Annotated in this window: 197 protein-coding genes, 1 tRNA gene, 1 pseudogene and 5 riboswitches (2 of these 204 running past the window's edge); of the genes and pseudogenes, 122 read left to right on the top strand and 77 right to left on the bottom strand. The window is 60.7% G+C overall.

Going from position 1 to position 230,686, the window contains the following annotated elements; translation table 11 throughout:
* The 9 genes from FDG13_RS12145 to FDG13_RS12105 all read left to right on the top strand — a co-directional run.
* Positions 1 to 459, top strand: the 3' portion of a protein-coding gene (locus tag FDG13_RS12145; protein WP_255435218.1) for a MotA/TolQ/ExbB proton channel family protein. 18 nt of this gene lie to the left of the window's left edge; only the last 459 of its 477 coding nucleotides appear in the window; its start codon lies off the left edge, out of view; it ends in the stop codon at positions 457 to 459.
* A 2-nt stretch (positions 460 to 461) separates the two neighbouring features.
* The gene (locus tag FDG13_RS12140) at positions 462 to 770 is read left to right on the top strand and encodes a DUF2149 domain-containing protein (RefSeq protein ID WP_218942716.1); all 309 of its coding nucleotides are present in this window, start codon (positions 462 to 464) and stop codon (positions 768 to 770) included.
* 316 nt (positions 771 to 1,086) lie between these two features.
* Positions 1,087 to 2,559 carry a di-heme oxidoredictase family protein gene (locus FDG13_RS12135; RefSeq protein ID WP_180127985.1) on the top strand — a complete coding sequence of 491 codons (1,473 nt, stop codon included), beginning with the start codon at positions 1,087 to 1,089 and terminating at the stop codon, positions 2,557 to 2,559.
* Between the two features lie 90 nt (positions 2,560 to 2,649).
* Positions 2,650 to 3,822, top strand: coding sequence for an imelysin family protein (locus FDG13_RS12130; RefSeq protein WP_180127983.1), 1,173 nt, complete (start codon positions 2,650 to 2,652; stop codon positions 3,820 to 3,822).
* 7 nt (positions 3,823 to 3,829) lie between these two features.
* Complete coding sequence (locus FDG13_RS12125) at positions 3,830 to 5,038, top strand: DUF1513 domain-containing protein (RefSeq protein ID WP_180127981.1); 1,209 nt, start codon at positions 3,830 to 3,832, stop codon at positions 5,036 to 5,038.
* Between the two features lie 153 nt (positions 5,039 to 5,191).
* Positions 5,192 to 5,530 carry a FeoA family protein gene (locus FDG13_RS12120; RefSeq protein WP_180127979.1) on the top strand — a complete coding sequence of 113 codons (339 nt, stop codon included), beginning with the start codon at positions 5,192 to 5,194 and terminating at the stop codon, positions 5,528 to 5,530.
* A 36-nt stretch (positions 5,531 to 5,566) separates the two neighbouring features.
* Positions 5,567 to 5,800: a FeoA family protein gene (locus tag FDG13_RS12115; RefSeq protein WP_078366134.1), complete on the top strand. Its 234-nt coding sequence runs from the start codon at positions 5,567 to 5,569 to the stop codon at positions 5,798 to 5,800.
* Entirely contained in the window at positions 5,797 to 8,136 is a 2,340-nt protein-coding gene (gene feoB, locus FDG13_RS12110; RefSeq protein WP_180127977.1) for a Fe(2+) transporter permease subunit FeoB, read from the top strand. The genes FDG13_RS12115 and feoB overlap by 4 nt, the downstream gene beginning before the upstream one ends.
* Positions 8,137 to 8,155: 19 nt before the next feature.
* Positions 8,156 to 8,455: a FeoC-like transcriptional regulator gene (locus FDG13_RS12105; protein ID WP_180127975.1), complete on the top strand. Its 300-nt coding sequence runs from the start codon at positions 8,156 to 8,158 to the stop codon at positions 8,453 to 8,455.
* A 50-nt stretch (positions 8,456 to 8,505) separates the two neighbouring features.
* Here the strand turns inward: FDG13_RS12105 and FDG13_RS12100 are convergent, their stop codons facing one another.
* The 4 genes from FDG13_RS12100 to FDG13_RS12085 form a co-directional block, all read right to left on the bottom strand.
* Complete coding sequence (locus FDG13_RS12100; RefSeq protein ID WP_180127973.1) at positions 8,506 to 9,000, bottom strand: Dps family protein; 495 nt, start codon at positions 8,998 to 9,000, stop codon at positions 8,506 to 8,508.
* Positions 9,001 to 9,019: 19 nt separating this feature from the next.
* The gene (locus FDG13_RS12095; RefSeq protein WP_180127971.1) at positions 9,020 to 9,970 is read right to left on the bottom strand and encodes a ZIP family metal transporter; all 951 of its coding nucleotides are present in this window, start codon (positions 9,968 to 9,970) and stop codon (positions 9,020 to 9,022) included.
* A gap of 295 nt (positions 9,971 to 10,265) precedes the next feature.
* Positions 10,266 to 11,660, bottom strand: coding sequence for a DUF3422 family protein (locus tag FDG13_RS12090; RefSeq protein WP_180127969.1), 1,395 nt, complete (start codon positions 11,658 to 11,660; stop codon positions 10,266 to 10,268).
* A gap of 94 nt (positions 11,661 to 11,754) precedes the next feature.
* Positions 11,755 to 12,654, bottom strand: a complete 900-nt coding sequence (locus FDG13_RS12085) for a LysR family transcriptional regulator (protein WP_180127967.1) — start codon at positions 12,652 to 12,654, stop codon at positions 11,755 to 11,757.
* Positions 12,655 to 12,770: 116 nt separating this feature from the next.
* Here FDG13_RS12085 and FDG13_RS12080 point away from each other — a divergent pair, with 116 nt between their 5' ends.
* The 3 genes from FDG13_RS12080 to FDG13_RS12070 are packed head-to-tail and all read left to right on the top strand — an operon-like array spanning position 12,771 to position 14,815.
* Positions 12,771 to 13,553: a class III extradiol ring-cleavage dioxygenase gene (locus FDG13_RS12080; RefSeq protein WP_180127965.1), complete on the top strand. Its 783-nt coding sequence runs from the start codon at positions 12,771 to 12,773 to the stop codon at positions 13,551 to 13,553.
* Complete coding sequence (locus FDG13_RS12075) at positions 13,550 to 14,236, top strand: alpha/beta hydrolase (RefSeq protein WP_255435217.1); 687 nt, start codon at positions 13,550 to 13,552, stop codon at positions 14,234 to 14,236. Before FDG13_RS12080 ends, FDG13_RS12075 begins: the two co-directional genes overlap by 4 nt.
* A gap of 21 nt (positions 14,237 to 14,257) precedes the next feature.
* A complete protein-coding gene (locus tag FDG13_RS12070; protein WP_180127963.1) occupies positions 14,258 to 14,815 on the top strand; it encodes a hypothetical protein in 558 nt (185 codons plus the stop codon).
* A gap of 97 nt (positions 14,816 to 14,912) precedes the next feature.
* Here the strand turns inward: FDG13_RS12070 and FDG13_RS12065 are convergent, their stop codons facing one another.
* The gene (locus FDG13_RS12065; RefSeq protein WP_180127962.1) at positions 14,913 to 15,386 is read right to left on the bottom strand and encodes a low molecular weight protein-tyrosine-phosphatase; all 474 of its coding nucleotides are present in this window, start codon (positions 15,384 to 15,386) and stop codon (positions 14,913 to 14,915) included.
* Between the two features lie 300 nt (positions 15,387 to 15,686).
* Here FDG13_RS12065 and FDG13_RS12060 point away from each other — a divergent pair, with 300 nt between their 5' ends.
* From FDG13_RS12060 to FDG13_RS12050, 3 genes are all read left to right on the top strand, one after another.
* Entirely contained in the window at positions 15,687 to 16,997 is a 1,311-nt protein-coding gene (locus tag FDG13_RS12060; protein ID WP_180127960.1) for a hypothetical protein, read from the top strand.
* Positions 16,997 to 18,790: an N-acetylglutaminylglutamine amidotransferase gene (locus FDG13_RS12055; RefSeq protein WP_180127958.1), complete on the top strand. Its 1,794-nt coding sequence runs from the start codon at positions 16,997 to 16,999 to the stop codon at positions 18,788 to 18,790. The genes FDG13_RS12060 and FDG13_RS12055 overlap by 1 nt, the downstream gene beginning before the upstream one ends.
* A 148-nt stretch (positions 18,791 to 18,938) precedes the next feature.
* Positions 18,939 to 20,576 (top strand): sensor domain-containing diguanylate cyclase, encoded by a 1,638-nt coding sequence (locus tag FDG13_RS12050; protein ID WP_180127956.1) that lies wholly within the window; start codon positions 18,939 to 18,941, stop codon positions 20,574 to 20,576.
* A gap of 48 nt (positions 20,577 to 20,624) precedes the next feature.
* Here the strand turns inward: FDG13_RS12050 and FDG13_RS12045 are convergent, their stop codons facing one another.
* The 10 genes from FDG13_RS12045 to FDG13_RS12000 form a co-directional block, all read right to left on the bottom strand.
* Positions 20,625 to 21,080 (bottom strand): MarR family winged helix-turn-helix transcriptional regulator, encoded by a 456-nt coding sequence (locus tag FDG13_RS12045; protein WP_180127954.1) that lies wholly within the window; start codon positions 21,078 to 21,080, stop codon positions 20,625 to 20,627.
* A gap of 37 nt (positions 21,081 to 21,117) precedes the next feature.
* Positions 21,118 to 22,827, bottom strand: coding sequence for an acyl-CoA dehydrogenase (locus FDG13_RS12040; RefSeq protein ID WP_180127951.1), 1,710 nt, complete (start codon positions 22,825 to 22,827; stop codon positions 21,118 to 21,120).
* A gap of 16 nt (positions 22,828 to 22,843) precedes the next feature.
* The gene (locus tag FDG13_RS12035) at positions 22,844 to 23,944 is read right to left on the bottom strand and encodes a porin (protein ID WP_180127949.1); all 1,101 of its coding nucleotides are present in this window, start codon (positions 23,942 to 23,944) and stop codon (positions 22,844 to 22,846) included.
* A gap of 138 nt (positions 23,945 to 24,082) precedes the next feature.
* Positions 24,083 to 24,829 (bottom strand): ABC transporter ATP-binding protein, encoded by a 747-nt coding sequence (locus FDG13_RS12030; protein WP_180127947.1) that lies wholly within the window; start codon positions 24,827 to 24,829, stop codon positions 24,083 to 24,085.
* Positions 24,830 to 24,850: 21 nt separating this feature from the next.
* Positions 24,851 to 26,647, bottom strand: a complete 1,797-nt coding sequence (locus FDG13_RS12025; protein WP_180127945.1) for an ATP-binding cassette domain-containing protein — start codon at positions 26,645 to 26,647, stop codon at positions 24,851 to 24,853.
* Position 26,648: 1 nt separating this feature from the next.
* On the bottom strand, positions 26,649 to 27,686 hold the full coding sequence (locus tag FDG13_RS12020; RefSeq protein WP_180127943.1) for a branched-chain amino acid ABC transporter permease: 1,038 nt from the start codon (positions 27,684 to 27,686) through the stop codon (positions 26,649 to 26,651).
* Between the two features lie 82 nt (positions 27,687 to 27,768).
* On the bottom strand, positions 27,769 to 28,902 hold the full coding sequence (locus FDG13_RS12015) for an ABC transporter substrate-binding protein (protein WP_180127941.1): 1,134 nt from the start codon (positions 28,900 to 28,902) through the stop codon (positions 27,769 to 27,771).
* A gap of 70 nt (positions 28,903 to 28,972) precedes the next feature.
* Entirely contained in the window at positions 28,973 to 29,758 is a 786-nt protein-coding gene (locus FDG13_RS12010) for an SDR family NAD(P)-dependent oxidoreductase (protein ID WP_180127939.1), read from the bottom strand.
* Between the two features lie 80 nt (positions 29,759 to 29,838).
* Positions 29,839 to 31,740: a feruloyl-CoA synthase gene (locus FDG13_RS12005; RefSeq protein ID WP_180127937.1), complete on the bottom strand. Its 1,902-nt coding sequence runs from the start codon at positions 31,738 to 31,740 to the stop codon at positions 29,839 to 29,841.
* Between the two features lie 56 nt (positions 31,741 to 31,796).
* The gene (locus FDG13_RS12000) at positions 31,797 to 32,579 is read right to left on the bottom strand and encodes a crotonase/enoyl-CoA hydratase family protein (RefSeq protein ID WP_180127935.1); all 783 of its coding nucleotides are present in this window, start codon (positions 32,577 to 32,579) and stop codon (positions 31,797 to 31,799) included.
* A gap of 114 nt (positions 32,580 to 32,693) precedes the next feature.
* Between FDG13_RS12000 and FDG13_RS11995 the strand changes: the two genes are divergently transcribed.
* Positions 32,694 to 33,557 carry an amidohydrolase family protein gene (locus FDG13_RS11995; protein WP_180127933.1) on the top strand — a complete coding sequence of 288 codons (864 nt, stop codon included), beginning with the start codon at positions 32,694 to 32,696 and terminating at the stop codon, positions 33,555 to 33,557.
* A 38-nt stretch (positions 33,558 to 33,595) separates the two neighbouring features.
* Here the strand turns inward: FDG13_RS11995 and FDG13_RS11990 are convergent, their stop codons facing one another.
* The gene (locus FDG13_RS11990; RefSeq protein WP_180127931.1) at positions 33,596 to 34,789 is read right to left on the bottom strand and encodes a PLP-dependent aminotransferase family protein; all 1,194 of its coding nucleotides are present in this window, start codon (positions 34,787 to 34,789) and stop codon (positions 33,596 to 33,598) included.
* A 133-nt stretch (positions 34,790 to 34,922) separates the two neighbouring features.
* On the opposite strand from FDG13_RS11990, the gene FDG13_RS11985 reads away from it, so the two are divergent.
* From FDG13_RS11985 to FDG13_RS11975, 3 genes are read left to right on the top strand one after another with little or no spacing between them, the layout of a single operon-like run.
* Positions 34,923 to 35,723 (top strand): HDOD domain-containing protein, encoded by an 801-nt coding sequence (locus FDG13_RS11985; protein WP_180127929.1) that lies wholly within the window; start codon positions 34,923 to 34,925, stop codon positions 35,721 to 35,723.
* A gap of 4 nt (positions 35,724 to 35,727) precedes the next feature.
* The gene (gene nth / locus FDG13_RS11980) at positions 35,728 to 36,366 is read left to right on the top strand and encodes an endonuclease III (protein ID WP_180127927.1); all 639 of its coding nucleotides are present in this window, start codon (positions 35,728 to 35,730) and stop codon (positions 36,364 to 36,366) included.
* A 5-nt stretch (positions 36,367 to 36,371) separates the two neighbouring features.
* A complete protein-coding gene (locus FDG13_RS11975; protein ID WP_180127925.1) occupies positions 36,372 to 37,205 on the top strand; it encodes an HDOD domain-containing protein in 834 nt (277 codons plus the stop codon).
* Between the two features lie 15 nt (positions 37,206 to 37,220).
* On the opposite strand, the gene FDG13_RS11970 is transcribed toward FDG13_RS11975, so the two are convergent.
* From FDG13_RS11970 to FDG13_RS11895, 16 genes are all read right to left on the bottom strand, one after another.
* Positions 37,221 to 37,790, bottom strand: coding sequence for a histidine phosphatase family protein (locus FDG13_RS11970; protein ID WP_180128131.1), 570 nt, complete (start codon positions 37,788 to 37,790; stop codon positions 37,221 to 37,223).
* Between the two features lie 5 nt (positions 37,791 to 37,795).
* The gene (locus FDG13_RS11965) at positions 37,796 to 38,638 is read right to left on the bottom strand and encodes an adenosylcobinamide-GDP ribazoletransferase (protein ID WP_180127923.1); all 843 of its coding nucleotides are present in this window, start codon (positions 38,636 to 38,638) and stop codon (positions 37,796 to 37,798) included.
* Between the two features lie 437 nt (positions 38,639 to 39,075).
* On the bottom strand, positions 39,076 to 40,164 hold the full coding sequence (gene cobT, locus FDG13_RS11960; protein WP_255435216.1) for a nicotinate-nucleotide--dimethylbenzimidazole phosphoribosyltransferase: 1,089 nt from the start codon (positions 40,162 to 40,164) through the stop codon (positions 39,076 to 39,078).
* 46 nt (positions 40,165 to 40,210) lie between these two features.
* A riboswitch (cobalamin riboswitch) is annotated at positions 40,211 to 40,402 on the bottom strand.
* Positions 40,403 to 40,422: 20 nt separating this feature from the next.
* Entirely contained in the window at positions 40,423 to 41,931 is a 1,509-nt protein-coding gene (locus tag FDG13_RS11955; RefSeq protein ID WP_180127919.1) for a cobyric acid synthase, read from the bottom strand.
* Positions 41,928 to 42,950, bottom strand: a complete 1,023-nt coding sequence (locus FDG13_RS11950) for an aminotransferase class I/II-fold pyridoxal phosphate-dependent enzyme (protein WP_180127917.1) — start codon at positions 42,948 to 42,950, stop codon at positions 41,928 to 41,930. The genes FDG13_RS11955 and FDG13_RS11950 overlap by 4 nt, the downstream gene beginning before the upstream one ends.
* A complete protein-coding gene (gene cbiB / locus FDG13_RS11945) occupies positions 42,947 to 43,990 on the bottom strand; it encodes an adenosylcobinamide-phosphate synthase CbiB (protein WP_180127915.1) in 1,044 nt (347 codons plus the stop codon). Before cbiB ends, FDG13_RS11950 begins: the two co-directional genes overlap by 4 nt.
* A 5-nt stretch (positions 43,991 to 43,995) precedes the next feature.
* A complete protein-coding gene (gene bioB / locus FDG13_RS11940) occupies positions 43,996 to 45,033 on the bottom strand; it encodes a biotin synthase BioB (protein WP_180127913.1) in 1,038 nt (345 codons plus the stop codon).
* Between the two features lie 49 nt (positions 45,034 to 45,082).
* Positions 45,083 to 45,553, bottom strand: coding sequence for a hypothetical protein (locus FDG13_RS11935; protein ID WP_180127910.1), 471 nt, complete (start codon positions 45,551 to 45,553; stop codon positions 45,083 to 45,085).
* 50 nt (positions 45,554 to 45,603) lie between these two features.
* Positions 45,604 to 46,173, bottom strand: coding sequence for a cob(I)yrinic acid a,c-diamide adenosyltransferase (gene cobO / locus FDG13_RS11930; protein ID WP_180127908.1), 570 nt, complete (start codon positions 46,171 to 46,173; stop codon positions 45,604 to 45,606).
* A 4-nt stretch (positions 46,174 to 46,177) separates the two neighbouring features.
* The gene (locus FDG13_RS11925; protein WP_370528218.1) at positions 46,178 to 46,954 is read right to left on the bottom strand and encodes an ABC transporter ATP-binding protein; all 777 of its coding nucleotides are present in this window, start codon (positions 46,952 to 46,954) and stop codon (positions 46,178 to 46,180) included.
* Positions 46,951 to 48,015 (bottom strand): iron ABC transporter permease, encoded by a 1,065-nt coding sequence (locus FDG13_RS11920; protein WP_180127906.1) that lies wholly within the window; start codon positions 48,013 to 48,015, stop codon positions 46,951 to 46,953. The genes FDG13_RS11925 and FDG13_RS11920 overlap by 4 nt, the downstream gene beginning before the upstream one ends.
* Before the next feature lie 11 nt (positions 48,016 to 48,026).
* Positions 48,027 to 48,932 carry an ABC transporter substrate-binding protein gene (locus FDG13_RS11915; protein ID WP_370528222.1) on the bottom strand — a complete coding sequence of 302 codons (906 nt, stop codon included), beginning with the start codon at positions 48,930 to 48,932 and terminating at the stop codon, positions 48,027 to 48,029.
* The gene (locus FDG13_RS11910) at positions 48,932 to 49,576 is read right to left on the bottom strand and encodes a bifunctional adenosylcobinamide kinase/adenosylcobinamide-phosphate guanylyltransferase (protein WP_180127904.1); all 645 of its coding nucleotides are present in this window, start codon (positions 49,574 to 49,576) and stop codon (positions 48,932 to 48,934) included. Before FDG13_RS11910 ends, FDG13_RS11915 begins: the two co-directional genes overlap by 1 nt.
* Positions 49,569 to 50,417: an ABC transporter substrate-binding protein gene (locus FDG13_RS11905; protein ID WP_370528217.1), complete on the bottom strand. Its 849-nt coding sequence runs from the start codon at positions 50,415 to 50,417 to the stop codon at positions 49,569 to 49,571. Before FDG13_RS11905 ends, FDG13_RS11910 begins: the two co-directional genes overlap by 8 nt.
* Positions 50,414 to 51,838 carry a cobyrinate a,c-diamide synthase gene (locus FDG13_RS11900; RefSeq protein ID WP_180127902.1) on the bottom strand — a complete coding sequence of 475 codons (1,425 nt, stop codon included), beginning with the start codon at positions 51,836 to 51,838 and terminating at the stop codon, positions 50,414 to 50,416. Before FDG13_RS11900 ends, FDG13_RS11905 begins: the two co-directional genes overlap by 4 nt.
* Before the next feature lie 25 nt (positions 51,839 to 51,863).
* Positions 51,864 to 53,738 (bottom strand): TonB-dependent receptor domain-containing protein, encoded by a 1,875-nt coding sequence (locus FDG13_RS11895; RefSeq protein ID WP_180127900.1) that lies wholly within the window; start codon positions 53,736 to 53,738, stop codon positions 51,864 to 51,866.
* 81 nt (positions 53,739 to 53,819) lie between these two features.
* Positions 53,820 to 54,057: riboswitch (cobalamin riboswitch) on the bottom strand.
* 10 nt (positions 54,058 to 54,067) lie between these two features.
* A riboswitch (cobalamin riboswitch) is annotated at positions 54,068 to 54,255 on the top strand.
* Between the two features lie 44 nt (positions 54,256 to 54,299).
* On the opposite strand from FDG13_RS11895, the gene bluB reads away from it, so the two are divergent.
* Genes bluB through FDG13_RS11880 form a run of 3 tightly spaced genes read left to right on the top strand, consistent with a single transcriptional unit; the run spans position 54,300 to position 55,713 of the window.
* Positions 54,300 to 55,082, top strand: a complete 783-nt coding sequence (bluB, locus tag FDG13_RS11890; RefSeq protein WP_180127898.1) for a 5,6-dimethylbenzimidazole synthase — start codon at positions 54,300 to 54,302, stop codon at positions 55,080 to 55,082.
* A gap of 50 nt (positions 55,083 to 55,132) precedes the next feature.
* The gene (locus FDG13_RS11885; protein ID WP_078366174.1) at positions 55,133 to 55,390 is read left to right on the top strand and encodes a DUF904 domain-containing protein; all 258 of its coding nucleotides are present in this window, start codon (positions 55,133 to 55,135) and stop codon (positions 55,388 to 55,390) included.
* Positions 55,387 to 55,713 carry a cell division protein ZapA gene (locus tag FDG13_RS11880; protein WP_180127896.1) on the top strand — a complete coding sequence of 109 codons (327 nt, stop codon included), beginning with the start codon at positions 55,387 to 55,389 and terminating at the stop codon, positions 55,711 to 55,713. Before FDG13_RS11885 ends, FDG13_RS11880 begins: the two co-directional genes overlap by 4 nt.
* Before the next feature lie 8 nt (positions 55,714 to 55,721).
* Here the strand turns inward: FDG13_RS11880 and FDG13_RS11875 are convergent, their stop codons facing one another.
* Both FDG13_RS11875 and FDG13_RS11870 read right to left on the bottom strand, forming a co-directional pair.
* On the bottom strand, positions 55,722 to 56,708 hold the full coding sequence (locus FDG13_RS11875) for an Hsp33 family molecular chaperone HslO (protein ID WP_180127894.1): 987 nt from the start codon (positions 56,706 to 56,708) through the stop codon (positions 55,722 to 55,724).
* 18 nt (positions 56,709 to 56,726) lie between these two features.
* Complete coding sequence (locus FDG13_RS11870) at positions 56,727 to 57,251, bottom strand: gamma carbonic anhydrase family protein (RefSeq protein WP_180127892.1); 525 nt, start codon at positions 57,249 to 57,251, stop codon at positions 56,727 to 56,729.
* Positions 57,252 to 57,303: 52 nt separating this feature from the next.
* Between FDG13_RS11870 and FDG13_RS11865 the strand changes: the two genes are divergently transcribed.
* Together FDG13_RS11865 and FDG13_RS11860 are read left to right on the top strand one after the other, a co-directional pair.
* Positions 57,304 to 58,173, top strand: coding sequence for a ferritin-like domain-containing protein (locus tag FDG13_RS11865; RefSeq protein WP_180127890.1), 870 nt, complete (start codon positions 57,304 to 57,306; stop codon positions 58,171 to 58,173).
* Positions 58,174 to 58,249: 76 nt separating this feature from the next.
* Positions 58,250 to 59,458 carry an EAL and HDOD domain-containing protein gene (locus FDG13_RS11860; RefSeq protein WP_370528216.1) on the top strand — a complete coding sequence of 403 codons (1,209 nt, stop codon included), beginning with the start codon at positions 58,250 to 58,252 and terminating at the stop codon, positions 59,456 to 59,458.
* Positions 59,459 to 59,469: 11 nt separating this feature from the next.
* On the opposite strand, the gene xerD is transcribed toward FDG13_RS11860, so the two are convergent.
* From xerD to cysS, 7 genes are all read right to left on the bottom strand, one after another.
* The gene (xerD, locus tag FDG13_RS11855; protein WP_180127886.1) at positions 59,470 to 60,396 is read right to left on the bottom strand and encodes a site-specific tyrosine recombinase XerD; all 927 of its coding nucleotides are present in this window, start codon (positions 60,394 to 60,396) and stop codon (positions 59,470 to 59,472) included.
* A gap of 65 nt (positions 60,397 to 60,461) precedes the next feature.
* Positions 60,462 to 60,554 (bottom strand) — tRNA-Ser (locus FDG13_RS11850).
* A gap of 42 nt (positions 60,555 to 60,596) precedes the next feature.
* Complete coding sequence (locus FDG13_RS11845) at positions 60,597 to 61,868, bottom strand: aspartate kinase (protein ID WP_180127884.1); 1,272 nt, start codon at positions 61,866 to 61,868, stop codon at positions 60,597 to 60,599.
* A gap of 26 nt (positions 61,869 to 61,894) precedes the next feature.
* Positions 61,895 to 62,845 (bottom strand): tRNA lysidine(34) synthetase TilS, encoded by a 951-nt coding sequence (tilS, locus tag FDG13_RS11840; RefSeq protein ID WP_180127882.1) that lies wholly within the window; start codon positions 62,843 to 62,845, stop codon positions 61,895 to 61,897.
* 96 nt (positions 62,846 to 62,941) lie between these two features.
* Positions 62,942 to 63,916 carry an acetyl-CoA carboxylase carboxyltransferase subunit alpha gene (locus FDG13_RS11835; RefSeq protein WP_180127880.1) on the bottom strand — a complete coding sequence of 325 codons (975 nt, stop codon included), beginning with the start codon at positions 63,914 to 63,916 and terminating at the stop codon, positions 62,942 to 62,944.
* A gap of 89 nt (positions 63,917 to 64,005) precedes the next feature.
* On the bottom strand, positions 64,006 to 64,656 hold the full coding sequence (locus FDG13_RS11830) for a DNA-3-methyladenine glycosylase (protein ID WP_180127878.1): 651 nt from the start codon (positions 64,654 to 64,656) through the stop codon (positions 64,006 to 64,008).
* 44 nt (positions 64,657 to 64,700) lie between these two features.
* On the bottom strand, positions 64,701 to 66,092 hold the full coding sequence (cysS, locus tag FDG13_RS11825; RefSeq protein ID WP_180127877.1) for a cysteine--tRNA ligase: 1,392 nt from the start codon (positions 66,090 to 66,092) through the stop codon (positions 64,701 to 64,703).
* A 207-nt stretch (positions 66,093 to 66,299) separates the two neighbouring features.
* On the opposite strand from cysS, the gene FDG13_RS11820 reads away from it, so the two are divergent.
* The 5 genes from FDG13_RS11820 to FDG13_RS11800 all read left to right on the top strand — a co-directional run bounded on the left by FDG13_RS11820 (position 66,300) and on the right by FDG13_RS11800 (position 70,750).
* Positions 66,300 to 67,394 (top strand): tetratricopeptide repeat protein, encoded by a 1,095-nt coding sequence (locus tag FDG13_RS11820; RefSeq protein ID WP_370528215.1) that lies wholly within the window; start codon positions 66,300 to 66,302, stop codon positions 67,392 to 67,394.
* A 64-nt stretch (positions 67,395 to 67,458) separates the two neighbouring features.
* Positions 67,459 to 68,697, top strand: a complete 1,239-nt coding sequence (locus tag FDG13_RS11815) for a murein L,D-transpeptidase family protein (RefSeq protein ID WP_180127875.1) — start codon at positions 67,459 to 67,461, stop codon at positions 68,695 to 68,697.
* Positions 68,694 to 69,380: a peptidylprolyl isomerase gene (locus FDG13_RS11810; protein ID WP_180127873.1), complete on the top strand. Its 687-nt coding sequence runs from the start codon at positions 68,694 to 68,696 to the stop codon at positions 69,378 to 69,380. Before FDG13_RS11815 ends, FDG13_RS11810 begins: the two co-directional genes overlap by 4 nt.
* A 3-nt stretch (positions 69,381 to 69,383) precedes the next feature.
* The gene (locus tag FDG13_RS11805) at positions 69,384 to 69,890 is read left to right on the top strand and encodes a peptidylprolyl isomerase (RefSeq protein ID WP_180127871.1); all 507 of its coding nucleotides are present in this window, start codon (positions 69,384 to 69,386) and stop codon (positions 69,888 to 69,890) included.
* 44 nt (positions 69,891 to 69,934) lie between these two features.
* Entirely contained in the window at positions 69,935 to 70,750 is an 816-nt protein-coding gene (locus FDG13_RS11800) for a UDP-2,3-diacylglucosamine diphosphatase (RefSeq protein ID WP_180127869.1), read from the top strand.
* Between the two features lie 107 nt (positions 70,751 to 70,857).
* Here the strand turns inward: FDG13_RS11800 and FDG13_RS11795 are convergent, their stop codons facing one another.
* The 3 genes from FDG13_RS11795 to FDG13_RS11785 all read right to left on the bottom strand — a co-directional run bounded on the left by FDG13_RS11795 (position 70,858) and on the right by FDG13_RS11785 (position 79,991).
* Positions 70,858 to 72,972 carry a methyl-accepting chemotaxis protein gene (locus FDG13_RS11795; RefSeq protein ID WP_180127867.1) on the bottom strand — a complete coding sequence of 705 codons (2,115 nt, stop codon included), beginning with the start codon at positions 72,970 to 72,972 and terminating at the stop codon, positions 70,858 to 70,860.
* A 379-nt stretch (positions 72,973 to 73,351) separates the two neighbouring features.
* The gene (locus tag FDG13_RS11790; protein ID WP_370528221.1) at positions 73,352 to 76,102 is read right to left on the bottom strand and encodes a DUF349 domain-containing protein; all 2,751 of its coding nucleotides are present in this window, start codon (positions 76,100 to 76,102) and stop codon (positions 73,352 to 73,354) included.
* Between the two features lie 115 nt (positions 76,103 to 76,217).
* Positions 76,218 to 79,991 (bottom strand): DUF748 domain-containing protein, encoded by a 3,774-nt coding sequence (locus tag FDG13_RS11785; protein ID WP_180127864.1) that lies wholly within the window; start codon positions 79,989 to 79,991, stop codon positions 76,218 to 76,220.
* Between the two features lie 300 nt (positions 79,992 to 80,291).
* Between FDG13_RS11785 and FDG13_RS11780 the strand changes: the two genes are divergently transcribed.
* From FDG13_RS11780 to tolA, 20 genes are all read left to right on the top strand, one after another.
* Complete coding sequence (locus FDG13_RS11780; RefSeq protein ID WP_180127862.1) at positions 80,292 to 81,134, top strand: lytic transglycosylase domain-containing protein; 843 nt, start codon at positions 80,292 to 80,294, stop codon at positions 81,132 to 81,134.
* 19 nt (positions 81,135 to 81,153) lie between these two features.
* Positions 81,154 to 81,285: riboswitch (ZMP/ZTP riboswitch) on the top strand.
* A 47-nt stretch (positions 81,286 to 81,332) separates the two neighbouring features.
* A complete protein-coding gene (gene glyA / locus FDG13_RS11775) occupies positions 81,333 to 82,577 on the top strand; it encodes a serine hydroxymethyltransferase (RefSeq protein ID WP_180127860.1) in 1,245 nt (414 codons plus the stop codon).
* An 8-nt stretch (positions 82,578 to 82,585) separates the two neighbouring features.
* A complete protein-coding gene (gene nrdR, locus FDG13_RS11770; protein ID WP_180127859.1) occupies positions 82,586 to 83,035 on the top strand; it encodes a transcriptional regulator NrdR in 450 nt (149 codons plus the stop codon).
* 50 nt (positions 83,036 to 83,085) lie between these two features.
* Positions 83,086 to 83,952 (top strand): glycosyltransferase family 2 protein, encoded by an 867-nt coding sequence (locus FDG13_RS11765; protein ID WP_180127856.1) that lies wholly within the window; start codon positions 83,086 to 83,088, stop codon positions 83,950 to 83,952.
* A gap of 83 nt (positions 83,953 to 84,035) precedes the next feature.
* A complete protein-coding gene (locus FDG13_RS21150) occupies positions 84,036 to 84,605 on the top strand; it encodes a GspH/FimT family pseudopilin (protein WP_304621514.1) in 570 nt (189 codons plus the stop codon).
* Positions 84,606 to 84,633: 28 nt separating this feature from the next.
* Positions 84,634 to 85,116 carry a type IV pilus modification protein PilV gene (pilV, locus tag FDG13_RS11755; RefSeq protein ID WP_180127854.1) on the top strand — a complete coding sequence of 161 codons (483 nt, stop codon included), beginning with the start codon at positions 84,634 to 84,636 and terminating at the stop codon, positions 85,114 to 85,116.
* Between the two features lie 10 nt (positions 85,117 to 85,126).
* Positions 85,127 to 86,257 carry a PilW family protein gene (locus tag FDG13_RS11750; protein ID WP_180127852.1) on the top strand — a complete coding sequence of 377 codons (1,131 nt, stop codon included), beginning with the start codon at positions 85,127 to 85,129 and terminating at the stop codon, positions 86,255 to 86,257.
* Positions 86,254 to 86,799: a PilX N-terminal domain-containing pilus assembly protein gene (locus FDG13_RS11745; RefSeq protein WP_180127850.1), complete on the top strand. Its 546-nt coding sequence runs from the start codon at positions 86,254 to 86,256 to the stop codon at positions 86,797 to 86,799. The genes FDG13_RS11750 and FDG13_RS11745 overlap by 4 nt, the downstream gene beginning before the upstream one ends.
* 30 nt (positions 86,800 to 86,829) lie before the next feature.
* On the top strand, positions 86,830 to 91,197 hold the full coding sequence (locus FDG13_RS11740) for a pilus assembly protein (protein WP_180127848.1): 4,368 nt from the start codon (positions 86,830 to 86,832) through the stop codon (positions 91,195 to 91,197).
* Between the two features lie 5 nt (positions 91,198 to 91,202).
* Positions 91,203 to 91,640, top strand: a complete 438-nt coding sequence (locus tag FDG13_RS11735) for a type IV pilin protein (protein ID WP_180127846.1) — start codon at positions 91,203 to 91,205, stop codon at positions 91,638 to 91,640.
* A 6-nt stretch (positions 91,641 to 91,646) separates the two neighbouring features.
* Positions 91,647 to 92,756: a bifunctional diaminohydroxyphosphoribosylaminopyrimidine deaminase/5-amino-6-(5-phosphoribosylamino)uracil reductase RibD gene (gene ribD, locus FDG13_RS11730; RefSeq protein WP_370528214.1), complete on the top strand. Its 1,110-nt coding sequence runs from the start codon at positions 91,647 to 91,649 to the stop codon at positions 92,754 to 92,756.
* A gap of 58 nt (positions 92,757 to 92,814) precedes the next feature.
* Positions 92,815 to 93,447 (top strand): riboflavin synthase, encoded by a 633-nt coding sequence (locus FDG13_RS11725; RefSeq protein ID WP_180127843.1) that lies wholly within the window; start codon positions 92,815 to 92,817, stop codon positions 93,445 to 93,447.
* Positions 93,448 to 93,495: 48 nt separating this feature from the next.
* Complete coding sequence (gene ribBA / locus FDG13_RS11720; RefSeq protein WP_180127841.1) at positions 93,496 to 94,611, top strand: bifunctional 3,4-dihydroxy-2-butanone-4-phosphate synthase/GTP cyclohydrolase II; 1,116 nt, start codon at positions 93,496 to 93,498, stop codon at positions 94,609 to 94,611.
* A gap of 23 nt (positions 94,612 to 94,634) precedes the next feature.
* Complete coding sequence (ribH, locus tag FDG13_RS11715) at positions 94,635 to 95,108, top strand: 6,7-dimethyl-8-ribityllumazine synthase (protein WP_180127839.1); 474 nt, start codon at positions 94,635 to 94,637, stop codon at positions 95,106 to 95,108.
* Positions 95,108 to 95,647 (top strand): transcription antitermination factor NusB, encoded by a 540-nt coding sequence (gene nusB / locus FDG13_RS11710; RefSeq protein WP_078366205.1) that lies wholly within the window; start codon positions 95,108 to 95,110, stop codon positions 95,645 to 95,647. The genes ribH and nusB overlap by 1 nt, the downstream gene beginning before the upstream one ends.
* Positions 95,648 to 95,666: 19 nt before the next feature.
* Positions 95,667 to 96,851: a pyridoxal phosphate-dependent aminotransferase gene (locus FDG13_RS11705; RefSeq protein WP_180127837.1), complete on the top strand. Its 1,185-nt coding sequence runs from the start codon at positions 95,667 to 95,669 to the stop codon at positions 96,849 to 96,851.
* Positions 96,848 to 97,285, top strand: coding sequence for a tol-pal system-associated acyl-CoA thioesterase (gene ybgC / locus FDG13_RS11700; RefSeq protein ID WP_180127835.1), 438 nt, complete (start codon positions 96,848 to 96,850; stop codon positions 97,283 to 97,285). The genes FDG13_RS11705 and ybgC overlap by 4 nt, the downstream gene beginning before the upstream one ends.
* Entirely contained in the window at positions 97,282 to 97,974 is a 693-nt protein-coding gene (tolQ, locus tag FDG13_RS11695; protein ID WP_180127833.1) for a protein TolQ, read from the top strand. Before ybgC ends, tolQ begins: the two co-directional genes overlap by 4 nt.
* A gap of 14 nt (positions 97,975 to 97,988) precedes the next feature.
* Positions 97,989 to 98,408, top strand: a complete 420-nt coding sequence (locus FDG13_RS11690; protein ID WP_078366209.1) for a biopolymer transporter ExbD — start codon at positions 97,989 to 97,991, stop codon at positions 98,406 to 98,408.
* A gap of 10 nt (positions 98,409 to 98,418) precedes the next feature.
* The gene (tolA, locus tag FDG13_RS11685; protein WP_180127831.1) at positions 98,419 to 99,384 is read left to right on the top strand and encodes a cell envelope integrity protein TolA; all 966 of its coding nucleotides are present in this window, start codon (positions 98,419 to 98,421) and stop codon (positions 99,382 to 99,384) included.
* A gap of 53 nt (positions 99,385 to 99,437) precedes the next feature.
* On the opposite strand, the gene thiC is transcribed toward tolA, so the two are convergent.
* Positions 99,438 to 101,351 carry a phosphomethylpyrimidine synthase ThiC gene (thiC, locus tag FDG13_RS11680; RefSeq protein ID WP_180127829.1) on the bottom strand — a complete coding sequence of 638 codons (1,914 nt, stop codon included), beginning with the start codon at positions 101,349 to 101,351 and terminating at the stop codon, positions 99,438 to 99,440.
* Positions 101,352 to 101,436: 85 nt separating this feature from the next.
* Positions 101,437 to 101,546: riboswitch (TPP riboswitch) on the bottom strand.
* A gap of 133 nt (positions 101,547 to 101,679) precedes the next feature.
* On the bottom strand, positions 101,680 to 105,243 hold the full coding sequence (dnaE, locus tag FDG13_RS11675) for a DNA polymerase III subunit alpha (protein ID WP_180127827.1): 3,564 nt from the start codon (positions 105,241 to 105,243) through the stop codon (positions 101,680 to 101,682).
* A gap of 35 nt (positions 105,244 to 105,278) precedes the next feature.
* On the opposite strand from dnaE, the gene FDG13_RS11670 reads away from it, so the two are divergent.
* Positions 105,279 to 105,932 carry a response regulator gene (locus FDG13_RS11670; RefSeq protein ID WP_370528213.1) on the top strand — a complete coding sequence of 218 codons (654 nt, stop codon included), beginning with the start codon at positions 105,279 to 105,281 and terminating at the stop codon, positions 105,930 to 105,932.
* Here FDG13_RS11670 and FDG13_RS11665 read toward each other — a convergent pair.
* The 5 genes from FDG13_RS11665 to FDG13_RS11645 all read right to left on the bottom strand — a co-directional run bounded on the left by FDG13_RS11665 (position 105,899) and on the right by FDG13_RS11645 (position 112,408).
* On the bottom strand, positions 105,899 to 107,866 hold the full coding sequence (locus FDG13_RS11665; protein ID WP_180127825.1) for a hybrid sensor histidine kinase/response regulator: 1,968 nt from the start codon (positions 107,864 to 107,866) through the stop codon (positions 105,899 to 105,901). The genes FDG13_RS11670 and FDG13_RS11665 overlap by 34 nt on opposite strands.
* Positions 107,863 to 108,816, bottom strand: a complete 954-nt coding sequence (locus FDG13_RS11660; RefSeq protein WP_180127823.1) for an ABC transporter substrate-binding protein — start codon at positions 108,814 to 108,816, stop codon at positions 107,863 to 107,865. The genes FDG13_RS11665 and FDG13_RS11660 overlap by 4 nt, the downstream gene beginning before the upstream one ends.
* A gap of 8 nt (positions 108,817 to 108,824) precedes the next feature.
* Complete coding sequence (locus tag FDG13_RS11655) at positions 108,825 to 110,840, bottom strand: TonB-dependent siderophore receptor (RefSeq protein WP_180127821.1); 2,016 nt, start codon at positions 110,838 to 110,840, stop codon at positions 108,825 to 108,827.
* A 242-nt stretch (positions 110,841 to 111,082) separates the two neighbouring features.
* Positions 111,083 to 111,637 carry a flavodoxin family protein gene (locus tag FDG13_RS11650; RefSeq protein WP_180127819.1) on the bottom strand — a complete coding sequence of 185 codons (555 nt, stop codon included), beginning with the start codon at positions 111,635 to 111,637 and terminating at the stop codon, positions 111,083 to 111,085.
* Between the two features lie 69 nt (positions 111,638 to 111,706).
* On the bottom strand, positions 111,707 to 112,408 hold the full coding sequence (locus FDG13_RS11645) for a pirin family protein (RefSeq protein ID WP_180127817.1): 702 nt from the start codon (positions 112,406 to 112,408) through the stop codon (positions 111,707 to 111,709).
* 112 nt (positions 112,409 to 112,520) lie between these two features.
* Here FDG13_RS11645 and FDG13_RS11640 point away from each other — a divergent pair, with 112 nt between their 5' ends.
* The 4 genes from FDG13_RS11640 to FDG13_RS20875 all read left to right on the top strand — a co-directional run bounded on the left by FDG13_RS11640 (position 112,521) and on the right by FDG13_RS20875 (position 118,950).
* Positions 112,521 to 113,456 (top strand): LysR family transcriptional regulator, encoded by a 936-nt coding sequence (locus tag FDG13_RS11640; RefSeq protein WP_180127815.1) that lies wholly within the window; start codon positions 112,521 to 112,523, stop codon positions 113,454 to 113,456.
* Positions 113,457 to 113,531: 75 nt separating this feature from the next.
* On the top strand, positions 113,532 to 114,587 hold the full coding sequence (locus FDG13_RS11635) for an NAD(P)/FAD-dependent oxidoreductase (RefSeq protein ID WP_180127813.1): 1,056 nt from the start codon (positions 113,532 to 113,534) through the stop codon (positions 114,585 to 114,587).
* A gap of 132 nt (positions 114,588 to 114,719) precedes the next feature.
* Positions 114,720 to 115,694, top strand: coding sequence for a tRNA glutamyl-Q(34) synthetase GluQRS (gluQRS, locus tag FDG13_RS11630; RefSeq protein WP_180127811.1), 975 nt, complete (start codon positions 114,720 to 114,722; stop codon positions 115,692 to 115,694).
* Between the two features lie 55 nt (positions 115,695 to 115,749).
* Positions 115,750 to 118,950 (top strand): EAL domain-containing protein, encoded by a 3,201-nt coding sequence (locus FDG13_RS20875; protein WP_218942702.1) that lies wholly within the window; start codon positions 115,750 to 115,752, stop codon positions 118,948 to 118,950.
* Positions 118,951 to 118,955: 5 nt separating this feature from the next.
* On the opposite strand, the gene FDG13_RS11605 is transcribed toward FDG13_RS20875, so the two are convergent.
* Positions 118,956 to 121,592: an EAL domain-containing protein gene (locus FDG13_RS11605; RefSeq protein ID WP_255435214.1), complete on the bottom strand. Its 2,637-nt coding sequence runs from the start codon at positions 121,590 to 121,592 to the stop codon at positions 118,956 to 118,958.
* Between the two features lie 98 nt (positions 121,593 to 121,690).
* Here FDG13_RS11605 and trmB point away from each other — a divergent pair, with 98 nt between their 5' ends.
* The 4 genes from trmB to FDG13_RS11585 all read left to right on the top strand — a co-directional run bounded on the left by trmB (position 121,691) and on the right by FDG13_RS11585 (position 124,544).
* Positions 121,691 to 122,446, top strand: a complete 756-nt coding sequence (gene trmB / locus FDG13_RS11600) for a tRNA (guanosine(46)-N7)-methyltransferase TrmB (RefSeq protein WP_180127807.1) — start codon at positions 121,691 to 121,693, stop codon at positions 122,444 to 122,446.
* On the top strand, positions 122,433 to 123,338 hold the full coding sequence (locus FDG13_RS11595; protein ID WP_180127805.1) for a pseudouridine synthase: 906 nt from the start codon (positions 122,433 to 122,435) through the stop codon (positions 123,336 to 123,338). Before trmB ends, FDG13_RS11595 begins: the two co-directional genes overlap by 14 nt.
* A gap of 135 nt (positions 123,339 to 123,473) precedes the next feature.
* Complete coding sequence (locus tag FDG13_RS11590; RefSeq protein WP_180127803.1) at positions 123,474 to 123,926, top strand: FecR domain-containing protein; 453 nt, start codon at positions 123,474 to 123,476, stop codon at positions 123,924 to 123,926.
* Between the two features lie 3 nt (positions 123,927 to 123,929).
* Complete coding sequence (locus FDG13_RS11585) at positions 123,930 to 124,544, top strand: OmpA family protein (RefSeq protein ID WP_180127801.1); 615 nt, start codon at positions 123,930 to 123,932, stop codon at positions 124,542 to 124,544.
* Positions 124,545 to 124,546: 2 nt separating this feature from the next.
* Here FDG13_RS11585 and FDG13_RS11580 read toward each other — a convergent pair whose 3' ends face one another.
* Positions 124,547 to 126,646, bottom strand: coding sequence for a CHASE2 domain-containing protein (locus tag FDG13_RS11580; RefSeq protein ID WP_180127799.1), 2,100 nt, complete (start codon positions 126,644 to 126,646; stop codon positions 124,547 to 124,549).
* A gap of 53 nt (positions 126,647 to 126,699) precedes the next feature.
* Positions 126,700 to 128,865 carry an HD domain-containing phosphohydrolase gene (locus tag FDG13_RS11575; protein ID WP_180127797.1) on the bottom strand — a complete coding sequence of 722 codons (2,166 nt, stop codon included), beginning with the start codon at positions 128,863 to 128,865 and terminating at the stop codon, positions 126,700 to 126,702.
* A 242-nt stretch (positions 128,866 to 129,107) separates the two neighbouring features.
* Between FDG13_RS11575 and FDG13_RS11570 the strand changes: the two are divergent.
* The 4 genes and pseudogenes from FDG13_RS11570 to FDG13_RS11560 form a co-directional block, all read left to right on the top strand.
* Positions 129,108 to 131,126: pseudogene (locus tag FDG13_RS11570) on the top strand (FAD-dependent oxidoreductase); the annotation flags it as partial.
* Positions 131,127 to 131,213: 87 nt separating this feature from the next.
* Entirely contained in the window at positions 131,214 to 132,026 is an 813-nt protein-coding gene (locus FDG13_RS21140) for a crotonase/enoyl-CoA hydratase family protein (RefSeq protein ID WP_255435228.1), read from the top strand.
* Between the two features lie 226 nt (positions 132,027 to 132,252).
* Complete coding sequence (ppdK, locus tag FDG13_RS11565; RefSeq protein ID WP_180127793.1) at positions 132,253 to 134,976, top strand: pyruvate, phosphate dikinase; 2,724 nt, start codon at positions 132,253 to 132,255, stop codon at positions 134,974 to 134,976.
* Between the two features lie 134 nt (positions 134,977 to 135,110).
* Entirely contained in the window at positions 135,111 to 135,722 is a 612-nt protein-coding gene (locus FDG13_RS11560) for a DsbC family protein (protein WP_180127791.1), read from the top strand.
* Positions 135,723 to 135,776: 54 nt separating this feature from the next.
* Here the strand turns inward: FDG13_RS11560 and FDG13_RS11555 are convergent, their stop codons facing one another.
* A complete protein-coding gene (locus tag FDG13_RS11555; RefSeq protein ID WP_180127789.1) occupies positions 135,777 to 136,679 on the bottom strand; it encodes a DHH family phosphoesterase in 903 nt (300 codons plus the stop codon).
* Positions 136,680 to 136,792: 113 nt separating this feature from the next.
* Between FDG13_RS11555 and FDG13_RS11550 the strand changes: the two genes are divergently transcribed.
* Positions 136,793 to 137,086: a 2Fe-2S iron-sulfur cluster-binding protein gene (locus FDG13_RS11550; RefSeq protein ID WP_180127787.1), complete on the top strand. Its 294-nt coding sequence runs from the start codon at positions 136,793 to 136,795 to the stop codon at positions 137,084 to 137,086.
* A gap of 5 nt (positions 137,087 to 137,091) precedes the next feature.
* On the opposite strand, the gene ylqF is transcribed toward FDG13_RS11550, so the two are convergent.
* The 10 genes from ylqF to FDG13_RS11500 form a co-directional block, all read right to left on the bottom strand.
* Complete coding sequence (gene ylqF / locus FDG13_RS11545; protein WP_255435213.1) at positions 137,092 to 138,045, bottom strand: ribosome biogenesis GTPase YlqF; 954 nt, start codon at positions 138,043 to 138,045, stop codon at positions 137,092 to 137,094.
* Complete coding sequence (locus FDG13_RS11540) at positions 138,036 to 139,493, bottom strand: diguanylate cyclase (RefSeq protein ID WP_180127785.1); 1,458 nt, start codon at positions 139,491 to 139,493, stop codon at positions 138,036 to 138,038. Before FDG13_RS11540 ends, ylqF begins: the two co-directional genes overlap by 10 nt.
* A 3-nt stretch (positions 139,494 to 139,496) precedes the next feature.
* On the bottom strand, positions 139,497 to 141,440 hold the full coding sequence (locus tag FDG13_RS11535; protein WP_180127783.1) for a YhgE/Pip domain-containing protein: 1,944 nt from the start codon (positions 141,438 to 141,440) through the stop codon (positions 139,497 to 139,499).
* Positions 141,430 to 141,843, bottom strand: coding sequence for an alternative ribosome rescue aminoacyl-tRNA hydrolase ArfB (gene arfB, locus FDG13_RS11530; protein WP_370528212.1), 414 nt, complete (start codon positions 141,841 to 141,843; stop codon positions 141,430 to 141,432). Before arfB ends, FDG13_RS11535 begins: the two co-directional genes overlap by 11 nt.
* A gap of 26 nt (positions 141,844 to 141,869) precedes the next feature.
* Positions 141,870 to 143,240, bottom strand: a complete 1,371-nt coding sequence (gene yegQ / locus FDG13_RS11525; RefSeq protein ID WP_180127782.1) for a tRNA 5-hydroxyuridine modification protein YegQ — start codon at positions 143,238 to 143,240, stop codon at positions 141,870 to 141,872.
* A 151-nt stretch (positions 143,241 to 143,391) separates the two neighbouring features.
* Positions 143,392 to 144,486: a chorismate synthase gene (gene aroC, locus FDG13_RS11520; RefSeq protein ID WP_180127781.1), complete on the bottom strand. Its 1,095-nt coding sequence runs from the start codon at positions 144,484 to 144,486 to the stop codon at positions 143,392 to 143,394.
* A gap of 52 nt (positions 144,487 to 144,538) precedes the next feature.
* Positions 144,539 to 145,003 (bottom strand): CBS domain-containing protein, encoded by a 465-nt coding sequence (locus FDG13_RS11515; protein ID WP_180127780.1) that lies wholly within the window; start codon positions 145,001 to 145,003, stop codon positions 144,539 to 144,541.
* Between the two features lie 266 nt (positions 145,004 to 145,269).
* The gene (locus FDG13_RS11510; RefSeq protein ID WP_180127779.1) at positions 145,270 to 145,878 is read right to left on the bottom strand and encodes a porin family protein; all 609 of its coding nucleotides are present in this window, start codon (positions 145,876 to 145,878) and stop codon (positions 145,270 to 145,272) included.
* A 323-nt stretch (positions 145,879 to 146,201) separates the two neighbouring features.
* On the bottom strand, positions 146,202 to 149,666 hold the full coding sequence (locus FDG13_RS11505; protein ID WP_180127777.1) for a hypothetical protein: 3,465 nt from the start codon (positions 149,664 to 149,666) through the stop codon (positions 146,202 to 146,204).
* 271 nt (positions 149,667 to 149,937) lie between these two features.
* Complete coding sequence (locus FDG13_RS11500; RefSeq protein WP_180127775.1) at positions 149,938 to 151,176, bottom strand: YihY family inner membrane protein; 1,239 nt, start codon at positions 151,174 to 151,176, stop codon at positions 149,938 to 149,940.
* A gap of 21 nt (positions 151,177 to 151,197) precedes the next feature.
* Between FDG13_RS11500 and FDG13_RS11495 the strand changes: the two genes are divergently transcribed.
* The 14 genes from FDG13_RS11495 (at position 151,198) to FDG13_RS11430 (ending at position 164,770) form a co-directional block, all read left to right on the top strand.
* Positions 151,198 to 151,629 (top strand): DUF2069 domain-containing protein, encoded by a 432-nt coding sequence (locus FDG13_RS11495; RefSeq protein ID WP_180128111.1) that lies wholly within the window; start codon positions 151,198 to 151,200, stop codon positions 151,627 to 151,629.
* A complete protein-coding gene (locus FDG13_RS11490; RefSeq protein ID WP_180127773.1) occupies positions 151,610 to 153,043 on the top strand; it encodes an FAD-binding oxidoreductase in 1,434 nt (477 codons plus the stop codon). The genes FDG13_RS11495 and FDG13_RS11490 overlap by 20 nt, the downstream gene beginning before the upstream one ends.
* Positions 153,044 to 153,142: 99 nt before the next feature.
* A complete protein-coding gene (locus FDG13_RS11485) occupies positions 153,143 to 153,415 on the top strand; it encodes a type II toxin-antitoxin system CcdA family antitoxin (protein ID WP_180127771.1) in 273 nt (90 codons plus the stop codon).
* Positions 153,415 to 153,729, top strand: coding sequence for a CcdB family protein (locus FDG13_RS11480; RefSeq protein ID WP_180127769.1), 315 nt, complete (start codon positions 153,415 to 153,417; stop codon positions 153,727 to 153,729). Before FDG13_RS11485 ends, FDG13_RS11480 begins: the two co-directional genes overlap by 1 nt.
* Positions 153,730 to 153,744: 15 nt before the next feature.
* Positions 153,745 to 154,575, top strand: a complete 831-nt coding sequence (locus FDG13_RS11475) for a thymidylate synthase (RefSeq protein ID WP_180127767.1) — start codon at positions 153,745 to 153,747, stop codon at positions 154,573 to 154,575.
* A gap of 11 nt (positions 154,576 to 154,586) precedes the next feature.
* Entirely contained in the window at positions 154,587 to 155,768 is a 1,182-nt protein-coding gene (locus tag FDG13_RS11470; RefSeq protein WP_180127765.1) for an MFS transporter, read from the top strand.
* 62 nt (positions 155,769 to 155,830) lie between these two features.
* Positions 155,831 to 156,325: a dihydrofolate reductase gene (locus tag FDG13_RS11465; RefSeq protein ID WP_180127763.1), complete on the top strand. Its 495-nt coding sequence runs from the start codon at positions 155,831 to 155,833 to the stop codon at positions 156,323 to 156,325.
* Positions 156,326 to 156,402: 77 nt separating this feature from the next.
* On the top strand, positions 156,403 to 157,233 hold the full coding sequence (gene xth / locus FDG13_RS11460) for an exodeoxyribonuclease III (RefSeq protein ID WP_180127761.1): 831 nt from the start codon (positions 156,403 to 156,405) through the stop codon (positions 157,231 to 157,233).
* A 68-nt stretch (positions 157,234 to 157,301) separates the two neighbouring features.
* Positions 157,302 to 157,991 (top strand): TetR/AcrR family transcriptional regulator, encoded by a 690-nt coding sequence (locus tag FDG13_RS11455; protein ID WP_370528220.1) that lies wholly within the window; start codon positions 157,302 to 157,304, stop codon positions 157,989 to 157,991.
* 20 nt (positions 157,992 to 158,011) lie between these two features.
* Positions 158,012 to 159,154 (top strand): efflux RND transporter periplasmic adaptor subunit, encoded by a 1,143-nt coding sequence (locus FDG13_RS11450; RefSeq protein WP_180127757.1) that lies wholly within the window; start codon positions 158,012 to 158,014, stop codon positions 159,152 to 159,154.
* Complete coding sequence (locus FDG13_RS11445; protein WP_180127756.1) at positions 159,155 to 162,340, top strand: efflux RND transporter permease subunit; 3,186 nt, start codon at positions 159,155 to 159,157, stop codon at positions 162,338 to 162,340.
* Between the two features lie 82 nt (positions 162,341 to 162,422).
* Entirely contained in the window at positions 162,423 to 163,085 is a 663-nt protein-coding gene (locus FDG13_RS11440) for a protein-L-isoaspartate O-methyltransferase (RefSeq protein WP_180127754.1), read from the top strand.
* Between the two features lie 2 nt (positions 163,086 to 163,087).
* Complete coding sequence (locus FDG13_RS11435) at positions 163,088 to 163,429, top strand: rhodanese-like domain-containing protein (protein WP_180127752.1); 342 nt, start codon at positions 163,088 to 163,090, stop codon at positions 163,427 to 163,429.
* A gap of 24 nt (positions 163,430 to 163,453) precedes the next feature.
* Positions 163,454 to 164,770, top strand: a complete 1,317-nt coding sequence (locus tag FDG13_RS11430) for a TolC family outer membrane protein (protein WP_180127750.1) — start codon at positions 163,454 to 163,456, stop codon at positions 164,768 to 164,770.
* Between the two features lie 63 nt (positions 164,771 to 164,833).
* Here FDG13_RS11430 and FDG13_RS11425 read toward each other — a convergent pair whose 3' ends face one another.
* Genes FDG13_RS11425 through FDG13_RS11415 form a run of 3 tightly spaced genes read right to left on the bottom strand, consistent with a single transcriptional unit; the run spans position 164,834 to position 168,678 of the window.
* A complete protein-coding gene (locus FDG13_RS11425) occupies positions 164,834 to 166,180 on the bottom strand; it encodes a 3-deoxy-D-manno-octulosonic acid transferase (protein ID WP_180127748.1) in 1,347 nt (448 codons plus the stop codon).
* On the bottom strand, positions 166,177 to 167,259 hold the full coding sequence (gene waaC / locus FDG13_RS11420; protein ID WP_180127746.1) for a lipopolysaccharide heptosyltransferase I: 1,083 nt from the start codon (positions 167,257 to 167,259) through the stop codon (positions 166,177 to 166,179). Before waaC ends, FDG13_RS11425 begins: the two co-directional genes overlap by 4 nt.
* Before the next feature lie 36 nt (positions 167,260 to 167,295).
* A complete protein-coding gene (locus FDG13_RS11415; RefSeq protein WP_180127744.1) occupies positions 167,296 to 168,678 on the bottom strand; it encodes a phosphomannomutase/phosphoglucomutase in 1,383 nt (460 codons plus the stop codon).
* A 133-nt stretch (positions 168,679 to 168,811) separates the two neighbouring features.
* On the opposite strand from FDG13_RS11415, the gene FDG13_RS11410 reads away from it, so the two are divergent.
* The 12 genes from FDG13_RS11410 to FDG13_RS11355 all read left to right on the top strand — a co-directional run bounded on the left by FDG13_RS11410 (position 168,812) and on the right by FDG13_RS11355 (position 179,274).
* On the top strand, positions 168,812 to 170,362 hold the full coding sequence (locus FDG13_RS11410; protein ID WP_180127742.1) for a DNA-3-methyladenine glycosylase 2 family protein: 1,551 nt from the start codon (positions 168,812 to 168,814) through the stop codon (positions 170,360 to 170,362).
* A 45-nt stretch (positions 170,363 to 170,407) separates the two neighbouring features.
* Positions 170,408 to 170,902, top strand: coding sequence for a methylated-DNA--[protein]-cysteine S-methyltransferase (locus FDG13_RS11405; protein WP_255435212.1), 495 nt, complete (start codon positions 170,408 to 170,410; stop codon positions 170,900 to 170,902).
* Positions 170,899 to 171,798, top strand: a complete 900-nt coding sequence (locus tag FDG13_RS11400) for a DMT family transporter (RefSeq protein WP_370528211.1) — start codon at positions 170,899 to 170,901, stop codon at positions 171,796 to 171,798. Before FDG13_RS11405 ends, FDG13_RS11400 begins: the two co-directional genes overlap by 4 nt.
* 279 nt (positions 171,799 to 172,077) lie before the next feature.
* Entirely contained in the window at positions 172,078 to 172,698 is a 621-nt protein-coding gene (locus FDG13_RS11395) for a hypothetical protein (protein ID WP_180127740.1), read from the top strand.
* A gap of 60 nt (positions 172,699 to 172,758) precedes the next feature.
* Entirely contained in the window at positions 172,759 to 172,923 is a 165-nt protein-coding gene (locus FDG13_RS11390; RefSeq protein WP_078366251.1) for a DUF1328 domain-containing protein, read from the top strand.
* A gap of 36 nt (positions 172,924 to 172,959) precedes the next feature.
* Positions 172,960 to 173,340, top strand: coding sequence for a hypothetical protein (locus FDG13_RS11385; protein ID WP_180127738.1), 381 nt, complete (start codon positions 172,960 to 172,962; stop codon positions 173,338 to 173,340).
* A gap of 23 nt (positions 173,341 to 173,363) precedes the next feature.
* On the top strand, positions 173,364 to 173,741 hold the full coding sequence (locus tag FDG13_RS11380; protein WP_180127736.1) for a hypothetical protein: 378 nt from the start codon (positions 173,364 to 173,366) through the stop codon (positions 173,739 to 173,741).
* Positions 173,738 to 174,184, top strand: a complete 447-nt coding sequence (locus FDG13_RS11375; RefSeq protein ID WP_180127734.1) for a hypothetical protein — start codon at positions 173,738 to 173,740, stop codon at positions 174,182 to 174,184. Before FDG13_RS11380 ends, FDG13_RS11375 begins: the two co-directional genes overlap by 4 nt.
* Before the next feature lie 7 nt (positions 174,185 to 174,191).
* Positions 174,192 to 175,274 (top strand): AI-2E family transporter, encoded by a 1,083-nt coding sequence (locus tag FDG13_RS11370; protein WP_180127732.1) that lies wholly within the window; start codon positions 174,192 to 174,194, stop codon positions 175,272 to 175,274.
* A 97-nt stretch (positions 175,275 to 175,371) separates the two neighbouring features.
* On the top strand, positions 175,372 to 176,271 hold the full coding sequence (locus FDG13_RS11365; RefSeq protein ID WP_180127730.1) for a DnaJ C-terminal domain-containing protein: 900 nt from the start codon (positions 175,372 to 175,374) through the stop codon (positions 176,269 to 176,271).
* Positions 176,268 to 176,612 carry a chaperone modulator CbpM gene (locus tag FDG13_RS11360; protein WP_180127728.1) on the top strand — a complete coding sequence of 115 codons (345 nt, stop codon included), beginning with the start codon at positions 176,268 to 176,270 and terminating at the stop codon, positions 176,610 to 176,612. The genes FDG13_RS11365 and FDG13_RS11360 overlap by 4 nt, the downstream gene beginning before the upstream one ends.
* Positions 176,613 to 176,622: 10 nt before the next feature.
* Positions 176,623 to 179,274 carry a cation-translocating P-type ATPase gene (locus tag FDG13_RS11355; RefSeq protein WP_180127726.1) on the top strand — a complete coding sequence of 884 codons (2,652 nt, stop codon included), beginning with the start codon at positions 176,623 to 176,625 and terminating at the stop codon, positions 179,272 to 179,274.
* 9 nt (positions 179,275 to 179,283) lie between these two features.
* Here FDG13_RS11355 and FDG13_RS11350 read toward each other — a convergent pair whose 3' ends face one another.
* Positions 179,284 to 179,835 (bottom strand): GNAT family N-acetyltransferase, encoded by a 552-nt coding sequence (locus FDG13_RS11350; RefSeq protein WP_180127724.1) that lies wholly within the window; start codon positions 179,833 to 179,835, stop codon positions 179,284 to 179,286.
* A gap of 387 nt (positions 179,836 to 180,222) precedes the next feature.
* Between FDG13_RS11350 and FDG13_RS11345 the strand changes: the two genes are divergently transcribed.
* The 12 genes from FDG13_RS11345 (at position 180,223) to FDG13_RS11290 (ending at position 191,147) form a co-directional block, all read left to right on the top strand.
* Positions 180,223 to 181,542, top strand: coding sequence for a sensor histidine kinase (locus tag FDG13_RS11345; RefSeq protein ID WP_180127722.1), 1,320 nt, complete (start codon positions 180,223 to 180,225; stop codon positions 181,540 to 181,542).
* A gap of 197 nt (positions 181,543 to 181,739) precedes the next feature.
* A complete protein-coding gene (gene nhaD, locus FDG13_RS11340; protein ID WP_218942701.1) occupies positions 181,740 to 183,053 on the top strand; it encodes a sodium:proton antiporter NhaD in 1,314 nt (437 codons plus the stop codon).
* Between the two features lie 163 nt (positions 183,054 to 183,216).
* Entirely contained in the window at positions 183,217 to 184,254 is a 1,038-nt protein-coding gene (locus FDG13_RS11335) for a sodium:calcium antiporter (protein ID WP_180127720.1), read from the top strand.
* A 413-nt stretch (positions 184,255 to 184,667) separates the two neighbouring features.
* Positions 184,668 to 185,117 carry a hypothetical protein gene (locus tag FDG13_RS11330; RefSeq protein WP_180127718.1) on the top strand — a complete coding sequence of 150 codons (450 nt, stop codon included), beginning with the start codon at positions 184,668 to 184,670 and terminating at the stop codon, positions 185,115 to 185,117.
* A gap of 122 nt (positions 185,118 to 185,239) precedes the next feature.
* Positions 185,240 to 185,674, top strand: a complete 435-nt coding sequence (locus FDG13_RS11325; RefSeq protein ID WP_180127716.1) for a DUF2846 domain-containing protein — start codon at positions 185,240 to 185,242, stop codon at positions 185,672 to 185,674.
* Between the two features lie 117 nt (positions 185,675 to 185,791).
* A complete protein-coding gene (locus FDG13_RS11320; RefSeq protein ID WP_180127714.1) occupies positions 185,792 to 186,697 on the top strand; it encodes a DMT family transporter in 906 nt (301 codons plus the stop codon).
* A gap of 161 nt (positions 186,698 to 186,858) precedes the next feature.
* The gene (locus FDG13_RS11315; RefSeq protein WP_180127712.1) at positions 186,859 to 188,424 is read left to right on the top strand and encodes a methyl-accepting chemotaxis protein; all 1,566 of its coding nucleotides are present in this window, start codon (positions 186,859 to 186,861) and stop codon (positions 188,422 to 188,424) included.
* Between the two features lie 114 nt (positions 188,425 to 188,538).
* Positions 188,539 to 188,901: a GNAT family N-acetyltransferase gene (locus FDG13_RS11310; protein WP_255435211.1), complete on the top strand. Its 363-nt coding sequence runs from the start codon at positions 188,539 to 188,541 to the stop codon at positions 188,899 to 188,901.
* A gap of 97 nt (positions 188,902 to 188,998) precedes the next feature.
* Complete coding sequence (locus tag FDG13_RS11305) at positions 188,999 to 189,649, top strand: GNAT family N-acetyltransferase (protein ID WP_255435210.1); 651 nt, start codon at positions 188,999 to 189,001, stop codon at positions 189,647 to 189,649.
* A gap of 162 nt (positions 189,650 to 189,811) precedes the next feature.
* On the top strand, positions 189,812 to 190,204 hold the full coding sequence (locus FDG13_RS11300; RefSeq protein ID WP_255435209.1) for a VOC family protein: 393 nt from the start codon (positions 189,812 to 189,814) through the stop codon (positions 190,202 to 190,204).
* A gap of 97 nt (positions 190,205 to 190,301) precedes the next feature.
* A complete protein-coding gene (locus tag FDG13_RS11295; protein WP_180127710.1) occupies positions 190,302 to 190,661 on the top strand; it encodes a nuclear transport factor 2 family protein in 360 nt (119 codons plus the stop codon).
* A gap of 51 nt (positions 190,662 to 190,712) precedes the next feature.
* Positions 190,713 to 191,147: an N-acetyltransferase gene (locus FDG13_RS11290; RefSeq protein ID WP_180127708.1), complete on the top strand. Its 435-nt coding sequence runs from the start codon at positions 190,713 to 190,715 to the stop codon at positions 191,145 to 191,147.
* A 170-nt stretch (positions 191,148 to 191,317) separates the two neighbouring features.
* Here FDG13_RS11290 and FDG13_RS11285 read toward each other — a convergent pair whose 3' ends face one another.
* A complete protein-coding gene (locus FDG13_RS11285) occupies positions 191,318 to 191,746 on the bottom strand; it encodes a DUF2383 domain-containing protein (protein WP_180127706.1) in 429 nt (142 codons plus the stop codon).
* A gap of 227 nt (positions 191,747 to 191,973) precedes the next feature.
* Here FDG13_RS11285 and FDG13_RS11280 point away from each other — a divergent pair, with 227 nt between their 5' ends.
* The 13 genes from FDG13_RS11280 (at position 191,974) to FDG13_RS11220 (ending at position 205,819) form a co-directional block, all read left to right on the top strand.
* Positions 191,974 to 192,969 (top strand): diacylglycerol kinase family protein, encoded by a 996-nt coding sequence (locus FDG13_RS11280; protein WP_180127704.1) that lies wholly within the window; start codon positions 191,974 to 191,976, stop codon positions 192,967 to 192,969.
* Complete coding sequence (locus FDG13_RS11275) at positions 192,966 to 193,784, top strand: metallophosphoesterase (RefSeq protein ID WP_180127702.1); 819 nt, start codon at positions 192,966 to 192,968, stop codon at positions 193,782 to 193,784. The genes FDG13_RS11280 and FDG13_RS11275 overlap by 4 nt, the downstream gene beginning before the upstream one ends.
* Positions 193,774 to 194,568, top strand: coding sequence for a phosphatase PAP2 family protein (locus FDG13_RS11270; RefSeq protein WP_180127700.1), 795 nt, complete (start codon positions 193,774 to 193,776; stop codon positions 194,566 to 194,568). The genes FDG13_RS11275 and FDG13_RS11270 overlap by 11 nt, the downstream gene beginning before the upstream one ends.
* Positions 194,569 to 195,114: 546 nt before the next feature.
* Positions 195,115 to 195,483 carry a hypothetical protein gene (locus tag FDG13_RS11265; RefSeq protein WP_180127698.1) on the top strand — a complete coding sequence of 123 codons (369 nt, stop codon included), beginning with the start codon at positions 195,115 to 195,117 and terminating at the stop codon, positions 195,481 to 195,483.
* Positions 195,484 to 195,499: 16 nt separating this feature from the next.
* Positions 195,500 to 197,422, top strand: coding sequence for a TAT-dependent nitrous-oxide reductase (nosZ, locus tag FDG13_RS11260; protein ID WP_180127696.1), 1,923 nt, complete (start codon positions 195,500 to 195,502; stop codon positions 197,420 to 197,422).
* Positions 197,423 to 197,482: 60 nt separating this feature from the next.
* Positions 197,483 to 200,101, top strand: coding sequence for a NosR/NirI family protein (locus FDG13_RS11255; protein WP_180127694.1), 2,619 nt, complete (start codon positions 197,483 to 197,485; stop codon positions 200,099 to 200,101).
* 62 nt (positions 200,102 to 200,163) lie between these two features.
* Complete coding sequence (locus tag FDG13_RS11250) at positions 200,164 to 201,381, top strand: nitrous oxide reductase family maturation protein NosD (RefSeq protein ID WP_180127692.1); 1,218 nt, start codon at positions 200,164 to 200,166, stop codon at positions 201,379 to 201,381.
* Positions 201,382 to 201,436: 55 nt separating this feature from the next.
* Complete coding sequence (locus FDG13_RS11245) at positions 201,437 to 202,306, top strand: ABC transporter ATP-binding protein (protein WP_180128098.1); 870 nt, start codon at positions 201,437 to 201,439, stop codon at positions 202,304 to 202,306.
* Positions 202,303 to 203,130, top strand: coding sequence for an ABC transporter permease (locus FDG13_RS11240; protein WP_218942700.1), 828 nt, complete (start codon positions 202,303 to 202,305; stop codon positions 203,128 to 203,130). Before FDG13_RS11245 ends, FDG13_RS11240 begins: the two co-directional genes overlap by 4 nt.
* Positions 203,127 to 203,678, top strand: a complete 552-nt coding sequence (locus FDG13_RS11235; protein ID WP_180127690.1) for a nitrous oxide reductase accessory protein NosL — start codon at positions 203,127 to 203,129, stop codon at positions 203,676 to 203,678. The genes FDG13_RS11240 and FDG13_RS11235 overlap by 4 nt, the downstream gene beginning before the upstream one ends.
* Positions 203,679 to 203,680: 2 nt before the next feature.
* Positions 203,681 to 204,289, top strand: a complete 609-nt coding sequence (locus tag FDG13_RS11230; RefSeq protein ID WP_180127688.1) for a nitrous oxide reductase accessory protein NosL — start codon at positions 203,681 to 203,683, stop codon at positions 204,287 to 204,289.
* A gap of 117 nt (positions 204,290 to 204,406) precedes the next feature.
* Positions 204,407 to 204,790 (top strand): cytochrome c5 family protein, encoded by a 384-nt coding sequence (locus FDG13_RS11225; RefSeq protein WP_180127686.1) that lies wholly within the window; start codon positions 204,407 to 204,409, stop codon positions 204,788 to 204,790.
* 24 nt (positions 204,791 to 204,814) lie between these two features.
* On the top strand, positions 204,815 to 205,819 hold the full coding sequence (locus tag FDG13_RS11220; RefSeq protein ID WP_255435208.1) for an FAD:protein FMN transferase: 1,005 nt from the start codon (positions 204,815 to 204,817) through the stop codon (positions 205,817 to 205,819).
* Between the two features lie 19 nt (positions 205,820 to 205,838).
* Here FDG13_RS11220 and FDG13_RS11215 read toward each other — a convergent pair whose 3' ends face one another.
* Together FDG13_RS11215 and FDG13_RS11210 are read right to left on the bottom strand one after the other, a co-directional pair.
* Complete coding sequence (locus FDG13_RS11215; RefSeq protein WP_180127682.1) at positions 205,839 to 206,330, bottom strand: Rrf2 family transcriptional regulator; 492 nt, start codon at positions 206,328 to 206,330, stop codon at positions 205,839 to 205,841.
* A 221-nt stretch (positions 206,331 to 206,551) separates the two neighbouring features.
* Positions 206,552 to 208,003, bottom strand: a complete 1,452-nt coding sequence (locus tag FDG13_RS11210) for an aldehyde dehydrogenase (protein WP_180127680.1) — start codon at positions 208,001 to 208,003, stop codon at positions 206,552 to 206,554.
* Between the two features lie 759 nt (positions 208,004 to 208,762).
* On the opposite strand from FDG13_RS11210, the gene FDG13_RS11205 reads away from it, so the two are divergent.
* The 4 genes from FDG13_RS11205 to FDG13_RS11190 all read left to right on the top strand — a co-directional run bounded on the left by FDG13_RS11205 (position 208,763) and on the right by FDG13_RS11190 (position 214,406).
* Positions 208,763 to 211,516, top strand: coding sequence for a DEAD/DEAH box helicase (locus tag FDG13_RS11205; RefSeq protein WP_180127678.1), 2,754 nt, complete (start codon positions 208,763 to 208,765; stop codon positions 211,514 to 211,516).
* 49 nt (positions 211,517 to 211,565) lie between these two features.
* Positions 211,566 to 212,354 (top strand): 5'-3' exonuclease H3TH domain-containing protein, encoded by a 789-nt coding sequence (locus tag FDG13_RS11200; RefSeq protein ID WP_180127676.1) that lies wholly within the window; start codon positions 211,566 to 211,568, stop codon positions 212,352 to 212,354.
* Between the two features lie 361 nt (positions 212,355 to 212,715).
* Positions 212,716 to 213,720, top strand: a complete 1,005-nt coding sequence (locus tag FDG13_RS11195) for a rhodanese-related sulfurtransferase (RefSeq protein ID WP_180127674.1) — start codon at positions 212,716 to 212,718, stop codon at positions 213,718 to 213,720.
* A 35-nt stretch (positions 213,721 to 213,755) separates the two neighbouring features.
* Entirely contained in the window at positions 213,756 to 214,406 is a 651-nt protein-coding gene (locus FDG13_RS11190; protein WP_370528210.1) for a glutathione S-transferase, read from the top strand.
* Between the two features lie 287 nt (positions 214,407 to 214,693).
* Here FDG13_RS11190 and FDG13_RS11185 read toward each other — a convergent pair whose 3' ends face one another.
* From FDG13_RS11185 to FDG13_RS11165, 5 genes are all read right to left on the bottom strand, one after another.
* Positions 214,694 to 215,929, bottom strand: coding sequence for an OFA family MFS transporter (locus tag FDG13_RS11185; protein WP_180127670.1), 1,236 nt, complete (start codon positions 215,927 to 215,929; stop codon positions 214,694 to 214,696).
* Complete coding sequence (locus FDG13_RS11180; RefSeq protein WP_180127668.1) at positions 215,926 to 216,393, bottom strand: cyclic nucleotide-binding/CBS domain-containing protein; 468 nt, start codon at positions 216,391 to 216,393, stop codon at positions 215,926 to 215,928. The genes FDG13_RS11185 and FDG13_RS11180 overlap by 4 nt, the downstream gene beginning before the upstream one ends.
* Positions 216,394 to 216,403: 10 nt before the next feature.
* Positions 216,404 to 217,207, bottom strand: a complete 804-nt coding sequence (gene pflA, locus FDG13_RS11175) for a pyruvate formate-lyase-activating protein (RefSeq protein ID WP_218942699.1) — start codon at positions 217,205 to 217,207, stop codon at positions 216,404 to 216,406.
* A 12-nt stretch (positions 217,208 to 217,219) separates the two neighbouring features.
* Entirely contained in the window at positions 217,220 to 219,463 is a 2,244-nt protein-coding gene (gene pflB / locus FDG13_RS11170; RefSeq protein WP_180127666.1) for a formate C-acetyltransferase, read from the bottom strand.
* A 414-nt stretch (positions 219,464 to 219,877) separates the two neighbouring features.
* A complete protein-coding gene (locus FDG13_RS11165; RefSeq protein WP_180127664.1) occupies positions 219,878 to 220,402 on the bottom strand; it encodes a hypothetical protein in 525 nt (174 codons plus the stop codon).
* A gap of 323 nt (positions 220,403 to 220,725) precedes the next feature.
* On the opposite strand from FDG13_RS11165, the gene FDG13_RS11160 reads away from it, so the two are divergent.
* The 4 genes from FDG13_RS11160 to cls all read left to right on the top strand — a co-directional run.
* Positions 220,726 to 220,968, top strand: coding sequence for a hypothetical protein (locus FDG13_RS11160; protein ID WP_180127662.1), 243 nt, complete (start codon positions 220,726 to 220,728; stop codon positions 220,966 to 220,968).
* Positions 220,969 to 220,977: 9 nt separating this feature from the next.
* Complete coding sequence (locus FDG13_RS11155; RefSeq protein ID WP_180127659.1) at positions 220,978 to 229,344, top strand: GH36-type glycosyl hydrolase domain-containing protein; 8,367 nt, start codon at positions 220,978 to 220,980, stop codon at positions 229,342 to 229,344.
* 135 nt (positions 229,345 to 229,479) lie between these two features.
* Positions 229,480 to 229,788, top strand: a complete 309-nt coding sequence (locus FDG13_RS11150) for a BON domain-containing protein (RefSeq protein WP_180128092.1) — start codon at positions 229,480 to 229,482, stop codon at positions 229,786 to 229,788.
* 206 nt (positions 229,789 to 229,994) lie between these two features.
* Positions 229,995 to 230,686: the 5' end (the start) of a cardiolipin synthase gene (gene cls, locus FDG13_RS11145; protein ID WP_180127657.1), read on the top strand. It continues 709 nt past the right edge of the window; 692 of the gene's 1,401 nt are visible here — the first part of the coding sequence; the start codon lies at positions 229,995 to 229,997; its stop codon lies off the right edge, out of view.

The raw sequence follows: 230,686 nt of genomic DNA, 5'->3' as shown, positions 1-230,686 counted from the left end.
TACCAGGTGGGCCAGCTGTTTTTGCTGCCGGTGTTGGGGCTGGTCGCCCTGCTGTTTGTCTACGCGCTCTACGCGCTGGGTGCCTTTGTGGTGCAGGCTTTGCAGCGGCGCCAGCCCCAGCAGGGCCGGGGGTTCCCGCTGCTGCGCCACGCCGAGAAGTTCCCGCAGGCCAGTGAAGATGAGCTGGACTTGTTTGCCCACAAGCTGCTGGAGCCCGAATGCCTGGCCAGCCGGATTGCCCCCATGCTGGGCCTGGTCGGCACCATGATCCCGATGGGGCCAGCCCTCAAATCCTTGTCCGATGGCAACCTGGCGCAGGTGTCGGGCAGCCTCACGGTGGCGTTTTCGGCGGTGATTCTGGCGCTGATTGCGGCCAGCATCACCTACTGGGTGGCCAATGTGCGCCGCCGCTGGCTGGCCGAAGAAATGGTGATCCTGCAGCAAAGGGCCAAAGCATGAGCCTGAAATTGCTCCACGAACCCGAGAACGACGACCCGATCCTGTCGGTGGTCAACATCATCGACATCTTTCTGGTGATCATCGCCGCCTTGTTGATCACCGTGGCGCAAAACCCGATGCTCAACAGCTTCAGCCAGCGTGACGTGACCGTGATCACCGATGCAGGCAAACCGACCATGGAAATGATGGTGAAAAAGGGCGAAAAAATCGAGCGCTACAAAGCCAGCGGCCAGATCGGTCAGGGTGAAGGCGCCAAGGCTGGCACCGCCTACCGGATGAAGGACGGCGGCATCGTCTACGTGCCGGAGTAAGCCTCGGGTTGACAAGCGCCCGAATGGTGGTGCCAGGGTTTGCCGACCACCTTGATGCCACTTCAATGAGAACGGTTCTTGTTTGTATACTGTGGCCAAGCCGCTTCTTGCCAGTTGTGGCCTGCAGACAGCTTTGTCACCCTCATCACACCCACCCGCATGAAATCTCACAACCTGCGTTGCTGCCCCACCGTCACACCAGACACGTGGTCGGGCGCCGTGCAGGTCTGCCAGAGTTACAAGCCAAAAGTGCCTCTAGCCCTTATTTAAAAAGGGCTAGCAGCTATTTATTTTGAAGAACATCAAGCCAGTCCCCATGCAGCTTTCTCTGACCTCCTCCGCTCCAGCCACGCGCTGGCCGTTCACCACCGGGGCCCAGCCTCTGCTACTCACGGCGACGCTTGGGCTGCTGCTGGCCACACCCCTGCACGCGGCCGAGACGAGCCCGCCCCCCGGAGAACTCACGGGTGGCGCCACCACCGTGTGGGTGGATGGCAAAAACGCGTTCTCTTTGCCCGCCGCCAACCTGAGCGACGAGGAACGCACCCGGTTTGCGATTGGCAACTCGTTTTTCAAACGCAACTGGGTCGAGGCACCCGCCTCCACCAAGGTGCGCGACGGTCTGGGCCCGCATTTCATCGCGCGCTCCTGCGGCGGCTGCCACGCGCTCGATGGCCGGGGCCGCCCGCCCGAGGTCAAAGCTGGCCGCCATGAGCAGCCGGTGGGCTTGCTGATGCGCCTGTCGGTACCCGGTGTGGCCGACCCGCACGAAGGTGTATTGCCCGAGCCGACCTATGGCGGCCAGTTCAACAATGCCGCCGTGCAAGGCGTGCGCCCCGAGGGTGAGGTCACGTTGCGCACCACACCCGTGCGTGGCCGTTTTACCGACGGCAGCCGCTACACCCTGCAGCAGCCGGTGTATGGCTTCAGGCAACTGGCCTATGGCCCGATGTCACCCAAGGTGTTGGTCAGCCCGCGTGTGGCGCCGCAGCTGATGGGCATTGGCCTGCTGGAGGCGATTGCCGAGGCCGACATCCTGCAAAACGCCGCCGACCAGGCGGCCAGCCCCGGCCCCATCAAAGGCCAAGTCAACCGAGTGTGGGACGCGGTGGCGCAAAAAGAAATGGTAGGACGCTTCGGCTGGAAGGCCAATGTGGCCAGCATCGCCCACCAGACGGCGGGCGCCTTCCGCGGTGACATCGGCATCACCTCGGTCTGGGCACCCGGTGAGGGCTGTACCCCGGTGCAGAAAGATTGCCTGCAAGCGGCCAGTGGCGGCCACGGCGGCGCTTTTGAGATCGACCAGTCCACGCTGGAAGACGTGGTGTTTTACCAGGCGGTGCTGGCCCCGGTGGCACGGCGCCAGATCAACAACCCGCAGGTGCGCCAGGGCCAGGCGCTGTTTGAGCAGGCCGGTTGCGCCAGCTGCCACCGCCCGAGTTACACCACCCACCAGGGGCCCAACCCCAGCATGAGCAGCCCGACCCTCAACGGCCAGACCATCTGGCCCTATACCGACTTGCTGCTGCATGACATGGGCCCGGGCCTGGCCGACGGACGGCCCGACTTTGCCGCCAGTGGCAGCCAGTGGAAAACCCCGGCGCTGTGGGGCATCGGCCTGATCCAGGCGGTCAACGGACACACCCGGCTGTTGCACGATGGCCGCGCCAATGGGGTGCTCGAAGCGGTGTTGTGGCATGGCGGCGAGGCGCAGGCGGCGCAACAGCAGGTCCTGCAGATGAGCCGCACCCAACGTGCGGCGCTGGTGAAGTTTGTGGAATCGCTTTAAATGCTCTTTATTTCAGAGCTATATCCCCTTATTAAAAAAGGGCTGGAGGCCAATTTGACGCATCAAACCACACCCCATCAAGGTCTGCCCTTGACACCAGGCAGCGGGCCTGCGCGCAGACTGGCGCTGGCACTCGGCAGCGCCCTGCTGACGGTGGCCAGCCACGCAGCCACACCATCAGCCACCCAGGTACTGATGCCCATGTATTCCCCCGCCGAGGTGATGCAAGGCCTGTACAGCCAACATTTACCACCGCTGTCACAGCGCTTTGCCGCCGAGGCAGACGCCCTGGTGACTGCCACCCAGCAGTATTGCCAGAGCTTGCCCACACCTGGGACTCCGTTGCCTGCCCGGCAAGCCGCCTGGACCCGCTTGCACACCCAATGGCAACACACCATGCTGGCCTGGGAAAGCCTGTCCACCCCGGCGGTCGGGCCGATGTTGACCCGCCGCTCACAACGCCAGATCGACTTCTGGCCAACCCGCCCAGAGCTGCTTACCAAAGCGCTCGCCAAAGCGCCGCAGACCCTGGCCGACATGGAAACCGTGGGCACCCTCGCCAAAGGTTTGCCCGCCATGGAGCTGCTGATGACACAGTGGCGGCCAGTGGCAGCAGGCCAACGCAGCGGGTCGATCACCCCTTCTGAGGCCAGCTGCCGCTACCTGGGCCTGCTGGCGCAGGGCGTGCAGGTCGAGGCCACGGAGCTGGGTACGGAACTGACCACCTGGGCAGCCAAAGACTGGGAGCAGACCCCGGACGACACTGCCATCGCGATGGCCGAGTGGGTCAACCAGTGGCTGGGCGGGCTGGAGCGCCTGCGCTGGGCCCATCTGGATAAACCCCTCAAAACCGCACAAACCCTGGGTGAGACACGCAAAAACAGCCTCCCTCAATTCGCCCGCATGGGGCGCGAGACCAATCTGGCAGGCTGGCGCGCCCAATGGCACAGCCTGCTGGCCCAAGGACGGCTGAGCGAGGCGCAACGGAGCCAGCCACCCACACCAGGCCAGGCACTGGTGCCGATTGAGGCGCTGTTGCTGGGCCAGGGCCAGATCGCGCTGGCCCAACGCTGGGCCCAGGCGCTGGATGCGGTCAACACCCGCATCAACCAGTTGCCCGCCCAGACCAGCTCGCGTGCAGCCGAACAGCGTGAGCTGCTGGCGCTGACCGCCGCACTCAAAGCGGTGACGGTGTTGTTCCAGAGCGAGGTGGCCAGTGCCCTCGACATTGCGCTGGGCTTTTCCGATGCCGATGGGGATTAGACCGCTCATGCAGACGCTGACACGCCGCGCCGCCTTACAAAGCCTGGGCCTGAGCGCCCTGACACTGCTGCCGCTGGGGTCAGCACTTGGCGCCACGGTCAGCCACACAACACGCAAGCGCCCCAGCGGGCAGCGTTTTGCCGCCTGCTGGGACAACTCACAGAGCCAGCATTTCGCCGGTTGGCTGCAGCTCGATGCCAGCGGCCAACTGACAACGCTGCACCAGCTGGAACTGCCCACACGGGGCCACGGCCTGGCCCTGCTGCCCGACGGCAGCCTGCTGGTGGCCGCACGCCGCCCGGGCGATTGGCTGATCCGACTGACGCCCGGCCAACCCGCCCAGTGGTTGTGGCAAGCCAGTGACCGGGTGTTCAGCGGCCATGTGTTGGTGAGTGCGGACGGCTTGCGCATCTACACCACCGAAATCGACACCAACAACGGCCAGGGCCTGCTGGGGGTGCGTGACGCCCGCACCCTGCAGCTGCAGACAGAATACAAGACTTTTGGGCTGGATCCCCATGCTCTACTTGGGCTACCAGCTACCCATTCAATAGCAAAGACACATCCTCTGGCTGGCATGTTGTTTGTCGCCAATGGTGGCATCGACACCAGCATCGAAACCGGGCGTGTCAAACGCCAACTGCAGCAGATGGACCCCAGCATCTGCTGCCTGCACCCCGATACCGGTGAGTGGCTGGGCCAGTGGCGTTTGCCAGACCCGCGCCTGAGCCTGCGCCACCTGGCTTGGGCGCAGCCCGACCCCAGCCAGGCCAGCAACACACCCACCCTGGGCATTGCCTTGCAGGCCGAACATGACGACCCAGCCCTCAAAGCCGCCGCACCGCTGCTGGCCCGGCTGAGCTGGGCCGATCAAGCCGAAGGCGCCTTGTCTCTGGCCACTGGCCAACCAGCACTCGCGGGTTACGGCGGGGACGTCACCGTGGCCGGGCGGGGTCAACACGCGCAGTTTCTGGTCAGCGCCACCCGGGGCCAGGTGGTGGCTCGGTATGCATTGGATGGTCAGTATCTGGGCAGCACCCCCCTGGCCGAGGCCGGTGCCCTGGCGGTAGACGCCAGTTCGGTCTGGGTCGGTGGGCGTGCGGGTGTGATGCAGGTGGCCACCGGGGCAGAGGTCAATCAGGCCAACACCACCCTGCCCGGCCAGTTGCACGCCTGGGCCAGCGGCCGGGTCGACAACCACTGGCTCCACGCCTGAGCGCTCAAACAGCAGCTTTGAGCAGGGGGCCCGGCACGGGCCCCAAACCACCTTGAGCCGGGTCAATAGTTGTGGCTTGTTTGATCTTTGTCACAAACAATGCGAATCATTCCTATTAATATGCCAGTCATTCCACCAGCCCGTGAAAGCACCATGTTCACTTCCAGCGCCCTGTCAGGCAACGATGCCGCCCTGTTCCAGCCCGCGTCCAACGGGACAACGTCGGCAGATGCGGGCCAGGCAACGCACGCCAGCAGCAACCGCACCCAAGCCACCTTCCCGTTGAGCATGGCCACACCGGGCCAGTTGCTGCGGGTGGCGGCCTTGCGTGGCAGCGGCATGGACCGGCGCATGACCGAGATCGGACTCAACGTGGGTGCAGAAATCCGCGTGGTGCAGCAACAAGGTGGCGGTTTGGTGGTGCAGCGTGGTGAGAGCCGGTATGCCCTGGGTGCGGGATTGGCGCACCGGGTGCTGGTGGCTGCCGTCTGAACCCGTGGCGATTTTTCATTTTTAGGAGCAGAAACAATGACAAGCTTGAGCGACCTGCAGGTCGGTGATACCGCCCGGATATTGGGTTATGGCGAGGGCGGCGCCAGCTACCGCCGCAAACTGCTGTCGATGGGCATCACCCCCGGTGTGTCGATCAGCCTGACTCGGCTGGCCCCCTTGGGTGACCCGGTGGAAATCCGGCTGCGCGGCTTTGCCCTGTCATTGCGCAAGGACGAGGCCAAGGCCTTGCTGGTGGAGAAACTGGCATGACGCAATTTACTTTGGCCCTGGTGGGCAACCCCAATTGCGGCAAAACCACCCTGTTCAACGCCTTGACCGGCTCACGCCAACATGTGGGCAACTGGCCCGGTGTCACCGTCGAGAAAAAAAGTGGCAACTACAAACTTGGCAGTACAGACATAGAGGTGATTGACCTGCCCGGCACCTATTCACTCGATGTGGTGGACGGCGAGGTGTCACTTGATGAGCGGGTCGCCCGCGACTACGTGCACAGCGGCGAGGCCAACCTGGTGGTCAACATCGTTGATGCGGCCAACCTGGAGCGCAACCTCTACCTCACCACCCAGTTGATCGAGATGGGCGTGCCTCTGCTGCTGGTGCTCAACATGACCGACATGGCCGCCGCCAAAGGCATGCAGGTCAACGCGGCCAAACTGGCCGAACAGCTCGGCTGCCCGGTGCTGCCGGTGGTGGCCAGCAAAGGCAGCGGCATCGCCGAGCTCAAGACGGCCATCAGCCAGGCGGCACAACAACAGCCACGCGCAAGCGCCCAGGTGGTGTATTCAGACGCCCTGCAAACGGCAGTGACGACCCTGGCGCGCCAGATCAGTGCCCTGCCTGGCAAATTACCTGCCCGCGCTGAATGGTTGGCGGTGCAACTGCTCAGTGGCGACGATCTGGCGCAAAAAACTGCTGGACCGGAGATCACGGCGCAGGCCCGCGAGTTTGCGGCGGCGCTCGGTGACGACCTGGACATCCTGGTGGCCGACGCACGTTATGGCCTGGCCAACCGGGTCGCGCAAACAGCGGTCAAAACCACCAGTAAACTCACGCGTGATGCCTCCGAACGGATTGACCGCGTGGTCTTGCACCGGGCACTGGGCATCCCGATTTTCCTGGTACTGATGTACCTGATGTTTTTGTTCACCATCAACATCGGCGGCGCTTTCATCGACTTCTTTGACGAAGCCGCCAAGGTGGTGCTGGTGGATGGCACCACCGAGTTGATGACCCACCTGGGTTCACCAGAATGGCTGATCGTGCTGATCGCCAACGGCATCGGTGGGGGTATCCAGACGGTGGCCACCTTCATCCCGGTGATCGGCTTTTTGTACCTGTTCCTGTCGGTCTTGGAAGACTCGGGCTACATGGCACGCGCCGCTTTTGTGATGGACCGCTTCATGCGCTGGGTCGGCCTGCCGGGCAAGTCCTTTGTGCCACTGATTGTGGGTTTTGGCTGCAATGTGCCAGCCGTCATGGCCACCCGTACGCTGGAGAACCGGCGTGACCGCTTGCTGACCATTGCCATGGCACCGTTCATGTCCTGCGGCGCACGTTTGCCTGTCTACGTGTTGTTTGCGGCTGCGTTTTTCCCGAGCAACGCGCAAAACGTGGTGTTTGGTCTGTACCTGATTGGTATTGCGGTGGCCGTGTTGACCGGCTTGATCCTGAAAAACTCGCTGCTGCAGGGTGATGTGGCACCGTTCATCATGGAATTGCCACCCTACCACTTGCCCACACTCAAAGGCATCCTGCACCACACCTGGGACCGGCTCAAGGCCTTCATCGTCAAGGCCGGGCGCATTGTGGTGCCGATGGTGCTGGTGCTCAACTTCCTCAACGCGGTGGGCACCGATGGCAGCTTTGGCAACGAAGACAGCGACAAATCGGCCCTGGCCGAAGTCGGCCGCACCATTGCCCCGGCCTTTGCACCGCTGGGTCTGAACGCCGACAACTGGCCCGCTGCGGTGGGTATCTTCACCGGGGTGTTGGCCAAGGAAGCGGTGGTGGGTACGCTCAACGCTGCCTACAGCGCCTTGGCGGAGAGTGACGCCAAAGCGGCGGGTGATGAGCCTGAAGAGGCTGAACCTTATGACATGCTGGGTGGTCTGGCCGCCGCCTGGGACACCGTGCCCACCAATCTGAGTGAGGCGCTGGGCAAATGGGCTGACCCGCTGGGCTTGGACATTGGTGATGTCAGCGATCAGGCCGCTGTAGCCGAGGAGCAAGAGGTCTCTGTGGCCACCTTTGGCGCCATGGCTGCGCGTTTTGATGGTGCTGCCGGTGCGTTTGCTTACCTGTTGTTCATTTTGCTGTATTTCCCCTGCACCGCAGCCATTGCGGTGGTGTACCAGGAAAGTGGCACCCGCTGGACCCTGTTTGTGGCCGCCTGGACCACCGGTATGGCCTACGGCCTGTCCACCATCGCCTACCAGACTGCCATCTACGAGCGCCACCCGGGTGTTTCGCTGGCCTGGATTAGCGGTGTATTGGTGGTGTTTGCGGTGGTGTTGGCGGTGATGCGTTACCTGGGGCGCACGCCCGGCAAGTCTGGCCCCACGCTGACCAGCCCACGCACGGCCTGAACCAACGGAGACTCACACCATGATCATTTCACGCCTGAGTGCTTATTTGCAGCAACACCGGCGCGCCAGTCTGCACGACATGGCGCTCGGGCTGGACACCGATGCCGAGGCCTTGCGCGCCATGCTGGCCGTGCTCGAACGCAAGGGCCGGGTCAGCCGTCTGCCCAGTGGCACCCCCTGCAGCGGTGGCTGCGGCAAATGCCAGCCAAACACGGTGGAAATTTTTGAGTGGACGGGCGCGGCCCCAGCCGATCCGTCCGCGCCAAATGGTCGGGCGACCCCGAGCATCCCGATCCGGGCCTGCGCCAGCCACGGCTGATCAAGAACACAAGGCGCGTTTGCGGTAGCAGCGCATTCGCGCTGCGACGCTTACTCTTCCAGCAGACTGCGCAACATCCAGGCAGTTTTTTCGTGGATGTCGATGCGTTGCGTCAGCACATCGGCCGTGGGCTGGTCGTTGGCAGCATCCACCACCGGGAACAGCTTGCGGGCGGTGCGTGCTGTGGCCTCCTGCGCAGCCACCAGATGGCGGATCATGTCGGTGGCCTTGGGCACACCGTCCACCTCCTTGATTGACGCCAGCTTGACGTATTCCTTGTAAGTGCCCGGTGCCGGGAAACCCAGGGCGCGGATGCGCTCGGCAATGATGTCCAGCGCGTTCCACTGCTCGGTGTACTGGCCCATGAACATCATGTGCAGGCTGTTGAACTGTGGCCCGGTCACGTTCCAGTGAAAGTTGTGGGTCATCAGGTACAAGGTGTAACTGTCGGCCAGCAGGGCTGACAAACCTTTGGCGATGGCCTCACGCTGTTTGGCATCGATCCCGATGTCCATGTTGGGCAAACCCAGTTTTTTCTTGCTCATCATCTTTCTCCTATAAAAATCAACCCAGCGCTGTATCCAGCACCATCATCAGGGCAAAACCGATCATCAAACCGATGGTAGCCGGGGTCTGGTGGCCATTGCGATGGGTTTGCGGGATCACTTCGTGGGACACCACAAACAACATCGCACCCGCGGCCAGACCCAGTCCAATCGGGTAGGCCAGCGCAAATCCGCTTGACAGCCCCACCCCCAGCAATGCACCCAGCGGCTCCAGCAATCCACTGGCTGCCGCCACCAACACCGCCAACCGCGGTGTCAAGCCCGCACTGCGCAAAGCCAAGGCCACCGCCAGCCCTTCCGGGATGTCCTGCAAAGCAATTGCGGTGGTCAAAGGCAAACCCACACTCATATTGCCTTGTGAAAAACTCACACCAATGGCCATGCCTTCGGGCAAGTTGTGCAAGGCAATCGCAAACACAAACAGCCAAACCCGGTCATAACGCTCAGGAACCGGGCCGCTGCGCCCGGTTTGTTCATGTTCATGGGGCGTGAACTCGTCGAGCCCCAGCATCAGCAACACCCCCAGCGCCATACCCAACACCACCACCGCAGCACCCAGCGGTTTGTTACCCAGGATGTCCGCACCCGCTTCCAGGCCGGGCAACAACAGCGAAAAAGCACTGGCCGCCAGCATCATGCCTGCGGCAAAACCCAGCAGGCTGTCTTCGAGTTTTTGCGGCACACTGCGCAAACCCAAGGCGGGCAAGGCGCCCAGTGCCGTGGCAGCCAAGCCAGCCGCACCGCCCAGCATGGCGTAGCGCAGGCCCGGCCCAAGCTCAACGGTCGCGAGTTGCAACAGGCTTTGTACCAGCAACACCAGCACACCAAACAACGCCAAACCCAGGCCCAAAGCCGCCACACGGTGGGCACGGACATGGGCCCACAAACTCAGTCGCCAATCGGAAGAAGTCGGGACAGATGGTGTCAAAACGGCAGTTTGTTCAGGCATAAGAAGTTCCGGTGCCCACAGGCACGGGCTGAGGTGTTGGGGTCAAGTTGCATTTCCTGAGAACAGGCCAAAAGCAGCATAGACCTACTTTACGACGGCAGGTCAAAACACACCAATGGATTGTCTGGATACCAGACATAGCCAATACCAATGACCGCCATTTTTGGCGTAATCCATGATACCCAGCACTCACACAACCACGTGGTAAGCAGGCTTGTTCATGAGGCTATGTCTCGCATCAGGGCAGCCACCACCGTGTCCTGCACTGAGCTGAGCCAACAAGAACCGACGCAGGTTACGGCTTGGCCACCAACTTGGCGTGGATTTTCTGGGTGGTGCGCCACACCACCCACAACACCACCGGCACCAGCGCACCAGCGGCCATTTCGGGGTTGATCGGCAGCCCGGCGGCCTTGAGCGCTTTGCCACCGTACAGCAGCAGGCTGATCACGTAATAGGAAATCGCTGCAATCGACAGGCCTTCCACCGTGCTTTGCAAATGCAGCTGCATTTCCTGGCCACGGTTGAGCTTGGCCAGCAACTCGTGGTTCTGTGCCTCGGTGGCAATGTCCACCCGGGTGCGTAACAAATCGCTGGCGCGTGCCACCCGCCCGGACAGTGAAGACAGGCGTCGCGCGGTGGCCGCCACCGTGGCCATCGCGGGCGACAAGCGGTGCTGCAGGTACTCCCCAATCATCTGGGTACCCGGTATGGCTTTTTCACGCAGTTCGGTCAAGCGTTGCCCCACCAGCGTGTAGTAGGCCTGGCTGGCCGAGAACCGGTAGATGTGCTCCGCCGTGGCCCGCTCCACACGGGCCGCCAGCGACACCAGGGTGTCGAGCAACTCCTGGTCGGACGCGGTCTTGTTCTCCAGCCGGGCGGTGATCAAGGCCAGCTCGTTCTCGGCCTGGGTCAACATCGGCCCCAGCGCCTTGGCCACCGGCAGGCCACGCAAGGCCATCAATCGGTAAATCTCCAGCTCCAGCAAACGCCCGGCAATGCGCCCGGCGCGGGTCTGGCTGGTGCCCTCGGGGGCAATCACCAGCATGCGCTCGAACCCGTCTTCCTGCAATTTGAACTGGGTCAAGGCCCAGGAGTGCCCAGCCGGATGTTGGTAACCCCGTGCCTGCGCCGTGGGCCCCGGCGCCGCCGTTGCGTTCAAGGCGTTGCTGCCCATGAGTGATGCCACCACCGTGCGGGCACCCAGCCAGCGCATGGCCTGTGCCATCAGCGCCTGGGCATCGTCCAGCGGCGCATTGAGCATCACCAGCTGGATCGCCGACACGGTCTGCCCAGGGATCTGCCGCAACCACGGTGCAGGCACGGCCAGATGCGACATCAGGTCTGGCTCCACCGCATCCAGCAAAGCGTGCTGCGGCAAGGCTTGGACGATGGTGTAACGCGAGAACTCGTTGTGGCGCTCCCATTTCACGGTGCAGCCATCCAGGCGCAGGCGCAAGAAGTTGTCTTGTAAACACGCCGCTGCCAAACCAGACTGACCCGGCAGCTGGCGCAGATGCTCCCAGGCCATGTCGCGCGTCACACCCTCGTGCAACACCGCCACATCCACCACCAGCGCAGGCAGGCGGATACGGGCCGATGGCCGGGCATGCACCTCGTTGTGCAAAGCCGCGCGCTGACTGGCGTCAGGCGGCAGGAATCCGGTGGAGGGGGTGGCGAGATAGTGCATATGGTCGATTTTGCAAGGCTTTTAGCGGTTTGCAGATGACAGATCGGGGCTAAACACCGCAAATCCCTAGGAATGGTGTTGCCAGCGCCACACCTCACCAGGTCGGCCCACGTCCGGCCAACTGCACCACCAGAAAATCAATCAGGCGCCGAACCTTGGCCGACAGATGCTGGCGGGTTGGATACACCGCGTAAATGCCCAACTCCCCGGCACGGTACTGCGGCATCAGTTCCACCAGCGTGCCTGCCGCCAGATCGGGCCCCACCAGAAAGGCCGGTTGCAGGATCACCCCCTGGTGGGCCAGCGCGGCAGCACGGCAGGTGTCACCACTGTTGGTGCGAATACAGGGCTGAGTGCTGACACGCAGCTCTCCCTGAGGCCCATCAAAAGACCATTCGTCCCGACCCGACCAGTAGCTGTAGGCAATCACCGCATGCCCGGCCAGCTCAGCCGGATGTGTGGGTGTGCCATGGGCCGCCAGGTAGGCCGGTGAAGCACATAACACCAGCCGGGTGCTGCTGAGCTGGCGGCTGACCAGGGTCGAACTCTCCAGCCGACCAATGCGCACCGCCAGGTCATAACCATCCTCCACCAAGTCCACCACCCGGTCGGACAAGGTGATGTCCAGCCTGAGCTTGGGGTGCTGCGCCTTGAACAGGCCCCACAGCGGCGCCAGATGCAGGACACCAAAGGTCACCGGCACACTCAGACGCAGCAGGCCGCTGACCAGGTCACTGCGCGAGGTGATTTCAGCCTCGGCTTCCTCCAGCCCGGTCAGCAAAGCCTTGCTGCGGGCGTGAAACACCTGCCCCTCCTCGGTAAGCGACAGGCGCCGCGTGGTGCGGTGCAACAGGCGCACACCCAAGCGGGTTTCCAGATCGACCACATAACGCGACACAGCGGCCTTGGACAGGTTCAGCGTGTCTGCCGCTTTGACAAAACTGCCCGCATCCACCACTCCAACAAAGGTCTGCATTTCCAGGAAACGGTCCACTATCCCTCCAAGTGAAACAATCTATCTAAATTATCGCTATTTATCTTCTGGTTCAAACTCAATAAAGTTCCCCCATGACTGACGCGAGGTCGCGCCAGAACCTTCAGGAAGACACCATGACCCAAGCCCCTGTTTTCTTCATTTCACATGGCGCGCCCACCTTTGCCATCGAACCCGGCACGCTGGGCCCGCGGTTGCAGGCGTTTGGCCAGCAGCTCACCGGTGTCAAGGCCGTGCTGGTGGTGTCCCCCCACTGGCAGACACGCGATGTGCAGGTCATGACCACAGCTCAGCCGAGCACGGTGCATGACTTTGGTGGTTTTCCGGCCGCGCTCTACAAACTGCAGTACCCCGCCAGTGGCCAACCCGACATCGCCCTGGAGGCGGCCCGTCTGCTGAAGGAAGCCGGTTTTGCCACCAGCACCGACAACCAGCGCGGGCTGGACCATGGCGCCTGGGTGCCCTTGATGCATTTGCTGCCGACTGCCAATGTGCCGGTGTTTCAGGTCTCGATGCCCCGCAGCTTGACTGCCGCGCAAGCGCTGCAGTTCGGCCAGGCACTGGCACCGTTGCGTGACCAAGGTGTCGTCATCCTGGCCTCAGGCAGCATGACCCACAACCTCTACGAGTTCAGCCCCTATGCCACGCAGCCCGAGCCTTATGTGCAGGTTTTTGCCAGCTGGGTGCACGCAGCCGTGCTGGCCCAGGACACCAAGGCCCTGCACCACTACCGTGACCTGGCCCCCCACGCCCAGCGCGCCCACCCGACCGAGGAGCACTTCCTGCCCCTGCTGGTGGCGCACGCCGCCCGTGACAACGATCCGGCGCAGCTGATCGACGACAGCATCCAACACGGCGTGTTGTCGATGGCGTCTTATGCTTGGGGAGCACAGGCATGAACACCACCCCCTCCCACATGAGTGACCTACACACCGACGCCCCATCGGGCCTATCGTTGCGGCTGGTGCAGCCAGTACCCTCGCAGCCCCAACGCCTGGTGATCCTGCTACATGGCCTGGGCACCCGCGAAACCGATCTGGCCGACCTGGCACAAGGCATGACACCGGACACCCTGGTGGCCTTGGTGCGCGGCCCGATCACGCTGGGCCCGGGCCAGTTTGCCTGGTTCCGCCTGAGCTTCACCGGCAACGGCCCCGTGATCGACGCCGAAGCGGCCGAACGCAGCCGCCTGGCGCTGATCGAACTGTTGCAGCAGCTGCAGCGCCAATACGGCATCACAGCGGCCCACACAGTGATCGCCGGCTTCAGCCAGGGCGGCATCCTAAGCGCCAGTGTGGCCCTGAGCCAACCCGCCCTGGTGGCCGGGTTTGGCCTGCTGTCCGGGCGCATCCTGCCCGAGCTGGCGCCGCACCTAGCCAGCCCCGAGCAACTCACACAGCTCCGCGCGTTTGTCAGCCATGGCGAGTTGGACAACACGTTGCCAGTGGCCTGGGCGCAGCGTTCCACCGAGCTGCTGACCACACTGGGTGTACAACACGAACTGCGGCTCTACCCCATCGGCCACGGCATCAGCCCAGCGGTGCATGCCGACTTTCTGGCCTGGCTGGCCAGCATCATGTGAGCTCTGAACGGAAAGCTAACCATGTCTCACCCTGACTTTGACACCCACCTGAGCCGCCTGTTTGCCGCGGCACGCGCCCAGACACACGCTACGGAAACCCTGGTGCTGCTGCACATTGGCGACGAACAGACCGGCGTCGCCGTCGGCCAGGGCGCGGAACCAGCAGCCCGGCTGACGCTGGCCATCGGCGCGGAGTCCACCGCCCGTGAACATTTCCGGCACAGCCCACTCAGCCCGCTGGAACTGGAAAACGCCATCATGACCGTCGAAGACGAGGTCACCCGCGCCCTGCCACTGATGACAACCGGGGCCGAGCTAGTCACCAGTGATGCGGCTATCCGAGAGATCGCCCTGCTATCTGGTGTGACAGCAGGGCAGCGTATGGAGCTGTCACTGGAGGCGATGGAGCGGTGTTTTGATCGGCTGGCGCAGCGCTCACTCGGACGGCCAATATCGTCAGACAACTTGCCCACCAGCACCTCCTTTGCCGCAAGCTTGCTGATCCTGCGCGAGTTCATGCACCACCTGCGGTTTGAGGCCATCACCGTGCTGCAGACCGACACGCAGGAAACTCAGTAAACATAGCACTCATCCCTTGTTTCATAAGGGACAAAGCGCTATTTGACTTGCCTTTTTGCTGAATCTGGCGATGCCCCAGACTGCCGGGATCAGCCTGTCACAGCTGACGCCGCACATGCACCAGCAGCCCCTCACACGCGTCCTCCACCAGATCCAGCACCAGCTCAAAACCGTCCGCGCCACCGTAATACGGGTCGGGCACCACGGATGCCTTGTGGGCTTGGCAAAACTCGGTCAGCAGGCGCAGCTTGTGCACATGCTCGGGCGGGCAGTCGTCTTGCAGCACGGCCAGGTTGTCCTGGTCCATCACCAAAATCAGGTCAAAGCTCGTGTAGTCGGCAGCGTTGATTTGGCGGGCACGCAGGCTGGACAGGTCATAACCGCGCTTGGCTGCTGCCGCCTGGGCGCGGCTATCGGGCGGGCTGCCGGGGTGGTAGTTGTGGGTGCCGGCGGAGTCCACCCGCACCTGCTGGCCCAGGCCCTGCTCAGCCACTGTTTGGCGAAACACACCGTCGGCGGTGGGGCTGCGGCAGATGTTGCCCATACACACAAACAAAATTCCGTAAGGCATGCTGGTCTCTCATGATGTCAATCGCGACATTGTGCCGCATTTCACAAGCCTTTTAGGTCTCTAGCCCTTTTACAAAAAGGGTCGACCACTATGATTGGTATAGCGAGCCGACGCTTTGGCAGCCCTTGAGGCGACCAGCAGCAAAAACCGCCCGGCGCGACGGTCATCAAGGCGCAGCCGGGTCATCGGGTATCGGGACTCAGGCAAAATCGACCCATGATCACTTCTGAAGCCCGGGCTCGCCAGCGGCGCGACCTGCCACCAAGCTTCAGGCCGTGACACCCCGCAGTTTGCGTTGACATGACCACCACCCTCCCCCCTGATCCCACCCTGAGCCCAAGCAGCGCCGAAGCGCTGAACCGCGACTGTTTCTGCCGCACGCTCAACACCCAGCGCCTGCGGGTTCAGCTGGAAGCCGACCCCAGCCTGCACGGCCTGAGTGCGCAGATCCAGCAGACGCGGCCACATCTGTTTTCCAGCAGCGTGGTCTTTGTGTCAGAACAGGTGCAAGCCCAGATATCTTCTGTGGTTGCCGCTATTGAACGTGTAGCCAAGCTGCCAGGTTACCAGGCCCAGGCTTTGAGTCGCGCCAACCCGATTGCGCAGCACCACTGGGGCCCGCAGAGTGTGTGTATGGGCTACGACTTTCACCTGAGCCAACGCGGGCCGCAACTCATCGAGATCAACACCAACGCCGGTGGCCTGCTGCTCAGTGCCGCGCTGGCGCGCGCGCAAGAGGCCTGCTGCGCCGAGCTGGACCCAGCCTTTGTCACTTGCGCCGGGGATGCCAACCTGACAGGCGAGCTGTTCGAGATGTTTGCCACCGAATGGCGGTTACAACGCGGCGCGTTGCCCTGGCACACCGTGCTGATTGTCGACAGCGCACCGCAGGCGCAGTACCTCGCGCCCGAGTTCGAGTTATTTCGCCAGTTGTTTGCCCAGCAGGGCTTGCAGGCCATGGTGGCCGACCCGAGTGAACTGCTGTGGCAAGGTGGCCAACTGCTCTACCAGGGCACAGTCGTCGACCTGGTCTACAACCGCCTGACCGACTTCTACCTCGAAGACCCGGCCCACCAGGCGCTGCGCCAGGCCTATGAAGCCGGTGCGGTGGTGCTCACCCCCCACCCCAACACCCATGCCCTGCTGGCCGACAAACGCAACCTGATTGCGCTCAGCCAAGACAGCCTGCTGGCCGCCTGGGGCGTCAACGCGGCTGACCGCAAGCTGCTGGCCACCAGCGTGCCCAGTACCCGGCTGGTGACGCCCGAGCGTGCCGACGAACTCTGGGCGCAGCGGCGCCAACTGTTTTTTAAACCCGTGGCGGGTTACGGCGCCAAAGCCGCTTACCGGGGTGACAAACTCACCCGCCGCGTCTGGGCCGAGATTCTGGCGGGCGACTTTGTGGCGCAGGCGCTGGTGCCACCGTCCGCACGCCAGATCGAGGTTGACGGTGTGCCCACCGATTTGAAATTTGACATTCGCGCCTATGCCTATGCGGGCCAGGTGCAGCTGCTGGCCGCACGTATGTACAGCGGCCAAACCACCAACTTTCGCACCCCCGGCGGCGGCTTCGCCCCGGTCATTGTGGTGCCCGATTCGGAGAGCGATTGATGTGCGGGATCTGTGGAGAATTGCGTTTTGACGGCCTAAAACCCGACATGGCCGCCATAAGCCGCATGTCGGACCAGCTGGCGCGCCGTGGCCCGGACAACGCTGGCAGTTACTGCCATGGCCCGCTGGCTTTTGGCCACCGGCGCCTGTCGATCATCGACCTGTCCAGCCACGCCAACCAGCCGATGGTGGACAGCGCACTGGAGCTGGCGCTGGTGTTCAACGGCACCATCTACAACTACCGCGAGTTGCGCACCGAGCTGCAGGGCATGGGTTACCAGTTCTTCAGCGAAGGTGACAGCGAGGTCATCTTGAAGAGTTACCACGCCTGGGGTGACCAGTGCGTGACACGGTTCAAAGGCATGTTTGCCTTCTGCCTGTGGGACCAGCGCAGCGGCCAGCTGTTTCTGGCACGCGACCGGTTTGGCATCAAGCCGCTGTACCTGACCCAGGACAAGCAGCGCCTGCGTTTTGCCTCTAGCCTGCCCGCGCTGCTGGCCGGTGGCGGGGTTGACACCAGACTGGATGCGGTGGCGCTGCACCACCACTTCACGCTGCACACCGTGGTGCCCGCGCCGCGCACCGTGCTCAAGGGGGTGCGCAAGCTGCCACCCGCCACCACGATGTTGATCGACCCGGACGGCAGCCAGAGCCAGCAGGTCTACTGGACGCTGGACGCCACCCGCCCCGCGCAGGAGGTGTCCGAGGCCCAATGGCTGGCCGCCACCCGCGATGCGTTGGCCAAGAGTGTGGATCGGCGCCTGCTGGCCGCTGACGTGCCAGTGGGTGTGTTGCTCTCGGGCGGGCTCGATTCCAGCCTGCTGGTGGGCCTGCTGGCCGACCATGTCGAGGACCTGCGCACCTTCTCGATTGGTTTTGAGGACATGGGCAACGGGACTGAGAAGGCTGACGAGTTTGAGTTTTCAGACCAGGTGGCCGCACACTTCAAGACCCGGCACAAGCAGTACAGCATTCCCAACAGCGAGGTGCTCACCCGCCTGCCCGAGGCGGTAGAACAGATGACCGAACCAATGGCCAGCTACGACGTGATCGCGTTTTACCTGCTGAGTGAAAAGGTCTCGCAAGACGTCAAGGTGGTGATGTCGGGCCAGGGCGCCGACGAGGTGTTTGGCGGCTACTTCTGGTACCCCGAGATGGACGCGGCGCAAGGCACGCCGCTGGAGCGCTTCAGCCAGCACTACTTTGACCGCGACCATGCGGAATACTTGCAAATGATCACCCCGGCGTTCCAGGTGGGTGATGTGACATCCGAGCTGGTGGCAGCTGAGCTGGCCAAACCCGACGCCGATGAGTTTCTGGACGAGGTCTGGCGCTTTGACGCCACTACTCTGCTGGTAGACGACCCGGTCAAACGCGTGGACAACATGCCCATGGCCTGGGGCCTGGAGGTGCGCACGCCGTTTCTGGACCACGAACTGGTCGAGCTGGCCGCCAAAATGCCGCCCGCACTCAAACTGAAAGAAGGCGGCAAATACCCGCTCAAGGCCATGGCGCGCGGGCTGATCCCGGATTCGGTGATCGACCGACCCAAGGGTTACTTTCCGGTGCCGGCGCTGCGGTATGTGCGTGGTGCGTTTCTGGACAAGATGCGCGAGATTTTGCTATCTGACGCCTGCCTCAAACGCGGCCTGTACCAGCGCGACTATGTGGAAAAACTGTTGGCCGAGCCCGAAGGCCCCAATGCATTCACCCGCATCAACGGCAGCAAACTGTGGCATCTGGCGCTGCTGGAATGGTGGCTGCAGGTGCATGTGGACCCGCTGGTCGGTTGACGCAAAAACCGACACGACAGCGGGTGTTGCCACTTAGAATCAAAAAAAGGGTAGCTTTTAGTACAAAAAGTCAGTTGGCTTCGTTCAGGAGTTTCAAGAAATTGGGTGAGTACGTGACATATTCCCGCATCCTGACGATTTTTGCAGTATGAGCCTCCAGGCTAGCGAACCCCTTGGGCGCGAATCGACCTGGGCCTTGTTGGCCTATGGCTTGGCCGCGCTGGTGGCGCTGTCGGGCCTGGTTTTGCTGTTGCTGCAAGTGCAAAGCACCAGCCCCAGGCTGGACTTTCTGGGGCCGCTGTCGATGCTGCTGCTGGGGCTGGCAGGGCTGCTGACCACTGTCCTCACCCGCGCCAACCGGCGCCAGATCAGCCAATTAAATGCTTTGGGCGAGGAACTTGCCGACTACGCCGCCTTGCTGGAGCAAAACACCGATCTGCTGGAACGCGCCCAAAATGTCGCCAACATGGGCAGCTGGGTCAGCGACATTCCTGCAGACGACATCACGCCCTCACCCCAGGGTTGCAAGATTCTGGGCCTGCCAGCGGGGGCACACATCCGTTTTGAGGATTACCTCGGCCTGGTGCACGAGGAAGACCGCGCCAGCGTCAAAGACGCCTGGAAAGACGCGCTCAAACAAGGCGCGTTTGATGGGGAACACCGCATCCTGGTCAATGGCCGCCAACACTGGGTGCGGCACAAAGGTGAACTGGAGTACGAGCCAGGCGGCCAGGCGGTCAGTGCGCTGGGCATTGTGCAAGACATCACCGAGCAAAAATGCATGCGCATTGCGTTGAAAAACAGCGAGGCACGTTACCGCACCCTGATCGAATGGACGCCCGATGCGGTTCTGGTGCACCGGCATACCCAGATCATGTATGCCAACCCGGCGGCATTAAAACTGTTTGGCGCGCCCGACCTGCACAGCCTGCTGTCCAAACACACCACCGACCTGGTCCACCCGGTTGACCTGGACAGCCAGCGCACACGCATGTTGCGTATGGGCACCGATGAACCACCCTCCACCCCGGCCGAGGCACGTTGTATCAAACTGGATGGCTCACCGATTGATGTGGAGGTGCAGGGCACCGCCATCGAGTTTGATGGTGAACCGGCGGTGCATGTCTCGATCCGCGACATCACCCAGCGCAAATTCCTGGAGCACGAAATCCGGCTGCTGGCCTTTTACGACACCCTCACGCAGTTGCCCAACCGGCGCCTGCTCGACGACCGCCTGAGCCAGGCGATCAACGCCAACCGGCGCAGCGGTGGTTTTGGCGCGCTGATGTTTCTGGACCTGGACAACTTCAAACCCCTCAACGACACCTATGGCCACGGCGTGGGTGACCTGCTGCTCAAGGAAGCGGCCCAGCGCCTCAAAGCTTGTGTGCGCGAGATGGACACGGTGGCCCGTTTTGGCGGTGACGAGTTTGTGGTGCTGCTGACCGAGCTCGACACCGACTGGCAGAAATCACGCCAGTTCGCCGAGAACGTGGCGCTCAAAATCAAGACCGCCATGGCCAAGCCCTACTCACTCCCATTGCAGGACCCCAGCAACCCGGCGCTGCGGGTGGAGCACCGCTGCACCGCCAGCATCGGTGTGGTGGTGTTCGCCAGCGCCAGCAACCGCGCCAGCGCCCAGGACCTCACCAAATGGGCCGACGCTGCCATGTACCAGGCCAAAAACGAAGGCCGCAACCGCATTTGCTTCTCAGAACACTCCGCCGCCGAGGCCGTTGATCACTATTTTTTCAATAGCTACAAGTCCAGTACAGAAAAGGGCTAGAGGCCTATTTTTCTTAAAACTCAGTGAACTGAGCCAGCCGCACCTGGTCTATTTGTAGATTTTTTTGAGCAGCGCCATCAAGGTTTTGCGTTCTTGTGGGCTGAGTTTGGCGGTGACGTCGCGCTCCAGTTCAGCCGCTGTTTTTTCGGCGCGACGCACGGTTTGTTCACCCAGCTCGGTCAGATGCAGCCCCATGGCGCGGCCATCGTTGGGGTGTGGCAGGCGTTTGATCAGTTCGCGTTGCTCCAAGGCATTGACCATGCTGACCAGATTCGGGGCCTGAATGCCCAGGGTGTTGCACAACTGTTTGGAGGTGATGCCGGGGTTGTGGGTGATCAGCGATAACACCGAGAAATCCACCGTGCGCAACTCATACACGGCCATGCGTTTCATGAATTCTTCGATGATGACCAGTGCGGCCCGGCGCGCGTTGTAGCCCACCAGGGTTTCCAGGTAACGGGTGTTGACCTTGTCAACAAAAGGAATCGGGTCTTCGTCGTCCATCAGACTGCAGCAGATCAAAACTCTTGAGCATAACCAACTAGCCCAGCCGGGCCTGGATGATGCTCAGTCTCATGGCAAATTCGGGCAGGATCCAGTGCTGCAGCGCCGCTGCGGGGTTTAACCAGCGCGCGGCATCGGCCGTGCCAGCCTCGTCTGGCCGTGCCTGCTGGATGCGCAGCCAAGCCCACTGCAGCAGTGTCAAAGCCACCGCACGCAAGTAGTCGTCGGCAACCCAATACGCCAAGGTTGGGTCTGCCGCACTGGTTGCCACCAGTTGCTGCGTCAACTCTGTCAGTGTTTTCACCTTCGAGCCCAATGAATCTGAGGGCTGATTGCTATTTTTTTCAGAAGAAAGCAGCGATGCCAGCAAGCTCGTTATGCCGGCCCCGCCGTCCGCCAACACCTTGCGCACCAACAGATCAATCGCCTGGATTTCATTGGTGCCTTCGTAAATCATGCTGACACGCGAATCACGCACGATTTGCTCGATGCCCCATTCACGCACATACCCATGGCCGCCAAACACTTGCAGGCATTCGCTGCTGCCCTTGAAGGCCTGTTCGGTCCAGGCCGCCTTGAGCACCGGGGTCACCAGGCTGCACCAGCGCTCGGCTGTGGCGCGGCGTTGTGCATCGGGGTGGTGTTTGACCATGTCCAGCTCCAGCGCGGTGGTGTAGGCCAGTACACGTCCGCCATCAATCCAGGCGCGCTGGGTGTCCAGAATGCGCCGCATGGCCGGGTGTTCGATGATCAGATCCGCTTGTGCTGCGGATGTGCGACGACCGGGCGCCCGCATTTGGCGGCGCTCCTGGGCATAAGCCTGCGCTTTTTGCCAGGCAGCTTCGAGCAGCCCCATGCCTTGCAGCGCCACGTGCAGCCGGGCCGCGTTCATCATGACAAACATCGCGTTCAGGCCCCGGCCAGGCACCCCGACGATCCAGCCGGTGGCCGCATCGAAGCGCAAAACACAGGTGGCGCTGCCGTGTAAGCCCATTTTTTCTTCGATACGCTCGCAATGGACGGCGCTGCGCGTGCCATCCGGCAAAAATTTCGGCACCAAAAACAGCGACAGGCCTTTCGGCCCAGGCGACGCGTCTGGCAGACGCGCCAGCACCAAATGCACGATGTTCTCGCTCAGATCGTGTTCACCCCCTGAGATAAAAATCTTGGTGCCGCTCAACTGGTAGCTGCCATCAGGCTGGGGCACAGCACGGGTGCTCACCAGCCCCAAGTCACTGCCCGCGTGAGGTTCGGTCAAGCACATGGTGGCCAGCCACTCGCCGCTGGCGATCTTCTCCAGATAACGCGCCTTGAGTTCATCACTGGCGTGGTGTTTGATGCACTCGTAGGCCCCGTGTAACAGGCCGGGCGCCATGGTCCAGCCGTGGTTGGCGGCGCTCAGCATCTCGTACAACACGGCTTCCAGCACGGTGGGCAGACCCTGGCCACCGTCCTCTGGCGCACAGGCCAAGGCGGGCCAACCCGCCTGCCAGAAGGCTTGGTAGGCCTCTTTGAAACCTGGCGGAGTGGTGACCTGACCTTGGGAGAACTGGCAGCCTACCTCATCACCGCTGCGGTTGAGTGGTGCGACGACTTCGCCAACAAATTTGCCCGCTTCATCAAGCACCTGGCGCATCAGGTCGGCGTCCACCTCGGCGAAGTTGGGCAAGGACTGCAGGGACGCAGGCGCCCTGAGCACCTCGTGCAAAATGAAATGGATGTCGGACAAGGTGGGCTGATGGTTCATAACAAACGTCGTGCCCTCAGAACCTGTGGTTCACGCCAAACATCACACCCGTCTGGCTGCCACCAGCCGCCGGGTTGCTACCCGCTGCCCCCCCACTGACAGACACAGCAGACAGACTGTCATTCTGGATGGAACCCACCTGAGCATACAAGGTGGTTTGCTTGGACATCGCATACAGCGCCCGCACAGCCAGCAGATCGGCATCGTAGTTGCTGACATCCTTGTATTTCAGCATGGCATAGGTGCCGTCGATGGTCCAAGCCGGCGTGAGTGGGTAGGACGCACCCACATACCAAAGATTGCTTTTGGGTCTGATCGTGCTGCCGTCGTTGTCGCGGCGAATCAGGCCCACAGCCACTTTCGCGTTGGACAACTTCATGTAGCCATTCACCATCAAACGGCTGTCGGTTTTGTCGCTGGAGGTCAGGTTGGCCGCAGCCCAAGAACCCGCACCACCTTTCATGGTGTCATAACCCAAAGCGGCTCCCCAGCTTGGGGTGTCGTACTTCAGCATGGCGGACCACTCACGGCAAGCTGACGTGTCGGTACCACTTTCACCAGCACAACCGGTTGCAGCGGGGCTATTGCCATTGACAGTATCGCGGCCCAGGCTGTAGGTACCGCCGACGGTGACATTGCCAAACTTACCCTTGTAGGCGATGGAGTTGTCGATGCGGGAGTTGGGGATGTAGTTGTCCAGCGAACCAATGCCGTAGACCGACGGACCAACGATATCCGAGTCCAGGATGGACCAGAACAACATCGTCCATTGGCGGCCCAAGGTCACCGCACCCCAATCGCCGCTAAAGCCGACCGTGGACTGGCGTCCGAACAGGCGGCCACCCTGCCCTGAAGCGCCGGTATCCACACCAAACCCCATTTCCAAGGTGTAGATGGCGCTCAGGCCACCGCCCAGGTCCTCTTTGCCACGAAAGCCAAGGCGCGATGGAATGATGCCGGTGTTCGACGGCATGCGCGTGATGCTGCCACCGGCAGAGGCGACGTTACTCACGGACTCGATGCCAGCATCAAGCATGCCGTAGATGGTGACGCTCTGCGCATAAACGCCACTGGTCAAAACCAATCCACTCAAGGCGGCCCATTTAGAAATTGTCATGTTGTCTCCAAGGTAAAAAGAGTAGTTTTTGACCAAACAATTCCCTGAATGCTTGTTGTATTGGACAACTGAGTCTTTCAGCAAACTCGTCTCATTCGGTGAACGTGTTGGTCTCGCCTCTGCTGAAATCGGTGGGGGCTATACAGCCGCTGTGTCTTTTTTGCGCGCCGCACCCAGGTAGGTGTCAATCACGCGTGAATCGGTGGCCAGGTCTTTCGCCGGACCGCTCAGGGCAATCTCGCCCATCTCGAGCACATAGGCAAAGTCCGCCGTCTCCAGGGCGGCACGGGCGTTTTGCTCTACCAGCAGCGTGGTGACCCCAGTCTGGCGCAAGGTATTGATGGTGCGAAAAATCTCTTTGACCACCAGCGGGGCCAAGCCCAGGCTGGGCTCATCGAGCATCAACAGGCTGGGGAGCGACATCAAGGCCCGGCCCACCGCCAACATCTGGCGTTCACCCCCTGACAAGGTGCCAGCGGCCTGTTGGCTGCGCTCTTTCAGGCGTGGAAACAGCTGGTACACCACATCCATCTGATCGCGCCATTTGGGGTTGTTCAGGCGCACCTGGCGAAACGCACCGAGCACCAGGTTGTCCTCGACCGACATGCTGCCAAACAACTCACGTTTTTCCGGCACCAGGGCGATGCCAAGCATCACACGCTCTTCCAGTGACAAGCCATGGATCGGCTGGCCGTTGAAGACCAGCGCACCTTGTGCGGGCAAGACGCCCATCAAGGCATTCAAGAAAGTGGACTTGCCCGCCCCATTGGGGCCAATCACGGTGATCACACTGCCCTGGGGCGCTTGCAAGTCAATGCCGTGCAGCACCTCGGCACGGCCATAACCGGCGCGCAGGCCTGTGACAGTTAAAACAGGTGGGTTCATGGTGTGGCTTTCAAGCTGGGTTCAATGTTCCATGCCGAGGTAGGCGGCGCGCACCTTGGGGCTTTGTTGCACTTCTTCGGGGCTGCCCTCCATCAGCTTGGTGCCAAACTCCATCACCACGATGTGGTCGGTCACGTCCATCACCAGGTCCATGTCGTGCTCCACCAGCAAAATGCTCATGCCCTCGCTGCGCAATTGCCGCAGCACATCGACCAGCGCCTGTTTTTCCTTGTGGCGCAAACCTGCGGCGGGCTCGTCAAGCAGCAACAAGGCCGGGTCACTGCACAGGGCGCGGGCAATTTCCAGAAGCCGCTGCGGCCCCATGGCCAGGTTGCCGGCCAGTTCATGCATAGCGTGGCCCATGCCAATACGCTCGAGTTGGCGTGCCGCTTCGCGCAGCAGACTTTGCTCCTCGGCCCGGTCCAGGCGCAGCATCGACGACAAGGCATTTTTGTGGCCGCGCAGCTGGGCACCCAGGGCCACGTTCTCCAGCACCGTCATCTCGGGAATCATCTTGACGTGTTGAAAAGTACGACTCATGCCGCGCGCAGCGATCTCGCGCGAGGACAGGCCACTGATGGTCTGCCCGCGAAAATTGACCTCACCCGCGCTAAGGCCCAGCACACCGGTGATCAGGTTGAAGGTGGTGGACTTGCCCGCACCATTGGGGCCAATCAGCCCAACGATCTGACCCGCCTGGATGGAAAAACCAATGTCTTTCACCGCCACCAGGCCACCAAACTGTTTGCGGATATCTTTGACTTCAAGCACCAGATCACCTGGGGCGGGTTTGCTGCGCTCAGGCAGCGGGGCTGCGTTGTGCCAATCTTGCACCCGGGCCGGTTTGGGCAAAAAGCGACCGACCAGCGACCAGACCCCATCGGGCAGGTACTTCAACACCAGCACCAACACAATGCCAAACACAATCACCTCGTAACTGCCGCTGGTGCCCAGCAGTTTGGGCAGCAACACCTGCAACTCGTCTTCCAGCAGCTTGGTCATCACCGCACCACTGATGGCACCCCAGACATAACCGGCGCCACCGAGCACCGTCATGAACAGGTACTCAATGCCCATCTTCAGGCCAAAGGGCGACGGGTTAACCGAACGCTGAAAGTGGGCAAACAACCAGCCGGACAGGCTGGCAAACAGCGCCGCTATCAAAAAGATACCTACCTTGTGGCGTAAAGTATGGACCCCCATCGCCTCGGCCATCAAAGCACTGGCGCGCATCGCCTTGATGGCGCGGCCGGTGCGAGAGTCCATCAGGTTCAGCAGTGCAAAGGCCCCAAACAGCACCAAACCCCAGGCCAGCACAAAAAAGCTGCGCCCCTGGCTGACGTCCCAGCCCCACAAGGTGATCGCGGGCAGGCCCAAAATGCCGTCGTACTTACCCAAAGCGTCCAGATTGCCCATCAGGTAATACAGCGACAAACCCCAGGCGATGGTTGCCAACGGCAGGTAGTGGCCCGACATACGCAGCGTGACCCAGCCCACCAGCAAGGCGCTGATGCCAGTGATGAGTAAACCGGCCCATAGCGTGAGCCAGGGCGACCACCCCATATTGACGGTCAGATAGGCACTGGTGTAGGCGCCGATACCCACAAAAGCGGCCTGGCCAAACGAGGTCAGCCCACCAATGCCGGTGAGCAACACCAGGCCCAGAACCACTAGGCTGTAGAGCGCGATGTAGTTGAGCTGGGTGATCCAGAACTCGGGCACCGGGGACACCGCATACAGCAGCATGCCAACCACGACCAGCACACGCTGGATGTTGGCGTTGTGCGCCAAGTGTTGAAGTTGTGTGGTGAGCTGCATCTCAATGTTCCTCTGAGTGGCCGTCAGCGACCGAGCGCCAGAGCAGAATGGGCAGCACCAGGGTGAACACAATCACCTCCTTGAAGGCGCTGGCCCAGAACGAGCCAAAGGACTCGGCCAAGCCCACAAACAGCGCACCCAGCGCCGCCAGCGGGTAGCTGTGCAGGCCACCCATCACCGCCGCCACAAAACCTTTGAGGCCGATCAGAAAGCCGGAGTCGTAAAACACCGTGGTGGTCGGGCCAATCAACAGGCCTGACAACGCACCAATCAGCGCAGCCATGGCCAAGCTGGCCTGACCCGCACCATGGGTGGAGATGCCCATCAGCCGGGCGCCCAGGCGGTTCACCGCCGTCGCCTGCAAGGCCTTGCCGTACAACGTGCGGCTGAAGAACTGGTACAACAACACGATCAGGGCCAGCGAGGTCAACATGATGATGATCGCCTGCCCACTGATGACCAGCGGCCCGAGGTTCAGACGGGTGTCCCAGAACGAGGGGTTGCGAAAACCTTCGGCGCCAAAAAACAGCAAGCCCAGGCCCGTCAAGGCAAAGTGCACACCCACCGACACAATCAGCAACACCAGCGCGCTGGCATCGGCCAGCGACTGGTAGGCCAGCCGATAGACCAGCGGGCCAAAGGCGGTGACGATCGCCACCGTCAGCAAGGCCTGCACCAGCAAGGGCAACTGCTGGGGCGCCGCCCAGATCGCCAGACCAGACACCACAACCGGCGCGGCCAGCGTGACCAGCGCCGCTTTGGTGGCACGTTTGACATCGCCGCTGTGCTGCCAGCTCAGGCGGGCATCGAGCAGCGCAGCCAACCCCGCCATGATCAGCAGCAGCCAGACCGTGCCCGGCACCTTGCCCGTTTGGAAGATCGCCAGGGTGAGTGCGCCATAGGCGACAAACTCACCCTGGGGAATAAAAATGACACGGGTCACCGAAAACACAAGCACTGTGGCCAAACCCAGCAAGGCATACACCGCACCGTTGGTGAAACCATCAAGCATCAGAATGCTGGCAATTGAAAAGTCCATGACGACCTAGAAAAAATGAAAAGACAGCCCGGCACCACCCGGCTGGGAAAGCCTCCAGCCCTGCGAGCTGGAGGGCAACGACCTACTCAACCTTCCAGTCACCGTTGACCACCTTGAGCATCCCACCGGTTTCGTTGGTGTAACCCCAGTGGTCGTCCTTGGTCCAATTCAGCACCCCTTGGGAGATCACCGTGCGGCCCATGGTCTCCAGTGCGTCGCGCAAGGCGGTACGAAACTCCTTGGTGCCGGGTTTGGCTTTTTTGAGGGCGACCGGAATGGCTTTTTCCAGCACCATCTGTGCATCAAAACCATGGGCCGCAAACTGGTTGCGCGAGCCCGGGCCATAGGCTTTTTCATACTGCTGGACAAAGTCGACGGCCGGTTTTTTGGAGGGGTGGCTGTCGGGAAGCTGTTCGGCAATCACCGCCGGGCCAGACACCACATAGGCGCCTTCCACCGCTTTGCCACCCACACGCATCAGGTCGCGTGAAGCAGCCGCATGGGTCTGGTAAATCTTGCCCTTGTAGCCCCGGTCCACCACCGCCATCTGGGGCATGGCCGCGCCGCTGCCAGAGGCCACGATCAACATCGCATCCGGGTTGGCGGCGGTCAGTTTCAAGGCCTGCGCCATCACACTGGCATCGGATCGGGCAAAACGCTCGGTGGCCACCACCTTGATGCCGTTTTTGTCAGCCTCGGCCGTGAAGTCCTTGAGCCAGCTCTCACCATAGGCATCGGTGTAGCCCAGAAAGCCCACGGTTTTGACCCCTTGTTTTTTCATCAGGCTGACCATGGCGTGGGCCATGACGCTGTTGGACTGCGGCAGCCGAAAGGTCCAGCCGTCTTTGCCAGGCGGCAACACAGCGGGTGAAAACGCCAGCTGCACGGTGTCGGCCTCAGCCGCCACGGCCGCCATCGGAATCGCCACCGGAGTGGCGGCAGAGCCCATGATGAGGTCGGCTTTTTCTTCGGTGACAAAACGTTTGGCGTTCTTGACACCGTTGGTGGGGTCGGAGGCATCGTCCAGCACAATGAGTTTGACTTTTTCTCCCGCGATGCTGCTGGGCCAGAGCTTGAGTTGGTTGCCCAACGGGATGCCCAGGCCCGAGGCCGGGCCGGTCAAAGGCAGGCTCACACCAATGGTGATGTCGGCCAGGGCGGCACTGCTGAGCAGGGTGGCGGTCGCGGTAGTGATGAGGGTTTTGATCAATTTCATGGGTTTGTCTCCAAAGGGTCTGTTGTCAAGCTGAGGAAGAAAAGGCTGTTTTTGTTGTGCTGACGGGGGGTTAACGCGGTGCCAGGCGCAGTGCGCCGTCCAGACGAATCACTTCGCCATTGAGATGGCCGTTGGTCACGATGTGGGTCGCCAGCTGGGCAAATTCCAACGGTTTGCCCAAACGGGCCGGAAAAGGAATGCTGGCGGCCAGCGACTGCTGCACCGCTACGGGCAGTGTGGCCATTAAAGGCGTGGCAAACAGGCCCGGGGCGATGGTGCAGACCCGGATACCGTGCTGCGCCAGATCACGCGCCAGCGGCAGCGTCATGCCGACCACACCACTCTTGGACGCGCTGTAGGCTTCCTGACCCACCTGGCCGTCAAAAGCGGCTACCGAGGCGGTCAGCACCATGACACCGCGCTCACCGTCTTCTTGCGGCGCCAGCTTGGCACAGGCAGCGGCAAACAGGCGCGCCACGTTGTAGCTGCCCACCAGGTTGACGTTAACCACCCGCACAAAGTCTTCCAGTGGCGCGGCTGTGCCGTCTTTGGCAATGATGCGTTTGGCGGTGCCGATGCCGGCAATGCTCATCAGAATCCGGGCCGGACCATGGGCCGCTGTGGCCTGGTCCAGCGCCGCTTGCAGACTCTCGGTGTGGGTGATGTCGCACGGGCAGGCGATGGCGCGGCCGTCGCCATACGCTGCATTGATCGCGTCTGCAACTTGTTGGGCATGGGTTTGATTCACGTCGAGTACGGCCACGCGGGCACCCAAGCGAGCCAGCTCGAATGCAGTAGCTTCTCCCAGACCGGAGCCGCCGCCCGTGACGAGTGCAGCCTGTCCTTCCATCTTCATGCGGGTTTCCTTGGTTGAATTGCTTTATTTTTCATAGCTATAAGCGCTTGATTCATAAGGTTTAGAGGCACTTTTTATTGCTAATGGCTGGTCAATACTTGTTGCTGGTTCCTGTGCTTGCTTTGGACTGGCTGAGGTTTCAGGATGGTGGGCAGGCTGTCGTCATGCAACTGCGCCACAGTCTGGGCGCGGTGGGTCAAGACTGCCCGCTGGTTGATCGAGCCTTTGTCGGTGACCTCGCTGCTTTCAATGGTGGGAGGCTCGGCCAGCAGGCACAAACGGGCGATGTGGCTGGAACTGCCGGTAGCGCTTTTGGCCAGGTCATCCACCACCCGCTGAAAATGCGCCAGCACCGGCGCACTGGCCAACACCTCGGCCATGGATGCGTTGTTTGCCAGGCCACTGAGTTCCCGCACTTTCTGGGTCGGAAACACCATGGCGCCGACTTCCTTGAGGTTGATGCCGGTGAGCACCACGTCCTGGATGTAGGGGGCGCCAGCCGCGATGATCCTGGCTCGCAGCGGCCCGACACTGACAAAGGTACCGGTGGCGAGCTTGAAGTCTTCGGCAATACGGCCATCAAACTTCAGCCCCTGGTGCACATCGGTCTCGTCAATCCATTTGACCGCATCGCCCGAGCAAAAGTAGCCCTCTTCGTCAAAGTGCTCGGCGGTCTCGAACGGTGCACGCCAGTAGCCCGGCGAGATATTCGGCCCGCGGTAACGCACCTCGGTCTTGTCACCCACATCCACCAGCTTGAGCTCCACCCCGGGGGCTGGCACCCCGAGGTCCCCCGCCTTGATGTGGGGGTTGGTGACAATAATCGCAAACGGGCCGGACTCGGTCATGCCCAGCCCGGTGGTCATCACAATGCGCTCACCAATTTCCCGCTCTTGCGCCTCAAACAAGGCATCCCAGATTGGTTGTGCCAGAGAAGCTCCGGCGTAGAAAAACATCTGAACCCTCGACAGCAGGGTTTTGCGCAACTGGGCATCGGTCTTCATGGCGTTGGCGATCGCATCAAAACCGGTGGGCACGTTGAAGTACACCGTGGGCGAGATCTCACGCAGGTTGCGCAGGGTTTCCGCCATCAAGGCGGGCGTGGGTTTGCCGTCATCGATGTAGAGCGTGCCACCGTGGTAGAGCACCATACCGAAATTGTGGTTGCCACCAAAGGTGTGGTTCCAGGGCAACCAGTCCACCAGCACCAGCGGGGCCTGGGCTAACACCGGCATGGATTGCGCCATTTGCTGCTGGTTGGCGCACCACATGCGGTGGGTGTTGATCACCGCCTTGGGCAACTTGGTGGAGCCGCTGGTAAACAAGAACTTGGCGATGGTGTCAGGCCCGGTGGCTGACATGGCAGCATCCACCTGGTCGGTGACCGGTGTGGCCAGCAACTCGGCAAAGGTGGTGCTGCTGCGCCCTTCGATCTGGCCACGGGTCAAGACCACCTCCCGGTTGAGATCCACTTCGGCCAAAATCGCTTTGCCAAACTGCGTGGCATCGGCGGCAAACACCAAGCCCGGGGTCACCGTGCGCAGCACGTGGTGCAGCTTGCCAAAGTCCGAGCCGATGAGTGAATAAGCCGGCGAGGTAGGCACAAAAGGCACACCCGCCACCAGACAACCCAGCGACAACAAGGCATGTTCCAGGTCGTTGCCCGACAGGATCAGCACCGGGTGTTTGTCACTCAGATGGCGGTTGATCAGCGCCTGGGCAATGCTGCGTGCCGCCGCCCAGGCCTGTGCATACGTCACATGTTGCCAATCACCGGTTTGACCATCCGCCAGCCTGGTACGGCGCGCCAGAAACGTGCGGTCTGGTGCCACCTGCGCCCAATGTTTGAGGCGGTCCGTCATGCGTGCCGGGTAGTCTTGCAGCGGCTGTTCGGCACGCAGATAACGCACACCCGGCGCGCCGTCACGCAAGACAACACGGGTCACGCCAAACGTCAGAGGACGGTATTTTGCTGGGGTCATGTGGGGTCTCGCTCGGGTCTCGTTTTTTAGTTTTTTTGAGGTCAGCGGATGTGGACTCAGGCCTTCTGCACCTTGGCGGCCCGCCCTTCCAGAAAGGCCCGCACCCGGTCTTTGGCTTCAGGGGCACTCTGGGCAATGGCGGCCATCATGGCTTCGGTCATGAAGCCCTGGTCGGCGGGCTGGTCAGCAATCCGCGGCAACACATGGGTCAGCGCGAAATTGGTCATGGTGGCGTTGCTGGCAATACGCACCGCCAGCTCCAGCGCCTTGTCAAAGGCGGTGCCGTTGGGCACCAGGTACTGTGCCAGGCCAATACGCTCGCCGTCCTGCGCGTTGTAAACACGCCCGGTCAGCATCATGTCGGTCATGCGTGCGGTGCCAATCAGGCGCGGGATACGCACCGCACCACCACCCCCGACAAAAATGCCGCGTGAACCTTCGGGCAGCGCATAAAACGTGGTCTCGTCGGCCACACGGATATGGCAGGCACTGGCCAGCTCCAGGCCGCCGCCCACCACCGCACCGTGCAAAGCGGCCACCACTGGCACTGGGCCATACTGCACATGCTCCAGCGCGGCATGCCACATGCGGGAATGGAACACACCCTGGGCCGCATCGCGTTCTTGCAATTCGCTCAAATCCAGGCCGGCGCAGAAGTGTTCCCCTTCGCCGTCAATCACGGCAGCGCGCACACTCTTGGGCAGTTTTTCAAACAGATCACGAATCGCCAGGATCAGGCCGTCGTTGATCGCGTTGCGTTTTTTGGGCCGAGTCAGGCGGATCACGGCAACCTCGGAGGTGTCGCCGTAGAGTTCAAGTTGGATGTCTTTTTTGGTCATGGTCAGGGCTTTCGATGGCTGGATTATGGTTATTAAATATAATTACAATCAAGTGCTTTGACGGCCATTTTTCTAAGTGTTTCCCCTAGTTAGACAACATTTCAGGAGACTTTCATGGACTACAAAAACCTGGTTGCCATCGACATCCACACCCATGCCGAGGTGAGCTGCTGGAACCCGTTCGACAACTATGGTGAGGAATACGACCGCGCCGCTGACAAGTACTTTCGCAACAGCCGCAGGCCCACCATTGCGGAGACCATTGCCTATTACCGGGAACGAAAAATTGGCCTGGTGATGTTCACCGTGGACGCCGAGTCACAGATGGGCCGCAGGCGGGTGCCCAACGAAGAAGTGGCCGAGGCGGCCAAAGCCAACTCGGACATGATGATGGCCTTTGCCAGCATCGACCCGCACAAGGGCAAGATGGGCGCACGCGAAGCGCGCAAGCTGATTGAGGAGTACGGCATCAAGGGCTTCAAGTTCCACCCGACGGTGCAGGGTTACCACCCCTACGACAAGATGGCCTGGCCGATCTACGAGGTGATTGCCGAACACAAAATGCCCGCCATCTTTCACACCGGCCACAGCGGCATTGGCAGCGGCATGCGCTGCGGCGGTGGTTTGCGCCTGGCCTACAGCAACCCGATGCATCTGGACGATGTGGCGGTGGATTTCCCCGACATGCAGATCGTCATGGCGCACCCGAGTTTTCCGTGGCAAGACGAGGCCCTGAGTGTGGCCACGCACAAGCCCAATGTCTGGATTGACCTCTCTGGCTGGAGCCCCAAATATTTTCCGAAGCAGCTGGTGCAATACGCCAACACCCTGCTCAAAGACCGTATCCTGTTTGGTAGCGACTACCCGCTGATCACCCCTGAGCGCTGGATGAAAGACTTTGAGGATGCAGGTTTCAAACCAGAGGTGATGCCCGGGATTTTGAAAGACAACGCGGTGCGTCTGCTGGGCCTGGCCTGAGCGTCCACCAGGCCCCTGGGCGCCTCAAGCGCCTTGGCTTATTGACCCAACGCCAGCTTCAGACGACCAATACCTTCCTCGATTTTGGCCACATCGGCGGTGGCAAACGAGAGGCGCAGCGTGGCCAGATCCGGGTCATGTGCGTAAAACGGCGCGCCGGGCACAAAGGCCACCAGCTGCTCGATGGCGCGTTTGGCAAAGTCGCCAGCGTTGGCTGTTTTGCCCTTGGCACCGGTCAAACGGGCCCAGAAAAACATGCCACCTTGGGGTGCATTGAAGTCAATCGCATCACCCAGGTCACGCTTCAAACACTGCGCCATGACACGGGCACGCTCGGCGTAAGTCTTGCGCACCACCGCCAGCGTGCTGCCCAGCCGGTCCATCGTCAGGTACTGGGCGCAGATGGCCTGGGTCAGGTTGCTGGTGTGGGCGTCGCTGAACTGTTTACACATCACCGCCTTGGCCAGCAGCTCGGGCGGCGCAATCAGCCAACCCACGCGCAGGCCCGGGCTCAAAATCTTGCTGAATGAACCACAATGCGCCAGCCAGTCCCGGCTGCCGGGCACCTGGCTACTCAGCGCCAGCAGGCTCGGTGGTGGTGCGGCATCAAAGTACAACTCGCCATAGGGATCGTCCTCCACCACCAGCGTCTGGGTGCGCACGGCAATCTCCAGAATGCGTTTGCGCCGTTCCAAGCTCAAGGTGGCGCCGCTCGGGTTGCCAAAGGTCGGGATCAGGTAGACCAGTTTGGGCTGGTGTTCTTCAATCAGGGCTTCGAGTTTGTCCACATCAACGCCGTTGGCATCAATCGGTGCACCAATCACCTGGGCGCCATAGAGACGGAAACACTGAATGGTGGCCAAAAAGGTAGGCGCCTCCACAATCACCTTGTCGCCGGGCGAGATCATGCATTTGCCAATCAGGTCGAGCGCCTGCTGGCTGCCGGTGGTGACAACCAGCCCCTCGGGCGCCACCGTGGCGCCCTTGCCCGCCATGAAACCAGCAATGCCTTCACGCAGTGGGCCATAGCCTTCGGTCGCGCCATATTGCAGCACCGGGCCTGGGTTGTTGGCTAACACACTGGCACTGGCCTGGGCAATGCCTTCGGCATCAAACAGCGCCGGGTCGGGAAAACCACCGGCAAAACTGATGATGCCGGGTTTGCCCAACAGCTTGAAGAGTTCACGGATGGCAGAGGTTTCAACGTTCTGGAGGCGGTCGGCAAATTGCATGGCGCAAAACTTTCAGGAAATAGATGTCAAAAAATGATTCTGTGGCCGTGGCCGCCGCAGCTTGCGCCACTTGGCAACCCGTAATTGGGGTAAATTGTGACCGATATGCAAGCCACCGCTCACAGGAACACCGATGCACAGTCTTGATGCTTTTTTTGCCACGGTCAGGCTGCCCTCGATGCCCGAGGTGGCACATGGGCTGATTCAGACGCTCAATGACGACAACGCCAGTCTGCACGAAGTTCGTGACCTCATCAGCCGCGACCCGGCCTTGAGTGCGCGCCTGCTGCGTCTGGCCAACAGCGCCCAGTTTGGTTTGCAGCGTGGTGTGTATTCCATCGACGAGGCGATCCAGATGGTGGGGCTGGCGCAGGTGCGCGCGCTGGCCCTGAGCGCCTGCCTGAGTGATGCTTTCGAGCCGCTGCCGGGGCTGGATTTGCCAACCTTCTGGCGCCACAGTATGGCCTGTGCTACCTACGCGCAATGGCTGACGGCCCCATTGGAAATGGACAGCCAGCAGGCTTGGTTGACCGGCATGATGCTGCGCCTGGGCGAGTTGCTGATTGGCCAGGCCAACCCACAGGCGCTGGCCGAGATCGAACGCCTGCCCCATCCGCCCGGCGCCCGCTGGGAACGCGAAAAGCGCTTGATTGGTTTCTCGGAAGGACAGATCACCGCCGAGCTGGCGCGCCGCTGGAACTTTCCGATGCAGATCGTCCAAGCCTTGGAGCGTGCCTACGACCCGCTGGTAGAACAAGCTTTTTCGCGCTTGGGCGCGGTGGTGAACCTGGCCGGGCTGCTGGCCGACACGCCGGATGCAGACGCGCTGGCGGTAGATACCCTGCCCAACGACGTTGTCAACACCTTGGGGCTGGAGGTGCGCTGGATGAAAGCCACCTTCCCAGCGCCCGATACCTTTGTGCAGTTGCATTAAGCCCATGAAGCCCGCTCAAATTCAGACCTTTTTTGCCACCCTGGCCGCCGCCAACCCGCAGCCCCAGACCGAGCTGGAATTTGCCAGCGTGTTTGAGCTGCTGGCGGCGGTGTTGCTGTCGGCCCAGGCCACCGATGTCAGTGTCAACAAAGCCACGCGTAGCCTGTTTTTGGTGGCCAACACACCGCAGAAGATGCTTGACCTGGGCCTGGAAGGGCTGGAGGCTTACATCAAGACCATCGGCCTGTACCACAGCAAGGCCAAACACCTGCTGCAGACCTGCCAGATCCTGATTGACCAGCATGGCGGCCAGGTACCACGCACGCGTGAGGCGCTCGAAGCCCTGCCCGGCGTGGGCCGCAAAACCGCCAATGTGGTGCTCAACGTGGCCTTTGGTGAACCCACCATGGCCGTGGACACCCATATCTTTCGCGTCAGCAACCGCACCGGTCTGGCACCCGGCAAAACCCCGCTGGCGGTGGAACAAGCGTTGCTCAAACGCATTCCCCAGGCCTTCCTGGTCGATGCCCACCACTGGCTGATCCTGCACGGACGTTATGTGTGCCAGGCGCGCACACCGCGCTGCTGGCAGTGTGCGGTGGCACCCTGCTGCGACTTCTCTCCCAAAACCCAAAGCGGATAAACACCATGTCTCTGTCGGACCGTGCCCCGTTTGCCGACCTGACCAGCCTGACCCAATCGGTGGTGTGGCCGGTGATGCCTGAGGTCGGCCAAGCGCTGATCCAGACCCTGAACAACGACCAGGCCGACACCTTTGTGATCTGCCGCATCATCAAAAAAGACCCCACCCTGACCGCCAACCTGCTGCGTATGGCCAACAGCGCACTGTTTGGCCTGTCGGGCCAGGTCGACACCCTGGAGCGTGCCGTCAAGGTGGTGGGTTTGGCCAAGGTGCGGGCCCGCGCGCTGTCACTCTGTATGGCGCAAACCAGTCCGTTTCCGATTGGTATGGACCGCATGGCCTTCTGGCGTTACAGCCTGCGCTGTGCTGGTTACGCGCAGTGGCTGGCCGAGCTGTGTGAGGTGGACGACCAGGAGGCCTGGCTGTGCGGCATGCTGCTGCGCCTGGGAGACCTGAGTGTGGTGCAGGCCCGCCCGGATCTGCTGCAGGGGCTGGACACCCCTGGCATGACCAGCGCCGAACGCTGGCAGCTCCAGCGTCGTCTGGTCGGTTTTGACGAAGGTGAAGTGACCGCCGAACTGGCACAACACTGGGATCTGCCGCAGGCCCTGGTGCGCGGCCTGCGCCACTGTGCGCAGCCGCTGGCAGCGCCTGAGTTGTCACGGTTGGCCGCCGTGCTGCATCTGGCGGCGCGGCTGGCCGACAACAACGCGGTGACTTGCCAGAGTGCGGCAGAACTGCCCAACCTGCTGCTGCAGACCCTGGCACTGGACAGCATCACTCTGTTGGCCACCCAGCCCGATGCCAGCGCGGTGGCCGACGTGTCGATGTTTTTGTAGTTGAGGTGATCGACTTCAGGGTGCACCAGGCGCAAGACGGCCCGACGGCGGCAGTGACAACACCACACTCTGGCCAAAACCCGGCGCGGCCTGCGGCCAGTCTTGTGCCCGGTCTATACGCTGCACTCCTTGCGCCAGCAGGCTGGCCACCCGGATCACGCCCGCATGGGTGACCCAGACTGGCGCCGGATCTGCGACCAAAGCTTCTTGCCAAGCGCTGCTCACCCGCGCCATGACATCGGCCAGACTCTCAGCCCCGCCAAAACGGTGTTGCCAGAAGTCAGCTGTCCAGGTCTCATAGGCTGCCACCGGAATATCGGCCCAGGGCTGGCCTTCATAACAGCCAAAGTTGATCTCCGCCAGCCGGGCATCCGTGATACATGTCAGATCCGGCCTGAGCCCCTTGATCGTCTGGGCCAGTAGCTCGCATCTTTGTAGCGGCGACACCCACAACTGCCCACCGGGCGGCAAACCCGGCGCCAGGGTCTGCGCCGCCTGCTGGGTGGCGGCCATATCCGCTGGCACATCCAGCGCGCCGTAACACACTCCGGGCGCCACCAGCGGCTGGGCGTGGCGCAGCAGCATCAGGTTCACAAACTCACCGCCAGCCCGAGGTAAAACGCCAGTTCACACACCTGCTGGATGGCACCCAGGCAGTCGCCGGTGAAACCTTGCAGGCGACGCCAGAACCAGCGTGTCATCAGCCCCCAAGCCACCAGGGAAGCCAACAGCCCGTTGGCAAAAGCCAGCAGCAGGCTGTCTGTCTCCAGGTCAATCGCTATGAAGTCGGTAGCTATCTGACCATACATAGTAAGGGCTAGAGCCACAAAACACCATAAAAACCCGATCACCAGCGCACCCAGGCTGATCTGGTCTGCCAGCGGCTTGGACTTGGAGGTGGCGGTGTTACCCACGTGTGAGAGCAGCCGGATGGTCAGCAGCGGCCAGGTGCGCGACACCACATGCGCGACAAACAGCGCCACCACCATCAGCGGGCCACTGACGTCGCCCAGCAGGCCCAGCAGCGTCACCTTGGAGAGCAACGCCAGCACCACGGTGATGGCACCAAAAGCGCCCACGCGAGAGTCCTTCATGATGTCCAGCGCGCGTTGCCGGTCCGCACTGCCACCCAGGCCATCGGCCACATCGGCCAGGCCGTCCTCATGGAAGGCGCCGGTGATGAACACCGAGAGCACCGTGCCCAGCGCCGCCGCCACCAGCGGTGCCGAGCCGGTGGCAGGCAAGGCCATCAGCAAACCGGCGGTCGCTGCGGCCACCAGCCCGCCCACCAGCACCCCGACACCAGGAAAATGCCCGGCACTGGCACGCAGCATGGCAGGGCTGTAACCCACCCAGTCGGACAAACGCCCGGTGATTGGTATGCGGGTAAAGAACTGCAGGCTCAGCAGGTAGTGGCGAATGAATTGGGTCATGGCAAAGTCCAAGGTGACCTGAAGTGAAGAATTGTGCGGCAGTGGCAGATGCGCAAGCTGTGACACTGACCGTGGTTTAGGTTTGGGCTTCGATGAGCATCATGTCCACCCATGCCAAGGGTCGTGGGTAGGGCGGATGTCGAGGCCGATTTTAAAAAGCGAAGCGTCATGAGGCCTCGGCGTCCGCCCTGCCCGCGGCCCGGTTTATGCCTCGGACTGGTTGTTGGTATTCCTGCTTCCAAAAAGACAAACACCCTCAGCACGCGCAGGCGGGGACGGGCTCAAGGCCCGGGCCTCATGACGCTTCGCTTTTTAAAATCGGCCCAAACCTTGAGCCCATCCCCGCCTGGTTTTGTGGTGAGTGTTGCGCTGCCAATGGCCAGTGACCAAAGAAACAGCCCATGGTTCATGGTCAGCTTGCAGCGCAACACGCGTGATCACACGTTGGCGGTGGGTTTGTTCTCCTGCTCGGCCACACCAGCCGACGCAAAACTCGCCATCTCGCGCAACATGGTGCAGGCCGACTGCAGCAGCGGCCAGGCCAGCGCACCGCCCGAGCCTTCACCCAGACGCAAACCCAGGTTCAGCAAGGCTTGCACACCCAGATGCTGCAGCATGAACTCATGGCCGCGCTCACCGGAGCGGTGGGCAAACACACAACGCTGCAACACCAACGGCTGCAAGGCATGGGCCACCAGAATCGAACTGGTGGCAATAAAGCCGTCCACCACCACCACCCGGCGCTCGTGCGCGGCCTGCATCACCGCACCCACCATCGTGGCAATCTCCAGCCCGCCGATGGCGGCCAGCACTTCCAGCGGTTCGGTCACACCCGCATGGCGTGTCAACACCTCACGCAGCACCGCTGCCTTGCGTTGCACCGCCGGAGCGTCCAGGCCCGTGCCAGCGCCGGTGCAGACATCAATGTCCAGCCCGGTCAAGCGGGCCAGCAACAGCGACGCGGCCGAGGTGTTGCCAATGCCCATTTCACCGAGCAACACCGCGTTGCCGGGCAGGCTTTTGACGATGTCCATGCCGTTTTGCAGGGCCTGTTTGCACTGGGCGATGGTCATGGCGGGTTGCACCGATGCATCAGCGGTGCCACCTTCGGCACCCGCCACCTTGCGCACCATCAAACCCGGGCGTTGTGCCCCTGATGGCAAACCGGCCAGAAAGTCGTGGTCCACACCGCAGTCCACCACATTGAGCGCGATGCCGTTCTGTTTGGAAAACACGCTCACCGCAGCGCCACCGGCCAGGAAGTTCTCGACCATCTGCCAGCTCACCTCTTTGGGGAAGGCAGACACACCACGTGCCACCAGACCGTGGTCGGCGGCAAACACCACCATCTGTGGCTCGGTCAGCACCGGGTCGGTCGTGTCCAGGATCTGGCCGATCTTGAGCGCCAGATCTTCGATCCGGCCCAAGGAGCCCAGTGGCTTGGTTTTGTTGTTGATTTTGGCCTGCAGTGTGGTGGTCAGAGCAGGCGAAGAGATGTCCGTCAGGACGGGAAGAGTGGTATTCAAAGCAGTCCCCTGTGCGTGAATGGTGGAGGCGCTGCCCGGCCTTGCAGCACCCATAACAACATCAGGCCGGTCTTCTGGCTTGGCGTCATCTGCCCCGTCACACCTTCCCGGCTTGGCAGCCAGTGGTTATTTGTGAAGGGCATCAGCCTTACAGCGTTGGGCACGCGACGGATTCACACCGTCTTCCCGATTCTCCCGAGACCATAAGCCTGCGGGCACCTGAAGCGCAGAATCATAGCAGCCCGTGCAGGCCTGTTTTCAGCGCACCAGGCTGTCGAGCGCACCCGGCTCAAAATGGGTTTCAACAAAGTCGGCCATGCGCTCAAACACGGTTTCCAGCGTCGGCACCGGGCCACTCAGGCGCGCGCCAAACAGGGCTTGCAGCGCTGCCGGGTGTTCCATCAAGCCGTGCAGGTAAATGCCCAGAACATTGCCCGCCGCGTTTTGCCAGCCCAGGCCATCGGGCAGCACCGCATGCGCCACGTCACCGGCCTGCGCCATCGCCGGGTGTTGGCTGGTCTGGCCATGGTGGATTTCGTAGCCGGACACCGACACACCCGCCAGCGCAGCCCAGGGATTGGCCGCAGCGCCCGTTGGCTGGCCCACCATATCAGTAGCAAAGCGGGTGTGGGTGTGCTGCACCGTCTTGGCCATGTCGAACTGCGTCACCAGCGGCAACAGGCCCAGACCGGGCGCGTTGCCGTCGATGCCATGGGTGTCAATCAACGCCTCACCGAGCATCTGCAAACCACCACACACGCCCAGCACCGCCCCACCCCGCGCGGCATGCTGGGCCACGGCAGCGTCCAGCCCTTGAGAGCGTAACCAGGCCAAATCAGCGCTGGTGCTCTTGGACCCTGGCAGCACAATCCAGTCCTGCACACCCAGGCCCGCCAGTTCGGTCGGTGAACGCACCCACTTCAGACGTAAACCTCGGATGTTCTTGAGCGGCTGAAACTCGTCCAGATTGCTGATGCGCGGGTAAGCCACCACAGCCACCGTGAGGTTCACCGAACCTTTGGCGACCGAACGATCATCAAACACACCGTCTTCCTCGGGCAGGCCGTGTTGCCACCACATCGGCAGCGTGGCCACGGTCGGGATGCCGGTCAGGTCTTGCAGCATCTGCGGCGCTGGCGCCAGCAGGCTGGCGTCGCCACGGAACTTGTTGAGCACAAACCCCCGGAACAGACCACGCTGTTCGGGCGGCAGCAGCGCCCAGGTGCCATACAGATGGGCAAACGCGCCACCGCGGTCGATGTCGGTGACCAGCAGGCAGGCCGCGTTGCAGTGCTGCGCCACCCGCATGTTGACGATGTCGCTGCCCGAGAGGTTGATCTCGGCGGGCGAGCCAGCGCCCTCGATCACCACCACATCGTTCTCGGCGCGCAGGGCGTCCAGCGCGGCGGCAATCTGCGGCCAGACCTTGAGGCTGCGCCCGCGCCAGGGCAAGGCGGTCAACTCGGCGCTGACCTCGCCCATCAGCACCACCTGGCTGTGGGTGTCGGCCTCGGGCTTGAGCAGCAGCGGGTTCATCCGCACATCAGGCACCGCCTTGGCGGCAAGTGACTGGAAATACTGGGCAGAGCCGATCTCGCCCTGGCCGTTGTCAGAGGCAACCACCCGAGCGTTGTTGCTCATGTTCTGCGCCTTGAACGGGGCGACTTTGAGGCCTAAACGTGCATAGTGGCGACACAGTGCGGTGGCCAGCCAGCTTTTGCCGGCACCGCTGGTGGTGCCCAGGACCATGATGCATTTGGCGGTCATGTGGAGGTTTCCAAAATCGTTGTTGTTGTGTTGGTCTGCGCGCCCGCCAGCGCGTCCTGCGCCTGCGGCGCCAGCACGCCCAGCCGATACCAGCCGGGCAGGCCAAAGGAGGTGGCATCGCGCAACTTGATGCCGTGCTGGCGCAGAGTCGCCAGATCCATCGGCACAGGTGGCCGGGCGCAGAAGTAGTTGGCTTCGCTGGGCGCCACTTGCCAGCCCAGCTGTTGCAACAGGTCGATCTGCCGGGCTTTCCAGTCGCGCAAACGTGTGAGGCTGTCGGCCAACCAGGCCTGCACCTCAGGCATCACCCAGGCTTGCAACAAAGCCACGCCGTGGGCACCAAGCACCCAGGATGGCGCCATCAGCTTGAGTCGCTCAATATCCAGGGATTTTGGGCCTCCAGCCCTTTTTAATAAAGGGCTAGGCGCTATCAAATACGCTGCACGTACACCGGTCAGGCCGAGTGCTTTGTTGGGGGTGAACAGCTGCCAGACCTGGTCCAGCTGAGCTGCGCTCAAAGACGCCTCGCCGCTGAGCCGCAGTGGGGCATAGGCACGGTCTAGCACGGTGAGCCGTGCGCGGTCCAGAAACCAGTGGGCGTGGGGCTGCCCCAGGGGGCTCGACGGCTCGCAGGCCCAGCACAAGGCATCCGTCGGGTCGTCGCCACGCAACAACCCCCAGGCCTGAGCGGCGCGGGCGTAGTCACCGTAGTGGTGGTCGGGCAGATGCACGCTGCTCACACCCTGTTGCTGCGCCCAGGCCGTGAGCCGAAAGATGGCTTCGCTGGCGCTGCCCGCCAGCAGCACCCGCTCGGGCACCACCCTATGAAAAACCGCCAGGTTCTGGCGCAGTGTCGTGTAGGCCGGGTCGGGGTAACGGCTGGAGTCTGCCGCCTGCACCGCTGCCAGCGCTTGCGGACACGGGCCACAGGCGTTGCTATTGGTCGAAAAATCAAAACGCGCCGCACCCAGGGCGTCGACGCCGCCGTGGGTCCAGGGGGTGTCTGGTGTGCGTGTCATGAAAGAATGTTCGCTCTTAAATAAAGAGCCAGCAGTGCAACAGGTATCAGGGCTAGCAGCACTTTTGATGCATAAACGATGGCTTGGCCGGTGTGCCCGGCCAGCGCATCCTCGCCCCCGGGGTTGAGCACATACACACCCGGTTTGGCCAGATGGATGTTCAAAGCCAGCGCCATTGCAGCCATCGGCCAGCCGCTGTTGGGAGATGGGGTTTTGATGGCCTCACGGCGCAGCTCACGCCAGCCCACACCACAGGTCAGGGCCAGCAGTAGCCCGGTCAAACGCGCAGGCAACCAGTTCAGCACATCATCCACCCGTGCCGCCCATTTGCCGGCCCACTCCCAATTCTGGCCTTTGTAAACCCCTTTGTAGCCCCACATCGCATCCGCCGTGTTGGCAAAACGGTAGGCCACCGCGCCGGGCAGGCCCAGCAGCACAAACCAGAAGATCGGCGCCACCACCGAGTCGTTCAGGTTTTCGGCCAGCGACTCGATGGCGCTTTCGCGTACTTGGGCGTCGCTCAAGGTGCTCGTGTCGCGGCTGACCAGCCAGCTCAGACGTTCACGCCCGGCAGCCAGCGACTGCGACAAGGCGCCCTCCACCGCCAACACCTCACTCTGGAGCATGGCCCAGGCCAGCATCGGTTTGAGCAACACGGCCAGCAGAACCGCCGCCACAGTCGCTGCCAGCCAGTCGGCCATGGCTTCCCCCGCGACTGCCACTGCCACCCAGCGCCCGACCGCCCAGACAGACTGCTCCAGCCACACGGCCGCTACGCTAAACAGAGCTACACCCCCAATCCAATAAAGGGCTCCGAGCCAAAAAGCCTTGTAATCTGCAGCCTCTTCACGCGCTGCCAGCGACGTGTTGCCCACCACCACCGGCACGGCCGAGCGCAAACCCCGTTGCAAGCGTGCCCCAGCCCAGCCTAGGTAATTGCCCATCCACACCACCGGGTGCAAGCGTACAGGTGGCTCGCCGAACCAGCGGTCAACCAGCAAAGCCAGCAGCAGGGCCAAGGCGGGAACGAGCAAACTCATGCTTATCAAGCTCTGGGCAGTGGTTTGCCGGTTTGCAGCCCCAAACGCGCCAGCAGGGCCTGGTCTTCACTGCCCAGCGGGTTGTCGGTGGTCAGCAGCTTGTCGCCGTAAAAAATCGAATTGGCACCGGCCACAAAACACAGGGCCTGCACCGCGTCGCCCATGCTCTGGCGCCCGGCCGACAGGCGCACCCGCGCCATCGGCATGGTGATACGCGCCACCGCGATGGTGCGCACAAACTCCAGCGGGTCCAGGTCAGGCTGGTCGGCCAGCGGGGTACCTGCCACCTTGACCAGGTGGTTGATCGGCACTGACTCTGGGTACGGCGACAAATTGGCCAACTCGGCCACCAAGCCAGCGCGCTGCAAGCGCGATTCGCCCAGACCGACGATGCCGCCGCAACAGACGCTGATGCCCGCCTCACGCACCCGCGCCAGGGTGTCCAGCCGGTCCTGGTAGTCGCGGGTGGAGATGATGTCGCCGTAAAAATCGGGCGCGCTGTCCAGGTTGTGGTTGTAGTAGTCCAGCCCGGCGTCGCGCAGGGTCTGGGCCTGGCCGTTCGACAACATGCCCAGGGTGGCGCAGGCTTCCAGCCCGGTGGCTTTGACGGTGCGCACCAGTTCGGCCACCGCCTCGATGTCGCGGTCTTTGGGGGCACGCCAGGCGGCGCCCATGCAGAAACGGCTGGCACCGGCTTCTTTGGCGGCCAAGGCGGCGCTGCGCACGGTCTCCACCCCCATCAGTTTGCTGGCCTGCACACCGGTGTCAAAGTGCACCGACTGCGGGCAGTAGCTGCAGTCTTCCGGGCAGCCGCCGGTTTTGACCGACACCAGGGTCGCCAGTTCGATCAGGTTCGGGTCAAAGTGGGCGCGGTGCACCGTCTGGGCCTGGAAGATCAGGTCGGAGAACGGCAGCTCAAACAACGCAGCCACCTGCTCCACCGTCCAGACCGGTTGGCCAGAGGCGGGGCGCTCAGGGTGTTGGTCCAGGCAGGCGTGAAAGTGCAACGGGCTGGTGGTGAAGTCAGTGGTGGTTTGGGTCATGGGATTTGCAAAAAAGTTGTTCAAAGAAAGCCGTCACGGGGCAAAGCCACTACCGCGCCGCCGAAACCACGTCATGCGCGTGGGCGTCTGGCTCGGGTGGGGCACAATTTTTCATCATCTCGTGCCAGGCCTCGTTGAAGTTGTTCTTGATGAAGGTCCGGGTGTGGGGCACGGTGCAGCGTGAGCAGTCCAGATGCGCCACACCCTGGTAGACAAAACGGTCGGACTTGGTGGAGTGGATGGCGCACTGGCTTTTGACCAGGATGTCCTCTGCATCGCGCACCCCTTCATCGTTGAAGCGAAAAAACGGACAGGCGCACATGTAACAGTTGAGGTAGGCGATGCTGTGGCACTTTTTGCCCTCGGCATACAGCAGGCAAAAATCCGGCTCCTTGGCCAGCATGTTGCTGAACTCGAAGTAATCCATGATCTGCTCAGAGGACAAGCCGTCCTGCTTGAGCCTGTCCACAATGCTGCGGTGCTTTTGGTCGTGGTCCAGGAACCAGGTGATGTAGTTCATGAGCTTGTGTCCTGCTGAAAAAGCAGCGCCTATTGTGTTTCAGTCGTCGCTCAGTCTTCAATCCCACGCTGCGCCGGCACACCGGCCTGAAACGCGTGTTTGACCAGGGTCATCTCGGTCACAGTGTCGGCCAGCGCAATGATCTCAGGCGGGCAGCGCCGCCCGGTCAGCACCACCGTCACATCCTTGGGGCGATGGCGCAGCGTCTGCAACACATCGTCCAAAGGCAGCCAGCCGTAGATCAGCGGGTAGGTGATCTCGTCGAGCGTGACCATGAAGTAGTCACCGCTTTGGATGGCGGCTTTGGCTTTGACCCAGCCGTCACGCGCCAGCTGGGCCGAGTGTTCCAGGTCCTGGCTTTTCCAGCTGAAACCGTCGCCCAGGCCTTCGATCGGAATACCTAGTTGCTCAAACATCCGGTGTTCACCAAAACGCGCCGTGGGCACTTTCATGAACTGGAAAATTTTCACGGCTTTGCCGCGGCCATGCGCGCGGAGCGCCAAGCCAAAGGCGGCGGTACTTTTGCCTTTTCCGTCGCCGGTATTGACGATGATCAGACCACGGCGTTCGCCCTCGGGTTTTTCGTAGCGCTTGTCGGTGGGGGGTGTTTCGGTTTGCATGGTGTTAATTCGGTAAAGCCACCCACTGATTGGCCAGCGGGTGAATGGTGAGGCGGTGGTCAAACACGGCTTCCAGCGCACGGTGCGTCTCTGGGTTGGCACAGGCGCCTTGGTGGGTGATACGCCCACTGGCCATGATGACCATCTCGTCGGCGTGTAAAGCCATGGAAATTTCGTGCAAGACACTGACCACGGTGACACCGGTCTCCAGCAGGCAGCGCACCACACCGAGCCAGTCGGCCTGGTGCGGCGGGTCCAGATTGGCCAGGGGTTCGTCCATCAGCAGCACCTGCGCCTGCACCGCCAGCGCGCGCGCCAGCAGCACCCGCTGGCGTTCACCGCCGGAGAGTTGCCCCAGGCTGCGATGGCGCCAGTCCCAGGCCTGGGTCGATTTCAGGGCGATTTCTGCGGCCGCCAGATCCTGCGGGCTGGGTCCGGTCAGCCAGGCCTGGTGTGGCAGGCGGCCCAGCAGGGCCACGTCCCACACCGTCAAATCGTCGCCCGATGATTCGTTTTGCCCGAGCCAGGCCAGCTGCCGAGCGCGGGTGCGGTGAGCCAAACTGTGGAGATCGTGACCCAGCAACTGCACCGTGCCGCTGTGGGGTATCAACCCGGCCAGCACCTTGAGCAGGGTCGATTTGCCCGCGCCGTTGGGGCCCACAATGCTGGTCCAGCGGCCTTGTGGCAAAGCCAGCGTGATGTTGTGCAGTATCTCGGTATTTCCGATGTTTGCCCTGATGCTGCTTGCCTGAATAGCTATGGAAGATGCAGCGCTTGTCACTGGGCACCTCCCGCAAAACCAGCGCTGTTGCGGCGCATCAGCCACAACAAATAGCCGCCACCCAGCACCGCCGTCAAGACCCCGACCGGCAGCTCCTGCGGCGCAATCAGCCAACGCGCCAAGGTGTCTGCGGCCATCAACAAGGCGCCCCCCATCAGGCTGGCCAGCAGCATCAGGCGGCCATGGGTGGTTTTGATGACCGAGCGCACCAGATGGGGCGCAGCCAGGCCAACAAAAGCGATCAGCCCGGTTTGCGCCACGGCGGTGCCGGTGGCCAGCGCCAACACCGCCACCAGCGCGATGCGCAGGCTGCCCAGCGGCAAACCCAGGCTGTGCGCGGTGGCTTCACCCAGGCTCAGGCCATCGAGCACACGGCCCAACAAACCACCCGCTAACACGCACAGCAGCCACACCCCGGCCATCAGGGCGCAGGCGGCCCAGCCTATGAACGCGGTCGAGCCCAGCATAAAAGCCTGCATGGCCTGCAACGAGTCGGGCGACAGCAGCAGCAGCATCTGTGTGGCCGCACCCAGCACCACCCCCACCACCACACCGGCCAGCAGCAGGCGCAGCGTGTGCTGGACGCCGCGCGACAAGGCCAGTGTCAGCAGCACCGCCAGCACCGCACCACAGAAGGCTGCACCGGTGAGACCCAGGCGCACCAGCAGGCTGCCGGAAAACGCGCTGACCTCGCCACCATTCATCATGTTGGCGCCCGCCAACATGCCGCCACTGCCACCCAGCACCGCCAAGGTCAGCGCCACACCCAGCGAGGCGCCGGAAGCGCTGCCCAGCAGGTACGGGTCGGCCAAGGGGTTGCGAAACAAGCCCTGCGCCACCGCCCCGGCCAGCCCCAGCAGGGCCCCGGCCGCCCAGGCACCCAGGGTGCGCGGCAGGCGGATGTCGACCACAATCTGTTGCGCCATGGCGGTGGCCGTCGGGTCGATGTCCGGGTGCAGCAGCGGGCCGATCAGGTTCTCAAAACCGGTGCTGCCCACAGACACACCCAGCACACAAAGCGCCAAACTCAGCAGCAGCAACAACGCCACCAGAAACGACATGCGGCTCTGCCTCACGACTTGGCCCCCGCCGCCAACTTGGGCGCCTTGTCACTCAGACACTGCGCCATCAGCCGCGCGCCCTCCCCCATGCGGGGGCCCGGGCGCACCAGGGTGTTGGCCTGTTCGGCGTCAAAAATACACACCCGGTTGTCGCGCACCGCACGGATGCCTTGCCAGCCCGGGCGCTGCGTCAGCCCAGCGGCGTTGCGCACCCCCACCATGATCAGGTCCGGGTTGGCACGCACAATGAACTCGGGGTTGAGCTTGGGGAACGGGCCGAGCTTGGTCGGCACAATGTTTTTCGCCCCCAGGCGGGTCAGGGTTTCACCAATGAACGAAGACTCACCGGCCGCAAACGGCCCCTGGTTAACCTCAAAATACACCCGCGTGCCTTTGGCCGAGGCCGGCACCGACTGGGCCGCCGCCGATACCCCGGCATCGATGGCGCGCCAGACTTTGGCAGCATCGGGCACCGCCAGAACCTCGCCCAGCTTCAACACCACACGCTGCACATCGGCATGGGTTTTGGGCTCCAGGGCCAGCACCTTGAGGCCCAGCGCACGCAGGCGTTCACTGGCGCGCGAGGACACCGCCATCAACACCACATCCGGGCGCAGGGCGACGATGGCCTCGATGTTCGGGTCGAGCCCACCACCGACTTGCGGCAGGCTTTGCAGGCTGACCGGGTAATTGGAGTAGCGGTCCACGCCCACCAGACGGGCGCACTGGCCCAGCTCACACACGGTCTCAGCCAGCGAGGGCAGCAGGCTGACCACACGTTGTGGCGGCTGGGCAAAACGCACCGTCACACCCCGGTCGTCGGTGACCTCATACGCGTGGGCCATACCCAAGCCGCAGCAGGCCAGCAGCACTAGGCCCATCAGCCCGCGTGGGAAACGGCGCCAAAAATTCAACATCATGCAGCGTCCTTCAACGTCAGGGGCAGCCCGGCCGCCATCAGGGTGACACGCTGGCAAACTCCAGCCACCGCCTGATTGAGCATGCCCAGCGCGTCCACAAACGCCCGCACCTCGCGGCCCATCGGGATCACCCCAAAACCAATCTCGTTGCCCACCAGCACCAGCGGACCCGGCGCCTGCCGGACCGATTCCAAAAGCAGAGCTACCTGCCCTTGATGCATAAGGGCTTGAGGGCTATTTTTCATCAAACCTTGGGCAGATGCCGGGCTGGCCTCGGCCACGGCGGTGTCGGTGGCCAGAGGGGCATCAGCGGGCATCATGGTATTGGTGAGCCACAAGGTCAGGCAGTCGACCACGATCAGGGTGTCAGCGCGGCTGTGGGTCGCCATCGCTTCGGCCAGTTTCAGGGGTTCTTCCACCGTGGACATGCCGGGCACACGCTCGGCACGGTCAGCCTGGTGGCGCAGGATGCGTTGGCGCATCTCCTCGTCCCAGGGCTGGGCGGTGGCCAGCATCACGGCACGGTGCTCACCGCTCTGCGCCAGCCAGTCGCGCGCGAGCAACTCGGCGCGGCGGCTTTTGCCACTTTTCTGACCGCCCAGGATCAGCTCGCTGCGAGCGATGGTGAGGGCCTTATCCATACACACGATTCCAATCCATGAAAATGCGATGCAACTGCGCCACACCATCGGTCAGTGCGGCCGGGCCGGGTTGCAAGATGTCGCACGACTTGACCTCGAAAAGCTGCCCGGTCTTGACCGCCGCTACCTCAGCCCAGCCGACACGCGCCGCCACGTTTTCGGGGCGGAACTTCTTGCCACACCAGGAGCCAATGATGATGTCGGGGTTGCGCGACACGATCTCGTCCCCGTCGGCAATGATGCGGTGTTTGCCCAGCGACTGGGTGGCCAGCTCCGGGAAGATGTCGTCACCGCCAGCGATGCCGATCAACTCGGACACCCACTGGATGGCGCTGATGTGCGGTTCGTCCCACTCTTCAAAAAACACCCGGGGCCTGCGAGGCAAATTGGCCGCTAGCCCTTGTATGTCCAGCAGATCCTGCTGCATTTTTTGTATCAAACCACGGCCCGTGTCAGCCTGGCCCACCATCGCCGCCAGCTGGAACAACATGTCGACAATGCCCGCCACACTGCGTTGGTTGAAGATGGTGACCTGCACCCCGGCGCGCACCAGGCTGCTGGCAATGTCGGCCTGCATGTCGGAAAACCCGAGCACACAGTCAGGTTCTAAGGCCAGGATCTTGTCGAGTTTGGCGCTGGTGAAAGCGCTCACGCGGGGTTTCTCCTGGCGCGCCCGCGCTGGCCGCACGGTGTAACCCGAGATGCCCACAATGCGGTGTTCCTGCCCCAGCAGGTAAAGCCACTCGGTGGTTTCTTCGGTGAGGCAGACGATGCGCTGCGGACCCGCTGGCGCTTGTGCCCAGGCGGGCGCCAGTGGAGCCAACGTGGCTTGACCTGTCACAAAACTGCTCCTTCGGGCGGCGAAAACAGTTCCACCGTCGCTTCCGGGCAAGACGCAAACCAGGCGTGGAAATAACTCGCGCGCACACTGCCCAGCTGCCACAGCGCCTCACCCGCGTCAGACAGCGGGTCGGTATCGGGCCGGGCGGTGCGGGCCAGTGGCTGCAGCGAGGTCTCGGTGGTGGAGTAGTGAAAAGTGTGGCCACGCAGCGTGCCGCTCGGCAACTTGAGCTGCTGCGGCCCAAGCGCCGCCAAACGTTTGTGCATGGTCACGGTGCCCGGCAGCAAGCCCCACTGTGCATACTGCTGGCCGTCCGAGGTGATCAAGGTGTCAAACAGCGCCATCATGCCGCCACATTCGGCCCAGACCGGTTTGCCCGCCGCGATGTGGGCCGCCAGACTGTCACGCAGAGCGGTGTTGGCCGCAATCGTCTGCGCATGCAACTCGGGGTAACCACCGGGAATCCACAACGCGTCACAGTCGGGCAGCGCAGCATCTGCCAGCGGTGAAAAAAACACCAGCTCGGCCCCCAGATCAGACAGGCAATCCAGGTTGGCGGCGTAGATAAAACAAAACGCGGCGTCGCGCGCCACCGCGATGGTTTGGCCCAACAAAGTAGGACGGCCGGGTGGCCGAGTCTTCTGCTGCGTGTCCCCCGCCCGCTTTGCGGGCTCCTCCTTTACCTGCGCAGAACACTCGGCCACCCAACCGTCCGCGACCATCGAAGGTGCCGCAAATTCAACCGCCCACTGCTTCAGATCCAATAGCGTCATACAGCCCAACGGCGTGGCCTCCAACGCATCTGCAGCCGCATCAAGCCGTTGCAACGCGTCACCCACCTCGCTGGCCACGGTCAGGCCCAGATGCCGCTCGGGCAGTTGCAAGGCGGCATTGCGCATGAGCGCGCCCAGCCATTGTTCAGGATCACGTACGCTGCTTTTGAGCATCAGCGCATGGCGCTCACTGGCCACGCGGTTGGCCAGCACACCGGCCCAGGGCAAATGGGGGCGGTAGTTTTGCAAGCCAAAAGCCAGCGCACCAAAGGTGCCCGCCATCGAACCCGCGTCAATCACGGCCAGCACCGGCAGGCCAAACCGCTGGGCCAGATCGGCCGCGCTGGGGTCACCGTCAAACAGGCCCATCACGCCTTCGACAATGATCAGGTCGGCGTCCGCTGCCGCAGCGGCCAGCCGGGCGCGGCAATCGGCCTCGCCGTTGATCCACAAGTCGAGCTGATACACCGGCGCGCCACTGGCCAGCGCGTGCCAATAGGGGTCCAGAAAATCCGGCCCACACTTGAACACCCGCACCCGCCGCCCTTGGCGCGCATGCAAGCGCGCCAAAGCCGACACCACCGTGGTTTTGCCCTGGCCGGAGGCGGGTGCGGCGACGAGGATGGCGGGACAGGATGAACTGGACATAACAAGCGCTTTCAAGACCAACAAACTACATTGGGGCCCATTTCAGCCCAACATACAGGGTGCGCCCGTCCGTGGCGTAGTTGCGGGCGGTCTGATAGTCCTTGTCCGCCAGATTGTCAAGGCGGGCCAGCAAGGTCAGGTCGCGCCCCACCGGTGTGCTGGCAGACAGATTGATCACGGTATAACCACCCAACACTGCGGTGTTAGCGGTATCGTCAAAGCGTTTGCCAGAAGCTTGCAGCTCTGCCCCCAGCCGCCAACCAGTCCATTGGGTGTCAGCACCCAAGCTCAGGTGATGCCGAGCCCGGCGCGCCAGATCTTTGCCCGTGTCCAGGTCTCTGGGATCCTGAAAATCCACCGAGGCGCGCAGATTCACTCCTTTTAATGCATAGGTTCCAGACAATGTGACGCCCTCGTATTTGGCACGGGCAACACTGGCATAACAACCGTAAGGCGACACACACGCCCCCGCACCGTTGACGTAGTTGATCAGGTTGCTGACCTCGTTTTGGTAGACCACCATACTCAGGCGGCTTGCGCCATCTACATAGTGCAGACCTGCCTCGACATTGCGGCTGGTTTCTGGCTGCAAACCGCTGACACCGGAGTCACTGAAACGTTGGTACAAGGTCGGCGCTCGAAAGGCTGTTCCTGCGGAAGCGGTTGCCCGAAGTTTGGGTGTGAGCGCATAACCATAGGCCGCGCTGCCCGTGCTTTTGCCACCAAAACCACTGTCGTCATCATGTCTGAGGTTCAGCTGAAGGCTGTGACCGGCCTGGGAAAATCCATAACCCAGCGCCACACCATCCTGGCTTCGGTTGCGGGTATTGCCGACGGAGCTGTTCTCCAGTTGATCTTCCCGACGCTCCAACACGGCGGTCATCAGATGAGGGCCGACACGCCATTCGTTCTGCAACAGGTAACCTCGCAACTTGGTGTTGGTCAGGTAGGCGGCGGGCGTGGTTTCGTAGCGTTCTTGGCTCTCGGTCAGGCTCAGCGTGGTGCTGAAGACCTCCGTCCAACTGGCTTTCCAGTTCAGGCCCATCGTGCGCAAATGGTGCAGGCTCAGATCATTCCTGGGCGTCCGGGGATTTGCGTCATACTGGGAATCCAGATCACTGGCAAGAAAAGTCGCTTCCAGGCGCTGCGAGCGACTCAATTGAAAACCCAGCTTGGCGTTGGCTGCGATGCTGTCATAGCCGTCTTGGTCCGGGTTGCGCAAGCCATCGGCAGGTTTGCGCAAACGCGACGGTTGAACATTGAAGCCATCACTGGTTTCATGCGCCATGCCCACGGAATAGTCAATATCTCCAGTGGCACCACTCACTCCCGCCTCTAGCTTGCGCAAACCATGACTGCCGACGCCCATGCCGACGTAAGGCGTAGCCGGGCCTTCCCCCTTGCGGGTGAAAAGTTGAATCACACCGTTGATCGCGTCCGAGCCGTAAACCGCACCGGCTGGACCACGCAAGACTTCAATCCGGTCAATTTGGGCCAAAGGAATGCTCTCCCAGGCCACACCCCCACTGCCCGACTGTGCATCCAGGCGCACCCCATCGAGGTAAACCGCTGTGTGCTGGGTGTTGCCTCCGCGCAGAAAGACACTGGTCGTCCCGCCGATACCACCACTGCGGCCCATTTCCAGACCAGGCAGACGGGCCAACAGATCGGCCACACCAGTGGCACCACTACGCTCAATCTGGTCACGGTCAACAACGGTGACATCGGCCACCAGATCACTCAGGGGTTGCGCCACCCGTGTCGCCGTCACCACCACCTCATCCAAGGTCCCTTGCGCCTGGCTTTGCGCCAGCACAGGAAAAGCCGCCAAAACGGCCAAAGCAGACGAACACAGGCGCACGGGTGCGCCACGGCGCACACAAGAAGCAATCAATTTCATAGTGTTAAAAGAACCATCAAAGTGCCCTCACCGTCGTCCCCGACAGTGCATGGGCGTCACGGTTGCACACCTTTTTTAAGAGTCTGCAGCCACCGTGTTGGCCGGTATCCGGGCTGGTGGAGTCAACCGCCATCACCTTCCCAAATGTCTGTCACGACATCCAGTGGCCTTGATGGCAGCAGAACCGAAAAGGTTCGTCCACTTACCGTTGCGGGGGCAGCGCAGGTTAGGTTGAGCTCGTTCAAGCGGCCCCCTCCTGCTTCCCGTTGAACCGCTCTGTGTGAACCACAGCGCGAGCACCAACGGGGCAATTCTAACTGGGCGCTCGGCTATGATCGCCGCCTTCAGGTGCCCGCAACCGCCAGGTTTCGGGAGAATCGGGAAGGCGGTGCAAGTCCGCCACGTGCCCAACGCTGTAAGGATGATGAACCACGTTTATGCCACTGGCGCGAGCCGGGAAGGTGCGTGGTTCAGATGATTCCAAGTCAGAAGACCGGCCTGAAAAACATCACACGCTGCACGGCCAGGCAGCGCTTTTGTTTGACCAGACAGGGGAATGTCATGACATCTATTTCGGCACCAGCCACTCCAGACCAGCACGCCTTCAGCCATGAGGCCCGCGAGGCGGTTTACCAAGCCATCTACAAACGCCGCGATGTGCGCGGCCAGTTTTTACCCAAACCGGTGCCCGACGAGGTGCTGAGCCGTGTGCTGACCGCCGCGCACCACGCGCCATCAGTGGGCTTCATGCAGCCATGGAATTTTCTGGTGGTGAAATCCGACGTGGTCAAACGCCGGGTGCACGATGTTTTTGAGGTGGCCCACCATCAGGCCGCCCAAATGTTTGAGGGTAACAAACGCGCCACCTACCAGACGCTCAAACTCGAAGGCATTGTGGAGTCACCCGTGGGCATCTGCATCACCTGTGACCGCACCCGCACCGGGCCGGTGGTGATCGGGCGCACCCACATCCCCACGATGGACCTCTACAGCAGCGTGTGTGCGGTGCAAAACCTGTGGCTGGCGGCACGTGCCGAAGGCCTGGGGGTGGGCTGGGTCAGCATCTTCAACGAAACCGCCTTGCAAGACGCGCTGGCCATTCCCCGGCACATCACACCGATTGCCTACCTGTGTGTCGGTTATGTCAGCCACTTTAAAGACAAGCCGGAGCTGGAAACCGCCGGCTGGTTGCCACGTCTGCCGATCCAGGACGTGCTTTACTTTGACAGCTGGGGCCAACGCGACGACCAGCAGACGCTGGTGGCACACTTGCAGCGGGAGGAAGCGTTGGCCGTGGCTTGCGGAGCCAACACCCCCCTGGCCAGCGCTGACAGTCTCTGTTGAAGGCACAGCGGGGTCCCGGCCAGGCTCGGCAAACCCTACAATGCGCGTCTATGTCGGACCTGACCCAAATCGACCAAATCACCGAACGTGTGGAACGCCTGCTGGTGCGTTATGAAGAACTCATGCGCACCAATGCCCTGCTCAACCAGCAGGTTGACACACTCACCCAGGAGCGGGATTCGCTCAAATCACGCCTGGGCGCGGCGCGTGCCCGTGTGGACGCACTGCTGGAGCGCCTGCCGCAAGAGGCTGGCAGCAGCACGGTCAAACCGGCCTTCAAGACAGCCGCATCGCGGGGTGAAGCATGAAGCAGCTGGAAGTGCAGATCATGGGCCAGAGTTACCTGCTGGGCTGCCCCGACGGCGGTGATGCACGCCTGCTGGATGCGGTGGAGCGGGTCGATACCGCCATGTGCAAGATCCGAGATGGTGGCAAAGTGCGTGCCCGTGACCGTATTGCGGTGCTGGCAGCGTTGAACCTGGCATTTGACTTGACCGACCAGAGCGCACGTCAGGCGCTGGCGGGCGCTGAGAGCACACCTGCCCACCCAGCCAGCCAGCCCTCAGAGAAGCTGGGGGCCTTGCTGGCCCGGCTGGATGAGGCCCTGAACCGGGACAACCGCCTGATCTAAGGCAGCGCTTACTGCACCTCGGGGCTGCTGGGCGGCAACTGCTCCGGCTGGCGAAAAATCAGCGCGGCATCCACCGCATCAAAGCGGTATTGCTGGCCGCAATAATCACAACCCACCTCCACATCCGGTCGTTCCTGCAGGATGCTGTCGACCTCTGGCGCCCCCAGGCTCAACAACATACGACTGACCCGTTCACGGCTGCAGGTGCATGAAAAACGCGGCCCCTTGTCACCGGCCAAAGGCTCGAACCGCAGCACACTCTCGTCCCAGAACAGGCGGTGCAGGATGCTGTCTGCGTCCAGCGTCAGCAGTTCTTCGCGTTTGAGGCTGGACGCCAGAATCGCGATACGCTGGTAGTCCTCGTTGAGGCCGATGTCGTCCTCGGGCGCCCGTGCTGCCGTGCCCGCCAGGTTACCCACACCCTGCATCGGCAGGCGCTGGATCAGCAGGCCGGCGGCCACCTGGTCGTCAGCGGCCAGCACCAGGGTGGTGTCCAGCTGCTCGCTTTGCAGCATGTAGTGCTGCAACACATCACTGAGCTTGTCCAGCTTTTCATGCTGGTCACCAAACAAGGGCACGACCCCTTGGTAGGGCTGCTGGCCGGGTTGGCGGTTTTGCGGGTCCAGCGTGATGGCACACCGGCCCTGGTTGTCCACATTCACCATCTGGCTGAGGCTAGCCTCGGCATCCAAGGTGCCATTGAGTGTGGCTGTTGCGCGTAAACCCAGGTCGGGCTGCACCTCCACCACCGCCAGTTTGACCGGGCCATCACCAAAAATCTGGAGTACCAAAGCCCCATCAAACTTGATGTTGGACTGCATCAACACCGCAGCGGCCGTCATTTCACCCAGCAGGTTTTGCAAGGGCTGCGGGTAGGCCCCGTGGGTGGTGTTGGCGGCACGGCGGCTCAGAATCTCGCGCCAGGCATCGGTCAGGCGCACCAGAACACCGCGCACGGGCAGGCCATCGAACAGGAATTTATGAATTTCAGACAAGTTGGGTTCCTAGAAAAATCAGGCGATTTTGTGCAAGCTGGCTTGAAAGCGCCGGGCATTGGCCACATAGTGGTCCGCACTTTGGCGCAAGCCCTGCAACTGCTCGGGGGAGAGGTTACGCACCACTCTGGCCGGGCTGCCCAGGATCATAGAGCCATCTGGAAATACCTTGCCTTCGGTCACAAGCGCACCGGCACCGACCAGGCAACCCTGGCCAATTTTGGCACCGTTGAGCACCACCGCACCGATGCCGATCAGGCTGTTGTCTCCCACGGTGCAGCCGTGCAACACCGCCTTGTGCCCCACCGTCACACCTGCACCAATGGTCAGGGGCTGGCCCACATCGGCGTGCAACACACTCAAGTCCTGGATGTTGCTGCGCTCACCAATGCGGATGGGTGCGGTGTCGCCGCGCGCCACCACACCAAACCAGATACTCACATCGCCGGCCAGCACCACATCACCCATGACCTGGGCGCTGTCGGCCACCCAGGCAGACTTGGCCACCGTGGGGCAGATGCCATCAACTTCATACATTGCCATAGGTTTCTTTCACGTTTTTGTTACCTAGAATTGTAGGATTGAGAAACCCACCATGACTTTGCCCCGCACGGACCCATGCCAAGGCAGCTCGCCCAAACAGCCTCTGGCTGACGGGCAGGCATCGAGAGCGTGTTTGCGCGCCCAAGCCCTGCGGCTGTTGTTGCTGCCTGATACACAGGACAAAGCCCAGGCAGTGAGAGCCCTCAAGGTACAGGATTGGCCGGTGGATACCTGGGCTCACCTGCCAGAACCTGACGGTGTGCCAGGACGCCCGCCACGCCCGCAGTTGGTTCAACCCAACGCCCTGACTAAACGTGCGGTGGGTTCAGCCGAGGGCCGTGCCAGCCTGATCCACGCGCTGACACACATTGAAGCCAACGCGATCAACCTGGCGCTCGACATCGTCTGGCGCTTTCCCGACATGCCTGAGGTCTTTTACCGCGACTGGTGGCAGGTGGCGGTGGAAGAAGCGCTGCACTTTCAATTGCTGGAAGCCCACCTCCAGTCTCTGGGCCACGCCTACGGCGATTTCCCTGCCCACGATGGCCTATGGGACATGGCAGCCAAAACGCGGGACGATCTGCTGGCCCGCCTGGCACTGGTGCCGCGCACCTTGGAGGCACGGGGGCTGGATGTCACACCCGCCATTCGCAACAAACTGGTATCGGTGGGTGACCAAGCGGCTGCGGCCATCCTCGATGTGATCCTGCGCGACGAAATTGGTCATGTGGCCACGGGCAACCGCTGGTACGCTGCCCTGTGTGCCCAACGTGGCCTGGACCCTGTACTGACCTACACCCAGTTGGCACAGCGGTATACCGCACCGGTGCTCAAGGGCCCCTTCAATCTCTCTGCCCGGCGTGCTGCCGGTTTTACTGAGGCCGAGCTGACTGCGTTGTGTGGTACACCGCAGGCTGCCTGACCCCCGAATTTTTTAAGGCTTTTCCATGTCCGACTCCCCCCAGCGACCTGATACCAACCCAAACACCAGTTCATCCATGGCGATTGCTCGACAACCCATTTTGGATGCCAAACGCACAGTGTTTGGTTATGAGCTGTTTGACCGTTCCCTGACCAACAACACCTATTCAGCCGCCAGTGATGCCGCGCTGTTGTTCAACCTGCTGTCCAACGCCGACAGCGAAATGCGCAACACCAGCAAGACCATTTTTATCAATTGCACCCACCGCACCCTGGCGGGCGGCCACCTCGAGCTGATCGAGCCGGACCGCGTTGTACTGGAAGTGCCGCCCATGCCCGAAGACCAGTCGGAACCAGAAGACATTGAAACCTTCCTGCAAACCATGATCGACGTGCATCGGCGAGGCTTCCGGCTCGCTTTTGACCAGACCGTGATGTCACCCGCTTATGCCAACTGGTTGCCGCTGGCATCGTTTGTCAAGGTCGAAAACAACCGGGTCTCCACCGATCAACTCAGAACCATCGTCCGAGGACTGGCTGAACATCCCGGCATCCAGTTGGTGGTGGAAAAAATTGAAACCCAGGAGGACTATGAAGCGGCGCTGTCGGCCGGCGCCAAGTTGTTTCAAGGCTACTGGTTTTCGCGCCCGATTCTGGTCAAAGGCCAGACCATCCGCCCGGCCCAGGCGGCGATCATTCACTTGATCAACCTGGTGCGCAACCAGGCCAGCACGGCCGAGATCGAAGAGGTGTTCAAACACGACCCGACCCTGTCTTTTAACCTGCTGCGTTTCATCAATTCGGCCGGGTTTGGTCTGAGTTGTGAGATCACCTCGTTCCGCCATGCGGTGATGTTGCTGGGCCTCAAAAAACTGTTCCGCTGGGCGGCCCTGTTGATGACCACCTCGGGTGCAGCTGGTGCCACACCCGCAGTGGGTTACGCCGCTGTGGTGCGCGGCCGCCTGATGGAACTGCTGGCGGCAGAGCTGTTGCCGCCTGAGGAATGTGACAACGCCTTTGTGGTGGGCATTTTCTCGCTGCTTGACACCATGCTGGGCATGCCAATGCGAGAGGCGCTCGAATCGATTTCGCTGCCACAGTCGGTGACCGACGCCCTGCTGCACAACAAGGGGGTACTCGCACCGTTTTTACAACTCACCCTGGCCTGTGAAAACGCAGACGACACCCTGTTTGCAGAAACCGCCATCTCCCTGCATTTGACCGGAGACCAGGTGAACTGGGCGCACCTGCAGGCCCTGGCTTGGTCCGACAACCTCACCGCCTGATCCACCCGGCCTTAGCCGCGTGGATGGTGTTGCGCATGCAACACTTTCAGCCGCTCACGCGCCACATGGGTGTAGATGGTGGTGGTGGAAATATCCGCATGCCCCAGCAGCATCTGCACAGCGCGCAAATCCGCACCGTGGTTGAGCAGATGGGTGGCAAATGCGTGGCGCAGGGTGTGTGGCGACATCGGTGAGCTGATACCCGCCGCCAACGCATATTTTTTGACCATCATCCAGAACATCACCCGGCTCATGGCGGTGCCGGGTGTGGGCCCCTTGTGGGTCACAAACAGATCGTCGGTGCTGTTCCCCGCCAGCAGCTCGCCACGCGCTTGAGCCAAGTAACGCTGGAGCCACAAGCTGGCCACCTCACCAAAAGGCACCAGACGCTCCTTGTTGCCCTTGCCAAACACCCGCAGCACGTTGTCACTCAGGCTGATGTTGAAGACCCGCAGCGAGACCAATTCACTCACCCGCAAGCCACTGGCGTACATCAGCTCCAGCATGCTGCGGTCACGCACGCCCTGGGCGGTGGCCACGTCGGGCGCCGCCAGCAAAGCCTCCACCTGAAACTCGGTCAGGGTTTTGGGCAGGCGCAGGTGCTGTTTGGCCGACAGCATTTTTATGGTCGGGTCAGCGCTGACCAGATGTTCGCGCAAGGCCCAATGGAAAAACCGCTTCAACACCGTCAGGCGCCGGTTGGCCGTGGTGGCCTTGGTGTGGGCATGCCGGGCCGCAAAATAGGCGTTGATGTCATCCTGCGTCACCTGTACCAGTTGGCGGCCAAGCGCAGCGAGCCAGCTTGAAAACAGCGTGAGGTCTCGCCGGTACGCCATCAAGGTGTTTTTCGACAAGCCATCTTCGAGCCACAAGGCATCCACAAAGCTGTCAATCACCGGGTCCGGTGGCAAGCTTGAGGGCACTGGGCGGGTTGGCATGGGGCACGCTCCTTGGCGGGACAACAAAAAAGCCACCCATCTTTCGAAGGGTGGCTTTTAGGATTTGGCGGAAACGGAGGGATTCGAACCCTCGATGAGGCTCTACACCCCATACTCCCTTAGCAGGGGAGCACCTTCGGCCACTCGGTCACGTTTCCTGAAATTCAGAGCCGCGATTATGTCACGACTTGGGGGTGTTTTTAACGAACAGGCGCCTGATCCAGACCAAAAGCTTTGTGCAAAGCTTTCACGGCCAGTTCCATGTACTTTTCGTCGATCACCACCGAGGTCTTGATCTCGCTGGTGGAGATCATCTGGATGTTGATGCCTTCTTCGCTCAGCACGCGGAACATGGTGCTGGCCACACCCACGTGGCTGCGCATGCCGATGCCCACAATCGACACCTTGCAGATCTTGGTGTCACCCACCACCTCTTGCGCGCCGAGTTTGGGCACCACGGTGTTTTTGAGCAGATCCATGGTCTTGACGTAGTCGCCATGGTTCACGGTGAAGCTGAAATCGGTTTTGCCGTCCTTGCTGATGTTCTGGATGATCATGTCGACTTCGACATTGGCGTCAGCCACGGCGCCCAGGATCTGGTAAGCCACACCGGGCTTGTCGGGCACACCGAGCACGGAAATTTTGGTCTCATCACGGGTGAACGCAATGCCGGAAACAATGGCTTGTTCCATGTTTTCATCTTCCTCAAAAGTAATCAGCGTGCCAGACTTGGCTTCTTCAACAATATCGATATCCCAGGGTGTGAAACTGCTCAGCACCCGCAGCTTGACCTTGTACTTGCCAGCGAACTCGACCGAACGGATCTGCAGCACCTTGGAGCCCATCGAGGCCATCTCCAGCATTTCTTCAAAGCTGACGGTCTGCAGGCGGCGGGCTTCGGGCACCACACGCGGGTCGGTGGTGTAGACACCATCCACATCGGTGTAGATCAGGCATTCGTCGGCCTTCATCGCCGCGGCCACAGCCACCGCCGAGGTGTCCGAACCACCACGACCCAAGGTGGTGATGTTGCCCAAGTCGTCCAGACCTTGGAAGCCGGTGACGATCACCACCTTGCCTTCGGCCAGATCAGCGCGCACACGCTGGTCGTCAATCGACTCAATCCGCGCCTTGGTGTAGGCGCTGTTGGTACGGATCGGCACCTGCCAACCCGCGTAGCTGACCGATTCGAGCCCCTGCGCCTGCAGCGCAATCGCCAGCAAAGCGCTGGAGGCCTGCTCACCGGTGGCGGCCAGCATGTCAAGCTCGCGGTAGTAGGCATCACTCAGGCTGGACGGGGCCAGCTCTTTGGCCAGACCCAGCAGACGGTTGGTTTCGCCACTCATGGCGCTGGGCACGACCACCATCTGGTGACCGGCGCGTGCCCATTTGGCAACGCGTTTGGCGACATTGCTGATGCGCTCGGTCGAGCCCATCGACGTGCCGCCGTATTTATGAACAATCAAGGACATGTTGGGGTGTGAGAGGCGTTAAAAACTCAGGGATTGTACCAATGCAGCTTTGGGCCACGCCGCTCACACAAGCCCGTGCCAACCTTCAGACGCAGCGCATGACCACGGGTCTGGCACGCGCCAATCTGATGCATCAGTTCGTCGAGCTGGGCGGCGCTGGCCGTGGTCTGGTGGCAACTCAACAGCCAGTGCCGCAGCACATTGGCCAGCCGGGGCCGACTCATAAGCTGCAAAGCCTTGATGCGCGGTGGCACACCCATCTGGGCCAAATCTTGTGCCGCCACCTCCAGCAGCAAAGCCTGGGCTTGGGCGGCATGCGCGGCGCTGCGCGCAAAGGTGTCACGAAACTGGGGGAAACAGGCCTCCAAGGCTGGCAACACACGCGCCCGGATGCGGTTGCGGGTATAGCGCTCGTCGACATTGCTGGGGTCGGTCACAAAAGCCGCCCCCTGCCCGGCCACCCAGCGCCGCACCTCGGCGCCACTCACCCGTAACAAGGGGCGGTGGTAGGAGATGCCTGCACGTGTCCAGGTGGTCGGCATGGCACTCAAACCCGGTAGCCCGGCGCCCCGGCTAAGGGCCAGCAGCAAGGTCTCGATCTGGTCGTCCGCGTGGTGTGCGATCGCTATGGATGGCATAGCTACCTGCCCTTGATTCATAAGGGCCAGAGCCTCAAAAGCCTTGTAACGGTGGCGGCGGGCGGCGTCCTCAGGGCTTTGCCCGGGCAGCGGCTGGGCCTGCACTTTTTGCACCGTCAGCGGCACATTGAGTGCGGCACACACCTGTCGGCAATGGGCTTCGAAATCGTCCGCAGCCGCCTGCAGGCCGTGGTGGACATGCACTGCGCTGACCTGCCCCGGCCATTTCTGGGCGCAGGCCAGCAACAAGGCTGTGGAATCCGCACCACCGCTGTAGCCCACCACCAGCGGCAAGGTCGGCTCAAAAGCCGCCATCGCTTGCTCAAAAGAGCAGGTCATGGGTTGGGCAACAAATGGAAGACGTCAGGCTTGGTGACCACCGTGGGTGCCAGCCGTGGGCCCCGGTGCTGGTCCGGGGCGATACCCAGCACCGGCTTATTTGCCGGGCTTGATGTCGGTAAACCGGCCATAACTCTGCAGCCGGTCAAAACGGCGCTGCAGCAGCTCGGGTGTCTTGAGGTCGCTGAGCTGGCGATACGCGTCGGTCAGGGCACGCTTGAGGAAAGTCGCCATCTGTTTGGTGTCTCGGTGCGCGCCACCGACCGGCTCGTTGACAATTTTGTCGATCACACCCAGGGCTTTGAGGCGGTGTGCGGTGATGCCCAGCGCGTCGGCCGCGTCCTGCGCCTTCTCGGAGGTTTTCCAGAGGATGGAGGCGCAACCTTCGGGGCTGATCACCGAATAAATCGAGTACTGCAGCATCAGCACCTGGTCACCCACCGAGATCGCCAGCGCACCACCCGAGCCACCTTCTCCGATGATGGTGACGATGATCGGCACCTCCAGCTGCGCCATTTCGAAGATGTTGCGGCCAATGGCCTCGGACTGACCACGCTCTTCAGCATCAATGCCGGGGTAGGCGCCGGGGGTGTCGACAAAGGTGAACACCGGCAGCTTGAACTTTTCTGCGGTTTTCATCAGCCGCAAGGCCTTGCGGTAACCCTCGGGTTTGCTCATGCCGAAGTTGCGCAGGCCACGCTCCTTGGTGTCGCGGCCTTTTTGCTGGCCAATCACCATACAGGGTGTGCCATTAAAACGCGCCAGCCCGCCGATGATGCTGAGGTCATCGGCAAAGTGCCGGTCACCATGCAGTTCAACAAAATGGGTGAATATCTCGTTGATGTAATCCTGCGCGTACGGGCGCTCGGCGTGGCGGGCGATCTTGGTGATCTGCCAGGGCGTCAGGTCGCTGTAGATGTCTTTGGTGAGTTGTTGACTCTTCTTGGCCAGCTGGGTGATTTCGGCCGAAATGTCCACCGCTGACTCGGTCTGCACATAACGCAGCTCTTCGATCTTGTTTTCCAGCTCGGCAATCGGGGTCTCAAAATCCAGGAATGTTTTTTTAGCCACAAAAGCTCCATGTCATCTGTTGGGATGGCTGCCATCCGGCGCACCGGCTTGGGCTCATCAGGAAAAACAACGGCCTATTTTAAGGCCGCTCAGTAAGTGACCGGCAGGGGGTCCAACGAGCGCCAAATATACCAAGTGGCCACGGTGCGGTATGGCGCCCAGGCCAGCGCCACCTCGCGTGCGTCGCTGCGGCTGACCACATCACCCGAAAAATAACACTTGCTGATGCCATTGATCAGGCCCACATCGTCCAGCGGCAACACGTTGGGACGCATCAGGTGAAAGATCAAAAACATCTCGGCAGTCCAGCGGCCAATACCACGGATGGCGACCAGCTCAGCAATGATGGCCTCGTCGTCCATGCCGGTCCAGGCGTCCACATGCACCGCACCATTGTCAAAGTGCAAGGCCAGGTCGACGATGTACTCCACCTTGCGCGCACTCAGGCCGGCGGCACGCATGTCGTCGATCTTGAGTTTGAGCACCTGCGCCGGTGTGATGTGCTCGGACAACGCGGCAAAACGGTCCCACACGGTCTGCGCTGCCTTGACCGAAATCTGCTGCCCGACCACACTGCGCGCCAGCGTGACAAAAGCATCTCCCCGACTTTGCAGACAGTGCTGTCCAAACTGAGGAATCAACCGCTTCATGACGCGGTCCTTTTTCATCAGGTGTTTGCAGGCGTCAGCCCAATAGGTCGGCGCGAGCGTTTCGCTCACCAATAATTCTGTAGCAGCCATCGCTTATTCAACAAGGGCCAGAGGCATAAAACACATACAAACCATCACTTGGCCACTTCCCAGGTCGTCCCGGCTGCCGAGTCTTTGAGCACAATGCCTTGGGCCAGCAGTTGTTGGCGGATCTGGTCAGCCTCGGCGAAATTCTTGGCCGCTTTTGCGGCGGCGCGCTGGCTGATCAGCGCAGCGATCGCGGTCTCATCAAGGCCGGCTCCGGCCTGCAAAAAGGCTTTGGGGTCGCCTTGCAACAAGCCCAGGCACGCGCCCAGGGCCTTGAGTAAACCCGCCAAAACGGGCGAACGGCTGCGGTTGACCTCGGTGGCCAGCTCGAACAACACCGCCACCGCCTCGGGTGTGCCAAAGTCGTCGTCCATGGCTGCCTTGAAACGCGCGGCAAAAGGCTCGGCCCAGTCGATGTTGACCACGTCAGGCGTGGCCAGGTCGAGTGCGGTGTACAGGCGCTTCAAGCCACTGCGGGCGTCGTCCAGGTGCACATCGCTGTAATTGAGCGCGGTGCGGTAATGCGTGCGCAACAGGAAAAAGCGCACGGTTTCGGGGTCAAACTTGGCCAAGACATCGCGAATGGTGAAGAAGTTGCCCAGGCTTTTGGACATCTTCTCGTTGTCGACCCGGACAAACCCGTTGTGCACCCAGAACTTGGCCAACGGCTGGCCACTGGCGCCTTCACTCTGGGCAATTTCGTTCTCGTGGTGTGGAAACTGCAGGTCCGCACCGCCGCCGTGGATGTCAAAGGTTTCACCCAGCGCCTGGCAACTCATGGCCGAGCATTCAATATGCCAGCCGGGACGACCCGTGCCATAGGCGTAGCCCAGAGCGGCGGCATCCCATTTGGCGTCCTCGGGCTCGGAGGCCTTGGCGGCTTTCCACAGCACAAAGTCCAACGGGTCTTCCTTGCCGTCCTGCACCGCCACACGTTCACCCGCTCGCAATTCGTCGAGCGATTTGCCCGACAGCTTGCCGTAACCGGGGAACTTGCGCACCGCAAAGTTCACATCACCGCTGCTGGCCTGGTAGGCCAAGCCCTTGGCCTCCAGCCGCTGGATCAGACTCAGCATCTGCGGCACATGTTCAGTGGCGCGTGGCTCCAGCGTGGGGGGCTCAATGCCCAGCAGCGCGATGTCGTGGTGCATGGCGGCCACCATCTCGTCGGTCAGCGCGCGGATCGGGATACCACGCTCAAGCGCACGTTTGATGATCTTGTCGTCGATGTCGGTGATGTTGCGCACATAGGTCACGCGGTAACCGCTGGCCTTGAGCCAGCGCTGCACCACATCAAAAGCCATCATCATGCGCGCGTGCCCAATGTGGCACAGGTCATAAATCGTCATGCCGCACACATACATGCGCACATGACCGGGCTCAATCGGGGAAAAGGGTTCCAGCTCTCGCGAGAGCGTGTTGAAAATGCGCAAACTCATGGATGTCAAAGATTCAGGTCAGGTGGCTGCGGTCAAAGCCGATGTTGTTGGGGCGGTGGCTTGCGCCAGAGGTAGCTCGTCCAGATCAGGCTGATCCGTCAAACGCTTTAAAAGCAGACCCTCCGCTACAATGGAAAGCAGTATAAAGCCCTGTCAGCTCCCGCCGGTTTCGCGGCCTCCATCTCACTTCTTCAAACCACAGTGTCCATGAAACAGGCTCCCAACGCCCTTTACAAATCGCTTCGTTTGCTGGTTCTGGCTGGCGCCTGTGTGGCTGCCAACGCCTATGCGGACGACTACGCCGATGTCAGCCAGCTGGTGCGCACCAACAAGTTCAACGAGGCCCTGACCCGGGTCGACAACTACCTGGCCAGCAAACCGGGCGACCCGCAAATGCGCTTTTTCAAAGGTGTGATCCAGCGCAACCTGGGTAAAACAGCGGAGGCGGTCACCACCTTCACCCAGTTGACGCAGGACTACCCGGAGCTGCCCGAACCCTACAACAACCTGGCCGTGTTGTACGCCGGGCAAGGCCAGTACGACAAGGCGCGCCAGGCACTCGAGATGGCGATTCGCACTAACCCGAGTTACGCCACCGCCCATGAAAACCTCGGTGATGTGTACGCCCGCCTGGCCAGCCAGGCCTACAACAAGGCCTTGCAACTCGACGGCAACGCCGCCGCTGTACCGCCCAAGCTGGCCTTGATTGGCGATGTTTTTAAACCCAACCTGAACAACAGCCGCAACCCGGTGGTGGTGGCCGCTGCTGCGTCAACAGCAGCCAAACCCGCACCGGAACCCGTCGCTGCACCGGTGGCCAACAAGCCTGTGGCCCCGGCTACACCCGCTGTAACACCTGCTGCACCAGCGGTGGCAACACCTGCCAGCCCGGCCACGACAGCTGCGGCCAGTGCTCCTGCCACCAACAACGCAGCCACAACAACGGTGGCTGTCAACGCCGATTCCCACAAAGCGGTCGAGGCAGCTGTGCTGGCCTGGGCCAAAGCCTGGTCCAACAAAAACATGGATGGCTACCTCAAGGCCTACAGCCCGGACTTTGCCCCGCCGGGCCAACAATCACGTGCCAGCTGGCAAAAAGAACGCCGTGACCGCATCGTCGGGAAAAAAAGCATCAGCGTCACACTCAGCGACCTGAACATCCGGGTCAATGGTGAGCAGGCCGTGGCCAATTTCCGTCAAGCCTACAAGGCTGACAGTCTCTCCATCGCGAGCCAGAAGGCCCTGAACCTCAAAAAGGTGGGCTCTGCTTGGCTGATCACACGGGAATCAACGGGCCGTTGAAACCATCTGCAACCCTGCCTGCGGGCATTTCCGTCACGGGGCACCTGCTGCGCCTGTCCATCGCATGTCCTTGAAAGTTATCCATGCCATTTGCTGTGTTTGCTTAGCGGGTTGGGGCCTGCCCTCCAGCCACGCCAGCACACCAGCCAAAGCCAAGCCCACGGTGGTCCGCGCAGCCCTCCCCGCTGACAAGGAAGGCCTGGCCGAGGCGCGGCTGATCCAGATTTACCGCTTGATCGGCCGCTCTGACACCCGCAGCGCCCTCGACGAGGCGCAGCGGCTGGTCAAGGACTATCCCAACTTCGCGCTGGCCCAGCTGGTGTATGGCGACTTGTTGTCCTCGCGCACCCGACCTGTCACCAGCTTTGGTGACGTGCCAGCCAACCAGCTCAAAGCCCATGCGGCGGCGCTGGCCTCCTTGCGTGCCGAGTCGGCAGCCCGCCTCAAGGCCTTGAAAGAGCGCCCACCCGAAGGACATATTCCGGCTGAATTTGTGCGACTGTCGCGCGCCGTCAAACACGCCATTGCGGTGGATGCGGCGCGCTCGCGCCTGTACCTGTTCGAGAACCGGGCCAGCGGCCTGACCCTGATCGCTGACTACTACATCTCGGTGGGCAAGCTGGGCGTTGAAAAAAACAGCGAAGGTGACCAACGCACCCCTTTGGGGGTGTACTTCATCACCAGCCAGCTCGATCCCAAAACACTCACGGATTTTTACGGCATCGGCGCCCTGCCCATCAACTACCCCAACGTGCTCGATGTCCGACGTGGCAAAACCGGGGGCGGCATCTGGTTACACGGCACACCACCCGACCAGTTTTCGCGGCCGCCACTGGCCAGTGATGGCTGTGTGGTGCTGGCCAACCCCGACCTGCAATACATCATCCAGACGGTGGCCATCCGCAGCACCCCGGTGGTGATTGCCAACCAGCTCAGCTGGGTGTCGCAAGACCACGCCAGTACCCAATCGGGTCCTTTTGAGGCGCGCCTGAACGCCTGGCGCAAGGCCAAATCCAGCGGCAATCTGGCAGAACTCACCAGCTTTTACGCCAATGACTTCAGCAACGGCAGCAAAACCCGTGGTGACTGGCAGGCGGTGCTGGCACGTGAGGTGGCACAAACACGGGGCCGCGAGCTGCAGCTCAAGGACTTGTCGATGTTGCGCTGGCAAGACAAGGAAGACACCATGGTGGTGACCTTTGGTGAAGTGGCCGCTGGCCAGCGCACCGGCACCAGCAAACGCCAATACTGGTCGCGCCGTGCCGGTCAGTGGACCATCATTTACGAAGGGACCCGGTTATGAACTTCAAGAGAAAAAGCGCCCTAGCCCTTGTATATATTGCCTATACAGCTCTATTTTTTGTAGCATGCCAGGCGACAGCACAGACGCTGCCCCAGGTCAAATTCGCCACTTCGGCGGGGGATTTTGTGGTCGAACTCTACCCCGACAAGGCCCCCAAGACGGTTGACAACTTTCTGCAGTACGTGCGTGACAAACACTACGACGGCACCATTTTTCACCGCGTCATCCCCAGCTTCATGGTGCAAGGTGGTGGTTATGACGCCAAGTACGCTGAAAAACCCACCCGAGCACCCGTGGTGCACGAAGGGCGCCAGGCGCTTGAAAAAGGTGGCCCTCGCAATGTGACCGGCACACTGGCCATGGCCCGCACCAATGACCCGCAGTCGGCCACCGCGCAGTTTTTCATCAACGTCAAAGACAACGCTTTTCTGGACCCGGTGTTGATTCCGCCGGGTGATCCGGTGCCCAAGTTTGAGTACCAGGGCCGTGTCTATGAAAATACACCCCGGGCCAGCTTGCTGGGGGCCAGCCAGCTGTATGGCTACACGGTGTTTGGCCGGGTGATCTCGGGCATGGCGGTGGTTGAGAAAATCAAGTCAACACCGACCGGCTCGGGTGGTCCTTTCCCCACGGACGTTCCCAAAACGCCCATTCTTATCAACTCTGCAACCCTGGTGAAATAAATCATGAGCAACCCCCAAGTCGAACTCCACATTGCCAAACACGGCGTCATCACCCTTGAACTCGACCAGGACAATGCGCCAAAAACGGTGGCCAACTTTTTGAGCTACGTGGCCAAAGGCCACTACAACAACACCATTTTTCACCGCATCATCCCCGGCTTCATGGTCCAGGGCGGTGGCATGGAACCCGGCATGGCGCAAAAAGACTGCGACGCACCAATCACCAACGAAGCCAACAACGGCCTGAAAAACGTCAACTACAGCGTGGCCATGGCCCGCACCGGGGACCCGCACTCGGCCACCGCCCAGTTTTTCATCAACGTGGCTGACAACGGCTTTTTGAACCACACGGCACCCAGCCAACAAGGTTGGGGCTACGCGGTGTTTGGCAAAGTGGTGGCGGGCAAAGAAGTGGTTGACGCCATCAAGGCCGTCAAGACCGCCCGCCGCGGTTACCACGACGACGTGCCAGTGGAAGACGTGGTGATCGAAAAGGCTGTCGCGCTGTAAACCCACGCTGCGATAATCGGCTCGCTGTGTCGCCCAAGGCCAACATGCCGAGCCCCATCTCGGCCAGCTTAAGCAGTGCAAGCTGGCCGGAACTCATCGCCCCAGCCCACTGGCGCTGTATCGACCTCATCTCTGACCTGCATTTACAAGCCAGTGAAGCGGCCACCTTCGAAGTCTGGCAGCAGTACCTGCGCAGCAGCAGCGCCGATGCGCTCTTGATTCTGGGCGATTTGTTTGAGGTCTGGGTGGGTGACGATGTGGCCAAGCCGCCACCCGGTCAGCCACCAGGCTTCGAGGCCGAATGCCAACAGCGGCTGGCAGAGGCGTCCCAGCACATGGCCCTGTTTTTCATGCACGGCAACCGGGATTTCTTGCTGGGTGAAAGTTTTGCGGCGGCCTGCGGCATGGCCTTGCTGTCAGACCCGACCGTGTTGGTGTTTGACGAGCAACGCTGGCTGTTGTCCCACGGCGACGCCCTGTGTCTGGACGACACCGACTACCAGCAATTTCGGAGCAGCGTGCGCACAGCGGCCTGGCGGACCCATTTTCTGGCCAAACCGTTGGCCGAGCGTCTGGCGATTGCACGCAGCCTGCGCGAGCAAAGTGAAGCCCGCAAATACAGCGGCGCGAGTTATGCCGATGTGGATACAGCAGCTGCCTTGCAATGGTTACAGACCGCGCAAGCCAGCACCCTCATCCACGGCCACACCCACAAACCAGCCCATCATCGCCTGAACCCGGCGACAGAACCACCGAAACAACGCTTGGTGTTAAGCGACTGGGATGCCAACGCGAGCCCCCCCAGACTGGAGGTTCTGCGGCTGAGCCGTGGCGCGGCGCCGATACGCGTGGCGCCCTGACAAGCACATCGCAGGTGCTCAAGCGCCAGGTGCTGTCAGAGCCCTGACCCAGCACAGATCATCGCCCGCCTGCGGTACTTGCAGCGGCAGGTTGAGCTGCAGAGCGGTCAAAACGTTTCCCACTCACCCTCTTCGCTGGCTGTTGCCTTGGCGACGGGTCTGGGTGCGACCAGCTTGGGCGCGGCTTTGGCGGGGGTTTTGAGCTCACTTTTGAGCTGCACAATCAAACGGCTCACCTCATTGGTGGCCTGTGAGAACGCACTGCCACTGTCCATCATTTTTTCCACCTGAGTGGTGTCGCCACTGTTGGTCACTTTGGCCACTTTGGCGGCCTCTTGGTGGAATACCTTGTGCTCGGCAATCAGTTTGACAAAACTCGGACGGCTGCCAAATTGGGCACCTCCCGGGCCGTGCAACCATTTTCCAAGTTCACAACAGTCGTCGCGGCCGATGGTGCCCACCTCCAGTTGCTCGCGTTTGTTGGCCGCTGTGCGCAGTTTGCTGCGCCAGTCGGTATGGGCTGCAATGGCGTTGTCCAGATCAATGCCGGTCGCACCCTCCCGGGCGGGTGGCGCGACCACCTGGCTGCTGACAAATTTGCGCGCGCTGGCCGAGCTTGCGGCCTGGCCAAGTGGCGCCCGAACCGGTGCCGCCATCTGAACGCCACCCATGCTGCCGCCATCCCCCGCCCCCAGTTTGAACACCGCCACCGTCTGCACCAGGTCCTGGGCTTGTGACTTGAGGCTACTGGCAGCTGCCGCCATTTCTTCCACCAGGGCCGCGTTTTGCTGGGTGGCGTGGTCCATTTGTGTGACGGCCTCACCCACCTGGCTCACCCCCTGGCTTTGTTCGGTGCTGGCGGCGCTGATCTCGCCCATGATGTCAGTCACGCGTTTGATCGAGTTGACCACCTCGGTCATGGTGGAACCGGCTTGATCCACCAGGGCTGTACCTTGTTCGACCCGTTCCACACTGTTGTTGATCAAGGTCTTAATTTCTTTGGCGGCTTCGGCACTGCGACCGGCCAACGAGCGAACTTCACTGGCGACGACGGCAAAACCCCGGCCTTGTTCACCAGCGCGGGCAGCTTCCACCGCCGCATTCAGGGCCAGGATGTTGGTCTGGAAGGCAATACCGTCAATCACCGAGATGATGTCGCTGATCTTTCTTGAGGCTTCGTTGATGCCTTTCATGGTGTCGACCACCTGGGCGACCACCTCACCGCCTTGCACCGCCACGCTGCTGGCACTCATGGCCAGTTGGTTCGCCTGGCGCGCGTTGTCTGCGTTTTGTTTGACGGTGGAGGACAGTTCTTCCATGGAAGCGGCGGTTTCCTCCAAAGCACTGGCTTGGGACTCGGTTCGGCTGGAGAGGTCGTGGTTGCCCTGGGCGATCTCAGAGCTGGCGGTGGCCACCGACTCGGAGCCTTGGCGCACGCGCTGGACCACTCCAATCAGGCTGGTCTGCATTTTGGAGAGGGCTTGCAACAGCAGGGCGATTTCGTCTTTGCCGCCTTGCGGCAAGGTCTGGCTCAAATCTCCTTCACCAAAACGCTCAGCAGCGCTGCTGGCGAGAGCAATACCTTGGGCAATACCGCGCGAAATGCTCCAGCTGGCAAAGACCGCGATGCCGATACACAGGGCCAGCAGCGCACCACCCACCAGATAGAGTTGGCTGAAGATGGCTTCGATGTCTTGGTTGATCTCTCGGACGTGGGTAATCTGCCCATCTACCAAAGCTTGGGTCACGCGGATGTAGTCTGCCGTGGCGGGCACCAGCTTGTCGTGCACCAGCGCCTGGGCACCTGCATCATCACCCCCGATTTTCAGCGCATTGACCTGTTCACGCACCGCCAGCCAGGCCTTGCGTACCTCACCGACGGCGTCGGCACGCTTGAGGGATGCGTCATTCTTGGACAGTTCCAGGAATTTTTTTTGCGTCGCTGTGGTCTCGGCGCTGGTGGCGGTCATGTCATTCTTGAAAAAATCAAACATCGCTGTGCCGGGGGAATAGGCCGCAGCCAAGGAGCGTGCCGAGTTCTGGCGAACATCACCTTGCCACTTCTCAGCCAAGTCCAGCAGCTCGGTTTCGGTTTCCATCAAATCAGTGGCCTGCAACACCTGCTGCATGCGCCACGCGGCAAAGCCCGACAGCACCAAAAAAGCGATGGTGATGGCCGCAAAACCAAGGGTGAGTCGGGTGGAGATTTTTAAGTGCTTCATTTTTTGACCTGGTTGCCTCTTATCGAGAAACTAAAACCCTGTTGTTAGTGGGATTTTTACAGGGTTTGCGCCATTGTCAAAGCAAGAGCGCAGGCCAGTTTCAGACGCGAACGGCCAGCTGCCAAAAACTACCGCTATTGGTCGACATTTGGCAGCCAGGACAGATGACCGCAGGCCGATGACGGGCAAAGCCAAGTCAGAAAAACACACAGGTGTTTGCCGCAACGTTCAGCAGTGCAAGCGCCCCACCCCGCTTCATCAAGCAAGGTGGGGGACGGCGGGCGAGTCATTATCAACAAGCGTTGCAAGACAAGGCCTTGGGCCTCACCTCAAACCTGTGCCGCGCCCTGCTGTCACGCGGCACGGCACCGCCTTGGACTCAAGGCTTCAACAACACCTTCAGCACATTTTGCAGGCGTCGTGCGGCGGCGGCATCAAACGCCCCACCCAGCACCACGGCGGCGTCTTGGCCCCAGGTCTGCACCGGTGCCGGGTCGTTGCGTTTTGTGAGCAATTGCAGCTGCAACAAACGCCGGTCACTGATGTGTTCGGCCGGTGTTGGCACCTCAGCGGCCATCTCCAGGCGCAGCAGTGCGGTGCTGGCATCACCTGCTGGCGCTTGGGTCACGGCTTTGGACCAAGCGGCCCGCACTGCCGGGGCCACGCGGCTGCCCAACTCTTGTACACCGGGCACCAACTCGGCGTCACGTTTTTCCCAGGCGGTCAACAAATTGGTCAACGCCTCGCCATGGGCTTGGGCAGCCAGCTTGCGCAGTGCCAACTGAGCCTGTTCAAACGCGTCACGCTGGGCGCGGAAGGCCGCGTCACCCAGGCGGGGTGCGTCAAAACGGTCCCCTGCCGGGGCGCGGTCGGAACGCGCATCACGGAAACCACCCCGGTCGTCAGAACGCGCGCCAGGGCGGGCATCACGCCCACCGTCACGGCCACCTGGGCGGCCGCTGTCCTTGCGATCACCAAACTTGCCGCCGCGTGTCGGCAGCGCGGGTGCGTCTTTTTTCATGCCGGGGCGGTCATCACCCCGCATGGCCACCACCGGTTTACGGGCCACCGGTTTGGCCACCTCGGGTGCAGTCTCGGCAGTGGGCTCAGCCGGGGTGTCGTCGCTCGTAGCAGCGCTGTCTGCTTCAGTTTCAGGAGCTACCTGCCCTTGTTCTACGTGGGCTTGAGTCGCTTTTTCTTCAGATGTTTCAGCAGCAGCGGCCACCGCAGCCTGAGCTTGGGCCTGACCACGCAAGGCAGCGTCCAGCGCGGCCATGGCGGTTTTGATTGCTTGTGCATCACCTGATGCATTGGCAGCTTGGAGCGCCTTGGAGGCGTCCAAGACAATGCGATCGCGTTCACTCAGGGCGCTTTGCGCCTTTTCGCGCTCAACGGTTTTGCGATTGAAGGCCTCGTCAATGGGTTTGCGGAAGGCATCCCACAGTTTTTGCTCGTGGCGGCGGTCCATCGGCACGCGGTGTGCCTCGGCCTGCCAGCGCTGTTGTAGCGCCTTGACGGCGTCGATGCGCAGCATGTCCTGGGCACCCAACAACTTGGCCTCGTCGATCATCGCGTGGCGCGCTGCCAGGCTGACTTTTTGCAAGGCTTCCAGCGGGGCCGCGGCCTCGTCGATGGCGGCTTTCCAGAGCGTATTCAACTCGGCATACATCTTCTCGCCGACGTGGCCGGACTCGCGCCAGCGGTCGCCAAACTGGTGCAACACCCGGTTGAAACCCTTCCAGTCGTCGTCCAGCGCGGTGCGGTTGGCCTCGGCCCAGGCTTTGACCTCGGCAATCAAGGCCAGGCGCTGGGCGCGGTGTTCGGCAGTTTCTGACTTGAGTTTTTCGAGCCAGACTTCGACCACCTTGTGGGCTTCGTTGCAGGCGTCATCAAAACGCTTCCACAGGCCGTGGTTGGGCACACCACCCTGGTCGGTCAGTTTCCATTGCTCACGCAGGGCACGCAGGGTTTCCTGCATCTTTCGCCCACCAATGGCCTGGCCTTCGGGGCGTTTGAGCAGGCCCTCGGCCTTGCTCACCAACTCTTCGCGCAACTGGTCGGCGCGCCAGCGTTGCCAGCCTTCCAACTCACCGGCGGCCGCCAGCGCACTGCGGGCCTGGTTTTCGAGCTTGTCGTCGATCAGGCGGCCAAATTCTTTGAGTGCGTTGCGCAGTGCGTTGGCGGCACCGGCGCTGGCTTTGCCATGGCCTTCGGCCACTTCTTGCTCTAATTTAGAGAGCGCATCCGCCACGGCAGACGTGGCCTTGGCCTTGATTTCAGGGTCAACCTGGGCTTTCGGTGCCTTGACCACAGGTTCCAGCGGAATACCACGCAAAACACGCAATTCGTCTGCCCAGACCGGCACATTGGGCAGCGGCGCGCTGGCATCTTCGGCGGCCAGCACGGTGGAGGTCAATGCTGCCTGGAACGCTTCCCAGACCAGGCCCAACTGGGCCTGTGAGGCCTGCAGCTGCGGCACAAATTTGGCATCCACACTGGGCCAATTGGCATCGTTGGCCAGGGCGGTGGCCTCGGCCTGCCAGTTGCTCACGTCGGCACTGAGCCCAACCTGCGCGGCCTGAGCATCTAACCAAGGTTTGGTCGACAACACCTCGATGCGCTGGGCCACCAGTACCGCAGCCTCACGCTGCACCTGCACCCGGTGCTGCAGGTCTTCGATGGCACGTACCCGCTCCACCAGTTGTGCCTTTAGACCAGCCAGCGGCTCCTTGCTCAGCGGCGCACCGGCTTTGGCGGCGTCGCGCTGCCAGGCCAGGGCATCGGCCAGGTTCAGTTTGGGAGCGGCCAGCAGCGCCTGAGCCTTGTCGGCCCATTCGAGCGCAATAGTGGCTTGGGTTTTGCTGCGTTTGATCTCATCGAGTTTTTCACGGAGCAATTTGGCGGCACCCTTGTCCTTGCCGCTGAGTTCCTTGAACACCTGCTGCAGCTGCTCAGGCGCGGGGCCACTGGCCAACCAGTCGCGGATGCAGGCCATGCGTTCACCCGAGGTCTGGGCAGAAAACGCACCGTGCGTCAACTTGTCCAGTGGGTGGGCCTCATGGGTTTTGGCTGGCGCGGCAGCAGCGTCAGCGGTGGGTTCTGCAGGGTTGTTTTTGGAGAAGGGAAACATCGACATCGCACGCACAAAAATGGAAAGTGCCTGCAGCTGAGCGGCAGGAGCAAACCCTTATTTTCGCCGCGTTTTGGTGCAGCTTCGAAAACATTTGTTCAGATCACCTACAGCGCTAGTCGGCGGCCAGGTTCAGCTCAGCACTCGGCTGCCATTTGGCATCGGGTAGCACCGCCTTGGCGGCCCCCAGAAACAGCCGTTCCGGCGGCAGTTTCTGGCTTGCCAGGTAGTCGCGCACCACCACGCCACGTTTGAGCGCCAGCGCCTGCATGGCCGACTCGGAGGCGTCCAGATGGGTCAGCAACAAGGCCTCCATCTCGGCCACCGGCAGATCCTTGGTCAAGCCAACGAGGTTGCGCGGTTTGGGAAAGTCACCGCGCCGGTAGACCCGCTTGAGCAGTTGCGGGTATTCCTCGGCCGCGACGGTGATCGGCGCCTGACTCTCGGCGGCAGGCAAGGCGCGGCGTTTTTCACCGAGCACCAGGGCCTGCAGCTGCTGGCGTTTGTAGGCCTCACGCTCGGCCTCCAGGCTGGCGGTGCCGACCACGGTCATCTTCAGCGCTGGTCGCTCCTGCAAGACCTTGGCCACCTTGTCCAGGCTGGCCTTGGCAGCGTCATTGAGCAGCGCCGAACCGGGCTCGAAACTGACGGTGCTGAGCTCTTCACCACCGCTGCCACCAAACAGGTTGGCGATCAGGCTGAATGGTGCGGTAACGGCCCGCAGAATCAGGTTGCCAATGACCTTGAACACAATCGGCATCAGGCGAAACTGCGGGTCGTTGAGTGAGCCACTGATCGGCACATTGAGGTCAATCACCCCGTTGCGGTCGGCCAGCAGGGCCACCGCCAGCTTGACCGGCAAGCTATTGGCGGCGCCAGGCACCGCGTCGCCAAAACGTAGCTGATTGAGCACCAGCTTGTTGCTGGCGGTGAGCTGGCCGTCGGGTTGCACCTTGTAGGCCACATCGACACTGAGCTTGCCGCGCTCGATGCCATAACCCGCGTACCGCGCCGAGTAGGTGGACAGTGGCGCCAGCTCCAGGTCGCGCACCTTGCCCTGGATGTCCAGCACCATCGGCTGCACCAGCGGGTTGATCTTGCCCAGCACCTCGAGCGTGGCACTGCCCTCGGCACGGCCGCGCAGCTCCAGATCGGCCAGTTGCAGTTCGCCCGCTGCCGTCTGCGAGGAAAACGCACTGAGTTTGCCCACCAGTTCACTCAGGTCGGCGGTGTAATTGGGCTGGATGAAATGGTCGGTGAAGTTGATGCGCCCACCCAGCAGGCTGATCGGGCCAAAACGGATGACCGGTGCCAAAGCCGTGCTAACCTGTGCCGGCGTCGACGCGGCGACAGACGGTGCCGAGGCCACGGGTGTAACGCTGGTCGCTACTATCTTTGAAGCATTCTGCCCAGTTTCTACATGGGCTACCGCCGGTTTTTTTGCCAAATCTTGCAGATTCAGACGGCCGGCCTGGTCAAGGATCAGCCGGGCATAAAAATCGCTGAGCACCGTGCCAGCCACACTGACCCGGGTGGCGGTACCGGGCGCCAGCGCCACATCCACACCGCTGAGGCTCAGGCTTTTCCAGCGCAACAGTTCTTCAGCAGCAACAAACGGCTCGGTTTGCGCCAGGCTGCGCGCCTGCAGGTCTTCCAGGCGGGCGTCACCGGTCACACGCAAGTTCAGGCCGCTGGCTTGCTGGGCCAGGTTAAGACGACCTTTGAAGCTGGTGTCGGCGCGTAACAGGGCCACATTCAGACTGTCCAGAAAATAAGGCGCCACCGCGTGCAAGGGCAAACGCTCAGCCACCAGTTCGCCCTTGAGCGCCAGCGGACTCACCACACCACTGCCACGCCAAGTCAGTTTGCCGGGCTCGGTGTTGCCCTGGCGCAATCGGGCTGACAGGCTGATGTCAAACGGTGCACGGGCCGCCGTAGACAACTTCTTCAGCTGCAAACTCAGGGCACTCACCTCCAGCCGCACCGGTTTGTCCGGCGCCCGGTCGAGCAAGGTCACTTTGCCCTCACCCAGTTGGAGGTTGTCCACAACCACCAGCCAGGGTTTGTCTGCGCTGGGGGTCTTGCTGGTTTTGGTGGACTTGGCACTTGCGGCGGCAGCGACAGACTGGGGGGCTGGGGACTGCACTTTGAACCAGTCTTCATACATCCAGCGCCCGGCTGCGTCACGCGTCAAGCGCGCGCTAGGCTGGCTGATCTTGACATGGCCAAAGTTGACCGAGCGGGTCTTGGTATCCACCAGCACGTCGCCCAGTTGCAACTGTTGGATGCTGGCCAAGGCGGCTTTTTTGTCACCCGTCAGCGCCAGTTTGTCCAGGCTCAGCTTGGCCAGTTGCACGCGGGTCGATGTCGCCTGGGTGGCGCTGGCAGCGCGCCAGTTCAGCGTCAGCTGGGTGTTCAGCAGTCCACTGAGCTTCGGATTCAGAAACGCGCTGGCATAGGGGGCAGCCAGGTCCAGCGGCAGATCACTGAGCTGCAAAGCCACATCGGCTGCTTGGTCAGTGGCACTGCCTTTGAACTGCAGACTGGCACTGGCGAGCTTGGCGCTGCCCTCAAACGGCAGCGGCTGGGTAAACGGCCAGGCCAGGGCACGTGCCTGCAGGTTCAACGAGGTCAGGCTAAGTTGGATGGGCTTGGGCAATGCGGCGTCCAGCCAGGTGAGTTTGCCGCCTTGCAACACAAGCTCATCCATCGTGAGCCGCCAGGGGGTTACCGGCGTTGCTGCCGCAGCTTTGGTATATTTTTGGGCTGTAGCCCTTTGATTACCTGGGCTGATTGCTCCGTTTTTTGATACCTTCTTGACGGACTGGGGGGGTGCCAACGCCAGCAACTCCAGGACGCCTGCACGGTTGCGACGCAGCGTCAAATGCGGCTGCGTCCATTCGATGCGGCCCAGTTGAACTTGGCGCGCCAAGGGTTGCACATCTTTGAGTTGAATGCTCAGACGCTCAGAGGCCAGCAGCTCTTGACCCGTTTGGGCCGAGGTCAATTGCAGCTGGCGGGCTGACAGCTGACCGCTGAGCTTGACGGCGGTCTGATCGGTTTGTTCAAAGGCAAGCTGAAGGTCGGCGTCGAGCACGGCCGAGCGCAGACGCACCGGCAGGCTGGCGGGCCAATACACCAGGTAAGGGGCCAGGTCCAGGTCTTTGACCACCAGATGGGCATCGGTCTTGCGCGTCTGGGCAAAAGGCGTGGCACTGGCTGATGAGTCGAACTGGCTGCCGTTGAGTTCAAACGCCAGCTTGGGACTGACCAGCACCTCGCGTTTGGAATCCAGGTTGCTCAGGAACGGCACGCTGAGCTGCAACCGGCTCAGTTGGTGGACCTGGTTCCTGGGTGCATCGGTGAAGCTCACCGCACCGTCGGACAACACCAGGTTGTAGAGTGCAAAACGCAGCGGCTCAGCAGGTGTCGGGGCTGGCGCGTCGTCCGGGCCGGCCAGTCTGGCCAACACATCGTCCACATCGTAGTGGCCGTCTCCGGTGTGGGTCAGGTTCAAACGCGGCGCCTCCACCACCAACGCATCTACTACCGGGGCCAGCCGCAGCAACGACTGCAGCTCCATATCTATAGAGAGCCGTGCCACGGTCAACTGCGGCCCGGCTGCAGCGTCCACACCAGCCACCACCAGGTCAGACACGCTGAGTTCCAGCGACCAGGGGCGGAAATCCACCTGCCCCACCGTCACCTGGCGCCCGAGCAAATCACTCAGCCGGGTTTGTGCCTGGGACTTGAGCAAGGGCGGCAGTGCCAGCCAGCTCAGCAACCACAACAACAGCAAACCCACCAGCGCCCAGGCGCCACGGCGCAGCCAGATCAGGGTCAGAGGATGTTTGCGAGTTGGGGTGGGGTTGGCTTGATCGGTCGACATACCCGGATTTTGAGCGCATCAAGCCACAGATCGCGGAGAAAAAGGCAGCGAAATTCCGTATTTTTTGGCATAACGAATGAATTCCTTATGGTTGACCTGGCATATCAAACCCACCTAGAATCCGCCCAACTCGGTCTTTCCGGGATATCAACAGGCTGCCGACCCCGGCAACATCAAATCTCTGCATCCACAAGAAGGACGTCAAACGCAGGATATTGATAGCGTAACAACCCAGGCGAGTGTTCAGTTCTGCAGCATCCTTTGCCGCAAGTGGAACCCTCCGCGCAAGAAGGAGAAGCTATGTCAGCATCTACATCATCTTTGTCTCAAAGCCTGCGACGCGCCACCGCGACGGTCGCCAAAGGTTTTTTCGACATCACCCACAACAGCATCGCCCTGATTGGCGTGGCTGTCATTTTTATCACCATTGCCTTGTTTGCCCGCCCCGAGTTGCGTGAACTGGGTGAAGTCAAGCTGTTTGGCTGGCTGCAGGAACGTCAGGCCGAAATCTCCGGCCTGGTCAAAGACCCGGCCGCCATCGAACGCGCCACCGCAACCAACCCCAAGGATTTGCCCAAGCAGCAAGCCAGTGTGGCCCTGTGGCTGAGCAAAAAATACCACGTGGCGCCGGAACCCATCAGCGCCATCGTGTCCGAGGCGTTTGAGGTGGGCAGCCGGGTGCGCCTGGACCCGGCGCTGATTCTGGCGGTGATGGCCGTTGAATCTGGCTTCAACCCGTTTGCCCAGAGCCATGTTGGCGCCCAGGGTTTGATGCAGGTGATGACCCGGGTGCACAAGGACAAGTACCAGAATTTTGGGGGTGAATTTGCCGCCTTTGACCCCTTGGCCAACCTGCAGGTGGGTGTCAAAGTGCTGCTGGATTGCATCCGCGCGGCAGGCTCGATTGAAGGTGGCCTCAAATATTATGTGGGTGCCGCCAATGTGGAAGATGACAATGGCTACACCGCCAAGGTGATGGCCGAGTACACCCGCCTGCAGCAAGTGGCCTTGGGGCGCGCGGTACCGGCTTTTCTACCGGTGGTGATCGCGCCCAAGGAAGAGAGTTTGGCAACACCCGAATCCAACCAGCCCAGCACCTCGGTAAAAACCGGTGACAAATCAGCCACCGTGGCGTTGAACTGAGCCCGCTCAGTTTAAAATCTCTCAGGTACGCAACTGGCGATAGGCACCCCACCCAGACGGGTCTGGCGGTGCCGATGTGGGAACACCACGGGGGAGCGTGCCGCAACATCCATTGGGATTTTGCGTTCAGCCGTTCGCCTGGGCAGCCCTGGTGTCATCACGTGGATGATGCTCAGGCCATAGTCTTTTAGGACTGCCATGTTCAACCGCAATATTCTTATCGAGCAAACCGACCCCGAGTTGTTTGCAGCCATCCAATCCGAAAACCAACGCCAGCAAGACCACATTGAGCTGATCGCCAGTGAAAACTACGCCTCACCCGCCGTCATGGCGGCGCAAGGCACCCAACTGACCAACAAGTACGCTGAAGGCTACCCCGGCAAACGCTACTACGGCGGCTGCGAGTTTGTCGACATCGCAGAGCAACTGGCAATTGACCGTGTCAAACAGATTTTTGGTGCTGAAGCGGCCAACGTGCAGCCGCATTGCGGCGCTTCGGCCAACGAAGCCGTCTTCCTGGCCTTTTTGAAACCCGGCGACACCATCATGGGCATGAGCCTGGCCGAAGGCGGCCATCTGACCCACGGCATGGCGCTGAACATGAGCGGCAAATGGTTCAACGTGGTGAGTTATGGCCTGGACGCCAACGAAGCGATTGATTACGACGCGATGGAGCGCAAGGCCCATGAAACCAAGCCAAAACTGATCATTGCCGGCGCCAGCGCTTACTCTCTTGCTATTGATTTTGAGCGATTCGCCAAAGTCGCCAAGGACGTCGGTGCGATCTTCATGGTCGACATGGCGCACTATGCGGGCTTGATTGCCGCCGGTGTCTACCCCAACCCGGTGCCCCATGCCGACATCGTGACCAGCACCACCCACAAGAGCCTGCGCGGTCCGCGCGGCGGCATCATCCTGATGAAAGCGCAGCACGAAAAAGCCATCAACAGCGCGATCTTCCCCGGCCTGCAAGGTGGCCCGCTGATGCATGTGATTGCCGCCAAGGCGGTGGCATTCAAAGAAGCGTTACAACCCGAGTTCAAGGTCTACCAGCAACAGGTGCTGATCAACGCACGCATCGTGGCCGAAACCCTCACCGCGCGTGGCCTGCGCATTGTGAGTGGCCGCACCGAAAGCCACGTCATGCTGGTGGATCTGCGTGCCAAGGGCATCACCGGCAAGGAAGCCGAGGCCGTGCTGGGCGCCGCCCATATGACCATCAACAAAAATGCCATCCCCAACGACCCGGAAAAACCCATGGTCACCAGCGGTGTGCGCATCGGCACCCCAGCCATGACGACCCGTGGCTTCAAGGACGAAGAAGCCCGCATGACTGCCAACTTGATAGCAGATGTGCTAGAGAATCCAAGGGACAGCGCGCATATTGATGCGGTACGCGCGAAGGTCCATGCGCTGACCGCCCGCTTCCCGGTCTACGGCTGAGCAGCGGCATGAAATGCCCCTTCTGCAGCCACCAGGACACCCAAGTGGTGGAAACGCGGGTGTCTGAAGACGGGGGCTTCATCCGGCGCAGGCGCCGCTGTCCGTCCTGCGACAAACGCTTTACCACCTACGAACGCCCGGAAGTCAGCTTTCCGGCGGTGGTTAAAAAAGACGGCAGGCGCATCGAGTACGAGCGCGCCAAACTTTTGGGCTCCATGAAACTCGCCTTGCGCAAGCGCCCGGTGAGCACCGAACAGGTGGATGGCGCTGTGGAACGCATCGAAGAAAAACTGCTGAACCTGGGCTTGCGCGAGGTCTTGTCCACCCGCATTGGTGAACTGGTAATGTTCGAGTTAAAAAAACTCGACAAAGTGGCCTACGTGCGCTTTGCCAGCGTGTACCGCAGTTTTGAAGACATCGACGATTTCAAGACGTTGGTGGATGAGGTGGGGCGGTAGTTGTGACAAGTAGTTCGCGTACAGATTGGCGCCCAAATGTCTCTCCCCCTGTGAAAATTTCTTTGGTTGTCTGTACAAAGAACCGCGCCGCCCAACTCAGTAGAACGCTGGAAAAGCTGTCTGAGTTGCAGACAACAGATCCGTGGGAAATCATCTTGGTGAACAACGGATCTACTGACAATAGTCAGAAGCTGTTGGAGGATTTTTGCGCACTTGATTCAGAACATCGCAAGGTTTTTCTCGAACCCAAACCTGGTGTTTCACATGCACAAAACACAGGGCTCAAGGCCGCCACGGGCGCAATCATCGCTTTCAGTGATGATGACTGTTACCCGAAGCCTGACTATCTGGACACAATCAGAGCGTGTTTTATTGAGAGTCCTATTGACTTCCTGGGTGGGCGGGTTCTGCTGTTTGACGCCCAAAATGCCGCTATCACGATCCAAACCTGCCCAGACCGGATAGATGTCCCAGCACATAGTTACATCAGATCTGGGATGATCCATGGTTGTTCAATCGCTTTCACACGTGAGGCCATTGAAAAAATAGGGGGGTTCGATACTGAGGTCGGCCCCGGAAGTCCGTTGAACAGTGGCAATGACATCATTGCACTGATTCTCTGCTCGGCCCATGGATTTCGAGGGGCATATGACCCGCGACCTGTGGTGTTCCACCACCATGGTCGCAGTTGGGGCCATGACACTGACAGAATTCTGAGTCGATACGATGTATCTCGTGGTGCGGCCTACTACCTGGGCCTGTATTGCAAGACCACACGCAGGGCCTACTTGTGGCCAACGGTCAAGCATTTTTTCGCCCAAATCCTGAAAGGTCGGTGGCGCAGTCTGAAAAATGAACTGCTCGGCGCGTATCTGTATGCTGGAATACTGAGGAAGAGGCAACGCCTGACTCAGTGACCCCAACCGCTGATCACCTCAAATTCACCATTCATCAGGTTGGCAATCAACCCAAGCCATCTATAACGGCACACTCCAATGTTATGAACAGATCGGCTGGCTTCTCTTTGATTGAACTGATGGTGGTGATCGCCATTGTGGCGATTCTTGCAACCTTGGCGGTCCCCAGTTTTCAGGGAATGATCGCCTCCTCCAACCTGACATCTACCACCAACGACCTGGTGGCCACCTTTGCCCGTGCCAGATCAGACGCGGTTCGCCGCGGCAAGCGGGTAACGGTGTGTATGAGCGCCGATGGCGCCCAATGCACCACCTCGGGTGCCTGGTCACAGGGATGGATCATGTACAACGATGACAAACACAGTGCGTCCGATGATGCAAAGGTTGAAACTGGCGAAACCATCACCGCCATTGCATCCACCCTGACCAACAACTTGGTCATCACAAGCAACTTACCTTATGTGTCGTACAGCGCCGACGGCCAATCCAAACTGATGAAGGGCGGCGCCGGTGCCGGCACCCTTCGTGTCTGCAGCACCTCATCGGCCTTGACCAACGACACCCGTGCCCGCGACTTGGTGATCAACTTTGCCGGACGCGTCAACATTGTTAAACCGACAGGGGTGGCTGCCAACTGTCCTGCGCCAACCTGAGCCAGTAAGCCTTATTTTGCAAACGCTTATGAAACACTCTCATTTGCCAACCCAACGTGGTTCGAGTTTGATCGAAGTCCTGGTAGCCCTGCTGGTCATGAGTTTTGGTCTGTTAGGCATGGCGGCCCTGCAAGCGCGTGCCATTAAGGGTAATCAGAGCAGCATGCAAAAGACCCAGGCAGTGGTCATGAGTTATTACATTCTGGATGCCATGCGTGTTGATCAGGCCCAAGCCAAAGCTCTGGCCTACAACACCGGCGAGTTGGACGATGATGACGTGATCGGCCCCATTTGCAATGCTGGCGCCGTTGCCGGTACAAGCTTGGCTGCCAACAACCTCAAGGCTTGGATCACTGCTGTCAAAGCCGAGATCGGCAACCCAGACGACACCACAACCTGTGGCGCTGTTCTGTGTGATGCAGAGGGTGATTGCCGCATCCAGGTGCGCTGGGACGATAGTCGTGCAGGCGGCTTAGGGGTTCAAATGGTTGACACCAACACCAGACTCTAGGACTGATCTGATGACCCACGCCAAATCCAAAACAAACCTGTCGTTTGTACGTCACGGTGGCAACTGGCCCCGAATTCGTCAACAGGGGTTGACTCTGATCGAATTGATGGTGTCGCTGGTGCTGGGACTGATCTTGGTTGGGGGAGTGCTCAGCATCTTTGTCTCCACCAACCAGACCGCCAAAGTCAATGACAACCTGATGCGCATTCAGGAAAATGCCCGCATGGCTTTTGACCTGATGGCCAGAGATCTTCGCGAGGCGGGACAGAACCCATGTGGTGCAAAGTTGGTAGCCAACGTGTTGCGCTCCGCTGGGTCTATCCCGGTGTGGGCCAACTGGAACGCTGGCACGCTGCGTGGTTATGACAACACCCAGGATGAAACAGCCATCAAAGCATTTGGCACCACAACAAACGCCCGCGTTCAGGGCACCGATGCGGTTCTGATGATCAAGGCAGACAGTGGTGACATCGCTGTTGAGTCGCATGACACTGCTGACTTTCAATTTACCCTGGCAACAGAGTCAAACTTTCAGGCAAAAGATATTGCCTTGGTCTGTGATGGCAAGAGCGCAGCCATTTTTCAAATTGATACTGTTTCATCGCCAGGAGGTGTAGCCAATAAAGTAATTGGTCACGAAGCTGACGTGACCAATATCAACTGCAGCAACTTTTTAGCCTACACAGCCCCAGCATCCAATTGCCCAGCAAACACCAAGAAGTTTGAAATCGGCAGCGAAACGCCAGAAATCAAAATGGCACCTCTGGGTTCTTATTTTTGGTATGTTGGCAACGCTGAGAGTGGCGGGCGCTCTTTGTACAGAAGCAAGATCAGCCACTTAAAAAACAACAAAATCATCATCATGTCCCCGGATGAAATGATCCCCAATGTGCAAGACCTGCAGATCACCTACCTGACCCGAAACGGAACCACCGGGGCGCTTGCCGATGACTGGGTTGCCGCCAGCTCCATCGCTGACTGGGCGGATGGCAGCCTGACGACCCAGGTGGTTGCGGTGCGTCTCGATTTAACTCTGCAAAGCACCGACAACGTCAGCACCACCCAGACCCCGATTCAGCGGCATCTGATACACGTTGTGGGTCTACGCAATCGTGACACTTTTATTGAGCCAGCGTCATGAACCCTCTCCAACACCATCGGTCTTGTGGACAACAAGACCACCAACAAGGTGCCGCATTGGTTGTGAGCCTTGTTTTGCTGGTCATCGTGACGCTGCTGGGACTGGCAGCCATTCGTGGCATCACGCAAGAAGAAAGAATGGCTAACCACAGCCTGGACAGAAGTCTGGCTTTCCAAGCCTCAGAAGCTGCCTTGCGCGAGATAGAGCAACTCGTCGAGGCAAATAAGCCAACCCCTGCGGCGGGCTGCAGCAAAGTGGCCAATTTGATGAGTTGTGCACCACCTGCCGCAGGCGACACACCACGCTGGCTTGACAGCACGTTTGCCTCTTGGACAGCTTTGGCCCTGCCCGTTGGCTCTGGGAATCTGGCCGTCACACCTCAGTACTTCGTGGAATATCTGGGGGGAAACTTCGAGTGTCTGCCGGGTGAAGGAACGTCGTCGGGCATTACCTGCAAACGCTACCGCATCACCGCCCGCAGCCATGACGGCACCAGTAGCAGATCATCTGTGATGCTGCAATCCATCTATGCCACTGATTAGACAAACAGACCTCTTTCTGAAGGAGTCGCCATGAAATACAGCAACTACATCGCCTTGAGCATCAAGTCTGTCGCGCTCACCATGGCAACTCTGGCAGCCTTGGCATCCAGCGCAGTCACTATTCCGACTGATCCGTTGATTACCCAGATCAAAACACCGCCGATGGTGATGCTGATTGCCAGCAAGGACCACAAGTTGTTTGTGGAAGCCTACAACGACGCCAGTGACCTAGATGGTGATGGCAAACTGGACCTTCGGTTCAAGCCCAGCATCACCTACTACGGTCTGTTTGACTCCAAGGTCTGCTACACCCACAACGGCGTTGACAAAGGCAACGACGGTGTATTTACCCCTTCTACGGCGGCAGGCACCAACAACACATGCACCAGCAGTTGGTCTGGCAACTGGCTCAATTACGTGACCACCAGTCGCATTGATTCACTTCGGAAAGTACTTTATGGCGGCTACCGTTGGGTTGACAACAACACTGACACAGTATTGCGTCGCGCCTATATTCCACAAGATGCTCACTCCTGGGCCAAGGAATACACCAGTGAAACCGTGGATGGTTACAAAATCAGTGACTACACACCACTGAGCCAGCCTAGCAGTGGAAAGAGACATTTTTTTGGGAATCTGACACCCAACGCAACCACCAACTGCCAGACCCCAAATACCTGCAGCGATTTGGCTCCTTTGCTGTCAGTGGTGAAAAACTCCAACCTGCGCGTTTGGGACTGGGCATCCAAAGCCGCACCAGTGCTTGACAGCAACCATGGGGGCACCCGCGAGAACTACACAGTACAAGTCAAGGTTTGCACTGCCAGTTTTCACGAAAACTGCAAACAATACGGCAGCATATATAAACCCATTGGATTACTACATGATTATGGGGAAAACGATTCCATGTTATTTGGTTTGCTGACAGGCAGCTATAACAAGAATATGTCGGGGGGCGTCCTCAGAAAAAAAGTTTCTTCTTTCAAAGATGAAGTCGACGCCAGTACCGGGATATTCAAATCTGATGCAACCATCGTGAATACTTTCAATCGGATTCGTATACGAGATTTCAATAACAACAGAACAGACTACGCTTATCGAAATAGCAGTTTGCGTACACGCCTAATGAGCGAAGGAGAGTATGTTGATTGGGGTAACCCAGTTGCAGAAATGATGTACGAGGGACTCCGCTATTTTGGGGGTAGGTCCAGTCCAACAGCAGAATTTGACACATCAGGCAGTCATGACAAGGCACTGGGTTTGCCCAGGGTAGCAACATGGAATAACCCATTCATTGGTGCCGACGACAGCGTCACCAGAAATCTGAGATGCTCGCGCCCCAATATGTTGGTCATGAGTGATGTCTACCCATCCTACGACGGTGATCAAATCCCCGGCTCACCTTATAGTTCACTGACAACTGACATCAGTGGATTCGACGCCAGCACCTTGCTGACCAAGATCAGCGACACCGAGACCGATGTGAAGGGCTTGCGATTTGTCGGTCAGTCGACCTCCACCAACCTGGACTATGCACCCTCGCCCAAGATCGTGACCTCACTTGCCAGTGTGCGGGGCTTGGCTCCTGAAGAACCCACCAAACAAGGCAGCTACAACGCGGCGGCCGTTGCCTACTTTGGCAAGGTCAACGATGTATCCAAGGCAGCTGACACACAAAACCTGAATAGCTTCATACTGGCTTTGTCTTCCACTTTGCCAAAATTTGAAGTTTCCGCAAATGGCAAAAAAATCCAGATTGTGCCGTTTGCAAAAACCATCAATGGCTTGAGTGCCGACAGGACAAAAGGGGCTTATCAGCCAACAGATCAGATTGTTGACCTTTACGTCACCAAAGACGACTTGAGCGGCGATAGCAAAGAGATGATCTTCAAGATCAACTATGAAGCTGATGAACAAGGCAATGACTATGACATGGACATCATTGCCGAATACACCATCAAGGCCAATACAGATGGCACCGTCACGGTCCAAGTTGAAGTAACCCGGAGAACCACAGGCAGTAACCAGAATGTGGGTTATGTTATTTCAGGAACCAATCGAGATGGTATTTATTTGGTTGCACAAGACGCACCAGAGTTCCTTGATTACTTTTTGAACGTCCCTCCTGGCAAAAATGCCAATTATTGCAATTCAATAGACACAATAGGATCAACAGAATGCGCTAGGCTGCCCTACTTACCAGATCCGACCAAAAATAAAATCCCACAAGATCCCAATGATCCACATAAAAGTACACAAACTTTTAGCTCGGGCACTGGTGATTCTGGACAGTTTTTACAAAACCCATTGTGGTACGCCGCCAAATGGGGCGGGTTTAATGACATCAACAACAACAAACAACCTGATCTGGCTAGCGAATGGGACGTCAACGGTGACAAAGTACCTGACAACTATTTCTTGGTACAAAACCCGATCTATTTGCGCGAAGCACTCAAAAGCGCTTTTGACAACATCTTTAATGCCAGTTCCAGTGCAAGCAACGTGTTGGCCAACAGCACCAGTATTTCCGACAGTACGCGTGTTTTCCAGGCCCGGTTTGACGCCAACAAATGGTCTGGAGACTTGGTAGCCTACCCGATCACCACGGCGGGTGTAGGTATTACACCCGTATGGCAAGCGCAGCAAAGGATGCCTGCTCCAGCTGACCGCAAACTGTTTGTGCGTACACCGAGTGGCGTCACCAAACCTTTTGTTTGGAGTGAACTGCCATTTGTAGATAAAAGACTGTTAGATGCTGACACCAGCTCTGTCGACAACAGCGAAGATGTGATCGCCTATCTGCGAGGCTCGAGGGACAAGGAAATCAAAGGCAGTACCGGCATCTTCCGCGAACGCATCAGCCTTGAGGACAACGTTGCTCCTCTCGGTGACATCGTGAACTCCTCTCCGTTTTTTGATCAAGAAAATGAAGTGCTGTATGTCAACGCCAACGACGGCATGTTGCACGCCTTCAGGGCCAGCGATGTCAAAGACAGCTCAGGCAATGTGCTGCACAAAGCTGGCAGTGAGGTTTTTGGTTTCATACCGTCTGCCGTGGTATCACGGCTTAAAAACTTGAGCAACCCTGGCTACACCCATGAGTTTTTGGTGGACGGCGACGTGGTGGTCTCACCCAAGACGGCAGAGACTGGTGATAAGCGCCTGTTGTTTGGCACACTGGGCCGCGGTGGCAAAGGTTTGTTTGGGCTCAATGTCACCACACCGACCAGTTTTGGCACTTCCGACTTTTTGTGGGAATACACACCCACTGGTGACAGCATCGCCATCAGTGATGGTGTCGAAGACACGGCCATCAATGCCAACACAGATCAAGATTTGGGCTTGATGCTGGGCCGCCCCGTGTATGCCAAGATGAATCTTGGCGACAATGGCACAGGGGCTGTGATTGTTGGCAATGGCTACAACAGCAACAGTGGCAAAGCGGTTTTGTACATCTTCCTGCTGGATACCGATGGCAAAGTCGCCACTGTCAAAAAGCTGGACACGCTGGTCGCGGGTGACAATGGGCTGGCATCACCGAGTGTTGTGTTAAGCGCTAATGGGACGGTTGATTACATTTACGCAGGTGATCTGAAAGGCAATGTCTGGAAGTTTGATGTTCGAGGCACAACGACAGCGTCTTGGTCTGTGAGTTTGGGCGGCAAACCATTGTTTGTGGCCACAGACGCTTCCAACAAGCTTCAGCCAATCACCGGGCCTATTTCTATTTACACCGACACCGTTGCAGATGACCCCCATGTAGGTAAGCGGTTTGTGTTTGTTGGAACAGGCTCCTATTTCCGATCCACAGACCCTGCTGACGCCTCTGTCCAAAGCTGGTATGGGGTGATTGATGAAAACGAGGTCATCACAGATCGGACAGATTTGAAACAAAGGAGCGTTGCAGTCACCGGGACCTTTGATAACAAGCCAGTCCGTGCTTTCTCTGAGGCCAAGCCCAACGATATGGTGGGAAAAAAAGGCTGGTATATCGACTTTGAAAACCCTGCGGGTGAACGCATGGTCACAGAACCATTGCTTTACAAGTTGGCCCTGCCTGCGTTGGTGGGGAGTTCGATCATCCCAGCCGCTGGCGACCCCTGCATCCCAGGTGGCTCGGGCTACCTGAATGTCATCAGCCCTTTTAATGGGGCGGCAATGTCACTTGGTATTTTGGATGTTAACGGTGACAACAACTTTAAGAACGACCTTGTCTCCGGGGCGTTGATCGGCTCAGTGGATCTTGGCGTTGGTCTGGTAAGCCGGGCAACGCTGGTGGGCTCCCAACTGGTGGTGGGTGGCACCAACCCAGTCAAGCCCATCGCAAGCGTACGAACAAATCTGGGCCTCACCCCTCTTAAAGGCCGTATTTCATGGCGAGAAATCATCACAGACTGACCAACATGTACAAACGTTTCCACACAGGTTTTACCTTGATTGAACTCATGATCACCGTGGCCGTCATAGGTATCCTGGCAGCCATTGCATTGCCGAGTTACCAGCAACATGTGTTGCGCACACGCCGCGTCACTGCTGGCGCCTGCTTGATGGAAATGGCCCAGTTCATGGAGCGGCAATATGCCACAGCGATGTCTTACAACGTGGCGTTGCCATCGCCAAACTGCCGCGCAGATCTAACAGGATCGTACACATTTGCCTTTGCAACAGGCGAACCCACAACCTCAACCTACAAGATCGAGGCAACCCCCGCTGGAGCGCAAAACAGCGATACAAAATGCCAGAAGCTTGGGATCAACGGGAAAGGTGAAAAATTTGCAAAGAGCATCACCGATCTGACTGACTCAGCAAACAAAGCACTTATCAGTGATTGCTGGCGCTAAGTTGTGGTGAGCCCCTTCCTGTCGGTGGCGTGTGATCTCGCCAACAAATCACTGCTCCTCACCTCCCCCAACCCCCGCGTCGGCTGCGTCATCACCAGCCCGGACGGCCAGATTTTGGGCCAGGGCCACACCCAAAAGGCGGGGGGTCCCCACGCTGAGATCATGGCGCTGCGGGATGCCGCCGCGCAGGGGCACTCGGTCCAGGGTGCTACCGCCTATGTCACGCTGGAACCCTGCGCGCACCAGGGCCGCACCGGCCCGTGTTGTGATGCGCTGATTGCCGCGGGCATTACCAAGCTGGTGGCCACCAACACCGATCCCAACCCGCTGGTGGCAGGCCAGGGTTTTGCGCGTATGCGGGCCGCAGGCATCGACGTCGTGGTGTTGCCACCCGATGATCCGTTGGCGATCCAGTCGCGTGAACTCAACATCGGCTTTTTCAGCCGTATGGTGCGCAAAACCCCGTGGGTACGGGTCAAGATCGCAGCCTCGCTGGACGGCAAAACCGCGCTTAATAATGGCGCCAGCCAGTGGATCACCTCGCCCGAGGCCCGCGCCGATGGCCACGCCTGGCGTGCTCGCGCCTGTGCGGTACTCACCGGCATGGGCACCGTGCGCGCCGACAACCCCAGATTGAACGTGCGGCTGGTAGACACCCCCCGGCAGCCCGCTGTGGCCTTGGTCGACAGCCGTTTGGAGTTGCCGCAGGACGCTCATCTCTTTGTAGCTGGTCGCCCTTTATACATCTGGGCTACAGGCCAAAATGATCACAAAGCTCAGACACTGGAGGCGCGTGGTGCCCGGGTGTTCCAGCAGCCAGGCGGCAACAGCCAGGTCGATCTGGCAGCCATGCTGCAGGACATGGGCCGCCTGGAGATCAATGAATTGCATGTGGAAGCGGGTCACCGGCTCAATGGCGCCTTGATTGAAGCTGGGCTGGTGGACGAGTCTCTGATTTACCTGGCGCCCAAGCTGCTGGGCCAAGGCCGCGATATGGCCAGTTTTGGCCCCTTGACCGAGCTCTCGCAAGCGCTGCCGCTAGTGTTTCAGAGCACCCAGATGGTCGGTCCGGACCTGCGTGTGCTGGCCAGGGTTCAGGGGCGCGACCAGTTTTAGTCAAGGTTTGACAACGCTGTTTCTGGGCATTGGCTCGTTTCCCTGCGAAAATACGCCGATGTTTACTGGAATCATCACCGGCCTTGGCCGCATCTCTGCCGTTTTGCCTTTGGGCGACTCCGCCAGCCACGGCAAACGCCTGACCCTGGACTGCCCTGCCCATTACCTCGACGATGTGGCGCTAGGCGACAGCATTGCGCTCAATGGCGCCTGCATGACGGTCACCTCGCTCAATACCGCAGCGCAGCGGTTCACCGTCGACATCTCCTCGGAGTCGCTCAGCAAGACGGCTGGCCTGGATACCATCGGTGGTGTCAATCTGGAAAAAGCCTTGCGTGCCAACGACCGCCTGGGTGGGCACATGGTGTCTGGCCACGTGGACGGCATCGGCTTGGTCACCCGCTTCGAGCAGGTGGGTGAGAGCTGGATTCTGCAGATCAGCGCACCCAGTGCACTGGGCAAGTACCTGGCCTACAAAGGCTCGATCACCGTCAACGGCGTCAGCCTGACGGTCAACCAGGTGCAGGATCTGGCTGAAGGCTGCTTGGTCAGCATCAACCTGATCCCCCACACCTTGCAAAACACCACACTGGGCAGCTTGCACAGCGGCGCCCACGTCAATCTGGAAATTGACCTGATCGCGCGTTATGTCGAGCGCATGCTCAGCCCGGGCGCGGCGCAGGCTGCCTAGTCTTTTTGGTCGCACAGACCCTTTCTGTGCATTCAAACCTATTTTTTTATGACTACTCCTCAACCCGTCGCCATTTCCCCCGTTGAAGACATCGTGGCCGACATCAAGGCTGGCCGCATGGTGATCTTGGTCGATGAAGAAGACCGCGAAAACGAAGGTGACCTGATCATGGCGGCCGACTTTGTCACCGCCGAGTCGATCAACTTCATGGCCCGCTACGGCCGCGGCCTGATCTGCTTGCCCATGACGCGTGAGCGTTGTGAACTGCTGCAATTGCCCCCGATGGCGGTGCGCAACGGCACCAAGATGGGCACCGCGTTCACCGTCTCGATCGAAGCCACCGAAGGTGTCACCACCGGCATCTCGGCCGCCGACCGCGCCCGCACGGTGCAGGCAGCGGTGGCCAAAAACGCGGTGGCGGCTGACCTGGTGCAGCCCGGCCACATCTTTCCGCTGCAGGCCGTTGATGGCGGTGTGTTGATCCGCGCCGGCCATACCGAAGCCAGCTGTGACCTCGCAGCCATGGCGGGTTGCACCCCGGCAGCGGTGATCTGCGAGATCATGAAAGACGATGGCACCATGGCGCGGCTGCCCGACCTGAAACTGTTTGCCTTTGAGCACGGCCTCAAAATCGGCACCATTGCCGACCTGATCCACCACCGCAGCCGTATGGAGTCGCTGGTGGAGCATGTAGGCCAGCGCCCGCTCAACACCGCGTTTGGCCAGTTCACCGCCCATGCTTTCAAGGACACCACTGCCCACGGTGTGCACCTGGCGCTGGTCATGGGGGAATGGTCAGCTGACGAGGCGGTGCTGGCCCGTGTGCACGAACCGCTGTCGGTGCTGGACGCGCTTGAAAAAGACCGCACCATGCACTCCTGGAGCCTGGAAGCCGCCCTGACACGGGTGGCTGCCGAGGGCAAAGGCGTGGTGGTGTTCCTGAACTGTGGCGAAAGTGGCGCGCAGCTGCTGGCCCAGTTTGACGGCACCGCACGCGCCAGCCATGGCCCCGAACGTGGCCACCTGGACCTGCGCACTTACGGCGTGGGCGCCCAAATCCTGCGTGAATGTGGTGTGCGTTCCATGAAATTGATGGGCACCCCCCGGCGCATGCCCAGCATGACCGGCTACGGCCTCGAAATCGTCGGCTACGTCAAGCCCTAACCCTTACTTTTGATCCGAACACCATGCAGCTTGCAGACCAAGGCGCACTCGACGCCACCGACCCCCGCCTCAACGGCAAAAACCTCAGCATCGGCATCGTGCAGGCGCGCTTCAACGCCGACATCACCAACGCCCTGGCGCAAGCCTGCCGCAGCGAACTGCTGGCCCTGGGCGTGGCCGAGAAAAACATCACCCTGGTGCAGGTGCCCGGTGCGCTGGAAGTGCCGTTGGCCCTGCAGGGCCTGGCGGAAAACCTGAAATATGACGCCCTCATCGCGCTGGGCTGCATCATCCGTGGTGAAACCTACCACTTTGAACTGGTGGCCAACGAGTCGGGCGCAGGCGTGAGCCGCGTGGCGCTCGATTACAAAGTGCCCATTGCCAACGCCATCCTGACCACCGAAAACCTCGAACAAGCCGTGGCCCGCCAGACCGACAAGGGCCACGACGCAGCCCGTGTTGCGGTGGAAATGGCCAACCTGCTGGAAAGTCTGTAATGAGTGAATCAAGCCACCCTGGCCCCTCCAAACGCCCACCCCGCCAACCCCGCAAGGGCCTGACCAGCACCGGCGCCCGCAAGGCCGCCAGCAAGTCTGATCGCTCACGTTCACGTGAATTTGCGCTGCAGGGGCTGTACCAGGTACTGGTCGGCAAAAACAGCCTGGAAGACGTGGACCTCTTCACGCGCGACTTGGCCGGTTTCTCCAAAGCCGACGCGCTGCACTTTGACGCGCTGTTACACGGCTGCGCCGAACATGCGGAAGAACTCGACGCCCAGATCCAGCCGGTGCTGGACCGCCCCCTGGCCGAGATCTCGCCGATCGAACACGCCTGCATGTGGATTGGTGTCTACGAATTTGCCCACTGCCCCGACGTGCCCTGGCGCGTGGTGCTCAACGAATGCATCGAGCTGGCCAAAGAATTTGGCGGCACCGACGGCCACAAGTATGTGAATGCGGTGCTCAACAGCCTGGCGCGTAGCCTGCGTGCGCCCGAGGTGGCGGCCGACCGTCCGTCTGGGCGTGCCTCAGCCTAAAGGTTTGTTCACACACAAGATGCAAGTCTCCGGGCGCGCCCAGCGCATTGAGCCGTTTTATGTGATGGAGGTGGCCAAGGCCGCGCAGGCACTCGCTGCCAGCGCAGCTACGTCTGACCCCGCCATGATCTACCTGAACATCGGCGAGCCCGATTTCACCGCACCACCGCTGGTACAGCAGGCTGCGGCCCGTGCCATTCAGAGCGGTTTGTCGCAATACACCCCAGCCACGGGCCTGCCCGAGTTGCGTGAACGCATCAGCCACTGGTACCAACAACGTTTTGCGGTGGATGTACCGGCCAGCCGGATTGTGGTCACCGCCGGGGCCTCGGCTGCGCTGCAGCTGGCCTGCCTGGCGCTGATCAACCCGGGTGACGAGCTGTTGATGCCCGACCCGAGTTACCCGTGCAACCGGCACTTTGTGTCGGCTGCCGACGGCACCGCGGTGTTGATCCCGACCACGGCGGCCGAGCGCTTCCAGCTCAGCGCCGACAAAGTCGCTGCGGCCTGGAACAAGCAGACACGCGGTGTCTTGCTGGCTTCGCCGTCCAACCCCACCGGCACCTCCATATCGCTATCAGAAATGAAGCGTATTCATGAGGTTGTACAAGGGTTTGGCGGCATTTCCATCATTGACGAGATTTACCTGGGCCTGAGTTTTGAGGCCGAGTTTGGCCAGACCGCACTGGCGCTGGACGACCAGATCATCAGCATCAACAGCTTCTCCAAATACTTCAACATGACCGGCTGGCGCCTGGGCTGGCTGGTGGTGCCCGAGGATGTGGTGCCGGTGGTCGAGCGGCTCGCGCAAAACCTGTTCATCTGCCCCAGCACCATCGCGCAACACGCCGCGCTGGCCTGTTTTGAGGACGACAGTCTGCGTGAATACGAACGCCGCCGCGCCGAATTCAAGGCCCGGCGCGACTACTTCCTGCCCGAACTCAATGCCCTGGGCCTGACGGTGCCGGTGCCCCCGGACGGCGCGTTTTACGCCTGGGCCGACTGCACAGCGGCCTGCGCCAAACTGGGTGTCAAAGACAGTTGGGACCTGGCGTTTGAGCTGATGAACCGTGCCCGCGTGGCGGTGACGCCGGGGCGTGACTTTGGTCTTGCCAACACCGGGCAGTTCATCCGTTTCTCCACCGCCAACGCGCTGCCGCAACTGCAGGAGGCGATTGGCCGACTGCGCGCCCTACTGGCATGACAGCGCCGCAACAGCCCTCTGCGACGGCGCCGTCGCCCTTTACCTGGCCCGTGCGGGTGTACTGGGAAGACACCGACGCTGGTGGCATCGTCTACTACGCTAACTACCTCAAGTTTTTTGAACGGGGCCACACCGAGTGGTTACGTGCCATAGGCATCCACCAGCAAGCCTTGCGCGAAGAAACCGGCGGCATGTTTGTGGTCAGTGATGCCCAGGTGCGTTATCTCAAGAGCGCCCGGCTCGACGATGAACTTTTGCTTACAACATCACTCACAGAAGCCGGTCGGGCGTCACTGACAATCCACCAACAGGCCTGGCGGCAGCAGCCAGACAAACCCGCGCTGCTGTGTGAAGCCACCATACGGGCCAGCTGGGTCAGTGTGGTGGGCAAACCAAGCCGAATTCCCCAAGTTATCCTGGACAAGTTGTTATGAACCAAGACCTCTCGATCATCTCCATGGTGCTCAACGCCAGCCTGGTGGTGCAACTGGTGATGCTGCTGCTGATGGGCATCTCGATTGCCAGCTGGGCCGCCATCTTTCGCAAGCTGTTTTCGCTGGGCAAGGTCAAAGCCCTCAACGACACGTTCGAGCGCGAATTCTGGTCGGGCAGCAGCCTCAACGACCTGTTTGCCGCCGCCACCCAGAACGCCCGCACCGCCGGCCCGATGGAGCGCATTTTTGCCAGCGGCATGCGTGAATACCAGAAGCTGCGGGAACGCCGCATCACCGACCCCGGCACCCTGATGGACGGCGCACGCCGGGCCATGCGCGCCAGCCTGCAGCGCGAGATGGACGTGGTGGAAACCCATTTGTCGTTCCTGGCCTCGGTCGGCTCGGTGTCACCCTATGTAGGGCTGTTTGGCACGGTCTGGGGCATCATGCACGCCTTTACCGGCCTGGCGGCGCTGACCCAGGTGACACTGGCCACGGTGGCCCCCGGCATTGCCGAGGCTTTGGTGGCCACCGCCATCGGCCTGTTTGCCGCGATTCCCGCAGTGGTGGCCTACAACCGTTTTGCGCGCGACATCGACCGCATTGCGATCCGGCTGGAAACCTTCATCGAAGAGTTTTCCAACATCTTGCAGCGCAATGTCGGCGCGCAGTCCTCTGTCAGCCACTGAACCGGGAGCGTGTCATGCCAGCTGTTGTGAGCCGGGGACGGGGTCGCCGCACCATCAACGAGATCAACATGGTGCCCTTCATCGACGTGATGCTGGTGCTGCTGATCATTTTCATGGTGACCGCACCGCTGATTTCGCCCAGCATGATTGACCTGCCCAGTGTCGGCAAAGCCGCCAAACAACCGGACCAGGTGGTGCAGATTGTGATTGGCAAAAACGAGTCGCTGGAACTCAAGGTGAAAGACAAAACCAGCTCGGTCAGTCTCAAAGAAGTGGCCAATGTGGTCAAAGAGGCGCAAGCCGGTGCCCAGAACCCGGCGGTGGTGATCAGCGCCGACAAAAACGTCAAGTACGAAACCGTGGTCAAGGTCATGGACAGCCTGCAGCGCGCGGGTGTGGCACGGGTGGGCCTGTCGGTGCAACTGGCCAACTGAGTGAGTCAGCATGCACGTTGGGACTGATCGCCTGGAGTTTGCACCGCCCTCACCACCCGGCATGCTGCGGGCCTTCGTGTTGGCGCTGCTGGTACACGGCTTGTTGTTACTGGGGCTGACTTGGAGTGTGCGCTGGAAACACGACACCCCGGTGCTCAGCGCCGAGGCGGAACTCTGGTCCAGCGTGCCCGTGGAGGCCGCGCCCCAGGCAGTTGAGCCCGAACCTGAACCCACACCCGAGCCAGAACCGCCACCTGCGCCGCCGCCCAAACCAGCCCCGGTGGTCGAACCCCCTGCCCCACCACCGCCCAAAGTGGACATAACACTGGAGCAGGAAAAACAGCGGCTGAAGAAAGAACAAGCCCGCCTCGAAGAACTCAAGCAGGAGAAACTGCGCGAGAAAGAGCGCCTGGACAAACTGGAAAAAGCTCGGCTTGAGAAGTTGAAACAGGACAAACTCAAGCAAGAGCAACTCAAACAGGAACAGCTTAAACAAGACAAGCTCAAACAGGACAAGCTCAAACAAGAGAAGCTCAAGGCCGAACAAGCGGCCAAGGCGCAGCAAACTGCTGCGGAGAAGAAACAGGCGGCTTTGGACGCGAAACAGCTCGAAGCCCAACGCAATAAGCAATTGCAACGCGTACTTGGCATGGCCGGTGCCAGCGGCGGTGCCAACGCCACTGGCAGCGCGCTGAAGTCGTCCGGACCGTCGGCCAGTTATGGTGGGCGCATCCGTGCCAAGATCAAGCCCAACATTGTGTTCACCGAAGACATCCAGGGCAACCCCACCACCGAGATCGAGGTGCGTGCTGCACCCGACGGCACCATTGTTGGTCGAAAAATCACCAAGAGCAGTGGCGTCAAGGAATGGGACGAAGCGGTCATCCGCGCCATTGACAAGACCGAAGTGTTGCCACGCGACATCGACGGCAGCATGCCGTCGAGCCTGTTGCTGGTGTTCCGGCCCAAGGATTAGGCTTCTTTTTAAATAGCTACCAGCCCTTTATTTATAAGGGCTAGAGGCCAATTTCACCCATAAATCTCCTGGCCACCCAGGCGAAACTCGGTCGCCTTGTCTGCCAGGGCCGAGCCCAGCTGTTCGGCGCTGGGTGCGGGGGCGCGAGCCTGGGGCGCAGACGGCACCGAGATACGCGCAAACTCCCGCACCTCCTGCGAGATCTTCATCGAGCAGAACTTGGGCCCGCACATCGAGCAGAAATGGGCCACTTTGGCATGCTCCTTGGGCAAGGTTTCGTCGTGGAAGGCCATCGCGGTATCCGGATCAATCGCCAGACGGAACTGGTCTTCCCAGCGGAACTCAAAACGCGCCTTCGAGATGGCGTTGTCCCACATCTGCGCGCCGGGGTAACCCTTGGCCAGGTCGGCCGCATGGGCGGCGATCTTGTAAGCGATCAGGCCCTGTTTGACATCGTCGCGGTTGGGCAGGCCCAGATGCTCCTTCGGCGTCACGTAACACAGCATCGCGGTGCCGTACCAGCCGATGTTGGCCGCGCCCATGGCCGACGAGATGTGGTCGTAGCCGGGTGACACATCGGTGATCAGCGGCCCCAGGGTATAGAACGGAGCCTCAAAACAAGCGCTGAGTTGTTTGTCGACGTTCTCCTTGACCATCTGCAGCGGCACATGGCCGGGGCCTTCGATCATCACTTGCACGTCATGCCGCCAGGCAATCTGGGTCAGCTCACCGAGCGTGTGCAACTCGGCAAACTGGGCCTCGTCGTTGGCATCGGCAATCGAACCGGGGCGCAGGCCATCACCGAGCGAGAAACTCACATCGTAGGCTTTCATGATCTCGCAGATGTCCTCGAAGTGCTCATAAAGGAAACTCTCGCGGTGGTGCGCCAGGCACCACTTGGCCATGATGGCGCCGCCGCGCGAGACGATGCCGGTCAAGCGGTTGGCGGTGAGCGGCACATAGGCCAGCCGCACGCCGGCGTGGATGGTGAAGTAGTCCACGCCCTGCTCGGCCTGTTCGATCAAGGTGTCGCGAAAAATCTCCCAGTTCAGTTCTTCGGCCCGGCCGTTGACTTTTTCGAGGGCCTGGTAAATCGGCACGGTGCCAATCGGCACCGGTGCGTTGCGCAGAATCCACTCGCGGGTTTCGTGGATGTTGTCGCCGGTGGACAGGTCCATCACGGTGTCGGCGCCCCAGCGGATGGCCCAGACCAGCTTGTCCACCTCTTCCTCGACACTGGAGGTGGTGGCCGAGTTGCCGATGTTGGCGTTGACCTTGACCAGAAAGTTGCGGCCAATCACCATCGGCTCGCTCTCGGGGTGGTTGATGTTGCACGGGATCACGGCGCGCCCGCGTGCCAGCTCGTCGCGTACAAATGCCGGGGTCACCAGCTGTGTCATCAAGGCCCCCAAAGCCTGACCAGGCCGGGGCAGGCGCTCGGTGGCCAAGCGCTCGGCCAGTTGCGCACGAACCAGGTTCTCGCGGATGGCGACAAATTCCATCTCGGGCGTGATCAGACCACGGCGGGCGTAGTGCATCTGGGTGACATTGGCGCCCGCCTTGGCGCGTCGGGGGCTGAGCTGGTGGGCCAAGCGCAAGGCACCCAACGTCGGCTCGGACAGACGCTGCTGGCCGTAACGGCTGCTCAGGCCGGGCAAGGCCTCGGTGTCCTGGCGCTCGGCGATCCAGCCGCTGCGCAGCGACGGCAGACCACGGCTGATGTCAATGGCCACCGCCGGGTCGGTATAGGGGCCAGAGGCATCGGGCAGGCGCAAGGGCGGGTTGGGCACACGGCGGGATTCACCCTGTGCGGGGTCGCTCTTGACCAGAGTGTCGCTGAGCGCCACCTCGCGAAACGGCACCCGGATGTCGGGGCGCGAACCGCTGAGGTAAATTTTGGACGAGCCCGGAAACGGGGTGCGGGTGATGCCGCGGGTGATTTGTGAGGTGTCGACGGTGGGTGTCATGGCGGTCTCCGGTAGGTCAAGAAAAGCCTGCCTGGAGTGCCGGGGTCAACCTGGGAAGATCTTGTGAGCCGCCCTCAGGTGCACCGATGCCAATTGCGTTGTTCCCTACGCGGGCATGACCCCGATCAGGTTCAGCGGGTTCCACAGAAGTGGTCTCAGCCTCGACTTTCGTCTCTGGCGCCCCGACAAGCCTGCGCAGTGTAAACGCAGCCGAGCCAGGTGGGTAACACTGCTGGGCGCTTCAAACCGATGTGGCCATGTGCCAAAAACCCACATCCCCTTATTTGATAGCTGCTCGCCTTTGACACATAAGGGCTAGAGACCCATTTCAGTCATAAACAATGGCAGCGGTGCCAGGCGCCACCTGCGCCCACCAGCTGGCCAGGGCCGCGTTGCTGGGGTAGAAACGGGCGCGTTCACCGAACTGTAATTCCACCGCCGCAGCGCCCTCATCACCCTGGCAGGTCAAAGCCATTCGCACCTGCAGACCACGCATCAAAACACCTTGTTCGGTTTCTTCACGCTGCGCCGGGTAGTCCTTGATCAGCCGCGCTACATCGGGCGCCCTGCCCTGCGCCTGCTTGGGCATCGTCACCCGCAGGAACTTGCCAAAACGGCAGCGCGCCTGCTCCAGGTCCCAGATTTGGGTCACGGTGAGCTGCATGCCACCCGAGAAGCGGTCGGGTTGCTGCTTGCCCATGACAATGATGAGTTCGTCGTCTTTGAGCAGGTTTTTGTGGGCGTTGATCAGCGCCTCGTCGGCACGCGCCTCGATCACACCCGACTTGTCGTCGAGCTTGAACAGCGCCAGCTTGCCGCGCTGGCCGTTGATGACGCGGAAATCGGTGACGATGCCTGCGAGCAGCTGCGGCTCACGGGTGTCGATCAGGTCGTCAATGGCGCGCCGCGCAAAACGGCGCACCTCATCGGCCACCTCGTCAAACAGATGGCCTGACAGATAAAAGCCGACCGCGGTTTTCTCAAAGGTGAGACGCTCTTTGATCCCCCAGGGCGTGGCCTGAACCAGCTCCGGCTCCTGGGTGCTGGAGCCCAGCTCATCGGGACCTCCCATGTCAAACAAGCTGCACTGGTTGGCGTTGGCCAAGGTGGCGGCGCCAAACTCGAAGGCCAGGTCGACACTGGCCAGCAGGCTGGCGCGGTTGAGGTGGATCGCATCAAAGGCCCCGGCCTTGATCAGCGCCTCGACCGTGCGTTTGTTGATGCGGCTGCGGTCGACCCGGGCGCAGAAGTCAAACAGGCTCTTGAACGGGCCGCGTGTGTCACCCAGCGGGCCCACACCCCGGCCCTCACGCGCCGCCACAATGGCTTCAATCGCCTGTTGGCCACTGCCCTTGACGGCGCTCAGGCCATAACGGATGACTTTGTCAGAGACTGGCTCAAACCGGCTGACACCCCGGTTCACATCCGGTGGTTCAAAACTCAGACCCATCTTGATGGCGTCTTCCAACAAGACCTTGAGCTTGTCGGTGTCGTCCATTTCCACCGTCATGTTGGCGCAAAAGAACTCGGCGGTGTAATGCACCTTGAGCCAGGCCGTGTGGTAGGCCAACAGCGAGTAAGCAGCAGCGTGCGACTTGTTGAAGCCGTAACCGGCAAACTTTTCCATCAAGTCAAACACTTCGTCAGCCTTGTCTTGGCTGATGTCGTTTTTGGCAGCACCATCGCGGAAGATCTGGCGGTGTTTGGCCATCTCTGCCGCGTCTTTTTTACCCATGGCGCGGCGCAACATGTCGGCGCCACCGAGTGAATAACCGCCCAGAATCTGCGCGGTCTGCATCACCTGCTCCTGGTAGACCATGATGCCGTAGGTCTCAGACAGCATGTTGGCCACCAGCGGGTGCGGGTACTCCACCACCTCGCGCCCATGTTTACGCGCCACAAAGCTCGGGATCAGGTCCATCGGGCCTGGGCGGTACAACGCATTGAGCGCAATCAGGTCTTCCAGACGCGTGGGTTTGGCGTCACGCAACATGCCTTGCATGCCACGGCTTTCAAACTGGAACACCGCTTCGGTTTTGCCGTCCTGAAACAGTCGGTAGGTGGGTTTGTCGTCGAGCGGCAGGTTCTCGAAGGCAAAGTTTTCCTGACCCTTGTGGCGTTTGACGATGAACTCGCGCGCAATCTCCAGAATGGTCAGGGTGGCCAGACCCAAAAAGTCGAACTTGACCAGGCCCACAGCCTCCACGTCGTTCTTGTCGTACTGGCTCACCGCCGATTCGCTGCCAGGCTGCTGGTAGAGCGGGCAGAAGTCGGTGAGTTTGCCCGGTGCGATCAGCACGCCCCCGGCGTGCATGCCGATGTTGCGGGTCATGCCTTCCAATTTGCGCGCCAGCTCCAGCAAGGTGCGCACGTCTTCTTCTTTGGCTTCGCGCTCGGCCAGGATGGGTTCTGCCTCGGTGGCGTAGACCATCTTGTCGTCTTTTGACTTATCGGGTGGCGGCAGTTGCAGGGTGACGGCTACACCCGGCTTGTTCGGGATCAGTTTACTAATGCCGTCACAAAAGGTGTAGCTCATGTCCAGCACCCGACCCACGTCGCGGATCGCCGCACGTGCGGCCATGGTGCCAAAGGTGGCAATCTGGCTCACCGCGTCCTTGCCGTATTTGTCCTTGACGTAGTCAATCACGCGGTCACGGTTGCCCTGGCAGAAGTCGATGTCGAAGTCGGGCATCGACACCCGCTCGGGGTTCAGGAAACGTTCAAACAGCAGGTTGTATTGCAACGGGTCCAGGTCGGTGATCTTGAGCGCGTAGGCCACCAGAGAACCGGCGCCAGAACCCCGCCCGGGCCCCACGGGGCAACCGTTGTTCTTGGCCCAGTTGATGAAGTCGCCCACAATCAGGAAGTAGCCTGGGAAACCCATTTTCAGGATGGTGACCAGCTCGAATTCGAGGCGTTCGACATAACGCGGCATCTCGGCCTCACGCTTGGCGGGGTCCGGGTACAGGTGCGCCATCCGCTCTTTCAAGCCCTCATGTGAAGCGTAGCGAAAATACTCATCAGCCCCCATGACTACACCGTTGACCGGTGGAATCGGAAAGTCCGGCAACTGCGGCTTGCCCAACACCAGGCTCAGGTTGCAGCGCCTGGCGATCTCGACACTGTTGGCCAGGGCGCTGGGCACATCGGCAAACAGCTCGGCCATCTGCGCGGCGGTTTTGAAGTGTTGCTCACGGGTGAAACGGCGCACCCGGCGCGGGTTGGCCAGAATTTCGCCCTCGGCAATACAAACCCGGGCTTCATGGGCCTCAAAGTCTTCAGGTGCTGCAAACTGGATCGGGTGAGTCGCCACCACCGGCAACTGCATGCGTTGCGCCAGCTGCACCGCAGCGGCCACCTGTGGCTCGTCTTCCGCTCGCCCGGCGCGTTGCAACTCCAGGTAAAAACGGTGCGGGAACACGTTGGCCAGTTGCATGGCCGCATCAAACGCCCGTGCTTCGTCGCCTTGCAACAGTGCCTGCCCTACCGGCCCGGCCTGCGCACCTGAGAGGCAAATCAATCCGCCATTGAGCTCATTGAGCCAAGCCAGGCTGATGCTGGCCTGGGTTTTTGTGCCGTTTTGGGTCCAGGCGCGTGCCAACAACTCGGACAAGTTCAGGTAACCGGCATGGTTTTGCACCAAAAGCAACACCCGGGACAGCTGGGTGGCCTCTTTGCCCAGGCCTTCGAGCCATATTTCAGCGCCGATGATCGGTTTGACGCCGCGCTTGCGCCCTTCTTTGTAAAATTTGACCGCACCAAACAGGTTGCTGAGGTCGGTGATGGCCAAGGCCGGTTGTTGGTCCGAAGCGGCAGATTTGACAATCTCGTCGATCCGGTTGGTGCCGTCAATGACGGAAAATTCGGTGTGTAGGCGCAAGTGAACAAACATAACCTGCATTGTAGGAAAGCAGCAAGGCGGTCAAGGTGAAGATTCTGGTGGTGGATGATCATGCGCTGGTGCGTGCGGGCCTTTGCCAGGTGCTGCAGGGTTTGTCACCCCAAGAGACCACCGAGGTGTTTGAAGCCGCCGACTGCACTCGTGCTTTTGTGCTGGCTGCAGCCCACCCCGACCTGGACCTGGTGCTGCTGGACTACCACCTGCCCGATATGAACGGCTTGGCCGCCCTGGCCATTTTTGGTGAGCGCCACCCGGAGCTACCGGTGGTGATTCTGTCGGGCTCGGCCAACCCCAGCATTGCACAACGGGTCTTGGCGCAAGGTGCGGCCGGGTTTGTCACCAAGTCTGGCTTGAGTGACGAGTTGTTGCATGCATTGCGTCAGGTGCTGCGTGGCGAGGTCTATTCACCGCTGGAATTCAGGTCGGCTCACCAGGAAACCCCAGCCTGTTCCGAGATCAGGGCGCCGGTCTTCACACCGCGCCAGCAGGAGGTGCTGCAATTGTTGCTGGGTGGCTGCAGCAACCGCGACATCAGCGAGCAGCTGTCTCTGTCGGACGAAACCGTCAAAAACCATGTCAGCAGCATCTTGCGGGGTTTTGGTGTCAAGACCCGCACCCAGGCCGCCCTGGAAGCGGGCCGCTGGGGCTACGACAAGTCGGCGCCTGTCACCTCCCGCTGATCCGCTTGCTCCATCAACAGGTGGCGCAGCAGGCTGCGTAACTTAGCCGGGCGCACAGGTTTGTGCAGCAGCGTCAAACCGGCCGCCTGCGCCGCCTGGATCAGCCCGGGATCGGTATCCCCACTCATCAAGCAAGCCGGTGTGGCGGTGCCAAGGCGCTGGCGCAAGCCTTGCACCAGCTGCATACCGTTGTGTCCCTCTTGCAAGCGGTAGTCACTCACAATCACATCAGGCACCAGGCCCTGGGCCAGACACTCTATTGCGTCCGACGCACCACGTGCCTGCGCCACCCGCATGCCCCAACTAACCAGCAAACCCACCAGGGCGCTGCGGGCCAGTGCATCGTCCTCCACCACCAGCGCACAACGGTCACGCACATCATCAGGCACAACTTTGTCTTTGCTGACCTCTTCCTCCAGGGTACGGGGGCCCGCGACAGACGGCAAACTCAAGGTAAAACGTGTGCCCTTGCCAGGCAGCGACAACATCTTCAACGGATGCCCCAGCAAATTCGCCGTGCGCTGAACAATGTTGAGCCCCAGACCCAAGCCCTTGGTGCGGTCCCGCGCCGCATTGCCCACCTGGTAAAACTCGGCAAACACCGCCTGCTGGTGTTCCGGCGCAATGCCAATGCCGCTGTCCCACACCTGCAGTTCAACCCGCCCCGACGCCCTCTGGCGCGCCGCCACCAGCACACCACCACGTTCGGTATAACGCAAGGCATTGCCCACCAGATTGAGCAACACGCGGTAGATCAGGGTGGCATCACTCTTCACCCACAAGGGGGTGGGTCGCACACGCAAACGCAAGCCTTTGTCAGCGGCCTCGGCGCTCAGCGCCTGCTGCAACTGGTCAAACAAGCCAGACAGGGCAAAGGGCCGCTTGTCGACCTGCACCGCACCAGCCTCCAGGCGCGAAATGTCCAGCAAACCGTCCAGCAGGTTTTGCATGGCGCGCACCGAAGCGTCCAGGTTGCCAATCAGCTCGCCAGTCTGGCGGTCATGTGGCAGCTGCGCCAGGCGTGACACAAACAGACCCAGCGCATGGGTGGGTTGGCGCAAGTCATGGCTGGCCGCAGCCAAAAACCGCGATTTGGCCACGTTCGCCTGTTCTGCCTCGTCCTTTTTTTCGCGCAGGGCTTGGGTGGCCAGTTCGATTTGCTGCTCCAATTCAACCCGAGCCTCTGACAGGCGCTTGGCCATCAGGTGGATATGGCGCTGTAAATCCTGCAGCGGGTCGTGCGCAAAAGCCGGGTCACAGAGCTTGTCCACCGCCGCAAAATCGCCTTGGCCAATACGCTCGACCAAGTGTGTGATGCGGGTGATCGGGCGGATCACGCCCCGGCTCAAAACCACCGCCAAAGCCATGCCAAAGAGCAGACTCAAGGCACCAATCACCCCGCCCGAGAGCAACAAATCGTGTTTGCGGGTGTCCACACTCTGGCGCGAAAACACCATCACCACCTGGCCCAGTTGCACCGGAGAGGGGGACTTTTGCACGCCACTGTTTTCGAACAGATCGTCGATCGCGACGGTGCTTGGAAACACCGGCTGTGCCAGCCAGTCCAGCCGCCGGTCTGGCGCAAAACCCTGCATTTCCAGACCACTCATGGGTAAGGAAAACGCCTGGTCGGCCTGACCCGCGCTGGCCAAGAGCTGGCCCTTGACGTTCAAAATGCCCACCCAGCGCACATCGGTTTCTTGCAAAGCGCCCACGGCCAGCGCCTGCAACTGCGGCACATTGCCCGAGAACAGACCATATTCACTGGCCACCGAGGCCTGTCGCACCACCGCACGGTTGCGCTGGTCGTAGGCCGCTTGCATGTCGCCAAAACGGGCCAACAGGAACACGGTGGCCAACAAGGTGCTGATCAGGGCCAGCGGTAACAGGGCCGCCAACAGCATGCGACTGCGGATGTCAAGTGTCTTCTTCATGGGAGTCGCTCCAGACGTCGCAAGGCCAAACGCAGTGCCTGTGCATCAAGCGTCAAGTCCAACACACGTGCCACATGAGCATTCACACCCACCTCAAAATCATTGGGCTCCAGCACATGGTCTGGCAGGGACTTGCCACGCAACACCCCCAGCACCAGCTCGGCCGCCTGCTGGCCCGCCTGCAAGGGTGTGGTGTAGAGCGCCAATACCGCGCCTGCACGCACATAGGCTGGAGAAAAAGCGACAAGGGGAACACGTGCACGAAAACTCGACATCAGAATGTTTTGAAGGGTGTTGCTGTTGTAAATCGCCGGGTCTGCCAAAGCCAGCAGCACATCGCTGCCGCCCAACACCTGCGCCAGGGCCAAGGGCAAATCGTCGGCCTGGGTGACTCTTGTCTCCTGCAATTCCAAGCCGTTAGCTGTCACCAGCGGTCTCAACCCTGTCGCCCGGTCAGCGGACTCGGCACCCCACAGCACACCCAGTCGCTTGGCCTGCGGCAAGGCCAACCGAACCAAAGCCAACTGACGTGCCAGAGGCTGGTCTAGGTAAATCGCACTCAAGCGGGCAGAGACCGTTTTGCCCTGGCTGCGCACAATGCGCTCAAAACTGCGGCGCGGGATCAGGGCGCTCAAAACCGGCGCCTGGGTGCCAGAAGCCGCCAGCAGTTGTGTGGCCTCGCTGCCCAGTGCCACATAAACGTTGGGGCGTGGTGGCTGGCCCGATTTGAATCGTGCCGCCAGCTCAGTTGCCAAAGACTGCACGATATCGACCCGAGCAATGCCTTGGCGCACCAGATGGTCGGTCAGCGCCTCGGCGGTTTGGGTGTACGCGGCGGCCGTATCGCTGCTGACGATGAGCACCCGGGCCGTCACATCCGGCACCTGTGCCCAGGCACCCCAAACGCCGAGCGTCAAGACCAGGAGCACAGAGCGCAAGACCACGGCCATGAGCGGGTTCAGTCTTCCAGACGCAGGGTGATGTACGCCTGCTTGTCGAACACGAACTCCTTTTTGAAGTCGCGGTAGGCCGACCCCATGTTCTGCACCACCAGCGCGATCTCACCACGCCGTGAACCCCAACGCAGGGCTTTGGCCAGACGCAGATCGGTGCGCCGTGAGGCTTGTGCATCCAGCTCACTACCACCAAACATGGACCACCCGCGGCTGTCAACATGCGTCAACATCACTTGCATCTGCCCTGGCAATTTTTGTGCATAACTCAGGGTGCTGGCCAGCTGCGGCGCAGCCAGGGCGTCGCCACGATTGACCGTGGTGATATCGGTGTAGGTCTGATTCAGCACAAACTGCGCGCCACCCCAGGGCTGCCATTTGAGTTGGTATTCGGCACCCCGAATTGCAAAACTCTCGTCATTGAGGTAGGACTTGATTCGTCCATCCGTGATCCGGACAAAGTGTTTGAGCTGCTCATCAAACACCCGAACGTCCAGCGCCATGCGCCACTGCGGAAATTCGCCCAGATAACCTACCTCCTTGCTCATCAGCTCTTCGGGCTGCAGCTGGCTGTTGCCACGTCCGGTCTGCATCAGCTGATGACCGTTCCAGTAATACCGGACATCCGCAAAACGCTCCAGGTTGCTGGGCGGGCGGTAGGCTTTGGAGAGGCCAGCGCGCAAGGTGTGTCCCGGCGACACATGCCAGTTGAGCATCAGGCGCGGCGCCAGCGAGTCACCGTTGTCGCTGCTGTGCTCGGCCAATGCCCCCAGGTTCAGCAACCAATTGTTGGCGACACGCCACTCCAGATTGCCAAACAAGCGGGTGAAGTCGTTCACAAACGTGCTTTGTGTGTTGTACAGCGCCAGCGACTGAACCCGCTCGCTGCGAAACTCCCCGCCCCACACCAGCCTGAGGGCATCACCGTGGCGCAAGCTGTGCTGCAGGGTCAGCACATCACTGCTGGCTGTGCCGTCGGCACTGACGGTGTAAATGTCACTGGCGGTAAAAGGGCGACTGATGAAGTAGGACGCGTCATCCAACAAGGGGCGAACCCGGTTGAGTTGTCGCAGGTCATAGGGGAATCCATCGGCATAACGCTCCTGCGTGTGTGACAGCTTAAGCGACACATCTTCGTCCACACTCAGACTGTGTTTGTAATCGAGCTGGGCGTAGGCTGAGCCAAAGTCAAAATGTCGCTGGGCGTTGCCGGTTTCACCCGCCCTGCCCCGACCCGAATCGATGCTCAACGCGCCCAGGCGCACCTGCACCTCATCCACACCATTGGGGCGAAGGTCTGAACGGAAGTTGATGCGCGAGACCCGGTTCTGGCCGTAGGCGCCGGTCAGACCGTCGTCCTCACGGGTGTCCGCTGTCAGGCGAAAGCTGCCGCGCCAGTCACCCCAGCCAAGGCGCGCCTGGGTGTCGCGGATACCGTTTTCACCCACGGTGACCGCGCCTTGTGCACCCAGCGTGTCGGCGGTATGGCGGGTCACGATGTTGATCACCCCCAGCATCGCCCGGGCACCATAAGCGGCCGAGTTGGAGCCACGCAGCACCTCAATGCGCTCAATGTCCTCGATCGCCACCGTCTGCAGACCCGGGCCAACGCTGCCAATGAAATACGGCGAATACACCGAACGCCCGTCAATCTGCACTTCCAGCCGGTTCGAGTAGGCGTCAAACGCACCGTGGTAACTGACCAGCGGCGCCACACTCTCAAACGCGTTGCTGACCTGAAAACCCGGCACCAGGCGCAGCAGATCGGCCACATCGCGCGCGCCAGAGTTGCGGATGGTGTCGCGATCCAGAATGCTCACCGCACCGGGTGTCTCGTCCAAGCGCTGCGGCAAGCGCGACACACTCAGCACAATCGGCATGTCCGACAAAAAGTCTTTCTCAGACACCGAAGCGACGACCTGGGCCAGTGCCTGGCCGCCAACGAGCAAGCCTCCGGTCAACAGCGCGGCCGGCAACAGGTGAATATCAAGGGATGGGAAAGGAGGTAAAGCAGCTTGCATCAGGGCTCAGATCTTCTGTTTGTTTTGCACAGATTTTGCCCTGCCCCGCTCACCCACCGCTGACACCTGTCCGCACCAGCCTCAGGACCGTGTCAGAGCAGCAAAAATGCTACTCAGTCTATAGCTATCAGCCCTTTATCCATAAGGGCTAACGGCAAAAAAAAGCATACAAACTTCAAAAACCTGGCGCCCACACCTGACAAAAACCCGGCCACGCTGGGCCGGGTCAGCGTCAGCTTTGATCAGGCGCTGAACTTGGCAGCAACAGCCGCCACACGCTGGCCAAACAGCCGAGCGGTTTCCAGATCACCAGGCAGCATCTCGGCGGGTGATGCGTCCGACGGTGACTGCGCCATGGCACCGCAAAACGAGCCAACATAGTTGAGGTCGTTGCGCTGCGCCGCCTTGCTGTTGCTGGGCATCATGCCGGTGCCGACCCAGATGCCGCTGTGCTGCATGGCCAGGGTGAACAGATAGTGCAAAGTGGACAACTTGTCACCATTCATGGTGGCACTGTTGGTGAAACCGGCAAACACCTTGTCTTTCCAGGCTTGGCCAAACCAGGGTTTGCTGGTGGCATCAGCAAACTTCTTGAACTGCCAGCTCACCGAGCCCATGTAAGTGGGGCTGCCAAAAATGATGGCGTCAGCGGCATTCAAGGTGGCCCAGCCAGCCTCGGACACGTTGCCGTCAGCATCAATCGCCACCAGCTCGGCAGCGGCGCCGTCGGCCACAGATTGCGCCATGCGCAGGGTGTGGCCGTAGCCGGAATGGAAAACAACTGCAACTTTGGCCATGAAACAACTCCTAAAGGTTAAATAAAAACAACTGACACGATCATTCAAACACCCCGGCCCGCAGGCCCATCAGGCGGACAAATCAAACACCAGCACCTCGGCATCCACACCGTCGGACAGCGTGAGCAGCGGCTCATCGTCCAGCAGCGCGGCGTCGCCCGCATGCAGCTTGAGGCCGTTGACCACCAGTTCACCGCGCACCAGAAACACATACCCCTTGCGTTGCGCCGCCAAAGCCAAATCGGCAGTTTGCCCGGTCTCGAACAAACCTGCATACAGGCGTGCGTCAGCATGCAAGCTGACCGAACCCTGGGCACCGTCCGGCGAGGCAACCAGGCACAGGCGGCCCTGCTTGCGCTCAGTCTCGAACGTCTTTTGCTCGTAGCCCGGCTCGATGCCTTGCACATTGGGCAAGATCCAGATCTGCAGAAAATGGGTGGTCTCATCCGCTGCGTGGTTGTATTCGCTGTGCTGCACCCCCCTGCCCGCACTCATACGCTGCACCTCGCCGGGCCGGATGGTCTGCACATTGCCCATGCTGTCCTTGTGCGCCAAAGCCCCCGACATCACATAGGACACGATCTCCATGTCGCGGTGGCCATGGGTGCCAAAACCCTTGTCGGGCGCAATACGGTCTTCGTTGATCACCCGCAAATTGCCCCAACCCATGTGCGCCGGATCGAAATAACCCGCAAACGAAAAACTGTGGAACGATTTGAGCCAGCCGTGGTCGGCAAAACCGCGTTCTTGCGAAGGTCTGAGTTGGATCAAGGTGACTCCTTGTGTGAATAAGACAATGGCCACTTTAGCCGGGCACGCCTCTGTGATCTCCCTGAGGTTTTGATGGCATCATTCAAATGTTTCGAATAAAAGAATGTCGACCATGCAAACCGCACGCAAGGTATTGACCCCTGAAGCGCTCGCCATGCTGCAAACCATTGCCGATACCGGCAGTTTTGCCGCTGCCGCGCGGGCCTTGGGCATGGTACCCAGTGCCTTGACTTACCGGGTCCGCCAGATGGAAGACGCGCTCGATGTGTTGCTGTTTGACCGCAGCTCACGCCAGGCGGTGGCCACCCAGGCCGGGCTGGAGCTGTTGCGCGAAGGTGAACGCCTGCTGCAAGAGATTGACGCAGTGGCCAACCGTGTCAAACGCGTGGCCACCGGCTGGGAGCCGCAGTTCACCATTGCGGTGGACGCCATCATCGCCAAGGCCACGGTGATGGAGCTCTGTGAGCGTTTTCTGGAAGGCGCGCCACCCACCCGCATCCGGCTGCGCGACGAAACCCTCTCAGGCACGCTGGAGGCGCTGACCAGCGGCCAGGCCGACCTGGCTCTGGGCGTGGCCGACATGACACAAAACATCGGCCTGCACGGCCAGTTGCTGGGGGAGGTGCGTTTTGTGTTTGCAGTGGCACCGCACCACCCGCTGGCCGCGTCAAACGAACCGCTGTGTGATGAGGAGTTGCGCCAGCATCGCGCCGTGGCGGTGGCCGACACCATCAGCCGCGGGCGCGGCATGAGCATCGGGTTGCTGGGTGGTCAGGACGTGCTGACCGTGGCCACCATGCAGGACAAACTCGACGCCCACATCCGCGGCCTGGGCTGCGGTTTTTTGCCCGAATCGATGGTGATGGACCACCTCGCCACCGGGCGGCTGGTGGCGCGCAACACGGTGCGCGCACCGCGCGTCGTCAGCCTCAACTACGCCTGGCGCGCCAGCAGTGCCACGCCCGGGCGGGCCATGCAATGGTGGCTGGACGTGCTGGGCAGCGCCACCACCCGCGCGGCTTTGCTGCAGCGTCACCGAGGCGTGTAAAGTCGGTCACAGCGGCGGGAGACACCTTGCCCCTCACAACAACACAAACACACCTTTACCTCTGGAGCCAACACTATGAACAAATCCCCTCGCATGCGCCAACACATTGCCGTCATTGGTGCGGGCATGGCAGGTGTCACCTGCGCACGCACCCTGGTGCAGGCGGGCCACACCGTCACCCTGTTTGAAAAAAGTGGCGGCCTGGGTGGGCGCATGGCCACCCGCGACAGCGCCTTTGGCTCGTTTGACCACGGCGCCCAGTACTTCACCGCACGCGACCCACGTTTTGTCATGGCGCTGGAAACCTCGCCCGCGTTGGTCAAACGCTGGAGCGCCAACACCGTGCAGGTGATTGACGAGACAGGCCAGGTTGGCACCTCCGCTGCACTGGTGAACGAGGCGCACTGGGTCAGTGTGCCGGGCATGAACGCGCTGGTGGCGGGCTGGGCACGCGACATCCAGGCACCAAGCCAGATCGAGTTACACACCCGCGTGACCCAGATCGAGGCTGATGCCCTCAAACCCGGTCTCTGGCAGCTGCGCACCGAAGGCCCCGATGACGCGCGCCACGTGTATTCTGGCTTCAACGCTGTTTTGCTCGCTATCCCCAGCCCCCAAGCGCAGAGTTTGCTACAAACTTCGAAGCTTGCCGAGACCTGGGTACCCATGCTCGAAGGGGTTGACATGGCACCCTGCTGGACGCTGATGCTGGCCTTCCCCCAGGCCATGCAGCCCGATCTGTCGACACTGGGCCCGCAGTGGAGCGCGGCGCGCAGCAAACACCACCGCATTGCCTGGCTGGCCCGTGAGTCGAGCAAACCCGGACGCAGCCCGATTGAACGCTGGACGGTACAAGCCAGCGCCGAGTGGTCACAAGAACACCTGCAAGACGACCCGGCACGGGTGCAGGCCAAGCTGCTCAAGGCCTTTGCTGAGGTCACCGGCATCCACGCCGAACCCGCGTTTGTCGACAGCCAGCGCTGGCTGTACGCCAAAACCCGCCAGACCCTGGGCCAAAGCCATTTGTTCAATGCAGAACAGGGCCTGGGCCTGTGCGGCGACTGGTGCCAGGGTTACCGGGTGGAAAACGCCTTTGTCTCCGGGCTGGAGCTGGCACTCGCGGTGGTGTAGGCCGCCAACAGAGCACACGGGCCTGGCCTCAGACAGGCTGGCCGTCGCTGCTCTTGTGGCCTATAGCACCCGTTTGAGGGCTGCGCTCGCACTGCGGGTGTCACCCCAAAGCCACTGTTCACCGTGCCCACCATGAGCCATTACGTCGGCCGTTTTGCCCCCTCGCCCACCGGGCCGTTACACGCAGGCTCCCTGGTGGCGGCGCTGGCCAGCTGGCTCGACGCGCGCGCCCACGGCGGGCGCTGGCTGGTGCGTATCGAGGACGTGGACAGCAGCCGTTGCCTGCCCGGTCTGGGCGAATTCATCTTGCAGCAGCTCGGCCAGTGCGGCCTGATGCCGGACCAGCCGCCCGTCTACCAGTCACAGCGCAGCGGGCTCTACCAACAGGCGTTGCAGGCCCTGGTGCAACGTGGTCTGGCCTACCGGTGCAGTTGCACCCGCAAACAGATTGAGGCGGTGCTGGCCCAACACGGCACAGGCAAAGCACGCCATGGTGAACTGGTCTACCCCGGCACCTGCCGCTCTGCGCCACACAGCGCCACCATCGGGGCGTGGCGCCTGCGCACCGACATTTGCATAACAAATAGGCCTCTAGCCCTTATTCAAAAAGGGGGGATAGCTACTGATTCAATAGTATTCCCACGCCACGCCGACCTCTGTACCCAAGCCCTGCTTGGGCCCACCGAGTGGCTGGATCGCCGCCTGGGCCCGCAGCAGCAGGACGTGGCCACGGTGGTGGGCGACTTTGTGCTGAAACGTGCAGACGGTTGTTTTGCCTACCAGCTCGCGGTGGTGGTGGACGACGCCGCTCAGGGCATCACCGACGTGGTGCGCGGCGCAGACCTGACGGACAACACCGCCCGGCAAATCCTGCTGCAACGCGCCCTGGGCCTGCCCACACCACGCTACCTGCACACACCGCTGGTGCTGGGCGCCAATGGCGAGAAACTCTCCAAACAAAACGGTGCTGCGGCACTGGACCTGCAGCGCCCCCTGGCCGCGCTCAACCAGGCAGCCCAGACGCTGGGTCTGTTGCCACAGGCAGACACCCTGGCCGAGGCGCTGGCGGCTTGGGTGACCCAGTGGCCCAGCGCGTCACCCCGCTAACAAGCTTCTCAAAACCCGCCGGTGTGACCATAATGAAGCGGGAGTACACACCAGCATGACACACCACCTGGAAGCCTCGATCGGGTTTGCTTGCGGGCCCACACCACAGCTTGTCACAGCCAGCGAGTCCATCCTGGGCCTGCTGGGTGTGCCTGCGCAGGACTTCCTCAACGGCTCTGTCAGCTGGACCGGGCTGATCCACCCGGACGACCAGGATGTGGCCGAGCAGCTGTTTTCACCGGATGTGGGCCCGGCCCAGGGCAGTTTCAACATCCGCCTGCGCCATGCGGATGGCCGTATGCGTTGTATCCGGCTGCGCTACCAACGCCAGCCGACGCAGGCACCGGTGACGCTGCAGGTGCAGCTTGCCGATGCCCGCGCGCTCTACCAGCCCAACGCACGCAGTTTGATGCCCAACTTTGTCGCCATGATGGAGAACACCGATGACTTCATCTACTTCAAAGACCGCAACCATGTCTTCACCGGTGCCAGCCAGACCCTGGTGAGCATCACCGACCCGTCTGAGCACTGGCGGGACCTGATCGGCAAAACCGATTACGACGTGTTCCCAGAGGCCTTTGCCGATGTCTATTACCGCTTGGAAAAGCAGGTATTTGCCGGTTTGCCAGTCGCCCACGAGGTGCAGGCCATTCCAACGCGTGATGGCCGCACCGGCTGGGTGGACAACCGCAAGTACCCGATCACCAATGCCCAGGGTGAGATCATGGGTCTGTTTGGTGTGGCCCGCGACATCACCGAACTCCAAACGACCAAAGACGCGCTGTCTGAAAGCGAACACCGCTTCAGAACCATTTTTGAGGAACTGCCCTCGATCTCGGTGCAAGGCTACAACCGGCAACGCCAGGTGATTTACTGGAACCGCGCCAGTGAGCAGCTGTATGGTTACACCCGCGAACAGGCGCTGGGCCGCCAGCTTGAAGACCTGATCATTCCCGAGCCCATGCGCGAGCCCGTCATCGGTTTTGTGGATGCCTGGACACAGGGTGGTCCCGCCATCCCCTCGGCCGAGCTGACACTCAAAGGTCGGGACAAGCAAGCGGTGGAGGTGTTTTCCAGCCATGTCATGCTGCACAGCGCGGCGGGTGAACCCGAGATGTACTGCATCGACATCGACATCTCCGAGCGCAACCGGGCCACACGCGAGCTGCGCGCCAGCGAGTCTTTTTTACGCACCATCATCGATGAAATCCCTGACGCCCTGGTGCTCAAGGACAGGAGCGGCAACTTCTTGTTGTGCAATCAGGCGGTGGCCCGGCTCTACCACACCACGCCGGAGGCCATGGTGGGCAAACACGACGAGGACTTTGGCGTCAGCCCGGAGATGGCAGCCTTTTTCCGGGCCAGCACCCAGGCAATCATTGCAGGTGGCACCACCCAGGTGGTGCTGGAAGACAGCCGCGACGCCCTCACCGGTGAGGTGCGTCACCTGCGCACCATCAAGAAGCCGCTCAAAGATGTCGATGGCCACGACCAGGTGCTGGTACTGGGCCAGGACATCACCGATCTGGTGCGCGCCCAACACCAGGTGGCCGAGAGTGAGCAACGCCTGCAACATGTGATGGAAACCACACGCGAAGGCATCTGGGACTGGCATCTGCCCAGCAACCACGTCGTCCACAACCGACAGTGGTTTGCCACCTTGCTCTATGCCGAACACGAGATTCCCCCGACACATGAGGCTTTTACGGCGCTGATTCACCCTGAGGACCTGGACGCAGTCCAGGCCCGCATCAACGCGCTGGTCAACGGCAGCTGCAACGACTACCACTCCGAACACCGCCTGATACGCAAGGACGGCAAAGTCATCTGGGTGCAGGACCGCGGGCGGGTGGTCACGCGTGATGACAACGGTCAGGCGCTGCGTATCGTGGGCAGCTACTCAGACATCAGTTTCCAGAAGGAGCACCAGCAGTACCTGGAACGCATCGCCCATTACGACCCGCTCACCAGCCTGCCCAACCGGGTGCTGCTGGCTGATCGCATGCAACAGGCGATGGCCCAGGGCAAACGCCGGGGCCTGCAGGTGGCTGTTGCCTACCTGGACCTGGACGGGTTCAAAACCATCAACGACCAGCATGGCCACACCATGGGTGACCTGTTGCTCACCAGCATTGCCAGCCAGTTCAAAGTGATGATGCGAGAGGGTGACACCATTGCCCGGCTCGGGGGTGACGAGTTTGTGGCGGTGTTTGTCGACCTGGTCGACGTGCAGGACAGCGTGGCATTGATCCAGCGCTTGCTGGAAGTGGCCTCGCGCCCGACCGAAGTGGACGGCCTGATGCTCAAGGTCTCCGCCAGCATCGGTGTGAGCTTTTACCCGCAGGCCGAGGACACCAACGCCGACCAGTTGTTGCGCCAGGCCGACCAGGCCATGTACAACGCCAAACTGGCAGGCAAAAACCGCTACCACCTGTTTGATGCCGAACACGACCGCCACTTGCGCGCGCGCAACGACACGCTGGAGCGCCTGCAGCAGGCCTTGGACCAGCAGGAATTTGTGCTGTATTACCAGCCCAAGGTCAACCTGCGCAGCGGCAAGGTGGTCGGTCTGGAGGCGCTGATCCGCTGGCAACACCCGGAGCGCGGGCTGCTGGCACCGGGCGCCTTTTTGCCCGCCATCGAAGGTCATGCGCTCAGTGTGGCGCTCGGTGAATGGGTGTTGAAGACGGCGCTGGCCCAGGTACAGACCTGGGCCGCTCTCGGGCTGCGTCTGGCGGTCAGTGTGAACATCTCGGCTCAGCATCTGCAGCAGCCCGATTTTGTCGACCGGCTCAAGCAGTGTTTGGCCGCCCACCCCGAGATGCCCCACGGCACGCTGGAGCTGGAAGTGCTGGAGACCACCGCGCTGGACGAAATCGATGCGGTGGCCGCTGTCATCCGCGAATGTGCGGCGATGGGTGTCAGCTTTGCGCTCGATGATTTTGGCACCGGTTACTCCAGCCTGACCTACCTGAAACGCCTGCCTGCCCAGGTGTTAAAAATCGACCAGAGTTTTGTGCGCGACATGCTCGATGACCCGGAAGACCGGGCGATTGTCGAAGGGGTGCTGGGCCTGGCCCGCGCCTTTGGCCGAGAGGCCGTGGCGGAAGGCGCCGAAACCGCCGCCCACTGCCGTCTGCTGCTGCGGGTGGGTTGTGATCTGGCCCAAGGTTATGGCATCGCCCGCCCGATGCCTGCCGACGCGGTGCTGAACTGGGTTGAGGGCTGGCACCCCGACCTGGGTTGGTTAGGCTGAACGGCTCACAACACAGGCTGCTGAGCCTGGACGAATGCCTCAAAAGCCGCCACCGGCAAGGGCTTGCTGAAGTAATAGCCCTGGGCCTCATCACAGCCCTGCAGGCGCAAAAAAGCCAGCTGGCTGGCAGTCTCGACCCCCTCGGCAATGGTCTTGAGGTTCAGACTGGCGGCCAGGTTGATGATGGCGGTGACGATGGCTTTGTCATCTGGGTCGTCGCTGATGTCCCGCACAAAACTCTGGTCGATCTTGAGTTTGGACACATTGAACTTCTTGAGGTAACTCAAAGACGAGTAACCAGTACCAAAGTCGTCAATCGCCAGGTGAATGCCGAGATCGTGCAACTGGTTCATCAGCATGATGGCGGCCATCGGGTTCTCCATCGCCATGGCCTCGGTCAACTCCAGTTCCAGGTACTGGGGTGGCAAACCCACCTCTTCGAGGATCTGGGTCACCATACTCAGCAGATTGGGGTGGCGAAACTGCACCGCCGACAGGTTCACCGACACCACCATCGGTGCCATGCCGGCCTCGATCCAGCGCTTGAGCTGGGTCAAGGCACTGCGCAACACCCATTCACCAATGACCAGAATCTGGCCGCTCTCTTCGGCGATCGGAATAAATTCTGCCGGTGACAGGCTGCCCATCTCCGGGTGTTGCCAACGCAGCAAGGCCTCCACACCCACGATGTGGCCATCTTGCAGCGACAGCTGCGGCTGGTAGTGCAGGCTCATCTCGCCACGCGCCAGCGCAAAGTGCATGGCGTTGACCAATTGCAACTTGCGCGCCGCATGGGACTGCATTTCCTGGGTGAAAAAAGCAAAATTATTGTGGCTGGCCTGCTTCACGCGGTACATCGCGGTATCGGCGTTTTTGGACAAGGTCTCAAAGTCCAGCCCGTCATACGGGTACAGGGCAATACCAATCGACAGGCTGCTGACCAGTTCATAGGTGTCCATCTTGAACGGCTCGTGCATCACAGCCAGCAGCTTCATCGCAATCTGGCTGGCACTTTCCTCGGTCACCGAGGGCAGCAGCAAGATGAACTCATCCCCCCCCATGCGCGACAAGGTGTCCCCGGCGCGCAGCGCTGCGCTCAGGCGCTGGGCCACCTGCACCAGCAGGCGGTCGCCCATGCTGTGGCCCAAGGTGTCGTTGACATTCTTGAAGTGGTCCAGGTCCAGGAACATCAGCGCCAGGCCCTCACCACTGCGCTGCGCCAGTTGGTGGGCAAAATCAAAACGCGCCTGCAACTGGCTGCGGTTGGGCAGGCCGGTGAGCTGGTCAAAATGGGCCAGCTGGGTGATGCGCTCGTCGGTACGCTTTTTTTCCGAGATGTCACGGGTGATCGACAACACACACTCCACCTCGTCCAGACGCACCAAGGCAGCCGACACCAGGCCGGTCAGCACACTGCCGTCCTTGCGCAAGAATTCTGCTTCCAGATTGTCGCAATGCCCCTCACGGTTCAACGCGTCGGTGTAGCGTTGGCGGTCTTCAGGACGGCGCCAAACGTTCAGCCCCAGAGAGGTTTTCCCGAGTACATCAGCGGCAGCCCAGCCAGTCACCTGCTCAAAGCCTCGGTTGACATCAATGTACAAACCGTCAGACCGGCGCGTGATGCTCAACGCGTCCGGACTGGTGTGAAATGCCTTGCGGTAGCGCTCTTCGCTGTCGGCCAGGCTGAGCTGTGTGCGCCTTCGGTCTACCTCGTCGGCAAAACGGTCCAGCGCAAAACTGATGTCCATCGCCATTTCCAGCAACAGCGAGCGGGCCGCCTCGTCAAACGCATGGGCCTCACCCGCATACACCGTCAACAGGCCCGCCAGTTGGCCACGGCGTTTCAGCGGCAAGGACGCGGCAGCGCCCCAGCCGTAGGTTCTGGCCCGGTTGTGACAGACCTGTGCGGTTGGGTCATTGGCGAAATCCTGAAACCAGTAGGGTTCACCGGCACGCAAGGCCCGGTCAGAGGGCCCCAGACCCTGGCTGGCGTCGGTGCTGGTGTCAATGACCAGGCCACTCAGGGAGTCGGATCCTTCACCCACCCAGGTCACCGGCTTGATCACCCCGGTGGTGTCCATCACACCGATCCAGGCCAGCTTCAAGCCGCCATATTTCACCGCGTCCGCACAGATGATCGGGAACAACTCGGCCTCACTCTTGCAGCGCACAATGGCCTGGTTGCACTGGCTCAAGGCAGCGTACAGCTGGGTCAGCCTTTGTAATTTGCGTTCAGCCACAACGTGCTGGCTGACATCGCGCGACAAGACAATAAAACTCTCGGCTTGCCCCGGACCATTGTCCTTGCGCGAGATTGACAGCTCAAACCAGCCCAGCCCATCGGGCAGCATCAGTTCGATCCGACAACCCTTGGAGACACCCTGGGTGTGTGCCTCGTTCAAGGCGGCCAGACAAGCGTCGGCGGTGGCTTGGGGCAAAAGCTCATGCAGCGTCTTGCCGATAAATTCCTCAGGCGGCACCGCCAGCAAGTCGGTACGCGGCGAGTGGTAGTCCAGATAACGCCCCGCCAGATCCACCTCAAACAATAAGTCGGGCAAGGCATCCAGAATCGCCCGCAGACGACGCTCAGCACCCGCCTCGGGCATCGAGGCAGGAGCAAAAAGCGCAGGGTTGTCTGACATAGATGAGGGTCCGATGAGGGGTGTCTTGGCAAGCGGGGCCATTTTGATCGCATTTTCACGACAAATCTACAATCCGCTGCACTTTGAGCACCCACACCATGACCCAAGACACCCCATCAGCCCCGGCCAGCCCTGAGCGGCGCGCCATCCGCAGTTTTGTCAAACGCACCGGGCGCACCACCGCAGGCCAGACCAAAGCCTTGGACGAATTGGGGCCCCGTTTTTTACTACCGTACCAGCCAAACACTCTTGATTTTGCAGCAGCATTCCCTGATACAACAAGGGCTACAGGCCAAAATGACATCAAACCGGCACCTCTCGTGCTGGAAATTGGATTTGGCATGGGAGAGGCCACCGCCCACATCGCCGCGCTGCTGCCCGACACCCACTTCCTGTGCTGCGAGGTGCATGACCCCGGCGTCGGTGCACTGCTCAAACGCATTGGTGAACAAGACCTGCACAACATCCGCATCTGCGCGCATGATGCGGTGGAGGTCATTGACCACATGCTGCCCGAACAATGCCTGGACGGCGTGCATATCTTTTTCCCCGACCCTTGGCACAAGGCGCGCCACAACAAACGCCGCCTGATCCAGAGCCCGCTGGTGGCCAAGCTGGCGGCGCGCCTCAAGGTCGGTGGTTACATCCACTGCGCGACCGACTGGCAGGAATATGCCGAGCAGATGCTGGAGGTGCTGGGTGCCGAGCCATTGCTCAAAAACAGCGCGCTTGTGTCTCACCCAGAATTACAAGGCTACGCGCCCAAACCACACTACCGGCCACTGACCAAGTTCGAAAACCGCGGCCTCAAGCTCGGCCACGGTGTCTGGGATCTGGTGTTTGAGCGGGTTTAAGCCCCCAACAAGAAACGGTGTCGGCCCCAGCTGTGTCGGCCTGCCCGCAGGCCCCTGGCCGAGCCTGATCGACTTTCTAGTCGAGCGTTTCCCCAACGTGGCGCGCCACACCTGGCTAGAGCGCTTGGCGCGGGGTGACGTGATCAATGAACACGGCGCCACACTCAGCCGCGAGCAGGCTTGCCAGCCGCCCTACCCGGCCCACACCCGGCTCTATTACTACCGCGAGGTGCCCAACGAGCCGCTCATCCCGTTTGAGGAGGTGGTGCTGTACCAGGACGAACATCTGCTGGTGGTCGACAAGCCGCACTTTTTGCCGGTGGTGCCCTCTGGTGGCTACCTGGCTGAGACCGTGCTGGTGCGGCTCAAGAACAAGCTGGGGCTCGACGACTTGGTGCCGATCCACCGCATAGACCGAGACACTGCCGGGCTGGTGTTGTTCTCCAAACAGCCAAGCAGCCGCGCCGCCTACAGCGCCCTGTTCAGCCAGCACCAGGTGCACAAAACCTACCACGCAATTGCGCCCTGGCGAGCGGATGTACCCATGCCACAAACACGCCACAGCCGCATCACTGAGGCTGGCCACTTCATGCTGCAGCACGAGGTGCCCGGTGTGCCCAATGCGCTGACCCACATCGAGGTGCTGCAGGTGCAAGGGGATCTGGCACGGTATGCCTTGCGCCCCGTCACTGGCCAGCGCCATCAGTTGCGGGTGCACATGCTGGCACTGGGCTTGCCAATCCTCCACGATGGGCTCTACCCCGACTTGATGCCCGAAGGCCAATTCGACCCTGCTCGCCCGCTACAGCTGCTGGCCAGAGAACTGGTGTTTACCGACCCGATCGGCCAGACCCGGCACCACTTTGTGAGCCAGCGCCAGCTGATGTTCTGAACCACAGGGCTGCGGAGTAAATGCCGCGACCATACTGTGGCGCCGCCACCGCATACCATAGCAAACGGCTTTGTCCAACACGCTGCACACTGGTAGCATGCCATTCGGCGCAGCACACTTTGACAGGAACACAGCATGAAGATCAAGCCACTTCTTACCTCAGGGGCACTGGTACTCGGTCTGGTGACAACGGCCACCTGGGCCGATGAGGCGGTGATCGGTTACATCAAAACGGTGCAGGGGCAGGCCTCGGTGGTGGCAAGCGGCCAAAGCACCCAGGCCACACCCGGCACAGCGGTGAGGGCGTCGGATACCTTGAAAACCGGCCCGGCCTCCAGCCTGGGCATCACACTGAGCGACAACACCTTGTTGTCGATGGGTCCGGACACCGAGTTGGTGGTGGACGAGTACCTGTTCAACCCGGCGCAAGATCAGTTGAAACTCGGCGCCAGCCTGGGCAAGGGCTCACTCAACTATGTCTCGGGTGTGATTGCCAAACTCAAACCCTCGGCGGTGTCGGTACGCACCCCTACCGGCACGATTGGTGTGCGTGGCACCCATTTTGTGGCGCTGGTTGTTCCGGAGTAAACCATGTCGACCCAACACACACATCCCACTTTTGCCAAGCTTCTTTGCTGGCTGGCCAGCGCACTGCTGCTGAGCCTGACCGGCTGTGCCAAAAACTATGTGGTGCTGCTGCCAGATGACGATGGCACCCTGGGCCAGGTGGTGGTCACCAGCGGACAGCAAACCACCGTGCTCGACAAGAAGAACCAAGGCACCTTGATGGGGGGCACGCGCAGCGAGACCTTCACCGTGACCAACGAGCAATTGCAAAAGGATTTTGGTGCAGCGCTGGCGGCCAGCCCCAAGAAACCGACCAGCTACCTGCTGTATTTTGAAACGGGCCAGGCGCTCCTGACCAAAGCCTCACAGGCCGAGATTCCCGTGATCAAGGAAGACATCAGCCATCGCCCAGGCGTGGATGTGGCTGTGATTGGCCACTCCGATACCAAAGGCGAAGCACAAGCCAACTATGAACTGGGTTTGACACGCGCCAAGCTGGTGTCAGCCTTGATCAGCGATGCGGGTGTCAGCACTGAGCGGCTTTCGGTGGAGTCGCATGGCGAGAAAAACCTGCTGGTTAAAACACCGGACGATGCGGATGAGCCAAGCAACCGGCGTGTGGAAGTGATCGTGCGCTGAAGCTACTTGCTGCTCAGCACCAGCAGCTCACCCACTTGTCCGGCGCGCAAGCGGGCCAGATGTAAAGCCACCAGCGGGTCGGTTGAGCGCCGGTTGGCCAGTTCAAAAAAGGCCTGCAGCGCCTGCGGTGATTGCTGGCGCAACAACTCAAACGCTGCGGCATAAGCCGCATCCCCGGTCTGCTCGGGGGCCAGCGGCTCAAACACCTCAATCGGCTGGGTTTTGCCCTGCAAAAGCACCTGGCCAATGGGGCGCGCTGGCCACTCCGGGCAACACCGCAGAATGGCTTTGGAGACACACACCAGGGTGCCAAACTGTTTGTTGGCGCTCTCCAGCCGCGCCGCGGTATTGATCGGGTCACCCAGCGCCCGGTAGTCAAACAGAGTTTTGCCACCCACATTGCCCACAATCACCTCGCCGCTGTGCACCCCAATGCGTGTCAGCCCAAAAGGCACATTCTGGGCCGCCAGTCGCGCCACATAGGCGTTGGAAAACTGGTGCATCTCCCAGGCACAGTTCAAGGCCCGGCGCGGGTGATCGGTCTGCACCACTGGCGCAGAAAACATCAGCACCAGGGCGTCGCCCACAATCCGGTCCAAGGTGGCTTCGTGTTTGAAGGCAATGGCAATCATGCCGTCCAGGTAGTCGTTGAGCAGGCGCACTGCCTGTTGTGGGTCCATCTTCTCGATCCAGCTGGTGAAACCGGTCAAGTCGGTGAAGACAAAACTGCAGTCCTGGCGCCGCCCACCCAACTCCAGGGCACCGGGTTGTTTGATCAGGTAAGCCACCAGATTGGGCGAGACATAACGCGAGAAGGCCTGGCGTATCCAGCGCTGACGTTGCTCACTTTGCACATGGTGCACAACGCTAGAAAAAACATAGCTAAATACGACCGTCATACCTGGGGCTACGGCATCCAGAAGCACCCCCTGGCGGCTGAAGGCATAAGCCACCAGCGCGCCCAAGCCGGCCAGCAGACTCACCAGCGCAGCCAGCGACAAAGCCGCGCCATAAGTCAGCGCGATGAAACCCACCCCCAGCCCACCCAGCAGCGCCAGCAGCAGCGCCAGCGCGTTGGCCCAGGCCGGGTAGACCAGGCCGCCCCCGGTGAGCAATTGCTCCAGCGCCTGTGCATGCACCTCGACCCCGGGCAGTGCCCCACCCAGTGGGCTGAAGCGCAAATCCAGCAGCCCCTGGGCCGAACTGCCCACCAGCAGGATCTGGCCTGCCAGCTCCGACGCAGTGACCTCACCGGCCAGCACCTGCCAAGCCGGGATATACCGCTGCGCCACGGGTTCTGAATAGTGCACCCAAACCTCACCCTGCGGCGTGGTCGGCACTGACTGGCGGCCGATGCGCAGCTCAGCCAAGCCCACCCCGGCCTGTGCCACCGTTGTGGTGCCGAAATTTTTGGCACCCTGCGCCACCCGCAAGGCTTCGGCAGCCAGGGAAGGAACCAGGGTGTCACCCACCCGCATCAACAAAGGCACCCGCCGCACCACACCATCCGCGTCCGGTAGGAAAACAATCGCCCCCAGGCCACTGGCAGCGGCCGCCAGCTCGGGCAACGGATTGATGGCGCCAGAAAAAGCGGGCACATAGGCTTGAGCCGGCTCACCGGTGGCCACATACCGCGCCTTGAGCGCGGGCAAAACACCAGGTTGTTCACGCCGTTCAAGCGCCAAACCCAGCACCACCCGCCCCGATCCGAGCGCCTGGGCGAGCACTGCGTCTGGGTCCGGCAAAGCCTGCAACTGCTGACGCAACGCCGGTGTGGCTGGCCAGAGCTTGAGCATGGCTGTGGGTGAGGTGCGATCCGGCTCGGCAAACAAGACATCAAACACGATAGCCGCAGGTTGCTCGGCCTGCAAACGTGTGGTGAGTTCAGCGATGCGCGTGCGCGACCAGGGCCATTGGCCCAGACGTTGGAGGCTCTCGTCATCGATGTCGATGATGCGTACCGGCGCCGGGCTATAGGGGCGCGGCTGCCAGCGCTGGAGCTGGTCAAACAGGCCGTTGCGCGCCATCTGCAGCGGCAGCGGGTCCAGCAGCGTGACCAACAAACACAGCCCCACCACCGCCACGGGCACCAACCAACGCATAGACCAACGCTGGGTGTGGGTTCGGCCAAACATAGTCCGAGGTGGCAATGGATTCAGTGCGTCACCGTGCCCAGGTAGGCCGCGATGTCCACCTCGTCGATCTGCTCGGGCTTGAGGAACTTGTTCGCATAAGCGACATACAGCCTGGAGCTCAGGAACAGGTCAAACAGATCGGCATCAATCTGGCCCGCCTGTTTAAGTTCAAACAAGACCTTGATCGCCTCGGACACGGTGTTGGGCTGTTTGTAGGGACGGTCAGGGGCGGTCAGGGCCTCAAAAATATCGGCAATGGCCATGATGCGTGACGGAATCGAGAGCTCGGCACTGCCGAGTCGGCGCGGGTAACCGGTGCCGGTCAGGGTTTCGTGGTGGGTGCTGGCGTACTCGGGCACCCGCCGCAGCGACTTCGGGAAACGCATGTTTTCCAGCATCATCACGGTGCTGATCATGTGTTCATTGATCTTGAAGCGCTCTTCGAGCGTGAGCGTACCGCGCACCACACTCAGGTTGTAGAGTTCACCGTGGTTGTAGAGCTTCTCGGGCACCTCCATCTTGAAGCCATAACGCGGGTCAAGCTGGTGCGCGCTGTCGCGCTCGAAGAGGTGGCGTGTTTTGTCGGCCAGCAAAGGCTCGGTCACGGGCAAGGGCTGCACCGGCTCGTTGGCGCGGCGCTCGGCCTCTGCCACCGACAGCCCGAGCCGGTCGTCAAAATGGCGCAACCAGGTGCCAGCCGCCAACTGCGTCAGGCGCGCCAGGTCCTGCGCCGACAGCGGCCGGGTACCGGTGTTGCAAGCCGCCAAAAAAGCAAAATCATCCTGCAACTGGGTCGCCCGTGCCGCGTACCGCGCGTTGGCCTGCTCGGGCGACTGGCCCGCCTTCAGCGCCAGCAACCGGCTGATCTCGGCATCCCGCAACAGCACCTCAAAGCGGGTGCGGATTTCGTGGATGCGGTTGTTGATGGTCTCGAGCTTGGTGGCCTTGTCGATCACGTACTCGGGTGTGGTGACCTTGCCGCAGTCGTGTAACCAGGCGCCCATTTTGAATTCACGCCACTGATCGGCGGTCTCGAAGCGGAAGTCAGCAAACAGGGTCTGGTCGTCATGGGCGGCCTGGGCCAGTATCAGCGCCAGCTCGGGCACCCGGTTGCAATGGCGCCCGGTGTAGGGGCTTTTGGCATCGATCGCGGTGGCAATCATCTGGAACAGGTTGTCCATCAGCTGTTCCTGCGCTTCCATCAGCTGCAGGTTGTCCAGCGCCACCACCGCCTGTGCCGCCAGGGCTTGCACCAGATGCAGCATACCCGGGGCAAACGGGATGGCCTGGCCGGTGGTCGCATCCAGGGCGTTCATGAATTGCAGCACACCAACCACCTCACCGGTGATGGAAGCCAGCGGCACCGTCAGCAGCGAGACGGTTTTGTAGCCGGTTTGTTCGTCAAAACGGCGCGTGCCGCTCAGGTCAAAACGGGCCTCCAAGGCCACATCGTCGATCAGCACCGGGGTGTTGTGTAAGGCCACATAGGTCGAGACAAAACGCTCGTCGGGCTGGCCGGTGTCGCTCTGGTACAAGGGAATTTCTGCCACTGGCAACTGGTCATCACGGGTGCGGTGGGCAAAACGCAGGGTCTTGTCGTCGGTGACCAGGTACAAGGTGGCGCCATCACACTGCAGCAGCTTCTGGCCCTCCAGCAGAATTTGGTCCAGCAGCCGGGTGCGGTCGTGCTCCGAGGCCATCATGATGCCGGTGCGGATCAGCATGTCGAGCTTGGCAGTGCGGGTTTTGACCTGGTGCTCCAGCGCTTGCTCGGTGTCCTGCTGGCCCTTGTAGATGTCGCGGATGGTGAGCAGGTTGCGCACCCGCAGCGAGGTCTCGACCGAATCCACCGGTTTGCTTAAGTAGTCATTCGCACCATGGAACAAGGCCAGGTTGCGTGCTTCTTTGTCGGCGCTGGCAGTGATCACCAGAATCGGCAGGCTGGCTTCAGAAAACTGCTCACGGATCAGTCGGGTGAGCTCGACCCCGTCGATGAAGGGCATGTCCATGTCTAGCACCAGCAGGTCAAAACGCTCACGCTGCAGCAGCGCCAGCACCTCTCGCGCGTCGTTGATGCCGGTCACGTTGGAGTAGCCGTCGGCCTCCAACATGCTTAGCAGAAACGCGGTGTCCAGATCAGCGTTGTCACAGGCAAGAATACGGTGGGTCTTTTGACTGGCTGGCATAGGGTTCTGACTCTGACACAGGGTGGTCAGGATGGAAGGAAACAGGGGGCCCGATTCAAGCGCCCCATGGTAACCCAGCGCCCTGCTGCCACCAACACGCTGTTGGGCTGTTTTTCCGTTAGGGAAGCCACTCTATGTGCCGATGCTGGCCACAGCCGTGCAGCCCCTAAACTGCCCGGGATGGCCTGCGGCTTGCTGCAAGACAAACCGGGCCACAACACAACAAACAAGAGGATGACACCATGATGACCTACCCGCACCTGCTCACGCCCTTGAACCTGGGCTTTACCAGCCTGCCCAACCGCGTGCTCATGGGCTCGATGCACGTCGGGCTCGAAGAGGTGAAAGACGGATTTAATCGCATGGCCGCTTTTTATGCCGAGCGTGTCAAAGGTGGTGTGGGCCTGATCGTCACCGGTGGCATCGCCCCGAACGACCGAGGCCGCCCGATGCCTGGCGGCGCACGCCTGACCACCGAGGCTGAAGCCGACAAACACCGCGTGGTGACCGAGGCAGTGCACCAGGCGGGCGGCAAGATTGCCATGCAGATCCTGCACTTTGGCCGCTACGCTTACCACGACCAACTGGTGGCACCCAGCAGCCTCAAAGCCCCGATCAACCCGATGACGCCGAAGGCACTCAGCACCGAAGAGGTCTACCAGACGGTAGACGACTTTGTGCGCTGCGCAGCGCTGGCGCAAAGCGCGGGGTATGACGGGGTCGAGATCATGGGCAGCGAGGGCTACCTGATCAACGAATTCATTGCCGCACGCACCAACCAGCGCGACGACGAATGGGGTGGCAGCTATACCAACCGCATGCGTCTTCCGCTGGAAATTGTGCGGCGCACCCGCGAGAAAGTTGGCCCCAACTTCATCCTGATTTACCGTTTGTCGATGCTCGATCTGGTCGAAGGCGGTTCGACCCTCGATGAAGTGATTGAACTGGCCCAGGCCATTGAAGCTGCAGGCGCCACCCTCCTCAACACCGGCATTGGCTGGCATGAAGCGCGTATCCCGACCATTGCCACCAAGGTGCCACGCGCCGCTTGGGCCTGGGTGACGCAACAGCTCAAAGGCAAAGTCGGCATCCCGCTGGTGGCTACCAACCGCATCAACACGCCCGAGGTGGCAGAACAGCTGCTGGCCGACGGGTTTTGCGACATGGTGTCTATGGCGCGGCCCCTGCTGGCTGACCCCGAGTTTGTGAACAAGGCCGCGCAGGGCCGTGCGGACGAGATCAACACCTGCATCGGCTGCAACCAGGCCTGCCTGGACCACACCTTTGCTGGCAAGGTGACCAGTTGCCTGGTGAACCCAAGAGCCTGCCACGAGACGCTGATCAACATCACCCCGGCGACCCGGCGCGAGAAGATCGCAGTGGTGGGTGCGGGCCCGGCCGGTCTGGCCTTTGCCACCACCGCCGCCCGGCGCGGGCTTGATGTCACGCTGTTTGATGCCGCTCCACAGATCGGCGGCCAGTTCAACATCGCCAGACAGGTGCCGGGCAAGGAAGAGTTTGACGAGACCCTGCGTTATTTTGGCAAGCAGATCGAACTCACCGGTGTCAAGCTTGAGCTGAACCACCGCGTGACTGCTGCCGAACTGCTGGCCGGTGGTTATGCCCATGTGGTGCTGGCCACCGGTGTCACGCCACGCACCCCGCCGATTGAGGGCATCAACCATCCCAAAGTTCTGGGTTACCTGGATGTGCTGCGCGACAAAAAGCCGGTGGGGCAGCGTGTAGCGCTGATCGGCGCCGGTGGCATCGGTTTTGATGTGGCCGAGTTTCTGCTCAGTGAAGGTATCAGCCCGAGCTTGAGTGCACTCAAGTTTTTTGCCGAATGGGGCGTGGACACCACTTACGCCGAGCGTGGTGGCCTCAAAGAACCCCACATCGAGCCAAGCGCGCGCAAGCTCTGGCTGTTACAACGCAAGGCCAGCAAAGTGGGTGAAGGGCTGGGCAAAACCACCGGCTGGATTCACCGCACCTCGCTCAAAAACCGCCAGGTCGAGATGCTGGCCGGGGTGATATACCGCCGCATCGACGACGCTGGCCTGCACATCACCGTGGGTGAACGTGAGTTGACGCTGGACGTGGACAACGTGCTGATCTGCGCTGGCCAGGAGCCACAACGCGAGTTGCAGGCCGAACTGGCGGCTGCGGGTTGCAGCGTGTTCCTGATTGGTGGTGCTGACAAGGCCGAGGAGCTGGACGCCAAACGGGCCATCCAACAAGGCACCGAACTGGCGCTGACGCTGGGCGCCAGCACATCACCTGACTTACAAGACAAATCGACATCAAGCCCTTATGAAACAAGGGCCAGAAGCCATCAAAAGGATAGCGCCATGGATTACGACACCCTCACCGTCAGCCTGGTCGACCACATCGCCACGATCCGTCTGAATCGCCCCGACAAGGCCAACGCGATGAACCTGACCATGTGGCACGAACTGCGCCGCGCCTTCCAGTGGGTCGATGCCACGCCCGAAGCCCGCGTGGCCATTCTCGAAGGGGAAGGCAAAGCTTTCACCGCCGGCATCGACCTGCAGATGATGATGGGCATGGGTGACCAGATCCAGAACGACTGCGAAGCACGCACCCGCGAAAACCTGCGCCAGGTGATCCTGGATTTGCAGGACACCTTGACCAGTCTGGAACGCTGCCGCAAGCCGGTGCTGGCCGCCATCCACGGTGCCTGCATTGGTGGCGGCATCGACCTGATTTGCTGCGCCGACATGCGCTACTGCTCGGCTGACGCCCATTTCAGCATCAAGGAAATCGACATCGGCATGACCGCCGACGTGGGCACCCTGCAACGCCTGCCCAAGCTGATTGGTGAAGGCCTGGCGCGTGAACTGGCCTACACCGCACGCAAGTTTGACGCGGCTGAGGCACTACAAATGCGTCTGGTCAACCGCGTCTTTGACTCGCGCGAAGCGATGCAAGCCGGTGTGCGCCAGATTGCTACAACGATTGTAGCAAAGTCCCCTTTGTCCATCAGGGGAACCAAGGAAATGATCACGTATGCCCGTGACCACTCGGTGGCCGACGGCCTGAACTATGTGGCCACCTGGAACGCCGCCATGCTGCTGTCCAACGACCTGCAAGAAGCCATGATGGCCAACATGGGCAAGCGCCAACCCGTGTTCAAAGACTAACTTTTCCCTCCTCACCGCTGACGGCCAACCGTGGCCGTCAGCCCAGCCCGTCGCCTGATGAAGTGACCGGGTTTGAGGCACCCACCCAAAGGCTTGACCCCCTCGCGCCACAGGTAGATACTGCGTTTTGACGAGACCCACCGGCGCTCTCTGCCCAACATGACACTGCACCACCCGGTGCCGCCCCGTTGACTGACAAGATTTGTTTCAACTCAGGAGACGCGTCATGGATACCTCACAAAAATACGTTTATCTCTTTGGCACCACCACCGAGGGCCGTGCCGACATGAAAAACCTGCTCGGCGGCAAAGGGGCCAACCTGGCCGAGATGTGCCGCCTGGGCATCACCGTGCCCTCGGGTTTCACGATCAGCACCGAGGCCTGCACCGCGTTCACCGAACTTGGCCGCGACAAAGTGCTGGGTTTGATTCACAACGAGGTGCTGGCAGGCGTGGCCTTTGTGGAGGCTGAGATGGGTCGACAGTTTGGCAATGCCACCGACCCGTTGCTGCTGTCGGTACGCTCCGGCGCGCGTGCCTCCATGCCCGGCATGATGGACACCATCCTGAACCTGGGGCTTAACGACGAGGCGGTGCTGGGCCTGGCGACCCGGTCCAGCAACGAACGTTTTGCCTGGGATTCTTACCGCCGTTTTATCCAGATGTATGGCGACGTGGTGATGGGGCTCAAACCGCTGTCCAAGGAAGAACACGACCCGTTTGAGATCATCATCGACACGCTGAAAGAAAAGAAGGGCGTCAAGCTCGACACCGAGCTCGACGCGCAGGATTTGAAGGAACTGGTGCAGCGTTTCAAGGCGCTGATCCGCGCCCGCACCGGCCACGACTTTCCCACCGACCCGTGGGCGCAACTCTGGGGCGCCATCTGGGCGGTGTTTGAGAGCTGGAACAACCCGCGTGCCCAGGTCTACCGCGAACTCAATGACATTCCCCAGTCCTGGGGCACCGCAGTCAACGTCCAGGCCATGGTGTTTGGCAACCTGGGCAACCACAGCGCCACCGGCGTCGCTTTCTCACGCGATGCGGGCACCGGTGAAGACCTGTTCAACGGCGAGTTTTTGGTCAACGCCCAGGGCGAGGACGTGGTGGCGGGCATCCGCACACCCCAACAGGTGTCACTGGTTGGCTCGCGTCGTTGGGCCGAATTGGCGCTCATCAGCGAGGCCGAACGTGCGAGCCTTTACCCATCGCTCGAAGAACTGATGCCCGACATCTACGCGCAGTTGCTGCACTTTGAGACCACACTGGAAAACCATTTCAAGGACATGCAGGACATCGAGTTCACGATCCAGGAAGGCAAACTCTGGATGCTGCAAACCCGCAATGGCAAACGCACCGGCTCGGCCATGGTGCGCATCGCCATGGAGATGCTGCAACAAGGCATGATCGACGAAAAAACGGCCCTGATGCGCGTGGCCCCCGACCGGCTCAACGAACTGCTGCACCCAGTGTTTGACCTGCAGGCCCTGGCAGATGCGATACCGATTGCGCGTGGCCTGCCCGCCTCGCCCGGTGCGGCCACCGGCCAGATCGTGTTTTTTGCCGACGAGGCCGAGACCTGGGCCAAACAGGGCAAAGACGTGATCCTGGTGCGCCAGGAAACCTCGCCCGAAGACTTGCGCGGCATGAGCGTGGCCAAGGGCATCCTGACCGCGCGTGGTGGCATGACCTCACACGCGGCAGTGGTGGCGCGCGGCATGGGCAAGTGCTGCGTATCGGGCGCGGGTGCGGTGTTTGTGGACATGAAGGCGCGCAGCATGCGCATCGGCAGCACCCACTATGCTGAGGGCGACTGGATATCGCTCAACGGCACCACGGGTGAGGTTTATCTGGGCAAAATCGCCACCCGCGACGCCGAGCTCAGTGGTGACTTTGGCAAACTGATGGCGCTGGCCGACAAATACAAACTGATGGAAGTGCGCACCAACGCCGACACACCGGCCGAGGCCCGCATGGCGCGCAGCTTTGGCGCCACCGGCATCGGCCTGTGCCGAACCGAACACATGTTTTTTGAAGGTGAACGCATCACCGCCGTGCGCGAAATGATCCTGGCCGACAACGAGGCTGAGCGGCGCAAAGCGCTGGCCAAGCTGCTGCCCATCCAGCGCGGTGACTTTGAGGGCCTGTTCGAAGCCATGGATGGCCTGCCAGTGACTATCCGGCTGCTGGACCCGCCATTACACGAGTTTTTGCCACATGACGAGGGCAACCAGCGCATCATGGCGGCCGAGATGCGGGTGTCTCTGGGCAAGATCAAGATGCGTGTCGAAGAACTCCATGAGTTCAACCCGATGATGGGTCACCGTGGTTGCCGTCTGGGCATCAGCTACCCAGAAATTACCGAAATGCAAGCCCGCGCTGTGTTGGAGGCCGGGCTGAACATGCGCGCCAAAGGTATCCATGTGAAAGCCGAAATCATGGTGCCGCTGGTGGGTACGGTGCGGGAATTCAACCTGCAGGCAGCCGTGATCCGCCGCACGGCGGCTGCGGTGTTTGCCGAGCGCGGCGAAACCCTGCCCTATTTGCTGGGCACCATGATCGAAACCCCGCGCGCCGCATTGGTGGCCGACAGCATTGCTGAGCAGGCCGAGTTTTTCTCGTTCGGCACCAACGACCTGACCCAAATGACACTGGGCTTCTCACGCGACGATGCGGGCAAGTTCCTGCCGGACTACATCAGGCAGGGTGTTTATGAGCACGACCCGTTTCGCAGCATCGACCAGATCGGAGTTGGCGCGCTGGTGCAGATGGCGGTACAAAAAGGCCGCAGCGCACGAGCGGACATCGAGGTCGGTGTCTGTGGTGAACACGGCGGCGATCCGGCCTCGGTGGCTTTTTTCCACCGCGCCGGACTGGACTACGTGAGTTGCTCGCCCTACCGCGTGCCCATTGCGCGCTTGGCGGCGGCACAGGCCGCCATGATCGGCTAGGGGATTTGTGGCACAAATGCGCCAAGAAAGCAGCGGCGGGCGAGATAATTAACCAAAGAAGTCTGCTGTCCCCCTGGTTGACCGGAGGTGATGGCAGCCTACTTGTTCCAACCCTCGCCAAAACACCTATGCCCATGACACCCAAACAACTGCTTTTGCCTCTCGTCACCGCTCTGACCCTGGCTTTGGTCGGCTGCTCCAAATCCAGTGAATCTGCCGCGCCTGCGGCCACCACCGCACCCGCCGCCGCCACAGCCGCACCGGTGGCCATGACCGGTTCAGCTTATGACACCGTGGCCAGCCAGGGCAAAGGTTTCACCGTGGGTGCGCTGATGAGTGCACAACCGGTGTATGTGTTGTTTGAGCCCCAGTGCCCGCATTGCGGCCACTTGTGGGAAGCCTCAAAAGCCCTGCATGGCAAGGTCAAGTTCATCTGGGTGCCTGTCGCCTTTAACCAGGGCAAGAGCCTGGCCCAGGCCGCCACCCTGCTGTCGTCCAGCACCCCGCTGGAAACCATGAGTGAACATGAAAAATCGGTGCTCGCGGGTACCGGTGGTATTTCAGCGTCCAGCAGTGTTGCGCCCGAGATCGAGCAAGCCATCAAGGCCAACACCCAGCTCTTGAGCACCCTGGGCCAGGACTCAGTGCCCTTTGTGGTGGCCAAACACCGCCAGAGTGGTGAGGTCATCAGCCACAGCGGCGCCATGGACACCGCCACCTTGGCGAAATTTTTGGGCGCAGAGTAAACCCCACACCGCCTGCCCCGTGACCACACGGCAAGTGGTGTGTGCAGGCGCTGTTTAAGCTGTCAGCGTGCCACCCAGCAACTCGGGCAAACGCTGGCTGGACATCTTGAAACCGCAGGCCTGGGCATGGCCACCACCGTGCATGCTCTCGGCCAGCGCAATACAGCTGAAGCCCGAGCGTGAGCGCAAGCCACACTTGACCAGACCACTTTTGTCCACCGTCCACAACAGCGCAAAGGTGCCTGACTTCTCACACAGGATGTCTCCCACCAGGCTGTGAAAGGCACTCGGCACATTGGCCATCAGGCCGGGCACACCGTTGAAATTCAGGGGCTGAGCGGCCTCACTCATGCTCTGTGCCAGTTTGCTGAACTTCTCGTCCATGGCACGGCCACGGTCGATGTAAGCGGCCAGATGGGGGGCATCGAAGTTGGCTACCGCATGCCAGCGCTCAAAATCAAAGGGTTCCATGTCCAGCGCGGCCAGAAAACCGGCGCTCTCGGGGTACTGCCAGACCCAGATGTCGCGGTCTTCGACAAACTTCACCAGGTCGGGCACCGGCTGCTGCGGGTGGAAAAACTCCCAGGCCAGGCGCGCGCCCGATTTCTTCATGTCAAAGTGCACCACACCGTGCTGGCACTGGAAACCGTTCAGTTTTTCAGCAGCACTCAAATGGTGGTCCAGCACCACCAGTTTGGCAGCGCAGCCGTCAATCTCGCGCAACAGCGGTGCCGAGAAGGAGAAGTCCAGGATGTAGACGGTGCGTCCGGCCAGGGGTGGCAAGTCGGCCAGTGTTTTGACATCGCCATGATCCAGCGGCAAAAACTCGGCCTGACCCTCGTAATACAACCAGGCGGCCAGGGCCGACGCAAAACCATCGGGGCAGCTGCGCCCGTGGTAGATCACCAGCGGCTGGGGGTCTTTTTTGTCGGGGACAACCGATATATTCAAACTCATTTTTTGATACTCTTTCTAACATCCAACGAACACAAACACTATCTTTTAAGTAGCTGCTAGCCCTATAACCACAAGGGCTAGGCAGCCATTTCCCTAACCATACAATAAAAACCATGTCCTCGCCCCCGACCCCGCCATTTTTTTCCGGTTTGACCCAGCCCGATGGCCAAGCTTTTGACGCCTGGCCAGAACAGCCCTTGCTGCTGTCGCTGGAGGCAGGCCTCATCAACTGGCCCAGTTCCTGCCGCAACGGCACCTGCCGCAGCTGCATCGGCCAGCTGGCCAGCGGGCAAGTGCGGTATGAAATCGCCTGGCCGGGTTTGAGCACCGAGGAAAAAGCCGAGGGGTATGTCTTGCCCTGCGTGGCCCATCCGTGTTCGGATGTGACGCTGACGCGTCTGGAGTGAAGCCCTCACCGCGAACCCGGCCGCGGCACCTGCTTGAAGCGAATCTTGCGGTCCAGCTCAATCGCGTCTTTCTTGAGCTGGCGCTGTGCATCCAGCGTTTGCCCGTGGGCCAGCCACTCGGCATATTCCTGCGGGGTTTCCAGGCTGATGCGGCCCATCACCGCAGAACGAAAGTCGTAAATCACAATCTCGGCCGCCTTTTGCCAGTTGATGCTTTTGCCGCCTTGTAAGGCGCCGCGCTGGCGGCCAATCGCCTCCAGCGCCTGCTCAACGGTCATCTGGGCAACACCACTGATCTTGAAGCGCGCCTCGAGCAAACTCGGGTAATGCATGCGCAGGGTGTCGAGCAGTTCGAGGGCCACCTCCTGCTCGTCAAACGCATTGCGCCCGACCGCGCCGCTGGCAGCCAGGTTGTAGCCACTTTTGGCCACAATGATGCGCGGCCACAACATGCCCGGTGTGTCGTACAGGTAGAAGTCTGGCGCCAGCGCCAGACGTTGCTCCAGCTTGGTGACACCGGCCTCGTCGCCGGTTTTGGTGGCGCGTTTGCCCATCAAGGTGTTGATCAGGGTCGACTTGCCCACATTGGGAATGCCACAGATCAGCACCCGCATCGGTTTGGCCAGACCGCCCCGGTTCGGCGCCAGTTCATGGCAGGCGGCAATCAGCGCCTTGGCCGGTGCCGCCATGCTGGCGTCGAGCGCAATGGCACGCATGCCCGGCTGCGCGTTGTAATGCGCCAGCCACAAGGCGGTGCGCTCGGGGTCGGCCAGGTCCTGTTTGTTGAGCACCTTGAGCGCCGGTTTGCCCTGCGTGAGCTGGGCCAGCATCGGGTTGGCGCTCGAACCCGGCAGGCGCGCGTCCAGCAGTTCAATCACCACATCAATGTTTTTGATGCGTTCGCTGATGGCCTTTTGCGTCAGGTGCATGTGGCCGGGAAACCATTGGATCATGGCCATGGGGAACCTTCCTTTTGATCAAATACCACCAGCCGGTCTCGGCCTTGCCGCTTGGCCTGCAGCAGGGCCTCGTCGGCCTGGGTGAACAGTGTGTGGGGGTTCTGGCCGGGCTGCAGGCTGGCCAGTCCAGCGCTGACGGTGATCGGCTGTTGGATGCCAAACGCATGGGAACGCACCGCTGCCAGGATACGCTCGGCCAGCACCAGCGCCTGTTGCGGCTGTGTGGCCGGGCAGATCACCAGAAACTCCTCGCCACCCCAGCGCGCCACCGAGTCCACGTTGCGCACCACCGCACGCAGCAGCAGGGCCAGCTCACGCAGCGCGCTGTCACCCGCTGTGTGACCCAGCTGGTCATTGATGCGTTTGAAGAAATCAATGTCCAGCAGGATCACCGACAGGCCAGTCTCAAAACGCTGGGCACGCGCCAGTTCACGTTTGAAGATCTCGTCAAAACCCGCGCGGTTGTACAAACCCGTGAGTGCATCGCTGCGCGACAGGTGATGCAACTGGGCATTGACCCGGCGCAGCCGCCAGATCCAGTAACTGCTGGTCAACAACACCGCCACCAGAACCGCACCCAGCCAGGCCAGCGAACGGGTGTCGAGCGCGGTGGCAATGTTGAGGGCCAGGTGCTGGTCAACGATCTGGCGGCGCTCACCCGCTGTCAGACTGGCCACCCCGATGTTGAGCCGGTCACGCAACGCCGTCTGGTCTTTGGCCACCCCGATGCGCAGCTGGTTGCCATAACCAGGCACTTGGCCGGCAATCTTCAGGTTGAACCAGCCTTCGCGCTTGAGGGTGCTGGCCGCCACAATCAGGGAGCGCATGGTCATGTCGGCCTGGCGCCGGTTGACGGCCTCAAAAGCCTGAGCCTCGGTGTCCACAAGCATCAGCCTGAGATGGGGGAAATCGCGGCGCAGCCATTCTTCCACCGACGTGCCTTTGGGCAGCGCCAGGATCTCACCCTCGACCGAAGCCAGATCCGCGACAAAGGGGTGTTCCTCGCGGGTGATGAGCACGTTTTCGTCCACCAACACCGGGTCGGTGAACACCAGCCAGGCATCCCTCTTGGGGCTCTGGTTCAAGAAACTCAGGATCTGGCAGCGCCCTGCTTGTGAAGCAGTCAGGCTCTCACCCCAGTTTTTGGTGGGAGCCAGCTGCAGGCTCACCCCGCTGCGCTGAGCCACCCGTTTGAGCAGTTCAGCAGCGATCCCCACATGCTGGCCTTTGGCGTCAATCTCCTCGAACGGTGGCCAGTCAGGGTCCACGCAGTAGCGCACAACGTCTGCGGCCGGCGTCTGTGGTGCGGCGGCGCTGGCTGGCACGGCGGCCTGAGCCCAGCCCAGACTGGCCCCACAGGCCAGCAGGCCCACCAGCAGCGGCCCGGCACACCAGCGCAGCACCGCTTGGCACAGCTGCAATTGGTTCAAGAGATCTTGCAACACCATGCGTCACAAATCCAGAGAGGGCCGCATCGCCAGCAGTTTGACATAGCGCCAGCGCCCGATGAAACACGCTGACAGCAACGCCAGACCACCTGCCAGCGCCACCCACAGCAGCGGCTGCACCCAGTTGGCCTCGAACGCGCCAAACAGGCTGGCCTTGAGCGCTTTGACCACCCAGGTGATCGGCATGTAAGGGCTGATCAGCGCAAACAGGCCACCGCTGAGCTCCACCGGCAGCACCCCGCCCGAGGACGACAGCTGCACCGCCAGAAACACCAGCGCCAGGGCCTTGCCAGCATCCCCCAAAGCGCGCGTCAGGGCAAACACAATCGCCAGAAAGGTCAGGGAAGCCACCCCCACGGTCAAAGCCAGCGCCAGCACGTCATGGACCTCGATGTGCAACACCCACACCATGGCCACCCACACCAGCAGCGCCTGCAACAGGACCAGGCCAGCTGGCATCAGCATCTTGCCGACCAGTCGCGCCACTGGCGACAGCCCGGTGGCAAACAGCGGCAGCAAGCGCAGCTGGATCAGAAACACCGCCAGGTTGGCACCCAGCCAAAGCGCCCCCGGGATGATGTTCGGCGCAAAACCGCTGCCATTGTTCTGGACCGGTGCATCCACCTCGATGGCGGGCCGCACCGAGGTGGCCAGACCCTGGGCGTTGCCCTCCATCTTGCGGATCGACACCGGCAGCGAGCCCTCCAGCAATGCCAGCCCACCGGCCACATGTTGCGCGCCCTGCGCCAGCTGCTGGGTGCCCGCTTTGAGGGCATGGGCGCCGCTGCTCAGACTGGCGGAACCACGCACCAGCTCGTCCAGACGGGTGTCCTCGGGGAGCTGCCTGACCACGCTGCGCAGGCCCTCATTCATGGCCCGCACGCCGTTGGTCAGGGTGTTGACACCATTGCTGAGTTGCACCGAGCCATCGGCCAGTTTCTGGTGCGCCGTGTTGGCGGTTTTTAAACCACTCTCCAGGCTGCCAACACCGTCGCCAATCTGGTTGAGACCGTCGGTGACACGGGTGCTCACAAACAGGCTGTCAGCGGTTTCGTCACGGAAACCAGTCACCCCCAGCTGCAAACGCTGCGCCCCTTGCTGGAGTTGCACCAGCCCCTTGCCGAGTTCCTCCTGCCCCGCAACCAACGCCTGCGCACCCTCGTCCAGGCGTCTGAGGTCAGAATAACGCGGGCGTTTCTCCAACATGGTACGCAGCCCTGTGCCCAACTCTTTGGCCCCGGAGGCCAGCTGCGCAACACCCTGCTCAGAACGTGCGGCGCCAGCGGCCAGCGTTTCCGACCCATGTGCGGCCTGCGCCGCGCCGGTGGCCAGATCAGTCGCCCCCTGTTGCAGCCGCAACAAACCATCATGCAGCTGCTGGATGCTGCGTTGTGAGCCATCGGCATCGGCCAGCACCAGCTCCCAGCGCTGCTCATTGAGGCGCTGGTTGACCTCGCGCCCGAGGTCGTCGGCAAAACGCCGGGCCAGAGCGGCACTCGGGTAGCTGTTGCCCTCGGAGGTGAAGACCACCAGCTTGCCCGCACCGGCCTTGGCACCGGGCACCGCATTGGAGCTGAAGTCGGCAGGCACGATCAGCGCAAACGCCATCGCACCCTGGCGCACCAGACGGCGCGCCTCTTGCTCACTGGCCACCTCCACGTAGCCAAACGTGGGCTTGGATGCCAGACGCGCCACCACATCGTGACCCACATTGAAAGCCTGCTGGCGGTAGACAAAACCTTGGTCCAAGTTCACAAGGGCCACCGGCAAGTCACCGGTGCGGGCGGACGGGTCCCAGACGCTGGTGAGGTAGATCAGCACGTAGAGCGCCGGAATCAACACCACGGCAGCGGCAGCCAGCAACAGCTTGGGGTAGCGCCAGAACAGATGGAGTTCGACCCGGGCAATGCCCAGCAACGACGCTTGATGGCCCGCTTCAGCCGTCATGCGACACCCGTGCGCGCTGCACCTTGAGGCCCGCACGCTGTGACTTGGCCTCACGCACACGCTGGCGCGAGGCTTTGGTCGGCTTGGTGGCTTTGCGTGCCTTGGGTGGACGGGCCACGCTGTTGACCAGTTCCTGCAGCCGCAGCAAAGCGTCAAATTTGTTGGACTCTTGGGTGCGGTGCTGCTGCGCCTTGATGACCAGCACACCGTCCTGGGTGATGCGGCTGTCGCGCAGGGCCAGCAGACGCTCTTTCACATCCTCAGGCAAGCTGGATGCGGGAATGTCAAAACGCAGATGGATGGCGCTGGAGACCTTGTTGACGTTCTGCCCACCCGCACCCTGGGCGCGAATAGCGGAGAGTTCCACCTCGTCGTCCTTGATCAACAATGCATCCATATTCATAGCTATAAGCCCTTTCCCAATAAGGGCTAGAGGGCAGAAACATCATCAGATAGCTGGACACCTGCCTCGGGCGGGTTCACATACCGCGCGACAAACGCACCGACCGCGCTCTCGGGCAGCGGCAGCCACACGGTGTGGCCGCTGCCGGGTGCCACGGTCATGGGCTGGGCGTCCACATTTTCCATCCCGCTGAGCAACACATCGCTGTTGCCATTCGGGTGGATGATCTCCAGCCAGTCACCCACGGCAAAGCGGTTGCGCACATTGACCTTCATCAGGCCACGCGCCGCGTCAAACTCAAGCGCATCCCCCACATACAGGCTGCGGCCCGACTCGGAGTAACCACGCAGGTAGTTTTGCGTGGCCTCTGGTGTGTGGCGCTGGAAAAAACCACTGGTGTAACCCCGGTTGGCCAGGCCTTCGAGCTGCCCCAGCAGCGCCGGGTCGAGCTCGCGACCGGCCACCGCGTCGTCGATGGCGCGGCGGTAACTCTGCACCGTGCGCGCCACGTAGTACGGGCTTTTGGTGCGGCCTTCAATCTTGAGGGAGTCAACCCCAATCTCGACCAGGCGCTTGACGTGTTCGATGGCGCGCAGGTCCTTGCTGTTCATCACATAGGTGCCGTGTTCGTCTTCTTCGATCGGCATGTAGCTGCCTTCGCGCTGGCTCTCTTCGATCATGTAGACCTGATCTGCAGCGGGCGAACGCTCTATCGCGCCTTGTTCACGCTCTTGCGCCGCCTGCTGTGTCAACACGTCACCCGAGGCATCGACCACACCTTTTTGCGTCTTGTAGTCCCAACGGCAAGAGTTGGTGCAACTGCCCTGGTTCGCGTCACGGTGGTTGAAATAACCCGAGAGCAGGCAGCGGCCTGAGTAAGCGATACACAGCGCGCCGTGCACAAAGACCTCGAGCTCCATGTCGGGGCAGGCCTGGCGGATTTCTTCCACCTGGTCGAGCGACAACTCGCGCGACAAAATGATGCGCTTCAAGCCCACCTTTTGCCAGAACTTGACGGCTGCCGAGTTGACAGTGTTGGACTGCACCGAGAGGTGAATCTCCATATCGGGCCAGGTTTCGCGCACCATCATGATCAAGCCGGGGTCGGACATGATCATCGCGTCGGGTTTGAGCGCAATCACCGGCGCCATGTTGTCGATGTAGTGGCGGATCTTGTTGCCATGCGGGAAGATGTTGCTCACCAGGAAGAACCTGGCGCCCTTGGCATGCGCGGTGTCGATGCCTTGTTTCAAGACCTCGATGTCACCAAAGTCGTTGTTGCGCACCCGCAAGCTGTAACGCGGCTGACCCGCGTAAATGGCAGTGGCACCAAAGGCCAGCGCGGTTTCCAGCATGGTCAGGGAACCGGCCGGGGCCAGCAATTCGGGGATCTTCATGGTTAAAAACTCGCTCAAAAGGTGTGGGGGTCTGGTGCCTGCCGGAAGTCGTCAACTCTCATAAATAGAGCTATCTACCCAGGAGGTATAAGGGTCAGAGCCCAATTTGTCATCAATAGTTCAGCGCCAGCCGAGGTGGCCGACCCGCGACTCAGGCCCGTGCGGCAATCGGCGGCAAGCTGTGCACCACGTCACCACATTGGGCGCGGTGGCGCAGCGCGTGGTCCATCACCACCAGCGCCAGCATGGCTTCGAGTATCGGTGTGGCGCGAATGCCCACACAGGGGTCGTGACGGCCTTTGGTGACCACCTCTGTGCTGTGTCCAGTCATGTCAATCGACTCGCGCGGGGTCAGGATCGAGCTGGTGGGTTTGATCGCCACCGAGACCTCCAGGTCCTGACCACTGGTGATGCCACCCAGGGTGCCACCGGCGTTGTTGCCCTTGAAACCAGCGGGTGAGAGTGAATCACCATGGCTGCTACCCAACTGCGCCACACTCGCAAAACCAGCGCCAATCTCCACACCTTTGACCGCGTTGATGCCCATCATGGCGTAAGCAATGTCGGCATCCATCTTGTCAAACAGCGGCTCACCCAGGCCAACGGGCACGTTGGACGCACTCACTCGCAACCTGGCGCCGCAGGAGTCGCCCCGCTTGCGCAAGGCCGCCATGTAGTCCTCCAGCGCGGAGACATCGGCCACCGGGGCAAAAAACGGATTCTTGGACACAAACTCCCAGGACTCGAAGGCGATGGGCAACTCACCGACCTGGGTCATACAGCCACGAAAGACGGTGCCGTACTTCTCAGCCAGCCACTTTTTGGCCACCGCACCGGCGGCCACCATGGGTGCGGTCAGGCGCGCGCTGCTGCGGCCACCACCACGCGGGTCGCGGATACCGTATTTCTGGAAATAGGCGTAATCGGCATGGCCGGGGCGGAAGGTCTGAACGATGTTGCCGTAATCTTTGCTGCGCTGGTCGGTGTTTTTGATCAGCAAGCAGATTGGTGTGCCGGTGGTTTTGCCCTCAAACACGCCCGACAAAATCTCAACCGTATCAGGCTCGTTGCGCTGGGTGACAAATTGGCTGGTGCCGGGGCGGCGGCGGTCCAGGTCGGGCTGGATGTCGGCCTCGCTCAGAGCCAGCCCAGGCGGGCAGCCGTCAATCACGCAGCCAATGGCCGGGCCGTGGGATTCACCAAAGTTGGTGACTGCGAAAAGTTGTCCAAAAGTGTTACCGCTCATGGGGCGGCATTATCCCAGAGCGGCCAGGTCGGGCGCGCGGAGCGCCTGAAAACTACAGCTTGGGGCCGTCGTCCGGGTTTTCACCCTCGGGCCAGTCGTGGATATAGGCCTTGAGCATCTTGTTCTCAAAATTCTGGCTATCCACCACGGCGCGGGCCACATCGTGAAAGCTGATCACACCCATGAGCATGTGATTGTCCATCACCGGCATGTAGCGCGCGTGGCGATCCAGCATCATGCGGCGCACCTCGTCCATGTCGGTCTGGGTGGTACAGGTCAGCGGTGCGTCGTCCATTGCGGTGCGCACGATGGTGGTGCCAATGCTGCCACCGGTCTTGACCAGGATCTGGGTGAGTTCGCGCACGGTGAGCATGCCCACCAGGTCACCATGCTCCATCACCACCAGCGAGCCGATGTCGCGCTCTGCCATCACTGCCAGCGCCTGGATCAGCGGCTCGGACGGTGACACCGTGTAGAGGGTGCTGCCTTTGATACGCAGGATGTCGGCGACTTTCATGGTGTTTCTGCTCTCATAGAGGTTGATGGATGAACCAGCGCGCCATCTTAATGGCAAACCTGACAGATTCAAGCACCAAAACGCTGCGCTTGGCGGGCCTGAGCCCATATCGCAGCCACCCTCTGCCCAGGTTGACGTCAGGTCGCGGGCACACAAAAAAGCGCTTTGCTCACCGGCTGGCCTGTGGGGCCACTTCCGATGCACAAAGCGCCTCAGCCATCACTGGCTGTGTCGACCGGGTGTGAGCCCACCCGGTCAAGGTTTGATCAATAGCTGTAACGCACACCCAGCGAGGTCACGTCCACACGTTCTTTGTTGTCACCCGCGAACTTGAGGTCATGGGATTCGTATTGCAGCAAGATCGACCACTTGGGCGTGAAGGCGTATTCCGCACCCACGCCGTAGTTCACACCAAAGCCATGTTCTGAGCCGGTCTGGATGCCTGAGAACCCGTTGGCCGAGGTGTCGGTGTCACTGTAGGTGGTACCGATCTTGCCAAGCAGGTTAAAAGACGGCGACACCGGGAATTTGCCCACCAGACTCAAGCTGATGCCACGGGCCTTGGTGCTGCCACCTGCGCGGCTGATTTGGCCAAAGTCGGTGTAACCCAACTCCATACCCACGTTGTCATTGAAATAACTGCCGATGTGGGCGCTGTAGGCGTTGTCGCTGTCGTCTTTGTCCCAGATGCCGACACCATCACTGAGCGAGTAGTCGGACTTGCCAGCGTTGAAGTCAAAGTAGCTACCACCCGCGCGGTAATACGGTGCGGCGTTGGTGTTGTTGCTGGTACTTTGGGCTTGCGCCACACCAGCCAGGGTGAAAGAGGCGGCAACAGCCAGCAGGCTGGCGGTGATACGAAGAGTTTTGTGCATGAGAGGTCCTTTGCGTTACGTGGACACCCCGGTTCAATACCAAGGCGCTGGCGTCACAAACAAGGCTTGTCTGTAAACGTTGGTCAAGCTTAGCCAGGCAGCAACGAAAGGTCTGTTCGCTTACACACACAGGCAACCAACAAAACAAACCACCGGACACATCAATTTTTATAGCATGCAGCTCTTATTGGATAACGGCCAGAGGCCAATATCACCTCAAACCACCCCATCACAACACGATGAATGCTTATGGCAAAAAGGCGGGCGTCACTGCCATGCACACCCGCCTGATGCCATCAGCACAACAAGCACAGTGCCAGCCATCAATGTTTTCTGTACAAAGGATCACAACCAATGGTGCCCACCAAGCTCTCCAGATACGCCTCAGAACGCACCGTGGCAAGCCTGCGATTTGCCTCATTCAATTGATCTTGAATGTTCATTTCCTCCACCAACAAAGCATTGTTTGTATTGGCCATGAAATCTTCCAAGTAGGCAATTTGTTTCTTATAAAACGCAATGTCCTTGTCCTGTTTCAACACCAGACGTGCCTTGTACCAATCGCTGTCAATAACATATTCTCTGTCAAACAACTTTCTCAACTCAGGATCGCTGATATCCTTGCCTTCAAAATGGCCGTACGCCATCACGTGTAACAAAACTTTCAGCGGTGGGATGGCCGACTCGATACTACCGTCTTCGAAATAACTCAGGGCAACTTTCTCTTGAGCCTCCACAATGTTATTGATACCATCCACATAATCTTCTAAACCTTGTAACTCCGGTTTCAACATTTTTTCGTTGAAAACAGCCTGGGGTTCATCAAACAAGCGATTCAGGCATGCCAGGGAAAATCGTTCGGTGATTCTGTATCCCAGGCGACTGGCCAACACCTTTTTACCCTGATACTCAAAGTCATCAATCTTCTCAAGACAAGCATTCGCAATCAGGTTCTTGGGATCCCGATCACTTTCTGCCAAGCGTGCCCAAATCTCGGGTATCAACAAACTGATATCGTGGTCAACTTTGTTTTGACCACCCACATAACCCGCTGCGGTGCTGAAGGCATGTGCGTCTGTCAGAATATGCGACAACAAGGCATTGTTGAGGTCGGTGGTGGGCGTCAACATATTAAAAGGCCCTTTTGTCAACGCACCTTCAGAACCCGCCCCCGTTGTTGAGGGTGACTTGCCAGTCAGACTGCAGATGAAGTCCATGAACAGTTCTGGCGTTTCCTGATAGTGGATGGGGTTGTACACCGCCAAAGGACGAATACCCGCCTTTTTATCAATCGGATTGTTTCTGCGTCCCGGCAAAACCGCATTCACAACAGGAATAAACGGGTCTTCGGACTTCATTTTCCTGTAGAGACGTGTGCCAATTTCGCCCAAATAACTCGCTTCGGTTTCGTTGATGAAGATGTTGCGCTCTAGATAACGGGGATTTTTTGTGGGTTTGCCATCCACAATGCGCGTGTGGGATGGCAGGCAAAAGTATTCCTCATCATTTTGACTGTTGACAACGTCCAAAATCAGGTCTTTGACCGGTTGGGTGTATTTGTCAAAATTGACGGTGTCTTCGTAGATGTCGATCGCATCCTGTTTTCTTAACAGTTCAAAATTGGTCAAGAAGGTATTGCTGGAAACAATATCTCGCTCAGCGCCTTTGTCGTAACCCCGCACAATCGCTTCGTCAGGCCGTTGAAACAGGTAACTTTCACAGTTGGCAACCACCTTGAAACTCCTGTTTGTGTACTCGGGGTTCAGGTTCTTGAACTGGCTTCTGGGTAGCGTGATAGAAGCAGAAATGTCATCTTCCATCTGGATTTTTTCGCTGGCAGAAAAGTCGGAGCGCAACTTGTTCAGCAACCAGTTACCTTTTTGACTGAACCCAATCCGGACATAACTCCCCACCACGGGATTGGTAAAGTATTTGAGACCTGTTCCATTTTTCCCGTTGATCACATCCACAGACATGCACTCTTTCCAGTTCAAATTGTTGCTGTCTTGACGGTACAAACGCTTCACAAACAACACCAGGGAGCGAATATGAACTGGGATATTTTTTACAAAATTGTTGTATTCATCGGTATAAACATCCAAAGGCTGCAACAGACGAACCGCAGCACCCAATGTTCTCTTCGGACTGAGGAAAGACTCCGATGGAGGCAAACTGGGATCGTAATTTTTCCAGCGTTTTGAATAATCGTATTCAATGATCTCATCTGCTTTCTTGAAATCCTCATCAATATCCACAATATTGAATTCGCTATAAGTAATAGCATTCAACATGGATTTTGATATCTCTGATTTACCACCACCGGAGACCGTGCAGGGTTTGTGGCAAAAAACACCTTCAGGAGAGGTGTTCACAATTCGCCACAAGGCAATGGCCTTGTGTTTTTCCAGCCTGAATTTGTTGCCCGTGGGGTGGATATAGGTTTTATTCGGTGACAAAACCAGCTTTTGCTCAGCACCCTCATACGTCCAAGTGATACTGTTGGTATTGGTGTTGATGTAAGCGTTTTCTGGAATATAGATCAAATTCGGGTATTTTTTATCTACTGCATAATTACCCGGCTTCACCTCGATACGCTCACCCAGAAGTGACTTCACCTCTTCAAATGAATAAGCATTGCCAAATTTCTTTGAAAAACCACTGCCATCAACGATGTCACCCATGACACCTTTAGGATAAGCAATCGCACCGCCGGAATGTTCTTCCTCCACCAAGCCATACAAATTAGCAGAGTAGCTGATCTGGGTTTTGATTTCCTTCTTTGAATAACCAAAATAATTGTCAGCAATGATGGTGACAACCACACCACTGTCATCCCTGCACGTTACCTTGAATGCACCGCCATCGTTGTAAATTTCGTCCTCAGTTTTCCAGCACATGCCTTCATTTTTCTGACGGTCTGTGGCTTGATCCCAATGCGGCAACCCAACATCTTTTTTCCTGAGTTTCTTTAATTGGGGGGCCAGGATGACACACCCCGTGTGGCCCGTCCAGTGCTCAGTATCCAGTGCCGCATCGTTTTGGGCCAGATAGGGATCACCGGCATTGCCAAAAATGGACTCCACAAAATCCAAATTGCTGACCAGGCTCCCAGGTGTGAAGAAGCGCACTTCCATGCTTTTCCTGGAGATGACACCTTTGACTTCCGGGCAAACCATGGGTCGCAATAAAAGAGAAACCATCAACTTGGCTTTGTCTTTTTGGTTCGCGGTGAAAGGTAATATTTTCAGTTCATCCGATGGATGGAAAGCAGCATGCAAAAAATGTGCGAATGTTATCTTTGGAACCTCTTTTTTATCCAAAGGTGCCGGCAAATTGCCTTCGACAATATGAAAGGTATTAACCGTGGTTCTTTTGTCATTGCTGGGATTGTTTAATATACCCTGCTTGATTCTGTAGGAGATGATGTCTTCACTGATAAAACAATCACCATTGGGTGGCAAACTGATCTCGCGCGCATGGCCTGCCTGGGTCAATACCAAGGTGTCATTGGGCAAGGCATATGATTTATCAAAATCAAGCCCTTGCAAGTAGTTATTGATAAAATTCTGAATTCGTGTATCTGCGGGAGAAAGATGCTGCGACAGCAGTCGAGATTTTTCTTTAAAACCTTTGATCAAACCATTTGTTAATGTTTCAAACTCTGGATTGCAGAACTTGATGACATCTTCTTCATTGTCATGGAACAAAGGCTGACCCAATGAGGCTAACTGAAGGTTGATGTATTGAACCGTATCTTTTCTGCTTTGTAGATTAGCTTGCTTGTTCATCTGCTTTCCAACATGAGTTTTTGACACTATTTAAAAAGTAAGTCGACGTTTCGGGCGGTGCGATCTCGTCCTGCTGAGGGATGGCTCGAAGCGACCGTTGTACGGCTGACAACCATTGTGCGGCGTTCCGGCTGCTGCCACATGACATAGCTCAATGTGGCGGAGATTTTTGAAACACCGGTTCAATTTTTGCCGACTACACGATAACAGCTTATCGACCGTGCTGCGCCGCCATGCATCGCGCCATTCAGCACCAGCGACAATTTACTTTTTATAGCGCACTACGCAGGCTGAATGAGGACCAGAGGCCGTTTTTCCATAAATTCTGGGTGCTGGGCTCTTGTTTGAGCAGCAGCCCATCCAACAGCGGCGCCAGCAAGGTGGTGTCGGGGTCGGCCAGCAGCACCAGCCGTGCGCTGGCATCCACCCGCTCCTCGGCCAGTTGGCCAATCCAGTCCAGCGCCAGCAAGGTTTCCACCACCGGTTCCAGCTGCAACTGGTCCACCCGTAACAAGGCGCTGAGCTGCTCCAGGCTCAGGCCCTTGTCCGGACTCTGGCGCACCCGCTCCAACTGCTGCAGCGTCTCCAGCGCCAGCAAAAACTGCCAGCCATGGGCACGCGCGCGGCGCTGCACCCCGGTCAGCAGGCTGGGCAAATACGCGGCAATCACCGCGCCCATCAGCACAATCACCCAGGCCACATACAGCCACACCAGCAAAATCGGCACCGTGGCAAAAGCACCGTACAGCACCGAATAGGTCGGCACCTTGGCCAGGTACCACACCAGCACACGCTTGGCCAGTTCAAACGCGGCCGACACAAACAGCCCACCGGCCCAGGCATGTGACCAGCGCACATGGGTGTTGGGCACAAAGTGGTAAAGCGCGGCCATGCCCCAGGCCAGCAAGACAAGTTGCAAGCCATCCAGCAAAAATTGCAACCCACCGGGCAACGCGCCCACCAAGCCCTTGGAGGCTGACAGCGCATAAGACGTCAGGCTCAGGCTCAAGGCCAGCAACAGCGGCCCCAGTGTCATCAGCGCCCAATACACGAGCACCCGCTGGCCAAGTGGCCTGGGTTGGCGCACCCGCCAGATGCCGTTTAAGGTGCGGTCAATCGTCAAAATCAAAGCCAAGGCCGTCAAAAACAAAATCCCCAGACCGACCCCGCCGAGCCGACTGGCCTTGCCAGCGAACTGCGTTAAATAACCCAGCACTTGGCGCGCGATGCTGTCGGGGATCAGGCTCTCGATCAACCACTGCTGCAGCACCAGCTGAAACTTGGCAAACATCGGAAACGCGGTAAACACCGCCAGCACCACGGTGAACAGCGGCACCAGGGCAATGGTGGTGGTGAAGGTCAGGCTGCTGGCTGTGACACCGAGGCGGTCTTCGCGAAAGCGCTCACGCAGGGTGTGGGCGGTGTTTTTCCAGGGAAAGCGGCGCAGCTGATGAATCAGGTCTTGCAGGCGCTGGCGCACGTCAAAGGCGGCTTGGGTCAGGTCAGTCATGGCCGCTATGATGCCATCCCGATGAATGCCCAGAACACCCCCCCTCCCACCCCGCCCTCTTCTTCCGTCGCCCTGACCCGTTTTCTGGCGGTGGGCAGCTTGCTCGGGCTGATTGTTCTGGGCCTGGCCTGGGAGCTGGTGCTGGCACCGGTGCGCCCGGGTGGCTCGCTGCTGGCGCTCAAGGTGCTGCCGCTGTGCCTGCCACTGATCGGGCTGTTGAAGAACCGCATGTACACCCACCGCTGGGTCACTTTGATGGTCTGGCTCTATTTCACCGAAGGGGTGGTGCGCGCCTATAGCGACAGGCCACCCAGCAACTACCTGGCGATGGTCGAGATCGCGCTGTGCCTGTCTCTGTTTGCGGCCAGCGCCCTGCACATCCGCTGGCGTTTTCGCGACCTCAGAAACAAAGCCGCTTTGGAAGCCGCCGCCGATGCAAAACCTGCTCAATGAACTCCGCACCATCGTTGGCAACGCCCATGTGCTCAGCGAAGGTGATTTAAGCGCCTGGGAGCAAGACTGGCGCCAACGCGCCCATGGCAAAGCGCTGGCGGTGGTGCGTCCGGGCAGCACGGCCGAGGTGGCGGCGGTGGTCCAGACCTGCGCCCGGCACCGGGCTGCATACCCGGACCAAGCGGTGAGCATCGTGCCGCAAGGCGGCAACACCTCGCTGGTGGTGGGCGCCACGCCGGATGACTCGGGTCGGCAAATCGTGTTGAGCCTGCAGCGTATGAACCGGGTGCGCGCTGTAGACAACGCCAACCTGACCCTCACCGCCGAGGCCGGTTGTGTGCTGCAAACCGTGCAGGAGCATGCCCTCAACGCGGGTTATCTGTTCCCCCTGAGCCTGGCCGCCGAGGGCTCCTGCACCCTGGGTGGCAACCTGGGCAGCAATGCCGGTGGCACCCAGGTGCTGCGTTTTGGCAATACCCGCGAGTTGTGCCTGGGCCTGGAAGTGGTGACTCCACAAGGTGAGGTCTGGAACGGCTTGAGTGGCCTGCGCAAGGACAACACAGGTTACGACCTGCGCCACCTGTTCATCGGCTCCGAAGGCACGCTGGGCATCATTACCGCCGCCACGATGAAACTTTACCCACTGCCCGCAGCCCAGCTCACCGCCTGGGCGGTCGTGCCGTCGATGCAGGCGGCTGTCACGCTTCTGGGGCTGGCGCATCACCATCTGGGTGCGGGCTTGACCGGTTTTGAGGTGATGAGCCAGTTTGCCCTGAGCCTGGTGGACAAACATTTCAAACAGTTACGCGTGCCACTGTGGCAAGACGGGCCGTTGTGTGTGTTGCTCGAGAACTCCGACCACGAGTCCGAGGCCCACGCGCGCCAGCAGTTCGAAGGTCTGCTGGAAGCCGCCTTGGCCGATGGCTGCGTCACCGATGCGGTGGTGGCCGAGAACCTGAGCCAGGCCAAGGCTTTGTGGCAGGTGCGCGAGAGCATTTCGCTGGCACAGTCCCAAGAGGGGCTCAACATCAAACACGACATCTCGCTGCCGATCTCCAACATCCCAGCCTTCGTCCAAACCACTGATGCGGCGCTGGTCCAAGTCATACCGGGCGTGCGCCTGGTCAATTTTGGCCATCTGGGCGACGGCAACCTGCACTACAACGTGCAGGCCCCTGAAGGTGTCGATGCAGCCGCCTTTTTGCGCGAGCACGAGCCCGAGGTCAACCGCCTGGTGTTTGATGCAGTGACCCAGTTTGGAGGCTCGATTTCCGCCGAACACGGCATCGGCAGCCTCAAGCTGCATCAACTCGAGCACTACAAATCACCTGTTGCCTTGGCGATGATGCGTTCGATCAAGCAGGCGCTGGACCCGCAGAATTTGATGAACCCGGGACGGGTCATCAAATTCTGATGCCAAGCTCGGAGCACACAACAGAGCAGGGTGCCCTGACGCGATGCCGCAAGCACCCATCATGCGCATATACTTTGCGCATGATTCATGGAGCCCAACATGTTGAACTTTGAAAATTCCACCAAGAAGGCCACCAACCTGTCACTCAACGCCAAGGTGCTGGAAGCCGCCCGGAACATGGGCATGAACCTGTCCCAAACGGTAGACACCTTACTGGCCGAGGAAGTCAAACGGCGTTATTGGGAAAAATGGAACGAAGACAACAAGGAAGCCATCGCCGCCTACAACGAACGGGTGGCCACCGATGGCATCTGGGGCGCCAAGTACCGCACCTTTGGCAAAAGCCTGGGTGATGGCCGCGAGGAATCCTGATGTCACGATTTGATGTGTATGCCAACCCGGACAAATCCGAGCGGCTGCACACCCCTTTTGTGCTGGACCTTCAAAACAGCTATCTGGCAACACTCACCACCTTTGTGGCCGTGCCATTGCGCACCGAGAGCTGTGTACCGGGGCGCCTGGTGGATCTCCAACCCGGCTTAACCGTCGCTGGCCAAGCGGTGGTGATGGACACACCAATGATGGCCACTTTTCCGAAACGCGGCCTGGGTTTGCCCGTGGCCAATTTGCGTGCCGAACAAGGGGTGATCCAGAACGCACTGGACGCCCTGTTTGGCGAATACTGACTGATGCAATCAACCATGCCCTCCCCCATCCGCTCCCAATACGAAGATTTCCTGCGCCACGTCCACACCCAGGGTGTGTTCAAAGCCGACCGCACCGGCACCGGCACCACCAGCGTGTTTGGTTACCAGATGCGTTTTGATCTGAATGAAGGCTTTCCGCTGGTGACCACCAAAAAGGTGTTCCTGCGCGCCATCATTGTGGAATTGCTCTGGTTCCTGCGCGGTGACAGCAATGTCAAATGGTTGCAGGACAACGGCTGCACTATCTGGGACGAATGGGCCCGCGCCGACGGTGACCTGGGCCCGGTCTACGGTGTGCAGTGGCGCAGCTGGCCCAAGCCAGACGGTGGCCACATCGATCAGATCCAGCAAGTGATCGACACCCTCAAAACGTATCCGGACAGCCGCCGCATCATCGTGAGCGCCTGGAATGTGGCTGACCTGGACAAGATGGCGCTGATGCCCTGCCACGCCTTTTTCCAGTTTTATGTGGCGCCGCCCACGACACCTGGCGGGCGCGGCAAACTCAGCTGCCAGCTCTATCAGCGCAGTGCCGACATTTTCTTGGGCGTGCCCTTCAACATCGCCAGTTATGCGCTGCTGACCCACATGGTGGCGCAACAGTGTGACCTGGATGTGGGTGATTTCATCTGGACCGGCGGCGACTGCCACATCTACAGCAACCACCAGGAACAGGTGGCGCTGCAGCTCAGTCGTGAGCCTTTTGCCTATCCAGGCCTTGTGATCAAACGCCAACCTGCTAGCATTTTTGATTACCAGTTTGAAGACTTTGAGGTTCAGGGTTACCAAAGCCACCCGGCCATCAAGGCACCGGTCGCTGTTTGAGAGCTGCCAAGGTGTCTTTCAATAACAAGGTGCCGCTGGTGCACCTGGCCTTGCTGACCATCATTTACCTGGCTTTCATCAGCCTGGGTTTGCCCGACGGTGTGCTGGGGGTGGCCTGGACCGCGATGCGGCTGGATCTGAACCAACCGCTGGCTGCCGTGGGTTTACTCACCATCACCATGACCGCCTGCTCGGGCCTGAGCACCGTGGTGAGTAGCTATGTGCTGAACAAACTCGGTACCGGGCCAGTGGTGATGATCAGCTGTTTTCTGACCGGTTTGGCGCTGCTGGGTTTTGCCCTGGCGCCGTCGATGGGCTGGTTGCTGGCACTCTCGGTACCGCTGGGCTTGGGCGCAGGTGCGGTGGATGCCGGGCTCAACCACTTTGTGGCAGCACACTATTCCTCGCGCCATATGAACTGGTTACACGGCTGCTGGGGCATTGGCGCCACGCTGGGGCCGCTGATCATGGGCGCCACTCTGGCGACTCAGGGCTGGCGAGGTGGCTACCAGACGCTGGCAACGATGCAGCTGTCCCTGGCGGTCATCCTGCTGCTGTCGCTGTCTTTATGGCAGCGTGAAAACGCCAAACCACCAGCCGAAGTGCACAACGAGGCACAACAGGCGCGCATCAAACCGGTGTCGATGGCCGCCACCTGGTTGGCACCACTGGGCTTTTTGCTCTATGTGGCGGCTGAAGCCGGCACCGGCTTGTGGGCGGCCAGTATTCTGGTCAACAGCCGGGGCAGCAGCCCGGCGACTGCGGGGCTGTGGGTGTCGTTTTTCTTTGGTGCGATCACCGCCGGGCGGTTTGCGGTGGGCCTGGTGGCCAACCGGCTGGGCAACCGGCGGCTGATCCGGCTCGGTATTCTGAGCGCCGTCGTGGGTGCGGTGGTGTTTGCCATCCCCGGCTTGCACGCACCCTTGTCTCTGGCAGGTCTGGTACTGATGGGCCTGGGTTGTGCGCCGATTTACCCGTCGATGATGCATGAGACCGCGCAGCGCTTTCCCGCCGAGCTGACGGCCAAGGTCATCGGGCGTCAAGTCGGCCTGTCGTATGTGGGCAGCGCCGGCGTGCCCGCCGCCTGTGGTTTGCTGGCGGCGTATGCTGGTTTACCGATGGTGATGCCAGCGCTGATCCTGGTGTTGCTGGCCTTGTTATGGGTGACCGAACGGCTCAACCAGCTGACTTGAGGGGGCGCAGCACAAGGTGACAATTCAGCCTTGCGGACGCCTAACCCCCGGAGCTTTCTCTGATGCAACTCAAACTCATTTTTGCCCGCGCCAGCAATGGTGTGATTGGCCACAACAACACCCTGCCCTGGCACCTGCCGGAGGACATGGCGCACTTCAAACGCAGCACCCTGGGCTGTCCGGTGATCATGGGCCGCAAAACCTGGGACTCGCTGCCCCCAAAATTCCGCCCGCTGCCCGGTCGGCTCAATGTGGTGGTGACCCGCCAAACCGATTGGCAAGCAGAAGGTGCCTTGGTGGCACACAGCATCAGCCAAGCCCGTGATCTGTGCCCGCCCGACAGCACCGCCTGGGTGATTGGTGGCGCCGAGGTCTATGCCCAGGCTCTGCCATTGGCCACACAGGCCGTGGTCACCGAGATTGAGGTGACCTTTGAAGGTGATGCTTTTGCACCCCGCTTCGGACCGGAGTGGTCTGAGACGGCCCGAGAATCACACACCGCCAGCAACGGTCTGGGCTACAGTTTTGTCACCTACACGCGCCAAACGAGAGAGTGAGCGCGACCAAGCTTCCGACCACTACAACAGCAATAGCAACAAAAGCAGCATGAACAAGGGCTAGAGCCCTCTGACCTATGAAACTCGCCACCTGGAACGTCAACTCACTCACCGTGCGCCTGCCGCAAGTGCTGGACTGGTTACAGGCCAACCCGGTCGACGTGCTGGCCCTGCAAGAGCTCAAGATGACGGACGACAAGTTTCCGCATGAGGCCTTTGCCCAGGCCGGGTACACCGCCCAGTGTTTTGGCCAGAAAACCTACAACGGCGTGGCGCTGATCTCGCGCACACCTGCCCTGGACGTGGTGAAAAACATCCCGGGGTTTGACGACGACATGGCACGCGTTATCAGCGGCAGCTTTCCGCTGGGTGAGACGCCCGTGGAAAATTCCACAAATGAGAGCACCCCACCCTTATCCAATCAGGGCTTGAGGGTGATTGGGGCTTATTTTCCGAATGGCCAGGAACCCGGCAGCGACAAGTTTGAATACAAGATGGCCTGGCTCGACGGCTTGCGCGCATGGTTACGCCAAGAGCTGTTGATCCACCCGAACCTGGTGTTGATGGGTGACTTCAACATCACTTTTGACGATGCCGACGTCTGGGACCCCGAGGGCATGCGTGACCAGATCCACTGCACCGACGAAGAACGTTACCACCTGCAGGCGCTGGTCGCGCTGGGCCTGAGTGACGCCCACCGATTGTTTCCCCAGCCAGCCAAAAGTTACTCCTGGTGGGACTACCGTGACATGGCGTTCAGGCGCAACCGGGGGTTGCGCATTGACCACATCCTGGTCAGCCGTGCGCTCAAGCCGCTGGTCAGTGCCTGCCAGATTGACAAGACGCCACGCAAGAACGAGCGCCCGAGCGACCACGCCCCGGTGGTGCTCAGCCTGGACACACCCTGAGCTTCAGCGCCTGAGATTGACACCTGGGACACCCAAGGCTACATTAATAACCGATCAGTCATTAATTCATACCCTTGTCTCCCGTCTCCGAAGCCCCTCCCACTGACACCCACACCCGGCGCCTGCGCCGCAAGGACGCGCGGCCCGGCGAACTGCTGGCAGCCGCACTCGATCTGTTTGTGGACAAAGGTTTTGCCGCCACCCGGGTCGAAGAGGTGGCCACCCTCGCAGGTGTGTCCAAAGGCACCTTGTTCCTGTATTTCTCCAGCAAGGAAGAACTGTTCAAGGCCGTGGTGCGTGAGCACATTTCGGGACGCTTCGCCCAGTGGAGCGAAGAGATCGAACATTTCGAGGGCAACTCGCAGGAGATGTTGCGTTATTGCCTGAACTGCTGGTGGGAACGCATCGGCGCCACCAAGGCCTCAGGCATCCCCAAACTGATGATGAGCGAGGCGCGCAACTTCCCGGAACTGGCGGCCTTCTACCAGCAGGAGGTGATCCAGCCCGGCAGCGCCCTGATAGCCCGCGTCTTGCAGCGTGGTGTGGACCGCGGTGAATTCCGGCCGATGGACCTCAAATACGCGGTCTACATGGTGCTGGCACCGCTGCTGTTTCTGACCACCTGGACCCACTCTCTGGGCACCTGCTGTGACCCGGCCTCACAGATCGAACCTGAACACTACCTGGCCATGCAACTCGACATGTTGTTGCGTGGTTTCAGCACCACCAGCACCGACCCGGACGCTGGTCTGTCTTAGATTCTGGAGCATCCAAGCGCATGAAACCCTGGCTCAAATGGACCCTTCTCGGTGTGGTGGTGGCAGTCTTGGCGGGCGGCACAGTGCGCACACTGTCGGCCCGCAAGGACAAACAGGCTGCGCTGGCGGCGCTGCAAACCGAGCAAAAAACACAGGTGTCAATTGAGCTGCCGCCCAGTGACCTGATCGCGTTGAGCAGCCGCGAGCTGCCGCTGTCTGTGGCCATTTCCGGTGCCATCACCGCCGTCAACACCGCCATGGTCAAGGCCCGGGTGGCGGGTGAGTTGCAAGGCTTGACGGTGCGCGAGGGCGACCGTGTGCGGGCAGCCCAGGTGCTGGGTCAGATTGACCCGACCGAGTCTGACGCCCGTTTGCGCCAGGTCCGCCAGCAGGCACAAGCGGCCAAGGCCCAGGTGGATATTGCCCAACGCACACACGAGAACAACCAGGCCCTGGTGACCCAGGGCTTTATCTCCAACACCGCCCTGGTCTCATCCCAGGCCAACCTGGCCAATGCCCAGGCCACCTATGCTGCGGCCCAGTCTGCGGCCGATGTGTCGGCTAAAACCCTCAGCGACACGGTGCTGCGTGCACCCATCGGCGGCTGGGTGTCCCAACGCCTGGCCCAGCCCGGTGAGCGCTTGGCGGTGGATGCCAAGGTGGTCGAGATTGTGGACCTGAGCCGCCTGGAGATGCAGGCCGAACTCAGCGCAGCGGACGCCTTGCAGGTCAAGGTCGGCCAAAAAGCGGAGTTGCGCGTCGAAGGCTTACAGCAGCCCGTATCCGCCACGGTGGTGCGCATCAACCCGAGCGCCTCGGTGGGCAGCCGCGCGGTGCTGGTGTACCTGGCCATCGCCCCTGGCACCGAGCTGCGCCACGGCCTGTTTGCACAGGGTGCGCTGGCCATTGGCTCGATGACCGGCCTGGCTGTGCCTTTGAGCGCGGTGCGCACCGACAAGCCCCAGCCCTACATCCAGATTGTCCAGAACCAGCAGGTGCGCCATGTGGCCGTGACACTGGGCCCACGCAGCGAGGTGGATGGCCAGACCCTGGTCAGCCTCACGGGCGCCACCGAGGGCATGAGCGTCATCTCGGGTGCGGCGGGGGTGTTGCGTGAAGGCACCCAAGTCAAGCTGGCCGCCCCGGTCAAAGGGGCTGTCTGAATGTGGTTCACCCGTGTCAGCCTGAACAACCCGGTGTTTGCCACCATGATGATGCTGGCGCTGGTGGTGCTGGGCCTGTTTTCGATGCAGCGCCTGCAGGTGGACCAGTTTCCCAACATCGACTTCCCGGTGGTGGTGATCAGCACCGACTACCCCGGTGCCTCGCCTGAAATTGTCGAGAGCGAAGTCACCAAAAAGGTCGAGGAAGCTGTCAACGCCATTGCCGGCATCAACGCCCTGACCTCGCGCTCCTACGAGGGCACCTCGGTGGTGATCATCGAATTTGGTTTGCACATGGATGGCCGCAAGGCCGCCGACGATGTGCGCGAAAAGGTGGCCGCAGTTCGCCCCTCGCTGCGCACCGAGGTCAAAGAACCCCGTGTGCTGCGTTTTGATCCGGCCAGCCGGGCGGTCTGGTCGGTGGCGGTGCTGCCTGATGCCACAGGCCAAGCCCAGGCCATGAGCCCGGTGGAACTCACCAACTGGGCCGAACAGGTGTTCAAAAAACGCCTGGAGAACGTGCGAGGCGTTGGCTCGGTCACGCTGGTGGGTGGCAGCAAACGCGAGATCAACATCTACCTCAACCCGCAGGCGCTGGAAGCGTACGGCATCACCCCGGACCAGGTGGTGAACGCGGTGAACGGCGAAAACCAGGACTACCCTGCCGGCACCATCCGCTCCCTGGATCAGGACCGGGTGATCCAGATCGCGGCCCGGGTGCAGCGGCCCGAAGACTTCGGGCGCATCATCATCACCCGCAAAAACGGCGCACCGGTGCGGGTAGATCAGGTCGCCAAAGTGTCTGACGGTGCCCAGGAAGTCGAGAGCCTGGCGCTCTACAACGGCCAACGCACGCTGTTGCTCAATGTGCAAAAAGCCCAGGACGAAAACACCATTGCGGTGGTCGACAACCTGAAAAAGACGCTGGAGACGATGCAAACCCAGCTGCCCCCGGGCGTCAAGCTGGCCCAGATCACCGACAACTCGCGCCAGATCCGGGTCTCGGTGGCCAATGTGCGCCAGACCCTGATCGAGGGTGCCGGGCTGACCATGCTGATCGTGTTCCTGTTTCTGAACTCCTGGCGCTCGACCATCATCACCGGTCTGACCCTGCCAATTGCGCTGATTGGCACCTTCTTCTTCATGAACCTGTTTGGTTTCACCATCAACATGATCACCATGATGGCGCTGAGCCTGTGTGTGGGCCTGCTGATCGACGATGCCATAGTGGTGCGCGAAAACATCGTGCGCCATGTGCAGATGGGCAAAGGCGCCTACCAGGCGGCAATGGACGGCACCAACGAAATTGGCCTGGCGGTGTTGGCCACCACCTTGTCCATCGTTGGGGTGTTTTTGCCGATTGGGTTCATGGGCGGCATCATCGGCAAGTTTTTCCACGAGTTTGGCCTGACCATTGTGGCGGCGGTGCTGATCTCGATGTTTGTCAGCTTCACGCTTGACCCGATGCTCTCCAGCCTGTGGCACGACCCCAGCATTGAGGCACACGGCAAGCGGCATCGGCCGGTCTCGTTCTACGACCGCACGGTGGGCCGTGTCACCGCGCTGTTTGACCAGGCCACCGACACCCTGGCAGAGATCTACCAGGCGATATTGCGCCGGGCTTTGGTGCACAAACTGGGCACCCTGGCGCTGGCGCTGGTGATTTTTGTGATCAGCCTGGCCATGGTGCCGCTGCTGGGCACCGAGTTTGTGCCCAAGTCAGACTTCTCGGAGACCAGCGTCACCTTCAACACCCCGGTGGGTTCCTCGCTGGAGGTCACCGAAGCACGTGCACGCCAGGTGGAGGCCATCGTGCGCTCTTTCCCCGAGGTCAACTACACCCTGGCCACCATCAACACCGGCAATGCAGCGGGCAAGATCTACGCCAATGTTTACATCCGCCTAGTGGACCGCCATCTGCGCCAGCGCAGCCTCGATGAGATGTCGAACATCCTGCGCCTGCGTTTGCGCCAAGTGCCGGGCATCACCATCACCCATGTGGGCCTGCTGGACCCGATTGGCGGGCAAAAACAGATTGCGTTCTCGATCCAGGGCCCCGACATGGGGGAACTGGCGCGCCTGTCGAGCCTGGCGCTGGACAAAATCCGCGACGTGCCCGGCCTGGTGGACCTGGACTCCTCGCTCAAACCCGACAAACCCACGCTGGACGTGCAGGTGCACCGCGACGCCGCCTCTGACCTGGGCCTGAGCGTGGCGCAGATTGGCAACGCCCTGCGCACCCTGGTGGCCGGGAAAACCGTGGGCAACTGGCGCGCCCCCGACGATCAGACCTATGACGTCAACGTGCGCCTCTCGCCCGAGGCGCGTAACCAGCCCGCAGACCTGGCCCAGCTGCCATTTGCCCTGAGCAACACCAGCGACGGCAGCACCCGCGTGGTGCGGCTGAACCAGGTTGCCAGCGTGGTCGAATCCACCGGCTCCAACCAGATCAACCGGCGCGACCTGACGCGCGAAGTGGCCATCTCCGGCAATGTGGCGGGCCGCTCGGCCGGTGAAATCTCCAAGGACATCAAAACCGCGATGGACAGCATTGCTTTGCCGCCAGGCTATAGCTACAAGTTCAGCGGCTCCACCAAGGACATGGCCGAGGCCTTTGGCTACGCGGTCTCGGCGCTGGTGCTCGCGGTGATCTTCATCTACATGATCCTGGCCAGCCAGTTCAAGAGTTTTTTCCAGCCGCTGGCACTCATGACCGCCCTGCCACTGACCCTGATCGGTGTGGTGCTGGCCCTGATGCTGTTCAACTCGACACTGTCGATGTTCTCGGTGATCGGGGTGGTGATGCTGATGGGTCTGGTCACAAAAAACGCGATTTTGCTGGTGGACTTTGCCATTCGCGCGCGTGAATCCACGCTGGGGGACGACGGCCAGGTCTTGCCTGGCCTGCCCCGTGTGGAGGCCCTGCTGCTAGCCGCCCGGGTGCGTCTGCGCCCGATCCTGATGACCACCCTGGCCATGATTTTTGGCATGGTGCCGCTGGCTTTTGCCATGACCGAAGGCTCTGAAATGCGCGCGCCCATGGGCCAGGCGGTGATTGGGGGTGTGATCACCTCCTCGTTGCTGACCCTGGTGGTGGTGCCTGTGATGTACTGCTACATGGATGACCTGGCGCGCTGGCTGGGCCGCCGCTCGGGGGTGCGTCAAACCACACCCGGCACACTGTAAAGACAGCCGCCCCAACCCGCGCCAGACACCAGGCCAGCTAAAATCAAAAAACATTGCTAACATACCCCCCGGAGTACATAACATGACCCTGCACAACGTCGAGCAAGCGCGCTTCAACATGATCGAGCAACAGATCCGCCCCTGGGACGTGGCAGACAGCGCCGTGCTGGAGCTGCTGGCCGTGGTCAAACGTGAAGACTTTGTACCAAGCTCTTACAAAGCGATAGCGTTTGCCGACATGGCCATCCCGCTGCCGGGTCAACAGGTCATGCTGGCGCCGCGCCAGCAAGCCCGCTTGTTGCAAGACGCCGCCGTCCAGGCCACCGACAAGGTGCTGGAGATTGGCACCGGCAGTGGTTTCACCACCGCACTGCTGGCCAAACAAGCGCAACGTGTGATTTCGCTCGAAATCCACCCCGAACTCGCCGACCTGGCCCGCGCCAACCTGCAACGCGCTGGCATCCACAACGCCGAGGTGCGTTGTGCCGACGGTGCCCAGGGCGCCGCCGCCGATGCCCCGTTTGATGTGATCCTGCTCGGTGGCTCGGTCAGTGAAGTGCCCCCGGCGCTGTTGCAGCAGCTCAAGGTGGGTGGCCGCCTGGTGGCCATCGTGGGCCAGGAGCCCATCATGCACGCCACCGTGATCACCCGCACCAGCGACAGCAACTTCCAAAGCACCGAAAAATGGGACGACAACGCCCCACGCCTGCAAAATTTTGCGCAGGCTTCCAGCTTCAGGTTCTGAGCATGGTTGCGCAGATCAGCCCCTCTCAGCTGCCAGCCTGGCTGGCCTCGGTCCAACAACATGGTCAGCCCGTGGTGCTGGATGTGCGCGAACCCCATGAGCTGGCACTGGCCAGCATCCAGGCAGACGGATTTGAGCTGCTTTGCATCCCGATGGGGCTGATCCCACCGCGTCTGTCTGAGCTGGACCCGAGCCGCCCGGTGGCCTGCCTGTGCCACCACGGTGGCCGCAGCATGCAGGTGGCCTCGTTCCTGAGCGCGCGTGGGTTCACCCATGTGGCCAACATCGCGGGTGGTATCAACGCCTGGTCTGCCGAAGTGGACGAGCGCATACCGCGTTACTGAATTTGCCTCACCGGGTACCCCATCATGAAGACTCTGCGCCTCCTCCCCCTCACGCTGGCCATCAGCACGCTGCTGGCCCTGCCGACGCAGGCGCAAAGTCTGACCGACCTGTACCAGTCCGCCAAGGCCTTTGACGCCAGCTACCAATCGGCCAAATCTCAGTTTGAGGCCACCCTGGCCAAAGGGGAGCAAGCCCGGGCCGGGCTGCTGCCCAGCGTCAACCTGGGCAGCTCGGTCAACCGCAACAACGTCAACAGCGACATCGCGTCGCTGGAGCGCAGCTACGGCAACCAGGGTGTCACCCTGAGCGCCTCCCAGCCGCTGTACCGTCCGGCCAATGTGGCTACCGCCGAACAAGGTAAAAAACAGGCCGCCCTGGCGCAGGCCCAGCTGGAAGCCGCCAACCAGGACCTGATGATGCGGGTCAGCCAAGCCTACTTTGACGTGCTGGCCGCCCAGGACACCCTGAGGTTTGTCACCGCGCAAAAATCCGCCGTCTCGGAGCAATTGGCCTCGGCCAAGCGCAACTTTGAGGTGGGCACCGCCACCATCACCGACACCCGCGAAGCGCAGGCCAAGTCCGATCTGGTGCTGGCCCAGGAAATTGCCGCCGACAACGATTTACGCGTCAAGAAGCTTGCGCTGGACCAGCTCACTGGCCAAAACGCGACCCCCAAGCCATTGCACTTGCCGGTGGCCCTGCCCGCCGTCCTGCCAGCAGAGGTCAGCCCCTGGGTGGCCGAGTCTGAAGACATCCACCCCGGCGTGCGCCAGGCCCGCATTGCCCTCGAAGTGGCCGAGCTCGAAACCCAAAAGGCCCAAGCCGGTCACAAACCCACACTCGACCTGACTGGCAGCTACAGCGTCACCCACAACAACGGCTCCAGCAGCCTGACCCAGGACTATCACACCAATGTGGCCACGGTCGGCCTGAGTTTTAACCTGCCGCTGTTTGCCGGTTTTGCGATCCAGAACCGCCTCAAAGAAACCGTGGCACTGGAAGAAAAGTCCCGCTCTGACCTGGACGCGACCCGCCGTGGGGTGGCCCAGGCCACACGCAGCGCCTTTTTTGGCGTGCAATCGGGCCTGGGCCAGGTGAAGGCCTATGAAGCAGCCGAAGCCTCCAGCCAGAGCGCGCTGGATGCCACCAAACTGGGGTACCAGGTGGGGGTGCGTATCAACATCGATGTGCTCAACGCCCAAACCACCCTGTTTGACACCAAGGCCAAACTGGCCAAGGCGCGTTATGACGTGTTGCTGGGCAACCTCAAGTTGCGCCAAGCCAATGGTTCACTCCGGGAAGAAGACATCAGCGCCATCAACGCGTTGCTCGAGCGCTAAACCAGGCGCAACAGCTGGCTCGTCTTTGCCCAAGCCAGCACCCGGCTGGGACCGCGCCAACGCTCAACCGGTACGCACCAGCCCCGCCACCGAGGCATTCATCACATGCACAATGGCGCGCGCCAGGCGTTGCGCCGCACCCCGGTGCGCCTGCGAAAACTGGCCACAGGCCTGACGCGCCTGCGCCAGCCGCTCAGCATCCGTCACCAGTTCAGCGGCCAACGCCACGCCCTCGCTCAGGTCGGCCACCCGCAGCGCGGCACCTGCCTCTTGCGCCTGCTCGGAGGCCAACGCGAAGTTGAAGGTGTGTGGCCCCATCACCACCGGGCAGCCACAAGCGGCGGCCTCGATCAGGTTCTGGCCTCCGAGCGGCTCAAAACTACCGCCCAGCAAGGCCACATCAGCCAGGCCAAAGTACAGCGCCATTTCGCCCAGGGAGTCGCCGAGCCAGATGTCTGGCGCCCCCGCTGACAGGTTCGGCCCTTCTGTGCCCCAGCTGCTGCGGCGCGACACGGCAAAACCCTGCGCTTGGATCAACTCGGCCACGGCTTCAAAACGCTGCGGGTGGCGTGGCACGATCAGCCACTGGATCTGGCTTGCTTCATGATCAATAGCTTCCTGCCCTTGATGCATAAGGGCTGGAGGGCTAAAAGCCTTGAGAATCTGGAGCAAAGCCAGTTCTTCGCCTTCACGTGAGCTGGCGATCATCACCACCGGCCGACCCGCCTGTTGGCGCCAGCCGCGCCCGGTGGCGATCTGCTGTGCATCGGGTGTGGCGTCAAATTTGAGGTTACCCAACACCGCGCGCACCGGCGCGCCCAGGGTGTTGAAACGCTGGGCGTCCTGCGGGGTTTGTGGCCAGACCGCGTTCAGGCCCGCATAGGCCGGACGCGCCAGCCAAGCCAGTTGCTCGGCCTGGCGCAGCGATTTGTCACTCAGGCGGCCACTGGCCAGCACCAGCGGCATCTGACGCGCATGGCAGGTGGCCACCAGATTCGGCCAGATTTCGGTTTCCATCAGCACACCAATCTGCGGCTTGAAGTGGCGCAGAAAACGCTGGGTGGCGCCCACGGTGTCCCAGGGTTGCCAAGCCTGCAGGTCACCCGGTAGCAGCAGTTTGGCACCTTCGGCGCGGCCGGTGGCGGTGCCGTGGGTCAGCAGCAGGCGCATGTCGGGCAAGATCTGGCGCAGCGCGGTGACCAGCACCGCCGCCGCACGGGTTTCACCGAGCGAGACGGTGTGCAGCCAGACGGTGGGGCCATCGTGTGACGGCAGCGGCTGGCTGTAACGGCCAAAACGCTCAGGCAGGGCGTGCAGGTAACCGGGCTCCTTGGCACCGCGGCGCTTGAGCTTGAGAACCAGCAGCGGCTGGGCCAGCCACATGGCCAGGGAGTAAAGGGCACGGATCATAAGTTGGCAAAACTCGAAGGACGGTTGTGACCTGCTGCCTGTCGGTGCGCCTGCGCTGCTGCGAGCACGGACGTCCAGGCCAGCCAGACGCTGTCCACGGTGGGTGTTGAATCGGCATAAACACTGACCTGGCGCGGTGCCGGGCCACCGTGTTCGACCTGCTGCTCGGCCAGCGGGCCGGTGCGCCAGGCGGTGTCAAAGTTGTAGAGCTGCACATGGGCCAGGTCCAGCGCCACCGCGATGTGGCTCAGGCCGCTGTCCACACCAATCACACCGTCGCAGTTGGCGAGGGAATCGGTCAACGCGTCCAGCGCCAGCCGGGGCCAGACCTGCACATGGGCCAGGTCTTGGGCGATCTCGTGGCACACGGCTTCTTCGGCCGCGCTGCCATGCGGCAGGGCCACCATAAAACCGGCGGCATTCAACCGCACCGCCAAGGCACGCCAATGGTCCAGCGGCCAGCATTTGTCGGCACGCGAGGTGCCATGCACCAAGGCCACCAGACCTTGCAAGCCGGTTCGGAATGCTACTTTTTTGGCATCTGCCAGCCCTTTATCCATCTGGGCCAACAGCCCAAAATGCATGTAAAACGGCAGGGTGTAGCCAAATATCTGGGCACACAGCAGGCGAGCCCGTGTGACCGCGTGACAGTGGGTCGGCAAGGTGATCGCCACATCGGCCACCCAGCGCGCCGGTGCCTCAAAGCTGGAGCCCTCGGTCTGGTTGGCCATGCCGTAGCGTTTGCCACCTGGCGCCAACCGGGCCAGCTTGGACACCAGGGCCGATTTGCTCAGGCCTTGCAGGTCAATCACCACGTCATAGGGGGTCTGCTGCAGCTCCTGCTTGAACTCTTTCCAGGCCTGGCGTGTCTCTGCGGCCAAAGGCGCCTTGCGCCAGCGTCGCAGCTCACAGTGGATCACCCGGTGCACCCCTTTGCAGCGCAGCACCAGCGGCGCAAACGCACGCTCAACCACCCAGTCGATCTGCGCATCCGGGTGGGCCAGGCGGATGTCCTGCACCGCCGCCATGGTGTGCACCACATCCCCCAGCGAGGAGAGTTTGACAATCAGGATCCGCACGTCAGCCGCCTCAGCCCCACACACCACGCATGAAGGTTAATGGGCAGCGGTGTCAAACTGTGCGTCGGGTTTGACCGAGCGCAACAGGGCCAGCATGTCGGCCTCAATACGCGCCAGCGCCTCGGGCGTGTGGCCTTCAAAACGCAGCACCAGCACCGGTGTGGTGTTAGAGCCGCGGATCAGGCCAAAACCGTCCGGCCAGTCCACGCGCAGGCCGTCGATGGTGTTCACGGTGGCCGGTGCCGGGAAGTTGACCTTGGCGACCAACTGGTCCACCAGACCGTGTGACTCACCCTCGGCACATTTCACATTGAGTTCGGGCGTGGAGAAGCTGGTGGGCAGCGCGTTGAGCACCGCATTTGCGTCTGGCGACTGGCTCAAGATTTCCAGCAAACGGCAACCGGCGTAGGTGCCGTCGTCAAAGCCGTACCAGCGCTCCTTGAAGAAGATGTGGCCACTCATCTCGCCACCCAGCGGTGAGCCAATTTCTTTCATCTTGGCTTTGATCAACGAGTGGCCGGTCTTGAACATCATCGGCACACCACCGGCTTCCACGATCGTGGGCGCCAGGCGTTGTGAACACTTCACGTCAAAAACGATGGTGCCACCGGGGGCGCGCTTCAACACGTCGCGCGCAAAAAGCATCATCTGGCGGTCCGGGTAAATCGTGTTGCCCTCTTTGGTGACGATGCCCAGGCGGTCACCGTCGCCATCAAAAGCCAAACCAATTTCGGCATCACCGGCCTGGAGTGCGGCCACCACATCGCGCAGGTTTTCGGGTTTGCTGGGATCGGGGTGGTGGTTGGGGAAGTTGCCGTCCACTTCGCTGTGTAACTCGGTCACCTCACAACCAATCGCACGCAGGATGCCGGGGGCCGAGGCACCGGCAATGCCGTTGCCCGAGTCCACCACAATCTTCATCGGGCGCGACAACTTGATGCCACCCACAATGCGCGCGGTGTAGTCAGCCAGCACATCGACACTGCGCACCGAGCCGCCGTCCTGCATCACCCAGCTGTCGGTTTCCATGATCTGGCGCAGGGTCTGGATGTCGTCGCCATAGATGGCGCGGCCGTCCATCACCATCTTGAAACCGTTGTAATCCTTGGGGTTGTGGCTGCCGGTGACCTGGATGCCGCTGGCGCACAAGGTGGTGGCGGCAAAGTACAACATCGGTGTCGTGGCTTTGCCAATGTCGATCACCTCGACACCGACCGACACCAGACCCTGGATCAGCGCGACACTCAGCGCCGGACCACTCAGGCGCCCGTCGCGCCCGACCGCGACCACTTTTTGCCCCTCACGCAAGGCCACGGTGCCAAAGGCCCGGCCCAGGGCTTCGGCCATGGCCTCATTCACGGTGCTGGGCACCACACCACGGATGTCGTAGGCTTTGAAAATCGAAGCGGATAGCTGCATGGAAGTCCCTTGTTGAATGTGGATCGGTCGGTTTTGAGCTCGGGATTGTAGGGCGCCAACAGCACCAGGGAGATGTCCGAAAACGGCCAGACTTCAGCCCACAAAGACCGGGTCGACACGTATCATCCAGCGCATGCCCCCGCTGCAAACCACCCCTTACGACGATGCCTGTTACCTGGCCCTGAAAGCCCGGGACGCCCGTTTTGACGGCAATTTTTTTACAGGGGTTACCTCCACCGGCATTTATTGCCGCCCGGTGTGCCGGGTGCGCACCCCCAAGCGTGACAACTGCCGATTTTTCCCACACGCGGCGCTGGCGGAACAAGCCGGGTTTCGCCCCTGCCTGCGCTGTCGGCCTGAACTGGCGCCCGGCGGCACGGCGGGCGTCCCGGTCTGGTCGATGCAAGATGCCTCCAGCATCCTGGCGCAGCAAGCAGCGCGGCTGATGGACGCAGCACCCGGCAACCCAGGGCAGACAGCGGGTGTGGCCACGCTGGCGCAACGCCTGGGCATCAGCGACCGCCATTTGCGGCGCATTTTTGAGGCGCAGTTTGGTGTCTCGCCACTGCAATACTTGCAGACCCGGCGCCTGTTGTGCGCCAAACAGTTGTTGACCGACACCACGTTGCAAGCCGCCCAGGTGGCGCGGATCAGCGGTTTTGCCAGTGTGCGGCGTTTTAATGCGGTGTTTGCCGAGCAATATGGCCTGAACCCGACGCAGCTGCGGCGCAGCGGGTCGACCAGCAGCGCAGCTGGCCAGAGCGGCATCAGTCTCAAGCTGGCCTATCGCCCACCCTATGACGTGGCGGCCATATTGCAGTTTTTTGCCAGGCGCCAAGTCCAAGGCACCGAGGTGGTGAGCCTGGCGCCCAAAAGCCTGTGTTTCGCTAAAACCCTGTCCATCCACAACGGTTCACAACGCACCAACGGCTGGCTGTTGGCGCAGTTTGACGAGTCGCGCTGCCGGGTGGACCTGCGGGTGAGTGACTCACTAGCCGAACTGCTGCCGCAGGTGATGGCGAGGGTACGCGCCCTGCTCGACCTGGACGCTGACCCGACTGCCATCAACCAGGTGTTGCACAGCCATTTCCCGCAGAGCGACGGCCTGCGCCTGCCCGGCGCGCTCGACGGTTTTGAGCTGGCGGTGCGCGCGGTGTTGGGACAACAAATCACCGTGGCTGCCGCACGCACCCTGTGCCAGCGACTGGTGGTCCGCTTTGGTGAACCGATCCAGACACCTGTCTCGGGCCTGGACCGACTGTTCCCAACAGCAGAGGCCATGGCAGGTGTCAGCGACGAGGTCCTTGGCCAACTCGGCATCGTTAAACAACGCCAAAGCGCCATCCTGGCACTGGCGCACGCGGTGGCCAGCGGCGCGCTGCAGTTGCAGCCCGGCGCCGACCCCGACCAGACCCGCGCTGCGTTACAAACCCTGCCAGGTATTGGTGACTGGACGGCGCAATACATCTGCATGCGCGCCCTGCACTGGCCCGATGCGTTTCCAGCCGGTGATGTGGCACTGCAAAACGCGCTGGGCGTGCGCCAGCAGCCCAACCCGGCGCAGACCGCGTTGGCAGCCGCCACCGCCTGGCAACCCTGGCGCAGTTACGCGGTGATCCGCGCCTGGGCCAATCTGCCGCCGCCCACCAGCCCCGTCGAATCTCGCCCAATCACTATTAACTAAATAGCTACCAGCCCTTTTGATACAAGGGCTAGAGGCCAAATACACATGAAACTCCCAGCCCACACCCAAACCACCCATATGACCAGCCCACTGGGCCAGATGCTGCTGGCGGCTTGCAACAACCAGCTGGTCGGCATCTGGTTTGACAACCAGGCGCATTTGCCTGACCTGTCCAGCTACGCACCCGATGCCGGTCAGCCGGTGTTGCAACAGGCCAAGCTGCAGTTGCAGGACTACTTTGCCGGGCAGCGCCAGCAGTTCGACTTGCCGTTGAATCTGACCACCGGCACCGCATTCCAGCAAGCCGTGTGGCAGGCGTTGCTGGCCATCCCGTTCGGTGCCACCTGCAGTTACGGCCAGTTGGCCAGCCGCATTGGCCAACCGAGCGCGGTGCGTGCCGTGGGTGCGGCCGTGGGGCGCAACCCCTTGACTATCATCGTGCCCTGTCACCGGGTGATTGGCGCCAAGGGCAGCTTGACCGGCTACGCAGGTGGTCTGGACCGAAAAACCGCTCTGTTGCAACTTGAAGGTGTCCTGTGATTTCGCCCTCCTCCAAACAGCCCTGGCTGATCGAATTTGTTCTGCTGGGCGCCATCTGGGGCGCCTCGTTTTTATTCATGCGCCTGGGCGCCGCTGAATTCGGTGCGCTGCCCACAGCGGGCCTGCGGGTCGGGATTGCCGCCCTGTTTTTGCTGCCGCTGTTGCTGGCGCGTGGCCAGGGGGCGGCGCTGGGCCAGCACTGGAAAAAAATCTTCTTCCTGGGGCTGATCAATTCAGGCATCCCGTTTGCCTGTTACTCCTATGCGCTGATGAGCATCACCACCGGTTTGTCAGCCCTGCTCAATGCCACGGTGCCGCTGTTTGGTGCGCTGGTGGCCTGGGTCTGGTTGCGTGACCGGCCACACCGCCTAAAAATTCTGGGCCTGCTGATCGGGTTTGTGGGTGTGGCGATGTTGGCTTGGGGCAAAGCCAGTTTCAAGCCCGATGCCTCTGGCCTGTCCAGTGGCTGGGCGGTGGTGGCCTGTCTGGTGGCGTGTCTGTGTTATGGCATTGCCGCCAGTTTCACCAAACGTTACCTGGCCGGGGTGCCTTCGCTGGCGGTGGCCACCGGCAGCCAGGTCGGTGCCAGCTTGGGTCTGGCTGTACCCACCCTGTGGCTCTGGCCCACAGTCCCCCCCAGCATGACGGCCTGGTTGGCGCTGTTGGCAGTGGGTGTGTTGTGCACCGGTGTGGCGTATGTGCTGTTTTTCCGGTTGATCGAGAAAGTCGGTGCCGCCAGCACGCTGACGGTGACCTTCCTGATCCCGGTGTTTGCGGTGATCTACGGCCTGGTGTTCCTGGGTGAAATCGTCACGCCGTGGATGTTGACCTGTGGTGCGGTGATTTTGTGCGGCACCGCGCTGTCGCTGGAGTTGCTCAAGCTGCGCCGGCATTAAAGCGCCGTTTCAGAACTGACACAAAGCCATCCCGGCTCTTGTTGCGGCCCAATGTGCATTGGATTCTGCTCGGGCTGAGCCTGCCGACGTCCTTCGGCAGGTCACGCGAACGGTTCATGCTCTAGCGGCTTTGTGCGCGTGCGGCACGGCGCTGCCAGCGGATCGGCCCAGGTTTTCCACCTGTGTGCGCGAACGAACAGACGTATCGCTTGCCACCCCTTAACGTCAGGACCTCGGAGCCTTTGCTGCTCGCGAAGGTCTTAACTTTAAGGAATACCCATGAAGAACCCTCTCAATCTGCTCAGTGGTGTTGCTATGGCGACATGTTTGCTGTTTGGCAGCAGCGCCATGGCGCAAACCATGTCTTCCAGCGACTTCAGCGCTGCCAAAACCCGCATCAAGGCCGACTACAAGGTCGACAAAAAAGCCTGCGACGCGCAGGCCGACAACGCCAAAGACATCTGTGTCGCCGAAGCCAAAGGCAAAGAAGCTGTGGCCCTGGCCGAGCTCGACAACAGCCACAAACCGACCGCAAAAACCCACAACAAAGTCAGCATCGCCAAAGCCGAAGCTGCTTATGACGTGGCCAAAGAAAAATGTGATGACCTGGCGGGCAACCCCAAGGATGTCTGTGTGAAAGAAGCCAAAGCCGCCCTGACCGCCGCCAAAGCCGATGCTGAGGTGCAGATGAAGACCTCCGCCGCCAACACCACAGCCAAAGAAAAAACCACCGATGCCAAAGCCAAGGCCAGCAGCGAGAACAAGGAAGTTCGCGCCGACGCAGCTGCTGACAAACGTGCGGCCCAGTTGAAGGTGGCTGAGGAAAAGTGTGATGCCTTGGCATCCACCGCCAAAGACAACTGCCTGAAAGACGCCAAAGCCACTTTCGGCAAGTTGTAACCCCAACGGGCCGGCTTGCTGCCGGTCTGTTTCACCCCTTCACCCAACCGGAGACTCACCATGCTGCATTACGCCGTTGTATTTTTTGTCATCGCTCTGATTGCGGCTCTGTTCGGCTTTGGCGGCATCGCCGCTGGCGCTGTGGGCATTGCCAAGATTCTGTTTTTTGTTTTTATTGTTCTGGCCGTCGTCAGCTTCCTGTTCGGTGCGCTGAAAGGACGCTAGTCCACACCCCCCTTTAACCCATTTCAAGGAACCACCATGTCCATGACACCTACCACTGAAAAAACAGGCAACCTGATTGACCAGGCCTCCCAATCTGCTGACCACGCCATCCGCGCCAGCCAGCAAGCTGCCAACCAAGCCGTTGACAGCGCAGGCAACGCGTTGCAAGGCTTGCGCCAACAGGCCACACCGGTGCTCGAACGCGCCAGCGAACAGGTCAGCGCGATGGCCCACCGTGGCCTGGAGTCCGTGCGTGAAACCACCCACCAGTTGCGCGTCAAGGCCGAACACGCCTCGGACAGCACCGTGGGCTACATCCGCCAGGAGCCGGTCAAAGCGGTGCTGATTGCGGCTGCCACCGGTGCCGCATTGATGGCGCTGATCAGCTTGATGGCTCGCTCACGCGATCACCATTAGGCATCTCTGAGGCTCGACTGCTGATGCACCCTTTGCTGGCCCTGCTGGCCACCCGACCACAACTGCTGGTAGACCATGCGCAGGCTTACGCCGCGCTGTTTTCCGAGGAGTTTGGCCTGGCCCGCGCCACCTGGCAGCGCCAAGTGCTGTTGTACGCTGCGGCCTTGTGTGCGCTGGGTGTGGCAGCGGTGCTGGCGGGTGTGGCCACCATGCTGTGGTTTGCCACAGCGGCACCAGCCCAGTCCTTGTGGGTGTTGCTGGCCGTGCCAACCGTGCCACTGCTGGTAGCAGTGGTTTGCCTGCTGCTGGCGCGCCAGCCAGCGCCATCCGCCTCGTTTGCCAGCCTGGGCCGCCAGATCAACGAAGACATGGCGATGTTGCGCGCGGTGGGTGAGCCATGAGCCTGGACATCAGCCCCTGCGAACGGCTTGCCGCCTCGCGTGAACGTTTGCGCCAGGCCATGCAACAGAGCCCCCACACCGGTGCCAGCCCCGGCAACAACCCGGAGAGTTTGCTCGGCGGCCTGCTCGGCCATTTGCAAACCGGCCCGGGCTTGGGCCTGGTGGTGGATGTGCTGCAAGCCTGGTGGCAAAAACAACCCATTCGGGTGGCCTTGCTGCTGGCCTCTGAAACCACCAAGGTGCTGGTGCAGCCGGTCGCCCAGCGCCACCCTTACGCGCTGGTGCTGGCCGCCGCTGGGGTGGGTGGTCTGACGGTGATGCTGCGGCCCTGGCGCTGGATTTCAACACCCGCCCTGCTTGCTGGTCTGATGCCACAAATCCTGTCCGAAATCATGAAACACCTGTCACCCAAGCCACCAGCCAGCGGCACAGTCCCCAAATAGCCGGTCCATGCCCCCAGAACCCACACCACGCAACCGTCGCGACAACAACCGCGCCCTGCCCGTCCTGCTGCTGCTGGTCTCAGCGGCGCTGATTGTTATCCTGCTGCCGTTTTATGGTGCCGTCATGTGGGGGGTGATCATTGCCCTGCTGTTCACCCCCTTGTTTAACTGGCTGCTGCCCCGGGTGGGTCAACGGCCCACTGTGGCCGCGCTGCTGACCATGCTCGTGGTGCTAGTGATTGTGGTGCTGCCGCTGGCGCTGATTGCCGCGTCTTTGGTGCAAGAGGCGGCCGTGGTGTACAGCCAGTTGGAAAGTGGTGAACTCGACCCGGCGCTGTACTTTCGCGGTGTGTTCAACAGTTTGCCCGACTGGATCACCAGCGTGCTCGATCGCTTCGGGCTGGTCAGCTTCAACACCTTGCAACGCCGCCTCACCGCCGCGCTGACGCAGGGAGCACAAGTCATCGCCACCCAGACCTTCAGCATCGGGCAAAACACCTTTGAGTTTGTAGCCAGTGTGTTCATCACCCTGTATCTGGCGTATTTCCTGATCCGCGACGGCCAAAGTGTAAGCTTGGCCCTGCGCCGCGCGTTGCCGCTGGCCCCTGAGCACAAAGCGGTGCTGCTGGACACCTTCACCACCGTGGTGCGCGCCACTGTCAAAGGCAACCTGCTGGTGGCTGCCATCCAGGGTGCGCTCGGTGGCCTGGGCTTTTGGGCGCTAGGAGTCAGTGGTGCGGTGTTGTGGGCGGTGCTGATGGCCTTTTTGTCGTTGTTGCCATCGGTCGGTGCGGCCCTGGTCTGGGCGCCGGTGGCGGTCTATTTTTTGCTAGTGGGTGAGCTCGGCAAAAGTGTGGCGCTGCTGGCCTATGGCATGCTGGTGATCGGGCTGGTGGACAACCTGCTGCGTCCGATTCTGGTGGGCAAAGACACCCGCTTGCCCGACTATGTGGTGATGATCACCACGCTGGGCGGCATGGCGGTGTTTGGCATCAACGGCTTTGTGCTCGGGCCAGTGATTGCCGCGATGGCCATGGCGGCATGGCAGATCCACATCAGCAACCAAAACGACACGCCACCAGCGGCCTAAGCGGCCCTGTTGGGTGTCACAGCGCACAGATCAGCCCTCCCGCGCCATCTGACACTTGAGGCTTGTTGTCGGACCTTCCCAGGGCCAAAATCACACCATGAAGTACAAAGACTATTACGAGACGCTGGGGGTGCCACGCGACGCTGATCTGGAACAGATCAAGAAGGCCTACCGCCAACTGGCGCGCACCCACCACCCGGACATGTCCAAGGCACCCGATGCCGAGGCCCGCTTCAAGGAAGCCGCCGAGGCCTATGCCACACTCAAAGACCCGGCCAAACGTGCCGCCTATGACGAGCTGGGCCAGCCGCAGCCAGGCGCCGAATTTTCACCGCCACCGCATTGGCAGCAGGATTTCTCGACCCGTGGCCAGTCGTTCGACAACGTCGACCTGGCCGACCTGCTGGCAGCCATGGGCCGCGGGCACGGCGCACGTGGGTTCATGCCGGTCAACGGCCACGACCTGGAAACCAGCATCACCCTCACCCTGGCCAACGCACGCCAAGGCAGCACCGTCAAACTCCATCTGCACGACGACAGCGGAGAGCGGGTTCTGGAAGTCACCGTGCCACCCGGCGTACGGCAAGACCAAAAACTGCGCCTGCGTGGCAAAGGCGGCAAGGGCCAACATGGCGGGCGAAATGGCGACATCTACCTGCACATCACCCTGGCGCCACATCCGGTGTTCCGGCCCGACGGGCTGGACCTGTACTTTGACCTGGCGCTGACCCCCTGGGAGGCCGCTTTGGGCGCCGGGGTGGAGGTGCCCACCCTCGATGGCCCGGTGCTGCTGACCATCCCAGCAGGCACCCGTTCGGGGCGCAAGCTGCGCCTGCGCGGGCGCGGTCTGCTGGCAGGCCAAAGTGACATCTACGCTCTGGTCCACATTGACGTGCCCCCCACCCTGAGTGAAGCAGAACGGGCGCTGTACCAGGAGCTGGCACGTATTTCAAACTTCAACCCGCGCGTTGTCGCACCCAAGGAAAACCCAACATGAGCCACGAACAGACCCAGCTCTGGAGCTGGACCAACAACAAGGACACCGTCAGCTTGACCGAGTTGAGTCGTTGCTGCGGCTTGACTGAGGACGAACTCGATGACCTGGTGGCCTACCGTGCATTGCTGCCTGTCAGCCCGGCAACACCCGAGCGCGTCTTCAGCGCCCAGTGGGTGATGCCACTGCGCAACGCAGCCAGGCTGCGTGTGGACTACGACCTGGACATGTTCACCGTGGCGATTCTGCTGGACAAGCTGACACGCATTGAGATGTTGCAACGCCAGGTGCATTCGCTGCAGGCTCGGCTGCCCGCCCACCTGCACCCGGACATGGGTTATTAACAAGCACACCATGTCCAACCCAAGTCCATGGCACCAGCGCGAAGCCCAAGAACTCCTGACTGAACAAGCGGTGGACCCAAGCCAGGGTCTGAGCCAGGATGAAGTCACCAGGCGGCTGGCGCGTTTTGGCCCGAATGCGCTGCAGAGTCAAACGCGACGCGGCCCCTGGCGTTTGCTGCTGGCCCAGTTCACCGACTTCATGGTGCTGGTGCTGCTGGTGGCCGCCGTGATCTCTGGCCTGATTGGCGATCTGGTGGACACCATCGCGATTCTGGTGATTGTGTTGCTCAACGCGGTGATCGGATTTGTGCAAAGCTGGCGCGCCGACCGTGCCATGGCCGCCCTGCAGGTGCTGGCCACCGCCCAGGCCAATGTGCTGCGAGATGGCCGCCAACAAGCCGTCCCCTCGCCGGACTTGGTGCCGGGCGACATCGTGCAACTGGAGGCGGGCAACCAGGTTCCGGCCGACATGCGCCTGATCGACATCGCGCAGTTGCAGGTGGACGAATCGGCGCTGACCGGCGAATCCGTCACCGTGGCCAAACAGACCCATGTGCTGCCGAGCGACAGCAGCAACGCACTGGGTGACCAGCTCAACATGGTGTTCAAAGGCACCACCGTCAGCCTGGGCCGGGCACGCGGGCTGGTGCTGGCCACCGGCATGGCCACCGAGCTGGGCAAGGTCGCCCAATTGCTGGATCAGGACGACCGCAGCACCCCGCTGCAAAACCGGCTTGCAGCCTTTGGCAAGCGTCTAGCCCTCGTCGTCATTGGCATCTGTGTCATCATTTTTGTAGCAGGTGTGTGGCGTGGTGAAGCCCCGCTGCTGATGGCCCTGACTGCCATCAGCCTGGCGGTGGCCGCCATTCCAGAAGCCCTGCCCGCGGTGGTGACGGTCCTGCTGGCGCTGGGAGCCAAACGCATGGTGGCGGTGCACGCGCTGGTGCGGCGGCTGCCGTCGGTGGAAACCTTGGGCTCGGTCACCACCATTTGCTCCGACAAAACCGGCACCCTGACCCAAAACAAGATGTTTGCCGAACAGCTCTGGGTCCAGGGTGCCGCATGGTTACCGGGCACGGCCAACCCGACGCCAGAGATTCTGGAAGCCCTACGCGCCGCCGCCCTTTGCAACGACGCCCACAACAACCCCGGCGGCGACAAGACCGAAGCCTGGCAGGGTGACCCGACCGAAACCGCGCTGGTGTTGGTGGCACACGGCGCGGGCCTGGACAAAACACAGCTTGAGACCGAGCTGCCACGGGTGCAGGAGTTACCGTTTGACTCAGACCGCAAACGCATGACCACGCTGCACCGCAGCGGCGAGCGTTTTATCGGCTACACCAAAGGTGCCCCCGAGTCTGTGCTGGCCTGTTGTGACGCGCAGTGGGCCGCAAACGGCGTCCAACCGCTGGACACCCAGCTCGTGATTCACCAGGCCAACACCCTGGCGGCCCAAGGCCTGCGGGTGCTGGCCCTGGCGCGGCGCGATTTTGTGAGCCTGCCCGAGGGGGATACCCTGGCCGAGGTCGAGAGCCAGCTGCAGTTTCTCGGGCTCATTGCCCTGATTGACCCACCCCGGGAAGAGGCCGCTGCCGCTGTGCGCGACTGCATCAGCGCAGGCATCACCCCGGTGATGATCACCGGCGACCACCCGGCCACCGCGCGGGCGATTGCCCAGCGGCTGGGCATCGTGCCGGACGATCAGGCCGATGTATTGACCGGGCAAGACCTGACCGATCTGGATGACGAGGCCCTGCTGGCCCGTGTGGCCAGGGTGCGTGTCTACGCCCGGGTTGACCCCGCGCAAAAGATCCGCATTGTGGAAGCGCTACAGGCCAGCGGCCAGATCGTGTCCATGACCGGTGACGGCGTCAACGACGCCCCGGCCCTGAAACGCGCAGACATCGGCGTGGCCATGGGTTTAGGTGGCACCGATGTGGCGCGTGAGGCGTCCAGCATGGTGCTGCTGGACGACAACTTTGCCACCATCGTGGCAGCGGTGCGCGAGGGGCGGCGCATTTTTGACAATATCCGCAAGTTCATCCGTTACGCCATGACCGGCAACTCGGGCGAAATCTGGACGCTGTTCCTGGCCCCGCTGCTGTTGCTGCCGATCCCGCTGCAGCCGATCCACATCCTCTGGGTCAACTTGGTGACCGACGGCCTGCCGGGCCTGGCGCTGGCGGCTGAGCCGGCTGAGCGCGGTGTTATGCAGCGCCCACCACGTGCGCCGGACGAGAGCCTGTTTGCCAACGGCATGTGGCAACACATTCTGGGTTTTGGGCTGCTGATCGCTGGCTTGTGCCTGGGTGTGCAGTACTGGGCGCTGTCGACCGGCCACGCCCACTGGCAAACCATGGTGTTCACCGTGTTGACCCTGTCACAAATGGTGCACGTGATGGTGATCCGCTCCGAGCGCGACGCGTTGTGGACGCAGGGCCTGGGCAGCAACAAGCCCTTGCTGGGCGCGGTGTTGTTGACCTTTTTGCTGCAAATGGCGACGATTTATGTGCCGGTGCTCAACCCGATTTTCAAAACCGAGCCTCTGAGCCTGGGCGAGCTGGGCATCTGCCTGGGCGCGGCAGCGGTGGTGGGGGTGGTTGTGGAGCTGGAGAAAGCCTGGCGCAGGCGGGCAGCCAAATCGCTTGCCATAACCAAATGATGTGTCTGTTTAAACCGAACCGCGCAGCAGCTGTGGCCTCAATGAACGGTTGGGCCGCTGGATCGCCAGCCCCATGTCCACCCGATGCATGCCTGGGCCCCAGCCGTCGGAGATGAATCCGTGGATGACGGCACCAAACTTGGTGAAGAACGGCGCGGACTTGTGGCTCGCGGCAATCGCCACCAGCTCGAGACCGAGGGAAATGGCGAGCCGGATCACGCGGGCCATCACCGCCGTGCCTATGCCCATGTCTTGACTTGATGGATGCAACAGTATCCAGCTCAAACTGCGGCGCAGACGTTCATGGCCGGTCAGTCCAAAAGCGCCCACCACCTGACCTTGGACCAGACACAGCTCGTAACAAGCCGAGCTGGTATCGAGGAAACTTGCATAGTCAGCACGCTCACCTGGCGCAAAAAATTCCGGGCAATTGGCATCAAAAAGACCGAGGCAGGTTTCTCTCTCGGTGCGTGAATAGGGTCTGAAGTGAACTTGGATGTCCATAACTTGGTTGATGATGTCGGAGTCAAGCCAACAGGCATCGGCCTGGGCATCCTGCAAACAATCTGCGTGCCGCCATGTGGTGCTGGCTGGCATCGGCTGTCTGCCCATTCTCAGCGGCGCGGCCCGATTTGGGTATCCCCCGTTTGGGGGAGATGTTGCAAAAATGCGCTTGTGTGTATCCGCCTCCGCCCCTGCAGGGAAGTTCCTTCTTTAATAGCTACCAGCCCTTATCCTATAAGGGCTGGAGGCCAATTTGCCATGTAAGTGTTTGACCACAATCGGCCAGACGGACCGTACCCATTGGCAAACCCCAGTGCTTGAACAGCGCCACATCAAAGATACTCGGCCCGTTCCCCCGTCAGCCCTGGTCACATCACCTCGTCCAGCCCCTTGCACGGCTCAATACCTTCAAGGGTTTTGCCAAGACCCACGTCGGATCGCACCATGCCCACCCGCCTGAAAAAAAGCATCGAATACTCGGCTTCTGCTGCCAAGCGGATCATCGGTGTTTACGCAGCGTTTGCGGGCTTCTGGATCCTGGTGTCGGACAAGCTGGTGAGCGGGTGGTTCAGTGACCCGCTGCTGATCAGCCGCATCAGCCTGGCCAAGGGCTGGTTGTTTGTGGTGGTCACAGCCTTGCTGCTTTACGGGTTGATCCGACGCATGCAGCAACAGGCGCAAGCCCTTTGCGAGCGTGAGATGACGGTGCAAAAGGACCGCGCTACCGTGCGGCAACTGTTGGACAAGATCGCAGAAAGCTCCTCCGACACCATTTACGCCAAAGACCTGCAAGGGCATTACCTGCTGTTTAACCAGGAGATGGCCCGGGTGCTCGGCATTCCCAGCGAGCAAACACAGGGTATGGATGACAACGCGCTGTTTCCGGATCAAGCCGAGATGATCCGGGCCAACGACCTGCGGGTGATGGCGGAAGATCGCCCCATCACCTACGAAGAAACCGTCACCACAGCGCTGGGCGAGCGGACTTTTCTGTCCACAAAAGGGCCGCTGCGCGAGGCAGATGGCACGGTGACGGGTCTGTTTGGCATTTCGCGCGACATCACCGAGCGCAAACAGCACGAACAGATGCTTCAGCAGTCCCTCAAGGACAAACACGCCCTGCTGATGGAGGTGCACCACCGGGTCAAGAACAACCTGCAGCTCATCGTCAGCCTGTTGCGCATGGAGGCGGGCCGCAGCACGGTGGCCGACACGCGGGCGGTGCTGGGTTCGATGCAGGGGCGCATCCGCTCCATGGCCCTGTTACACGAGTCGCTGTACCGCTCAGGCACCGTGGCATCGGTAGACCTCGGCGTTTACCTGGGTCAGCTGGCCAAACAGGCATTCCACGCGCAGTTGGTGTTGCCCGACAAGGTACAACTCCAGCTGGTCATGGGTTCGGTGGTGGTGGGTATGGACCAGGCCATTTGTGCGGGCTTGCTGGTCAATGAGTTGATCTCCAATGCGCTCAAACATGGGTTTCCGAACGGACGCGGCGGCGACGTGGTGGTTGAGCTGCAAGCCGCCGACCCGGCACCACCAACCGCCAAAGACCAGTGGCGCCTGTGTGTTCGTGACAACGGAGTCGGTCTGCCAGCCGACTTTGCGTCCAGGCGCCTCCATTCGCTGGGTTTGCAATTGGTGGATGACTTGAGCCGACAACTCGGCGGCAAGCTCAGTATTACGTCACAGCCCAGCGCCGGAACTCACTTTGCCGTGGTGTTCACCGCGCTGGAGCCCGCGCCGCTGGTGGTGCCGGCATGACTTGCATCCACAGAACGCCACACAGGGCAACGACAGACGCGGGTCAACCGGAAGGTTGAGCTACATCAAGCTGAGGCATAAATGTTTGTTTTTGTGCGATCAAGTGCATCTAGAATGCGCCCCGGGTGCTTGCATCACGTGTTGTGGTGCAGCAGGTTTTAGCGCTGGTCGGGCCGCCACGCGGAGCAACTTCGACCATGTCTCTTGTACCTCAAACCGTCGCCCTGGTGGCCCCGGCCCTGATTGCCGTTTTTGTGGTGGCCTACGCGGCCATTGCGCTGGAACACCCCCTCAAGATCAACAAATCCGGCTCGGCCCTGGTCGGTGCTGGCCTGATGTGGACGCTGTACGCGCTGTCGGTGGGCGACCACCACCTGGTAGGTGAACAGCTCAGCGAATCGCTGATGACCACGGCGCAGATCGTGTTCTTTTTGATGGGGGCGATGACGATTGTTGAGGTGGTGGACGCGCACAACGGTTTTGAGGTGATCACCTCACGCATCAACACCGCCAAACTGTCCACCCTGATGTGGCTGGTTGGTTTTGTCACGTTTTTCCTGAGCGCCATCCTGGACAACCTGACCACCACCATCGTGATGATTTCGCTGATGCGCAAGCTACTGGCCAAACGCGAAGACCGCCTGTTTTTCGCCGGCATCATCGTGATCGCCGCCAACTCTGGCGGCGCCTGGTCACCCATTGGTGACGTGACCACCACCATGCTGTGGATTGGCGGGCAAATCACCAGCCTGGCGATCATCCAGGGGGTGTTACTGCCCTCACTGGTGAGCCTGCTGGTGCCGCTGGCGATCGTCTCTTACATGCTGCGTGGCCGGGCTGCGGTGGCGCCCACCAAGGTGGCTTCGGCAGCCGGTTCGCACACCACACGGTTTGAACGCAACCTGATGTTTTTCCTGGGGCTGGGCATTCTGGTGGCGGTACCGGCGTTCAAGACACTCACCCATTTGCCACCGTTCCTGGGCATTTTGTTTGGCCTGGGCCTGTTGTGGATGGTGGGTGACATCGTGCACCGCCGCAAGGAAGACGATGCCAAACACCATTTCACCCTGGTCCACGCCCTGAGCAAGATCGACATGGGCTCGCTGGTGTTTTTCATCGGCATTTTGCTGGCGGTGGCCACGCTGGAACACACGCATGTGTTGACCTCGCTGGCGCAGTGGCTGGGCCAGGCGGTGGGGCGCCAGGACATCATTGTGATGATCATCGGCCTGGCGAGCGCCATCGTCGACAACGTGCCGCTGGTGGCCGCATCCATGGGCATGTACAGCCTGGAACAGTTCCCGCAGGACCACTTCTTCTGGGAGTTCCTGGCCTACTGTGCAGGCACCGGTGGCTCGATCCTGATCATTGGCTCTGCCGCCGGGGTGGCCGCCATGGGGCTGGAAAAGATCCAGTTCTTCTGGTACCTCAAAAGGATCGGTGCTCTGGCTCTGGTGGGTTACCTGGCCGGTGCCGGGGTGTATCTGTTGCAGTACCAACTGATGCATTGAGGCCAAAGGCATCGCTTGGCGGGTGCAACGCCCGCTGAGCGTGGGTCGTGTGCGGCCTGCAGCACAGACAAGGAACTGGTGCACGGCCAACATATGCCATGACAACATCCCGAGCACCCGTCACAAACAGGCGTGACACAGTTGACTACGGGGGCAACTTGTGATGATGAGTCCGCTGAGCGTGATCTGGTTTCAGTTTGCGCTGTGCGCCATTCTGATCGGTGCAGCAGGTTACCAACTGTCGCTCTACGGTGATGTCATCGCCCAACGCACCGGCATGTCAGGCAGTTGGATCGGTCTGGCCTTGTTGGCCACCGTCACCTCCCTGCCGGAACTGGCGACTGGCATCAGCAGCGTGACTCTGGCCAACGCACCCAACCTGGCGGTGGGGGACGCCTTGGGCAGCTGTGTGGTCAACCTGGTGTTTCTGGTGGTGATCGACACACTGATTCGCAAAGAACCCCTCTGGCCTCGTGCCGGGCAAGGTCATGTGCTGGCCGCAGCCTTTGGTGTGCTGATGCTGGGTTTTACCCTGGTCAGCCTGTTGATGAGTCAGGTGACATTGCCTCAAACGTCTGCGCTCAACTCGGTTGTCACACAGTTGGGCTTCGGGTTGACCACGCCGGTGTTGCTGGGCTTGTACTTGGTGGCGATGCGCACCGTGTTTGCCTATGAGCATGAGCATGCCGTTGCACAGACCGATACGCTGGACAATCAACTGCCAGCACTGCGCACGGCCCTGATTCGCTTTGCCCTCGCTGCCTGCGTGGTGGCCGGCGCGGGGGTGTGGTTGCCGTTTGTGGCCACCGACCTGGCCAACGCCATGGCCTGGAACAAGTCCTTTGTTGGCAGCTTGTTTGTTGCCCTGGCCACCTCTTTGCCGGAACTGGCGGTGACCCTGTCCGCCCTGCGCATCGGGGCGCTGGAAATGGCCATTGGCAACCTGCTGGGCAGCAACCTGTTTAATGTGGTCATCATCGCGGTGGACGATCTGTTTTACCGCCCCGGTGTGTTGCTCGCCAACGTGTCCTCCGTACATGCTGTCACCGCCGCCTCGGCCATCACCATGACCGGACTGGCCCTGGTGGGGCTGTTTTTCAAACCTGGCGGACGCGTTTTACGCGCCATGAGTTGGATCAGCCTGGGCTTGGTGTGCATGTATTTGCTCAATACCTACGTGCTGTTCCTGTTTGGCGAGTAGGCCAACGGCATCAACCGCATGGCGGCTGACGGATGGACTGTGCCTAGGCCCTAGACCCGATCCGCCGGACAAAGAGGGACAGCAAGGTATTACACAACCTGGTGCTGGCAAGACCAGTGTCTGAATGTAGATTGAGGACCGATGGCCAGGTAATGTGTAGCCAGCCGTCCATTGTCCCTTTCATCAGGATTGACTTGGCGCAAAGAATATCGCTTTAGCCCCCAGCCCCCTCAAATGGTAGATTGGAACCCTTCAAGACGCCCCTATCATGCCTGCGCCTCTCACGGTCTTCGCATGAAGACGAGGCCAGTTCAAGCAACGGTTTGAATTGAATACTTGTACAACGCTGCACTTGAACACTGGAAAATTTCTCTGGTGAAAGTGCATTCGTAGCAGTTTTATCAGGGATATTAATGCATCACACTAAATTGGCAATTCTTGGAACATTTGTCGTCCTCTCAACGGGATGTGCGTCAATCACCAGCAGTGAAATGCAACAGCTGTCACTCACGACCAAAGGCGAGGATGCCAAAACCATCGAAGGAGCCAAATGCAAGCTCCAAAATGACAAGGGGACATGGGAAGCGAGCTCTCCCGGATTCGTCAATGTCCACCGGTCGTCTGAAGACCTGACCGTAGTCTGCGCCAAGGACGGCGAGAAAGACGGCCTGCTGAAAGCCATCTCAAGAGCCGCCGGAGGCATGTGGGGCAATATTATTTTTGGCGGTGGCATTGGTGCCATCGTTGACCACAACAAAGGCACGGGGTACAACTATCCAGACGCTTTACCGGTGCAAATGGGCAGCTCCGTGATTGTGGATCGCAAAACGCAGGACCCAACAGCGACAGCATCCGCCAAGTAATTTGTGCGTGAACAAACGCGCAAATACGATGACGATGACCATGTTCACAGCAATGACGATGGTCATCGTTCAATCAGTCAAGTGACTTTTGGTTTTTCTCAACGACTCAGAAAGCATTTCGCATGAAGAAGTTCATTGCACTCGCCGCCGTCACCCTCAGCCTGGTTGGCTGCGCCTCCGTCAACATGGGTGATGCCAAACAAGATACTTCTGCCAAGAAATTCGTAGCCCCAAAGGACAATGCCGCTGTCTATATTTACCGCAACGAATCCATCGGCGGTGCGGTGAAGATGGACGTCGAGTTGGATGGCAAACCCATCGGTCAGACTGCTGCCAAAACCTACTTGTACAAGGAAGTAGCACCCGGCAAACACACGCTGAGCTCAAAGGCAGAAAACACCGACTCCCTCGAAATCGACGCCAAACCCGGTGCACTGCTCTACATCTGGCAAGAGGTGAAGATGGGTGTGTTGTATGCACGCACCAAGCTGCACCTGGTGGATACCGCACAAGGTCAAAAGGGTGTGCTGGAAAGCAAACTTGCCGACACCAAGTAAGCGCACAAGCTGCATCTGGACAAACTGACGACATCGGGCCAACGCCCGCTGCCATTCACTTCAAGAACGCCAGTGCATGGCTCACACTGAGCCAACCGTGTAGGAAAGAAGTTTGTTGTGAATGTTGTGATGTATCTGGTCTGTCTGCTGGCGTGGGGTTTGAACTTCATTGCCATCAAGATCCAAGGCCACACCGTTCCCCTGGAACAGTCTCTGCTGTACCGGCTGGCCGTCACCACGCTGGTCTTCGTCGCCCTGGTCGCTCTGCTGAAACCGGGCGGCAAGCCCAGGAGCAAAGACTGGGGATATCTGGCGGCATTTGGCGTGCTGAACCTGTCGCTGAGTTACCTGCTGCTGTACTACGCCACCATCTGGATTTCGGCGGCGCTGGTCACGCTGGTGTTTTCCCTTAAAACGATAGGCACGCCGCTGGCCTTGCGCCTATTCCTGAAACAGGACTTGCATCCCACGGTGCTGGTTGGCGGGCTGATCGGTGTCTGCGGTGTGGGCCTGGTGTTGTACCCCATGCTGGGGCAGACGATGACTGGCGCGGCATGGACTGGACTCGGTTATGCCGTGTTGGGTATGTTGCTGACCTCGGTCGGGGATGCCTGCTCGGCACGCAATACACGCGTTGGCATCCACCCATTGCGCGCAAATGCCGTCGGCTTTTGCGTGGCCACGGTGTTGCTGGCCGCGCTGTGTGCCTTTCAGGGACAGCGTTGGCAATTCGACATGTCGGCACGCTACGTGGGCGCCCTGCTCTACCTGACGTTGGTGGCATCCTGCCTTGCCTGGTTGTTCTACCTCAAGCTGGTGGAGCGCATCGGCGCTGCCGCCAGCAGCTACATGGTGGCGCTGTTTCCTGCGGTGGGTGGCATCGGGTCGGCGGTCATTGGTGAGTCGGAACCGACCCTTTATCTGGTTGCCGGTTGCCTGGTCAGTTGTATCGGGGCGACCATCGCCTTGGGGGGAAAGCGCTTTTGGGGCACTGCGCAGCGGCAGATTGAGAACGCTTCTTAACCAGCGTGCGTGCCAGTGAATATCTGGCTGGCGAGCTGCCAAGCGCTCTTCTGGCCAAGTGTTGACGCCGCCCCGTTTACCCGCACAATAGCTGTGGTTTTTCCCTTGCCACGGTGATTGCAAACGACTGGTGTGTTCTTCCCATCCTCAGGAGTCGGTTTATGAACATGGTGTCTTCATTAAAAATTGGTGTGCGTCTGGCGCTGGGTTTTGCCCTGGTGTTGGCTCTGGCAGTGGTGATCACCGCCTTCAGCGTGGTTCAGCTCAACAGCTTGGCCCAGGCCAGTCAGGCCATGATGCAGGAGCCGCTGGCCAAAGAACGCTACATCTCGGACTGGAGCCGCAACATCAACGTGGCGGTGATCCGCACCACGGCGGTGGCCAAAAGCAGCGACGCCAGTCTGGTGCCATTTTTTGCAGCCAATGCGGCCGAAATCACCAAAAGCACCAGCGAGTTGTTGAAAAAAATCGAACCGCTGATTGCGTCCCCGGAAGAAAAAGCCCTGTTCGCCAAAATCTCCGAGGTGCGCAAAGCCTATTTAACCAGCCGCGACCAGGTCACCAAACTCAAAAGTGATGGACAGGTCGAAGAAGCCAACAGCATCCTTGAGAAAGACTACCTGCCCGCTGCCGACGGTTACATGAAGCTGGTGGGTGAATTTCTGGCAGTGCAGCGCAAGAACCTGGATGCCAGAGCCCTGGAGATTGCCGACATCGAGCGCACCAGCCGCAACCTGCTGATGGCACTGGCGGTAAGTGCCCTGGCTTTGGGTGCACTGTGTGCCTGGCTGCTCACGGTGGGCATCACCGGGCCGCTGAAAAACTCGCTGGCAGTTGCCACCCGGGTGGCCGAGGGGGACCTGAGCGCCGACATCCAGGTGGTGGGCCAGGACGAAACGGCGCAGTTGCTGCAAGCCCTGTCCAGCATGAAAAACCAGCTGGCGGGCATTGTGAACCATGTGCGCCAAGGCTCCCAAGGGGTGTCGGTAGCCAGTGCCGAAATTGCCCAGGGCAACAACAATCTGAGTGAACGCACCGAACAACAAGCCAGCGCGCTAGAAGAAACCGCCGCCTCGATGGAAGAGCTCAGTGCCACAGTGCGGCAAAACGCCGACAACGCCCGCCAGGCCAACCAGCTGGCGCAAAGTGCCAGCACGGTGGCAATCCAGGGCGGTGAGGTGGTAGGCCAGGTGGTGGCCACCATGAAGGGCATCAACGACAGCTCACGCAAGATCGCCGACATCATTGGTGTGATCGACGGCATTGCTTTCCAGACCAATATCCTGGCCCTGAACGCGGCGGTGGAAGCTGCGCGTGCTGGTGAACAAGGCCGCGGTTTTGCGGTGGTGGCCAGTGAGGTGCGCAGCCTAGCCGGGCGCTCGGCCGATGCGGCCAAGGAAATCAAGAGCCTGATCACCGACAGTGTGAACCGTGTCGAACAAGGCTCCGCGCTGGTGGACCGGGCCGGAGTCACCATGGCCGAGGTGGTCAGCTCGATCCGGCGCGTGAACGACATCATGGGTGAAATCAGCGCCGCCAGCACCGAACAAAGCCAGGGTGTGGCCCAAATCAGCGAAGCCGTGACCCAGATGGACCAGGCCACCCAGCAAAACGCCGCGCTGGTGGAAGAAATGGCCGCCGCCGCCAGCAGCCTGAAGTCTCAGGCGCAGGAGCTGGTGGAGGTGGTGTCGGTCTTTAAACTGTCAGCCAACACCCAGATGGGTTGATCTGGGGAGGTGTGCCGCTGATCGCTATCTCATATGTAGCTACTATCCCTTTATTCATAAGGGCTAGAGGCACATTTCTTTACAATCTTCGTTAACCTGGCAGGCCGCACATCGATGGACATGCACCTCTACCCCGGTTATCTGCCTGGCGCCATCGGCAGAATCGCCCAATTACACGCCTCGTTTTATGCCGAACACAGTGGGTTTGGCGTGGCGTTTGAGGCCAAGGTTGCCTCTGAACTGGCCGAGTTCTGCGCACAGATGGATTCAACCCGCGACGGGATCTGGCTTGCCGTGGCATCCGGTGAGATCCTGGGCTCGGTCGTCATTGACGGTGCCAATGCGAAAGACAAAGGGGCGCATCTGCGCTGGTTCATCGTCTCTGACAAGCTGCGTGGCTCAGGCGCGGGTAACCAACTGCTGAACGCCGCCATGGATTTCTGTCGCAGCAAGTCATACCGGAAGGTGTACCTCTGAACTTTTGACCAACTCCACGCGGCGCGGCATCTTTACGAAAAGTACGGATTTGAACTGGCCAAGGAGCAGCTTGGCCATCAGTGGGGCAAGGAAGTGAATGAGCAACTGTTTATCAAAAGTGATGCCTGATGGCGTGGATGGCCTGATCACCGCAGGCATATTCATCCTTCGCCCTTATTTTGAGGCTGACGCGTCCAGCATGAGCGCCGGTGTACGCGAATCCATGGAAACACTGGGCCGTTGGATGCCATGGGCAAAACCTGATTTCAGCGATGACGATGCACTTTGCTGGTTCGCAGAATGCAGCCGCGCTCGAGCCCTGAGTGAGGCGCATGAGTTTGGTATCTTTTCCAAAGATGGCAGGTTCATCGGGGGCTGCGGCTTGAACCAGTTCTCCGAACGCAATAAGTTTTGCAACCTGGGATATTGGGTCAGGCAGTCCGAGCAGGGAAAAGGCGCCGCAACTGCCGCAACACTGGCTCTTCGGCGGCTGGCGTTTGAGTCTCTGGGCTTGGCTCGCGTGGAGATCGTTGTTGCGCAGGGCAATGAACCGAGCATCGCCGTCGCACGCAAGGCGGGAGCGGTGTACGAGTGTCTGGCACACAACAGGCTGCAGGTTCAGGGCCAGGCTACAGCTGCCCATATCTTCTCGTTCATTGCAGACACTGGCGCCGAATCTGTGAATGCATCTAGCAACACGCCTCTTGGGACGTCCGACCTTGCGATAACCATAACTTCGCCACCGTAGGTGAGTTAATGACAATGAAGTCTCTGTGCATCAAAAGCCTGACTTCTCCATCCCGGCACGGCACGTCACGAACGATCACCACCCATCGGACGGAACAGACAATCCCTGTGATTCACCAAGCGTCGCACACCACTTTGCCAACCAACACCTACCGCACAATCCATGATGCACATCGATCACATTGCCCTGTGGACCAACAACCTTGAACGCAGCAAGCAGTTTTACGTGTCCTACTTTGGCGCCACGGCTGGCAGCGGCTACACCAACCCGAGCAAGGGTTTTGCGTCTTGCTTTCTGAGCTTCACCAGCGGTGCGCGCATTGAAGTGATGAGCACCAGCACGCTGCATCCGGTCGCCATCGAGCCAGGCGCCCAACGCATGGGTTTGACCCACTTTGCGATTTCACTGGGGTCGGATCAGCTGGTGGATGCGCTGACCCAGCGCCTCAAGGACGACGGCCACCCGGTGCTGGATGGCCCACGCCGAACCGGTGATGGCTACTACGAAAGTGTTGTGCTGGACCCAGACGGCAACCGCATCGAGATCACGGCCTGAGTGGTGCCTGTGACCGGTCGAACAACAGCGCTCGCTGTCGACCAGGCGAAACAACCCTGATCAGCAACTTTGTTATGTTTTTTTGAAGGTTTTTACGATGCCCGCTACCCCACTCGAAGTGATCCAGCGCCAACTGGCGGCCTACAACGCCAAGGACATCGACGCCCTGTTGGCCACCTATGCGATGGATGCCGAGCAATACACCCTGCACGGGGAACGCCTGGCCAAAGGGCATGAGGACATGCGTGCTAGCTTCTTGACACGGTTTGCGGAACCCGATCTGCATGCCCGCTTGTTGTCTCGCACCGTGCTGGGCCAGATCGTTGTGGATCTGGAGTTGATCACCCGAAATTTTCCTGAAGGGCCTGGCACATTTGAAATGTTGTGCGTGTACGAAGTCAAAGATGGCCTCATCCAAAAGGTGTCGTTTGCAACCGGTGAAAAACGGCTGAACTAACGGGTAACAACGGGGCTGTTGCAGCGGCCACAAGCTGATTTTTTGAACACCATGACATACACACTCACAATCACCGACGTGGCGGACGAGAACATTCGACAAGCCATTCTTGCGCCACTGCGTGCTTACAACGACAGCCAGGCTGGCCCCAGCCAAGGCCGACCAATCGTCATCCAGGTGAAAGACCCGATGGATGTCACCCTTGGCGGACTGTGGGGCTACACCGGGTATGGCTGGCTCTTCACCCAACTGCTGGTTGTGCCGGAAAGCTTGCGCGGCCAGGGCGTCGGCACCCAACTTATGCAGCTTGCAGAAACCGAGGCCATCACGCGGGCTTGTCACAGCGCCTGGCTCGACACCTTCGAGTTCCAGGCGCGCGGCTTTTATGAACGTTTGGGTTACAGCTGTTTTGCCGAACTGCCCAACTACCCGGTGGGCTTCTCGCGCTTCTTCATGAAAAAGGGGCTCACTGCGCTTCCCGTGTGATCTCTGGTACCTGGTCGACCCAAGCGCTGTTGCCACCCTGACCCGCCACAAAAGCTACCATAAATATAGCTATTAGCCCTTTTAAATCAGGGACTAGAGGCCAAAAATGCTTGTGACCGCACCGCCACCAGGCCCGCTCTGGGCCGGTGGGCGTTCAGCTTGGCAAGGCTTCAGTTTTTGGGCAAACGGGCAATCTCGGTGGTGATCGCGTCCATCTGTGCCCTGAGCATTTGCGCCACAGCCGCGTTAGCGGCCACCTGTTCGTTCTGGAGCGCTTTGCCGTACTCGTTGCGCAGTGACTCCTCACCATCACGCACCGCTGGCAGGACATCGCGGTCCAGATCGGTCAGCCAATCCCGCAATATCACCACCACTTTGTTCACCGTGCCCTGGATGGAAGAATCGTCCTGGACTGACTCGCGCAACAGTTCGAGTTCAGCCGCTTGCTCGGCTGCATGCTTCTCGTGCATCGCGATGAGCCGAGCGAGCACCGTTTGAATTTCGGGCTCTGCCCGCGCCGACATCTCCCGGTAGCCTTTTAAAACGTCGTTGGTGGCGGTGTGAACATCATGCAGTGCGTCGGTCGTTCGTTGGCTCATGGTGGCTCCTGTGTGTAAAAGTGATTGCTGCCGTGTCTTGTCGCAGGTGGTGCAACAAGCTGAGATGCCAGTGTCGCGGCCCCAGGCAGGGAGGTCTGTTCGATGACGTACACAGGCCTGGACAAGCCAGATACATTGCCAAAATCAATAGGGGTGCTTCAGCGCAGCCACCGACTTGCCTGCGCTAATCAGGCACACTGCGATGCCCGCACAGACCCAATCTCACCATGCCCATCCCAGAATGCCCGCCCTTGCCTGTTCCCGACATAGATCCTGCGGCGGCGTTGCTGTTTGTCATCAACGCCGCTTCAGGCCGCCATGACGCGGATGTCACCCGCCAGGTCATTGAGACGGCGCTACTGGCCGCCGGAAGAACCGGTGAGCTGTTGTTTGCCCGCCCCGACGAACTGGCTCGTGTCGCCCAGCGGGCCGCTCGGATGGCCACAGAGCGGCGCACAGCAGTGATTGCCGTGGGCGGTGATGGCACGATCAACACGGTGGCGCAGGCCGCACACGCCCAGGGCTGCGCTTTGGGGGTGATGCCGCAAGGTACTTTTAATTACTTCGCCAGGACACACGCCATCCCCACCGATCCTGCGGCGGCAGCGCAGGCTTTGCTGCGCGGTGCTCCCGTGGCGATACAAGTGGGCTTGATCAATGACCGGGTTTTCCTGGTCAACGCCAGCCTTGGCCTGTACCCCCAACTTCTGGAGGACCGAGAGGCTTACAAGGCCCGCTTTGGCCGCAGTCGGCTGGTGGCATTTGGCGCTGGTCTGGTGACCTTGCTGGGTCGGCATCACCAGCTTCGGCTGCGCATTGAACTCGGCGCCAACGCGCGTGAGATCACCACCCCCACCCTGTTTATTGGCAACAACCGGCTGCAGCTGGAACAAGTGGGTTTGTCGCAGGCAAGTTCACTGGACGAGGGCTGTATTGCGGCGGTGATGCTGCGCCCCATCGGTGCACTGGCCATGCTGGGGCTGATATGGCGTGGGGCCATGGGCACGCTGGGTGAGGCCGACACGGTGGAGAGCTTCAAATTCCAACGCATGCGCGTCAAACCCAGACGGGCATGGGGGCGCCGCACGGTGAAAGTGGCGTTCGACGGCGAAGTGAGCCGCATGTCCATGCCGCTGCAGTTCCAGGTGTCGCCCCAACCGCTGTACCTGCTCAAGTCGAGAGCCGAACCGGCGGTCTCTGATGCCGAAAAGGGCCACGCATGAGTGTTCTGCTGCAGATCTCCGACGCCCATTTCGGCACCGAGCAGGTCTCTGTCGTTGAAGCGCTGGTGGCTTTGTCGCAGCAGCAACGGCCCGATGTGCTGGTGCTCTCGGGCGACATCACCCAGCGTGCCCGTGCTTGCCAGTTCCGCGCGGCACGCGCCCTGATCAATCGGCTTGGCAAAACGGTGTTGGCCATTCCAGGCAACCACGACATCCCGCTCTTCAATATTGGCGCGCGTTTGCTGCACCCCTATGCCCAGCACTGTGAGGCCTTCGGGGACGAGCTTGAGCCGGTGCACGCTTCGCCCGAGTTGCTGGTGTTGTGTATCAATACAACACGCTGGTATCGGCACAAAAACGGGGAGGTCTCGCCCGCGCAGATAGATCGGGTGAGCAAACGGTTGGCCAGTGCCGAACCGGGACAGTTGCGTGTGGTGGTGGTGCATCACCCGGTCGCCGTGCTGCGCGCCATTGATGTGCAAAACCTGCTGCGTGGCCACGCCGCCGCACTGCAGCGCTGGGCCGCCGCTGGCGCCGACCTGGTTTTGGGGGGACACATCCATCTGCCCTATGTGATCGCCCTACCCGACCTGGCGCGGCCCATGTGGGCGGTCCAGGCGGGCACCGCGGTGTCATCACGGGTGCGCGACGGTGTGCCGAACTCGGTCAACCTGCTGCGGTGGGGCAGTGACGCACCTGCGGGGCGCTGCCTGATTGAGCGCTGGGACTACGCCGCTGCCAGCCAAGCCTTTGTTCGCACGGCTGTCAACGACGTTCAACCGGCACGCACCGGTAAACCAACCGATGCTGACTGACGCCAAGTGGCTCGCGCAAGCCGCGTTCTGGGCGGGCCAACACGCGCTGCCGCTCAGCCTGGTGCTGCTGACGTTGTTGCTGGCAAGCACCTGGGCGGGCTGGTGGCTGCTGTGGCCAAGCGCCCGGATGAGCGGGCCAAGGGCACAAAAGACCCTGCTCACGGCACTTGGCATCACCACCCTCTTGCTGGGAGCGAGTGTTTTCACGGTCTTGGCCAAAGCACTGCTGATGGGCCCTGAGCTGGGCCGGGTCGACCAGCTGTTCACCGACACATTGCTCGCCCATGTGCCGCCGTCGGCACTGCCGGTGTTTGCCCTGCTGACCCACTTGGCAGACACGGCCGTGCTCACCGGCCTGGGTATCGGTGTGGCCGTGGCACTTGTCAGCTGGCGACAACCCGGGCTGGCCCTCGCTTGGGTGGCTGCGGTAGGCGGCAACAGCCTGCTCAACGTCAGCCTCAAACAGGTGTTTGCCCGCACCCGGCCGCTGGATGCCGACGGGCTTGCGCTGGCACCAGGATTCAGCTTCCCCAGCGGACACAGCTCGGGCGCGGTGGTCGCCTATGGCATGTTGGCCTATCTGGCGCTGAAGTTATTGCCGCCCAGGTGGCATCTGCCAGCGCTGCTGACGGCGGTGACCATCGCCTTCTCTGTCTGCGTCAGCCGCCTGTTTTTGCGGGTGCATTTTGCAAGTGACGTTCTCGCGGGGTGTATGTCGGGCACCGTTTGGCTCGCCCTGTGCATCATGGGTGTGGAGCTGCTGCGTCGCTCCGCCAAGGGCTGAGGCTACGCTGAACGCCATCATCATTGCATGCTGGCTACAGCCTCAGTGTTTGTGAGTTGGGTGTTCCTGACGGCTGCCACAGCTTGGGCAACTTGGAAAACTGGCTGATCGTTTGGGCACAGAAACGTGTACCCGCCGTGCAGCCGCAGCGGGGGGTCACCAGGAAACCGTAATACCCGACTTGGGCCAGTTGCTGTCAGTCACCAATGACCGCTGTCCGGCAGCTAAATTCGTCTACCAATCTGCCGGGTCAGTAATCCCTTTCAGCAGAGGACGCCTGGAACGCTAACGGATCACGGCTGGTTTTTGCCATTCCTGAAGCAATAAATCAAAGAGAAAAACTGGTCAGTCAGATGTCTGTCTGCTCGGCAACCCTGCTCTACAGGACGACTGAAAATCCAATTCAGCGACGCTGTGAGGCCGATTTTGGAGACACCCTGCGTTGCTCCCGCCAGAGTCGCTTACAGCCAGGCGGCACACAAGTAGGGGCAACTTCATGCTTAAATATTCTTTTCATTTGAATGTTATAGCCATAGAATCTCGCCCATGTTTTCAACGCCCGCTTTTCTGCTGCGCCATACCAGAGGGGTTGTGTTCTGTCTGCTGTTTTGTATGGGAATGGCCATTGCCAGCCCATTGGTAAAGCCCAAGTCCATTGCCTTGGTTTGCTCGGGCGCAAATGGATTCGTGCTAGTCGACATCGGCACAGATCGCAAGGCAGCCGACCTGCTCGTCATGACACTCGACTGCGCCGACTGCCTGCCGATCGTCTTGCCGCCCTCTGACATCACCATTTGCTCTGCCAAACAGCCTCTACAGGGTCGCATCGTCGTTCCCAAGCCATCGTGGGTACCTGATGCCTATTGCTTGTCGCCGCCATCACGCGGTCCTCCCACTACCGTTTTCCCAACCTGAACTGAAAGACAGTCTTATGAAAAGCGAAATACAACTTTCTACCCCAAACCCAGCTGGCTTGGCCCGTCGGAAATTTCTGAACACCGCAGCCTTGGCTGGGCTCTCTCTGGGCACCGTCGCTTGTGCAGACAAAAAATCGGAAAACGTGGCTGGTCCCGCGAGCGCGCCGTCCACCGATGGCGCTCATGGCGGTGCAAGTGTGCACCTCAAACCCGGCGAACTCGACACTTATTACGGCATCTGGAGTGGTGGCCACACTGGTGACATGCGCATACTGGGTCTGCCGTCAGGCCGAGAACTGTTGCGTATCCCTTGCTTCGTGCCGGACGCATTGGTTGGATGGGGCATCACCAATGAGTCAAAAGCAATCATGGGTACCAAGGCCGATGGCTCGTTGCGCTACACCGTAGGCGATTCGCACCACACCCATGCGTCCTACAAAGACGGCAATTACGACGGTCGATATTCCTGGATCAACGACAAGATCAACTCGCGTATCGCACGCGTCCGTTTGGATTACTTTATTTGCGACAAGATCACCCAGCTGCCCAACGTGCAGGGCTTCCACGGCATCTTTCCGGACAAGCGCGACCCGGTGGACCCAGCCATTAACTACACCACGCGAGTGTTCTGCGGTGGCGAGTTCGCCATTCCTCTGCCCAACACGGGCAGCGAAGACGCAAGCAAATACCGCTCACTGTTCAGCTGCGTCGACGCAGAAACCATGGAGGTCCGGTGGCAGGTGCTGATTGACGGCAACTGCGATCTGGTCGCCACCTCGTTTGACGGCAAACTGGCGGCCACCAACCAGTACAACACCGAGATGGGTGCGCATTACGAAGACATGATGGCTGCTGAACGCGACGCCTGCCTTTTTTACAACGTTGCGCGTATCGAAGCGGCGGTCAAAGCCGGTAAGTTCAAAACCATTGGCAAGTCCAAGGTACCCGTGGTAGACGGCACCCGCGAAGCCAATTCAGACCCCAAGACCGCTTTGACGGCCTATGTGTCCGTGCCCAAAAACCCGCACGGTGTTAACGCAACACCTGATCAAAAGTACTTCATTTGCGCCGGCAAATTGTCGCCCACCGGTACGGTGATTGAACTGGCCAAGGTGCTGGACTGGTTTGATGGCAAGTTGGAGAAGCTCGATTCAGCGATCGTTGCCGAGGTTGAGCTGGGTCTGGGCCCGCTGCACACCGCTTTTGATGGCCGTGGCAATGCTTACACCACGCTGTTCCTCGATAGCCAGGTGGTCAAGTGGAATATTGAAGCGGCCATCAAGTTCCACAACGGCGACAAATCAGCCAAATACGTGGTGGATCGTATTGATGTGCAGTACCAGCCTGGTCACGTGAATGCCAGCCAGTCTGAGACCATCGCCGCCGACGGCAAGTATTTGGCCGTAGGTTGCAAGTTCTCTAAAGACCGTTTCCTGCCTGTGGGCCCCTTGCACGCCGAAAACGAGCAATTGATTGATATCTCTGGTGAGAAGATGGTGCTGCTGGCTGACCACCCCGTGCGCGGTGAGCCGCATGATTTCATTATCTTCAAACGTGACTTGGTCAAACCAAAGCAGGTCTATTCTCTGGACGATTTTCCCAACGCGATCAAGGACCCAAAAGAGTCGGGCGTGTTCCGTCAAGGCAAGAAGGTCACCGTCAAAATGACCTCGCAAGCACCGGCGTTCAGCCTGCGTGAATTCACCGTGAAAAAGGGTGACCAGGTCACCCTGATTCTGACCAACCTGGACAAGATTGAAGATCTGACGCACGGTTTTGCCATTCCAAACTACAACGTCAATTTCATTGTCAATCCGCAGGAAACCGCTTCGGTGACTTTCCTTGCCGACGAGCCGGGTGTGTACTGGTGCTATTGCACTCACTTCTGTCACGCCCTGCACTTGGAAATGCGCACGCGCATGATCGTCGAGGCTTAAGCCTCGCTTGCGCTGGTCTGCATCTGTCAAGGGCAGGCCAGCGGTTCAGAGACTCTACCCATGTTCTTACCTAGAATTCTCGCGTTGCCGTTTGCCGCCTTGTTTTTGGCTTTGAGCCAGTGGTCTGTGCCGGCGCATGCACAAGCCTACGAAGCAAAGTTGCCTGCGGAGCTGGCCACTGCCGCCGACCTGTGTGCGTTGGTGCCTTGCCAGGAGGTGTTTCCAGGAGCAACCCGGTTTTCCAACCGCAAGGGGCAGCCTCCGTATGTCGAGGCCTACGGGGCGGTAGACCCGCAAAACCCCGCCAGCAAAGAGCTGCTGGGTTACGTGATGTTGTCTACGGACATTACCGATACACCTGCCTACTCCGGCAAGCCGGTGGTGACCCTGATTGGCATGGATTTGCAGGGTCGTTATGTCGGCATCAAGGTGCTCAAGCATTCTGAGCCAATTTTGTTGTTGGGCATCCCAGAAAAAGCGCTGGTTGACTTCAATAACCAGTACCTTGGCAAATCGGTCAAGGATCAAATCGAAGTTGGTCCCTCGCGCCCTGACGAAAATATTCTGGGGTTGGATGCAATTTCGGGCGCCACTGTGACCGTCATTGCCCAAAACCAGGTGATGCAATTGTCTGGCTCTGCGGTGGCACGGCAGGCGGGCATCATTGAGCCCACCGTACGCGAACCCGCCCGCTACGCCCAAAGCGGCGCCACTTACAGTTGGGCCGATCTGGTCAAGCTCGGGGCAGTACAAAAGTTGCAAGTGACACCCAAACAGGTCGGACTCGACGGGGGCGGTGAACCTTTTATCGAACTCTGGTTTGGTGATCTCAATCACCCCGACCTCAGTCGCAATCTGCTTGGCAAGCAAGGCAGCGAGAACCTGCGTTCGAACCTGAAAACTGGGGACCATGCCTTATTTGTCATCCGAACGGCAGGCAAGGAGTCTTTCAAGGGTTCTGGTTTTGTACGTGGCGGTATTTATGATCGGGTGCAGGTCAAGCAGGGCGGCGACTCTTTTACCTTCCGGGATCTGGACTACCTCAACCTGTACGGCATTGAGGCAGCTGGTGCCCCCAGCAGCACAGAGTCGGGCATCTTTATCATCCGCGCTGGTTCCTTCTCAGCGGCTTACCCCTGGAAACTGGCGTTTCTCGGTAACCGCGTCGACCGGGCCACCGGCCACCGCAGTTTTGCCAATTTTGAAGCCAAGTACTGGTTGCCTGACGAATTGCTGGAAGGGGGGCGACCCGTTGTGGTCGAGCCCGATGCCCCGTGGATTCGTATCTGGAAATCACGCTGGCTTGAAATTGGTCTGTTTGCAAGTTTGTTGATTGCAGTGACTGTGGTGTATGCGCTGCGTGAGCGGTTGACGCGCTTGTCTACGCACAAGAACAAATGGCCGGTCAATGGCTTCAAATACAGCGCCTGGGCCCTGAGTATTGTTTTTGTGGGTTTCGGCGTGATGGCGCAACCCTCAGTCACCCAGGTGCTGACCTGGTTCCACGCGCTGCTGTTCCAGTGGACCTGGTCGCTGTTCCTGTCCGATCCCTTCATCTTCTTGTTCTGGATCTTCATCATTGCCACCGTGTTCGTGTTTGGCCGCGGGCTGTTCTGCGGCTGGATGTGCCCATTTGGATCTTTGTCCGAGGCCATCTTCAAAATCGGTCGTGTGCTGGGTCTCAAGCGCTGGCAAAAGCCGGTGCCGCAAGCGCTGCACGACAAGCTGAAGTGGCTCAAGTACGCCATTTTCTTCGGCCTGCTGGCCGTCTCGATGTTCTCCATGGGGCTGGCCGAGATCCTGTCGGAAGTGGAACCTTTCAAAACCACGTTCCTGGTAGGCATCATGAACCGCAGCTGGCCCTATGGCCTGTTTGTGGCGATGCTGCTTGGGTTGTCGCTTTTTATTGAGCGTCCGTACTGCAAGTACATCTGTCCGCTGGGTGCAGCGCTGGCCATGCCCAGCACGTTCCGCTGGTTCGGACTCAAGCGCAAACAGGACTGCAACAGTTGCAAAGCCTGTGCAGTTGGTTGTGGCGCCCAAGCCATTGATACCAACGGTCGAATTGATCATCGCGAATGCCTGCACTGTCTGGACTGCATGGTGCTGTACACCGACCAGAAGGGCTGCCCACCGCTGGCCAAGGAACGCAAGCGCCGCGAAAGCGACGGCTTGATGATCACCCCGATTGGACGTGATGGCTATTTCATTCCGATCGATGCGGTTCCAGCGATCAGCGCTAAGGCGTCGCTGGGCCCCGACCCACGGATGCCGACAGCGCCAGCAACACCGCGCTACGCCGCAGGTCACCGGGGTCTGGGTTGGCTGCTGGCTGAAATACGTGACCACATCTGGCCCTGGAGCAGTGATGGCTGGCAGACCCAACGTGCCTTGCAGATGGCCGGCTTTTCACTGGCGATTGCGGTGAGCGCGGCCTGGTTGTTGGCCGCCAGCGGGAGGTTGTCTGAGAGTGCCATCATCGGCTGGTGGTTTGGCTGGAGTGTCTATGAGGTGCTGATCCGCATGAACGGCAAGCGTTATGTCAAAGATGGTCCATGGTGGCAGGCCCGCTACCGCGAAGCCGGCTGGATGGACATGATGAGTTATGTGGGTTTCAAGAATCTGCTGATGGGTGCCACCTTGTTCTTGGTCCTTAAAGGCCTGGGGATGTTGTCTTGACCGTGAGGCCCGATCAACGCCGCTTTGTCGTGGCATGCCTGCTGTTGCTGTGTTGCGCCCCGATGTGGGCTGCTGTTTGGCGGGTGCAGCCCGGGCAAGACCTGCAAGCCACGATCCATCGGGCTGCGGCAGGGGATATTGTGGAAGTCGAGCGTGGCTTTTATGACCAGAACCTGCGCATTGAGAAACCGATGACACTGCGCGGCATCAACCGCCCAACGCTCAGTGGCGGTCAGCGCGGCGACACCATTCGTGTGACGGCCGCTGATGTGGTCATTGAGGGTCTGATCGTGCGCGACTCAGGCATTGAACTGGTCAACCAACATGCCGGTATCTATCTCCAGCCAGGTGCTCACCGGGCAGTGGTGCGCAACTGTGTGCTGGCCTACAACCTGTTTGGCCTGTGGATTGAGAAGGTGAACGATGTTCGCATTGAAAACAACCAGATCACCGGTCTGCGCGATTTCAACTCATCGCAACGCGGCAATGGCATTCAGCTCTACAACACCCAAAGGGCGCGCATCACTGGCAACGATGTCAGCTTTGTGCGCGACGCGCTGTACGTTGATGTGTCGCACCAGGCGGTGTTTCGAGGCAACAAACTGCACCACAGCCGTTATGGCACCCATTACATGAATTCTTACCACAACCTGTGGGAGAACAATGACAGCTACTTCAACCGGGGCGGGCTGGCCCTGATGGAAGTGCGCGACCAGGTGGTACGAAACAACCGCACCTGGGGCAATTCAGACCACGGCATCATGCTACGCACGCTGCAAGATTCAGTCATTGAGAACAACATCGTGGCCGGTAACAACCGTGGTTTTTTCATCTATGACGTGGAGTACACCACCTTGCGCGGCAACCTGGTGGTGGACAACCATGTTGGCGTGCACCTGTCGGCGGGCTCGACCCGCAACAAGGTTGAGGGCAATGACTTTATAGCCAACCGCGAGCAGGTTCGTTATGTCGGCGCCAAAGATGAAAACTGGGGCGGCAAGCTGCCCGGACGAGGCAATCACTGGAGCAACTACCTGGGCTGGGATCGCGATGGCAATGGTGTGGGCGACCTGCCCTATGAAGCCAATGACCTGGTTGACCGCCTGCAGTATCGACACCCGATTGTCAAGCTGCTGCTGGGCAGCCCGGCGATTCAGGCGCTGCGCGTTCTGGGCCAGCAATTCCCGGTGCTGCGCGTACCCAGTGTGGTCGATCAATATCCGGCCATGGTGCCTGTCAACAAGAACTGGAGTGAATGGCGTGACAAGCAATTTCAATGATGCATTGAACCTCAGCGGCGTGAGCAAAGCCTATGGCCAGCGCGGACGGCCGTTGATGGCTCTGGACCGGGTCGATCTCAAGGTACCCAGTGGTCAATTGTTTGGTCTGATTGGACACAACGGCGCCGGCAAAAGCACGCTGTTCAAATTGGCTCTAGGGCTGATCACGCCGAGTCAGGGCGAGATTTTTGTCAATGGCATTGCGGTGAACGGCCCCAACTTTCGTGATGCTCGGCGGGTCATTGGTTACCTGCCCGAAAACCTGGTGTTGTATGACAACCTTTCGGGCCTGGAGACACTTGAATTTTTTGCCCAGCTGAAGGGCGCACCCAAGTCCCAATGTGCACCCTTGCTGGCCCGCGTTGGCCTGGACGCAGCGGCCCGACGACCAGTTCGGGAGTATTCGAAGGGCATGCGCCAACGCCTGGGTTTTGCCCAGACCCTGCTGGGCAATCCGCAATTGTTGCTGCTGGACGAACCAACCACCGGCCTGGACCCCAGCGCCATTCGCGACTTCTACGAACAGCTGGGGACCTTGCGCGCCCAGGGGGTCACTATCGTGATCAGTTCCCACGTTCTGGCAGAGCTGCAGGAGCGTGTCGACGCGCTGGCGATGCTTGGCAATGGCCGCATCCAGGCTCAGGGCACCGTGGCGGCTTTGCGTGACCACTCACGTATGCCGATCCGGCTGCGTGTGACCGGTGACCCCGAGCGGTTGACAGAGCTGGTTGAGGTGTTGCAACGCAACGCAACCAACACGGTGGAATCGATGGTCCGTGCGTCACCAGACACTCTGGAGCTGCGTTGTGTCCGCGAACACAAGATGGCGCTGCTGGGTCTATTGGCACCAGCGGATTTACACGACCTGCAAATTCTGGAGCCGTCGCTTGAGGACGTGTATTTTGGATTGAGGGAAAAAGCATGAACGCCACACTGCAACTGAACCAAGTGATGTCACTGGCTGGCAAGGAGTTTCGTGACCGTTTTCGCAATCGCTGGGTGCTGGCGGTGGCGCTGGTGTTCACGGTTTTTTCACTGCTGATTACTTATTTTGGTGCCGCAGTGCAGGGGCAAATCGGGCCACGCTCAATCGAGCTGACCATCGCCAGCCTGGTCAGCCTGGTGATTTACCTGATTCCCTTGATTGCGCTGCTGCTGGGGTTTGATGCCATCGTGGGTGAGCGCGAGCGGGGTTCACTGGATTTGTTGTTGGCCCTGCCGATCACCCGGCTCGAACTTTTGCTGGGCAAGTTCCTCGGTTTGGCCGGGGCATTGACACTGTCTACCGTAGCGGGTTTTGCACTTGTGGCGGTGTTGCTGTACCAGCAGTTCAGTTCTGCGGGCCTTTACCACTACCTCGGCTTTGTGTTGAGCTCGGTGTTGCTGGGTCTGGCCTTCCTTAGCCTGGCGATCCTGCTGTCGGTGCTGGCGCGTGACCGCACCCGGGCCTCCGGGTTGGCGATTGCACTCTGGTTTGCGTTGGTGCTGGTGTTTGACCTGTTGCTGCTGGGGCTGCTGGTTGCCAGCGGGGGCGAACTGGGCGGCGATGGATTTGCCTACCTGCTGCTGCTGAATCCAGCCGATATTTTTCGGATTCTCAATATTTTTTCACTCGACGACGTGCGTAGGCTCTACGGCTTGGCCAGCATCGTGCCACCCGCGCTGGGCCAAGCCTGGCTGATGGGCGGGGCCATGCTGGTCTGGATTGTCGGGCCGCTCGTCCTAGCTTCCTGGAGGTTCCGACCATGACTTTGTTAACAGCTTTCCCCATTCATCGCCGACGCCTGCTGTGCGGTTGTGTCGGCCTCGCGACGCTCAGCCTGGCGGGCTGCAAGCCCAATGACCAGAATGCCTCGGATGATCAGGTGCCAGTGGCCATGGACAACATGGCGAGTTGCGCACTGGATGGCATGCTACTGGCTGACTTTCCGGGCCCCAAAGGTCAAATCCGGTATGCGCAAGACAAACAGGTTCACTGGTTTTGTGACACGGTCGAGCTGTTGTCGACACTGCTGGCCCCGGAACAGGTGCGTGCCGTGCGGTCCGCGTTTGTGCAAGACATGGCCAAGGCAGACTGGGACCGTCCCAGCGGACACTGGATCGATGCCCGCAGCGCCTTGTATGTGCTTGGCAGCAAACGCCACGGCTCGATGGGGCCCACTGCGGCAAGCTTTGTTGAAGAGGTATCGGCCCAAAATTTTGTCAAAACCTACGGAGGCAGAGTCCTCCGTTTTGCCGACATCAAGCCAGAGATGGTTGACCTGAGTGGCGGGGCTTTACACGACACCCGGATGTAAACATGCAGCGTCGGCATCTGATCAAGGTGGCTGTTATTGGTGGGTTGGCGGCAACAACTGGCGCGGGGTGGCTGTCCTGGCGCCGCAAAACAACGCACACGGATGTGGCCATCGACGATATCTGTATCTTCGCGCCAACCTTTGCCTACGATTCGGCTTCTGGCGTGGCGCCCACGGCGGCCCGAGAAGTACCAAACGAGGCACGTTGTCCTGTTTGTGGGATGTTCCCCGCCCGCAACCGACGCTGGGCTGCGCAAGTGATCTTCTCCGGTGGAGCCGTGCAATACCTGGACTCACCGCTTAGTCTGTTTCACTACCTGAAGCGCGTTGGTCATTACACGCCGGGACGGGCTACAGCGGACATTGTGGCGGTTTATGTCAGCGACCAAATCACCGGGCAGTGGCTGGATGCAGATCAGGCGATTTATGTCCATGGCTCCACGTTGCTCGGGCCAATGCGAGCCGGCAATCTGCCAGCGTACGGCGCTGAGTCGGATGCCCGGGCGCTGGTCAACTCGCGCGGTGGAGAACTGATGTCAGCAAACGAATTGCGTCAGTCTTTGCCGCTTGAGTTGCAGAAATTGGCGCCTCACGGGCACTTGGGAACCTGAATGCCCTTGACATGTTGAATCTGATTCAATACATTAAAAGATTCATTTAATTTGAATATTAAAATCACCAGAGCGCCAATTCAATTCACGTGCAACTTCATAACTGTCTGAAAACCCATGAAAAACACCAAATTCTTCCTTGCACTCTCGATCGCGGCCACTCTCACAGCCTGTGGCGAAAAAGAAGTCAGCTCGCCAGCCGCACCGGTTGTTGCCCCGGTCATCGCACCGGTTGTGGTGGCAGAGAACGTGGTTGGGAAAAAAGTCTATGGCAGCGTCTGCGCCCTGTGTCACGCCGCAAGTGTTGCCGGGTCACCCAAGCCGGGCGACAAAGCCGATTGGGGCCCACGTATTGCCCAGGGCAAGGAGGTGCTTTACAAACACGCCCTCGAAGGATTTACCGGTGCCAAGGGTCTGATGCCTGCCAAGGGTGGCGGTGTGAATCTGACTGACGACGAAGTCAAGGCGGCGGTTGATCACATGGTGTCTTTGTCACAGTGAACCCTGGCCATGGCGCAGTCTTGCTTGCTTGATCGTCGTCGCTGCCTGTCCCGACTCGGGCTGCTGGCGACTGGCCTGTTTGTTGGGCCGGCCCTGGCCAACCCAAACGTCCAACGCGCCTCGCGCAACTTGCTTGGTACACGGATCGACATCGTGGCCGAGGGTAGACACGCCAGCCAAGCCATAACGCTGGCTTTTGCCGAAATGGCAAGGCTGGAACGCCTGATGAGCCGCTACCGCGCCGACAGCGAAATTTCAGCGTTAAATCGAAGTGCTGGCCTGGCGGCCGTTAATGTCTCGCCTGAAACCATGGCGACCCTTCAGCGTGGGATGCAACTCGCCAAACTCAGTGACGGCGCCTTTGACATCACGATCGGTAGTTATCAGGGCTGGTCCTTTGACCCCACCCATCCCCGGTTGCCAAGTGCCACGCAGTTGATGCGAGAGCGTGTGCTGGTCAATCATCGGCACCTTGTGCTCGATCCGGGTAAACAACAGGCGCGTTTGCTGTTTGCGGGTGTCAAGGTCGACCTTGGCGGTGTGGCCAAATTGCCCATTCTTGAGGCTGGCATGCAGGTGTTACGTGCCCATGAACTGAGTGGCGCCATGCTGAACGGTGGCGGCGACGTTCTGGTCATGGGGCAGTTGCTGGGACGTGACTGGCGTATCGGTTTGCGTGATCCTCGTTCGCCAGAGCGGCTGTTGGGCACCCTGGAACTCAGCGATGGGGTTGTGGCCTCTTCCGGCGACTACGAACGCGCCTTCGTCTACAAAGGCAAACGCTATCACCATGTCCTCGACCCCAAAACAGGATTACCCACGCAAGGCGTTCGCGGGGTGGCGATGCTGGCACGCACCACACAAGCGGTCAACGGGTTGGGTGCCACATCGATGCTTATGGGACCCTCACAAAGCCATCGCTTGCTCTCGGGCCTACAAGGTGTGGAGTCTTTGGTTGTTGATTCGCACGGCGAAACCTGGATGACTGCCGGCATACGGGGTCAACTCAAGATGCCAACAAGCGCATGACTTGCTCTCTGGGCTGACCTCACCCAACCCGCAGCTCGGCGGTGTCATTGTTCTTTAATGGAATCAGATGAGGTTGTTGCCCCTTGAATCCTCGGGCGGCAGAGGTGGGGCTCAGCAGGTCTTCCAAGGTGTAAGCATTAAGTGACTGAATGAAGTCGCGCGATGCATTTTTTAAGATCCCTTTGAGTCTGCAAAAGCCGTCTAACCTGCAGGAATTGAGGTTTTTATCGAAACACTCAACTATATTCATGTCGGTTTCTGTTTGACGCACGATCTCGCCCAGGCTCAAACTGGCAGGGGCCCTGAGCAAACGTAAACCACCACCTCGACCACGGATTGTTTCCAACCAACCGATGCCTGCCAAGTCCATGACGATTTTCATGACATGACTGCGAGAGATGTTATGCGCCTCGGCTATTTCGCTAATCTTGGGTAACTGCGCACGCCCCTCGCAGGCAGCGCAGTACATCAAGACGCGCAAGGTGTAATCGGTCCGTTGGGTGAGTCGCATGAACTGAATCTGGTTACAAGAGTTTGGTGGAATTGACTTTGAGATTGCCTCTCAAGAGGATACTCCATGGCCGAGGGAAAACTTTAGTCATTCGCCAGAACACATTCATGGCCGGGTACAACGTGCCTATCGCTGTCGTCGAAATCTCTTTAGCCCACTTTCCATGAACCTTTTGGAACGATTCAACTTGGACGCGCTTTCAACCTGCCTTGAAACCGACGTCAGAACGGATAATGCCGCGGCGCGGTTTGCACCGTGATCCAGCGCAGGTCGGTAAATTCAGCGATGCCGGCCTTGCCACCGAAACGCCCGATGCCGCTGCCTTTGACGCCGCCAAACGGCATTTGCGCCTCATCATGTACGGTGGGGCCGTTGACATGGCAAATGCCTGATTCGATGCGCCGGGCCACATTCAGCGCCCGCGCAATGTCGCGTCCGAAGACCGCAGCCGACAGCCCGTACTCGTTGTCGTTAGCGCAAGCAATGGCCTCTTCAACGCCCTTGACGCGCACGATCGGTTTCACCGGACCGAACGATTCTTCATGATAAATAGCCATCTCGGCCGTCACATGGTCGAGCAAGGTGGCCGGCATCAGCGTTGAACTGGCCTTGCCACCGCAAACCAGAGTCGCGCCTTTGGCAAGTGCATCGTCGATCAGTGCGTTGCAGCGCTGCACGGTGCTCATATCGACCACAGAGCCAAGCACGACCGGCCCCTGACGCGGATCACCCATTGGCAAGCCCTTGGCCTTGGCGGCCAGGCGCGCGACAAAGTCTTCGGCAACCATGTGGTCGACGATGATGCGTTCAGTTGACATGCAGATCTGACCGGAATTGGCGAATGCACCAAAGGCGGCACCGTTGACCGCGGCATCCATGTCGGCATCATCGAGCACAACCAACGGGGCCTTGCCACCCAGTTCAAGCACAGCCGGTTTGAGATACCTGGCGCAAGCCGCCGCAATGACCTTGCCGACACGGGTGGAGCCGGTAAAGTTCACGCGCCGCACAGCCGGATGCGCAATCATCGCCTCGACGATTTCGGGCGCGTCTTGAGGCGCATTGGTGATGAAATTGACCACGCCCTTCGGCATGCCTGCTTCCTGCAGCGCCTCCACAATCAGGCTGTGAGTCGCCGGGCACAGTTCCGAAGCCTTGAACACGACCGTGTTGCCGCATGCCAGTGGCATGGCAATCGCGCGGACACCCAGAATGACGGGGGCATTCCACGGCGCCATGCCCAGCACCACGCCAGCGGCTTGGCGCACGCCCATGGCCAGACTGCCTGGGACGTCCGATGGAATCACCTCGCCGCTGATCTGGGTCGTCATTGACGCCGCTTCGAGCAAGATGCCGGCCGCCAGATGCACATTGAAGCCAGCCCACATGCCGGAGCCGCCCGTCTCGGCGGCGATCGCGTCAGCAAAGGCGGCGCCCTTGGATTCAAGCGCATGGGATGCTTTCATCAGCAAGCTACGGCGTTCGCCTGGACCAAGCGCTGACCAAGCGGGAAAAGCCTTGGCCGCGGCATCAACGGCCGCGAGCGCATCGCTGATGGTCGCGGCCGGCGCCGTGGTGGCGACGCTGCCATCCAGCGGATTGCGCCGCTCAAAAGTGGCACCGCTGCTGGCTTGTTTCCGCTCACCGTTGATCAATAGGGAAATGGTGTTCATGGTTTGTCTCCTGTATTTGTATGGATGGGTACCCAATTCACGACGCCGCTGGCAGTCACCGACAAAAATCAAACCGTTCAGGTGACTTCGATTTCAACAAAAATGGGGGCCGGCGAATTCAGCGCCTGCAACAGCCTATCACGCCAGGTATCGGCACGCTCGACCCGAACGCCTACGTAGGCTTGACCATTGGCCAGTGCAACGAAGGCGATCTCCGGCAGCTCCGTTCAATTTAGAAGATCAGTGGCCGCCAAACCGAACACGGTCGCGAACTGCAGACGATTAAGGGAGCACGTTCAAGCTGGCAAGCAGTTGGCCGGATTGAGTGTCTCGTCGCGAATACGCGTGTTATCTCTTCGCATTCGGCCAAGCTCAGCGCAAATTTGGAACGACAACGCTGCGCTGGATGTATGCCACCAGTACCAGCCAAGATACGATTTACGGACGAGTGATTGCGGTCAAATAACTAGGCGATCCGTTGAAAGGACTGATCCATTTTGCAGCGCTCATCCATATGTCGGTACGGTTGACCATTCGTTCCGGTATTAACTGAACAGTACGAAAAAACGCGCTGGCGAGCGTTGACCGTGTCTGCGGCCGTCTTCTTCAGGCTGTGACACGACATCCAGCGTTAAGTTCGCTACGCCAGGTAGCGGACATCAAATACAAAAATTCAACAAACTGACAAGAAAACGCGAGTCGGCCTCAACCCTTTGGCGTTTGCCCTCAGGCGACGTCGTCACGCGGCACAATTCCCGCATGCCTCCCTCTCGCCACAGCCCACAGAACCTGCCTCCCCACGCTGACGCACCTGATCGCACCGTCGCCATGTGGGTGCACGCGCTGCGGCGCAAGGCAGATGCTGCCACTTTAAAGACGCTCCCTACCCTGGCCGATGCAGACGCAAGTCGCGTCATGGCCATCCTGCGCATGGACCCGCCGGCTGCGGCTGAACCTTCGCCTGTGATGGCATCCGATGGCAACAGCGTCATCGGCCACTTCCGCCCCCGCATTAGCTTGCAAACGCTGGACCGTGGCCATGGGCTGCTCGGCCTCAAGCCCCAAGGCAAACTCGGCCCGCGTGGGGACAGTGTGACCCTGGCCCAGTTCGACTGGACCTATCAGACGGATGCTGGGGATCGCTGGCAAACCCCCGCGCCCACCTCCATCCTCAACAACCGTGCGCCTGCCACTGTGGAACTGTTCGACACCGGCGGCCCGGTGGTGCACATGCAGCGCAATCTGGCCGCCGAAGCCGATGCCATGGACCTCGTGTGGGAGATGGGCTTTGTCCCCTTGGCAGAAAACGCCTTTCAATGGCGCAGTCGTGCTCACAGACCCGTGCTGGGCGCGGTATGGACACTGCCACAAGAAGAGTTCTTTGGCGACTTCTGGGCCGACCAGATACCTCAACTGCAGGCCAAAGGCTGGTCGGTGGTGGTGCAGCCCGGCTTTGCCCACGAAAGCGTGCCGGTGCAACGCTGGAAGCTGGTGGTGAGCCCCGAGACCGGTGAAATACGCGGCAGGGAACTTGACAGCCGTCTGATCAAGCCCGCGCGTGGTGTCGACAAGCTGCAACTCCCTGAGCGTGAAGGGGCCTGGCTGTTGAGCCTGGGCATCGAGATCGACGGTCAGACGCTGGACCTGGTCCCCATGCTGGCCGACCTGCTGCGCCGCGACGCCCGCTGGCTCAACGCGACGCAACTTGCTGCCATTGACGACCTGGCGATCGTGTCCTTGCGCGCGCCGGGTGGCAAGCGCATGGATGCCCCGGCCGCACCCCTCAAAGCCATCATCGGCGCCATGGTCGATCTCCTGACCGACCCGACACGCAACCAACACCAGAGCTCGCTGCACTTGGGTGCCTGGGAAGCACGTCGGCTCGACGCCTTGCGTGCCAGCCTGCTTGACACCCACCGCGTGGGTCCGCACAACACCTGGCAACTGGAGGGTGAGGCAGGCTTGATCAGCTTGGCCAAGCGCTTGAAGGCGATCGGTACACCTCAACCCGTGACGGCACCGCAAGGCCTGCAAGTGCAACTACGCCCCTACCAACTTGAGGGACTGGCCTGGTTGCAATACTTGCGTACCCATAACCTGGGGGGCATCCTGGCCGACGATATGGGCCTGGGCAAAACCGCCCAGGCCTTGGCCCATGTGCTGACAGAAAAGCACGCGGGGCGACTTGATCTACCGGTGCTGGTGGTGCTTCCCACCTCGTTGATCTTCAACTGGCAGGCCGAGTGCGGGCGCATGGCTCCCGATCTGCGCCTGCTCACCCTTCAAGGGCCGCAGCGTGAGGCTTTGTTTGCGCACATGTCTGATCACGATCTGGTGCTGACCACCTACGCACTGCTGTGGCGCGACGTGGATGCGCTGGCTGCGCAGTGCTTTCACCTGGTGATTTTGGACGAGGCGCAGATGGTGAAGAACGCCGGTAGTCGCAGCGCGCGCGCCCTGCGCCGATTGCAAACCCGGCACAGCCTGTGCCTGACCGGCACCCCCATGGAAAACCATCTTGGCGAGTTGTGGGCGCAATTTGACTGGCTCATGCCCGGCTTTTTGGGCGACTCGCGCCAATTTGCAGCCAACTGGCGCAAACCGATTGAAGAGAACGGCGAAACCCTGCGCGCCGCCTTGCTCGCGCAACGCGTGCGCCCCTTCATCCTGCGCCGGCGCAAGCAGGACGTGGCCAGCGAACTGCCACCTCGCACGGAAATCATCAAGTGGGTGCAATTGCAGGGCCAACAGCGTGAGCTGTACGAGAGCGTGCGCGTAGCGGCCGACAAACAAGTGCGCAGGGTGCTGCAACGCCAGGATTTCAACGCCGCACAGATCAGCATTCTGGATGCGCTGCTCAAGCTGCGCCAAGTCTGTTGCGACCCGCATCTGGTCAAAGGCAACAACGCAGGCCCAACTATGGAGCGCGCCAAGCTGGAACTGCTGGTAGACATACTGCCCGCGCTGGTGGAAGAAGGCCGTCGTGTGCTGGTGTTCTCGCAGTTCACCGAGCTACTGGACTTGGTTGCAGAACAACTGCAGATGCTGTCGTTGCCGTTTCTCAAACTGACCGGAAAAACACCCGCAAAGGAACGTGGCAGCGTGGTGCAGCGGTTTCAGGCACAAGAAGCACCCGTGCTGTTGCTCAGCCTGAAGGCGGGTGGCATCGGATTGAACCTGACTGCTGCCGATACCGTGATCCATTTGGATCCCTGGTGGAACCCCGCCGTGGAGGAACAAGCGACCGCTCGCGCCCACCGCATCGGCCAGCACCAGCCGGTATTCGTGTACAAGCTGGTGGTGCAAGGCAGCATCGAGGAACGCATGCTTGAACTTCAGGCCCGCAAACAGGCACTGGCCAACAGCGTGCTGGGACACGATGCGGCGGGTGCGCTCAAATTTGACGAAGCCGATCTGCAGGCCTTGTTATCACCGCTGGGGTTCTTGGTGGCCACTTCGCAAACGCCAGAAGAAGCTGCGCGGCGCTGGGGGCGCAGCGGGCGTCGGGCTTGATACCTACACTTCACACCATGAGAATGTTTTCAAAAAGCTTGCACACAAGATGCCGCTTCTGATCATTGACGCGTTGAACATCATCCGGCGCATCCACGAGGCGGTTCCCGGGGAAGACAGTGAGGTCAAGGTGGCGGACACCATCACCTCCAGCCTGGCGTCATTCAAGCGCGCCCTCAAGACGCACCGCCCCAGCCATGCTGTGGCGGTGTTTGACCATGGCGGTCGAACCTGGAAGCATGAACTCTATGCACCCTACCAAGCCAACAGGAAACCCATGCCATCTCTGTTGCGAGAGGGCTTGCAGACCATCAAACAGGAACTCCAACACTTGGGTTTGCACTGGATTGCCATTGAGGGTATCGAAGCGGATGATGCCATTGCCACCTTGGTGGAGAAATGGTGTCTGGCCAGCCCGGACCAGGTGACTATTTTGTCGACCGACAAGGACTTCTTGCAGCTGCTCAGTGACCAAGTCTGTATCTATGATCACTTCAAGGGCCTTTGGCGTGACCAGGCTTATGTGATTGCGAAATTTGGTGTCAAGCCATCCCAGATGGGCGATCTGCTGGCCCTGATGGGTGATGCTGTGGACGGTGTGCCGGGTGTGAGCAAGGTCGGAGCCAAGACCGCCGCAGAACTGCTTCGTATCAACGGCCATCTTGAACGGGTGATCTCAAATGCTGACAAAGTCACAGGCCAAGTTGGCGCCAATCTGCGCAAAGGTGTTGAGATGGCAAGGCTGTCCAGGAAATTAGTGTCGTTCAAGACCGATGTGCCGCTCGGACTGACCTGGAAGATGTTGTCACAGCATTCGGGCGTGTCCCGCGGTGAATAGTTGCCCAAAATGAACGACAAATTGGAAGAACGTGCCCACTGTTCGGTCATGCTGTAAATTGAGTGCCCGTTTCAGGCTGGATACGGGCCCACAGTTTGCTGATCTGCCTGCCACATGCCTGCCGTTCATTCGAGCGACTCTGATTGCCCGCTTTAGACTGTTGTCGCCAGCGGCATGTAACTGTGATTCAATCCCGGCCATCAATTGTTGGGGAACTGATCTGTTCAAGGACACACTTTGCCTCCTACAAAGCATTCAGGTACTCGGAGTTTCATGCGCGTAAGGACAACCAGGGCATGGGCTTGTGACATCACAAACGACGAGTCCCCATGCGCAAATTGCCATCTTTTAAAGTGCACCCATGCCGACCACCACTTATCTCACCGCCGCTTTCTACAAATTCGTCACGCTCTCGGACTACGCATCCCGCAAGGCTCCCCTGTTGGCGTTTTGCGAGCAGCACAAGGTGAAGGGCACCATTCTTTTGGCACGTGAGGGCATCAACAGCACCATTGCTGGTGCGCCCGACGATGTGCACGCGGTGCTGGCCTATTTGCGCAGCGACCCGCTCTTGGCCGACCTGCAACACAAGGAGTCGTTCGCTGAGACAGCGCCGTTTCACCGCATGAAGGTGCGTTTGAAGCAAGAAATCGTCACCATGGGCGTGCCTGGCACAGACCCCACCCACATCGTTGGCACTTACGTCAAGCCGCAGGACTGGAACGCGCTGATTGCCGACCCCGATGTGGTGGTGGTCGACACGCGCAATGACTACGAGGTGGCCATTGGCAGCTTTCGTGGCGCGATAGACCCTCAGATCCGCACGTTTTCGGCCTTGCCCGCCTGGACCGAACAGGCGGAACAACTGCGCCCCACAGCCGATGGCAAAAAGCCGAAAGTGGCCATGTTTTGCACCGGGGGTATCCGCTGCGAAAAGTCCACCGCGTACCTGCGCTCCCAAGGTTATGACGAGGTCTACCACCTCGAAGGCGGCATCCTCAAATACCTGGAAACTGTGCCGCCAGAGGAAAGCCTCTGGGAAGGTACTTGTTTTGTATTTGACGAGCGCGTGTCGGTAGACCACGGCCTGACACCGGGCACCCACAAGCTGTGCCGGGGTTGCCGCATGCCACTGGCGGACGGCGCGCAGGAGTCGCCCTTGTTTGAACTGGGTGTGAGCTGCCCGCGCTGCCATGCCAGCACAAGCGATGTCCAAAAGAGCCGGGCCCGGGAACGCCAGCGCCAATGGGTTCTGGCCAAAGCACGCGGGGACACGCACATTGGCGAAACCACGCCACCCCTGCTCGACAAACCTCTCCCATCCGACGTCGCCAGCGACTGTTCCCAAACCAGAGCCGCTGACTGATGGCACCATCGGGGGCAACGACAGCACAGCCACTGTTGCCACTGCCCGTTCTGTATTCGTTTCGGCGTTGCCCCTACGCCATGCGTGCCCGTTTGGCGCTGGTGGCCAGCGGCATGGTGTGCGAGCTGCGCGAGGTGGTGCTCGCACACAAGCCTGCCGCGCTGCTGTTGGCTTCGCCCAAAGGCACGGTGCCTGTTCTGGTGTTGCCAAACGGTGCCGTCCTGGAGCAAAGTCTGGACATCATGCTGTATGCCCTACGCCAAAGTGATCCGTGGCAGTGGCTCCCCTCATCCGCACAGGATCTCAGCGCCACGCTCGCCCTCATTGCCCAGTGCGACGGCAGTTTCAAAGTGCATCTCGACCGCTACAAATACCCTAACCGCTACGCTCTGCCAGATGGCCTAGGTGATCGCGCCGAGGGCGCCGTGTTTTTGCAAAAGCTCAATGATCTGCTGGCGACCCAGCGTTTTCTGCACGGCGCGCACTTCGGTCTGGCCGATGCGGCCATCGCGCCTTTTGTGCGCCAGTTTGCGCACACCGATCTATCCTGGTTTGCCAGCCAGCCGTGGTCCGCGCTTGGCGCCTGGCTGACGGCGTTTGAAACGTCCAAGGCGTATTTGCAGGTGATGGACAAGGTACCGACTTGGTTTGAAGGCCAATCGCCGTGGCGATTTCCAACCCCGTAACCAATATTTGTTCGATCACCAGGCGTGCAGGCCTGGCGCACGACACAGTGAAGAAACACCTGCAGACCGTTGAGACTGAGCCCATTTGAAGCAGATCGGTCGTCCGCTTTAGGATGGGTCATTCAAATGTATGGAGGGCAGCGTTGGGTCGGCGTCAACAGGCAAAGGTCTGAGACCGGCTTTCGCTCTGAGGTGTTTACCCCCAACAGTAGCTACAACAAAAGTAGCTACCCACCCTTATTCAAAAAGGGCTACAGGCCAAAAATGCCTGTAACCCTCGGCAAACCTCAGCCCTTCTTGACCGAGTTGCGCAGGCCCAAAGACACCAGGAAACCAGCCAGCAAAAATGCGGCGCCCACGTAGAACGCGTAGGTGGAGGCGTTGTCCGGGTAGTTGTCGCGCAGCCAGGCCACCAGTTGCGGGCCCACAATACCGGCTGAACCCCAGGTGGTCAGGATGGCGCCGTAGGCAGTGGCCATTTTCTTCGCGCCAAAGGTGTCTGACACAAAGGCCGGGATGGTGCCAAAACCGCCGCCGTAACACAGCAAGATGTAACACACCAGCACGCCAAACACCCAGGGGCTTTGCACAAAACCCAGCGTCAGGAACGCGGCAAACTGGCTCAGCAGCATGATGCGAAACGCGCTGACACGGCCCAGCTTGTCAGACAGGCTGCCCCAGGCAAAACGCCCGACACCGTTAAACAGCGCGCTGAACGCAATCAAGGTGGCGCCATAACTGGCCAGCTGCTCGGGTGTCAAGCTGGCGTCCTGGCGTTGCCACAACTCCTGCACCATGGGTGACTGAAAACCGATGAACATGATGCCCGCCACGGTGTTGCAGAACATCAGCAACCACATGGTGGCAAACCGGCGCGAGGTCAACAAAGCGCGGGTGCTGGCAAACTGCACCTCACCCTCGCCCGAGCCGTAACCACCGCCCTGGGTGCTGCCACTCGGTGGGTCTTGCAAGGCCCAGGCAATCGGTGTGGCCAGCAGCAAAAAGGCCACACCCAGCACCGCAAACACCAGCGGAAAACTGTGGTCCAACAGTTGCAGCAACATGGGGGCGATCAACTTGGACATGATCATGGCACCCAAGCCAAAACCCATGATGACCATGCCGGTGGCCAGGCCTTTTTTGTCCGGGAACCATTTGGCCACGGTGGCCACCGGAGGCACATAGGCCAGCCCGATGCCGGTGCCACCAATCACGCCATAACCCAGGTACAAAAACGGCAAGGACTTGAAGTACAACGCCAGTGCCCCCAGCAGGTAACCGCTGCCAAACAGCACAATGCCCAGCACCGCCAATTTGCGCGGGCCATAAACGGGCAACTTGTTGCCACCGATAGCGGCGCCCAGGCTCAAGAACAGGATGGTGGTGCTGAACACCCAGGCCACCTGGGTGTTGCTCCAGCCGTAGGCCTCGATCAGCGGGTTTTGGAAATAACTCCAGGCGTAGACCGTGCCAATACACATCTGCAAAGCCGTGCCGAGCACGGCCATCCACCAACGGTTCATGCCATATCCTTGTTTTTTTGCGGTCCCAGGATGTCGGCCAAGTTGCCTTCCTGGTGAAAAGAGTCTTCGATCAGGTTCAGCATGTGTTGCAACAGGTCACGTGAATAAATCACGCCCAACGGGTGGCGGTAAGCATTGATCACTGGCAGGTGGCGAAAGCCACGTGTGCGGATGATCTGGATACATTCCTCCAGCGGGGTGTCTTCGGTCACAGCCACCGGGTTGGGGGTCAGCACCATGCTCACGGTGGTGCTCTCGGGGTCGCGACGGCGTGCGACCACACGCTGCAAGATGTCGCGCTCCGACAAGATGCCGACCAGGCGGTCGTTGTCCACCACCAGCAGCGCACCCAGATTGGCCTGCACCATGCGGTCAGCCGCAGTGAGCACGGTCTCATACGGTGTGACGGTGGTAAGCCGCCGTTTCATCAATGCCGCAGCGGGCCCCAGCTTCATCGTCGTCATGGCTATCTTTCTAGACGTCCACCGTCAAGTTGTACTTGCGAAAAGTTTCCACCACCTGTTGCACCTGAGCGGCGCTGGGTGATGGTGTGTCCTTGAGCTCGTAGTCAAAACCCATACGCTCCCATTTGTACTCACCCATCTTGTGAAACGGCAGGATTTCCACCTTTTCGATGTTGGTCATGGGCGCCAAAAACTGGGCCAGGCCTTCCACATTGGCGGCCGAGTCGGTGACACCGGGCACCAGCACAAAGCGGATCCAGGTCTTCTTGTTGATGCTTTGCAAATACTCGGCAAAACGCAGCGAGGGTTCACGTGGCACACCGGTCAGCCGGGTGTGGGTGTCGGGATCAAAAGCCTTGATGCACAACATCACCAGGTCCACATATTGCACCACGTCAGCTGCCACCGTCTGGTGGGCAAAGCCCGAGGTGTCCAGGGTGGTGTGGATGCCCAACTCCTGGCAGCGGCGAAACACCTCGCGCGTGAAGTCGCGCTGGATCAGCGGCTCACCCCCGGTGAGGGTGACCCCACCGCCGGTGAACTTCATGTAAGAGCGGTACTTGGTGATCTCTGACATCAGCGCATCCACGCTGATTTCCCGCCCGTCACGCAGGGCCTGGGTGTCCGGGTTGTGGCAGTACAGGCAGCGCAGCGGGCAGCCCTGCGTGAACACCACAAATCGGATGCCCGGGCCGTCCACCATGCCACCACTCTCCAAAGAGTGGATGCGGCCGGTGAGCGGCGTGGATTCGGATGGCGCCAAGACATTGGTCGCCATCCTGGCCCGCATGTCGGCCAGATGGTGCGTCGACATCAACCGCCCCGCTTAAATGCGCTCGTGCAGGGTGCGGTTGATCACATCCAACTGCTGTTCACGCGTGAGCTTGATGAAGTTGACCGCGTAGCCCGAGATCCGGATGGTGAGCTGCGGGTACTTCTCAGGGTGCTCCATCGCGTCCTTGAGTGTCTCCACATTGAACACGTTGACGTTGATGTGGTGGCCGCCATCGGTGAAGTAGGCGTCCAAAATGCCACACAGGTTGTCCACGCGCTCCTTGTCCACCTTACCCAGCGCTTTGGGCACGATCGAGAAGGTGTACGAAATGCCGTCAGCTGCGTATTCGTAGGGCAGCTTGGCCACCGAGGCCATCGAAGCCACCGCGCCGTTGTGATCCCGCCCGTGCATCGGGTTGGCACCCGGTGCAAACGGTTCACCGGCCTTGCGACCGTCTGGCGTGTTGCCAGTGGCTTTACCGTACACCACGTTGGAGGTGATGGTCAGGATCGACTGGGTCGGCTTGGCGTTGCGGTAGCAATCGTGTTTGCGGATTTCGGTCATGAAACGGGTCATGATGTCCACCGCAATCTGGTCCACACGGTCGTCGTTGTTGCCGTACTGCGGGTACTCGCCTTCAATCTCGTAATCCACGGCCAGACCGGCTTCGTTGCGGATGATCTTGACCTTGGCGTATTTCATCGCCGAGAACGAGTCCGCCACCACCGACAGACCGGCCATGCCGCAGGCCATGGTGCGCAAGATGTCGCGGTCATGCAGCGCCATCTCCAGGCGTTCGTAGCAATACTTGTCATGCATGTAGTGGATGACGTTGAGCGTGTTGACGTACAGGCGAGCCAGCCATTTCATGAACTGCTCGTAGCGGTACATCACCTCGTCGTAGTCCAGGTAGTCGCCGGTGATCGGTGAGAACGGTGGGCCAACTTGTTCGCCAGATTTTTCGTCAATACCGCCGTTGATCGCGTACAACATGCACTTGGCCAGGTTGGCGCGGGCACCAAAGAACTGCATCTGTTTGCCAATCGTCATGGCCGAGACGCAGCAGGCGATGCCGTAATCGTCGGTGTAGAGCGGGCGCATCAGATCGTCGTTTTCGTACTGCAACGAGCTGGTGTCGATCGACACCTTGGCGCAGTACTTCTTGAAGTTGGCCGGCAGGCGCTCGGACCACAACACCGTCAGGTTCGGCTCGGGCGCGGCACCCAGGTTGTACAGGGTGTGCAGGAAGCGGTAGCTGGTCTTGGTGACCATCGGGATACCGGCTTGCGACATACCACCCAGGGCTTCGGTGACCCAGGTTGGGTCGCCCGAGAACAGCGCGTTGTATGCTGGCGGACGCAGGAAACGCACCATGCGCAATTTCATGACGAAATGGTCGATCAGCTCCTGTGCGGCCGACTCGGTGAGTTCACCGTTGACCAGATCACGCTGGATGTAGATGTCCAGGAAGGTCGAGACCCGGCCCAGCGACATGGCGGCACCGTCTTGTTCCTTGATCGCGCCCAGGTAGGCGAAATAGGTCCACTGGATGGCTTCTTTGCCGTTGCGGGCGGGCTGGCTGATGTCAAAACCGTAGCTCTTGGCCATGGTGATGAGTTCTTTCAGCGCGCGGATCTGCTCGGCGGTTTCTTCACGCTTCTGGATCGTGTCGCTGTCCATCACGTCAAAGTCGAGCGAGGTCAGTTGGGCCTGTTTGTCTTCAATCAGGCGGTCCACCCCGTACAAGGCCACGCGGCGGTAGTCACCAATGATGCGGCCACGGCCATAAGCATCGGGCAAGCCGGTGATGATGCCGGAGCTGCGCACCGCCATCATTTTCTTGGTGTAAGCGTCAAACACGCCGTCGTTGTGGGTCTTGCGGTATTTGAAAACACGTGCGGTTTCGGGGTCCATCTCGCGGCCATAAGCCTTGAGGGCGCTTTGCACCGTGCGGATGCCGCCAAACGGCATGATGGCGCGCTTCAGCGGCGCATCAGTCTGCAGACCCACAATCTGTTCCAGACCTTTGTTGATGTAACCCGGGCCGGAGGCGTCAATGCCTGCGATCACCTTGGTTTCCACGTCCAGAATACCCTTCTGGATCTCTTCCTTCATCAATTCCTTGACCTGGCCCCAGAGTTCGTCGGTGCGTGGTGTGGTGGGCGCCAGGAAAGCGCTGTCGCCGGTGTAGGGCGTGAAGTTGTCCTGAATGAAGTCGCGCACATTGATTTCACGCGTCCATTTGCCCTGTTTGAAGCCGTCCCAAGCAGACAAGTTTTTGTCTGGGGTGCTCATTGCCAACTCTTTATCCACTGAACCCATCGTTAACTCCTTTTCAAGAAATTGAAGGTGTGAGATATCTGCCCGGCCACGAGAGCCCTGGGTGCTCCGCCTGAGCTGGCTGCTCGGCACGCGGAAAAAGACTGTATCACCGGGAGATCCAACGGCGTATTGATTTCACCGTATGAAGTTTATTGTCGCTTAATGGAAGTTTTACACAAGCCACCCCAAGCCGCCAAACCCAGTTTCACTTGATCAGGATCAATAATAATTAAAAAATAATGAACGAAAAATGAACAACTTGGCAGCTTCACGTCGTCCCGCCTGCCAAGTCAGGCCTGCCGCACAGCATCAGCCGCCCTATGCTGTCATAGATAGAAGGCATTTTGGCCTCAATCCCTTATGAAATATGGGTGTATTTCTATCTATTCAGTAGCGTGCCAGGCGTTGCGCGGTGGGCAAGAACTGCTCGGCACGGGCGGCGGTGAGCACCTCGGCCGGCGCGTCTGCCAGCCGGTCTGCGGGTGTGGTGTCTGCCAGCCAGTGGTTGGGCAGGGCAAACCAGTTGGCCAGCTGCCAGTTGTCATACACCCCCACCAGCTCCGACAACACCTCGGCCAAACCCTGCTGGCGGCTCATGTCGGCACGTTGAAATTGGAACACTGGCAGCCAGATGCGCGACAGCCACTCAAAACTCACCACCTGGCGCTGGGCGATCCAATGCGCCAGGGTGCGCACATCGGTGCCGCTGTGCGGTCTGCAGCGGGCAGCCACATCCGGCGCACGTAGCAAACCACCGCTGTGACGATAGGCTTTGAGCATGGTCATGAACTGCTGGTCAGACGCCGTCGGCAAGTCCAGCGCCGGCGCCACGGGCATGCTGCCTGAAACCAGTCGCGGCAGCCTGTGCTGCGCCAACGGTGCCTGGGTTGCGACCTTGTTCAATTCAGTCATGCTGTTCTCCGGTAGAAGATCATGACCTTAGAGACCTGGTGTTGGGAGGTCTGTACGCTGGATAACACAGGCGCTGCAGCGCTTGAATATGCTCCCATAAACATAGCAACAAGCCCTTTTTTCAAAAGGGCCATCTGCCAATCTGTTACATACTCTCTGAACACCATCCAGCGGTGTCCGGCACCCCCAGGTGCACCAGTGTTCGGCAGCGCACAGACCCAAGCCGCAGCGCTGGGCACACTGCAGCCCAAGACCTCCCAAGCCCTTGACGGCGCGCCCCAGCGGCACGTCGTCATCCGTCAAACATAACCCAGGGCCCGACCATGATCCACTTCACTTACCCAGCCCAAGGCTGGAGCACCGCTTCCAACGGCCTCGTCGCAGACACCTCTCCGGGTGAACTGGAGGCGCTGGGCGAACACCTGGACAGCTGCAAAAACAAACACCGGCATTTGCTCAGCCTGCACTGTGCCGCACAGAAGTTGCGTGGTTTCATGGCGGCACGTTTTGTCACCACAGTGGTGGTGGTCGTCGTCTTTCTGGGCGTGAACATCTGGTTGTTCTAGGCGCGCGCCATGGTGCGCAACACCTTGCCCACGCTGCTGCCGGGCGCGCCAGCGGCGCTGTGCCAATTGCTCGACAGCGCCAACGGGCCGATCCAGGTCCCGATCCGCTCCGAGATCTTTGGCCCGCAGCGATTTGCCCAGCATGGCCGCAGCTTGGCCGAAACCCACCGCGCGGCACGCGCCACTGCCGGTGCCGCGCGGTTTTTCCCGCGTATCCAGGACAATGTCAGTGCGCTGCGCGAAGCCCACCAGTACCTCGGGACACTAGCCAGCACCGGGTATGACATCAGCCCGGCCGCCGAATGGTTGCTGGACAACTTTCACCTGGTCGAAGCCCAGATCAAGGAGATCCGCGAAGGTCTGCCGCGCAGCTACTACCGCGAGCTACCGCTGCTGCAGGACGAGCCGCTGGCCGGCCTGCCCCGCATCTATGGCGTGGCCTGGGCTTTTGTGGCCCACACCGATGGCGCCTTTGACGAGTCCCTGCTGGTCGAATACCTGTGCGCCTACGAAGAGGTGCGCCAGCTCAACCTGAGCGAGATGTGGGCACTGCCCACCACCTTGCGGGTGGTGCTGCTGGAAAACCTGCGCCGTCTGGCCGAGAGCATTGCCACCCACAAGGCCGCGCGCGAAGCCGCCAACCTGTGTTTTGATGCCATCGACACCCTGTCTGTGGAGGCCCTCAATGAGGTGCTGGCCCAGCTCAACACACGTGGTGTGGGGCGGGTGTTTTTGCTGCAGATGGCACAACGCCTGCAAGACCAGCGCATTGGCCGCCTTGGCAACGAGCAGGCCAGCGTGCAAGCATGGCTCAACAACGCCCTGCCCGACCTGGCCAGCCTGCAAGCCCAGCAAGCGGCCGACCAGGCCGCCGACAACCTGAGTGTCAGCAACGCCATCACCTCGCTACGCGCGATTGGTGACGCCGACTGGCCCGACATCATTGCCCGCACCAGCGCACTGATGCGCCTGATGCTGACACAGCCGGTGTTTGCCTTGGAGGACAACACCACCCGCGACCAGAGTCTGCACGCGGTGGAGAAACTGGCGCGGCGCAGCGGCAAGAGCGAAGTGCAGGTAGCACAACAGCTGCTGGACCAGATGGCCAGCGCGGGCGACCTGCACCAGCCCGGCGAGGTGGCCATGCACTGGCTGGTGGGCACTGGCCAACCCCAGCTGCTGCAAGCCCTGGGGCTAGGCGACTGGCGCGCCCGGGCCTGGCTGTTGGTGACACGCCACCTGGCGCTGCCGCTGTACCTGGGCACCCTGCTACTGGTGCTGGGTGGGTTGCTGTGGCTGCTGTTACGCCACCACCTGAGCGCCCCCGACTGGGGCTTGCTGCTGCTGGCGCTGCTGGCCTTGTTTCCCGCGTCCGAGGCGGTGGTGGCGGTTATCAACCGGCTGATCAGCGAGCTGGTGCGCCCGCAACACCTGCCTCGCCTGGCGCTCGTTGACGGCATACCCGCAGCGCACCGGGTGCTGGTGGTGATTCCGGGCATGCTCAGCGGCCCGGCTGCGGCCCAGGAGCTTGCACACCGGTTGCACCTGCATTACCTGGCCAACCCCGAAGCACAAGCGCAGTTTGCGCTGCTGACCGACTGGCTCGATGCCGACAGCGTACACACCGCCGCGGATGGCGACAACCTGGCCAGCGCGCTGGCACAGATCCAGGCACTCAACACCCGCCACCCGCCCGATGCGAATGGCACTGGTGCGCCGCGTTTTATCCTGTTACACCGCGAACGCCACTACAGCCAGACCGAACAGCGCTGGATTGGCTGGGAGCGCAAACGTGGCAAGCTGGAGCTGCTGATCAGCGCGCTGGCCACCGGTGATGCGGCTGCGTTTCTGGACCTGGGCGACAGCTCGCGCCTGGCGACCGGTGTGGCGTATGTGCTCACGCTCGACAGCGACACCCAGTTGCCACCGGGTCGCCTGCGTGAGCTGGTGGGGGTGGCAGCCCACCCGCACAACCAGCCGCAGCTCGATGCCAGCGGCCAGCGGGTGGTGTCGGGCTACGGCATCTTGCAGCCGCGTGTGGCGACACCGTTGCCCGATCTCAGCGAATTCACGCGTTACCACTGGTTATTTGCCGGCCAATGTGGCATGGACCCGTACAGCGCGGCCAGCTCCGAGGTCTACCAGGACGTGTTTTCCGAGGGCACCTTCACCGGCAAGGGCCTGTTGCATGTCCACGCGGTGCACGCGGTGCTGGCGAGCCGCCTGCCCGAGGGCCAGGTGCTCAGCCATGATTTGATCGAAGGCTCGATCGCCCGCTGCGCCGCGGTGACCGACATCTCGGTGATTGAAGACGCGCCCTTCCATGCCGACGTGGCCGCCTCGCGGGTGAACCGCTGGACCCGCGGCGACTGGCAGCTGCTGCCGATCATGCTGCGGCCCGGGCGTTATGGCCTGCGGCCGATCCACCTCTGGAAAATGACCGACAACCTGCGCCGTTCTCTGGTGGCGCCGATGTCACTCGGGCTGTTGCTGCTCTCGCTGGCGGGCTTTGGCCTGTCGCCCTGGGTGGCGCTGTTGCTGGTGCTGGCGGCGTTTTCCGCCGGGCCACTGATGGGCGCCCTGGCGGGGCTGTCACCGAGCCGCGACGACATTGCCAAACGGCACTTTTACCGCGAGGCTCTGATTGACCTGGCGCGTGCGCTGCTCAGCGGCCTGTGGCTGCTTGCCGAGCTGTTGCAGCAGGCACTGGCCAGCCTGGACGCGATAAGCCGGGCGCTCTACCGCACCCTGGTGAGCCGACGCCATTTGTTGCAGTGGACCACTGCGGCCTCAGCCCAGGCCCAGGCCAAGTCGACCCTGGTCGATGTGACACGCCAGCATTGGCGTGAGCCGCTGGTCGCGGTTGTGCTGCTGTTGATGCTTCTTTTAGGTCCCCAGCCCTTATCCGTATTGGGCATCGTGCTATGTATTTTGTGGGGCGCTGCACCGCTGTGGACCTGGTGGGTGAGCCGGGTGAGCCCACTGCTCAAAGAAGAACAACTGCCGCCAGCCGACCAGACCTACCTGCACGGTGTGGCGCGCGACACCTGGCGCTTGTTTGAGCGCTGTGTCGGCCCGCAAGACCACCACCTGCCACCCGACAACCTGCAGGTGCTGCCACACGACCTGGTGGCACACCGCACCTCACCGACCAACATCGGCATGTACCTGCTGAGCACCGCCTGCGCCCGCCAATTTGGCTGGATCGGCACCCAGGAGCTGCTGAGCCGACTGGACGCCACCCTGGCCACCCTGCAAGGCATGGAGCGTTACCAGGGCCATTTCATGAACTGGTACGACACCCAGACTGCCCTGCCCATGTTGCCGATGTATGTCTCCACGGTGGACAGTGGCAACCTGTGTGGCCACCTGCTGGCAGTGGCGCAAGCCTGCCTGGAATTTGCAGAAGCCCCAGACGACGCCACTGCGAGCCAGGTGGCGTTGCAGGCCGCCCGGGCCCGGATCAAACCGCTGATAAAACAGCGCATGCAGTTGTCGACCAGCGCACGTGACGAACTCAAATGGTTGCTGGCCGACCACCGGGCCACCCGAGACTCGGCCCGGCTCGACGCCCTGGCGCAAGACCCCGAGCACACCCGCCAACGTCTGCTGGCCATGGCCCACAGCCTCAAAACCCTGGCCTGGCAGGCGGATTTCCGCTTTTTGTATTCCGGCAAACGCCACCTGCTGCACATTGGTTACCGCGTGGCCGAGCACCAGCTTGACACCAGTTTTTACGACCTGCTGGCGTCCGAGTCACGCCTGACCAGCCTGCTCGGTGTGGCCCGGGGCGATTTGCCGGTGCGGCATTGGGCGCACCTGGGGCGCACCTTTTTTGCGCGTGGCGCCAACGCTGGCCTGCGCTCCTGGACCGGCTCGATGTTCGAGTACCTGATGCCCAGCCTGGTGCTCAAGGAACCGCGTGGCAGTGTGCTGTTGGCCGCCTGCCACACCGCACTGCATGAACAAATGGCTTTTGCCAAAACGCTGGGGCTGCCCTGGGGCGTGTCCGAGTCGGCTTATGCCGCCAGCGACTACACCCTGGCCTACCAGTACGCACCGCAAGGTGTGCCCCGGCTCGCGCTGCGTCGTACCCCGCCCGACGAGCTGGTGGTGGCGCCCTATGCCACCGCGCTGGCCACCATGCTGGCGCCCCATCTGGCGCGCGAAAACTTCGCCACGCTGGAACAGTTGGGTGCCCGTGGCCGCTACGGCTTCATCGAGGCGCTGGACTACACGGTGGCGCGGCGCGTGGGTGACGAGCCCTTTGTGCCGGTGGCCACCTTCATGGCGCACCACCAGGGCATGAGCATCGTCGCGCTGGCCAATGTCTTGTTGCAGGGAGCCGCGCAGCGCTGGGGCATGGCCAACGCCCACCTGCAGGCGGTGTCTTCCCTCTTGCACGAGCGTATTCCGCGTGAAATCTCTGGTCTGTACGCGCCACCGGCCAACCTGCGCCGCCAGGCGCAACGCCGCCTCAGCCAGGGCCTGCTGCGCGAGGTCTTGCCCGGCAGCAGCGCGGTGGAGCCGACCCAGCTGTTGTCCAACGGTCGCTACAGTGTGTTGCTGCGCGCCAATGGCGCGGGCAGCAGCCGCTTTGAACAGATTGGCATCAACCGCAGCCGCGATGACGCGCTGCGCGATGACCGGGGCAGCTTTTTTTACCTGCGCCGGGGGCCCAAAACACCGCTGTATTCACTCACCCAGCATCCGGCACCCGACCCGGCGGCGCACTACAGCAGCGCCTTCCACGCCGACCGCATGTGTTTTGACAGCGACTGGGACGACCTGCAGGCCCACATGACGGTCTGGGTCAGCCCCGAGGACGACATCGAGTTCCGCCAGGTGGAGTTGCACAACCTCGGTGATGTGCCGCTGGACATCGAGTTGCTGTCGGCGTTTGAGGTGGCGCTCTCGGACGCGCGTGCCGACGAGGCGCACCCTGCCTTCAGCAACCTGTTTGTCAGCGCCCAATGGGTGGCCTCACACCAGGCACTGTTGCTGGAGCGCAAACCGCGCCTGGCCACCGAGCAGGGCCTGCGTTTGGCGCATTTCCTCACCGACAGCAGCGCCCCGCTGCGCCAGGTGCGTTTCAGCACCAGCCGCCAGAGCTGGCAGGGCCGCAACCGCGCCAGTTGCCAGCCGCAGGCCAAACTGGCGTTGGCACCGGGTGGCGCCAGCGAGCAGGTGATTGCGCTGGACACCGGGCTGGACCCGGTGTGTGCGCTGTCGGCCCGCTTGTTCATTGCGCCGGGTGCCAAGGCGCGGCTGACCTTTGCCACCGCCGTCTCCAACAACCCCGATACGCTGCGTGCGGTGATCGACAAATACCGCCAGAGCAGCAACGTGCAGCGTGCCTCGCTGATGTCGGCCACCCTGGCGGGCATACGGCTGCGCAGCCTGCGCATCAGTGCCGAGAACTTCAGCACCCTGCAGACCCTGACCAGCCTGCTGGTGCTGAGCCAGCGCCGACCCCACGCCCGCGCCGTGCGCCCGCTCAGCGCCACCACCGAGGTGTGTGACCGCCGATTGCTGTGGCGCTTTGACGTCTCGGGCGACCGCCCGATCATCTTGGTGCTGGTCAGCGTGGTGCCGGGTTTGGGCCTGATCCGCTCCCTGGTGCAGTTGCTGAGCCTGTGGTTGTGGGGCAATGTGGCCTGCGACCTGGTGGTAATCAATGCCGAACCGGCCTCCTACCTGATGCCGCTGGACCACGAGCTCGCCGCACTGCGTGACCGCTTTGCCGCTGACGCCAGTGCCAAGACCGGGCCTGTCAGCACCCGTTTGCACTTGTTGCGCGCTGACGACCTGAGCCACGCCGAACTCAACACCTTGCACAGCCTGGCGCGCTGGGTGGTACGTGCCGATGGCCGCCCGCTGATCCACCACATGCAGGACTGGCTGGCGCTGCAAGAGGCCGCGTTAACGCGTCGGCAGCAAACCGCCACCACCGCCCTGGCGCTGAGCCCACCCGCCAGCGCCGAGCCCAGCGTCGGGGTGTTCGCACCAACTTCGGGCGAGTTCAGCTTTGCGGTGTCGGCGCAGCTGCGCCCGCCCAAACCCTGGATCAATGTGCTGGCCAACCCCGACTTTGGTGCCCACCTGTCCGAGGCCGGAGGTGGCTACACGTGGGCCCTGAACAGCCGACTCAACCAGCTCACCGGCTGGTCCAACGACGCCTTGTCGGACCCGCCCTCGGAGTGGTTTTTGCTGCAGAACAGCCACACCCGCGAACTCTGGTCGGTGTCTCCCGGCGCCGGTGTGAACCCGGGCTTGAGTTACCGCGTCACCCACGGCCAAGGTTTCACCCGCATAGAGCACCAACAAGGTGAGCTCAAAGTCACGGCCACCTGGTGTGTGGATGCCGACACCTCGGTCAAACAGGTGCAGATCAGCCTGCACAACCACGGCAACAAAACCCTGCAGCTGCGCCTGATTGGTCTGGTCGAATGGCTGATGGGTGCCAACCGCAGCGACCGCAGTACCGTGCGCAGCAGCCTGCTGCGCCACAACGGCCACACGGCCCTGCTGGCCACACAACGCGAATGCTCGGCCGGGTTTGGCCAGGGCACCGCCTTTTTGAGCCTGGGCCACAGCACTGCCGCCAGCGAGGACTGGACCTGTGACCGCAGCGAATTTTTTGACGCCCGTGGTCGCCTGGTGGTGCCCGACTTTCTGGGCCAAGGCTGTGGCGACGGGCTGGACCCGTGTGCGGCGTTGTCCACCCATGTCAGCCTGCAGGCCGGGCAGTCCAGCCAATGCAGTTTTCTGCTCGGTTTTGCGCCCAGCGCAGAGCAGATCGGCCCGCTGCTGGACCAGGCGCTGGCCACACCGGCCAATGAGCGGCTGGTGCAAGTGCGTGCGGGCTGGGACAACCTGCTGGGTGCCACCACGGTCAGCACCCCGGACCCGTTGCTCGATGCGCTTGTGAACCGCTGGCTGCTGTACCAGGCCGTGTCGTGCCGCTTGTGGGCCAAATCGGGCTTTTACCAGGCCGGTGGCGCCACCGGTTTTCGTGACCAACTGCAAGATGTCATGGCGCTGGCCTGGGCCGCGCCAAAGATGCTGCGAGCGCAAATTGTGTTGCATGCCTCGCGCCAGTTTGTGCAGGGCGACGTGCAGCACTGGTGGCACGCACCCACCGGGGTGGGTGTGCGCACCCATTTCTCGGACGACCGGCTGTGGCTGGTGCTGGCCTGTTGCCACTACCTACAGGCCACAGGCGACAACACTTTGCTCGATGAGCAGGTGGCATTTTTGGAAGGTATGGCCATCCCGGCCGGGGCCGAGGATGCGTATTACCAGCCCACGGTGAGCAGCCAGACAGCCTCGGTGTATGAACACGCGGCACGCGCCATTGACCGCAGCCTGACGCTGGGCAGTCACGGCCTGCCGCTGATGGGCAGCGGTGACTGGAACGACGGCATGAACCGGGTGGGCATCGAGGGCCGGGGTGAGTCGGTCTGGCTGGGCTGGTTTGTCTGCCGCCTGATCAGCGACTTTGCACCGCTGGCGCAGGCACGTGGTGACACCCAGCGGGCCGCACGCTGGCTGGTGGTGGCGCAGACCATCCAGACGGCACTGACCAGCACCGCCTGGGACGGTGCCTGGTTCAAACGTGCCTTCTTTGACGACGGCCAACCGCTGGGCTCGCAGACTAACAGCCAGGGCCGCATCGACCTGATTGCCCAGGCCTGGTCGGTGCTGTCGCACGCCGCCCCCGCAGCACTGGCACAACAAGCCATGGCCGCGGTGGAAACCCATCTGGTGGACCCGGACGCCGGTCTGATCAAGCTGCTGGACCCGCCTCTCACCGACGCACAACCGAGTGCGGGCTACATCCAGGCTTACCCACCGGGTGTGCGCGAAAACGGTGGCCAATACAACCATGCCGGCATCTGGGCGCTCATGGCGCAGGCACAAAGTGAGGCTGGGGGTGATGCCGCCTACCGCTATTTCACCTACCTGAGCCCGGCCCACCGCAGCAGCCACCCCACACGTGGGCCGGTGTATGGCCTGGAGCCCTATGTGATGGCGGCCGATGTCTACAGCCAGCCGCCCTACGTGGGCCAAGGTGGCTGGAGCTGGTACACCGGTGCGGCGGCCTGGATGCACCGCGCCGTGATCGAGTCGATGTTTGGCCTGAGCCAAGGCGCCCACACACTGAGCCTGACACCACAGCTGCCCAGCCACTGGCCACAGGCCGAGATCACGCTGGTGCGTGACGCGCGCCGCATGCGTTTTGTGCTGATGCGCACCACACCTGAGGCTGCCCAACAGGCGGCCACAGAGTGGGGAGCGAGCCTGCTGGCGCCCGGCCAAAAAGTGTTTTGGCAGGAATTGCCCGCCCAGTCCTGCTTTGTCCTGGCTTTGTGAGCCTTTGGGTGCGCCAGCGCACAGACGCACCCTGTCCCCAACTTTTACAGTTCAGACATCAACTGGGGGGAACCCGGTTAGTCGCCCAAAGATGGTGGGGCATGCACCATCAAACTGCTGGAGTTCTTTATGAATATGAAACTTGCCCTTGCCGCCGTCATGACCGCTGCCGCTTTGCTCACTGCCACTGGCTGCGCCGTCAGCCGTGGCCAACAAACGATGGGCGCTTACGTCGATGACGCTGGCATCACCACCCTGGTGAAGTCCCGCATGGCCGAGAGCAAGGTGGTCGCCGCCTCGTCCATCAGCGTTGAGACGCTCAATGGTGTGGTGATGTTGTCCGGCTTTGCCAAAAACACGCTTGAAAAAACCGAAGCCGAACGTATTGCGCGCGGCGTGAACAACGTCAAATCGGTGCGCAACGAGATTGCCATCCGTCCGTAAGGACAACTCGCCACGTTCAGGAAAGGGGGTTCATACCAATCAGTGCCCTTTGACCTGTGCCTGAGCTCGGCCCAAACAGCTTGTCGCCCCGGATTCGCCTATCGGATCACGGGGCGTCTTCACGTGGGTCTGACCACTTGCCCGAGCCTGCCAGGCAAGCCGCCAAGACCCGCCCCAACGGACACCACAGCCACACTGCCCACACCATGCCAAGCTCTCTTTGCCAACGTTTCCACCTTGCTCTTTGCGTGTTCGTTGTGGTACTGGGTGCCACCGGCTGCGCCAGCTTGCCCGACACCCAAGCCATTTTGGCGCGCCACAGCGAACAGGCAGCCCGGTTTGAGAGCGCCAAAGGCCCGATTTCCGAGCGCAGAAGTGCGACCATCGTGGCGGCCCTCAAACGCAGCGCGGGTGACATCGACATCCTGGACAAACAGATTGCGCTGGAGCAGGCCATCAATGACAGCCCGCTGGTGCTGGGCAACAAGGTCACCCTGCTGCAAGACGGCCCGGCCACCTACGCCGCGATGCTGGACGCCATCGCCGGAGCGCAGGACCACATCAACATGGAGACTTACATCATCGAAGACGATGCCATGGGCCAGACCTTTGCACAGGCCTTGATCAACAAACAGCGCCAGGGTGTGCAGGTGAACCTGATCTATGACAGTGTGGGCAGCCTGGGCACACCCAAAGCCTTTTTTGACGAGTTGACCGAGGCCGGTGTGGCGGTGCTGGAATTCAACCCGGTGAATCCGCTGGCCACGCGCGGCAATACCTGGTTGCTCAACAACCGCGACCACCGCAAGCTGCTGATTGTGGACGGGCGAACCGTTTTTCTGGGTGGCATCAACATCAGCAGTGTGTACACCTCTGGCTCCGTGCTGCGACGCACCCC

The organism is Rhodoferax sp. BLA1 (assembly GCF_013416775.1).
Taxonomy (GTDB): domain Bacteria; phylum Pseudomonadota; class Gammaproteobacteria; order Burkholderiales; family Burkholderiaceae_C; genus Rhodoferax.
This window is presented reverse-complemented; position numbering and strand designations above follow the sequence as displayed.

Coding starts and splice junctions, on each gene's coding strand:
- nrdR (WP_180127859.1), top strand. CDS start 82,586: ATGAAATGCCCCTTCTGCAGCCACCAGGACACCCAAGTGGTGGAAACG.
- FDG13_RS11490 (WP_180127773.1), top strand. CDS start 151,610: ATGCAAAACCTGCTCAATGAACTCCGCACCATCGTTGGCAACGCCCAT.
- nhaD (WP_218942701.1), top strand. CDS start 181,740: ATGTCTCTTGTACCTCAAACCGTCGCCCTGGTGGCCCCGGCCCTGATT.
- FDG13_RS11660 (WP_180127823.1), bottom strand. CDS start 108,816: ATGGCCGTGGTCTTGCGCTCTGTGCTCCTGGTCTTGACGCTCGGCGTT.
- FDG13_RS11390 (WP_078366251.1), top strand. CDS start 172,759: ATGCTGCATTACGCCGTTGTATTTTTTGTCATCGCTCTGATTGCGGCT.
- FDG13_RS11405 (WP_255435212.1), top strand. CDS start 170,408: ATGAAACTCCCAGCCCACACCCAAACCACCCATATGACCAGCCCACTG.
- FDG13_RS11845 (WP_180127884.1), bottom strand. CDS start 61,868: ATGTCCTTGATTGTTCATAAATACGGCGGCACGTCGATGGGCTCGACC.
- FDG13_RS11650 (WP_180127819.1), bottom strand. CDS start 111,637: ATGGCCAAAGTTGCAGTTGTTTTCCATTCCGGCTACGGCCACACCCTG.
- nusB (WP_078366205.1), top strand. CDS start 95,108: ATGAGTGAATCAAGCCACCCTGGCCCCTCCAAACGCCCACCCCGCCAA.
- FDG13_RS11555 (WP_180127789.1), bottom strand. CDS start 136,679: ATGAGTTTGAATATATCGGTTGTCCCCGACAAAAAAGACCCCCAGCCG.
- FDG13_RS11485 (WP_180127771.1), top strand. CDS start 153,143: ATGTTGAACTTTGAAAATTCCACCAAGAAGGCCACCAACCTGTCACTC.
- pflB (WP_180127666.1), bottom strand. CDS start 219,463: ATGAGCACCCCAGACAAAAACTTGTCTGCTTGGGACGGCTTCAAACAG.
- FDG13_RS11365 (WP_180127730.1), top strand. CDS start 175,372: ATGAAGTACAAAGACTATTACGAGACGCTGGGGGTGCCACGCGACGCT.
- FDG13_RS11880 (WP_180127896.1), top strand. CDS start 55,387: ATGAAGCAGCTGGAAGTGCAGATCATGGGCCAGAGTTACCTGCTGGGC.
- FDG13_RS11295 (WP_180127710.1), top strand. CDS start 190,302: ATGCCCGCTACCCCACTCGAAGTGATCCAGCGCCAACTGGCGGCCTAC.
- FDG13_RS11245 (WP_180128098.1), top strand. CDS start 201,437: ATGGCTCTGGACCGGGTCGATCTCAAGGTACCCAGTGGTCAATTGTTT.
- FDG13_RS11550 (WP_180127787.1), top strand. CDS start 136,793: ATGTCCTCGCCCCCGACCCCGCCATTTTTTTCCGGTTTGACCCAGCCC.
- FDG13_RS11325 (WP_180127716.1), top strand. CDS start 185,240: ATGAAGAAGTTCATTGCACTCGCCGCCGTCACCCTCAGCCTGGTTGGC.
- FDG13_RS11230 (WP_180127688.1), top strand. CDS start 203,681: ATGCAGCGTCGGCATCTGATCAAGGTGGCTGTTATTGGTGGGTTGGCG.
- FDG13_RS11830 (WP_180127878.1), bottom strand. CDS start 64,656: ATGGCTGCTACAGAATTATTGGTGAGCGAAACGCTCGCGCCGACCTAT.
- FDG13_RS21150 (WP_304621514.1), top strand. CDS start 84,036: ATGAACAGATCGGCTGGCTTCTCTTTGATTGAACTGATGGTGGTGATC.
- FDG13_RS11475 (WP_180127767.1), top strand. CDS start 153,745: ATGCCCTCCCCCATCCGCTCCCAATACGAAGATTTCCTGCGCCACGTC.
- FDG13_RS11750 (WP_180127852.1), top strand. CDS start 85,127: ATGACCCACGCCAAATCCAAAACAAACCTGTCGTTTGTACGTCACGGT.
- FDG13_RS11440 (WP_180127754.1), top strand. CDS start 162,423: ATGACCCTGCACAACGTCGAGCAAGCGCGCTTCAACATGATCGAGCAA.
- FDG13_RS11815 (WP_180127875.1), top strand. CDS start 67,459: ATGTCCTTGAAAGTTATCCATGCCATTTGCTGTGTTTGCTTAGCGGGT.
- FDG13_RS11425 (WP_180127748.1), bottom strand. CDS start 166,180: ATGATCCGTGCCCTTTACTCCCTGGCCATGTGGCTGGCCCAGCCGCTG.
- FDG13_RS11800 (WP_180127869.1), top strand. CDS start 69,935: ATGCCGAGCCCCATCTCGGCCAGCTTAAGCAGTGCAAGCTGGCCGGAA.
- FDG13_RS12070 (WP_180127963.1), top strand. CDS start 14,258: ATGTCTCACCCTGACTTTGACACCCACCTGAGCCGCCTGTTTGCCGCG.
- FDG13_RS11655 (WP_180127821.1), bottom strand. CDS start 110,840: ATGCAAGCTGCTTTACCTCCTTTCCCATCCCTTGATATTCACCTGTTG.
- FDG13_RS11725 (WP_180127843.1), top strand. CDS start 92,815: ATGTTTACTGGAATCATCACCGGCCTTGGCCGCATCTCTGCCGTTTTG.
- FDG13_RS11280 (WP_180127704.1), top strand. CDS start 191,974: ATGCCCATCCCAGAATGCCCGCCCTTGCCTGTTCCCGACATAGATCCT.
- FDG13_RS11935 (WP_180127910.1), bottom strand. CDS start 45,553: ATGAACTACATCACCTGGTTCCTGGACCACGACCAAAAGCACCGCAGC.
- FDG13_RS11985 (WP_180127929.1), top strand. CDS start 34,923: ATGCACAGTCTTGATGCTTTTTTTGCCACGGTCAGGCTGCCCTCGATG.
- feoB (WP_180127977.1), top strand. CDS start 5,797: ATGACGCAATTTACTTTGGCCCTGGTGGGCAACCCCAATTGCGGCAAA.
- FDG13_RS12005 (WP_180127937.1), bottom strand. CDS start 31,740: ATGACCCCAGCAAAATACCGTCCTCTGACGTTTGGCGTGACCCGTGTT.
- xth (WP_180127761.1), top strand. CDS start 156,403: ATGAAACTCGCCACCTGGAACGTCAACTCACTCACCGTGCGCCTGCCG.
- FDG13_RS11165 (WP_180127664.1), bottom strand. CDS start 220,402: ATGACTGAATTGAACAAGGTCGCAACCCAGGCACCGTTGGCGCAGCAC.
- FDG13_RS12115 (WP_078366134.1), top strand. CDS start 5,567: ATGACAAGCTTGAGCGACCTGCAGGTCGGTGATACCGCCCGGATATTG.
- FDG13_RS11580 (WP_180127799.1), bottom strand. CDS start 126,646: ATGCGTTGGTTGGTGCCCGTGGCGGTGGTGGGGCTGTGTTTGTTGGTC.
- FDG13_RS11820 (WP_370528215.1), top strand. CDS start 66,300: ATGAAACAGGCTCCCAACGCCCTTTACAAATCGCTTCGTTTGCTGGTT.
- FDG13_RS12055 (WP_180127958.1), top strand. CDS start 16,997: ATGTGCGGGATCTGTGGAGAATTGCGTTTTGACGGCCTAAAACCCGAC.
- cobO (WP_180127908.1), bottom strand. CDS start 46,173: ATGCAAACCGAAACACCCCCCACCGACAAGCGCTACGAAAAACCCGAG.
- FDG13_RS11900 (WP_180127902.1), bottom strand. CDS start 51,838: ATGTCCAGTTCATCCTGTCCCGCCATCCTCGTCGCCGCACCCGCCTCC.
- FDG13_RS11920 (WP_180127906.1), bottom strand. CDS start 48,015: ATGTCGTTTCTGGTGGCGTTGTTGCTGCTGCTGAGTTTGGCGCTTTGT.
- FDG13_RS12020 (WP_180127943.1), bottom strand. CDS start 27,686: ATGGACTTTTCAATTGCCAGCATTCTGATGCTTGATGGTTTCACCAAC.
- FDG13_RS11810 (WP_180127873.1), top strand. CDS start 68,694: ATGAACTTCAAGAGAAAAAGCGCCCTAGCCCTTGTATATATTGCCTAT.
- FDG13_RS20875 (WP_218942702.1), top strand. CDS start 115,750: ATGACACACCACCTGGAAGCCTCGATCGGGTTTGCTTGCGGGCCCACA.
- FDG13_RS11345 (WP_180127722.1), top strand. CDS start 180,223: ATGCCCACCCGCCTGAAAAAAAGCATCGAATACTCGGCTTCTGCTGCC.
- FDG13_RS11860 (WP_370528216.1), top strand. CDS start 58,250: ATGGCGATTGCTCGACAACCCATTTTGGATGCCAAACGCACAGTGTTT.
- FDG13_RS11180 (WP_180127668.1), bottom strand. CDS start 216,393: ATGACGACGATGAAGCTGGGGCCCGCTGCGGCATTGATGAAACGGCGG.
- FDG13_RS11450 (WP_180127757.1), top strand. CDS start 158,012: ATGAAACCCTGGCTCAAATGGACCCTTCTCGGTGTGGTGGTGGCAGTC.
- FDG13_RS11805 (WP_180127871.1), top strand. CDS start 69,384: ATGAGCAACCCCCAAGTCGAACTCCACATTGCCAAACACGGCGTCATC.
- FDG13_RS11225 (WP_180127686.1), top strand. CDS start 204,407: ATGAAAAACACCAAATTCTTCCTTGCACTCTCGATCGCGGCCACTCTC.
- FDG13_RS11500 (WP_180127775.1), bottom strand. CDS start 151,176: ATGACTGACCTGACCCAAGCCGCCTTTGACGTGCGCCAGCGCCTGCAA.
- FDG13_RS11305 (WP_255435210.1), top strand. CDS start 188,999: ATGAGCAACTGTTTATCAAAAGTGATGCCTGATGGCGTGGATGGCCTG.
- FDG13_RS11435 (WP_180127752.1), top strand. CDS start 163,088: ATGGTTGCGCAGATCAGCCCCTCTCAGCTGCCAGCCTGGCTGGCCTCG.
- dnaE (WP_180127827.1), bottom strand. CDS start 105,243: ATGTTTGTTCACTTGCGCCTACACACCGAATTTTCCGTCATTGACGGC.
- FDG13_RS11955 (WP_180127919.1), bottom strand. CDS start 41,931: ATGACCGCCAAATGCATCATGGTCCTGGGCACCACCAGCGGTGCCGGC.
- FDG13_RS11705 (WP_180127837.1), top strand. CDS start 95,667: ATGCAAGTCTCCGGGCGCGCCCAGCGCATTGAGCCGTTTTATGTGATG.
- FDG13_RS11975 (WP_180127925.1), top strand. CDS start 36,372: ATGTCTCTGTCGGACCGTGCCCCGTTTGCCGACCTGACCAGCCTGACC.
- FDG13_RS11185 (WP_180127670.1), bottom strand. CDS start 215,929: ATGAACCGTTGGTGGATGGCCGTGCTCGGCACGGCTTTGCAGATGTGT.
- FDG13_RS11150 (WP_180128092.1), top strand. CDS start 229,480: ATGAAACTTGCCCTTGCCGCCGTCATGACCGCTGCCGCTTTGCTCACT.
- thiC (WP_180127829.1), bottom strand. CDS start 101,351: ATGACACCCACCGTCGACACCTCACAAATCACCCGCGGCATCACCCGC.
- FDG13_RS11375 (WP_180127734.1), top strand. CDS start 173,738: ATGAGCCTGGACATCAGCCCCTGCGAACGGCTTGCCGCCTCGCGTGAA.
- FDG13_RS11465 (WP_180127763.1), top strand. CDS start 155,831: ATGCAACTCAAACTCATTTTTGCCCGCGCCAGCAATGGTGTGATTGGC.
- ribH (WP_180127839.1), top strand. CDS start 94,635: ATGCAGCTTGCAGACCAAGGCGCACTCGACGCCACCGACCCCCGCCTC.
- FDG13_RS11315 (WP_180127712.1), top strand. CDS start 186,859: ATGAACATGGTGTCTTCATTAAAAATTGGTGTGCGTCTGGCGCTGGGT.
- FDG13_RS11300 (WP_255435209.1), top strand. CDS start 189,812: ATGATGCACATCGATCACATTGCCCTGTGGACCAACAACCTTGAACGC.
- tilS (WP_180127882.1), bottom strand. CDS start 62,845: ATGACCTGCTCTTTTGAGCAAGCGATGGCGGCTTTTGAGCCGACCTTG.
- FDG13_RS21140 (WP_255435228.1), top strand. CDS start 131,214: ATGGATTACGACACCCTCACCGTCAGCCTGGTCGACCACATCGCCACG.
- yegQ (WP_180127782.1), bottom strand. CDS start 143,240: ATGAAGATCCCCGAATTGCTGGCCCCGGCCGGTTCCCTGACCATGCTG.
- FDG13_RS11495 (WP_180128111.1), top strand. CDS start 151,198: ATGAATGCCCAGAACACCCCCCCTCCCACCCCGCCCTCTTCTTCCGTC.
- FDG13_RS12015 (WP_180127941.1), bottom strand. CDS start 28,902: ATGAAATTGATCAAAACCCTCATCACTACCGCGACCGCCACCCTGCTC.
- FDG13_RS11410 (WP_180127742.1), top strand. CDS start 168,812: ATGCCCCCGCTGCAAACCACCCCTTACGACGATGCCTGTTACCTGGCC.
- FDG13_RS11590 (WP_180127803.1), top strand. CDS start 123,474: ATGAAGATCAAGCCACTTCTTACCTCAGGGGCACTGGTACTCGGTCTG.
- nth (WP_180127927.1), top strand. CDS start 35,728: ATGAAGCCCGCTCAAATTCAGACCTTTTTTGCCACCCTGGCCGCCGCC.
- FDG13_RS12050 (WP_180127956.1), top strand. CDS start 18,939: ATGAGCCTCCAGGCTAGCGAACCCCTTGGGCGCGAATCGACCTGGGCC.
- FDG13_RS12030 (WP_180127947.1), bottom strand. CDS start 24,829: ATGAACCCACCTGTTTTAACTGTCACAGGCCTGCGCGCCGGTTATGGC.
- FDG13_RS11275 (WP_180127702.1), top strand. CDS start 192,966: ATGAGTGTTCTGCTGCAGATCTCCGACGCCCATTTCGGCACCGAGCAG.
- FDG13_RS11575 (WP_180127797.1), bottom strand. CDS start 128,865: ATGCCAGCCAGTCAAAAGACCCACCGTATTCTTGCCTGTGACAACGCT.
- FDG13_RS11265 (WP_180127698.1), top strand. CDS start 195,115: ATGTTTTCAACGCCCGCTTTTCTGCTGCGCCATACCAGAGGGGTTGTG.
- FDG13_RS12060 (WP_180127960.1), top strand. CDS start 15,687: ATGACCACCACCCTCCCCCCTGATCCCACCCTGAGCCCAAGCAGCGCC.
- FDG13_RS11535 (WP_180127783.1), bottom strand. CDS start 141,440: ATGACGGCTGAAGCGGGCCATCAAGCGTCGTTGCTGGGCATTGCCCGG.
- pilV (WP_180127854.1), top strand. CDS start 84,634: ATGAAACACTCTCATTTGCCAACCCAACGTGGTTCGAGTTTGATCGAA.
- FDG13_RS11965 (WP_180127923.1), bottom strand. CDS start 38,638: ATGACCCAATTCATTCGCCACTACCTGCTGAGCCTGCAGTTCTTTACC.
- FDG13_RS12025 (WP_180127945.1), bottom strand. CDS start 26,647: ATGCAGCTCACCACACAACTTCAACACTTGGCGCACAACGCCAACATC.
- FDG13_RS11540 (WP_180127785.1), bottom strand. CDS start 139,493: ATGGTGTTGCAAGATCTCTTGAACCAATTGCAGCTGTGCCAAGCGGTG.
- FDG13_RS11415 (WP_180127744.1), bottom strand. CDS start 168,678: ATGCAGCTATCCGCTTCGATTTTCAAAGCCTACGACATCCGTGGTGTG.
- FDG13_RS11780 (WP_180127862.1), top strand. CDS start 80,292: ATGTCAGCATCTACATCATCTTTGTCTCAAAGCCTGCGACGCGCCACC.
- FDG13_RS11870 (WP_180127892.1), bottom strand. CDS start 57,251: ATGGCAATGTATGAAGTTGATGGCATCTGCCCCACGGTGGCCAAGTCT.
- FDG13_RS11330 (WP_180127718.1), top strand. CDS start 184,668: ATGCATCACACTAAATTGGCAATTCTTGGAACATTTGTCGTCCTCTCA.
- FDG13_RS11215 (WP_180127682.1), bottom strand. CDS start 206,330: ATGCGACTCACCCAACGGACCGATTACACCTTGCGCGTCTTGATGTAC.
- FDG13_RS11360 (WP_180127728.1), top strand. CDS start 176,268: ATGAGCCACGAACAGACCCAGCTCTGGAGCTGGACCAACAACAAGGAC.
- FDG13_RS11445 (WP_180127756.1), top strand. CDS start 159,155: ATGTGGTTCACCCGTGTCAGCCTGAACAACCCGGTGTTTGCCACCATG.
- FDG13_RS11195 (WP_180127674.1), top strand. CDS start 212,716: ATGCCGACCACCACTTATCTCACCGCCGCTTTCTACAAATTCGTCACG.
- FDG13_RS11380 (WP_180127736.1), top strand. CDS start 173,364: ATGCACCCTTTGCTGGCCCTGCTGGCCACCCGACCACAACTGCTGGTA.
- FDG13_RS12125 (WP_180127981.1), top strand. CDS start 3,830: ATGCAGACGCTGACACGCCGCGCCGCCTTACAAAGCCTGGGCCTGAGC.
- nosZ (WP_180127696.1), top strand. CDS start 195,500: ATGAAAAGCGAAATACAACTTTCTACCCCAAACCCAGCTGGCTTGGCC.
- FDG13_RS11970 (WP_180128131.1), bottom strand. CDS start 37,790: ATGCTGCTGCGCCACGCCCAGCCGCTGGTGGCGCCCGGAGTGTGTTAC.
- FDG13_RS11865 (WP_180127890.1), top strand. CDS start 57,304: ATGACTTTGCCCCGCACGGACCCATGCCAAGGCAGCTCGCCCAAACAG.
- FDG13_RS11310 (WP_255435211.1), top strand. CDS start 188,539: ATGGACATGCACCTCTACCCCGGTTATCTGCCTGGCGCCATCGGCAGA.
- FDG13_RS12010 (WP_180127939.1), bottom strand. CDS start 29,758: ATGAAGATGGAAGGACAGGCTGCACTCGTCACGGGCGGCGGCTCCGGT.
- ylqF (WP_255435213.1), bottom strand. CDS start 138,045: ATGGCCATGATCCAATGGTTTCCCGGCCACATGCACCTGACGCAAAAG.
- ppdK (WP_180127793.1), top strand. CDS start 132,253: ATGGATACCTCACAAAAATACGTTTATCTCTTTGGCACCACCACCGAG.
- FDG13_RS12120 (WP_180127979.1), top strand. CDS start 5,192: ATGTTCACTTCCAGCGCCCTGTCAGGCAACGATGCCGCCCTGTTCCAG.
- FDG13_RS12135 (WP_180127985.1), top strand. CDS start 1,087: ATGCAGCTTTCTCTGACCTCCTCCGCTCCAGCCACGCGCTGGCCGTTC.
- pflA (WP_218942699.1), bottom strand. CDS start 217,207: ATGTCGACGCACCATCTGGCCGACATGCGGGCCAGGATGGCGACCAAT.
- FDG13_RS11480 (WP_180127769.1), top strand. CDS start 153,415: ATGTCACGATTTGATGTGTATGCCAACCCGGACAAATCCGAGCGGCTG.
- FDG13_RS11430 (WP_180127750.1), top strand. CDS start 163,454: ATGAAGACTCTGCGCCTCCTCCCCCTCACGCTGGCCATCAGCACGCTG.
- FDG13_RS11745 (WP_180127850.1), top strand. CDS start 86,254: ATGAACCCTCTCCAACACCATCGGTCTTGTGGACAACAAGACCACCAA.
- FDG13_RS11950 (WP_180127917.1), bottom strand. CDS start 42,950: ATGACACGCACACCAGACACCCCCTGGACCCACGGCGGCGTCGACGCC.
- ybgC (WP_180127835.1), top strand. CDS start 96,848: ATGACAGCGCCGCAACAGCCCTCTGCGACGGCGCCGTCGCCCTTTACC.
- bioB (WP_180127913.1), bottom strand. CDS start 45,033: ATGACCCAAACCACCACTGACTTCACCACCAGCCCGTTGCACTTTCAC.
- FDG13_RS12040 (WP_180127951.1), bottom strand. CDS start 22,827: ATGAACCATCAGCCCACCTTGTCCGACATCCATTTCATTTTGCACGAG.
- cbiB (WP_180127915.1), bottom strand. CDS start 43,990: ATGAGTTTGCTCGTTCCCGCCTTGGCCCTGCTGCTGGCTTTGCTGGTT.
- FDG13_RS11285 (WP_180127706.1), bottom strand. CDS start 191,746: ATGAGCCAACGAACGACCGACGCACTGCATGATGTTCACACCGCCACC.
- FDG13_RS11585 (WP_180127801.1), top strand. CDS start 123,930: ATGTCGACCCAACACACACATCCCACTTTTGCCAAGCTTCTTTGCTGG.
- FDG13_RS11690 (WP_078366209.1), top strand. CDS start 97,989: ATGCCAGCTGTTGTGAGCCGGGGACGGGGTCGCCGCACCATCAACGAG.
- gluQRS (WP_180127811.1), top strand. CDS start 114,720: ATGAGCCATTACGTCGGCCGTTTTGCCCCCTCGCCCACCGGGCCGTTA.
- FDG13_RS11155 (WP_180127659.1), top strand. CDS start 220,978: ATGGTGCGCAACACCTTGCCCACGCTGCTGCCGGGCGCGCCAGCGGCG.
- FDG13_RS11885 (WP_078366174.1), top strand. CDS start 55,133: ATGTCGGACCTGACCCAAATCGACCAAATCACCGAACGTGTGGAACGC.
- FDG13_RS11290 (WP_180127708.1), top strand. CDS start 190,713: ATGACATACACACTCACAATCACCGACGTGGCGGACGAGAACATTCGA.
- FDG13_RS12065 (WP_180127962.1), bottom strand. CDS start 15,386: ATGCCTTACGGAATTTTGTTTGTGTGTATGGGCAACATCTGCCGCAGC.
- arfB (WP_370528212.1), bottom strand. CDS start 141,843: ATGAATATGGATGCATTGTTGATCAAGGACGACGAGGTGGAACTCTCC.
- trmB (WP_180127807.1), top strand. CDS start 121,691: ATGACCCAAGACACCCCATCAGCCCCGGCCAGCCCTGAGCGGCGCGCC.
- FDG13_RS12090 (WP_180127969.1), bottom strand. CDS start 11,660: ATGCACTATCTCGCCACCCCCTCCACCGGATTCCTGCCGCCTGACGCC.
- FDG13_RS11505 (WP_180127777.1), bottom strand. CDS start 149,666: ATGAACAAGCAAGCTAATCTACAAAGCAGAAAAGATACGGTTCAATAC.
- xerD (WP_180127886.1), bottom strand. CDS start 60,396: ATGCCAACCCGCCCAGTGCCCTCAAGCTTGCCACCGGACCCGGTGATT.
- FDG13_RS11395 (WP_180127740.1), top strand. CDS start 172,078: ATGAAGAACCCTCTCAATCTGCTCAGTGGTGTTGCTATGGCGACATGT.
- FDG13_RS11560 (WP_180127791.1), top strand. CDS start 135,111: ATGACACCCAAACAACTGCTTTTGCCTCTCGTCACCGCTCTGACCCTG.
- bluB (WP_180127898.1), top strand. CDS start 54,300: ATGACATCTATTTCGGCACCAGCCACTCCAGACCAGCACGCCTTCAGC.
- FDG13_RS12075 (WP_255435217.1), top strand. CDS start 13,550: ATGAACACCACCCCCTCCCACATGAGTGACCTACACACCGACGCCCCA.
- ribBA (WP_180127841.1), top strand. CDS start 93,496: ATGACTACTCCTCAACCCGTCGCCATTTCCCCCGTTGAAGACATCGTG.
- FDG13_RS11160 (WP_180127662.1), top strand. CDS start 220,726: ATGATCCACTTCACTTACCCAGCCCAAGGCTGGAGCACCGCTTCCAAC.
- FDG13_RS11740 (WP_180127848.1), top strand. CDS start 86,830: ATGAAATACAGCAACTACATCGCCTTGAGCATCAAGTCTGTCGCGCTC.
- FDG13_RS12045 (WP_180127954.1), bottom strand. CDS start 21,080: ATGGACGACGAAGACCCGATTCCTTTTGTTGACAAGGTCAACACCCGT.
- FDG13_RS11635 (WP_180127813.1), top strand. CDS start 113,532: ATGAACAAATCCCCTCGCATGCGCCAACACATTGCCGTCATTGGTGCG.
- FDG13_RS11255 (WP_180127694.1), top strand. CDS start 197,483: ATGTTCTTACCTAGAATTCTCGCGTTGCCGTTTGCCGCCTTGTTTTTG.
- FDG13_RS11370 (WP_180127732.1), top strand. CDS start 174,192: ATGCCCCCAGAACCCACACCACGCAACCGTCGCGACAACAACCGCGCC.
- FDG13_RS11895 (WP_180127900.1), bottom strand. CDS start 53,738: ATGAAATTGATTGCTTCTTGTGTGCGCCGTGGCGCACCCGTGCGCCTG.
- FDG13_RS11240 (WP_218942700.1), top strand. CDS start 202,303: ATGAACGCCACACTGCAACTGAACCAAGTGATGTCACTGGCTGGCAAG.
- FDG13_RS12100 (WP_180127973.1), bottom strand. CDS start 9,000: ATGAGCAAGAAAAAACTGGGTTTGCCCAACATGGACATCGGGATCGAT.
- FDG13_RS11790 (WP_370528221.1), bottom strand. CDS start 76,102: ATGTTTCCCTTCTCCAAAAACAACCCTGCAGAACCCACCGCTGACGCT.
- FDG13_RS12080 (WP_180127965.1), top strand. CDS start 12,771: ATGACCCAAGCCCCTGTTTTCTTCATTTCACATGGCGCGCCCACCTTT.
- FDG13_RS11335 (WP_180127720.1), top strand. CDS start 183,217: ATGATGAGTCCGCTGAGCGTGATCTGGTTTCAGTTTGCGCTGTGCGCC.
- tolA (WP_180127831.1), top strand. CDS start 98,419: ATGCACGTTGGGACTGATCGCCTGGAGTTTGCACCGCCCTCACCACCC.
- FDG13_RS11735 (WP_180127846.1), top strand. CDS start 91,203: ATGTACAAACGTTTCCACACAGGTTTTACCTTGATTGAACTCATGATC.
- FDG13_RS11785 (WP_180127864.1), bottom strand. CDS start 79,991: ATGTCGACCGATCAAGCCAACCCCACCCCAACTCGCAAACATCCTCTG.
- FDG13_RS11515 (WP_180127780.1), bottom strand. CDS start 145,003: ATGAAAGTCGCCGACATCCTGCGTATCAAAGGCAGCACCCTCTACACG.
- FDG13_RS11910 (WP_180127904.1), bottom strand. CDS start 49,576: ATGGATAAGGCCCTCACCATCGCTCGCAGCGAGCTGATCCTGGGCGGT.
- FDG13_RS11270 (WP_180127700.1), top strand. CDS start 193,774: ATGCTGACTGACGCCAAGTGGCTCGCGCAAGCCGCGTTCTGGGCGGGC.
- cysS (WP_180127877.1), bottom strand. CDS start 66,092: ATGAGTTTGCGCATTTTCAACACGCTCTCGCGAGAGCTGGAACCCTTT.
- FDG13_RS11355 (WP_180127726.1), top strand. CDS start 176,623: ATGTCCAACCCAAGTCCATGGCACCAGCGCGAAGCCCAAGAACTCCTG.
- FDG13_RS11235 (WP_180127690.1), top strand. CDS start 203,127: ATGACTTTGTTAACAGCTTTCCCCATTCATCGCCGACGCCTGCTGTGC.
- FDG13_RS11605 (WP_255435214.1), bottom strand. CDS start 121,592: ATGTCAGACAACCCTGCGCTTTTTGCTCCTGCCTCGATGCCCGAGGCG.
- tolQ (WP_180127833.1), top strand. CDS start 97,282: ATGAACCAAGACCTCTCGATCATCTCCATGGTGCTCAACGCCAGCCTG.
- FDG13_RS11915 (WP_370528222.1), bottom strand. CDS start 48,932: ATGTTGAATTTTTGGCGCCGTTTCCCACGCGGGCTGATGGGCCTAGTG.
- glyA (WP_180127860.1), top strand. CDS start 81,333: ATGTTCAACCGCAATATTCTTATCGAGCAAACCGACCCCGAGTTGTTT.
- FDG13_RS12035 (WP_180127949.1), bottom strand. CDS start 23,944: ATGACAATTTCTAAATGGGCCGCCTTGAGTGGATTGGTTTTGACCAGT.
- FDG13_RS11665 (WP_180127825.1), bottom strand. CDS start 107,866: ATGAAGAAGACACTTGACATCCGCAGTCGCATGCTGTTGGCGGCCCTG.
- FDG13_RS12105 (WP_180127975.1), top strand. CDS start 8,156: ATGATCATTTCACGCCTGAGTGCTTATTTGCAGCAACACCGGCGCGCC.
- FDG13_RS12095 (WP_180127971.1), bottom strand. CDS start 9,970: ATGCCTGAACAAACTGCCGTTTTGACACCATCTGTCCCGACTTCTTCC.
- FDG13_RS12000 (WP_180127935.1), bottom strand. CDS start 32,579: ATGACCAAAAAAGACATCCAACTTGAACTCTACGGCGACACCTCCGAG.
- FDG13_RS11795 (WP_180127867.1), bottom strand. CDS start 72,972: ATGAAGCACTTAAAAATCTCCACCCGACTCACCCTTGGTTTTGCGGCC.
- aroC (WP_180127781.1), bottom strand. CDS start 144,486: ATGAGCGGTAACACTTTTGGACAACTTTTCGCAGTCACCAACTTTGGT.
- FDG13_RS11385 (WP_180127738.1), top strand. CDS start 172,960: ATGTCCATGACACCTACCACTGAAAAAACAGGCAACCTGATTGACCAG.
- FDG13_RS11640 (WP_180127815.1), top strand. CDS start 112,521: ATGCAAACCGCACGCAAGGTATTGACCCCTGAAGCGCTCGCCATGCTG.
- FDG13_RS11210 (WP_180127680.1), bottom strand. CDS start 208,003: ATGAACACCATTTCCCTATTGATCAACGGTGAGCGGAAACAAGCCAGC.
- FDG13_RS11995 (WP_180127933.1), top strand. CDS start 32,694: ATGGACTACAAAAACCTGGTTGCCATCGACATCCACACCCATGCCGAG.
- FDG13_RS11205 (WP_180127678.1), top strand. CDS start 208,763: ATGCCTCCCTCTCGCCACAGCCCACAGAACCTGCCTCCCCACGCTGAC.
- FDG13_RS11510 (WP_180127779.1), bottom strand. CDS start 145,878: ATGCACAAAACTCTTCGTATCACCGCCAGCCTGCTGGCTGTTGCCGCC.
- FDG13_RS11250 (WP_180127692.1), top strand. CDS start 200,164: ATGTGGGCTGCTGTTTGGCGGGTGCAGCCCGGGCAAGACCTGCAAGCC.
- FDG13_RS11200 (WP_180127676.1), top strand. CDS start 211,566: ATGCCGCTTCTGATCATTGACGCGTTGAACATCATCCGGCGCATCCAC.
- FDG13_RS11990 (WP_180127931.1), bottom strand. CDS start 34,789: ATGCAATTTGCCGACCGCCTCCAGAACGTTGAAACCTCTGCCATCCGT.